General features: G+C 69.8%; 148 protein-coding genes, 3 tRNA genes and 5 pseudogenes (1 of these 156 running past the window's edge). 80 read left to right on the top strand and 76 right to left on the bottom strand.

From position 1 onward, the window contains the following. Positions 1-128 precede the first annotated feature (128 nt). Positions 129-992 carry a hypothetical protein gene (locus FE633_RS09640; protein ID WP_138044685.1) on the bottom strand — a complete coding sequence of 288 codons (864 nt, stop codon included), beginning with the start codon at positions 990-992 and terminating at the stop codon, positions 129-131. Positions 993-1,200: 208 nt separating this feature from the next. On the opposite strand from FE633_RS09640, the gene FE633_RS09635 reads away from it, so the two are divergent. Next, positions 1,201-3,735 carry a M14 family zinc carboxypeptidase gene (locus tag FE633_RS09635; protein ID WP_246113524.1) on the top strand — a complete coding sequence of 845 codons (2,535 nt, stop codon included), beginning with the start codon at positions 1,201-1,203 and terminating at the stop codon, positions 3,733-3,735. A gap of 35 nt (positions 3,736-3,770) precedes the next feature. Then, positions 3,771-4,922: a serine hydrolase domain-containing protein gene (locus FE633_RS09630; RefSeq protein ID WP_138044683.1), complete on the top strand. Its 1,152-nt coding sequence runs from the start codon at positions 3,771-3,773 to the stop codon at positions 4,920-4,922. Here FE633_RS09630 and FE633_RS09625 read toward each other — a convergent pair. After that, on the bottom strand, positions 4,912-5,964 hold the full coding sequence (locus FE633_RS09625; RefSeq protein ID WP_138044682.1) for an NADP-dependent oxidoreductase: 1,053 nt from the start codon (positions 5,962-5,964) through the stop codon (positions 4,912-4,914). The genes FE633_RS09630 and FE633_RS09625 overlap by 11 nt on opposite strands. A gap of 106 nt (positions 5,965-6,070) precedes the next feature. On the opposite strand from FE633_RS09625, the gene FE633_RS09620 reads away from it, so the two are divergent. After that, positions 6,071-6,508 (top strand): MarR family winged helix-turn-helix transcriptional regulator, encoded by a 438-nt coding sequence (locus tag FE633_RS09620; RefSeq protein ID WP_138044681.1) that lies wholly within the window; start codon positions 6,071-6,073, stop codon positions 6,506-6,508. Between the two features lie 297 nt (positions 6,509-6,805). Here FE633_RS09620 and FE633_RS49715 read toward each other — a convergent pair whose 3' ends face one another. Further along, entirely contained in the window at positions 6,806-7,489 is a 684-nt protein-coding gene (locus FE633_RS49715; protein ID WP_425473163.1) for an SCO2400 family protein, read from the bottom strand. 275 nt (positions 7,490-7,764) lie between these two features. Between FE633_RS49715 and FE633_RS09610 the strand changes: the two genes are divergently transcribed. From FE633_RS09610 to FE633_RS09575, 8 genes are all read left to right on the top strand, one after another. After that, complete coding sequence (locus FE633_RS09610; RefSeq protein WP_119106707.1) at positions 7,765-8,922, top strand: mandelate racemase/muconate lactonizing enzyme family protein; 1,158 nt, start codon at positions 7,765-7,767, stop codon at positions 8,920-8,922. Further along, the gene (locus FE633_RS09605; protein ID WP_119106708.1) at positions 8,919-9,923 is read left to right on the top strand and encodes a zinc-dependent alcohol dehydrogenase; all 1,005 of its coding nucleotides are present in this window, start codon (positions 8,919-8,921) and stop codon (positions 9,921-9,923) included. Before FE633_RS09610 ends, FE633_RS09605 begins: the two co-directional genes overlap by 4 nt. A gap of 123 nt (positions 9,924-10,046) precedes the next feature. Continuing rightward, positions 10,047-11,015, top strand: coding sequence for a hypothetical protein (locus FE633_RS09600; RefSeq protein WP_138044680.1), 969 nt, complete (start codon positions 10,047-10,049; stop codon positions 11,013-11,015). A 147-nt stretch (positions 11,016-11,162) separates the two neighbouring features. Continuing rightward, positions 11,163-12,275, top strand: a complete 1,113-nt coding sequence (gene chvE, locus FE633_RS09595; RefSeq protein ID WP_138044679.1) for a multiple monosaccharide ABC transporter substrate-binding protein — start codon at positions 11,163-11,165, stop codon at positions 12,273-12,275. Between the two features lie 32 nt (positions 12,276-12,307). Next, on the top strand, positions 12,308-13,858 hold the full coding sequence (gene mmsA, locus FE633_RS09590; RefSeq protein WP_138044678.1) for a multiple monosaccharide ABC transporter ATP-binding protein: 1,551 nt from the start codon (positions 12,308-12,310) through the stop codon (positions 13,856-13,858). Further along, on the top strand, positions 13,855-15,099 hold the full coding sequence (gene mmsB / locus FE633_RS09585) for a multiple monosaccharide ABC transporter permease (RefSeq protein ID WP_138044677.1): 1,245 nt from the start codon (positions 13,855-13,857) through the stop codon (positions 15,097-15,099). The genes mmsA and mmsB overlap by 4 nt, the downstream gene beginning before the upstream one ends. 7 nt (positions 15,100-15,106) lie before the next feature. Beyond that, positions 15,107-16,216 (top strand): aldose epimerase family protein, encoded by a 1,110-nt coding sequence (locus FE633_RS09580; RefSeq protein ID WP_138044676.1) that lies wholly within the window; start codon positions 15,107-15,109, stop codon positions 16,214-16,216. Between the two features lie 122 nt (positions 16,217-16,338). Beyond that, on the top strand, positions 16,339-18,072 hold the full coding sequence (locus FE633_RS09575) for an aminotransferase class I/II-fold pyridoxal phosphate-dependent enzyme (protein ID WP_138044675.1): 1,734 nt from the start codon (positions 16,339-16,341) through the stop codon (positions 18,070-18,072). Positions 18,073-18,175: 103 nt separating this feature from the next. Here FE633_RS09575 and FE633_RS09570 read toward each other — a convergent pair whose 3' ends face one another. From FE633_RS09570 to FE633_RS09560, 3 genes are all read right to left on the bottom strand, one after another. Then, a complete protein-coding gene (locus FE633_RS09570) occupies positions 18,176-19,129 on the bottom strand; it encodes a pectate lyase family protein (protein WP_246113522.1) in 954 nt (317 codons plus the stop codon). Positions 19,130-19,318: 189 nt separating this feature from the next. Continuing rightward, complete coding sequence (locus tag FE633_RS09565; protein ID WP_138044673.1) at positions 19,319-20,293, bottom strand: arabinan endo-1,5-alpha-L-arabinosidase; 975 nt, start codon at positions 20,291-20,293, stop codon at positions 19,319-19,321. A 168-nt stretch (positions 20,294-20,461) separates the two neighbouring features. Next, the gene (locus FE633_RS09560) at positions 20,462-20,725 is read right to left on the bottom strand and encodes a hypothetical protein (RefSeq protein ID WP_138044672.1); all 264 of its coding nucleotides are present in this window, start codon (positions 20,723-20,725) and stop codon (positions 20,462-20,464) included. A gap of 145 nt (positions 20,726-20,870) precedes the next feature. On the opposite strand from FE633_RS09560, the gene FE633_RS09555 reads away from it, so the two are divergent. Then, positions 20,871-21,776 carry a LysR family transcriptional regulator gene (locus FE633_RS09555; protein ID WP_138044671.1) on the top strand — a complete coding sequence of 302 codons (906 nt, stop codon included), beginning with the start codon at positions 20,871-20,873 and terminating at the stop codon, positions 21,774-21,776. A gap of 46 nt (positions 21,777-21,822) precedes the next feature. Here FE633_RS09555 and FE633_RS09550 read toward each other — a convergent pair whose 3' ends face one another. Continuing rightward, positions 21,823-22,557 (bottom strand): class I SAM-dependent methyltransferase, encoded by a 735-nt coding sequence (locus FE633_RS09550; protein ID WP_138044670.1) that lies wholly within the window; start codon positions 22,555-22,557, stop codon positions 21,823-21,825. 166 nt (positions 22,558-22,723) lie between these two features. Here FE633_RS09550 and FE633_RS09545 point away from each other — a divergent pair, with 166 nt between their 5' ends. After that, on the top strand, positions 22,724-23,572 hold the full coding sequence (locus FE633_RS09545) for an intradiol ring-cleavage dioxygenase (protein WP_425473161.1): 849 nt from the start codon (positions 22,724-22,726) through the stop codon (positions 23,570-23,572). 67 nt (positions 23,573-23,639) lie between these two features. On the opposite strand, the gene FE633_RS09540 is transcribed toward FE633_RS09545, so the two are convergent. The 5 genes from FE633_RS09540 to arfA form a co-directional block, all read right to left on the bottom strand. Continuing rightward, positions 23,640-24,437: a carbohydrate ABC transporter permease gene (locus tag FE633_RS09540; protein WP_425473164.1), complete on the bottom strand. Its 798-nt coding sequence runs from the start codon at positions 24,435-24,437 to the stop codon at positions 23,640-23,642. Positions 24,438-24,496: 59 nt separating this feature from the next. Continuing rightward, complete coding sequence (locus tag FE633_RS09535) at positions 24,497-25,447, bottom strand: carbohydrate ABC transporter permease (RefSeq protein WP_138044667.1); 951 nt, start codon at positions 25,445-25,447, stop codon at positions 24,497-24,499. Further along, entirely contained in the window at positions 25,444-26,784 is a 1,341-nt protein-coding gene (locus FE633_RS09530) for an extracellular solute-binding protein (protein WP_425473160.1), read from the bottom strand. Before FE633_RS09530 ends, FE633_RS09535 begins: the two co-directional genes overlap by 4 nt. A gap of 155 nt (positions 26,785-26,939) precedes the next feature. Then, entirely contained in the window at positions 26,940-27,848 is a 909-nt protein-coding gene (locus tag FE633_RS09525; RefSeq protein ID WP_138044666.1) for a sulfite exporter TauE/SafE family protein, read from the bottom strand. 129 nt (positions 27,849-27,977) lie between these two features. Further along, on the bottom strand, positions 27,978-29,489 hold the full coding sequence (gene arfA, locus FE633_RS09520) for an arabinosylfuranosidase ArfA (protein ID WP_138044665.1): 1,512 nt from the start codon (positions 29,487-29,489) through the stop codon (positions 27,978-27,980). Positions 29,490-29,743: 254 nt separating this feature from the next. Between arfA and FE633_RS09515 the strand changes: the two genes are divergently transcribed. Together FE633_RS09515 and FE633_RS09510 are read left to right on the top strand one after the other, a co-directional pair. Beyond that, entirely contained in the window at positions 29,744-30,964 is a 1,221-nt protein-coding gene (locus FE633_RS09515; RefSeq protein ID WP_138044664.1) for an MAB_1171c family putative transporter, read from the top strand. Then, positions 30,957-32,369 carry an NAD(P)/FAD-dependent oxidoreductase gene (locus FE633_RS09510; RefSeq protein ID WP_171059874.1) on the top strand — a complete coding sequence of 471 codons (1,413 nt, stop codon included), beginning with the start codon at positions 30,957-30,959 and terminating at the stop codon, positions 32,367-32,369. Before FE633_RS09515 ends, FE633_RS09510 begins: the two co-directional genes overlap by 8 nt. A gap of 108 nt (positions 32,370-32,477) precedes the next feature. Here FE633_RS09510 and FE633_RS09505 read toward each other — a convergent pair whose 3' ends face one another. The 4 genes from FE633_RS09505 to FE633_RS47085 all read right to left on the bottom strand — a co-directional run bounded on the left by FE633_RS09505 (position 32,478) and on the right by FE633_RS47085 (position 35,699). Further along, positions 32,478-33,332 carry an SMP-30/gluconolactonase/LRE family protein gene (locus tag FE633_RS09505; protein WP_138044663.1) on the bottom strand — a complete coding sequence of 285 codons (855 nt, stop codon included), beginning with the start codon at positions 33,330-33,332 and terminating at the stop codon, positions 32,478-32,480. After that, the gene (locus FE633_RS09500; protein WP_138044662.1) at positions 33,329-34,102 is read right to left on the bottom strand and encodes an IclR family transcriptional regulator; all 774 of its coding nucleotides are present in this window, start codon (positions 34,100-34,102) and stop codon (positions 33,329-33,331) included. Before FE633_RS09500 ends, FE633_RS09505 begins: the two co-directional genes overlap by 4 nt. A gap of 200 nt (positions 34,103-34,302) precedes the next feature. After that, a complete protein-coding gene (locus tag FE633_RS09495) occupies positions 34,303-35,544 on the bottom strand; it encodes a PucR-like N-terminal domain-containing protein (protein ID WP_138044661.1) in 1,242 nt (413 codons plus the stop codon). 2 nt (positions 35,545-35,546) lie between these two features. After that, a complete protein-coding gene (locus FE633_RS47085; RefSeq protein ID WP_171059873.1) occupies positions 35,547-35,699 on the bottom strand; it encodes a hypothetical protein in 153 nt (50 codons plus the stop codon). 258 nt (positions 35,700-35,957) lie between these two features. On the opposite strand from FE633_RS47085, the gene pgfA reads away from it, so the two are divergent. From pgfA to FE633_RS09445, 10 genes and pseudogenes are all read left to right on the top strand, one after another. Continuing rightward, positions 35,958-36,935, top strand: coding sequence for a cell envelope lipid trafficking protein PgfA (gene pgfA / locus FE633_RS09490; RefSeq protein ID WP_138044660.1), 978 nt, complete (start codon positions 35,958-35,960; stop codon positions 36,933-36,935). Between the two features lie 300 nt (positions 36,936-37,235). Then, a complete protein-coding gene (locus FE633_RS09485; RefSeq protein WP_138044659.1) occupies positions 37,236-38,390 on the top strand; it encodes a glycosyltransferase family 4 protein in 1,155 nt (384 codons plus the stop codon). Beyond that, positions 38,387-39,151, top strand: coding sequence for a class I SAM-dependent methyltransferase (locus FE633_RS09480; protein WP_138044658.1), 765 nt, complete (start codon positions 38,387-38,389; stop codon positions 39,149-39,151). The genes FE633_RS09485 and FE633_RS09480 overlap by 4 nt, the downstream gene beginning before the upstream one ends. Further along, positions 39,148-43,653: an alpha-(1->3)-arabinofuranosyltransferase gene (locus FE633_RS09475; RefSeq protein ID WP_138044700.1), complete on the top strand. Its 4,506-nt coding sequence runs from the start codon at positions 39,148-39,150 to the stop codon at positions 43,651-43,653. The genes FE633_RS09480 and FE633_RS09475 overlap by 4 nt, the downstream gene beginning before the upstream one ends. Beyond that, positions 43,650-45,020: a condensation protein gene (locus FE633_RS09470; protein WP_138044657.1), complete on the top strand. Its 1,371-nt coding sequence runs from the start codon at positions 43,650-43,652 to the stop codon at positions 45,018-45,020. The genes FE633_RS09475 and FE633_RS09470 overlap by 4 nt, the downstream gene beginning before the upstream one ends. Beyond that, positions 45,017-45,757, top strand: a complete 741-nt coding sequence (locus FE633_RS09465; RefSeq protein ID WP_138044656.1) for a class I SAM-dependent methyltransferase — start codon at positions 45,017-45,019, stop codon at positions 45,755-45,757. Before FE633_RS09470 ends, FE633_RS09465 begins: the two co-directional genes overlap by 4 nt. Positions 45,758-45,772: 15 nt before the next feature. After that, a pseudogene (locus FE633_RS09460) lies at positions 45,773-46,684 on the top strand (hypothetical protein); the annotation flags it as partial. Between the two features lie 175 nt (positions 46,685-46,859). Further along, positions 46,860-47,111, top strand: a complete 252-nt coding sequence (locus FE633_RS09455; RefSeq protein ID WP_138044655.1) for a Trm112 family protein — start codon at positions 46,860-46,862, stop codon at positions 47,109-47,111. Beyond that, positions 47,108-48,025, top strand: a complete 918-nt coding sequence (locus FE633_RS09450; RefSeq protein ID WP_138044654.1) for an FkbM family methyltransferase — start codon at positions 47,108-47,110, stop codon at positions 48,023-48,025. The genes FE633_RS09455 and FE633_RS09450 overlap by 4 nt, the downstream gene beginning before the upstream one ends. Continuing rightward, the gene (locus FE633_RS09445) at positions 47,907-48,509 is read left to right on the top strand and encodes a hypothetical protein (RefSeq protein WP_138044653.1); all 603 of its coding nucleotides are present in this window, start codon (positions 47,907-47,909) and stop codon (positions 48,507-48,509) included. Before FE633_RS09450 ends, FE633_RS09445 begins: the two co-directional genes overlap by 119 nt. Here FE633_RS09445 and FE633_RS09440 read toward each other — a convergent pair. Next, the gene (locus tag FE633_RS09440) at positions 48,493-49,371 is read right to left on the bottom strand and encodes an ATP-grasp domain-containing protein (protein ID WP_138044652.1); all 879 of its coding nucleotides are present in this window, start codon (positions 49,369-49,371) and stop codon (positions 48,493-48,495) included. The two genes, FE633_RS09445 and FE633_RS09440, sit on opposite strands and share 17 nt — an antisense overlap. 170 nt (positions 49,372-49,541) lie before the next feature. On the opposite strand from FE633_RS09440, the gene FE633_RS09435 reads away from it, so the two are divergent. Further along, complete coding sequence (locus FE633_RS09435) at positions 49,542-50,624, top strand: MerR family transcriptional regulator (protein ID WP_246113521.1); 1,083 nt, start codon at positions 49,542-49,544, stop codon at positions 50,622-50,624. A gap of 130 nt (positions 50,625-50,754) precedes the next feature. Here FE633_RS09435 and FE633_RS09430 read toward each other — a convergent pair whose 3' ends face one another. From FE633_RS09430 to FE633_RS09415, 4 genes are all read right to left on the bottom strand, one after another. Beyond that, entirely contained in the window at positions 50,755-51,966 is a 1,212-nt protein-coding gene (locus FE633_RS09430; protein WP_246113520.1) for an acyltransferase family protein, read from the bottom strand. Further along, positions 51,963-54,329 carry a glycosyltransferase gene (locus tag FE633_RS09425; protein ID WP_138044650.1) on the bottom strand — a complete coding sequence of 789 codons (2,367 nt, stop codon included), beginning with the start codon at positions 54,327-54,329 and terminating at the stop codon, positions 51,963-51,965. Before FE633_RS09425 ends, FE633_RS09430 begins: the two co-directional genes overlap by 4 nt. 242 nt (positions 54,330-54,571) lie before the next feature. Then, positions 54,572-55,261, bottom strand: coding sequence for a Type 1 glutamine amidotransferase-like domain-containing protein (locus FE633_RS09420; RefSeq protein WP_171059878.1), 690 nt, complete (start codon positions 55,259-55,261; stop codon positions 54,572-54,574). A gap of 156 nt (positions 55,262-55,417) precedes the next feature. Then, complete coding sequence (locus FE633_RS09415) at positions 55,418-56,140, bottom strand: FadR/GntR family transcriptional regulator (protein WP_138044648.1); 723 nt, start codon at positions 56,138-56,140, stop codon at positions 55,418-55,420. A gap of 343 nt (positions 56,141-56,483) precedes the next feature. On the opposite strand from FE633_RS09415, the gene FE633_RS09410 reads away from it, so the two are divergent. The 4 genes from FE633_RS09410 (at position 56,484) to FE633_RS09395 (ending at position 62,045) form a co-directional block, all read left to right on the top strand. Then, positions 56,484-57,848 (top strand): SLC13 family permease, encoded by a 1,365-nt coding sequence (locus FE633_RS09410; RefSeq protein WP_138044647.1) that lies wholly within the window; start codon positions 56,484-56,486, stop codon positions 57,846-57,848. Positions 57,849-57,909: 61 nt separating this feature from the next. Beyond that, the gene (locus tag FE633_RS09405) at positions 57,910-59,418 is read left to right on the top strand and encodes an acyl-CoA synthetase (RefSeq protein ID WP_138044646.1); all 1,509 of its coding nucleotides are present in this window, start codon (positions 57,910-57,912) and stop codon (positions 59,416-59,418) included. Beyond that, entirely contained in the window at positions 59,411-60,826 is a 1,416-nt protein-coding gene (locus FE633_RS09400) for a carboxyl transferase domain-containing protein (RefSeq protein ID WP_138044645.1), read from the top strand. Before FE633_RS09405 ends, FE633_RS09400 begins: the two co-directional genes overlap by 8 nt. Before the next feature lie 184 nt (positions 60,827-61,010). Continuing rightward, positions 61,011-62,045, top strand: coding sequence for a rod shape-determining protein (locus tag FE633_RS09395; protein WP_138044644.1), 1,035 nt, complete (start codon positions 61,011-61,013; stop codon positions 62,043-62,045). Between the two features lie 33 nt (positions 62,046-62,078). Here the strand turns inward: FE633_RS09395 and FE633_RS09390 are convergent, their stop codons facing one another. The 4 genes from FE633_RS09390 to FE633_RS09375 form a co-directional block, all read right to left on the bottom strand. Beyond that, positions 62,079-62,660, bottom strand: a complete 582-nt coding sequence (locus FE633_RS09390; protein ID WP_138044643.1) for an Rv1733c family protein — start codon at positions 62,658-62,660, stop codon at positions 62,079-62,081. 168 nt (positions 62,661-62,828) lie between these two features. Beyond that, positions 62,829-63,173: an STAS domain-containing protein gene (locus FE633_RS09385; protein ID WP_138044642.1), complete on the bottom strand. Its 345-nt coding sequence runs from the start codon at positions 63,171-63,173 to the stop codon at positions 62,829-62,831. Between the two features lie 125 nt (positions 63,174-63,298). Then, positions 63,299-63,949 (bottom strand): phosphoribosyltransferase, encoded by a 651-nt coding sequence (locus tag FE633_RS09380; RefSeq protein WP_138044641.1) that lies wholly within the window; start codon positions 63,947-63,949, stop codon positions 63,299-63,301. Next, the gene (locus FE633_RS09375; RefSeq protein WP_138044640.1) at positions 63,949-65,274 is read right to left on the bottom strand and encodes an erythromycin esterase family protein; all 1,326 of its coding nucleotides are present in this window, start codon (positions 65,272-65,274) and stop codon (positions 63,949-63,951) included. The genes FE633_RS09380 and FE633_RS09375 overlap by 1 nt, the downstream gene beginning before the upstream one ends. A gap of 205 nt (positions 65,275-65,479) precedes the next feature. On the opposite strand from FE633_RS09375, the gene FE633_RS09370 reads away from it, so the two are divergent. Next, positions 65,480-65,899, top strand: coding sequence for a CBS domain-containing protein (locus tag FE633_RS09370; RefSeq protein ID WP_138044639.1), 420 nt, complete (start codon positions 65,480-65,482; stop codon positions 65,897-65,899). Positions 65,900-66,017: 118 nt separating this feature from the next. Further along, entirely contained in the window at positions 66,018-66,488 is a 471-nt protein-coding gene (locus tag FE633_RS09365) for an archease (protein WP_138044638.1), read from the top strand. A gap of 64 nt (positions 66,489-66,552) precedes the next feature. On the opposite strand, the gene FE633_RS09360 is transcribed toward FE633_RS09365, so the two are convergent. Continuing rightward, a complete protein-coding gene (locus FE633_RS09360; RefSeq protein WP_138044637.1) occupies positions 66,553-67,965 on the bottom strand; it encodes an RtcB family protein in 1,413 nt (470 codons plus the stop codon). Between the two features lie 46 nt (positions 67,966-68,011). After that, on the bottom strand, positions 68,012-68,470 hold the full coding sequence (locus FE633_RS09355; RefSeq protein ID WP_138044636.1) for a TIGR03668 family PPOX class F420-dependent oxidoreductase: 459 nt from the start codon (positions 68,468-68,470) through the stop codon (positions 68,012-68,014). Positions 68,471-68,589: 119 nt separating this feature from the next. Between FE633_RS09355 and FE633_RS09350 the strand changes: the two genes are divergently transcribed. After that, positions 68,590-69,006: a VOC family protein gene (locus FE633_RS09350; protein WP_138044635.1), complete on the top strand. Its 417-nt coding sequence runs from the start codon at positions 68,590-68,592 to the stop codon at positions 69,004-69,006. Positions 69,007-69,101: 95 nt separating this feature from the next. Here FE633_RS09350 and FE633_RS09345 read toward each other — a convergent pair whose 3' ends face one another. Both FE633_RS09345 and FE633_RS09340 read right to left on the bottom strand, forming a co-directional pair. Beyond that, complete coding sequence (locus tag FE633_RS09345; RefSeq protein WP_138044634.1) at positions 69,102-69,785, bottom strand: response regulator; 684 nt, start codon at positions 69,783-69,785, stop codon at positions 69,102-69,104. After that, positions 69,782-71,578, bottom strand: coding sequence for a sensor histidine kinase (locus FE633_RS09340; RefSeq protein WP_138044698.1), 1,797 nt, complete (start codon positions 71,576-71,578; stop codon positions 69,782-69,784). Before FE633_RS09340 ends, FE633_RS09345 begins: the two co-directional genes overlap by 4 nt. 97 nt (positions 71,579-71,675) lie before the next feature. Here FE633_RS09340 and FE633_RS09335 point away from each other — a divergent pair, with 97 nt between their 5' ends. From FE633_RS09335 to FE633_RS09315, 5 genes are all read left to right on the top strand, one after another. Continuing rightward, positions 71,676-72,680 (top strand): Bug family tripartite tricarboxylate transporter substrate binding protein, encoded by a 1,005-nt coding sequence (locus FE633_RS09335; protein WP_138044633.1) that lies wholly within the window; start codon positions 71,676-71,678, stop codon positions 72,678-72,680. After that, positions 72,677-73,213, top strand: coding sequence for a tripartite tricarboxylate transporter TctB family protein (locus FE633_RS09330; RefSeq protein WP_138044632.1), 537 nt, complete (start codon positions 72,677-72,679; stop codon positions 73,211-73,213). Before FE633_RS09335 ends, FE633_RS09330 begins: the two co-directional genes overlap by 4 nt. Beyond that, a complete protein-coding gene (locus tag FE633_RS09325) occupies positions 73,213-74,712 on the top strand; it encodes a tripartite tricarboxylate transporter permease (protein WP_138044631.1) in 1,500 nt (499 codons plus the stop codon). The genes FE633_RS09330 and FE633_RS09325 overlap by 1 nt, the downstream gene beginning before the upstream one ends. Before the next feature lie 66 nt (positions 74,713-74,778). Next, positions 74,779-75,174, top strand: a complete 396-nt coding sequence (locus tag FE633_RS09320; RefSeq protein WP_138044630.1) for a universal stress protein — start codon at positions 74,779-74,781, stop codon at positions 75,172-75,174. Positions 75,175-75,664: 490 nt separating this feature from the next. After that, the gene (locus tag FE633_RS09315) at positions 75,665-76,738 is read left to right on the top strand and encodes a glycoside hydrolase family 5 protein (protein WP_138044629.1); all 1,074 of its coding nucleotides are present in this window, start codon (positions 75,665-75,667) and stop codon (positions 76,736-76,738) included. Between the two features lie 88 nt (positions 76,739-76,826). Here FE633_RS09315 and FE633_RS47730 read toward each other — a convergent pair whose 3' ends face one another. After that, a complete protein-coding gene (locus FE633_RS47730; protein ID WP_212747190.1) occupies positions 76,827-77,006 on the bottom strand; it encodes a hypothetical protein in 180 nt (59 codons plus the stop codon). A gap of 193 nt (positions 77,007-77,199) precedes the next feature. Between FE633_RS47730 and FE633_RS09305 the strand changes: the two genes are divergently transcribed. Next, positions 77,200-78,828 (top strand): MFS transporter, encoded by a 1,629-nt coding sequence (locus tag FE633_RS09305; protein WP_138044628.1) that lies wholly within the window; start codon positions 77,200-77,202, stop codon positions 78,826-78,828. A 122-nt stretch (positions 78,829-78,950) separates the two neighbouring features. Here FE633_RS09305 and FE633_RS09300 read toward each other — a convergent pair whose 3' ends face one another. Next, entirely contained in the window at positions 78,951-79,598 is a 648-nt protein-coding gene (locus FE633_RS09300; RefSeq protein ID WP_138044627.1) for a TetR family transcriptional regulator, read from the bottom strand. A 315-nt stretch (positions 79,599-79,913) separates the two neighbouring features. After that, positions 79,914-80,165 (bottom strand): annotated as a pseudogene (locus FE633_RS09295) (expansin EXLX1 family cellulose-binding protein); the annotation flags it as partial. Positions 80,166-80,329: 164 nt separating this feature from the next. Here FE633_RS09295 and FE633_RS09290 point away from each other — a divergent pair. The 5 genes from FE633_RS09290 (at position 80,330) to FE633_RS09275 (ending at position 85,109) form a co-directional block, all read left to right on the top strand. After that, positions 80,330-81,169, top strand: coding sequence for an SAM-dependent methyltransferase (locus FE633_RS09290; protein WP_138044626.1), 840 nt, complete (start codon positions 80,330-80,332; stop codon positions 81,167-81,169). Positions 81,170-81,455: 286 nt separating this feature from the next. After that, positions 81,456-83,810, top strand: coding sequence for a protein kinase domain-containing protein (locus FE633_RS09285; RefSeq protein ID WP_138044625.1), 2,355 nt, complete (start codon positions 81,456-81,458; stop codon positions 83,808-83,810). A 130-nt stretch (positions 83,811-83,940) separates the two neighbouring features. Then, positions 83,941-84,111, top strand: a complete 171-nt coding sequence (locus FE633_RS47080; RefSeq protein WP_171059872.1) for a hypothetical protein — start codon at positions 83,941-83,943, stop codon at positions 84,109-84,111. 3 nt (positions 84,112-84,114) lie between these two features. Further along, complete coding sequence (locus FE633_RS09280) at positions 84,115-84,513, top strand: DUF3662 domain-containing protein (RefSeq protein WP_138044624.1); 399 nt, start codon at positions 84,115-84,117, stop codon at positions 84,511-84,513. 161 nt (positions 84,514-84,674) lie between these two features. Next, complete coding sequence (locus tag FE633_RS09275) at positions 84,675-85,109, top strand: SRPBCC family protein (RefSeq protein WP_138044623.1); 435 nt, start codon at positions 84,675-84,677, stop codon at positions 85,107-85,109. Between the two features lie 52 nt (positions 85,110-85,161). Here FE633_RS09275 and FE633_RS48185 read toward each other — a convergent pair. Next, positions 85,162-85,476 (bottom strand): annotated as a pseudogene (locus FE633_RS48185) (SDR family NAD(P)-dependent oxidoreductase); the annotation flags it as partial. A gap of 421 nt (positions 85,477-85,897) precedes the next feature. On the opposite strand from FE633_RS48185, the gene FE633_RS09265 reads away from it, so the two are divergent. The 3 genes from FE633_RS09265 (at position 85,898) to FE633_RS09255 (ending at position 88,280) form a co-directional block, all read left to right on the top strand. Further along, positions 85,898-87,298: a DUF2252 domain-containing protein gene (locus FE633_RS09265; RefSeq protein WP_138044621.1), complete on the top strand. Its 1,401-nt coding sequence runs from the start codon at positions 85,898-85,900 to the stop codon at positions 87,296-87,298. A 125-nt stretch (positions 87,299-87,423) separates the two neighbouring features. Then, positions 87,424-87,840 carry an SHOCT domain-containing protein gene (locus FE633_RS09260; protein WP_138044620.1) on the top strand — a complete coding sequence of 139 codons (417 nt, stop codon included), beginning with the start codon at positions 87,424-87,426 and terminating at the stop codon, positions 87,838-87,840. Between the two features lie 125 nt (positions 87,841-87,965). Continuing rightward, positions 87,966-88,280 (top strand): hypothetical protein, encoded by a 315-nt coding sequence (locus FE633_RS09255; protein ID WP_138044619.1) that lies wholly within the window; start codon positions 87,966-87,968, stop codon positions 88,278-88,280. Positions 88,281-88,329: 49 nt separating this feature from the next. Here FE633_RS09255 and FE633_RS09250 read toward each other — a convergent pair whose 3' ends face one another. Next, entirely contained in the window at positions 88,330-90,681 is a 2,352-nt protein-coding gene (locus FE633_RS09250) for an arylsulfatase (RefSeq protein WP_138044618.1), read from the bottom strand. A gap of 515 nt (positions 90,682-91,196) precedes the next feature. On the opposite strand from FE633_RS09250, the gene FE633_RS09245 reads away from it, so the two are divergent. Both FE633_RS09245 and FE633_RS09240 read left to right on the top strand, forming a co-directional pair. Next, the gene (locus tag FE633_RS09245; RefSeq protein ID WP_138044617.1) at positions 91,197-91,736 is read left to right on the top strand and encodes a potassium channel family protein; all 540 of its coding nucleotides are present in this window, start codon (positions 91,197-91,199) and stop codon (positions 91,734-91,736) included. A gap of 213 nt (positions 91,737-91,949) precedes the next feature. After that, on the top strand, positions 91,950-92,300 hold the full coding sequence (locus FE633_RS09240; RefSeq protein ID WP_138044616.1) for a carboxymuconolactone decarboxylase family protein: 351 nt from the start codon (positions 91,950-91,952) through the stop codon (positions 92,298-92,300). 133 nt (positions 92,301-92,433) lie between these two features. Here FE633_RS09240 and FE633_RS09235 read toward each other — a convergent pair whose 3' ends face one another. The 7 genes from FE633_RS09235 to FE633_RS09205 form a co-directional block, all read right to left on the bottom strand. Continuing rightward, positions 92,434-93,171, bottom strand: coding sequence for an HAD family hydrolase (locus FE633_RS09235; RefSeq protein WP_138044615.1), 738 nt, complete (start codon positions 93,169-93,171; stop codon positions 92,434-92,436). Continuing rightward, positions 93,168-93,974: a DeoR/GlpR family DNA-binding transcription regulator gene (locus FE633_RS09230; RefSeq protein ID WP_246113519.1), complete on the bottom strand. Its 807-nt coding sequence runs from the start codon at positions 93,972-93,974 to the stop codon at positions 93,168-93,170. The genes FE633_RS09235 and FE633_RS09230 overlap by 4 nt, the downstream gene beginning before the upstream one ends. Positions 93,975-94,238: 264 nt before the next feature. Beyond that, positions 94,239-95,273: a zinc-dependent alcohol dehydrogenase gene (locus FE633_RS09225; protein ID WP_138044613.1), complete on the bottom strand. Its 1,035-nt coding sequence runs from the start codon at positions 95,271-95,273 to the stop codon at positions 94,239-94,241. 134 nt (positions 95,274-95,407) lie between these two features. Continuing rightward, positions 95,408-96,304, bottom strand: a complete 897-nt coding sequence (locus FE633_RS09220) for a carbohydrate ABC transporter permease (RefSeq protein WP_138044612.1) — start codon at positions 96,302-96,304, stop codon at positions 95,408-95,410. Further along, complete coding sequence (locus tag FE633_RS09215) at positions 96,301-97,260, bottom strand: carbohydrate ABC transporter permease (RefSeq protein ID WP_138044611.1); 960 nt, start codon at positions 97,258-97,260, stop codon at positions 96,301-96,303. Before FE633_RS09215 ends, FE633_RS09220 begins: the two co-directional genes overlap by 4 nt. Before the next feature lie 92 nt (positions 97,261-97,352). After that, on the bottom strand, positions 97,353-98,705 hold the full coding sequence (locus tag FE633_RS09210) for an ABC transporter substrate-binding protein (RefSeq protein ID WP_138044610.1): 1,353 nt from the start codon (positions 98,703-98,705) through the stop codon (positions 97,353-97,355). Between the two features lie 379 nt (positions 98,706-99,084). Next, entirely contained in the window at positions 99,085-99,339 is a 255-nt protein-coding gene (locus FE633_RS09205) for a hypothetical protein (protein WP_138044609.1), read from the bottom strand. Between the two features lie 107 nt (positions 99,340-99,446). Here FE633_RS09205 and FE633_RS09200 point away from each other — a divergent pair, with 107 nt between their 5' ends. Next, positions 99,447-99,695, top strand: a complete 249-nt coding sequence (locus FE633_RS09200) for a hypothetical protein (RefSeq protein ID WP_138044608.1) — start codon at positions 99,447-99,449, stop codon at positions 99,693-99,695. A gap of 108 nt (positions 99,696-99,803) precedes the next feature. Here FE633_RS09200 and FE633_RS09195 read toward each other — a convergent pair whose 3' ends face one another. From FE633_RS09195 to FE633_RS09185, 3 genes are all read right to left on the bottom strand, one after another. Then, positions 99,804-100,535 (bottom strand): cation efflux transmembrane domain-containing protein, encoded by a 732-nt coding sequence (locus tag FE633_RS09195; RefSeq protein ID WP_138044607.1) that lies wholly within the window; start codon positions 100,533-100,535, stop codon positions 99,804-99,806. After that, entirely contained in the window at positions 100,535-100,870 is a 336-nt protein-coding gene (locus tag FE633_RS09190; RefSeq protein WP_138044606.1) for an ArsR/SmtB family transcription factor, read from the bottom strand. The genes FE633_RS09195 and FE633_RS09190 overlap by 1 nt, the downstream gene beginning before the upstream one ends. Before the next feature lie 92 nt (positions 100,871-100,962). Beyond that, the gene (locus tag FE633_RS09185; RefSeq protein ID WP_246113518.1) at positions 100,963-102,102 is read right to left on the bottom strand and encodes an MFS transporter; all 1,140 of its coding nucleotides are present in this window, start codon (positions 102,100-102,102) and stop codon (positions 100,963-100,965) included. 324 nt (positions 102,103-102,426) lie between these two features. On the opposite strand from FE633_RS09185, the gene FE633_RS09180 reads away from it, so the two are divergent. Next, positions 102,427-103,518 carry an AraC family transcriptional regulator gene (locus FE633_RS09180; protein WP_138044604.1) on the top strand — a complete coding sequence of 364 codons (1,092 nt, stop codon included), beginning with the start codon at positions 102,427-102,429 and terminating at the stop codon, positions 103,516-103,518. 37 nt (positions 103,519-103,555) lie between these two features. Here the strand turns inward: FE633_RS09180 and FE633_RS09175 are convergent, their stop codons facing one another. The 3 genes from FE633_RS09175 to FE633_RS09165 are packed head-to-tail and all read right to left on the bottom strand — an operon-like array spanning position 103,556 to position 107,186. Beyond that, positions 103,556-104,968: an aldehyde dehydrogenase family protein gene (locus tag FE633_RS09175; protein ID WP_138044603.1), complete on the bottom strand. Its 1,413-nt coding sequence runs from the start codon at positions 104,966-104,968 to the stop codon at positions 103,556-103,558. Beyond that, positions 104,965-105,843, bottom strand: coding sequence for an SDR family NAD(P)-dependent oxidoreductase (locus tag FE633_RS09170; protein ID WP_138044602.1), 879 nt, complete (start codon positions 105,841-105,843; stop codon positions 104,965-104,967). The genes FE633_RS09175 and FE633_RS09170 overlap by 4 nt, the downstream gene beginning before the upstream one ends. Continuing rightward, positions 105,840-107,186: a flavin-containing monooxygenase gene (locus tag FE633_RS09165; protein ID WP_171059871.1), complete on the bottom strand. Its 1,347-nt coding sequence runs from the start codon at positions 107,184-107,186 to the stop codon at positions 105,840-105,842. Before FE633_RS09165 ends, FE633_RS09170 begins: the two co-directional genes overlap by 4 nt. Before the next feature lie 187 nt (positions 107,187-107,373). Between FE633_RS09165 and FE633_RS09160 the strand changes: the two genes are divergently transcribed. After that, a complete protein-coding gene (locus tag FE633_RS09160) occupies positions 107,374-107,997 on the top strand; it encodes a TetR/AcrR family transcriptional regulator (protein ID WP_138044601.1) in 624 nt (207 codons plus the stop codon). A gap of 49 nt (positions 107,998-108,046) precedes the next feature. On the opposite strand, the gene FE633_RS09155 is transcribed toward FE633_RS09160, so the two are convergent. Both FE633_RS09155 and FE633_RS09150 read right to left on the bottom strand, forming a co-directional pair. Next, on the bottom strand, positions 108,047-108,532 hold the full coding sequence (locus FE633_RS09155; RefSeq protein WP_138044600.1) for an SRPBCC family protein: 486 nt from the start codon (positions 108,530-108,532) through the stop codon (positions 108,047-108,049). 23 nt (positions 108,533-108,555) lie between these two features. After that, positions 108,556-109,962, bottom strand: a complete 1,407-nt coding sequence (locus tag FE633_RS09150; RefSeq protein ID WP_138044599.1) for a flavin monoamine oxidase family protein — start codon at positions 109,960-109,962, stop codon at positions 108,556-108,558. 309 nt (positions 109,963-110,271) lie between these two features. On the opposite strand from FE633_RS09150, the gene FE633_RS09145 reads away from it, so the two are divergent. Further along, entirely contained in the window at positions 110,272-112,479 is a 2,208-nt protein-coding gene (locus FE633_RS09145; protein ID WP_138044598.1) for an MMPL family transporter, read from the top strand. 115 nt (positions 112,480-112,594) lie between these two features. Then, positions 112,595-113,422 carry a response regulator transcription factor gene (locus FE633_RS09140; RefSeq protein WP_138044597.1) on the top strand — a complete coding sequence of 276 codons (828 nt, stop codon included), beginning with the start codon at positions 112,595-112,597 and terminating at the stop codon, positions 113,420-113,422. An 80-nt stretch (positions 113,423-113,502) separates the two neighbouring features. On the opposite strand, the gene FE633_RS47075 is transcribed toward FE633_RS09140, so the two are convergent. Further along, a complete protein-coding gene (locus FE633_RS47075; protein WP_171059870.1) occupies positions 113,503-113,670 on the bottom strand; it encodes a hypothetical protein in 168 nt (55 codons plus the stop codon). Positions 113,671-113,694: 24 nt separating this feature from the next. Between FE633_RS47075 and FE633_RS48180 the strand changes: the two are divergent. Further along, a pseudogene (locus FE633_RS48180) lies at positions 113,695-113,877 on the top strand (XdhC family protein); the annotation flags it as partial. A gap of 299 nt (positions 113,878-114,176) precedes the next feature. Here the strand turns inward: FE633_RS48180 and FE633_RS09125 are convergent. After that, the gene (locus FE633_RS09125; RefSeq protein WP_138044596.1) at positions 114,177-115,331 is read right to left on the bottom strand and encodes a substrate-binding domain-containing protein; all 1,155 of its coding nucleotides are present in this window, start codon (positions 115,329-115,331) and stop codon (positions 114,177-114,179) included. Between the two features lie 427 nt (positions 115,332-115,758). Between FE633_RS09125 and FE633_RS09120 the strand changes: the two genes are divergently transcribed. From FE633_RS09120 to FE633_RS09105, 4 genes are read left to right on the top strand one after another with little or no spacing between them, the layout of a single operon-like run. Next, positions 115,759-118,218: an ATP-binding protein gene (locus tag FE633_RS09120; RefSeq protein WP_246113517.1), complete on the top strand. Its 2,460-nt coding sequence runs from the start codon at positions 115,759-115,761 to the stop codon at positions 118,216-118,218. Then, positions 118,215-118,691: a roadblock/LC7 domain-containing protein gene (locus tag FE633_RS09115; protein ID WP_138044595.1), complete on the top strand. Its 477-nt coding sequence runs from the start codon at positions 118,215-118,217 to the stop codon at positions 118,689-118,691. The genes FE633_RS09120 and FE633_RS09115 overlap by 4 nt, the downstream gene beginning before the upstream one ends. Before the next feature lie 18 nt (positions 118,692-118,709). Beyond that, positions 118,710-119,153, top strand: a complete 444-nt coding sequence (locus FE633_RS09110) for a DUF742 domain-containing protein (RefSeq protein ID WP_138044594.1) — start codon at positions 118,710-118,712, stop codon at positions 119,151-119,153. Then, complete coding sequence (locus tag FE633_RS09105) at positions 119,101-119,718, top strand: GTP-binding protein (protein ID WP_138044593.1); 618 nt, start codon at positions 119,101-119,103, stop codon at positions 119,716-119,718. The genes FE633_RS09110 and FE633_RS09105 overlap by 53 nt, the downstream gene beginning before the upstream one ends. A gap of 407 nt (positions 119,719-120,125) precedes the next feature. Here FE633_RS09105 and FE633_RS47070 read toward each other — a convergent pair whose 3' ends face one another. The 3 genes from FE633_RS47070 to FE633_RS09095 form a co-directional block, all read right to left on the bottom strand. Beyond that, on the bottom strand, positions 120,126-120,335 hold the full coding sequence (locus FE633_RS47070) for a hypothetical protein (protein ID WP_212747189.1): 210 nt from the start codon (positions 120,333-120,335) through the stop codon (positions 120,126-120,128). A 205-nt stretch (positions 120,336-120,540) separates the two neighbouring features. Further along, positions 120,541-120,759 carry a hypothetical protein gene (locus tag FE633_RS47065; RefSeq protein WP_171059868.1) on the bottom strand — a complete coding sequence of 73 codons (219 nt, stop codon included), beginning with the start codon at positions 120,757-120,759 and terminating at the stop codon, positions 120,541-120,543. A 48-nt stretch (positions 120,760-120,807) separates the two neighbouring features. After that, the gene (locus tag FE633_RS09095; protein WP_138044592.1) at positions 120,808-121,692 is read right to left on the bottom strand and encodes an AraC family transcriptional regulator; all 885 of its coding nucleotides are present in this window, start codon (positions 121,690-121,692) and stop codon (positions 120,808-120,810) included. A 350-nt stretch (positions 121,693-122,042) separates the two neighbouring features. On the opposite strand from FE633_RS09095, the gene FE633_RS09090 reads away from it, so the two are divergent. From FE633_RS09090 to FE633_RS09075, 4 genes are all read left to right on the top strand, one after another. Then, complete coding sequence (locus FE633_RS09090; protein ID WP_138044591.1) at positions 122,043-124,193, top strand: hydantoinase/oxoprolinase family protein; 2,151 nt, start codon at positions 122,043-122,045, stop codon at positions 124,191-124,193. Between the two features lie 57 nt (positions 124,194-124,250). Continuing rightward, on the top strand, positions 124,251-126,488 hold the full coding sequence (locus tag FE633_RS09085) for a hydantoinase B/oxoprolinase family protein (RefSeq protein ID WP_138044590.1): 2,238 nt from the start codon (positions 124,251-124,253) through the stop codon (positions 126,486-126,488). Between the two features lie 32 nt (positions 126,489-126,520). Continuing rightward, entirely contained in the window at positions 126,521-127,039 is a 519-nt protein-coding gene (locus FE633_RS09080; RefSeq protein WP_138044589.1) for an acetone carboxylase subunit gamma, read from the top strand. A gap of 190 nt (positions 127,040-127,229) precedes the next feature. After that, a complete protein-coding gene (locus FE633_RS09075; protein ID WP_138044588.1) occupies positions 127,230-129,212 on the top strand; it encodes an acetoacetate--CoA ligase in 1,983 nt (660 codons plus the stop codon). A 127-nt stretch (positions 129,213-129,339) separates the two neighbouring features. On the opposite strand, the gene FE633_RS09070 is transcribed toward FE633_RS09075, so the two are convergent. The 5 genes from FE633_RS09070 to FE633_RS09050 form a co-directional block, all read right to left on the bottom strand. Further along, complete coding sequence (locus FE633_RS09070; RefSeq protein WP_138044587.1) at positions 129,340-129,747, bottom strand: PIN domain nuclease; 408 nt, start codon at positions 129,745-129,747, stop codon at positions 129,340-129,342. Next, the gene (locus FE633_RS09065; protein WP_138044586.1) at positions 129,744-129,977 is read right to left on the bottom strand and encodes a type II toxin-antitoxin system VapB family antitoxin; all 234 of its coding nucleotides are present in this window, start codon (positions 129,975-129,977) and stop codon (positions 129,744-129,746) included. Before FE633_RS09065 ends, FE633_RS09070 begins: the two co-directional genes overlap by 4 nt. 380 nt (positions 129,978-130,357) lie before the next feature. Then, positions 130,358-130,434, bottom strand: a tRNA-Ile gene (locus FE633_RS09060). Positions 130,435-130,600: 166 nt separating this feature from the next. After that, positions 130,601-130,673: transfer RNA gene (locus tag FE633_RS09055), tRNA-Asn, on the bottom strand. 5 nt (positions 130,674-130,678) lie between these two features. Further along, a tRNA-Asn gene (locus tag FE633_RS09050) sits at positions 130,679-130,751 on the bottom strand. Positions 130,752-130,896: 145 nt separating this feature from the next. Here FE633_RS09050 and FE633_RS09045 point away from each other — a divergent pair. The 4 genes from FE633_RS09045 (at position 130,897) to FE633_RS09030 (ending at position 136,807) form a co-directional block, all read left to right on the top strand. Continuing rightward, complete coding sequence (locus tag FE633_RS09045; RefSeq protein ID WP_138044585.1) at positions 130,897-131,205, top strand: YtxH domain-containing protein; 309 nt, start codon at positions 130,897-130,899, stop codon at positions 131,203-131,205. A gap of 190 nt (positions 131,206-131,395) precedes the next feature. After that, positions 131,396-132,880 carry an FGGY family carbohydrate kinase gene (locus tag FE633_RS09040; RefSeq protein ID WP_138044584.1) on the top strand — a complete coding sequence of 495 codons (1,485 nt, stop codon included), beginning with the start codon at positions 131,396-131,398 and terminating at the stop codon, positions 132,878-132,880. 223 nt (positions 132,881-133,103) lie between these two features. Next, positions 133,104-134,837, top strand: a complete 1,734-nt coding sequence (locus FE633_RS09035; RefSeq protein ID WP_138044583.1) for an ABC transporter ATP-binding protein — start codon at positions 133,104-133,106, stop codon at positions 134,835-134,837. Continuing rightward, on the top strand, positions 134,837-136,807 hold the full coding sequence (locus FE633_RS09030; protein ID WP_138044582.1) for an ABC transporter ATP-binding protein: 1,971 nt from the start codon (positions 134,837-134,839) through the stop codon (positions 136,805-136,807). Before FE633_RS09035 ends, FE633_RS09030 begins: the two co-directional genes overlap by 1 nt. Before the next feature lie 157 nt (positions 136,808-136,964). Here the strand turns inward: FE633_RS09030 and FE633_RS09025 are convergent, their stop codons facing one another. The 5 genes from FE633_RS09025 to FE633_RS09005 all read right to left on the bottom strand — a co-directional run bounded on the left by FE633_RS09025 (position 136,965) and on the right by FE633_RS09005 (position 144,203). Further along, complete coding sequence (locus FE633_RS09025; RefSeq protein ID WP_138044581.1) at positions 136,965-138,245, bottom strand: RNA polymerase sigma factor; 1,281 nt, start codon at positions 138,243-138,245, stop codon at positions 136,965-136,967. A 126-nt stretch (positions 138,246-138,371) separates the two neighbouring features. Then, on the bottom strand, positions 138,372-140,276 hold the full coding sequence (gene dnaG, locus FE633_RS09020; protein ID WP_138044580.1) for a DNA primase: 1,905 nt from the start codon (positions 140,274-140,276) through the stop codon (positions 138,372-138,374). A 44-nt stretch (positions 140,277-140,320) separates the two neighbouring features. Continuing rightward, complete coding sequence (locus FE633_RS09015; protein WP_138044579.1) at positions 140,321-141,586, bottom strand: NAD(P)/FAD-dependent oxidoreductase; 1,266 nt, start codon at positions 141,584-141,586, stop codon at positions 140,321-140,323. A 269-nt stretch (positions 141,587-141,855) separates the two neighbouring features. Continuing rightward, positions 141,856-143,205 carry a deoxyguanosinetriphosphate triphosphohydrolase gene (locus FE633_RS09010; RefSeq protein ID WP_138044578.1) on the bottom strand — a complete coding sequence of 450 codons (1,350 nt, stop codon included), beginning with the start codon at positions 143,203-143,205 and terminating at the stop codon, positions 141,856-141,858. A gap of 95 nt (positions 143,206-143,300) precedes the next feature. Beyond that, positions 143,301-144,203 (bottom strand): sirohydrochlorin chelatase, encoded by a 903-nt coding sequence (locus FE633_RS09005; protein ID WP_138044577.1) that lies wholly within the window; start codon positions 144,201-144,203, stop codon positions 143,301-143,303. Positions 144,204-144,460: 257 nt separating this feature from the next. On the opposite strand from FE633_RS09005, the gene FE633_RS09000 reads away from it, so the two are divergent. Both FE633_RS09000 and FE633_RS08995 read left to right on the top strand, forming a co-directional pair. Continuing rightward, positions 144,461-145,168 carry a SanA/YdcF family protein gene (locus tag FE633_RS09000; protein ID WP_138044576.1) on the top strand — a complete coding sequence of 236 codons (708 nt, stop codon included), beginning with the start codon at positions 144,461-144,463 and terminating at the stop codon, positions 145,166-145,168. Positions 145,169-145,315: 147 nt separating this feature from the next. Then, on the top strand, positions 145,316-147,514 hold the full coding sequence (locus FE633_RS08995; RefSeq protein ID WP_138044575.1) for a molybdopterin oxidoreductase family protein: 2,199 nt from the start codon (positions 145,316-145,318) through the stop codon (positions 147,512-147,514). On the opposite strand, the pseudogene FE633_RS08990 reads toward FE633_RS08995, so the two are convergent. After that, a pseudogene (locus FE633_RS08990) lies at positions 147,511-148,053 on the bottom strand (CBM35 domain-containing protein); the annotation flags it as partial. The gene FE633_RS08995 and the pseudogene FE633_RS08990 overlap by 4 nt on opposite strands. A 238-nt stretch (positions 148,054-148,291) precedes the next feature. Here FE633_RS08990 and FE633_RS08985 point away from each other — a divergent pair. Continuing rightward, positions 148,292-149,332 carry a LacI family DNA-binding transcriptional regulator gene (locus FE633_RS08985; RefSeq protein WP_138044695.1) on the top strand — a complete coding sequence of 347 codons (1,041 nt, stop codon included), beginning with the start codon at positions 148,292-148,294 and terminating at the stop codon, positions 149,330-149,332. After that, positions 149,329-151,479, top strand: a complete 2,151-nt coding sequence (locus FE633_RS08980) for a glycoside hydrolase family 36 protein (RefSeq protein ID WP_138044574.1) — start codon at positions 149,329-149,331, stop codon at positions 151,477-151,479. Before FE633_RS08985 ends, FE633_RS08980 begins: the two co-directional genes overlap by 4 nt. Positions 151,480-151,827: 348 nt before the next feature. On the opposite strand, the gene FE633_RS08975 is transcribed toward FE633_RS08980, so the two are convergent. The 4 genes from FE633_RS08975 to cutA form a co-directional block, all read right to left on the bottom strand. Continuing rightward, entirely contained in the window at positions 151,828-152,646 is an 819-nt protein-coding gene (locus FE633_RS08975; protein ID WP_138044573.1) for an SAM-dependent methyltransferase, read from the bottom strand. Between the two features lie 602 nt (positions 152,647-153,248). Further along, complete coding sequence (locus FE633_RS08965; RefSeq protein WP_138044572.1) at positions 153,249-154,667, bottom strand: DUF6056 family protein; 1,419 nt, start codon at positions 154,665-154,667, stop codon at positions 153,249-153,251. A gap of 347 nt (positions 154,668-155,014) precedes the next feature. After that, complete coding sequence (locus tag FE633_RS08960; RefSeq protein ID WP_171059867.1) at positions 155,015-155,431, bottom strand: gamma-glutamylcyclotransferase family protein; 417 nt, start codon at positions 155,429-155,431, stop codon at positions 155,015-155,017. After that, positions 155,428-155,754 (bottom strand): divalent-cation tolerance protein CutA, encoded by a 327-nt coding sequence (cutA, locus tag FE633_RS08955; protein ID WP_138044570.1) that lies wholly within the window; start codon positions 155,752-155,754, stop codon positions 155,428-155,430. The genes FE633_RS08960 and cutA overlap by 4 nt, the downstream gene beginning before the upstream one ends. A 320-nt stretch (positions 155,755-156,074) precedes the next feature. Here cutA and FE633_RS08950 point away from each other — a divergent pair, with 320 nt between their 5' ends. Beyond that, positions 156,075-157,670 carry a M4 family metallopeptidase gene (locus FE633_RS08950; protein WP_138044569.1) on the top strand — a complete coding sequence of 532 codons (1,596 nt, stop codon included), beginning with the start codon at positions 156,075-156,077 and terminating at the stop codon, positions 157,668-157,670. Positions 157,671-157,779: 109 nt separating this feature from the next. On the opposite strand, the gene FE633_RS08945 is transcribed toward FE633_RS08950, so the two are convergent. The 3 genes from FE633_RS08945 to FE633_RS08935 form a co-directional block, all read right to left on the bottom strand. Then, positions 157,780-158,022 carry a hypothetical protein gene (locus FE633_RS08945; protein WP_119104065.1) on the bottom strand — a complete coding sequence of 81 codons (243 nt, stop codon included), beginning with the start codon at positions 158,020-158,022 and terminating at the stop codon, positions 157,780-157,782. Then, positions 158,019-158,267, bottom strand: a complete 249-nt coding sequence (locus FE633_RS08940; protein ID WP_138044568.1) for a hypothetical protein — start codon at positions 158,265-158,267, stop codon at positions 158,019-158,021. The genes FE633_RS08945 and FE633_RS08940 overlap by 4 nt, the downstream gene beginning before the upstream one ends. A gap of 129 nt (positions 158,268-158,396) precedes the next feature. Next, positions 158,397-159,446 carry an LLM class flavin-dependent oxidoreductase gene (locus tag FE633_RS08935; protein WP_138044567.1) on the bottom strand — a complete coding sequence of 350 codons (1,050 nt, stop codon included), beginning with the start codon at positions 159,444-159,446 and terminating at the stop codon, positions 158,397-158,399. A gap of 335 nt (positions 159,447-159,781) precedes the next feature. Here FE633_RS08935 and FE633_RS08930 point away from each other — a divergent pair, with 335 nt between their 5' ends. The 6 genes from FE633_RS08930 to FE633_RS08905 are packed head-to-tail and all read left to right on the top strand — an operon-like array spanning position 159,782 to position 171,163. After that, positions 159,782-162,034 (top strand): bifunctional glycosyltransferase/CDP-glycerol:glycerophosphate glycerophosphotransferase, encoded by a 2,253-nt coding sequence (locus FE633_RS08930; RefSeq protein ID WP_138044566.1) that lies wholly within the window; start codon positions 159,782-159,784, stop codon positions 162,032-162,034. A 22-nt stretch (positions 162,035-162,056) separates the two neighbouring features. Then, positions 162,057-164,336, top strand: a complete 2,280-nt coding sequence (locus FE633_RS08925; protein ID WP_138044565.1) for a bifunctional glycosyltransferase/CDP-glycerol:glycerophosphate glycerophosphotransferase — start codon at positions 162,057-162,059, stop codon at positions 164,334-164,336. Positions 164,337-164,360: 24 nt separating this feature from the next. Continuing rightward, a complete protein-coding gene (locus FE633_RS08920) occupies positions 164,361-166,172 on the top strand; it encodes an arabinofuranosyltransferase AftB family protein (protein ID WP_138044564.1) in 1,812 nt (603 codons plus the stop codon). A 53-nt stretch (positions 166,173-166,225) separates the two neighbouring features. Further along, positions 166,226-168,469, top strand: a complete 2,244-nt coding sequence (locus tag FE633_RS08915) for a bifunctional glycosyltransferase/CDP-glycerol:glycerophosphate glycerophosphotransferase (protein WP_138044563.1) — start codon at positions 166,226-166,228, stop codon at positions 168,467-168,469. Next, positions 168,466-170,253: a hypothetical protein gene (locus FE633_RS08910; RefSeq protein ID WP_138044562.1), complete on the top strand. Its 1,788-nt coding sequence runs from the start codon at positions 168,466-168,468 to the stop codon at positions 170,251-170,253. The genes FE633_RS08915 and FE633_RS08910 overlap by 4 nt, the downstream gene beginning before the upstream one ends. After that, the gene (locus tag FE633_RS08905) at positions 170,237-171,163 is read left to right on the top strand and encodes a class I SAM-dependent methyltransferase (protein WP_342791163.1); all 927 of its coding nucleotides are present in this window, start codon (positions 170,237-170,239) and stop codon (positions 171,161-171,163) included. Before FE633_RS08910 ends, FE633_RS08905 begins: the two co-directional genes overlap by 17 nt. A 35-nt stretch (positions 171,164-171,198) precedes the next feature. Here FE633_RS08905 and FE633_RS08900 read toward each other — a convergent pair whose 3' ends face one another. Then, positions 171,199-172,749 carry a glycosyltransferase family 2 protein gene (locus tag FE633_RS08900; protein ID WP_138044561.1) on the bottom strand — a complete coding sequence of 517 codons (1,551 nt, stop codon included), beginning with the start codon at positions 172,747-172,749 and terminating at the stop codon, positions 171,199-171,201. A 251-nt stretch (positions 172,750-173,000) separates the two neighbouring features. Here FE633_RS08900 and FE633_RS08895 point away from each other — a divergent pair, with 251 nt between their 5' ends. Both FE633_RS08895 and FE633_RS08890 read left to right on the top strand, forming a co-directional pair. Next, a complete protein-coding gene (locus tag FE633_RS08895; RefSeq protein ID WP_171059866.1) occupies positions 173,001-175,022 on the top strand; it encodes a N,N-dimethylformamidase beta subunit family domain-containing protein in 2,022 nt (673 codons plus the stop codon). Between the two features lie 44 nt (positions 175,023-175,066). Continuing rightward, the gene (locus FE633_RS08890) at positions 175,067-175,546 is read left to right on the top strand and encodes a hypothetical protein (RefSeq protein WP_138044559.1); all 480 of its coding nucleotides are present in this window, start codon (positions 175,067-175,069) and stop codon (positions 175,544-175,546) included. Positions 175,547-175,594: 48 nt separating this feature from the next. Here the strand turns inward: FE633_RS08890 and FE633_RS08885 are convergent, their stop codons facing one another. The 3 genes in view from FE633_RS08885 to FE633_RS08875 are tightly spaced (at most 10 nt apart) and all read right to left on the bottom strand, a layout consistent with a single transcriptional unit that may run on beyond the window. Beyond that, positions 175,595-176,215, bottom strand: coding sequence for a hypothetical protein (locus tag FE633_RS08885; RefSeq protein WP_138044558.1), 621 nt, complete (start codon positions 176,213-176,215; stop codon positions 175,595-175,597). Next, positions 176,212-177,558, bottom strand: coding sequence for a glycosyltransferase (locus FE633_RS08880; protein WP_138044557.1), 1,347 nt, complete (start codon positions 177,556-177,558; stop codon positions 176,212-176,214). The genes FE633_RS08885 and FE633_RS08880 overlap by 4 nt, the downstream gene beginning before the upstream one ends. Positions 177,559-177,568: 10 nt before the next feature. Beyond that, positions 177,569-178,006, bottom strand: the 3' portion of a protein-coding gene (locus tag FE633_RS08875) for a hypothetical protein (RefSeq protein ID WP_138044556.1). Its footprint extends 78 nt past the window's final position; only the last 438 of its 516 coding nucleotides appear in the window; its start codon lies off the right edge, out of view; its stop codon occupies positions 177,569-177,571.

The raw sequence follows: 178,006 nt of genomic DNA, 5'->3' as shown, positions 1-178,006 counted from the left end.
GCAGTTCCCCGCGCCCCTGAAAAGAAGGGGGCACCCACGCTTTTAGGGGCGCGGGGAACTGCGCAACCGGCCACAACCGGCCCGCAGCCGAGATACGACGTCCGGGGTCTGGGGCGAAGCCCCAGGCGTCACGTCGGATGGACCGCCACCACAACCCCCCGCTCCGCCGCAGGCGACACCGCCGCGGACACCCGAACGGCCACCGCCCGCGCCACCCGCCCCGCACGCGACGCGGACGCCAGAAGCACAGGCTGAAGGTGTTCCAGCCCGGACACCACAAACTCCTCCCCGGCGACAAGAAGAGGACGGCCCGCCTTCAGCGCGGCAGCCCCCGCCTCGGTGAGGTCCGCAAGAGGCGGCAGCGTCACACGGATCACCCCCACCCCGGCGGCAGCCGCCCGTTCCGCCAGAGCCACCTGCAAGGGCAGCAGCGGAGCCAGCGCCGCCGTCAACGCGTCGGCCATGCGCTGGAGTTCGGGGGACGAGTCCCGTAGTACGTCCGTGGCGGCCCGGATCAAAGGCGCCGCGGCAAGGAGCACCCCCGCCGCCACCCCCGCCGCCGCGGGCAGCAGCGGCGACGTGGCCTCGACGAGCTCACCGAGCGCTTCCGCGGCTTCCTCCACCGCGGGCTCCACCGCGTCGAGGACAGGTAGCAAGCTGTCCCCGAGCGCCGTGAGCAACGCCCGCGCGGGTTCACTCACCGGATGAACGGCGAGCGGCGCACCGGTCGTACCGAGCCGCGTCAGCGTCTCCACGATGCGATAGAACGCCTCCTGAGCCTGCGGCGAGGCACTCGCCTCGGCCAGCTCGGCCGTGGTCTCCCGCAGCACCCGCAACACCTCGGCTCCCGAACCGTCCCTTGGATCAAAGGTGTTGACGGCGATGCGGGTGAGGTTCCCGGCGGTGTCCAGGAGCTGGCCGGTGATGTCGGTCGTGTTGCGCGCCATGCGCACGACTTCCTCACGGCTGGGCAGGGACGGAATCGGGGACATGGAGCCTCCTCGCCTCACGCGGTACGGTGCGGTGCGCTTGCGCTCTGTCTGCCGGTCCCGGCCCTCCGCCGCGCCGGTGCCCGCCTCCAGCATGCCCTGTCGAGGTGCGCGATCATGCACCCTTCGGGGCATCCGTGACACCAACGCCCTCTTGTTGCGGGGAAGTCGAACAGGTACACCTCCCGGTACCGATTCCCAGGAGGTACGCGTGCGCCTGCAGAGACCCGTCCTGTTCGCCACCGCCACAGCCACCGCGGCGGCCACGCTCTTAGCCACCCCGCACGGAGCCGCCGCCGACCCCACTCCGCGGCCCCCGACCCGCGAGGCAGCGTCCCAAGCCCCCTCCGATCGAGCCGCGCGTACCGCGGAGAGTACGACCGACAGGGCTCTGGCCTCCCCCGTCACCGAACTCACCGGAGGCACCCGCGGCTACCCCCGTGAGCAGGTCCTCACCCCGGACCCGGAGAACCCGGCGGACAAGTCCCTCAAGCTCGGCCTGACCCCGTACCACGCCATCGCCCCGAAGCTGAACGCCCTCCAACAGCTCGGCGACCGCGTCAGCGTGGAGATCGCGGGCCGCTCGGCGGGCGGCCACCGCCTCTACCTGGTCACCGTCACCGCGCCGGAGTCGGTCCGCCAGGCCCGCGCCCAGGAACGTATGCGCGACCTCATCGAGAACGCGCCCCGGGCAGCCGCCAAGGACCCGGCGATCAAGGCCGCGTACAAGACCCCCGTCTTCTTCAACAACAACATCCACGGCAACGAGTGGGAGGGCACGGACGCCTCCCTCGAACTCATCGAGCGGCTCGCGAAGGCGAAGGACAAGGCGACCGCCGGCCTTCTCGCCCGCCACCGCGTCTACTTCAACATCACCGCGAACCCGGACGGCCGTATCGCCGGCACCCGCGCGAACGCAGGCGGATTCGATCTGAACCGCGACTTCGTCACCGCCTCGCAGCCCGAGGTCCGCGCGATGCGGCAGATCGCCATCGACAAGCAGCCCGCGATGATGGTCGACCTGCACGGCTACGTCAACGGCACGCTCATCGAGCCCACGACACCCCCGCACGGCGAGAACTACGAGTACGACCTGTTCCTCAAGAACACGTACGCCAACGCCCTCGGCATGGAGTCCGCCGTCAACGGCCTCGGCTACACGCCCGGGAAGGACGGCGTGGAGCCCGCCCAGATCCCGTTCCGCGACCAGGAGGAGGGCTGGGACGACTGGCCGCCGATCTTCACCCCGCAGTACATGCCGTTCCACGGCACGGTCGCGGCGCACACGGTCGAGTTCCCGATGGCGGTGAACAACGACGAGTACGACGAGCTCCCGGTGGCCGAACTCCGCCGCCGCTCGGCCATCAACGTGGACATCGCGGGCGCGGCGATGACCGCGACCCTCGACTACGCCCGGACGCACAGGACTTCACTGATCGCCGACCAGATCGAGGTCTTCCGGCGGGGCGCGACGGGCGCCGCGCAGGTGCCGGTGTCGCCCAGCACGGTGCCGGGCGTTCCTGGCATCGGCCCGGAGGACGTCTACACGACCGACTTCCCGCGCGCGTACGTCGTTCCGTCCGGGCGTGGACAGCGGTCGGCCCCGGCCGCGGCGCGGCTAGTCGACCATCTGCTCGCCAACGACGTACAAGTCCGGCGTGCGGCGAAGGACTTCAGGCTGGGCGGCAAGGCGTACCCGAAGGGCTCGTACGTCATCGACATGCACCAGCCCAAACGCGGTCTGGCCAATGTGATGCTGGCGGACGGCCGGGACATCAGCGACAAGGTGTCGACCATGTACGACATCTCCGGCTGGAGCCTGGGGCGTCTGTGGGGCGCGACCGTCGAGCCCGTGCGGACCACCAGGCTCTCGGTCCCGTCCCGCGCGGTCCACGAGGCCGCGCGCGTCGGCCATGTCGCCCCGGGCGGCAACCTCCGCCTGCGCCTCGACGACGCACGCGAGATCGCCGCTCTCAACTCCCTTCTGGGAGACGGGGTCGCGGTACGCCGGGCGGCCGACGGCAGTGCGATCGTGCCCGCCTCGGCGCGAGCGAAGGCGACCGCGCTCGCCAAGAAGTACGACGTCGCCTTCGACGCGACGAAGGCGAGCGGCACGGCACCACTCCACCGCGTACGGGTCGCCGCGGCCGTCACGCCCGGCGAACTGTTCGCGCTCCGTGAGATGAACTTCGACGTGACTCCGGTGTCGACGGGGATCCTCAACGCGGGCTTCGACTGGTCGAAGGCGGACGTCCTGTTCGTCTCGGCCGGACTGGACCATCAGGACCTCAACGCGTCCGCCCGGGCCGCCCTGGACGGCTTCCTCGCCCGCAAGGGCCTCGTCGGCCGCGGAGCCACCGGAGCGGCCCTCAACGCCGCCGCGGACCTGCTCGCCGTCAAGCCCGTCGAGGGCAACGGGGACGCCAACGGCGTGGTCCGCGTGGTCAATTCGGCCGGCGGCGTCACGGCCGGCGCGCCGGACCACAGCTTCGTCTACGCGCCCGTGTGGTTCACGAACCTCGGCTCCTCGGTGCGCGTGGAGCAGTCGTACGCGACCGGGAACCCGCTGGTCTCCGGTCACTGGCGTGCCCTGGAGGACGGCACGGGCGGCCCCGCCCAGGCCGCGGGCCGGGCCTCGGTCGTCAGTGGACCGCACGTCGTCCTGTTCGGCACGGAGCCCCTCTTCCGCGACCACCCGAAGGGGGAATTTCCACAGCTCGCACGGGCCTTGTTGACAGTGTCCTGAGCAAGTCCGAAGGCATTGCGAATCGAGGAGTACGGATGACCCAGGAGATCCACGGCACCGTCGCCGAAGGCTACGAAGCGGTGCGCGACGAGTTAGCGGCCGTCGTCGCCGCCGAACGCCCGGACTACGCAGGTCAGTTGAGCGCCTATGTCCAGGGGCGGCGGGTCGTGGATCTCTGGGCCGGGCCGGAGACCGACGGCGAGACGCTGTTCGGCGTCTTCTCGTCCACGAAGGGGGCGGCCCATCTGGTGGTCGCCCTGCTCGTGCAGGACGGGACTCTGGAGCTCGACCGCGAAGTGGCGTACTACTGGCCGGAGTTCGCCGCCGAGAGCAAGGGAACGGTGACGCTGCGCGAACTGCTCGCGCACCGTGCGGGCGTGATCGGATCCGACGCCGGCTTCACCCACGACGAACTGGCCGACGACCGGGTGATCGCCGAACGGCTCGCGACCCAGCGCCCGTTCTGGCGTCCGGGCACGGCCTTCGGCTACCACGCCCTCGTGATCGGCGCGCTGACGGGCGAGGTCGTACGACGGGCCACCGGCCGTACGCTCCAGGAGCTGTACGAGGAGCGGATCCGCGCCCCGTACGGGCTCGACCTCTTCCTGGGGCTGCCCGAGGCGGAGGAGCCCCGCTACCGCTCCGTACAGCCGATGGCGCCCACGGCCGAGGAACAGGCCGTACTGGACGCCACGCCCAGGGGTCCGCACACGCTGTCCTCGATAGCCTTCAACGAGCATGTGCCGGGGCAGGGGACGCTGGCGGACCACCCCAACTCACGTACCGTGCGCGCCAAGGGCCCCGCGTCGGCGGGCGGCGTCGCCTCCGCGCGGGGGCTCGCCGGGATGTACGCGGCGGCGATCAGCCAGGTGAACGGCCGGACGCCGCTGCTGAAACCGGACACGATCGCGGAGGTCGGGCAGATCCACTCGGTCGGCCACGACCTGGTGGCCCACGCCCACAAGGCGTATGGGCTGGGCTTCCAGGCCCTGGCGGACGCCTGGTACCCGTGCCTGGGCGCCGGAACGTTCGGCCACAGCGGCGCGGGCGGCTCCCAGGCCTTCGCCGACCCGCGCAGCGGCCTGGCGTACGGCTACACGCGCCGCCGCGTCGCCTTCCCGGGCGGTGCGGCTCCGGAGAACCAGCGGCTGGTGCGGGCGGTGCACACGGCAGCCGTCAGAGCTTGACGATCATCTTGCCGGTGTTGTCGCCGCGCAGGACGCCGAGGAACGCCTCCAGGTTGTTCTCGATGCCCTCGACGACGGTCTCGCGGTACTTCAGCTCACCGGAGCCGACCCAGGGGCCGACCTCCCGCACGAACTCGGGCTGCAGGTCGTAGTGGTCGCTGACCAGGAAGCCCTCGATGCGGCCTCGGGTCTGGATGAGGCGGGCGAGGTTCTTCGGGCCGGGGGCCGGCTCGGTGTTGTTGTAGACGGAGATCATCCCGCAGACGGCGATGCGGCCGCCCCGGTTGAGCCGGCCGATGGCGGCCTCGAGGTGGTCACCGCCCACGTTGTCGAAGTAGACGTCGACGCCGTCGGGGGCCGCCTCGCCCAGCTGCTCGCTCACGGAGCCGTTCTTGTAGTTGAAGGCGGCGTCGAAGCCGTACTCCTCGACGAGCAGCTTGACCTTGTCGTCGGAACCGGCGGAGCCGATGACCCGCGAGGCGCCCTTCAGCTTGGCGATCTGCCCGACCTGGCTGCCGACGGCGCCCGCGGCACCGGAGACGAACACGGAGTCGCCCTCCTGGAAGGAGGCGGTGCGCAGGAGACCCGCGTAGGCCGTGAGACCGGTCATGCCGAGGACGCCCAGGTAGGTGGACAGGGGCACGGCCTCGGGGTCCACCTTGAGGGCCGGCACCGCTGCCGGGCCCACCTTGACGGCCTGCTGGGCGTCGACCACGGCGTACTCGCGCCAGCCGAGGAAGTGCAGGACGTGATCGCCGACAGAGATGCCGTCGGCGTTCGAGGCGACGACCTCGCCGACTGCGCCGCCCTGCATGACCTTGCCGAGCTCGAAGGGGGCGACGTACGACTTCGCGGAGCTCATGCGGCCGCGCATGTACGGGTCCACGGAGAGGTACCGGTTACGGACCAGCACCTGACCCGGGCCGGGCTGCTCGATCTCGGCCTCGACCAGGGCGAAGTCCTCGGGCTTCGGCCAGCCGGCCGGGCGGGTGAGGAGATGCCATTCGCGGCTGGTGGCGGGGAGCTCGGGCGTGACGGTCATAACAGGCGCCTTTCCTATGTTCTGCCGTGCGGATTTACTTAAGACACTGAAACAACCATGCTCCTGAATATTTCATGCTGTCAAGTAACGGGGTACGCTGGAGTCCATGGCCTCCGTCCCACAGAAGACCCGCCCCGATCCGTTGACCCTGGAGGTCGTCGACCTCATCGGTACGGTGGTGGCTCGCTATCACGAGGAGTACGAGGGCGCTGCCGCCGAGCACGCGTTGACGGGGGCGCAGGCGCGCCTTCTGAGCCTTCTCTCCCTGGAGCCACTGCCCATGCGACGGCTCGCCCAGAAACTGAAGTGCGAGCCGTCGAACGTCACCGGCATCGTCGACCGGCTCGAGTCCCGCGGCCTCGTCGAGCGCCGCCCCGACCCGGGCGACCGCCGAGTGAAGCTCGCCGCGGTCACCGACGAGGGCCGCCGCGTCGCCCACGGCCTCCGCGACTCCCTCCACTTCGCCCGCGAGCCCCTCGCGGGCCTGTCACACGAGGAGAGACTCTCCCTGCGGGACCTGCTCCTGCGCATGCTGGCCACGTAAGCGCCCCTTCAGGGGCGCGAGGCTGTGACATATGCGGCTCCGCCGCGTGGGCGCGACCAACCCGCAGCCGAAGCACCCTTCACCCTCCCGCGCATGGGACGCGCCCCTTCAGGGGCGCGGGGAACTGCGCGCCCAGCCCCAACCAACCCGCACCCGAAGTACGAAACCCACCCACCCCATCCCCTCCCGCCCGAGGGCAACTGCGGGCATGGGGGCCCGGGGGCGCAGCCCCCTGTTTCGGGAAGGGGTGGGGTTGGGGAAAGAAAAACCCACCCCACCCACGCACGCCCGAAAAGCCTACGAACACCACCACAAGAACCGAGTGCACGTCTCCGAAGGCGTAGGCACCGGAGTCGTAGGCTCGTCCGCGGGCGGGCGAGAAGTCGGGGGCGCGGGAGGCTTGGAGGTCGCGGCGGGAGCCGACGGCTTCGGCGCAGGCGTCCCCTTCGCCGACGGCTCCTCGGACTTCTCGCCCGCCTTCTTCGAGGGCTTCTTCGACTCAGAGGCCGAGGGAGAAGCCGAGTCGCCCGGCGAGTCGGCATCCGGCACGGAGCCGGCCCCACCACCGGACCCCGACGAACCCTCCGCCGACGCCGTAGGCGATGCGGCGGAGTCATCCTCCACGGGCGCCGCGTTCGGCTCGGCCGACGGAGCCTCCCTGCCGAGCTCCGCGAGACTCAGCCCACTCGCGGCAAGCAACAACCCCGCGCCGATCAGCATGGCCCGCCGACGCCGACGCCGATGCAGCGCGGCCCGCCGGTCCCGCCGGCTCACCCGCGCGCCGCGCCCACGACCCCGAGGCCGGCGCCCCACGACCTCCGGCTCGTCCTCCTCGTAGACGTCGTCGTACGCGTCCGCTTCCGCATCATCACGATCCGACAACGAATCCGCGTACGCACGGCACGCCTCGGCGGGCGTGCCGCACCCCGGGCAGGCGAGGGCGCCATTGAGGTGCCGATGGCACGGGTGGCAGTAGTCCATGACGCCGGAAGGCTAAGTTCCGAACGCGTGACGTTCCTAGTCGCGGCTGTGAAAATTGTGTAGGGAAGGCAGCGTTCCGACTGGTCGGAGCAAGGACAGTACGGACTATTCCGCGCCATCCGGCGCCCATCGCATCGAAACCGTTACGTGTTCGACCGCTCGACCCATTGACACTCCGGCCGCCACATCCTTACTGTCCGACCAGCATTTCGAACGAGTGACGAAATTTCGAACAGAGCCGAAGAGCACCGAAGAGCAGCAGGGGAGCAACCGCCGTGCGCATCACGGGAATCAGCACGCACGTGGTAGGGACGCCATGGCGCAACCTGACCTACGTCCAGGTACACACCGACGAGGGTCTCACCGGCGTCGGTGAGACCCGCATGCTGGGCCATACCGACGCACTGCTCGGCTATCTGCACGAGGCAGAGGCCAACCACATTCTCGGGTCGGACCCGTTCGCTGTCGAGGATCTGGTCCGCCGTATGAAGTACGGCGACTACGGGCGGGCCGGAGAGATCGTGATGTCCGGCATCGCCGTGATCGAGATGGCGTGCCTGGACATCAAGGGCAAGGCGCTCGGCGTCCCGGTCTGGCAGCTGCTGGGCGGCAAGGTCACCGACAAGGTCAAGGCCTACGCCAACGGCTGGTACACCACGGAGCGCACCCCCGAGGCGTACCACAAGGCCGCGCAGGAGGTCATCGCGCGCGGTTACCGGGCCCTCAAGATCGACCCCTTCGGTACCGGCCACTTCGAGCTCGACCACGAGGCGACCCTCTACTCCGTCTCGCTCATCGAGGCCGTACGGGACGCCATCGGGCCCGAGGCCGAGCTGATGCTGGAGATGCACGGCCGGTTCTCGCCCGCGACCGCCGTCCGCCTCGCCCACGAGCTGGCCCCGTTCAAGCCCGCGTGGCTGGAGGAGCCGGTCCCGCCGGAGAACCTCAAGGCTCTGGAGAAGGTGGCGGCGAAGGTCGACATGCCGCTCGCCACCGGTGAGCGTATTCACGATCGCATCGAGTTCCGCGAGCTCTTCGAGAGCCAGGCCGTGGACATCATCCAGCCCGACGTCGGTCACATCGGCGGTATCTGGGAGACCAGGAAACTGGCCGCCACCGCCGAGACCCACTACATGCTCGTCGCGCCGCACAACGTCGGCGGTCCGGTCCTGACCGCCGCCTCCCTCCAGGTCGGCTTCAGCTCCCCGAACTTCAAGATCCTGGAGCACTTCAACGACTTCGCGGACGCGGAGATCAAGAAGGTGGTCAAGGGCGCGCCCCAGGTCGTCGACGGCTACTTCCACCTCTCGGACGCGCCCGGCCTCGGCGTCGAGCTGGACACGGACGCGGCCGCGGAGTTCCCGCAGCAGCAGGCCCGCTTCGACCTGTGGGCGGACGGCTGGGAGCAGCGCAAGCCGAAGGGATCGCAGTGAGCACCGAGGTCGTCATCGACGCGCCCGGCGAGCACCGGATCGTCCCGCACGAGCCGACCGCTCCGGCCGCCGGGGAGGCCCTCGTACGGGTTCACGCGAGCGGCATTTGCGGAAGCGACCGTGAGGTGTACCAGGGGCACCGGCCCGAGGGGTACGTCCGCTACCCGCTCACGCCCGGCCACGAGTGGTCCGGGACGGTCGAGGCGGTGGGCTCCGGGGTTCCGGCGTCCCTGGTCGGCCGCAAAGTGGTGGGTGAGGGCTTCCGGAACTGCCAGGTCTGCGACCGCTGCCACGCGGGCGAGACCACGCTGTGCTCGGCCGGTTACGAGGAGACGGGCTTCACTCAGCCCGGAGCGATGGCCACCACGCTCACCCTGCCGGCCCGGCTGCTCCATGTCCTCCCGGACGACGCCGACCTGACGGCGGCGGCGCTCCTGGAGCCCGCCGCCTGTATCGCGGCCGCCGCGCTCAAGGCGAACGCGCGGCCCGGTGAGCGGGTCGCGGTCGTGGGCACGGGGACGCTGGGGATGTTCGCGGTTCAGTTCCTGAAGGCGGGCTCGCCGTCGGAGCTGCTGGTGGTGGGCACCCGCCCGGACCGCGAGGAGCTTTCGAAGACCTTCGGCGCCACCGACTTCCGTACCCGGGACCAGGAGCTGCCGGACGACTTCGACGTCGTCATCGAGACCGCCGGTTCGGCGTCCGCCGCGAACACCGCCGCCTCCCTGCTCAGGCGCGGCGGGCGGCTCGTCCTCACCGGTATCCCCGCCGCGGGTGCCGACGGACTCGACCCCACTGATCTCGTCGTACGGCAGCTGGAGGTGCACACCGTGTTCGGTGCGCCGCCGGAGGCCTGGGCGCACACGGTGCGGGTGTTCGGCGCCGGGCTGCTGGATCCGCTGCCCCTGGTCACCCACGAGCTGCCGCTGGAGGAGTTCGCGCACGCCATCGAGCTGGTCGGCTCCGGCGACCCGGCGGTCGGCAAGGTCCTGATGCGGCCGTAGCACCACCGGGCGCCCGCCCCGCCCCCAAGCCGTACGCCGGTACGGAGACCCTGACACTCCGTACCGGCGTACATCCACCGACACGAACTCCGTCCGAAACATCGAACGCGAAGAAGGACAGTTGTGACCGACGCCTCCGCCACGGCAGCCCGTCGACCCGGTGAGCAGCCGCTTGCCGCGCTCGGCCTGAGCGCGCCCGACCTCTCCCCCGCCGACGCCTCGCCGCACACGTTCCCCGAGGGCGGCCGCTGGCGCACCGAGATCCCCTCGTGCGAGGGGCCCGAGGCGCTGGCCGTGGTCCTCAAGGAGGCCTCGCGGCTCGATGTGCCGATCCACCGGATCAGCCAGGGCAGCGGTGTCTGGATGCTGACCGACGCCGAGATCACCGAGATGGTCGAGGCCACCGGCGAGCGTGACATCGAGCTCTGCCTCTTCACGGGCCCGCGTGGCACCTGGGACATCGGCGGTTCGACCCGTACCGACTCCCGGGGCGGCGGTCTGCGCGCCCGTGGCCACGACGCGGTGGCCGGCTGCGTCGAGGACGCCATCAGGGCCACGGAGCTGGGCGTCAAGTGCCTGCTGGTGGCCGACGAGGGCGTGCTGTGGACCCTGCACCGCGCGCGCGAGGCCGGGATCATCCCCGCCGACACGACGCTCAAGGTCTCCGCGCTGATCGGCCCCGTCAACCCGGCCGCGTACGCCGTATACGAACAGCTCGGCGGCGACTCCATCAACGTGCCCAGCGATCTGACCCTCGATCACCTCACGGAGATCCGCAGAGTCAGCGCGGCCCCCATGGACATGTACATCGAGGCCCCCGACGATCTCGGCGGTTATGTGCGGATGTACGAGGTCGCCGAGCTGATCCGGCGCGGCGCACCGCTCTACCTGAAGTTCGGTCTGTCGAAGGCCCCCGGGATCTACCCGTACGGTGCCCACATGCGGGACCTCACCCTGAGCACCGCCCGGGAGAGGGTGCGGCGTGGACGGCTCGCTCTGGACCTGCTCGCGCGGCACGGGGCGGACGGCGACATGGCTCCGCTGGGGTCGAGACTGCCCGGCAAGCTGAACCGATTCGCAATCCCCTCATAACGTTCCGGCTAAACCCTCTTCACACAAGACCACACAGCCGGACACAATCCGACACGACCTCTTTCCGGTTTTTCCTTGCTTCGCCCCCAGAGCGTCATCGCCTAGCCAGGCCGACCTCCACCCCCCGACTTACCAAGGAAGTTGATCATGCGCAACCGTAGAAGCGCCCTCGCCGCCATAGCCGCGACTGCCACCTTCGCCCTCACCCTCTCCGCCTGCGGGCAGAGCAGCGAAGGCGGCAGCGAGGAGAACAAGGGCGACGCCAAGGGCTCCACCGTCGGCATCGCCATGCCCACCAAGTCCTCCGAGCGGTGGATCGCCGATGGCGCCAACGTCGTCAAGGGCCTGAAGGCCAAGGGCTACAAGACGAAGCTGGTGTACGGCGAGGACGACCCGGACCAGCAGGTCTCGCAGATCGAGAACCTGATCACCCAGGGCGTCAGCGCGCTGATCATCGCCGCGATCGACAACAAGTCGCTGGACAACGTCCTCCAGCAGGCCGCCGACGCCAACATCCCGGTGATCTCCTACGACCGCCTGATCCTCGGCACCAAGAACGTCGACTACTACGCCTCGTTCGACAACGAGAAGGTCGGCGAGCTGCAGGGCGGCTACATCGTCGACAAGCTCGGCCTGAAGGACGGCAGCAAGAAGGGCCCGTTCAACATCGAGCTCTTCGCCGGCTCGAACGACGACAACAACACCAAGTACTTCTTCCAGGGCGCGATGAACGTCCTGCAGCCGTACATCGACAAGAAGCAGCTGGTGGTCAAGTCGGGCCAGACCAAGCTGAACCAGGTCACCACCCTGCGCTGGGACGGCGGCACCGCCCAGAAGCGCATGGACGACCTGCTGACCTCCGCGTACAAGAGCGCCCGCGTCGACGCGGTGCTCTCGCCGTACGACGGCATCTCCATCGGCATCCTCTCCGCGCTGAAGTCCGACGACTACGGCTCCAAGAGCAAGCCGCTGCCGATCGTCACCGGCCAGGACGCCGAGGTCGCCTCGGTGAAGTCGATCATCGCGGGCCAGCAGACGCAGACCGTCTACAAGGACACCCGCAAGCTCGCCGACGTCGCCACCAACATGGTCGACTCCGTGCTGAACGACAAGAAGCCCGAGACCAACGACACCAAGACCTACGACAACGGTGCGAAGGTCGTGCCCGCCTACCTGCTCGACCCGGTCAGCGTCGACAAGTCCAACTACAAGGAGGTCGTCGTCGACTCGGGTTACATCAAGGAAAGCGACCTGAAGTAACCGCCGTTTTCTAAGGATTGGAAGGCACGACCATGGCGGGACCCGTCCTGGAAATGCGCTCGATCGTCAAGACCTTTCCCGGCGTCAAAGCGCTGTCGGACGTCACACTGACCGTCCAGCAGGGCGAGGTCCACGCCATCTGTGGGGAGAACGGCGCCGGCAAGTCGACCTTGATGAAGGTCCTCTCCGGCGTCCACCCGCACGGCACCTACGAAGGGGAGATCCTCTTCGAGGGAGAGGTCTGCAGCTTCAAGGACATCCGGGCGAGCGAGCAGCACGGCATTGTGATCATCCACCAGGAACTGGCACTGGTGCCGTTCCTCTCCATCGCGGAGAACATCTTCCTCGGCAACGAGCACGCCACGCGCGGGCTCATCAGCTGGAGCGAGACGCTGAAGCACGGGTCCGAACTGCTGCGGCGGGTCGGACTGAGTGAGCACCCCGACACCCGCGTCGCCGACATCGGCGTGGGCAAGCAGCAGCTCGTCGAGATCGCCAAGGCGCTGTCGAAGAAGGTGAAGCTGCTCATCCTGGATGAGCCGACCGCCGCCCTCAACGACGAGGACAGCGGCAAGCTCCTGGACCTCATCCTGGAGCTGAAGAAGCAGGGCATCACCTCGATCATCATCTCCCACAAGCTCAACGAGATCCGCAAGGTCGCCGACTCGGTGACGATCCTCCGCGACGGGCGCACCATCGAGACGCTCGACGTCAAGGCCGCGGAGACCACCGAGGACCGGATCATCAGCGGGATGGTCGGCCGCGACCTGGAACACCGCTTCCCGGAGCGGACGCCGCACCAGCCGGAGAAGGGCGTCGCGCCCGCCCTGGAGATCCGCGACTGGACCGTGCACCACCCGATCGACCAGCAGCGCAAGGTGGTCGACGATGTGTCGCTCTCCGTGCGGCGCGGGGAGATCGTCGGGATCGCGGGACTGATGGGCGCGGGCCGCACCGAGCTCGCGATGAGCGTCTTCGGGCGCACCTACGGCCGGTACGCGGGCGGCACGGTCCTCAAGGACGGCAAGGAGATCCGTACGAAGACCGTCCCGGAGGCGGTCAAGCACGGCATCGCGTACGTCACCGAGGACCGCAAGCACTACGGGCTCAACCTCATCGACACGATCAACCGCAACATCTCGCTGAGCTCCCTGAAGAAGGTCGCGAAGCGCGGGATCGTCGACGAGCACGAGGAGCGCCAGGTCGCCGAGGGCTTCCGCAAGTCCATGAACATCAAGGCGCCGACGGTCTTCGAGCCGGTGGGCAAGCTGTCCGGCGGCAACCAGCAGAAGGTCGTCCTCAGCAAGTGGATCTTCGCGGGTCCGGACGTGCTGATCCTGGACGAGCCGACACGCGGCATCGATGTGGGTGCCAAGTTCGAGATCTACACGGTCATCGACAAGTTGGCCGCCGAGGGCAAGGCGGTCGTCTTCATCTCGTCCGAGCTGCCGGAGCTGCTCGGGATGTGCGACCGCATCTACACGATGGCCGCGGGACGGCTGACGGGTGAGTTCTCGCGGGCCGAGGCTTCTCAGGAAGCGCTGATGCGTCAGATGACGAAGGACAAAGAGGTAACACGATGAGCACGGATGTGACCGCCAAGACGCCGGCCGGCGCACCGCCCGGCAAGAGCGGATCGGCCGCGGACGACGGTCTGCTGAAGCTGATGATGGAAGGCATGCGCCGCAACATGCGGCAGTACGGCATGCTGATCGCGCTCGGCCTGATCGTGGCCCTGTTCGCCGTGTGGACCAACGGCGACCTGATCCTGCCTCGCAACGTCTCCAACCTCGTGCTGCAGAACAGCTACATCCTGATCCTCGCGATCGGCATGATGCTGGTCATCATCGCGGGCCATATCGACCTGTCGGTCGGCTCGCTCACCGCGTTCGTCGGCTCGATCGCCGCGGTCCTGATGGTCAACCACGACATGGCCTGGCCCCTGGCCGTGGTCCTGTGCCTGGTGCTGGGCGCGGCCGCGGGCGCGATGCAGGGCTTCTTCATCGCGTATCTGGGGATACCGTCCTTCATCGTCACCCTCGCCGGAATGCTGCTCTTCCGCGGTCTGACGGAGATCTTCCTGAAGGGCCAGACGCTCGGCCCGTTCCCGGACGGGCTGCAGAAGGTCTCCAACGGCTTCCTGCCCGAGGTCGGTCCGAACACCAACTACCACAACCTCACGCTGCTGCTCGGCTTCGGCCTGATCGCGTTCGTGGTGATCCAGGAGGTCCGCGACCGCAGGCGGCAGCAGGAGTTCTCCCTCGATGTGCCCCCGGTCAAGCTGTTCCTGCTCAAGCTCGTCGCGCTGTCCGCCGCCCTCCTCACCGTCACGATGCTGCTCGCCAGCTACAAGGGCGCCCCGGTGGTCCTGCTGATCCTCGGCGTCCTGGTCGTCGGCTTCGGCTACGTGATGCGCAACGTCGTCATCGGCCGCCATGTGTACGCGATCGGCGGCAACCTGCCCGCGGCCAAGCTGTCCGGTGTGAAGGACAAGAAGGTCACCTTCCTGGTCTTCCTGAACATGGGCATGATGGCGGCCCTGGCGGGTCTGGTCTTCGCGGCCCGCTTCAACGCGGCCTCCCCCAAGGCCGGCCTCAACTTCGAACTGGAGGCGATCGCCGCCTCGTTCATCGGCGGTGCGTCGATGAGCGGTGGCGTCGGCACGGTCCTCGGCGCCATCATCGGCGGCCTGGTCCTGGGTGTGCTGAACAACGGCATGAACCTCGTCGGCGTCGGCACCGACTGGCAGCAGGTCATCAAGGGCCTGGTGCTGCTCGCGGCGGTCGGCTTCGACGTGTGGAACAAGCGCAAGGTCGGTTCGTAAGAAATCCATAGGTCGTACGGGGGCCCGAAAGGGCCCCCGTACGCATGTGTGCACGCCACGGGAGGCAGCCGTGAAGGAGCTCTTCGGCAAGCTCGCCGACGGGACGGAGATCCACCGCTGGTCGCTGGAGAACGGCGGGACGCGTCTGAAAGTCCTGTCGTACGGAGGGATCGTGCAGTCCCTGGAGATCCCCGACACCCGCGGCCGCCACGCGAACGTGTCCCTGGGCTTCGCCGCCCTGGAAGACTACGTCGCCTCCAGCCCGTACTTCGGCGCGCTGATCGGCCGGTACGGAAACCGTATGGCCGACGGCGCGTTCACACTGGACGGCGAGGCCTACCGGGTGAACGTCAACGACGGCGACAACAGCCTGCACGGCGGGGCCCAGGGCTTCGACAAGCACGTCTGGGACGTGGAGGCCTTCACCTCCGGCTCGGACGTCGGCCTGATCCTGCGCCACACCAGCGCCGACGGCGAGATGGGCTACCCCGGCACGCTGCGGACCAAGGTCACGTACACCCTCACCCGGCACGGCGACTGGCGCATCGACTACGAGGCCACCACCGACAAGGCCACGGTCGTCAACCTCACCAGCCACGTATACTGGAACCTCGCGGGCGAGGGCAACGGCTCGGTGTACGACCACGAGCTGGAGATCGCCGCGTCCCGGTACACCCCGGTCGACTCGGGCCTGATCCCCACCGGTGAGCCGGCCGAGGTCGCGGGCACCCCCTTCGACTTCCGCCGTACGAAGTCCATCGGCGAGGACATCCGCGAGGCGGACCAGCAGCTGGTGTACAGCCAGGGCTTCGACCACAACTGGGTCCTGGACAAGGGCGTCACGGCGGAGCCGGAGCACATCGCGACGCTGCGGGACCCGTCATCGGGCCGCACGCTCAAGATCGCGACGACCGAGCCGGGGGTGCAGTTCTACTCCGGGAACTTCCTCGACGGCACGCTCGTCGGCACCGGCGGCCACCTCTACCGTCAGGGCGACGCGCTGTGCCTGGAGACCCAGCACTTCCCGGACTCGCCGAACCAGCCGTCGTTCCCGTCCACCACGCTTCGGCCTGGTCAGACGTACCGCTCGACGACGATCCACTCGTTCGGCGTCTGAAACCCGATGGGGGACGTCAATCTCCTCAGTTCTCCCATGGGTTGAACACCGACACATCTCCGTTCGTATGAAGAGGCGGCCCGCGCATCCCCATGCGGGCCGCCCCCACGGACGGAGGGTCCATGGCCGACAATGTCACCTCGCTTTTCCGCAGCGGCGCGCACAGCCCGTCGATGGCCGCGCTGGCACGCGAGAGCGGGGAGGCGGGTCCGCTGGACTTCTGCATCCCGTGCAATCCGTACTTCCCGACCCCGGCGATGTTCGACGAGCTGTCGCATCGGCTGCGCGACATCATCACCTTCTATCCCAGCAGCGCGGACACCATCACCGGCGAGCTGTGCAGTCTGCTCCAACTGCCCCCGCAGTGTGTCGCCATGGGCAACGGGTCCACCGAACTCATCACCTGGATCGACCACTTACTGGTACGCGAGTCCCTCGCCATCCCCGTCCCCACCTTCGGCCGCTGGACCGACCAGCCGATGGAGACCGGCAAGCGCGTCGACATGTTCCCGCTCCAGGAGAGCAACGGCTTCGCACTCGACCCGGCCCAGTACATCCAGTTCATCCGCTCCCGGGGCAGCCGGGTCGCCGTCATCTGCAACCCGAACAACCCCGACGGCGGCTTTCTGCCGCGCCAGACGATCAACGCCTTCTGCGACGCCCTAGCCGATCTGGATCTGATCGTCATCGACGAGTCGTTCCTGGAGTTCGCCGACGCGGAGGCCGAACCGAGCGTCGTCGAGGACGCGGTGATGCGCCCCAACGTGATCGTGCTGCGCAGCCTCGGCAAGAACTTCGGTCTGCACGGCGTGCGCTTCGGCTATCTCGTGGCCAACCCGAGCCTGGCGGGCAGGATCCGCTCCATGCTGCCCAAGTGGAACCTCAACTCCTTCGCGGAGACCGTGGTGTTCATGCTCCGGGACCACGGCGCCGAGTACATGGAGAGCCTGCACCAGGTCCGCCGTGACCGGCTGGACATGGCCCGCCAGCTCTCCCAACTGCCCGGTCTGACGGTGTATCCGTCGCAGGGCAACTTCCTCTTCGTGCGCCTCCCCGTGGGCGCCGAGGGCACCGTGGTCCGGGATCGGCTGCTCACCGAGCACCGGATCCTGGTCCGCGAGTGCGGCAACAAGATCGGCTCGTCCAGTCGCTTCCTGCGGCTCGTGGTCCGGCCCCAGGTGGACGTGCGTCGCCTGGTGTCCGGCCTGGAGTCGGTTCTCTACGGGTCCAGGAGGGGAGCCGCCGTGCCCGAGTCGGCTGGGGGTAACACCTACAGCTCGGGTACGGCGGCCGTGGACCGACTGGTCAGCTCGACCAATGGACAAGGAACGCAGGGGCTGGCCGCCGTGGCGCAGGCCCCCCAGCATCCGGGGCTACCCGCCGCGGCGCAGGGCCAGCAGCAACCCGAGTTGTACCCCGCGGCGCAGGGCCAGCAGCAACCCGGGCTGTACCCCGCGGCGCAAGGCCAGCAGCAACCCGGACTGACGGCCGCCATGGCGCAAGGCCAGCAGCAACCCGCGCCGACCGCCGCCATGGCTCAGGGCCGGCAGCAACGCGGACCGACCCCCGCCATGGCACGAGGCCAGCAGCAACGCGGGCTGACCGCCGCCATGGTGCGAGGCCGGACGGAACCCGAGCCCAGCCCCGTGGCCCAGGGACAGCCCGAGCAGCAACCCTGGCTGACGCCGATGTCAGCCCAGGCGCAGCAGCAGCAAGCGGCCGGGCTGACTCCCGTGGCCCAGCCCGGGCCACAGCCGATGCCCCAGGCTACGGGCTGGCCGGCGGCGGCCGCCGGACCGGGGCTGTCCCAGGGCACCGCGTGGCCGGACGCCGCGGCGGGCAACCGGGCCGGCTGACCACCGGCACACACCACCGACCGACCCGTCCGGCGGGGGCCTCACGATCCCGCGACGAGGCCCCCGCCGGCCGCGTCGACCGGTGCTGTCAGGCCGTCACGGGCTAGATTTTCCCGGCCCCGGCTCCCGCCGTCACCGAGGCGACCACGGAGGAGGCCGGTTCCGCCGAGTAGCTGTACGGCGGGGAGGTGAAGCTGCCCGCCTGGGAGATCTCGGTGGCGGCACCGCCGAGGTCGTTGCCGCGCAGCACCGCGTACCCGTCGACGTCGCTGCTGCGGTTCGTCGTCACTGCCACCTTGGTCGACCGGAATACGTTGTTCTCCACGAGGACCTGGGCGCCCATCCGGGAGTGCACGGCGGTGTCGGCGCCGGCCACGTAGTTGTCGTAGAAGTGCCCGGTGCCGAAGCGCAGACTCGGGATGCGCGAGTAGACGTCGCTGAAGTGGTTGTGGTGGTACGTCACGCGCAGATGGCCGGTGTCCTCGCCGGCGTTGTTGTCGCTGTGACCGACGAGTGAGCCCTTGAAGTGGTCCCGGAAGGTGTTCCAGGACACCGTGACGAAGTCGGACCCGTGGTTGATGTCGAGCAGACCGTCGTAGTAGTCCTTGTCGTGGTCGCGGTCCGCCGAGAAGGAGTTGTGGTCGATCCACACCTTCGTGGACTCCTGGACGGTGATGCCGTCCGAGGGCGCGAGCGGTTTGCTGATGTTGAGGTTGCGTACGACGACGTTCGACACCTCCTTCAGGCGCAGCCCGCCGCCGGTGAAGCCGGACGACGAACCGACGCCCAGCACCGTGGTGTTGGAGCCGATGTCGACCTGTCCGCTCAGTGTGATCAGCCCGGAGACCCGGACCACCTTGGCCGCGTTTCCGGTGACGGCCGCCTTGAACGCCGCGAGCGTGCTGACGGTGACGGGTGTGGCGTTGCCGCCCCCGGTCGTGCCCGCGCCGAAACCGATCGGTGAGGTCTCGGCGGCCGTGGCGGTCAGGGCCGGGACGCCCAGGGCCAGGGCGGTGGCTCCGGCGCCGGAGAGGGCGAGGAAACGGCGTCGGCTCATGGTGGGGCGCATACGGATGTCCCTTCCGTGGGTGTGGGGGGTGCGCAGGCCCGCGAGGGGTGGGGGAAGAACACGCGGGCCTGCGCGGGGATGGGGCCGGGACCGAACTGTGGGCGTGGCTCGGGAACTGCGGTCAGGCCGAGGTGTGGCCCAGTGACGGCGCAGCGAGCGGACGTGCCGAGCGCAGGGTCAGTAGGCGACGGGCCATCCGCTGCTCCAGTTCAGAAGGTTGACACCGAGCTTCGGAGTTCCGTTGTCCTGACCGTCGTAGTAGTGGTAGACGATCAGGTCGCCGTCCACATCGTTCATGATCGACTGTCCGCCGGGGCCGATGTACCGGCCGTGCGACTCCAGCACGGGCGTACCGCCGTTGTTCATCATCGCGACGCCGTTCCTGTCGCGGTACGGCCCGGTGACGCTGGTCGCCCGGCCGACCTTCACCTTGTACGTGGAGCTCGTGCCGGCGCAGCAGGTGTCGTACGAGGCGAACAGGTAGTAGTAGCCGCCCCTTTTGACGATGTACGGGGCCTCGACGGCCTTGGTCCCGGTGGGGCGCGACGCCAGCGAGTAGCGGGTGGTGTTGGACGAGAGCTGCTTCCCGGTCGACGGGTTGATCTGGATCATCTTGATCCCGGTCCACCAGCTGCCGAAGGACAGCCACCACTTGCCGTCGTCGTCCACGAAGAGGTTCGGGTCGATGGCGTTGTAGTCGTTCGACGCGCTAGATGTGTAGACGATGCCCTGGTCGGTCCAGCTGCCCGGCCCGCCGGTGCTCGAAGTCGCCAGCCCGATGGCCGAGTTCTGCGAGCCGAAGGACGAGACCGAGTAGTACAACAGGTACTTGCCGCCGTGGTACGAGAGGTCGGGCGCCCAGGCCTCCGGCACGGAGGAGTATCGCGACCACCAGCTGGGCCGCGAGGAGAACGCGTCGGCGCCGCCGCTGAAGGCGATGCGGTCGGTGGAGGTGCGGTTGCTGATGCCTCCGCCGGTGGCGTACAGCAGGTACTGGCCCGACGAAGTACGCAGCATCGTCGGGTCGTGGACCACGGTCGAGCCGGTGACGGTGCCCGGGTTCGGATATGCGGACGCCGAGCTCGGGACGAGCGCGAGCAGGATGGCCGCGGGGACGGCGAGGAGAGTGGTTCTTCGGGAGGTGCGGCGCACGCGGAGCCTCCTTGCGTGGGGGCGGTGGGGGAACAGCCCGTTCGGTCGTGTTCGGTATTCTGAACGCCGGTCACGACATCGAACGGGACCGTAGAATCGAACCCCTTGCGCGTCAACGGTTCGCGCAGCACCTTCCACCACGCCGGTCGTCGAATCGCGTTCGACAACTCACCTGTCGCAGAGCTGACTTGCCGCCCTGGACGTGCCGCGGGCCGGGTCGGCGGGACGGCTGCGCGAGACGATGCGCATGCCGGTGGCGTCCACGACACGCACTTGAAGCGAACCGCATCCGCAGCGGGTCCACACCGTGCTGCCCGCCGCTGTGGTGTGCCGGGACACCACCTGGAAGGGCTCGGCATGGTCCGGCCAACCGCAGTGCGGGCATGTGTCGCCTGTCGCGCCGCGGGTCCTGCCGTCGGCTGTGCTGGTCATCTGCGACTCCTCCTGTGCATGTAGGCATGTAAGCGAATACATCCGGAAACGGTTGGATGGACGGTCGCGACACAGCCAGGGTGTACCGACGCCTTTGTGTACGTCCAGGTTGACTTCCTGGACCTCACCTTGAAGCGTGGGCTTCATGATTGACCTACGCCGGTTGCATGTCCTCCGGGCGGTCGACCACTACGGAACGGTCACCGCCGCCGCCCGTGCCCTGCACTTCACCCCGTCCGCCGCCTCACAACAGATCCGGCAGCTCGCCCGTGACCTGGGCGTCGACCTGCTGGAGCCGCAGGGGCGCGGCGTACGGCTCACTCCGGCCGCGCGGAGCCTGCTGACGCACGCCGACGCGATCCAGGCCCACTGGGAGCGGGCCGAGCTCGATCTGCGGGCCGACCGCACCGACCCCGCCGGGCTGCTGCGGACGAGCGGCTTCCCCGTGGCCATCTCGGTCCTGCTCGCCCCGATGGCGGCACATCTGCGGGAACGCCACCCAAAACTCTGCGTCCGGATCCAGGAGGCGGAGGTGACCGAGAGCTTCGACCTGCTCTTCGAGGGCGAGATCGATCTCGCCGTCGTCGAGGCGACCCCGCACAACCCGCCGCTCAGCGACGCCCGCTTCGACCAACAGCCGCTTCTGGACGACCCGTTCGACCTGGTCGTCCCCGACACGCACCGGCTGGCGGGGTGTACTCACGTCGATCTCAGGGACGCCGCCCGCGAGGAATGGATCGCCCCGGTGCCGGACAGCCCCTGCCGTCCGCATGTCCTTTCGGCGTGCGGCGCGTCCGGCTTCACGCCCGACGTCGTCCACCACGCGATGGACTGGAACGTCATGGCCCATCTGGTCGCCAACGGCTTGGGCGTCGCCCTGATCCCCCGCCTCGCCCATCTGACACCCCACCTGCCGATCAGCCGCGTGCGCTGCACCGACGACCCGCACCGCAAGCTCCTCACCTGCACCCGCAGCGGCGGCCACGAACGACCGGCCGTCGCGGCCGCCCTGCGCGAACTGCGCGCACTCGCGCCTACGGCGGTGGCATGAGGCCGGTGCCCGTCGACGAGAGCCTGGTGCGATCACCCCCAGCGGGCTACTCAAGCTCCGGCCGCAGCGCGACGAAGACGAACTCCCGGCCCGGCCGGTCGGGGGCGTCGCGCACGTCGTCCACCACGTACCCCTGCGCGGTCAACTCCGCCTCGATCTCCGCCCGCTCGCGAAAACGCAGCGTCGAATCCGAGGTCAGTACCTGCCCGTCCGCGGCGAACACATAAGTCCAGCGGAAACTCACCAGCGGCTCACTGACCTCGACCAGGTCGACCCAGCTCTCGACCGGGCCGACGCCCGGAATCTCCACCACCCCGTACGAGGCTTCACGGTTCCACTCCTCCCAGGCGCGCCGCGCGGGATCCCTGGTCTCGAACACGAAACGCCCGCCCGGCCGCAGCGCTTCGTAGGCCCCCCGCAGGGTCATCCGCCAGGCCTCGGAGTCGGTGATCTCCTGGGCGGCGTTCGCCGTCATGGCCGCGAGGTCGACCCGCAGCGGCGGAAGCGCCGTCGCATCACCGTGGATCCAGCGCACCCGGTCGCCACCCGGCTTGGCCCGGGCCACTTCGAGGGACGCGGCGGCGGGATCAACACCGACGACCTCGATCCCCCGGCCGGCCAGCAGCAGCGCGAACACGCCCGTCCCACAGCCGATGTCCAGCACCCGGCGCGCCCCGAACTCCTCCACAACGCGGACGTACGCGTCGAGATCGCTTCGATCGGGGTCGAGCGGATCGTAGATCGCCGCGAGCCGGGGATTCCTGAATGCCTCGTCAGCCATGAGGCCAAAGGTAACCGGCCGCGTCGAAGGGGCGGGCAGGCTCCCGACGGCACGCGGAATGTGTCCCAACTCCGGTGGAAACAGGGGCCGTTGGGTGGTAGGTCCTCAGCCTCCGCACAGCCGCCCATCAAGGCTTTCCTCAGATACGTCCCTACGTTCCATGTCCATGACCGAGAACACCACTCCCCACGACAACGCCCCCGAGGCGCACTCCGACACCACCGAGTCCGGCAGGCACCGCCGGGACAAGAGCGTCCAGCGACGCCGTGTGCTGATCGGCGGCGGCACCATCGCCGTGGCAGGCGGGCTGGCGGCGGCCGGGCTCGCGGCCGCCGAACCGACCACACAGAAGAAACAGACCAAGGCATCGACGTCCACGTCGACCTCCGCGACCAGCAGCGTGTGCGTCCTCAACGCCGAGGTCACCGAGGGCCCGTACTCCCTCGAAGGCGCCCTCGTCCGCGAGGACATCAGGGAGGACAAGGAGGGCTTCGAAGTCCAGTACACCTTCACGGTCGTCGATGTCGCGAACGACTGCGCCCCGCTCGCCGACGCCCTGGTCGAGATCTGGCACTGCGACCACCTCGGCGAGTACTCCGGCTTCGTGGGCGGCAACGGTCACGAGGAGGAGGACAACGGCAAGTTCCTGCGCGGCGGTCAGATGACCGACGAGAACGGCCAGTGCAGCATCACCTCGATCTGGCCCGGCCACTACGTCTCCCGCGCCGTCCACGTCCACATGCGCGTCCACACGGACGTCACGCTCACCGACGACTCGTACACCGGCGGCGAGATCATCCACACCGGCCAGCTGTTCTTCGACCCGGACATCAACGAGGAGATTCAGGCGACCTCCCCGTACTCGGCGAACACCACCCGCGAGACCGCTCTCGCCGACGACAGCATCTACGACGACGGCGGCGCGTCCTCCGGTCTGCTGACGCTGACGGCACTGGGCTCCAGCGTGTCGGACGGCTACAAGGCCACGCTCACCGTCGGCGTCGACAGCGCCTGACCAGAGGACCGAGCCGAAAGGAGCGTCAACGGCCCGGGACCGGAGCTGGAGTCCCGGGCCTTGACCGTCACTGCCCCGCCAGGCCCGTGTGCGCCACCCCCCGCACGATCTGCCGCTGGAACAGTACGAAGACGATCAGCAGCGGCAGGCCCGCGATGACGACCGACGCCATCATCTGCTCGTAGCGCAGGCCGTAGGAGGTCTGGACGTTGACCAGGCCCACCGGAAGGGTCATGCCATTGGGGTCGGTGGTCACCAGGAACGGCCAGAGGAAGTTGTTCCAGGTGGAGATGAAGGTGAAGATACCGACAGCGGCCAGCACCGGGCGGGACAGTGGCATCACGATCGTCCAGAACACCCGCCAGCGGCCGGCGCCGTCGACGAAGGCCGCCTCCTCCAGTTCGCGGGGAACGCCGTCGAAGAACTTGACCAGGATGAACACCATGGCGGGGGCGGCGACTTGGGGCAGGATCACGCCCCAATAGGTGTCGACCAGGCCGAGTTGGACCATCTCGGCGAACAGCGGAGCCATCAGGACCTGGGGCGGGACCATGATTCCGGCGAGGACGACGCCGTACAGGAGCTTGCGGCCCCGGAACTCCGTGCGGGAGAAGCCGTACGCCGCCATCGCGCAGAGCAGGACCGTCAGGATCGTGGTCATCACCGAGATGTACGCCGTGTTGAACATCCAGCGGCCGATGTCCCCCGCTTCCCAGACCTTCCGGTACGCGTCCAGGGTGAGGTGCGAGCCGATCCAGCGCATGGGCGTCTTCGTTGCCTCGCCCTCCGGTTTGAGGGACGTCGCCACGGTCCACGCCAGGGGGAGAATCCACACCACCGCGAGGAGCAGGGCACCGGCCAGCATCACCCAGCGGCCCAGTGTCCAGCGGACCTTGCGTCCCTCGTCGGTCGACGTCAGCACGCTCACTTCGCTGCCTCCCCACTCCGGCGGGACAGCCGCAGCTGCACCAGCGAAACGACCACGATCAGTGCGAAGAAGATGTACGAGACGGCCGACGCGTAGCCGATGCGGTAGCCGGTGAAGCCGGACTGGTAGACGTACTGGAGGATCGGACGGGTCGAGTCGTCGGGGCCGCCGCCCGTCATGATGTAGACCTGGTCGAAGATCTTCAACGACGCCAGGATCTGGAGGACCAGGACCACTCCCGTGGTGCGCTTCAGCAGGGGCAGGGTCACATGCCGCAACCTGTCCCAAGCCCCCGCGCCGTCCAACTCCGCCGCCTCATAGAGGTGTTGAGGAATGGACTGCAACGCCGCCAGGTAGAGAAGGAAGTTGAAACCGACAGTCCACCAGACCGTCGCGAGAACGATCGAGAGCATCGCGTACCGCTCGTCCGTCAGCCAGCCGATGCCCGGGTGCAGGCCGAAGGCGGCGAGCAGCTGGTCCGCGAAGCCGAAGTCCGAGGGGAAGATCACCCAGAGGAACAGCAGACCGATCACGCCCGACGGCAGAAGGAAGGGCGCGAACCACGAGAGCCGCCACAGCCATTGGACGAACCGGAGGTGGTGCGCGAGCAGAGCGAAGACCAGGCCCGTCACCACCAGCGGCACCGTCGACAGGATCGTGAACCAGATCGTGTTCCAGAGCGACGACCAGACGCCCGGGTCCTGGAAGGCCTCCGCGTAGTTGTCGAAGCCGACGAACTCCCCTCCCTCACCGGTGATGTTGTCGCTGCGCAGGCTCATGCCGATGCCGGAGACCAGCGGCCAGAGGAGGAAGAGGGCGTAGGCGAGGAAGAAGGGGCCGATGAACATCAAGCCGTGCTCGGTCCACTTACGGCGGATGCCGACGGGCCGGGCCGCCGGTTTGTCCGCCGAGACCGGGGCGGGGGTCGCGGTCGTCGTCGTGGTCACGCGGCACCTCCCGCGCTGCCGAGCGGGTCGGGCGTGTCGAGCAGCTTCCGCAGTCTCTTCTTCGCCGCGCGCAGGGCGCCTCGCGGCGTACGCGATCCGGTGAGGACGCCCGAGAAGACCGCGCCCAGCTGGATCCACATCGGCGAGGCCGAGCCCGCGAACCAGGCGGGCTGGTCGAGGACCACATCGTCGATGACCGAGCGGTACTCGGACTGTGGCTCCAGCTTCAGATAGGCCGGTTTCTCCAGAGTCGGCAGATACGCGGGTACGTGGCCGCCCTTGGCCCAGTCCACGGAGTGCTTGAGCATCCAGGCGACGAAGGTGTGGGCCGCCTCGGTCGCCGCGTCCGAGCGGCCGTCCTGGTGCGGGAGCACGAAGGAGTGGCAGTCGGCCTGGGCGGTGGGGCGCCCGAAGAGCGCGGGTACGCGGGTCATGGAGAAGGGCAGTTTGCTGGTGGCGAAGGTGGACACCTCCCACTCGCCGTTGAGGTGGAAGGCGGTCTTGCCGGCGTTGAACACCCCGATGGAGCCCGGGTAGTCGACGCGGCGGACCATCAGGCCCTCCTCGGTGAGCGAGGCCATGAACTCGAGGATCTCCAGGGCCTTGCCGTCGTCGAGCGCGAGGCGTCTGCCGTCCGCGGACAGGACCGTGCCGCCCAGCTGCGAGTAGAAGGTGGCGAACAGGCGCCAGGGCGTGACGCAGTCGGGTCCCGTCGTCTCGGCGGTCAGCCCGGGTGCGCCCATGGCCTTCTTCGCCGCACGCAGGGCGTCCGTGAACTCCCGGGCGCTGCCGATGGTCCGGAGCTTCCCGCCGTCGCCGAGCAGCCCGGCCTTCTCGCAGACGTCGGTGTTGTAGTAGAGCACCATGGGGTGGGTGTCGAAGGGGATGGCGTACTGCTTCCCGTCGACCGTGCCGCGCTTCCAGATGGCCTCGGGGAACTGGCCGGTCCCGACGCCCAGTTCGCGGAGCCGGTCCAGGTCGAACGGGTCGAGGAGCCGCCCGGGGCCGAAGCCCGCGAGCCTGGCCAGGTGGAGGACCGCCACCTCGGGCGCCCGCCCGCCGACCCCCGCCATGCCCAGCTTCGTGTAGTACGGGGTGCCCCATTGGAGCTGGGTCGCCTCCAGGTCGATCCCCGGGTGCTCCTTGGCGAACGCGTCGACCAGCGCGGTCATATTGGCCCCGTCGCCACCGCCGAAGAGGTGCCAGTAACGCAGCCGAGTTCTCCCCTCGGCACCGAAGGAGGGTGCGGCGCAGCCCGCCGCGCCCAGTGCCAGCCCTCCGGTGGCGGCGAGTAACTTCCGTCTGGTCAGGCGTGGTTCATGTCGTACATCGTTCACGGCCCGTCCTTGAGTTGTCCGAAATTCCGAACTTCGCCCGTAACTTCGGACGGACCGTAGAGTCGAAGCGCTTCCGCGTCAACGGTTCGCGCAAGCATTCGCGCGACCGTTCCGGTTGCGGACCCGCGACCCGGGCCCGGAACCGGACGGCACGTCTAGACGGCGACCGGCTCCGCCACCTCGGCCGCCTCCTCCGTCGCCCTCTCCTTGCGGTAGGCGCGGATCGAGTACGCCAGGGCAGCTGCCCACAGCGCGTACAGGAGGACGTAGACGGGGGTGCTCAGCGTGCTGGACGCGGCGATCCAGTCGCTCTTCAGGAGCGTACTGACGTTGGTCACGATGATGACGCCGCCGACCGCGGAGCCGAGGACGCGCGGCGGGACGAGGCGTACCAGCCAGGCGGCGATCGGGGCGGCGATCAGTCCGCCGAGGAGGAAGGCTGCGACCCAGGCCCAGTTGAGGCCCTGTGAGCCGAGGGAGAGAAGGAAGCCGAGGCTGGCGGCGATCGCGACCATGAACTCGCTGGTGTCGATCGAGCCGATCACCTTGCGGGGTTCCATGCGACCGCTGGCCAGCAGGGCCGGGGTGCCGACCGGGCCCCAGCCGCCCCCGCCCGTCGCGTCCAGGAACCCGGCGACCAGCCCGAGCGGCGTCAGGAACCGTTTGCCGAGCGGCTTGCCGAGGTTGCCCTTGGGCATACCGCGGAACGTGAACCGGGACATGACGTACAGGCCGAGCCCGAGCAGGATCAGCGACATCACCGGCTCGGCGACCCCGGTGGACAGCCGGGACAGGACGGTCGCGCCGAGGAACGCTCCGAGGGCGCCCGGCACGCCGATCCTGGCGACGACCTTCCAGTCCACGTTCCCGAAGCGCCAGTGCGCGGCCCCGGACATCAGGGTCGTACCGATCTCGGCGAGGTGGACCGTGGCCGAGGCCGCGGCCGGGTTGGTGCCCAGGGCGAGCAGCAGGGTGGTCGAGGTCACGCCGTAGGCCATGCCAAGGCTGCCGTCCACCAACTGGGCCCCCAGGCCCGCCAGTGCGAGCAGTACCAGCGTGCGCATACGCGTCGTTCCCGTTCTTTCCCTAGCTTCCCTACTGGTTCAGTAGGAATGGACGGGATCGAGGGTAGGCGATCAAGCCGAGTACGCCAAAAGGGCTGACTTTTCAGCCCCTTTGGCGTCCTGTGACCGTCACGCCAGGCGGATCACGTTCCAGGACAGCGGCTCCAGGACGGCGCTGAGCGTGCCGTTCCGGAGGGTGGTGTCCGTGACGGGGTGCGGGGTGACACGGTCCGGGGTGTCGAGGGTGTTGCGGGCCTCGGGGTCGGTGTCCGCCAGTGCGGAGTGCTCCACGACCGAGGTCAACTCCAGCCCGTTCAGAGCGACTTCGAGCGGAAGTCGCTCCGTCCGGCTGCGGTTGACCGCGAACACCGTCACCGAACCGTCCTCGGCGCGCACGGCCGTCGCGTGCAGCAGGTCCGCCTCGCCGTACTTCTTCGTCTCGTACGTCGGCGAGTCCACCCGTACGTCGAGGACCTGCCCGCGCCCGTACCGGGAGGCCTGCGCGAACGGGAAGAACGTCGTCTGCCGCCAGGCCGGGCCGCCCGGCTCCGTGAGGATCGGCGCGATGACGTTGACGAGTTGGGCGAGGCAGGCGACGGTCACCCGGTCCGCGTGCCGCAGCAGCGCGATGAGCAGGGAGCCGAAGACGACCGCGTCCATGACGCTGTAGTTGTTCTCCAGCAGACGGGGCGCCTCCGGCCAGTCCCGCGAGGACGAGTCCTCGATCGCGTGCCACTCCGACATGTACCAGACGTTCCACTCGTCGAAGGACAGGTTGATCTTCTTCTTGGACTTCAGCCTCGCGCCCACGTGGTCGCAGGTCGCGACGACGTTCTCGATGAAGGACTCCATGTCGACGGCGGAGGCGAGGAAGGAGTCGACGTCGCCGTCCTGGGGCTCGTAGTAGGCGTGCAGGGAGATGTGGTCGACGAGGTCGTACGTCTCCGCCAGGACGGTCGCCTCCCACGCGGCGAAGGTGGGCATGCCCTGGCTGGAGGACCCGCCGGCGACCAGTTCCACGGACGGGTCTATCTGCCGCATGGCCCGGGCGGTCTCGGCGGCGACGCGGCCGTATTCCTCGGCGGTCTTGTGCCCGGTCTGCCAGGGACCGTCCATCTCGTTGCCGAGGCACCACAGCCTGATCCCGAAGGGATCCTTGTCGCCATGGGCCGCGCGGAGGTCCGACAGGGCCGTCCCGGAGGGGTGGTTGGCGTACTCCTGCAGTTCCAGCGCCTCCGCGACCCCCCGGGTGCCCAGGTTGAGGGCCATCATCGGCTCGGCCTGCGGGCCGATCTTCTTCAGGAAGGCGATGTACTCGCTGAGCCCGAAGCGGTTGGTCTCCGTGGACCGCCAGGCGAGGTCGAGCCGGCGGGGCCGCTCGTCCGCGGGGCCCACCGAGTCCTCCCACTTGTAGCCGGAGACGAAGTTGCCTCCGGGGTAGCGGATGGTGGTGACGCCGAGCTCGCGGACGAGTTCGAGGACGTCGGTACGGAGGCCTCCGGCGTCGGCCGTGGGGTGGTCGGGTTCGTAGATGCCGGTGTAGACGCAGCGGCCGAGGTGCTCGACGAAGGAGCCGAAGAGACGTGGGTTGACCTCACCGATCGTGAAGGCGGGGTCGAGGGTGAAGCGGGCGGTGCGCATGTTTTCCTTCCAGGGTTCGCTTTACTGAACGACGGTTGGCCAACCGTCCTTTGACCAGTATCGAAGCGCTTGCGAGTCAATGGGGTCTACGGAACTTCAGCCGGGCCGGGATATGACGAGGTCTCACGAAACGCGTAATCTCGGCCCGCACGGCAACGACCCGAACACCTTGGACGACTTGGACGACTTGACCGGCCGACCCTCCGGGAGCACACGATGAGCGCGCCCTGTCGGGCAGAACGGCCCTCGCGACGATGAATCCTTCCGAATTCTTCGGCGAGCTGTACATCTCGTTCTGGATTCCGACCGCGGTCCTGGCAGCCGCACTGGTGATCAAGCTGCCCAGCATCATCAAGCTCTGGATGGACCCGCTGCTGCGAGCGGTCGGCGGTCTGCTGCTGCTTGCCTGCTGTGTGTTCGTCTTCGCGGCGCCGCCGGCCATCGCCTGGACCAACCGCGTCACCGGTGTGGCGAACATCGCGGCGCCCTGGGTGTACTCCCTCATCACCGCGTTCTGCGCGTCCTGCCTCCTGCTGATCATCGCCTGGCGGAACGGCCTGTCCGACCGTTCGGCGTCGACCCGCCGCGCCACGCGGTGGGTCGTCGCCGTCTACAGCGGCGTGATCATCGCCCTGTGGGTGCTCTTCGCCCTCGCGGACGTCCGCGTCGAGCGGGTGCGGGACCTGGACACGTACTACGCCACCACACCCTTCATGCGGGAAGAGATCGTGCTCTACCTGCTCGCGCACACCGTGGCCTGTCTGATCACATCCAGGCTGATCTGGAACTGGGTGCGCACCGGCGGGCTCGACGCCTGGCTGCGCGGCGGCCTGCAGTGCCTGGGCGCCGGCTATGTGATGAACCTGCTCTACGACGGCGCGAAGCTCACGGCCGTCCTCGCCCGCTGGACCGGACACGATCTGGACTGGCTGAGCACGGACGTGGCGCCGCCTGTCGCCTGCCTCTCCGCCATCCTGATCGCGGTCGGCTTCATCCTCCCCCACGCCGGCCAGTACCTGCACGGCCGCTGGCGCGTCCGGCTGGGCCACTGGAACCTCAGACCCCTGTACCTGCTGATGAGGACCGTCACCGGCACCGGCGTCCCCGTCACGCTGCGGGCCACCGCGGAGCTGCGCCTGACGCACCGCGAGACGTTCATCCGCGACGCGCTCCTCCAACTCGCCCCCCACATCGACGAAGACGTGCACCGACGGGCGTACGACGCGGCACTCGGCCTCGGATTCGAGCCGGGCCGGGCGAAGGCCCTCGCCTCGGCCGTGACGATCCAGGACGCCGTCCACGCCAAGGAGCGAGCGGGCGAGGACGAGCGCTCCGCCCCCGCCGGCAGCCCGAACACCATGGAACTGGTCCAGGACATCGAGGGCGTGTCCCGAGCCCTCGGCGACACCGACGACATCAAGGCGGTACGTACCCACGCGGCTGCCGAGGAAGAGAGCGTGCCGGCGCATGAGTGACCGTCCCGCCCCCGCCCGGCGGCCCGTCAGATCCGCGGTCGTTCTCGGCGGATCCCACGCGGGCATGCTCGCGGCCCGTGCCCTGGCCGAGTTCGCGGACGTCGTCACCGTCGTCGAGCGCGATGTCCTGCCCGCCGGGCCCGAACGCCGCAAGAACCTCCCGCAGGCACAGCACGTCCACACGCTGTGGTCCGGCGGCGCGCGAGCCGTCGAGGATCTGGTGCCGGGCACCACCGAGCTGCTCTTGGCGGCCGGAGCGCACCGGCTGGCGGTCACGACGGACATGGTCGCCCTGTCGCCGAAGGGCTGGTACCGACGCTGGCCCGAGTCGCACTACATGATCCTGTGCAGCCGTGACCTGCTCGACGCGACCGTCCGGGCTCAGGTCCTCGACGACGACCGGATCGAACTGATCGAGCGTACCGAGGCGCTGGGGCTCGACGGCACCAGCGCCGCCGTCACCGGAGTCCGATTACGCGGCCGCGACGGAGCGGAACACACACACGCCGCCGACCTGGTCGTCGACGCCACCGGCCGTGCTTCCCGCACACCCCACTGGCTCAGGGCCCTGGGGCTGCCCCCACCGGCGCGGCGGGAGGTCGACTCCGGCCTCGCGTACGCCAGCCGGATCTACCGCGCCCCGGAGCGGGCCCGGCAGGGCTACCCGGTCGTCAACGTGCAGGCCGACCCGCGTGCCGGGGTCCCCGGCCGGGCCGGAGTGCTGCTGCCCATCGAGGGCGGACGGTGGCTCGTCACACTGTCCGGGACGACCGGCGGCGAACCCTCCGCCGACAACGACGACTTCGTACGGTTCGCGCGGGAGGAGCTGCGTCACCCGATCCTCGGCGAGCTGCTCGCGCACGCCGAGCCGCTGACCGACGTGGTGTTCACCCGCACCACAGCCAACCGCCGCCACTCCTACGAGCGGCTGCCGGCCTGGCCCGAGAACTTCACCGTCCTCGGTGACGCGCTCGCCGCGTACAACCCGATCTACGGGCACGGCATGTCGGTCGCGGCCCAAAGTGCCGTGGCCCTGCGCGAGGTGATCCGCCGTCAGGGCTGGGGCAGCCCCGGGCTGGCGCGGCGTATCCAGAAGGCGGTGGCCGGCCCCGTCAACGCGGCCTGGGACCTGGCCACCGGCCAGGACGTCTTCTACCCGGGCGCGACGCGGACCGGTCCCACGCTCCGGGAGCGGATCGTCGCCGCGTACGTCGACCGCCTCGTGCACACCGCGATGGGCAACGGCCGTATCGCCCGCAGGCTGACCGACGTGACGTCACTCCAGCGGGGCGGGCACATACTCCTCGCCCCCAGCGTGCTCCTCGCGGCCGCGATCGGCCCGCTCAAACCTCCGCTCACGGGGCCGCCCCTCACGGCCGGGGAGCGCGGGGCCGCCGGCCGCTGAGGTTCGTGGGCGGCTGCGGGGTGGGTGGGGCGAGGTTTCCTTCCCCAGGCCCACCCCTTCCCGGAACTGGGGGCTGCGCCCCCGCGCCCCTGAAGGGGCGCCCCCCGCTCAGCCGGCGAACGCCGGCTGCGCCAGGCCCTTCCCCGCGCCCGGCAGCACCAGCACCGAGCCCGACATCGGGTGCGGTGCCTCCAGGCCCGTACGGGCCGTGGTGATGTACAGGTCGGTCAGGTCGGCGCCGCCGAAGGCGCAGGCCGTGGGGCGGCGGACGGGGAGCGGGACCACTCGGTCCAGGTCGCCGGAGGGCGTGTAGCGGCGGACGGCGCCGCCGTCCCAGAGGGCCACCCAGACACAGCCGTCGGCGTCGACGGTGAGCCCGTCGGGGAAGCCCGCGCCGTCCTCGACGGCCGCCAACTGCCGCCTGTTGACCGGCCGGTGGTTCGCCGCATCGACATCGAACACGTCGATGCGGCGCGTCGGCGAGTCGATGTAGTACATCAGGCGTCCGTCGGGGCTCCAGCCCGTGCCGTTGCTGACGGCCACGTCGTCGAGAACGACCTCCACCGTGCCGTCGGCGGTGATACGGGAGAGGGAGCCACCGCCCGGCGCCTCGTCGTAGCGCATGGTGCCCGCCCACAGGGCGCCGTCGGGGGCGACCGCCGCGTCGTTGGCCCGGCGCCCGGGCACGGGGTCCCGGTGCAGCCAGCGGAAGTCGTCGGCGCCGGGCCCGTAGAGCCCCACGCCGTCCCGGAGGTTGACCACCAGTCCGCCGCCCGCGCGCGGCTTCGCGGCGCCCACGTGCTGCTCGGTCGCCATGACCGTACGGCGGCCGGAGACGGGTTCGTACGTATGAACCCTGGAGCCGAGTATGTCGACCCAGACCAGCCGCCCGGCGGCCGGATCCCAGGTGGGCCCCTCGCCCAGCGCGGCCTGTTCGCGGACCGCGACCTCCACGTTGGTCATGCCGGGCTCCGATGTCCGAGCCGCTCGGACAGCTCGGCCGCGCCCTTCGCGGCGAGCTGCTCCAGCTCCGCGCGGCGCTCCTCGCTCCAGCGGATCATGGGTACCGAGATGGAGAGCGCGGCGACGACCTTCCCCGTGCGGTCGCGCACGGGCGCGGCCACACAGCTGACGTCGGGATTCGACTCGCGGCTCTCCACGGCGACGCCCCGGCCGCGGATCTCGGCGAGAGCCTCGCGCAGGACGGCCGGGTCGGTGATGCTGTTGGGCGTCATCCCGGTCAGCTCGGCGTCCTGGGGGATCCGCGAGGTCAGCTCGGACTCGGGGAGCGAGGCGAGCAGCATCTTGCCCACGGAGGTGCAGTGTGCGGGGAGCCGGCGGCCTGCGGCGGACACCATGCGCACGGCGTGCGTGGAGTCGACCTTGGCGATGTAGATGACGTCCGTGCCCTCCAGGATCGCCACGTGCACGGTCTCGTCGCAGGTCTCGGCGACGGACCGGGCGACCTGCTGCCCCTCGGCGGCGAGGTCCAGCTGCTCGGAGTACCGGCTGCCGAGCTGGTACGGGCGCACCCCGAGGCGGTAACGTCCGGGCTGACCCGGTACGGGCGCGATGTACGAGCGTGCGGCAAGCGTGGTCACCAGCTCGTGCACGGTGGTGCGCGGCAGCTGGAGCCGACGCACTATGTCGGGGGCGGAGAGTGTCCCGTCCCCGTCGAGAAAGAGCTCAAGAATGTCGAGAGCCCGGGTCACGGCTGGTACGAGGCGTCCCACGGCCGGCTCCCTCCCTATGTTCGATATTTCAACAGACGATCGGCATGACGAACACAGGCTACTCATGTGGGTATCCGCGGGCAATGGCCTGACCGTCACGGGTGGGCAGCAGGAGGAACGTGACAAACCAGAACACAGGGCATGGCTGGGCGGGAGAAGCGGGCGCGAGCGGCGGGGAAAGCTGCCGTCGGGCAGAGCCGTCAGCGCAGGGAGCGTGGGTCCCCGAGCCGGCCCCGAAGCCGCTGCGCCCGCAGGACTAACTCCAGCTCGAACCGCCGGTCGGGATCGTCGACCTCGTCGCCCCAGAGCTCACGGATCTGACGGAGGCGGTAGCGGACGGTCTGCGGGTGAACGCCCAGGCGGGCGGCGACCTCGGGAGCGCCACCCCTGGTTTCCAGCCATGCCAGCAGCGTCTCCGCCAGGCGCCGCCCGTGCGTGGGACCGCAGTGGGCGAGCGGCTCCAGGCACCGCAGCGCCAGGTCGTCGATCAGCTCCTCCGGCTGCAGCAGGACCAGCGCCTCCGTGTGCTCCGTGCAGTACAGCACCTCTCCCGAGGGCAGCAGAGCCCGCTCCATCAGACCTACCGCCGCTTCGGCCCAACGCAGCGACTTCGCGGCGTCGGCGAGCGGCACCGGCGGCCCGATCGCGCCCGCCCACCCGCTCATCGCGCGCCGGAGCAGCTCGGGCCGCCCCGCGGCGTCCGGGTCGGGCACGACCATCCGGGGCTGCTCGCACTCCATGTCCAGCAGCACGCCCTGGCTCACGGCGGGGGCGACGGCCTCCCGGGCGGGCCGCAGCAGCACGCCGACCGCGACCTTCTCGGGCAGCGGCCAGCCGATCCGCGCGGCCCGCTCGGCGAGGGCGTCGGCCGGGTCGCCCCGGTGATGCTCGGCGAGCAGCAGCTCCATGAGCCCGCGCTGGAGGCGGAGCCGCTCCCCCGCCTGCCGGGCCGCGGCCTCCGCGTAGCCGCGTACGGACTGGTCGACGAGCCCGTCCAGGTACTCGTAGCCGGCGTCGACCAGCTCGTACATCGCGGGCGGCGGGATCTCCACGCGCTGTCCGATCTCGGCGAAACGGCGCCAGGCGAGCCGTACCCCGAGACGGTAGATCGCCTGCAGCGAGTCGAGGCTGCGGCCGTGCAGTCCCTCGCCCCGGCCGAACTCCTGGAAGACCCCGGGAGGCACCCGCGGGCGGCCCTCTGCGGTCTCCAGATGCTGGACGAAGACCTCGATGGCCCGGCGGATGCCGATCAGCGCCATGGGCTCGCCGGAATCGTCGAGCACGACGGGCAGGTGGGGGTATTCACGGCGTATCTCGCCGAGGATCTCCTCGGCCAGCGCGGGTGCCTCGGCCATGGCGATCGCGGCGAACCGCCGCACCTGAAGACGGGGCACGTCGTGCCAGGCCGAGCGCACGGTGACGGTTCCCGGGCGGAGGGGCATGGTCAGCGCTCCCGGCCTGCCGTCTCGTAGGTGATGAGCGGGGTGTTCGGTTGTTCGGGAGTCGCGTCGAGCAGCGCGACGATGCCGAGGGCGGCGCCGACGGCGAGCGCGGCGGCGGCCGCGACGGTCAGCAGGGCGGCAAGCAGTCTGGGCATCGCAGGGTCAGCCTCTCTGTCGGAGGTCCCACCCCGATCACCCCGCACCGACGGCTCGTGCGGTCCCGACCGCAGCCGGTCCCGCCCGGTCCTGAACCAGTCCCACCCGGCCCCGTCCGGAAGAGCCCAGTCTCTGCAATGCATTGACACTCCGTCAAGAGTGCGCCTACGGTTCCCGGCCCATACCGCACGTGCACCCTCCCCCACCGTGCCGCCACATCACTGTGCCGCGTCACCACAAGCCCCTGGAGTGCCCGGATGCGCCGTACAGCCTCACCCTTGTCCCTGGTCCTGCTGGGTCTGGGCGTGTTCCTGCTCGTCCTGGCCCCGCTGCTCGCCTGGTACGTCGAGCCACGCGCGCAGCGCACCCCGATCGACATCGACTCGAAGACCGTGTTCACCGGCACGGGCAGCTACTTCGACACGGACGAGATCGAGACCGTCCACGACAAGAAGATCACCATCACCCGCCAGGTCAGGGGCGATGTCTCCGACAGCGAGAAGAGCGGCCGGGCGGTCTGGGACGTGTCCACCTCCGTCGACAACGACAAGTCGCTGCCCGCGGCGGACCCGCACGACGCGCTGCAGTGGACGACGGAGCGCTGGGTGACCGACCGGAAGACGAACACACCGGTGCACTGCTGCCAGGAGGAGCCGTACTTCGACGGCGAGGCGTATCTGAAGTTCCCCTTCGGCGTGCAGAAACGCTCGTACCGCTGGTGGGACAACACGCTCGGCTCGACGGTCACGCTGACGTACCGGGGCACGAAGAAGATCCAGGGGTACGAGGGCTACCGGTTCACCGGCACCGTGGCCGCCACGAAGACCGGCACCCGGCTGGTGCCGGGCAGCATCGTGGGGAAGCCCGAGCGCAGCCAGGTGCTGGCCGAGGAGTGGTACGCCAACCACGGCATCGAACTGGTCGCCGACCAGCGCACGGGCCGGATCATCTACGCGGCGATCGGGCCCCGCAAGACACTGCGGGCACCCGGATCCGACAAGGACGCTGCGGTCCTGCTGGACAGCGAGCGCATCGCCTTCACCAAGGAGACCCAGAAGGAGCAGGTGGAGCTCGCCGACGCGGACAGCGGTCAGCTGCGCATGGTGGGGCGGACGCTGCCTGTGGGGGCGGGTGCGCTGGGTCTGGTCCTCGCGCTGGCGGGAGTCGTTTTGGTGGTACGAGGGCGTCCGCATCCCGAAACGACCGAGACATCCCAGCAGCCGCTCACGATGTGATGAGACGTCAGCTGGAAAAGGCCCCGAATTTGTCACCTCGGTGAGTAGCCGCATCGAACCGCTGGGCGAAAACTATCCACCCCCACCCAAGCACAACCCGCCCACAGCACCGTCACGACCGGCGCCCACAACCCCCACAATCCGCACCGCCCGCACCGCGAAACTCCGCACCGCGAAACTCCGCACCGCGAAACACAGCCGAACCGCACCACGAGACCCCTGCCCGATCGCAAGATCCGCACCCGTGCCGTGCCATACCCCCCACGCTGGTTCCGCACCCTGAGACGAGTTGGAGCACCCATGCCCCAGCACGTGCCTTCGTCGTTGCGCGCCGCCTTCCCCCGCTCCGCGCAGCGTCACCCGGCGCTCCCCCCACAGCCGCGCCGTATCGTCTTCCTCGCCCGTCGTGACTTCGGCAACGCGGCCGCGGGCGGCTCCGAACTGCTCGTCGACCGGCTCGCCGAGGGCCTGACCCAGCTCGGCCACCAGGTCACCCTGCTGTGCGGCGGCCCCGCTGCGTACCGCGACTACCGCGTCGTGTCGGCCGGCGGCGATCTCGGCCACTATCTGCGCGTCCGCTCCACGTTCCAGCGTCAGGTCGGCGACTGCGATCTGCTGGTCGAGGTCTGCAACGGCATGCCGTATCTGGCGCCGCTGTGGCATCGCGGTCCGACGCTGTGCCTGGTCAACCACGTGCACACCGATCTGTGGCGGATGCGGTTCGGCGGACCGCTGGCGCCCGCCGCCCGGCTCGGCCGAAGACTCGAACACTGGGCGCTCGCGGGCACGCCGCAGCGCCGCAACCTGCTGGTCGCCGTCTCCCCGTCGACGGCACACGCGCTGCGCGCGATCGGGGTCGAGCGCGAGCGCATCCGGGTCGTTCACAACGGCGTAGAGGAGCCGGCCCCGCGCGCCGCGCGCTCGCCGGAGCCGCTGTTCGTGGCGATGGGACGGCTCGTCGAGTACAAGCGGATCGATCTGCTGCTGCGGCTGTGGGAGCGGGTCCGCCCGGTCACCGGCGGCCGACTGGTGATCATCGGCGACGGCCCCGAGCGGGAGCGCCTCGAACACCTCGCGGGCCCGGGCGTCGAGTTCACGGGCCATGTCTCCGAACCCGAGAAGCACCGCCTCCTCTGCGCCGCCTGGATGCTCCTGCATCCCTCGGCGGTCGAGGGCTGGGGCCTGGTGGTGACCGAGGCCGCGGCCCGCGAGACGCCCGCGATCGCCTTCGACGTACCGGGGCTGCGCGACTCGATCGTGGACGGCGAGACCGGGCTGCTGGCCCGGGGCGAGTCGTCCTTCGCGGCGGCCTGGTGCGCCCTCGCCCTGTCCGCCGAGCGCCGCACCCTGATGGGCAAGGCGGCCCGCGAGCGTGCCGCCCAGTTCCGCTGGCACCGCACGGTCCGGCAGTTCCGCGCGGTGGCGGCGGAGGCGGTGAGGAACTGGACGCCATGACCGCTCCCACCCGTACAGGCAGAGGTACGGGGACGGGTCTGAAGGACCCTTCCCTGCGCCGTTCCCTCGCCCTCTTCCGCGCCTTCCGCCATGAGCAGGACGACCCCGAGGGCTGCTACTCGCTGCTCGCACGGGACGCCGCCGACCAGGTGGAGGCGTACGACGGGCCGGTGAAGGGCCGCGTCGTCGTGGACATCGGCGGCGGGGGCGGCTATTTCACCGACGAGTTCCGGCGGCGCGGCGCGCACGGCTACCTCTTCGAACCGGACGTACGGGAACTCGGGGACAAGCCGCCCGGGAGCGCGGTCGTCGCGGACGGATATCTGCTGCCGCTGGCGGACGGGGTCGCGGATGTCTGCTTCTCCTCCAACGTCCTGGAGCACGTGACCGACCCGCAGACCTTCCTCAGCGAGATGGTGCGGGTCACCCGGCCCGGCGGCCTGATCTACGTGTCGTTCACCAACTGGCTGTCCCCGTGGGGCGGCCACGAATGGGCGCCCTGGCACTACTTCGGCGCCGAGCGGGCCCGCGCCCGCTACCGGCGTCGTACGGGCCGCCCGGCCAAGCACACCCTCGGCGAGAACCTCTTCGCCGTGCACATCGGACCCACTCTGCGGCAGGTGCGCGCCCGGGACGACGTCACGGTCGTCTCGGCGCGCTCCCGCTACTGGCCGTTCCTCGCGCAGGCCGTCGCGAAGGCGCCGGGGCTGCGCGAGTTCGCCACCTGGAATCTCCTCCTCATCCTCCGGCGGTGTCCATGACCAGCACGGTCCAGGCCCCTCCCCCGGCACCGACCCGTCCCCTCGCCCCCGTGCCCGACCCCGCTCAGGGGCCGCGGTCGCGGCGGTGGCTGCTGGGGTTCTGGGCCGTGGTGTTCGTGCTGTTCCTGGCTGTGGACCCGGGCCGCATGACCTTCGAGACGAAGCTCGGTGTCGCGCTCGACCCGTGGCAGTTCATGTCCGACCTCGGCCAGTTGTGGCACGACCGGGGCGGCTTCGGCGGCATCGCGGACCAGTACGTCGGCTACGCCTTCCCGATGCTGCCGTTCTACGGCCTGTGCGATCTGCTGGGCATCCCGGTCTGGCTGGCCGAGCGGCTGTGGCTGTCCCTCGTCGTGACGACCGCCTTCTGGGGCGCGCTGCGGCTGGCGGAGCGCCTCGGCATCGGCAGCAACGCCTCGCGACTGCTCGGCGCGGTGACGTACGCGCTGTGGCCGGTGTTCACGATCGTCGTCGGCTCGACCTCGGCGGCGGCGCTGCCCGGCGCGCTCCTGCCGTGGGTGCTGCTGCCGCTGATGAACGAGCGCCACAGCGCCCGGGTGGCCGCCCTGCGCTCGGCGCTGCTCATCCCCTTCATGGGCGGGGTGAACGCCGCCGCGACGCTCGCTTCTCTGCTGCCCGTAGGCCTCTATCTCCTCTCCCGGCCCCGCGGCCCCCGGCAGCGCAAGCTGATCACCTGGTGGGTGCCGGGCGTGATCCTGGCGACGGCCTGGTGGGTGGTCCCGCTGCTGCTGCTCGGGATCTACGGTGAGAACTTCCTTCCGTACGTGGAGAGTTCGCAGACCACGACGGGCACCATGTCGGCGACGGAGACCCTGCGCGGCGCCGGCAACTGGGTGGCGTATCTGCACTTCGGCGAGTCCTGGCTGCCCGCGGGCTGGACCGTCGCGACGTCGGTGCTCGTGATCGTCTGCTCGGCCCTCGCGGCGGGCCTGGGGCTCGCCGGGCTCGCCCGCCGGGACCTGCCCGAGCGGCGCTGGCTGGTGCTGACCGTGCTGTCGGTCGCGCTCATCACCCTGGCCGGGTACGGCGGTTCGTTCGGCGCGCCCTTCCACGGGATCGTCCAGGACTGGCTGGACGGCGCCATCGTCCCCTTCCGCAACATCTACAAGTTCCAGACGGGTATGGCCCTCGCGCTCGTCTTCGGGCTGATGCATCTGGTCGGTGTCGCCTCCGAGACGCGGGGCGCCCGTCCCGTGCGCGGGCGCCGCCTGGCCCCGCTGATCGCGGCGGTCCTCGTGCTCCCGGGCCTCGCCCTGCCCTACCTCAACGGGTCGATTCTGCAGCCGGGTTCGTTCCAGGAGCTCCCCAAGTACTGGAAGACCACGGCGAACTGGCTCCAGGAGCGCTCCCCCGACTCCCGCGCGCTGGTCGTGCCCGCCACCGCGCACGGCATCTACACGTGGGGCTCCCCCATCGACCAGCCCCTCGATGTCCTCGCCGAGTCCCGCTGGGCCCAGCGGGACTACGTGCCGTTCGGCACGGCGGGCAACCGGCGCGCCATGGACGCGGTCGAGCAGGCGCTGATGACGGGCGGCGAAGTCCCGGGCCTGGCCGACTACTTGAGCCGGGCCGGGCTCTACTACGTCGTCGTACGCAACGATCTCGATCCCGACCAGATGGGCTACGTACCGACCACGACCGTGAAGCGCACCCTGGAGGAGTCGGGCTACCGGCGGGTGACCGGGTTCGGGCCGGAGATGACCGGCGGGCGGATCCCGGACGACACCCCGCTGCAGATCGAGGGGCTGTATCCGCGGCAGCGCGCCGTCGAGATCTACGAGCCGGCGAGCGGCGAGGTGCCGCGGCCCGGGCAGGCCAGGCTGAAGCAGGTCGCCGACACTGCCGTCGTCTCCGGCGGTCCCGAGGCGCTGCTGCCGCTGTCCGCCGATCCGGCGATGCGGGACCGGGCCGCCGTGCTGACCGGAGACAACCATCCCGGGCTCGGCTCCCCCGCACTGCAGGTGGTGGGCGACGGACTGCGGCGCGCCGACACGCGGTTCGGGCTGGTCAACTCCAACACCTCGTACCCGTACACCCGTGACGAGCGCAATCACTCCGACAGCTACCAGGACGCCGGCGAGAAGCCGCACCAGATCCTGCCGACGAAGGGCATCGGGCACCAGACGGTGGCCGAGCTGCGTGGTGCCCGCTCGGTGACGGCGTCGTCGAGCGGCAACTGGCTGTTCTATCTGCCGCAGTACGACCCCGTGAACGCCTTCGACGGCAATCCCGACACCGCGTGGGCCGAGGGCGCGGCGGGCTCGGCGGACGGGCAGTGGCTGCGCATCGGCTTCACGGACGAGACGGAGATCCCGTCGTCGATCCGGGTCACGCCGCTGCCTCAGGACAGTGTGCGGTCGGCGCCGACGCGGGTGCGCGTGGAGACCGAACGCGGCTCCGCGACGAGCTATCTCCGGTCGAACGGCATGCGGCAGCGGATCAAGGCTCCGACCGGGGGGACGAACTGGCTGCGGATCACGATCCTGGACTCGGTGGCCCGTCACTCCGGTCTGTCCGGCGCGGGCTTCTCCGAGATCACCATCCCGGACGTGCAGGTGACCCGTATGCTGCGGCTCCCGACGGACGCCGAGCGCACGGACGCCGCCGCCGAGGTCGTGTCGCTGCACCGGACGTCCGACCCGGGCGGGCTCTCCCCGACGGGCACCGAGGCGGGCCTGCACCGCCGCTGGACCTCCGACGCGGCGGGCACGTACGAGGTGAAGGCGAGCGCGGTCCCGATCCCTGGCGACGAACTCGACGAGTTGCTGTACAAAGTCGCGCCCGACCAGCGCAGCCGCATCACCGCGACCGCCGACTCGACCGCCCGCCTCGGCACGGGCCTGTCGCCGCGCAACCTCACCGACGGTGATCTGACCACCGCCTGGATCGCCGGGGACAATCCCACGATCCATCTGCGCTGGCCGGGCGAACAGTCCGTCGGCGAGGTCGTCCTCGCGCCCGCGGGTGGTCTGTCCACCCGGCCCACCAAGGTGAACATCAGCTCGCCGGACGGCGCGGCGATCGCCGGCGTCGACGAGAACGGCGTCGTCCGCTTCCCCCCGATCACCACGGACCGCCTCGACATCACGGTCACCGAGACCGCGCCGATGACCGTCTACAACCCGGTCGTCGACGACGAACTGCAACTGCCGGTCGGCCTGACCGAGGCATACGTCCCGGCGCTCGACCAGTACCGCACCCCGCAGCCCCGGGCCAATCGGCCCTTCGACCTGCCGTGCGGGCAGGGGCCGAACCTCGCGATCGACGGCGAGCTGTACCGGACGAGCGCGAAGGGAACCGTAGGGGATCTCGTGGAGCGGCGGCCCGTCGAGCTGACGCTCTGCCAGGAAGGGCGCGCGGACGCCTCGTTGTCCCTCGGCTCGGGCCAGCACCGGGTGGAGGCGGGCGACGCCGGACCCCTGACGGTCACGGATGTGACGCTGACCCGCGGCACGGTAGCGGCCCCCGCCACCGCCCAGCGTGACCTGCGGATACGCGACTGGCTCGGCGACCGCCGCGAGGTGACCGTCGGCTCGGGCGCCGCCTCCTATCTCACGACGTACGAGAACTTCAACGACGGCTGGAAGGCCACGCTGAACGGCAAGGAGCTGAACCCCGTACGGCTCGACGGCTGGCAGCAGGGCTGGCGGATCCCCAAAGGCGCGGGCGGCGCGGTGAAGCTCTCGTACGAGCCGTCCGTGGTGTACGAGGCCGGGCTGATCGCGGGCGGGGTCGGGGTGCTCGCGCTCGCGGGCCTCGTCCTGTACCGGCGCCGCTCACCCAACCCCGACGAGCCCTCGCCGGTGCCGCCCGCTCCGGGCCCGGTGCTGGGCGTGGTGGCGCTCACGCTGGTGGGCGTGGTGATCGCCGGGTTCTTCGCGCTGCTGGTGCCGTTGCTGGCGCTCCTCGCGGGGAGGCGCCACGCGCTCCTGGTGCCGATCGCGTTCCTCGCCCTCGCGGGCGCCGGGATCGCCGCCGCCACGGGGGCGGGGACACCGGTCGCACAGGACGCGGGGGCGTTCGGGCCCACCGCCCAACTGCTGGCGCTGATCGGGCTGTTCGCGGCGCTGGTGTCCGTACGGGAGGCGGCGACCGAGCCTCGTGGGGCGGCGCCTCAGGGGTCTCCCGGGCCGCCGCCCAGGCCGCTCGGCGGTGTGCCGCCCGTACCGCCACCGGTGCCGCAGCCCTCCGGTTCCCAGGCTCCCACGGAGCCGCTGCCGCAGCGGGTGCGCGGGGAGAGCTACGGGCCGCCGACGCCCGGAGTGCACGAGTCCGGGCCCACCGTCTCCGCACGGGGCCCCGCGTCCGCCCAGCGCGAGCCTGATCCGCCCACGGTCCGGTTCCCCGTCCGGAAACCGAAGTTCAAGGCGACTCGGCCCGAAGAGCCGGAAGCGAAGCAAGAGAAGGAAGAGAAGGACGCGAAGGACGCGAAGGAAGAGCCGCAAGACCGGAAAGAGACGGGGGAAGGCGGACCCACATGACCACCCTGGACCACCCGGCACGCGACGGCACGGACGGCCCCGTGCGCCCGCCGGACCGGATCCCGTTCCCCGTCGTGGACGAGGTCGCCCGGCACTGCCTCCAGGAGGAGGAGCCGGAGACCGTCCACATCGAGGTCCACCTGCCGGGCCACCTCGACCCGGCCCGTCTGAGGACGGCCTTCACCGAGGCCCTGCATCGCCATCCCCGCATCCTGATGCGCGAGGCCGCGGGCCCCTGGTACCGGCGCCGCTACGAATGGGAGCTCACGCCCGACCCCGACGTGGAGGTGATCGCGTTCCCGCCCCCGGACCGGGACGCGCTCAAGCACGCCCGCGACCGGGCCCTGTCCGACGCCCCGCCGCTGTCGGCCTCGCCTCCGATCCGCCTGGAGGTCGTACGCGATCCGGAGGACGACGGCAGCGTTCTCTTCCTCACCATCAACCACACCGCCCTGGACGGCCCCGCCTGCCTGAGGGTGCTCGCCACGGCGGCCGAACTGTACGGCGGCGAGGACAACGCCCCGGCCGCACCCCCGACCCGTGCGACCGGCGCCGCGCCCGAGCAGACCGAGACTCCCTCCACCCTGGCCCCACCCGCCCGAGTCGCCCACGGCACCCCCGAGCCCTCCCCCGGAAACGGCATGCTCGTGGCCGAGCTGAGCGTCCCGCACCGGCCCAAGGGGGCGCCGTACACGGTGAACGACCAGCTCATGGCGGCCACGGCGCTGATGATCGCCCACTGGAACCGGGAACACGGCGCCCGCCCCCGCCCGCTGCGCATCACCATGCCGGTGGACGACCGGCCGCGCGGCACGGACATGCCCATCGGCAACGGCACCCGACTCGTCGAAGTCCCCTTCGCCCCCGAGGAGCTGGACGCCTCCGACCTGGCCGGCCTGCTGCGCCGCACTGCCGACCGCACCCGCGCGCTCAAAGCCCTGCCCAGGCCCCAACTCGGCCACGGCGCCGCCCTGTTGACCGCCCCGGTGGTTCCCGTGTCCTGGCGGGCCGCCCTCACCAGAGGCCTGCGCAGGGCGGCCGCGCCCTGGACGTCGACCACCCTGCTGAGCAACATCGGCCGCATCCCGTACCCCCTCGACTTCGGCGAGGGGGCGGGCCGCGCGCACGCGGTGTGGTTCTCGGCGCCCGCCCGTATGCCCCGCGGTCTGACGGTCACGACGGCCTCCACCGCCGGCCGCCTGCACGTGGCGCTCCGCTGGTCCCGCACACTCCTCAGCCACGGTGACGGCTCCCATCTCCGCGACCTGTTCGAGCACTACCTGCACGAGACGGAACACGCGACGGAACAGGCGGAGGAGAACGCCACGGAGAACGCGGGGGAAAACGCGAAGGGGAGCACCCCATGACCACGGCTCCGCCCCGCCGGCGCCCGCACGGACTGCGGGAGTTCTACGAGGACCCGGACGTCACCGTCGCCTCGGGCACTCCCCGCAGCCTCCGCCAGGCCCGGATGCTCGCCGCCGCCCTCGGGCCGGCCGGCAAGGAGACACAGACGGTCATCGACATCGGCTGCGGCGACGGCAGCGCGGCCGCGACCGCCGCCCCGCTCCTCGCAGGCCACCGCATCGTCGGCGTCGACTGGTCCCAGGACGCCCTCCGGCGCGCGCACGCCCACCTGCCGTACGCGGTGCGGGGCGAACTCACCGACGGCGGGCTGCCGTTCCGGTCCGGCTCCGCGGACGCCGTCCTGTTCAGCGAGGTCGTCGAGCACCTCGTGGACCCCGACGCGGCCCTCGACGAGATCCACCGGATCCTGCGCCCCGGAGGCCATCTCATGCTCTCCACACCGAACCTGGCCGCCTGGTACAACCGGGCGCTGCTCCTCGCGGGCGTCCAGCCCGTCTTCTCCGAGGTGAGCCTCCGCGCGATCCACGGCCGTCCGGGCCGGGAGGTCGTGGGCCATCTGCGGCTCTACACGGCCCGCGCGCTACGGGAGTTCGTGACCGCGTCGGGCTTCGAGGTCGTACGGCTGCGGGGCGCGCCCTTCCACGGCGTACCGCGCCCGCTGCGCCCGCTGGACCGGCTGGCCTGCCGCATCCCTTCCATGGCCTCGATCCTGCTCCTGCACGCGCGGAGGACGTAGACCATGTGGTGGGGAGTGGCCGCGGCCCTGCTGGCGAACGTTCTGAACAGCGCCGGATTCGTCCTGGAGAAACGGGCGTTGGCGGCCATGCCCGCGGTGAGCGTCCGGGAACCGTGGCGACTGCTGCGGCTCGTCCTCGGCAGCCCGCTGTGGATCGGCGGCTCCCTCGCCCTGGCGGCCGGCTTCGGCGCACAGCTCGCCGTCTACCGCACCCTCCCGATCGCCGCCGCCCAGGGACTCTTCGTCTCCGGCCTGGTGCTGCTCGTCCTGCTCTCCTCGGTGCTGCTCGGCGAGGAGACCTCCGGCCGCGAGCGGTACGCGCTCGGCGCGATCCTCGCCGCGCTGCTGATGGTCGTGCTGTCGCTGAACGAACGCTCCGACACGGTCAGCCGCAGCGCGCCCGTCCCCCTGATCCTGCTCGTCTGCCTGCCGTCCCTCGCGCTGGGCATCTGGCTGTACGGCTCCGCCGAGCACCGTGCCCGCCGCCGGCACCGCCTGCCGACCACCGGCGTCGAATACGGCGTGGCGGTGGGCCTGCTGTACGGCGTGAGCTCGCTGGCCATCAAGGGCGTGTCGAGCCATCTGACGACAAGTGGCTTCGGCGGGGCGGTACTTGACGTACTGCGTTCCCCGTATCCCTATCTCCTGCTCTTCACCGGCGCGTTCGGCCTGGTCATGTCGCAGGCCGCGCTGCAACGCAGCCGGGCCTCGCTGATCGTGCCGGTCTGCACGACGGTGACCTGCCTGTTCACGGCGGTGCTCGGCACGCTCGCGTTCGGCGAGGCGCTCCCGGAGGATCCGGTACGGCTCGCACTGCGCCTGGGCGGTACGGCGCTGGCGGTCTCGGTACTCCTCGCGATGCCGAAGCACGATCCGCCGAAGCCGGCACCGTCGCAGTCCGCGCCGTCGCCGGAGCTGGAGCCTCCTTCGGAGCCGGAGTCGGAACTTCCTTCGGAGCGGGAGCCGGAGCCGGAGCTTCCTTCGGAGCAGGAGCGGGAGCCGGAGCCGGTGCTTCCTTCGGAGCAGGAGCCGGAGCCGGAGCCGGAGCACGATCCGCAATCGGAGTCACAACGCCCCACCCCCACACGGGAGTTGACCGCGAATGAACCCTGACGACCCACTCCTGAAGATCCTGGCGTGCCCGCTGGACAAGGGGCCGCTGCACCTTCTCGCACCAGAGGTACCCGACGTCGCGGGCACGGGAACGGGCACGGCGGAGGCAGCCCTCTACAACCCACGCCTGCATCGCCGTTACCCGATCGTCGACGGCATCCCCCAGCTCCTCCCGTCCTCCGGCGAGCAGGTGACCGAGGACGAACACGAAGAGCTTCTCAAGCGGATGAGGACCCCATGACCCTGGCGGCCCGTCTCGCTCCCTTCGTCCCCGTACGCCTCGTCGCCGCGGCCGCCCGGCTCGTCTACCCGCGCTTCGAACCCGAGCTGGCCCGGCTCCCCGAACTCTGTCCGCCGGACTGCGGCACGGCCGTGGACGTCGGCGGCTGGTACGGCCCCTGGACCCGCCGGCTGTCGGACCGGGCCCGCCACGTGGTGACCGTCGAGCCGGTGCCGCATCTGGCCCGCCTGCTGACCGAGGCCACGCCCGGCAACGTCCGGGTGGTCCGGGCCGCCGCCAGCGACCGCCCGGGCACGGCCCGCCTCTGGCTGCCGCCCGGCGACCAGGGCGACCGCGGCGTCTCCTCGCTCGTCCGCCGTGACATCCACGCCCGCGCCCTGGACGTCCCCTGCGTCACCCTCGACGGCCTGAACCTCCACGACGTCGGCTTCATCAAGATCGACGTCGACGGGAACGAGCTCGCGGTCCTGCGCGGTGCGACCGCCCTCCTGACCCGCGACCGCCCGGCCCTGTTCATCGAGCTGGAGGCGCGCATCCAGCCGATCGCCCCGGTCGTCTCCCACCTCGCCCAGTACGGCTACGAGGGCTGGGTGCTGCCCGGCGACACCTGGCTGCCGCTGTCCTCCTTCGACCTGGAGGCCCACCAGGCGCACGCCTCGCACGTCGTCTCTCAGGGCCTGCTCCGCCGGGTGCTGCCCTTCCGCGGACCCCGGTACGTCCGGTACGTGAACTCCGTCCTGTTCCTGCCGGACGGCCGCCACCCGGGAGAACGGCACGTACGGGACGATGGGACCCATGCCAGCCGCCCAGCGCCCCACCAGCCGCAGCCCCTTCACCCCGCTCGACTTCCAGCTCGTCCTGCTGCGCCGTATGGCCGACCACAACCCGGACCTGGTCGAGGCCGCCCGTCATGAGCTGGGTGTCTCGACGGCCGACATGCGCGAGGCGAACAAGAGGTGGCAGGCGATGCTCCGCTCCCCCCGCTCCCGGCCGCCCGCCTCGCGCTACCGCTCGATCCTCGGCACACCCGAGTCGGTCGCCGCGCGGAAGATCGGCGACCTGGACTGCGAGGCCCTGATCTGGCCGGTCCCCCTCTGGCCCGACCTCCGCTTCGAGGTGCTCCTCGCCCCGAACGGCGCGGTCTGGAACGAGTGGCTCGTACGGGCGCCGGGTGCGGCGGGACCCGACCTGCGGACGGTGGACGACCTGCGCCCCTGGTCCTGCACGGTCGACGAGGCGGCCCGCGCCTTCGCTCCCGTCCGGCCTCTGGAGGGCACGGCCCCCACGCGCTGGGGCCTGGCCTTCACGGCGCCCGACGCGGAGGGCGTACGGCACGACTGCGTGGCGGAGTTCACATGGGGGCTGCTGCAGCGGGTGGCCGTTACCGGGCGGCCTTGAGGATCGCCTCCGCGATCACCGGCACCGAGTCCGTGTGGAGCGAGAGGAAGAGGTTCGGCTCGACGAGCTCCAGTTCCATGACCCGTGGCTCGCCGTCGTCGCCGTCCACCAGGTCGACGCGGGCGTAGAGGAGCTCGGGATCACCGGGCACGGCGTCCAACGCCCGTTCGGCGACGGCGAGTTCGGCGGCGGTCGGCTCCCAGGGCCGGAGCCGCGGGTGGGGAACCTTGTCCGCGTCGTACGGAGTTCCGGCCTCCAGCACGGCCCCCTTCCGTATCGCGTGCAGGAACCGCCCGCCGAAGAACTGCAGCGCCCGCTCGCCCGCCGTGTCGATGCTGCGCACATACGGCTGCACGATCGCGGTCAGCCCCTCCGCGTGCATCCGTGCGAGATGGCGTACGGCCCTCTCGCGCTCCCCGGGCGCGTACCGGGCGGCGTACCGGGCCCCCGCCCCCGAGGTGGGCTTGATGACGTACTCCCGCTCCTCGGGCAGGTCGGCCGGATCCCCCGGAGCGAGATAGCTCGTGTCGACGACCGGCACCCCGGCTGCCTGCAGCTCCCCCAGATACCGCTTGTCGGCGTTCCAGCGCACGACCTCCGGCGGGTTCGCCAGCGTCGTCGCCGCCCCGCACCGCTCGGCCCATGCCAGGAACTCGGCCGCCCGCCAGCTGTAGTCCCAGGTGGACCGGATGACGGCGAGATCGAAGCCGTCCCACACGACCTCGGGGTCGTCCCAGCACGCGATGACTGCTTCCGCCCCGGCCTGCTCCACCGCGCCGGCGAGCCCCGGCAGGTCACGGTCGTATCCGGTCTCCTGCACCTCTCGGCAGGTGACGAGCGCGATACGGGTACTGCGTGCCACGGGGGACTCCTCATGCGTATGCCGACGGGCGGTGGTCCGGTCGATCCCGGCGATCCGGCTCGCAGGCTAACAAGCGGCGGGGAACCGCAGCTCATGGATTGACCTTCACCTTTGGGGAGGCCACAGCATCGGTGGCAGGACGAGGAACGAGCGACTCGTGAGGTGGGCGCATGGAGCGCATGGAGCGCACGAACATGCTGACGATCGGGGCGTTCGCGAAGACGTGCCGGTTGTCGCCGAAGGCGCTTCGGCTGTACGACGAGCTGGAGTTGCTGCGCCCCGAGCGGGTGGACCCGGACACCGGGTACCGCTACTACGCGCCCGAGCAGCTGGAGCAGGCACGCCTGGTGGCGTGGCTGCGGCGGCTCGGGATGCCGCTGGCCCGGATACGGCAGGTCTGCGCCCTGGACCCGTCGGCGGCGGCGGGTGAGATCCGCGCGTACTGGGCGCGGGTGGAGGCCGAGACCGCGACCCGCCGTGACCTGGCGGCCTTCCTCGTCGACCACCTCTCACACGTAACGAGGAAGGACACCACCATGCTGGAACTGCGCTACTCCGCCCTCTCGGACACCGGCCGGGTCCGCCCCGCCAACCAGGACACCGCCTACGCGGGCGCCCGCGTCCTGGCCGTCGCCGACGGATTCGGAGCGGCGGGGGCCCCGGCCAGTACGGCGGCCGTGGAGGCCCTCAAGTTCCTGGACAGCGAGCCGCTTCCGGCGGGCAGTGTCCTCAATCTCCTGGAGGACGCGGTCCAGGGCGCCACACGGGCGGTCCAGGGCGTCACTCAGAGCCAGGAAGCCGGCACCACGCTCACCGCCATGCTCTGGACCGGCTCCCAACTGGCCCTGGTCCACATCGGCGACAGCCGCGCCTACCTCCTGCGCGCCGGCGAACTCTTCCAGATCACCCACGACCACACGATGGTCCAGTCAATGCTGGACGAGGGCCGCCTCACCCCCGAGGAGGCCACGGCCCATCCCCAACGCGCGCTCCTGCTGAAGGCGCTGACGGGCGGCAGCCCGGTTCCCGTCCCCGACCTCCGTCTGCACGACGCCCTTCCGGGAGACCGCTACCTGCTCTGCTCCGACGGCCTGTCCGGAGTCGTCCCCACCGCGGAGATCCAGCACATTCTGACCACGACTCCCGCCCCGGACCAGGCGGTTCAAGCCCTCACCGGCGCGGCCAACGACTCCGGCGGCCCGGACAACGTGAGCTGCGTGGTCGCGGACGTCGTGACCACCGCGTCGCTTTGAGGGGCGCTGACCACCGGACACCGCCTTCACCTCGAACGCGCGCCCGCCTGGAGCCAGTGACGCGGCAGCGTCGGGCCGGGCGGGTCCTGTGCGTACGGCACGCCCGTACGCACAGGACGCCTGCCATCAGTCAGCGAGCCGGTTCCGGCGACGGAGTCCGCGACGGCGACGGCTGCGGCTGCGGCGACGGCTCGGAGTAGAACTCCCGCGACCGGCCCGCCCCGTCCATCGCCCGGGCCAGCAGGCCCCCGGGGTACTCGATGAGCCAGTAGCTCAGCGTCGCGGCCGGTATCGCCACGGCCAGCACGATCAGTACGGCGAATGGGAAGCCCGATGGGCCGGACGGGAGCAGGCCCGTTTTGTCGAGTTGAAGCATGATCGGCTCGTGCCAGATGTAGAGGCTGTAGCTGATCAGGCCGACGGTGGTGACCGATCGGGCCCTCAACAGGGCGTGGCCGCTTACCCGTTGGCGTATGTGGAGCGTGGCGAACAGGAGCACGGACCAGAGCAGGGCCGCGAGCGGGTGGTAGTAGGTGTGGGCGAAGTTCTCGGGGGCGGAGAGGTACGACAGGGCGTACAGGCCCGTCAGGGACAGCGCCGACAGCAGGGCCACCGAGCGGCCGCCGATCCGGCCTCGTTCGCCCAGGGCGACCAGCAGGACCGCCAGCGCCATGCCCGTCGCGAAGCCGCCGAAGCGGGCCTGGGGGCCGAAGTAGACGGGCCAGTTGGTGTGGGGGATGCCCAGGACATAGTGCGCGAAGATGATCCAGGCGACCGGGGCCGCGTACAGGAGGAGGCAGCCGGAGGCGCAGAGCGCCACCCTGGCGCGGCGCGTGGGCAGTTTGCGGCAGGCGCGTATCGCCAGAGGCCCGAGCGCGACCAGGGTGAGGTAGAAGGCGATCTCCAGGGACAGGGACCAGCTCGGGCCCAGCGTGTAGAAGATCCGCTCACGGTCGAAGACGTGCGTGAACGTGAGGTGTTCCACCAGGTCCCGCCAGTCTCCGGGGAGCGTGGGATTGCGGCTCGCCCAGACGACCAGGACCGCCAGGAAGTACAGCGGGAGGATGCGTACCGCCCGGCGGAAGAGGAACACCCGGGCCGGCCGCGTCGAGCCGTCGTCGAGGGCGGCGCGGGCGTACGACAGGGTCAGCAGGTACGCCGACATCACGAAGAAGAGGTCGATGACCTCCAGGGAGACCAGCGCTCCCACCCATGGGTTCTCCACCGGCGGGTGGGAGCCCTCGGCATCGTACGTGTAGTACTGCTGCCAGATGTGGAAAACGACGGTGCTGAGCGCGGCGAGGCCGCGGAAGCCCTGGAGTTCGAGGGTGGAGCGCTTCACGCCTCGGACACCTCCGCCCGCGGGGTGACCCGCCAACGCCGGTCCCCCATGGCCTCCTTGAGGTGCGACTGCCGCGCCACGATGTTCTTGAAATGGGTGTAGAAGACGGTGGAGACGAGGAGATAGCGCCAGAACCAGGCCTTCCGGCGCCGCAGTTCCGGTACCGCGAGCCGCCATGCGAACGCCGCCTGCACCACGCCGGCGGACAGGGTCACCGCCACCGCGAGGAGGCACGCCGGCACCGCCCAGTCGAGCCGGTCCGCGCCGCCCGCGCGCCAGGCCGCGTGCAGCAGCACGGGCAGGATCTGCAGCGACAGCCACGGCTGGACCTCCCGCCAGCCGAGCAGCACGAACAGCCCGGCCTTCTGGCGGCGGTTGAAGACGGGTGACCGCAGTCCGCGCCACAGGTGCCGCAGCGATACCTGCAGCCAGCCCTGCGCCCAGCGCGAGCGCTGGTTCCACAGGGGCTTCAGCATCGTGGGCGCCAGTTCGCGCGATACGAGGGTGCGGTCCATGGCGATCCGGGCGCCCTCGTGCAGCGCGCGCATCGTGGAGTCGATGTCCTCGGTGAGCATCGAGCCGTGCATCCGAGTCCGGGCGAGGAGATCCGTACGCCAGAAGCCGTTGGACCCGCCGAACACCCCGAAGCCGTACATCCGGGTCCGGCCGGGATGGCTGACCGCGTAGATCGCCTCGAACTCGACGCCGACCGTCTCGGCGACCCATGAGCTCTCGCCGTTGCGGACGACGCAGTGGCCCTGTACGACGTCATAGCCGTGGGACAGCCAGTCCCAGGCGTGCCGGAAGGCGTCCGGGTCGGGATGGTGGTCGGCGTCGAAGATGCCGACGAACTCTCCAACTACACGCGTAGCGGCGGCGTTGAGATTCTGCGCCTTCGACGTGCTGCCCGCGACGGGGAGCAGCACCAGCCGCGGGTCGCGCCGCGCGATCTCGCGCAGGGTGTCCTCGACGGGCAGGGGGTGCGGGGTGTTGTACGCGAGGACGATCTCGAGCTTGTTCGGATAGTCGAGGCGCAGGAACGACTCGACGGTGTCGACGATGGTGGCGGCCTCGTTCGGCAGGTACGCGGCGATGACGGCGCTGGCGGGCGGGTACGGCTGCGCGGCCCGCGCGGGGCGGGGCTCGGCGTCGAGCGAGTAGAGGCACTCGAGGACGATGAGCAGCGCCGACGCGACGAGTCCGGCGACCACCACCCAGTACGCGGCGGACGCGAGGTCCCAGCCGATCGCGTACGCCTGCTGGTAGATCAGGAACGGCACGCCGATGCCGAGCAGCAGGCTGAGCACCGGGGACAGGAGCGGCACCAGTGAGGTGCGGGGGCGCCGGGTGGGGGTGCTGGCCCGCATCCATGGTTCGTACCGGACCGGTCGCAGATCTCTGTGGCGTACGGCTTCCGCGGCGGCGTCGCGGGCTTCCTGGACCGGGCGGCTGCGGCCGGTGCCGTCGGTGCCGTTGTCGTGGCCGGTGTGGCCGGTGCCGTCGGTGTGGCCGGTGTCGTCGGTGTGGCCGGTGAGCGGGGTCCAGCCGATGGCCGGAGTGAGCCGCACGTTCTCGTCCGCGACGACGAACCGGGTGCCCGCGACGGTGGTCGCGAACGCCTGGAGCGCGTTGCGAGCCGCCTCCTCGTCGACGCCGGGCATCAGCATGAGCAGGTGTCCGTCGTCGTCCCAGCCAAGCCGGTCGCAACCGCTGCCGAGCCGCTCGGCGACCTGGGCGAGCCGTTCGGCGACCTCACGCCGGACGCGCGAGCCGAGGCGGGCCTCCAACGCGGCGGTCTCGGCGACGCCGACCACGGCGAGCACGCCGCCGTTGCGGGCGGCCGCGGGACGCCCCAGCTCCCGGTCGAGCTCGTCCATGAAGTGCGGGCCTGAGTAGAGGCCGGTGCGCGGGTCGAGGAGCAACTGCTCGACGGGAACGGGGACTCGGTGCAGCTTGGCCGCGATGCGCGCGTCGAGCTCGTCCGGGTCGGGTGTCTCCGGTAAGCAGTCGTCGGCGCCGTCCCGTAACAGCTCGGCCACGGCCTTCGGCCGGCCGTCCGCGGTGACCATGAGGAGGGGGAGGGCCTGGCCGGCGGGGTCGGCACGCACCTCCCGTATGACGTCGAGCCCTTCGTCGAGCGCGACGATCACGTCGGGGCGGCTCTGCCGGGTCTGCCGGATGACCTCGCCCGGCGTCGCGTGACTGACCTCGTAGCCCGCCGACACGAGCGTACGGCCCAGCTGTTCACGCTTCGTTCCCGGCGTGCCGACGGCCAGGACGTGGCGGGGGGTCGGTTCGGTATCTCGGCGCACGCGGGCGTGAGCGTCCTGGGGCACGCGGGCGTGCCCAAGCTGATCAAGCATCTGTGTGGTCCCATCCTGTTCGGATTGTGGGGGGAGGACCTTGATTTATGTGAGAGCTCAACTGCCTTGTATCTGCGGGCAATTGACGACAACAGCCTTGGTGATCACTGTGTCAGTGAGCCATCGGCGGCGTAACACTCTCTTTGCGGTCTCATGCCGACGCTGCGAAGGCGCCCGCGCCGCCATGTGCCTGTGGGCAGCGCAGTACACCTCGTGCGTGAGGGCGCGAGCGGGTCCTGCGATCAGCGAGCCAGACGCGGGGAGATAGCCGGTAGGCGGCGGGGTTCGATGCGTTCCTCGATGGCCGAGTCGCCGTCGCGTGTCACGACGTACGCTCCCTTGCCGGGCAACTCGGTTACGGTTTCGACCAGTTCAGTGCCGCGGTAGACCAGGCCCACTCCATCGTCGGTGCAGTGTGTAACGGGCAGTGTGCCGTTCGCGACGAGGCGGTGCACCAGGGGGCGGCGGCCGGGATCGGTGTCGTAGTGGACGCCGTTGCCGTACGGGAGGAAGCCCAACGCGTCGGTCAGCGGGCGGAGTTCGGGGCCGAAGGAGTCGGTGGTGCCGCCCTGGAACCAGCAGATCGAGCCCGCGCTGACTCCGCTGAGCACGACGCCCGACCGCCAGGCCCGGTGGAAAATGCCGTCGAGTCCGTGCACCCGCCACACCGCGAGCAGGTTCGCCACCGAGCCACCCATGACCCAGACGACGTCCTGTTCGAGGACGGCGCCCTCCACGTCGTCGAGGTTGGGCATCGGGAAGAGCTGGAGCGGTGTGAGGTCGAAGCCCGCCACGCGCGCGGCCTCGGACATACGTGCGGCGAAGTGCTCGGCGTCGCCTATCGCCGTGCCGACATACATGACACGGGGGCGGCGGCCGTGGACGCCCGACAGTTCGACCGCGTGGTGCACCAGCGCGTCGAACATCACCATGGTCCGGCCGCCGCCCGCACGATGGCCGCCGGAGGTGGCGAGGATGGTGGGCTCCCGTCCGTTCGCGGCGGACGGGGTCGCGACGGGCGTCGTGATGGGCGTCGTGATGGGCGTCGTGATGGGCGCGGTCATGACACTGGATCCTAAGCAACCCCGTCAGAGCGGCTGTTCGCCCTTCTCTTCCGGGTCCCAGTCCAGCAGCCGTACCTTCGCCACCGTCTGTACGTGCCGGCGCATGGCGGTGGCGGCCCGGCCGGGCTGCTGGGCGACGATCGCGTTGAAGATCGCGCGGTGCTGGGTCAGGGAGCGGGTGGGGCGGCTCGGCTGGCGCAGGGACTCGTGGCGGCTCTCGGTGATCTGGTCGGCGATGGAGCGCATGAACTCGGCGAGGATGCCGCTGTGGGCCGCCGCCGTGACCGCCGCGTGGAAGAGGCGGTCGCCCTCCACGCCGTGTTCGCCCGCCGCGATCTCGGCCTGCATGCGCGCGAGGGCGGAGTCCATGGCGGCGATGTCCTCGTCGGTGCGACGCTCGGCGGCCAGTTCGGCGAGCTTGGTCTCCAGGGCCTCACGGGCGTCGAGTACGTCGGGGAGCCTGCGGCGGCGGTCGACCAGTTGCTCCACCGGTTCGACGTCGAGGGTGTCGCGGACCAGGTAGGTACCGCCTCCGTGACGGGCCTCGACCAGTCCCTGGACCTCCAGGACGACGATGGCCTGTTTCACGGAGGCGCGACTGACGCCGAGTCGGGCCGCCAGGTCGCGCTCGGGCGGGAGGCGGTCGCCGGCACCAAGGCCGCCCTCGGCGACATAGCGGCGCAGGCGGTCGAGGACCTGCTCGTACAGGCGCGGCTTGGCCGCCATCGGGCGCAGTGCGTCGCTCATGCCCCGGTCCCCTTTATCCACTCTTGCGCGCTGTTCGTCCCCGGCGGCCGCAGCGTAACACCGTGGATGACGGGATCAGTGGCCCTTGTGGACAAGTGGCCGAGTGGCGGAGTGGATAAGTGGCTGAACCAATTCTTGTCCTATCTCTTGACGGTCTCTACGGCCGACATCCAATGTGGTTCAGCCACTTGGCCATCAGACGCCGGGCCCAGTGGTCGAGTGGCTGAGCCACTTGGCCACTAGGCCACCTAACCACCCGTCCACTTGTCCACTCCGCCCACCTCGTCCACTCCCCACTTGGCCAGCCACCCGCTCGACAAGGGACCCAAAGACGGGAGCCCGCATGTCCGCCGAACTGATATCGATCCTCGTGCTCGTCGTGGTGTTCGTGATCGCCACCACCCGCTCCATCAACATGGGCGCGCTCGCCTTCGCCGCCGCGTTCGGGGTCGGCGAGCTCGTCGCCGATCTCGATGCCGAGCAGATCTTCGCCGGATTCCCCGGTGACCTCTTCGTCGTGCTCGTCGGGGTGACGTATCTGTTCGCGATCGCCCGCGCCAACGGCACCACCGACTGGCTGGTGCACGCCTCGATCCGGCTCGTGGGCGGGCGGATCGTGCTGATCCCGTGGGTGATGTTCGTGCTTACGGGGGCGCTCACCGCGATCGGCGCGGTCAGCCCGGCCGCGGTCGCCATCGTGGCGCCGCTCGCGCTGAGTTTCGCCGTGCGGTACGAGATCAGTCCGCTGCTGATGGGCGCGATGGTCGTGCACGGCGCGCAGGGCGGCGGATTCTCCCCGATCAGCATCTACGGGTCGATCGTCAACGGGATCGTGGAGCGCGAGAACCTGCCGGGCAACGAGGTCGCCCTCTTCCTCGCCTCACTCGTCGTCAATCTCGTGATCGCGGGTGTGGTGTTCGTGCTGTTCGGGGGGCTGAAGCTGAAGGGCGGGGCCGAGGTGGCTCAGGCCAAGATCAAGGCCAAGTCCAAGGCCAAGGCCAAGGCCGAGGTCGGGGCCGACGCATCAGCCACCGGCCAACACGGCCAGGAAGCCGCCCAGCAAGCCTCCCAAGAGGCCTCCCAAGAGCCCGCCCCAGAAGACGACACCCGGCTGAACCCCGCCCGTATCGCCACCCTCGCCGCCCTCGTCGCCCTGGTCGTCGCCGTGCTGGCCTTCGACCTGGACGCCGGGCTCACCTCCATCACCCTCGCCGTGCTCCTCAGCGCCTGCTGGCCGGAAGACAGCCGCAGCGCCGTCTCCCAGATCGCCTGGCCGACGGTCCTGCTGATCTGCGGTGTACTGACGTACGTCGGCGTCCTGGACGAGATGGGCACGATCGACTGGGCCGGCGAGGGCGTCAGCGGCATCGGCATCCCGCTGCTCTCCTCCGTCCTCCTCTGCTACATCGGCGCGGTCGTCTCCGCCTTCGCCTCCTCCGTCGGCATCATGGGGGCGCTGATTCCGCTGGCGGTACCGTTCCTGGCACAGGGCGAGATCGGGGCGGTCGGGATGGTCGCGGCTCTCGCGGTGTCGGCGACGGTGGTGGATGTGAGCCCGTTCTCGACCAACGGCGCGCTGGTGCTCGCGGCGGCTCCCGGCGTCGACCGGGAGCGTTTCTTCCGCCAGTTGATGGTGTACGGGGGAATCGTGGTCGCCGTGGTGCCGGCCGTGGTGTGGCTCGCACTGGTGGTGCCCGGCTGGGGGTGACAGCGCCGCCCTGGTTGCATACCGACCAACGACCGAGATGAACGGCTAAGGAGTACGACACGTGTCCCCTCTCTTCCCGGCCCTGACGGAGGCCTCGGCGGACCCGGACGGTCCCGGTGCGCACCGGCCCGCCCTGCGCTTCGGCGACCGCTCCCTGACGTACCGCGATCTCGCCGCCGCGGCCGCGCCCCTGGCCGAGCGCGTCGCGGGAGCGGGCCGGATCGCCGTCTGGGCCACGCCCACTCTGGAGACCGCCGTCGCCGTGGTCGCCGCGCTCCTGGCCGGCGTCCCCGCCGTGCCGCTCAACCCGAAGTCGGGTGAGAGCGAGCTGGGGCACATCGTGTCCGACAGCACGCCGTCACTCGTCCTCGCGGCGCCGGGCGACCGGCTCCCGGCCGCCCTGGGTGAGCTGGAACGCGTGGATGTCGACATCGACGTACACGACGTCGACGTACGTGCCGCAGGGGCGCCCCACCCGACCACGGACCACGCGACCACGGACCACGCCCCCGAAACCCCCGCCCTGATCGTCTACACCTCCGGCACCACCGGCCCTCCCAAGGGCGCCGTCATCCCCCGCCGGGCTGTCGCCACCACCCTGGACGCGCTCGCGGACGCCTGGCAGTGGACCGGCGACGACGTACTCGTGCACGGCCTTCCCCTCTTCCACGTACACGGCCTGATCCTCGGAATCCTCGGCCCGCTGCGCCGCGGCGGATCCGTCCGGCACCTCGGCCGGTTCGAAACGGCGGGCGTGGCAAGGGAGTTGAGCGAGGGCGCCACGATGCTGTTCGGGGTGCCGACGATGTACCACCGGATCGCGGAGGCGCTGCCCGACGACCCGGCCCTCGCGAAGGCCCTGGCCAGGGCGCGGCTGCTGGTGTCGGGGTCGGCGGCCCTCCCCGTGCACGACCACGAGCGGATCGCGGCGGCGACGGGACGGCGGGTCATCGAGCGGTACGGGATGACGGAGACCCTCATGAACACGAGCGTGCGCGCGGACGGGGAGCCGCGCGCGGGCACGGTCGGGGTTCCGCTGCCGGGCGTCGAACTGCGCCTGACGGAGGAGGACGGGGTGACGGCCGTCGATGCGTTCGACGGCGAGAGCGTCGGTGAGATCCAGGTCCGCGGGCCCAACCTCTTCACCGAGTATCTGAACCGTCCGGACGCGACCGCGGAGGCGTTCACCGCGGACGGCTGGTTCCGCACGGGTGACATGGCGGTGCGCGACCCCGACGGCTACGTGCGCATCGTCGGCCGCAAGGCCACCGACCTCATCAAGAGCGGTGGTTACAAGATCGGCGCGGGTGAGATCGAGAACGCGCTCCTGGAGCACCCGGGTGTGCGCGAGGCCGCGGTCACCGGTGAGCCCGACGCCGACCTCGGTGAGCGGATCGTGGCGTGGATCGTGCCGGCCGCTCCTCAATCGCCGCCGTCGGCCGAGGAGTTGGCCGACCATGTGGCCCGCCGCCTCGCGCCCCACAAGCGGCCGCGCGCCGTCCGTTACCTCGACTCCCTGCCCCGCAACGACATGGGCAAGATCATGAAGCGCGCGCTGCCCCATGACTGACGCACCCGACGTGCCTGAGGTACCACGGTTCACGGCCCGCGAGGCGATCGGTCTCGTCGCCGCCGATTTCACCGAACTCCCCACCCCGACAGGCGCGTACGCACCCGACGGACCCTTGGGCTGGCAGGGTTACGACGCCTCGCGCGCCCGCGCCGTGGCCCGCACCGGCGAGGAGGAGTCCGTCGTCTGCGGCACGGCGACGCTGGGTGCGGCAACGGTGGGTGCGGCGCCGGTGGGCACGGAGGCAGTGGGCACGGAGACAGTGGGCGCGACTCGCGCCGTGCTGATCTCCTTCGAGTTCGGCTTCCTGGGCGGCTCGCTCGGCGAGCGCACCGGGGACCGGCTGGAGGCGGCGTACACGTACGCGCGTGAGCAACGCCTTCCGGTCGTCTCCCTGGTCGCCACGGGCGGCAGCCGGATGCAGGAGGGCATGCGCGCGCTGGTCCAACTCCAGCGCGTGGCCCGGCAGTCGGTGCTCACCCGGGAGGCGGGACTGCCGCAGATCGCGGTCCTGCGGGACCCGACGACGGGCGGCGGCTGGGCCACCCTGGGCGCGGGCGCCGATGTGATCCTGGCGCTGCCGGGCGCCCAGGTGGGCTTCGCGGGCTCCCGGGTCCGCCCGCCGGACGCGGACCCGGCGGCGTACACGGCGGAGGCGCAGCTGGCGGCGGGGGCGATCGACGCGGTGGTCCCGCCGGAGGAGCTGCCGGGGACCCTGGCGCTCTGGCTGCACCTGCTGAGCCGCCCGTCGACGACGCCCGCCACTCCCCCACCCGCGCTGGGCCGGGCCGGCCTTCCCGCCACCGGCCGGGACGCGGTCGACAACGCCCGCGCCCCTCGACGGCCTCGCGCCCGGGCCTATCTGGACGCGTACTTCACGCACCGCGCGTCGATCAGCGGCGACCGCAGCGGAGGCACGGACCCCGGAATGCTCTGCGGCTTCGGCGAACACGACGGCCGTACGATCGCGTACGCGGCCCAGACCGGCACCGCCACCCGCCCCGCCGGGTACCGCACCGCCGCCCGGCTGATCCGGCTGGCGGACCAACTCCACATTCCCGTACTGACGTTGGTGGACACTCCGGGAGCCGCCAACGACGCGGAGGCGGAGCGGCAGGGCGCGGGCGCGGCCATAGCGGAGCTGTTCGGCGCCGTGGCCGCCGCCCGTACGCCGGTCACCACCCTGCTGATCGGCGAGGGCGGCTCGGGCGGCGCCCTCGCTCTCGCGGCCCCCGGCAACACCTGGGCCACCCCCGACAGCTACTTCTCCGTCATCGCCCCGGAACTCGCGGCCGCGATCCTCAAACGGCCGGCGAGCCAGGTGACCGCGACGGCCGACCAACTCCGCCTCCGGCCACAGGACTTGGTGGACCTGGGGCTGGTCAGAGGCTTGGTGAGTCCTGTGTGACGAGCCGTGCCGGCAGGTCCGCGGGCAGAGCCGTCCGTCCGTCCACCCGGCACATCCACCCGTCCAGCGGCACCCCACCCAGACCATCCCAACAGGCGAATGCCTCGCTTCCCCCGCAGGATGCGAAGGAGGGCCGCCGTCCGGCGGGCCCTCCCACCGGTCCGCGCTCTCGGGAGGATCTGCGATGACCGCCAGTCTGGAGCAGTTGCGCCGCTGTCATTTCGGCGTCGATCTGGGGGCCGCACGGACCCGCGTGTACATCAGAGGGGCAGGTCTGGTCGTCGACCAGCCGAGTGTGGCCGCCGTGAACACGAGGACCGGGGCGCTGATCGCCGTCGGGGAGTTCGCCGAGAAGATGACGGGGCGTACGCCCGGGTACATCCGCGTGGTCAGACCCGTGTCCGGCGGCACCGTCGTGGACATCGAGATGGCGCAGCGGATGCTGCGGCAGCTGCTCGGCGAGAGGCTCCGCCGCGCCCTGCGCCGCAAGCCGCGGCTGCGCGCCGCCGCCTGCACTCCCCATGAAGCGGATCCGCTGGCCCAGCGCGCGGCGATCGAGACGCTGGTCGGGCTCGGGGCGCGGAGGGTCGAACTCGTCGACACGCTCATCGCGGCAGGCGTCGGCTGTGGACTGCCGGTCGAGCAGCCCGAGGCGACCATGATCCTGGTGTGCGGGGCGGCGACCACACAGGTCGCGGTGCTGTCGCTCGGGTCGATCGTGACCGCCGCGCGCATCGCGGTCGGGGGTGAGGCCGTCGACCGCGCGATGATCCAGCATCTGCGCCTCCACCATGAGTTGATGCTGCCGAGTCAGGCCGTACGCCCCTTGCAGCTCGCGCTGTCCGGGAACGGGCCCACCGCGAACGGGCCGACCACCGAGGTCCACGGGCGGGACGTGGCCACCGGGCTCGCCCGGTCCGTGAAGGTCGACACGGCCGCCGTACGCGATGCCATCCAGACCCCGCTCACGGCGGTGATCGACGGTATCGGCAAGGTGTTGCGCGACTGCCCGCCGGACCTGGTGGCCGACCTCGCGGACCGCGGGATCATGATGGTCGGCGGCAGCGCCCTGCTGCCGGGCCTCGACCAGATGCTGCGGCAGGCGACGGGCATGCCGGTGCGCATCGCCGAACGGCCCGACGTGTGCGCGGTCCTCGGTCTGGGCGCGATGCTGGAGGGCAAGATCGAACCGATGGTCCTGGACCCACTGGCCGCCTGAGAACGGGGCGCCGGGGGTGTCGGGGAGGCGCCTTCAGCCGGTCTTCCCGCCCCACCGCAGGTCGGCCTGCTCCCACGCGACGGCCCACTGCCGCATGCGCACCCGGTCGATACGTGCGCGGACGCCCCAGGCGGTCAGCGTGACGACGCCGCACCCGCCCATCGCGGCGAGCAGGCCGGCCGAGGTCGCCTGCAGTACCGCTTCCGCCTGACTGACGGGCTCCGACATCAGGGTGCCGTGCCGGTCGGTCCAGACCGTGGTCCGGCTGCCCGCCCGCGTTTCGGGATCGACCTTGGCCCGGCCGGTGTGAGCCGAGCCGTCCGGGGCCTTCCAGCGCACCTTGGCCCACACGCGCTCATCGCCCACCACAGAGGACGGCACCGCGCCTGGCGCGTTCTCGGCGAGTACCGCCGGCACAGGGCGGCGCTCCTCGCGCTGCCGGTCCAGGCTCTGGGTCAGGGCGTTCGCCGCCACCAGCCCCGCGAGCAGGCCGCCAACCACCGCGAAGATCCATGCGGCGAGTACGACCCAGGCCTCGACGACGTCCACACGCCGCCGGAGCGGGTTACGCCGCCACCTCCACAGCCTCACCTTGGTACGTCGTGCCATCGCCATCGGCCAGCACCCCCTTGTGAGCACCGACGGCAACACCTGTCTTCCAGTGTGCTCCCACCAGCGTCGCAGAACTTGGGCGCTGTGGCATGCGGTGGCCGATGGGGACGGGATGGCCGATGGGATCGGGGTGGCCGATGAGGTCGGGGTGAGGTCTGCGTGCCGACGGACTCAGATCGTCGGAGTCAGCCGGTCGTGGAAGGAGAAGGCGGCCTCCAGGCCGGTGATCCGGAACACCCGCATGACCGGGTCGGCTCCGCGTACGAGCCACATCTTGCCGCCGCGCCCGGCCATACGGTTCTGGACTCTGTCCAGCAGCCGTAATCCCCCGCAGTCCAGAAACGTCACGGCTCCCAGGTCGACGACGACCTCGGTCACGGTCCGGGCGATCAGCTCGTCCACCCGTGGGGCCAGTACCTGAGCCGCCTGGATGTCGATCTCTCCGCGCAGCTCGATCACGGTTGCCGCACCCACGACCCGCTCGTCCAGGCCGAAGGCATACGCATCAGCGCCCATGACGACCCCCTGCGCTCCTTCGCTCCTCGTACGCCGACATCATGCACCGCAGAGCACGCAGCGGTGCCCCAGCTTGACCAAGGCTGTACGGACTTCACCGATCCATTGCCGGCGAGGCACGCCGACTATGCCTTGATGTTGGTGCTGCGCAGCGTTTCGGTCACCTCGTGGTCGGAGAGCTGCGCGAAGTCCTCGTACCACTCCCCGACCGCGTAGAAGTGTTCTGGCCGGTGCACACAGACCACGTCGTCGGCCTCGTGCTCCCGTACGGCGCCGAGGCCCGAGCAGACCGGTACGGCCAGGATCAGGCGGGCGGGCTCGCGGCGGCGGACATGGAGCAGGGCGGCCCGGGCGGTGACGCCGGTGGCGAGCCCGTCGTCGACCAGGATCACCGTCCGGTCCCGTACGCGAGGAGCGGGGCGCCCCTCGCGGTAGAGGGCATCGAGGCGGTGGAGCTCGGCGCGCTGCCGGGCGACGGTCTCGGTGAACTGGTACTCGGTCATGTCCAGGAGCGCCAGGGTTTCCTGGTCGAACACGGGCGGGTCCTCGCCGACGATCGCGCCGACCCCGGCCTCCGGCTGACCCGGTGCGCCGATCTTGCGGACCACCAGAACATCCAGGGGCGCGTGCAGGGCGTGGGCGACCTCCGCCCCGACGGGGACGCCCCCGCGGGGCAGGGCCAGCACGAGGGGGTCGACGAAGCCGCCGCCCTCCGCCCGTTTCAGGAGCGCGGCAGCGAGTTCCTGCCCCGCCTGCCGACGGTTCTGGAAGCGCATCAGGTCTCCTCGTGGGAGTGGAGCGGGGTCAGGGCCTGGGTGCGGTCGAGGAAGCAGAAGGCGTCGTAGCGTTCGCCCAGGACGGTGGGCACGTAGTTGCCCCACTGCCGCTGCTCGTCCTGCGGCCGGTAGACGACGCCGATCGCCCGGTGGGCGCGCTCCTCGGCGATCCAGCCGTGCTCGTCGTGCAGGGGCCTGCCGTGGACGGTCCCGGGCGGGAAGACGAACAGGGACCGCTCCCCCGGCACCGCCTGGTGCATGACCTGCTCGACACTGCCGTCCCGGGCGGGCGGCATGCCGAGCACGGCCGGACGGGCGCCCCACCGGTCGGCGGCGAGCACCGTGCCCTCGTACGATCCGAGGCCGACCAGCACCACGCCCTCCGCCAAGTGCCGTTCGCGGGCCAGCTGGCCGACGTTGACCAGCCCGGCGTCGAACATGTCGGTGGCGCGGGCGTCGCCGATGTGCGTGTTGTGCTCCCAGACCACCGCCTTGGCGTCCGGACCGTGGTGTTCCATGAGCCGGTCGAGGGTGTCGGCCATGTGACGGTCGCGGAGGTTCCACGACTCGGCGCCGCCGTGCAGCATGGCCCGGTAGTAGCGGTCGACTCCGGCCAGCACCTCGGCGTTCTGCAGGGCGGCGATCTCCGCGAGGTCGCCGGTCAGGGTCGCGGACTGCCCGGCGACGGCGCGGGCGCGGAGCCCGGTGAGCAGGGCGACCACCTCCGGCTCGCAGCCGTCCGGCACCAGTTCGGTGGCGCGGGCGTAGGTCTGGGGGTCTTCGGCGTACGGCTCGAAGCGGCGGTACGCCTCCAGCGCCCGGTCGACCAGGTCCGGGTCGTGGGCACGGAGGTGGTCGAGGACGGCGTGCAGCGACTCCCACAGGCTGTACACGTCCAGGCCGAAGAAGCCGACCCGCCGCCCGGCCGGCAGCCGGGCGTTGTGCTCGCGCAGCCATCGGGTGAAGGCCAGGACCTCCGTGTTCGCCCACAGCCACGCCGGCCATCTGCGGAAGCTCTCCAGCACCTCTTGAGGGTCCTCGGGAGCCCCCTGTGCTCCGGTGACCGAACAGTGCAGCGCCAGGCAGTCCGGCCAGTCGCCCTCCACGGCCACGAAGGAGAAGCCCTTCTCCTCGATCAGCCTCCGGGTCAGCAGGGCCCGCACCTCGTAGTACTCGGCGGTGCCGTGCGTGGCTTCGCCCAGCAGTACGTAGCGGGCGTCGCCGATCCGTTCCAGCAGCTCGTCCAGCGAGCCCGGTCCGGACAGCGGCAGCGCGTCCCGCCGGATGCGCCGCACCTCGTCCGCACCGGCTGCGACAGCGGTCATCGAGGTCACGTCCCGTCCCACCCCTCCAACGCGTTCACTCGCCCCGGCTTGGGCCTTTCCTGATCGGTCACCCCGAGTACCCGACCGGCCGGGTCCTCACGCGTCCGCGCATGGAGGAACCGGTGCCGGGTACTCGCGGGTCTGCCGAGTACCGGCCCTCCAGGTACGCGCCGGTGCTCATCCCGGAAAGCACACGGAGGTAGCCATGGCTCAGCATGTCCGGGAGGTCATGACGACAGAACCGGTGACGGTGGACGAGGAAACTCCGCTCCCCGAGGTCGCCCGGCTCATGAAGGAGAAGAACATCGGCGATGTCATCGTCGCCGAGGAGGACCGCGTACGCGGCCTGGTGACCGATCGTGACCTGGTCGTCCGGGTCCTGGCCGAGGAGCGCGACCCCGCCCGCACCACGGTCCGCGAGATCGCCAGCACCGATCTCGTCACCATCGACCCGGAGGCGGAGGTCGACGAGGCGGTCCGGCTGATGCGTGAGAACGCGCTGCGGCGGCTGCCGGTCGTCGAGGAGGGGCACCTGGTCGGCGCCCTCAGCATCGGCGACCTGGCCGTCGAACGCGACCCGCGCTCCGCGCTCGCCGACATCAGCGCGGCGGAGCCGAACCGATAGGGCAAGCCGCACCTCCCGCGCGTGAGCAGGCCGGCTCGTTCCGCGCGTGGGCGGGGCGGCCCATGTCTTCGTCCCGCCGACGACACATGCGTACGGGACGAACGGGCACCCGGTGGGCATGGTCGGAGAGACGGACGACGAGAGGCAGGCGCGCGGGCAGGGCGAGAGTGGCCATCGGCTCGTGCCGCACACGGCCGACGTGCGCATCGAGGCGTGGGGTACGACCAGGGAATGCTGCCTGGTGGAGGCCGTACTCGCGATGGTGGAGAGCTTCGCGGACGTCTCGGCGACACGGCCGACCGCGATGCAACGCGCCCAGTTCGCCGAGGTCAGCGACGACGACCTGCTGGCCGCGCTGCTGGATGAGGTCGTCTACCGCCTCGAAGTCCACGGCCAGGTCCCCCTGGACGTGGAAGTGGAGGAGGTGGTGGCGGAAGAGCCCGACGGCTCCCTCGACGTACGGCTGGCGGTCGCCGACCTGTCGGACGTGGAGATCACCGGCGCCGTACCGAAGGCCGTCTCGTGGAACGAGCTGCACATCGGGCCCGGCCCCTACGGCTGGTCGTGTGCGGTGACGATCGACGTATGAGAACGAGACGCCTCACCTCCGTACGAGGACGAGGGGTCTCACTCGTGTACGAGGCCGAGGTGTCTCATCCCTTCACCACACCCAGCGGAACCAGCCGTGCGACCGTACGGCACAGCCCCGCGCCCTCGCTCGCCGCCACCACCTCGCTCACGTCCTTGTAGGCCTCCGGTGTCTCCTCCGCCAGCCCGCGCAACGACCGAGGGCGCACCGCGATACCGCCCCGCTCCAGCCGGGCCCGAAGTTCCGCCCCGGCGACCGCCCGCGCGGCCTGATGGCGGCTCATCACGCGCCCCGCGCCGTGGCAGGTGGAGTGGAAGGCGTCGCCGCCCGGCACTCCGGCGAGTACGTACGAGGCCGTGCCCATGGTGCCAGGGATCAGTACGGGCTGGCCGAACTCCCGCAGTTCCTCGGGCAGTTCGGGATGACCGGGCGGGAAGGCCCGGGTGGCGCCCTTGCGGTGCACGCACAGCCTGCGGCGCGTTCCGTCCACCGTATGGGTCTCGATCTTGGCGAGGTTGTGGGACACGTCGTACACGAGCGACAGCCGGGCACCCGTGGCGCGGCGGAAGATCCGCCGGGTCGCGTCGGACAGCAACTGCCGGTTCGCGCGGCCGTAGTTGGCGGCTGCGGCCATCGCGCCGAGATAGGCCTGTCCTTCGGGCGAGTCGACCGGGGCGCAGGCCAGTTGCCGGTCCGGGACGGTGATGCCGTAGCGGTTCATGGCGCGGTCCATCGCCCGTACGTGATCGGTGCATATCTGGTGCCCGAGCCCGCGCGAGCCGCAGTGGATCATCACGCACACCTGGCCTGGGGCGAGGCCGAAGCCGGCGGCGACCCGCTCGTCGTACACCTCGGTGACCTGCTGGATCTCCAGGAAGTGGTTGGCGGAGCCGAGGCTGCCGACCTGGCCGAGGCCGCGCTCCCGCGCCCGCCCGCTCACCTGTTTCCCATCGGCTTCGGCGACCGCGCCGCCGTCCTCGCAGCGGGTCAGGTCGCGTTCCTCACCGTGGCCGCGGGTCACGGCGTACCGGGAGCCGCCCTCCAGGATCTCCTCCAGCTGGCCGGGGCCGCTCAGCCGCCACACCCCGCCGGGGCCCGCGCCGCGCGGGATCGCCCGGTCCAGAGCGTCCATGATCTCGGGCAGCGCGGGCTCCAGCGCCTGCCGGTCGCTGTCGGCGGCCAGCAGCCGCACCCCGCACGAGATGTCGAAGCCGACCCCGCCGGGCGAGACCACTCCGCCGTCGTCCACGTCGGTCGCCGCCACGCCTCCGATGGGGAAGCCGTAGCCCCAGTGGATGTCCGGCATGGCGTACGAGGCGCCGACGATGCCCGGCAGCGTGGCCACGTTGACGACCTGCTCCAGCGACTTCTCGGCGTCCCTCAGCAGGCTCCGGGACGCGAACACGACTCCCGGCACGCGCATGGGCCCGTGCGGTTCGATCCGGAAGCGGTAGGGACGCTCCTCAACGAGTTCCATGGGCGGCCTCCCGGGGTGTGTATGGGGGCGCGTCGGCCGGCCGCTGTCAGCCGTCGTCGTCCTCGGGGACGGCCCGCCAGCCCGTCCACCGCCGCACGGTGACCACGATCACCGGCCCGTGCGGCGGCTGCCTTCGGTAGGGGACGTACTTCTGCCGGAGCAGCGCGACCGCGGCGGCGTGCTCGTCCCGGACCGACACCTCTGGCGCGTCGGGCGACACGATCCGTGCGTCGCCGTCCGCCCGCACCCACCACAGCCGGTCCCAGTCCTCGTCGTACGCGTCCACCAGCAGGCATACGGCCGGGTGGGCCACGATGTTCCGCAGCCGCTTCAGCCGGACCGCTTTCTTCGGCTTGTGATCGACCGCTGTCACGATCATGTCGTCGGCCTGCGCGAACACCAGCGGGACGAGGTGGGGCCGGCCCTCGGCATCCACCGTCGCCAGCCGGGCCACCCGGGCGGTCCCGAACAACCGCCGCGCGTCGTGCGCCTCCACCTCCGGCACGATCACCTCCACCCTTTCAGTGATGAGTATCCGAAACCAGAGGCGCTACGCGTTGTCCGTATCAAAACGATTTGCCAGGATTGGGAATCTCATGATCGGTCACGACCAAGGAGGCTCTGGTGGCCACTCGACTGAACCCGTACATCAGCTTCGCCGGCAACGCGCGTCAGGCCTTGGAGTTCTACAAAGGCGTCTTCGGCGGCGAGCTGGCGCTCCACACCTACGCCGACATCGGCGGCGGACACGCCCCGGAAGACGCCGACAAAATCATGCACGGCATGCTCGAAACCCCCGGCGGACTCACGCTCATGGGCGCCGACACCCCGCCGGGGATGGAGCATCGCCCCGGCAACAACATCGCGGTGTCCCTGAGCGGGCAGGACGCCGACGAGCTGCGCGGCTACTGGGCGAAGCTGTCGGACGGCGGCACCGTGTCGGTCGCCCTGGCGAAGCAGATGTGGGGCGACGAGTTCGGCATGTGCGCGGACCGGTTCGGCATCGACTGGATGGTCAACATCAGCACGCCCCAGACTTGACGGAGCCCGGAGCCCGGAGCCCGGAGCCCGACGCCCGGAACCCGGAGCCCCGAGCACGCAGCCCGAAGTCGCGCCGCTCAGCCACGTCAGCGCTGTCAGCAATGTCGGCTGCGCCAGCTGTAGCGGCGCTCCGGGCGGCCCGCGTGGCCGTACCGCAGCGACACCTCCGCCTGACCGATGTCGCTGAAGTGCTCGAGGTAGCGGCGGGCGCTGACGCGGGAGACACCGAGCCGGGCCGCGCACTCTGCCGCGGAGAGGCTGCCCTCGGCAACGCGCAGCTCACGTTCGATCAGTTCGGCGGTCTCCACGCTCATGCCCTTCGGCAGGGTGGGCGTAGCCGCCGGTGCCGCCACCCGGGCCATCGCCCGGTCCACGTCGGCCTGGCCGCTGACCACCGCCGTGTACAGATCGCTCCGCCGGGCGGCGTACTGCTCCAGCCGGGCCCTCAGGTCCTCGGCGTCGAACGGCTTGAGCAGATAGTCGACCACGCCCTGCCGGACGGCGCCCCGGACCGCTTCGGACTCGCGCGCGGCGCTGATCACCAGCACATCGCAGTCGTGCCCCGCGCTCCGCAGGCGCGGAATGACGTCCAGCCCGAACATGTCGGGCAGATACAGATCGAGCAGCACGAGATCGGGATGCAGCTCGGCGACGGCGGTGAGCGCCTGCTCCCCGCAGTTCGCCGCACCGACCACTCGGAAACCCTCGACATCGTTCACGAATCCGCGGTGGATCCGCGCCACCATGAAGTCGTCCTCGACGATCAGTACATCGATCATCGGACTCCCTCCGTCACTCGGTCGGCCGGACGGCCGACGGACATCCGGGCTGTGAACATGGCGCCCTCCTGCGTGTTGGCCACCGACACCTCACCGCCCCGTCGTTTGCAGACCAGCCGGGTGAGCGCCAGACCGATACCCCGGTCCCCGCCCTGCGCGGCCTTCGTGGTGAACCCGTGCGAGAACACTTCCTGGGCGAGCTCGGGAGCAACCCCCGGGCCCGAGTCCCGTACCACGATCTCCACGCTGGAGGCGTCCTGGCGCACTTCGACCTCCACCCACGCGTCATGGTCGTCGTCTCCGGCCGCCGCGGCGTCGACCGCGTTGTCCACGAGATTGCCGAGCACCGTGGCCACGTCCGCGGAGTCCATCGGCTCCAGCTGGTCCAGAGCCGTACGCTCCGAGATCCGCAGCCGCACCTTGCGTTCCGCGGCGAGCGCGGACTTGGCCATGAGCAGCGCGGCGACCGCCCGGTCGTGGATGCGGCTGGTGAGGGTCAGATCGAGCGAGTCGCGATGCCGGCGCAGGGCCCGGACGTAGCGCACGACCTCGTCGTGCTCGCCGATCTGGATGAGCCCGGAGATGGTGTGCAGCTGGTTGGAGAACTCGTGGGCCTGCGCGCGGAGCAGCTCGGTGCTGCTCCGGAACGAGCCCAGTTCACGCTCGAGCTGAGCCAGTTCGGTGCGGTCCCGCAGGGTCGTCACCGAGCCGAGCCGGCGACCGTCCTTGGTGACGTCCATCCGGTTCATCACCAGCACCCGGCCGCGGCGCACGACCACCTCGTCACGCCGCTCGGCACCGTGCTCCCCGTCGAGCTTCGCGTCGTCCTTGGCCTCCTGCTTGGCCTCCTGCCTGGCGTCCTGTTCCGGGGCGCGCTCCGCGTCATGATCCGGGCTGCCTTCCGGGGCAAGCTCCGCCGCCTTGTGCTCGCCGCCACCGGTCCCGGCCAGTACGTCGTACAGCCTGCCCTCGATCCCCAGGTCGGCCAGGCTCATCCCGACGCAGTTCTCGGGCAGGTCGAGCAGCCGGCGGCCGACCGCGTTCACCAGAGTGAGCCGCAGGTACGGGTCGAGGGCCACCACTCCCTCGGCTATGCCGAACAGCATCGCCTCGCGATGTTCCGCGAGGCCGGCGATCTCGCGGGGTTCCAGACCCAGGGTCTGGCGCTTGATCCGCCGGGCCAGCAGCCATGATCCGGCGACTCCGAGCACACTGGCGATGCCGAGGTACGCGAGCAGATAGGACGAAGCGCCCATCAGCCGCTGCCACGCCGTCGGCGAGGCCCGCCCGATCATGACGGTGCCGAGATGGTCGCCGGCGTTGTCGAGTTGGTCGCCGGCGGTGCGCTGCTCGGCGCCGATCACCGGGGCCTTCGCCACCAGCTCGGTGATCCCGTCCACCGGCAGTTCGCCGGACCAGCCGCGGGACTCGGCGACAGCCGTGCCGCCGACCGGCAGGCGCGTCCCGACCAGCGTGGGATTCGTGGCGGCGACGATCTCGCCATCGGCGTCGGCGACCATGACCGAGGTGACGCCGGACCTGGTCAGTGTGGACTGCAGCAGCGGGGCGAGCGTCTCGGCCGGCGCCGGCCTGACGAGCTGGGAGCGGACGAGTGGGTTTCCGGCCATTTCCTCGGCCAGGGCGGTGACCCGGCGTCCCTCCACCCGGTCGAACGTCGCCTTCGACTGGGCCAGCGAGACCGCGGCCACCGCGACCAGCACGATCACGACAATGGCGAGCTGCAATACCAGCAGCTCACCGGCCAGGGTGTGGCGGCGGGACGTCACGACCACTATGAACTCAACCTTCAATGCTCACACAACAGAGACGAGCTGTCCTACGAACCGCACAATCATGGCGCCGGACCCGCCCGAGGGAAAGAGATGAGCCATGAGAACTCGACGAGCCGCACTTGTCGGAGCTCTTGCCGCCGTGTCCATGCTCGCGGTCAGCGCCTGTGGCGCCACCGCCGACAAGGAGGAGTCCGGAAGCGGGAGCGGGAAGCCCGTGACCGGTCTCCGGCTGATGGTCCCCAACACTCCGGGCAGCGGATACGACCTCACCGCCCGCACCGTCACCCAGGTCATGCAGGACACCAAGATCGCCTCCGGCGTCCAGGTGTTCAACCTGCCCGGCGCCAGCGGCACCGTGGGCCTGCAGCGCCTGGTGAACGAGAAGGGCAACGGCAAGATGGCCATGCAGATGGGCCTGGGCGTCGTCGGTGCCTCGTACACCTCGAAGTCCAAGGCGACGCTGACCGACACCACCCCGATCGCCAAGCTGATCGAGGAGGCCGGAGCGATCGTCGTGCCGAAGGACTCCCCGTACAAGACGATCGACGACCTCGTGACCGCGTGGAAGAAGGACCCCAAGAAGCTGGCGGTCGGCGGTGGCTCCACGGCGGGCGGTCCGGACCATCTGCTCCCGATGCAGCTCGCGAAGGCCGTCGGCATCGAGCCGAAGAAGGTCAACTACGTCTCGTACGACGGCGGCGGCGAGCTGCTGCCCGCCATCCTGGGCAACAAGATCGCCTTCGGCGCCAGCGGTTTCGGTGAGTTCCTCGACCAGATCGAGGCGGGACAGGTGCGGGTGCTGGCGGTGACCAGTGAGAAGCCGATCGACGCGCTGAAGGACGCCCCGACGCTCAAGGACTCCGGCATCGACCTGGTCTTCACCAACTGGCGCGGAATCGTCGCCCCTCCCGGGATCACCGAGGACCAGACGAAGGTCTGGATCGACTCCATGACCAAGATGCACGACTCCAAGGAGTGGAAGGCCGAGCTGGAGAAGAACGGCTGGACCGACTCCTTCGTCACCGGTGACGAGTTCGGCACCTACCTGAAGGAACAGGACAAGTCCGTCGCCGACCTCCTGTCCGAGCTCGGGCTGGCATGAGCTCCGAGGTGAACGACCGGATCGCGGAGGACACGCGTCCGTCCGGGGAGGGCGGGGACCGCGCGCAGTACGGAGTGTGCGCGTTCCTCGCCCTGCTGGGCACCGCCGTGATCGTGGATGCCTTCGGCATCCCGCACATCACGAGCGGCACCGACCCGGTCGGGCCGCGCGCGGTGCCGGTGCTGCTGGGTGTGCTGCTCGTGGTGGTGGCGGTGCTGTACGCGGTCGATGTGGCCCGGGGCGGCCGCGGTGAGCCGGAGGCCGGCGAGGACGTCGACCTGACCCAGGGCAGTGACTGGCGCACGGTGCTGATGCTGATCGGCGCGTTCGTGGTGAACGCCGTGCTGATCGAGCGACTCGGCTGGGTGATCAGCGGCACCCTGCTCTTCTGGGGAACGGCCTTCGCCCTCGGCAACCGGCACTACGTCCGCAATCTGCTGATCGCGGTGACGCTGTCCCTGGTCACCTTCTACGCGTTCGCGATCGGCCTCGGCGTGAACCTTCCGGCCGGTGTGCTGCAAGGGATCCTGTGATGGACAACCTGAACAATCTCCTCCAGGGCTTCGCGGACGTCGTCGCCCCGATGAACCTGCTGCTGGCGCTGATCGGCGTCGTCATCGGCACCGCGGTGGGCGTGCTGCCGGGCATCGGCCCGGCGATGACGGTCGCGCTGCTCCTGCCGGTCACCTACGGCATGGAGCCGGTGCAGGCGTTCATCATGTTCGCGGGCATCTTCTACGGCGGCATGTACGGCGGGTCGACCACCTCGATCCTGCTGAACACCCCGGGTGAGTCGTCCTCGGTCGTCACGGCCATCGAGGGCAACAAGATGGCCAAGGCCGGCCGGGCCGCGCAGGCGCTCGCGACCGCCGCCATCGGTTCCTTCGTGGCGGGCACGATCGGCACCCTGCTCCTCGTCCTGGTCACGCCGTTCGTGGTGGACTTCGCGGTGAGCCTGGGTGCGCCGGACTACTTCGCGCTCATGCTGCTCTCCTTCATCGCGGTCACCTCGGTGCTGGGCTCGTCGCGCATCCGCGGCTTCGTCTCGTTGCTGCTCGGCCTGACGATCGGTCTGGTCGGCATCGACTCGGTGTCCGGACAGCAGCGGCTCAGCCTGGGCATACCGCAACTGGCCGACGGCATCGACGTGGTCGTGGTCGCGGTCGGCATCTTCGCCGTCGGCGAGGCGCTGTGGGTGGCCGCGCATCTGCGGCGCAGGCCCGCGGAGGTGATCCCGGTCGGCCGTCCCTGGATGGGCCGCAAGGACTGGAAGCGGTCGTGGAAGCCATGGCTGCGGGGCACCGCGTTGGGCTTCCCGTTCGGCGCGCTCCCCGCCGGTGGTGCGGAGATACCGACGTTCCTGTCGTACGCGGCGGAGAAGCGTCTGACCAAGCACCCCGAGGAGTTCGGCAAGGGAGCGATCGAGGGTGTGGCCGGGCCGGAGGCGGCGAACAACGCGTCCGCGGCCGGCACGCTGGTGCCGATGCTCGCGATCGGGCTGCCGACGAACGCGACGGCCGCGGTCATGCTGGCGGCCTTCCAGTCGTACGGCATCCAGCCGGGTCCCCTGTTGTTCGATCGCGAGGCGAGCCTCGTATGGGTGCTGATAGCCAGTCTGTTCGTCGGCAATCTGCTGCTCCTGCTGCTCAACCTCCCGCTGGCGCCGGCCTGGGCCAAGCTGCTGCAGATTCCGCGCCCCTACCTCTACGCGGGGATCCTGTTCTTCGCGTCGATGGGTGCGTACGCCGTCAACGCCCAGCCGCTGGACCTGTTCCTGCTGCTGACGCTGGGACTCCTCGGCTTCGCCATGCGCCGGTTCGGACTGCCCGTACTGCCGTTGATCGTCGGCGTCATCCTCGGCCCGCGGGCGGAGTTGCAGGGGCGACGCTCCCTGCAACTGTCGGGCGGCGAGCTGTCGGGGCTGGTGGGCGGACCGGTGTCCTACATCGTCTACACCGTGGTCGTGCTGGTTCTGGTGTGGCCGCTCGTCCGGCGGTTCGTCGTACGTCCACTGCGTGAGCGAAGTGCCTGAGACGGCCTGAGAGGGCTGAGACGGCCTGAGCCAAGTGCCTGAGAGTGCCTGACAGGGAGAGCAACCATGACCGTACTGGTCGGATACGTACCCTCGCCCGAGGGTGAGGCCGCGCTGCGGGCGGGAATCGACGAGGCCCGGCTGCGCGACGAGAAGCTGCTGGTGGTGAACACCTCCCGGGGCGACGCCTTGTTGGACACCCGGTTCGCGCAGGAGCCCGACCTTGCCCATGTGCGCGAGGACCTGGCGGCGCTGGGCGTCGAGTTCGAGATACGCCAGGTACTCGGCGGGCGCGACGCCGCCGAGGAGATCATCGATCTGGCGGAACTGCCGGACGTGTCCCTCGTGGTGATCGGGCTGCGGCGGCGCAGCGCGGTCGGCAAGCTGATCATGGGTTCGGCGGCTCAGCAGATCCTGATGGGGGTGGACTGCCCGATCCTCGCCGTGAAGACCGCCTCCTGATCCCGGGCACGGGTCGACGGACCGGGCCGTACTCTCCCGGCCACAAGGGCATCGTTGCTTCGCCCCGCCGCACGTAGAGCGGCGGGGCGAAGTGCTGCCGTGGGCGCCGCGACTGCAAACGGTGTTACGCGTGGGAAACCTTGACGACGGCTGTGCCGGGTGCCACGATTCCGGCGGGCCCGATGTTTACGTAAACATCGGGCCAAGGGTGGGCCAGTCCTGGCCGTGAGATCCGGCCGACGCTTTGTTCAAAGCCGTGTTCGCGTCAACACGGCAGTGCGGTTGGTGGAGCAGGCGGGAGCGGAACGATGTGGCAGTTCGACGGCGGCAGCTCGCCGGCCATCCGGGCCGACGCCATCAAGAACCTCGCCTTACGCCGTCCTTGAAGTACGTCAAGGTCGACTCCACACATTTCCCGACGGCCGCTCAGCCACGCGCAGGCTCCGCCACGCGCCGAGTCGCCATCTCCATCCCTTGAAAGGGCACGCTGATGCGTAAAGTCCCCGCCGGCACCCGCTTCACCCCGCGGCTGCGCGCCGCCTTCGTGGCGATGGTGATCGCCGCGACCAGCGGCACAGCCATCGCCGGCAGCCCCGCCTCCGCCGCGAGCGACGACACGACCCAACTCAGCAGAGACACGACCCAGTTCAAGGGCGTGAACTGGGCCGACCCCCGCGACAACTTCGCCGACGACCCCGTCGTGCTGTCCGGTCTGTCGACCTCCGACAGTTACGCCCAGACCTATGCCAAGGCGAGCAGGGTGATCTCGGCGTTCCGCGCGAACCTCGGCGCCAACACCGTCCGGCTGCCGATCAACCCGTACACCGTCAACGGCTCCTACTGGAAGTCCTACCGCGGGGTCATCGACGCCGCGTCGGACAAGGGCTTCAAGGTCATCCTCTCCTACTGGGAGGGCACAGGCGTCCGCAAGGACGGCTTCATCGACGACACCGCCACCTACTGGCCCATGTGGAAGACCGTGGTCGACGCCTACAAGGGCGACAGCCTGGTCTACTTCGAGCCGATGAACGAGCCCCACGGCTACACCGACACCGAGTGGGCCGACATCGCCGCGCAGTGGCTCGCCACCTATCCCTCGGTGCCGCGCAACCGGGTGTTCGTCAGTGGCGCCGGCTACAACGACCACGTCACCTCCGTCTGCGCCGACCCGCGTCTGAAGGGCACCTATCTGTCGCTGCACCACTACGGGTTCTGGAAGGAGTACGCCACCTACGACCAGTGGGTGGCCGACCTCAAGGTGCGCATCGGCGACTGCGCCAACCGGACGGTCGCGGACGAGTTCGGCGCCCCGATGACCACCGGCCTCAACTACAACAAGCCGGCTCCCTCCAACAACTACATCAACTTCATCCAGGCCGTCACCGACACCTTCCGCGAGCTCAAGATGGGCTCCGTCTACTGGCCCGGCCTGCGCACCGACGACACCTACTCGCTGCAGACCCTGACCGGCGACCCCGCCCGGCCCTGGCTGGCCACCACCAACCAGTCCGGCGCCGACCGGCTCGCCTGGGGCTGGGGACGCGGCAAGCCCGTCCAGCCCTGACCTGACCTGACCCACCCGGACAGGGCGCCAGTGATGCACTGGCGCCCTGTTTCCGTTGTCGCCGGCGGCTGAGTGGCGCCTCCTTCACTCAGCCGCCGTACGCCCTGGCGAACACGCTCAGGAGCGCCCACCCGGTCCGCGCCCTCGATCGGCGCCTGGCCACGGGGACGACGCCGCCACCGTCGGACACCACGACGACATCCGGCGCGAGCACTTCCACCAGCCCCTGCAGCTCGCCACCGCGGACCGCGGCCAGGAACCGCTCCACGACGGCCTCCTGCTCGGCCCCGGCTCACCCGCACGCGCGGCCGCGAGCGCGAACGCGCCCAGCGCGGCTTACGCGCGGCCTGCGCGCGGCCTGCGCGGCGGGGCTTCGGGATATTTGCACATGGGTGGGCAATAAACTAGTCTGCACATCGATGGGCAATTAACTCATCCCTTGTTTCTTCTAGGAGCCCTCGATGTCCTTTCTCGCCACCACCCCCGTCGAGAAGATGACCGGTCCGTACTCACGGCGTTGGTGGGCCCTGCTCGTGCTGTGTCTGAGCCTGCTGATCGTGGTCATGGCGAACACGTCCCTGATCGTGGCCGCCCCGGACATGACCACGGACCTGGGCCTGAGCAGCAGTGACCTGCAGTGGGTCATCGACGGCTACACCGTCCCGTACGCCGCGCTGATGCTGGTGCTGGGCTCGATCGGCGACAAGTACAGCCGTCGCGGCGCGCTGGTCACAGGTCTGGTGATCTTCGCGAGCGGTTCGGTGATGGGCAGCATGGTCGATCAGACCGAGCAGGTCATAGCGGCTCGGGCGATCATGGGCGTCGGAGCCGCCGTCGTCATGCCGGCCACCCTGTCCCTGCTGGTCGCGATCTTCCCGAAGCGTGAGCGGGCCCGTGCCATCACGGCCTGGACCGCCACCTCCGGTCTCGCCATCGCCGTCGGTCCACTGGTCGCCGGATGGCTGCTGGAGGACCACGCCTGGGGCTCCACCTTCCTGATCAACGTCCCCATCGCGGTCGTCGCCGTCGTCGGCGCGCTGGCCCTGATCCCGCCGTCGAAGGCGGAGGGCATGGGCCGGATCGACTACGTGGGCGGCCTGCTCTCGATCGTCTCCGTCGGCTCCCTGGTCTACGCGACCATCGAGGGCCCGCACTTCGGCTGGGGTGCCGGCCCGGTCACCGCCGCCGTGGTCGCGGGCGTGGGCCTGCTGGCCTTCGTGGCCTGGGAGCTGCGCCACCCGCACCCCATGCTGAACGTGCGCAAGTTCAGGCTGCGCTCCTTCAGCGGCGCCATGCTCGCGGTGCTGTTCTTCTTCTTCGGTACGTTCGGAGCGATCTACTACTCCACCCAGTTCCTGCAGTTCGTCCTCGGCTACAACGCGCTGGAGACCGGCGTACGCCTGCTGCCGCTGGCCGGGGCCGTCTTCGTCGGCGCCGCGGTGACCGGGCGCCTGACCCCGAAGCTGGGCATGAAGGCGATGGTGTCGGCCGGCATGGTGATCGGCACCGTGGGCGTCTTCCTGCTCGTCCAGGTCGACAAGGGCTCGACGTACGCCGACTTCCTGGCGCCGATGATGCTGCTGGGCCTCGCGATCGGTCTGAGCGTCTCCCCGGCCACGGACACCATCATGGCGTCCTTCCCCGAGTCGGAGCTGGGGGTCGGCGGCGGTGCCAACGACACCGCGCTGGAGCTCGGCGGCTCCCTCGGCATCGCGGTACTCGGCTCGCTGCTCGGTACGGCCTACCGCGACGAGCTGACCGACCTGGTCGGCAACCGGCTGCCTGCCGCGGCCATGGAGACGGCCAAGGACTCGGTGGGCGGCGGCCTCGCGGTCGCCGAGCAGATCGCGAAGACCCCCTCGGCGGGGCCCCAGCAGGCCCAGGCCGTCGTGGACGCCGTCCACGAAGCCTTCGCTCACGGTGTCGCCCGGACCAGCCTCGTCGGCGGGATCATCATGGCCGCCGGCACGCTGATCGTCCTCGCCGTCCTGCCCAACCGCAGGGACGCCGGCAAGCACCGGCCACAGGAAACGGCGGCAGCGGAAGCGGAAGCAGAAGCGGGCCACGACCGGGAGTACGCGTCCAGCTGACGAAGACCCGGTTCTACGAGAGCAAGCCGTAGCCGACCTTCACGCCGAGGTCGATCCGCCCGTCCGGCGTGACCGACGCGAAGTGAGCACGGCGTCCCGGGAACGCCACCGGGACGTCCCTCTTACGAACCGCTCGCGACCTCGGCGACCACGGCACGCGCCCGGTCTTCCGGCACACCGGCCGCGACGAGCGTGACGACGGCGGCCCGGGTCCCGTCGTCCTCCAGGGCGCCGATGTTGACCGACTCCAGCAGGGCGAGCAGCATCCCTTCCAGACCGCCGCTGAGCGCGGCGGGCGGCAGAAGGGTATGGAAGACGCCGTCCCGCTGCCCCCGCTCCAGGATGGCCGTGACCTCGTCACGGGCCGGCGCCAGGATCTCGGCCACACGTTCCGCGCCCAGGTCGTGCCGGGCCAGCGACAGGAGCATCCGGTAGCGGTCACCGACGGGCCACATCGCGACCACGAAGCGCGCGAGCGCCCGCTCGGCGGGCTCCGGCTCCGACTCCGGCTCCGCCTCCGTGGGCTTCGCGCCGGCTGCCATCGTGCTCCGAAGGGTGTCGGAGGCCTCCTCGGCAAGAGCCTCCAGCAACGCCGCACGTCCGGGGAAGTGCCCGAAAAGGGTGCGCCGCACGACACCGGCGGCCCGCGCCAGCTCCTCCAGGGTGATGTCGGGATTCCGCCCGAGCTCCAGGCGGGCCGTGGCCAGGATGCGCGCCCGGTTGGACCGCGAATTGCGACGCAACGGCTCGCGGGCCACGGGCTTGGGCACGGAAACAACCTCGGCGGATCAGTGCGGAGAACAACGGAGCAGACGGACGGCACACCCATTTTGACACGGAGGACCTGGTCCACCGCCCGGTGTCACCCAGGCGCAGGGCGCGCAGCACGCCCAGCGCCACCGCGCGGACCGCCCGATCCGGTGCCGTCAGCGCGGCGACCAGCGCGGCGAACGGACGTCGAGGTCCGCAGTACGAGCTCCGTCGCCAGCTCTATCCGCGGCGACGCGGGCGGCCGGCCCTCGGCCACCTGCGTGAGCTCGTGGGCCGGTCACTGTACGAGGCGCTGCCCGCGCGCTGACCTCGCGTCAGTGTGCGGCGAACTGGACGCCGGTCCGCTGCACGACGTTCGGCCGCAGCGCGATCCCGTCGACTGTCAGTTGTTCTCCGTAGATGTCGGTGATCCTGATCGCGCCGCCACACCCGCTGCCCTGTTCGGAGAGGAAGTAGTTGTACTCGGTACGGGGCAGCCGGGCCCAGCCACTGCCGGTACGCACCTCCAGCCGCGCCACCGGCTTCCGGTGGTCCAGCACCTGGATGCCGCACCACCAGCGGCTGGACCGGTCTTGTAGAGACGGGGACGCCACGGATCAGGTCCTTACGTGGTTCGGGAGAAACACGTGTTTCGTGTGACGCTCCGGTGACAGGAGCTTCCGATCCACAGTCGTCACAGGGTCCGAGAAGGTTGCCGCGAGGCCGAGCCCCTCGTGGGAAGAATGCCGGCGTGACGGAAAAACAACACAGCAGCCGCTTCGACGACATGGCCCTGTACGACCTCCAGCACGTCCGCAACGCCCTGGACCCCCTACTGAGCCGCCCCGGCCCCCTCACACCAGCCGATCTCGAACCGTACGACCAGCTGCACTACCTCGGTCACCAGGCCCTCGACAACGCCGTGACGCGACTGGGCGTCATCCCCGGCGCGGACGTCGTGGACATCGGCGCCGGGCTCGGCGGCCCGGCCCGCTATCTCGCCGAGCGGTACGAGTGCCACCTCACAGCGGTCGAACTGCAGCCGGAGCTCCACGAGTTGAGCGAGGAACTCACCTCGCTGTGCGGGCTGTCGGAGCGCGTCCGGGCCATCCGGGCCGATGTCCTGAGCCTGGGCGGCGCGAGCTGGTCGCAGCGGTACGACCACCTGATCTCGCTCCTGGCGATCCTGCACATTCCGCGACGCGACGAGCTCTTCGGCGTCTGCCGAGAGCTCCTCCGCCCCGGCGGCACCTTCTACTTCGAGGACTTCTACGCCCGTCGCCCCCTCACCGACGAGGAACAAACCGCTCTCGCCGATCTCGTCGCCTGCCCCTACCTCCCGGACGAGGCCCGCTACCGCGAGGACCTCGCACGGGCGGGCTTCACGGACGTGACATGGACGGACGCCACCGACCTGTGGCTGCCCTGGGTACGCGACCGGGCCGAGACCTTCCGGCACGGATATCAGGAGCGGGTACGGCTGCACGGTGAGCCGCTCGCCGGGCGGCTGATGCGGTTCTACGGCGCGGTGAGCGCACTGTTCACGGGTGGTGGCGTCGGGGGTGTGCGGCTCATGGGGCGGCGGGACTGAGAGGCGACGGTGTGCGTCGCGGGTCCGCGGGACGGCATCGCCCGTGCCATGCCGCGCTGGCCGCCGGGCAGCGATGCGGGATACGGAAGACGGGCGGAGGCGGAAGACGGGAGGCGGAATGCGACATGCCGGATTAACCCTGACGACCCGATAGACCGTCCAGACGGTATCTACCTGAAACGTCAAGCAATGGCCATAGGTTGCTCGGTTGCGTACACCAACTGTCCCTCCAGCACCTAGTCTCCCCACCAAGTCCATCCGACGAGGAACAGGCGAGCTGAGGGCCATGGAGCCACTTCGTCCCACGGATCCGGAGCACCTGGGGCCGTATCGCCCTGTCGCGCGGCTCGGCGCCGGGGGGATGGGGGAGGTCTTTCTCGCCAGGGACGACCAGCAGCGGACTGTGGCCGTCAAGGCCATACGGCCCGAGCTCGCCGCGAGCAAGGACTTCCGGATCCGTTTCCGGCGCGAGGTGGACGCCGCGCGGGCGGTGAGCGGCAGATACACCGCGACCGTCGTGGACGCCGACCCGGACGGTTCCGTCCCGTGGCTGGCCACCGCCCACATACTCGGTCCGACCCTGGCCGACGCGGTCGAGGAGTACGGGCCGCTGCCGCCGAAGTCGGTGCTCGCCCTCGGGGCCGGACTCGCCGAGGCGCTGATCGCCGTGCACTCCGCGGGGCTGGTGCACCGCGACCTCAAACCGTCCAATGTGCTGCTCTCCCCCGAGGGCCCGCGGGTCATCGACTTCGGCATCGTCCGCGCCACCGACGGCTACGAACTCACCCTGTCCGGTGTGCTGCTCGGCTCCCCGCGGTACATGTGCCCCGAGCACGCCACGGGTGACCCGATGGGCCCGGAGGGGGACGTGTTCTGTCTCGGCTCGGTCCTGGCCTTCGCCGCCACCGGGAACGCGCCCTTCGAGGGCTCGTCGGCTGCCACCCTGCTGTACCAGGTGGTGCACGGTTCGCCGGATCTGACGGGCGTCCCGGATCCACTGGACACCATCATCGGGCTCTGTCTGGACAAGTCCCCGACGGCCCGGCCGAGTCCGGACCGGGTGTCGGCGGCGTGCGCACCCGGTGGCGCCGACACGCTGGACTGGGACGGCTGGCTGCCGGAAGCCGTGGCCTCCTCGGTCAGCCGGCAGGCTGCCGCCCTCATGGACCTGGACCTCGGGCTCGAACCGAAGGCGGACGCCATCGAGCGTGATGGCGCCGCAGGAGGCGCCAGCGCCCCCGCCCGCGGCCTCGCCGTCGCCGACGGCGTCCGCACCGACCCGCGCCTGGCCGTTCAACAGCTCGTCACGGAGCGCCCGAGCCCCCACCGCGTGGTCTTCCCCGAAGAGCCGACCCCCAGCCCCACCCCCAGCCCCACCCCCACCCCCAGCCCGACGCGCGAGAAGCGCCCCGAGCCGGTCACCCACCGCGCACGGCGGCGGCACCGGCCGCGTCCCTCCCGCCGTGGTTTCCTCACGGCCGCCGCGCTCGGCACCGTCACCCTGGGTTCCGGCGTCGCCGCGCTGCTCGGCGGATCGCAGGAGCGGACCCGCTCGGCCCCGAAGCCGGCCGGTCCGCCGCCGAAGCCGCTGTGGACGTACCGGAGCGACCCGCTCGTCGAGGCACCGGCGGCCTTCTACAACGGTACGGCCCTGCTGAAGACACAGTCGGGCGCGTTACTCTGCCTCGGCCTCGCCGACGGCACCCGCCCCCGGTGGACCTACCAGGGCATCAGCCAGTCCCCCACCCCTCCCCTCCTCGTCTCCGACGACGTCGTCGCCCTCGGCACGGGCGCGACCGTGCTCGGCGTCGACCCGGCCACGGGCACCGAGCGGTTCTCGCTGGACTTCGGAGCGGACTTCCGGTTCGACACGCTGCTCGGTGGGTTCGACGACCACAGGGTCACCATCGCCGGTCTGCGGTTCAACCGCCGGGACGGCGGCCCGGATGGGTCGCAGGGCTCGGCCACCTCCACGAACGTCGTCCTCAACACGGATCTCCGGGCGCGCCTGGCCAATGTCATCCCCATCAGCGAGGAGGACATCGGCCTCGATCTGAAACCGATCATCGAATCCCGCCGCTTCATCTACATGGACGGACTGCACCGGCTCACGGCCCGTGGCACCGCCACCCGCGGGGACGTGTTGTGGCGCCGGCCCATGGACTCGGACTCGGACGCACGGTCGGCCCCCGTGGTGCTCGACGGGACCGTCTTCGCCGCCGACAGCGAGCTCATCGCCGTGGACCTGAAGTCCGGTTCGCTGCGCTGGCGGGTGAAGGAGAGGAAGGGCGGATTCGCCTCCGTCGCCGCCGCGGCCGGCACGGTGTACTGCACCACCAGGGCCCCGCACGGCATCGAGGCGTTCGACGCCGCCGACGGCTCCCGGCGCTGGTTCCGCGAGACCCCTCGGCTGGACCTGGAGAACGCCCTCGTCGCGGGCGGCGGCATGGTGTTCGTCACGGCCGCCCACAACAAGGACGGGTTCTACGCGATCGATGCCCAAAACGGTGAGCTGCTCTGGAACTTCACCGATGGTCAGGACACCGGCATCAACGACTGGCAGCTCTCCCGGGCCGGCGACGGACCGCTGATCGCCCAGCACTTCGACAAGGTGTACGCCCTCCCGATGCCTGAGCGCTGAAAAGGCACGCCGGCCAAGATTCCATCTCGGAGACGAGTCGATCTCCCCTGCCGGGGAACCCGCCGGAGACGAAGTGGAACACAGCGACACGAACGTACGGGCAAAACGTACGGGCGAGGAGTCTTCCCCCATGACCGTCCCCGAAGAGAATCGCCGCACGCCCCAGACGACCGGCCAGGTGCTGGGGCAGCCGGACGACGCGCGGCCCCAGGAGCAGGGTGGCACCGGCCGGACGCTGCGCGAGGCCTTGGAGGAGGCCCGGGTGCATCCGGACGACTTCGCGGAGAAGGAGGCGAAGTAGAGCGTGAGCACGCTCACTGGCCTGGAACGAGCTCTGGAGCGCTTCGGAGAGTCGCTCCTCGCGCAGATCCGCCACAAGGAAAAGGAACCCGTCGAACTGATCGACGCCCTGTGCAGGGAGTGCGACGACAACGCCGTCGTGTGCAGTAAGTGCCGCGTCGTCGTCCCCAACGCCTACGACGTCGAGTTGGCGGACTTCGCCCATGAGGAACTCGAACGGAACGGCGGTCGCGTCGATCAGGTGCTCGCGGACAGCCTGGTTCGACATGGAGAAAGCCGGGGCTACGAATGGGCCGGCCCGCTCGCGGTGCATGTCACCAAGGCCGGCTCCGTGCCCAACGGCCGGTACCGGGTGACGAGCCGTGTGATGCGGCACGTACAGGCAGAAGCGTTCCAGCCCTGATCCGGCCCGGCGTCCGTCGCGGCGATTCGGTTTCCCGATCGCGAGGGGAACACCTTCGACGCGGCCTGTTCGCCATTCGGCCGGCTGAGCGAGTCAATCTGTCCGGGGGCACACTGGAAACATGACCTGTAAAGCGTGAGCTGAGCTTTGGGGTGTGAAAGATGAGCACTCTCGAAGAACATGTCGACATCAATGTGCCGATCGATACGGCCTGGGACTCTCTCCACCGCGTGGAGACCTATCCGCGGTTCCTCGAAGGGGTTCGGGAGGCTCGTTCGGAGGGCGACGGGAGCCGGGCGCACCTGGGCGTGTACGCGGGTGGCCGGGCTCAGGAGTTCGACGCCGAGATCATCGACTACGGCGACGAGCGCCTAATGGAGTGGCAGACCACGAGCGGTCCCGATCTGTCGGGAACCTTCTCCTTGCTGCCGATCGACCGTGAGCACACCCGGGTCCAGGCCCGGCTGGAGTACGACCCGGAGGCCATCAAGGAAGCGTTCGGCGGGCCGAAGGGTTTCGCCCAGGCGAGCGCCATCGAACGGCTTGTGCGGAGCGACCTCGAGCACTTCAAGGAGTTGGCGGAACAGGGGCGGTGAGCCGCGCGACGGTGGGTCTGCTCGGGGGTTTCTCGCGGGCCGGGGGTGAGCGTCAGCCGGCGAGCTTGTTGAACTTGCGGATCTGCTGGTCGAAGGCCCGGGCGGGAAACATGCGGCGTGCCGTGCTGATGCGTCGGGCGTTCGGGCCGGCGGCATACCGGAGTTTCGGCCTGGAGTCGGTGGCGGCCGCGACGATCGCCTTCGCGACGACGGCAGGGTCGTCGCCGTCCTTGCCGCTCGGAGTAACCCTGACCGCGTGCTTGGACGCCGCGTAGACGGCCATGTAGGGCGCGGGCACGAGTCCGAGGATGGACGAGATGTTGATGACGCGTCCTCCTGCCTGGGCCCGCATGTGCGGCAGGACGGCCTTCGCCGACAGCCTGCTGGTCCTCATCGACGAGATCGCCGCCCGCCTGGCACCCGACGACCCGCTCCCTCGGCGCGCGTGAAGGCGCTCAGCCTCCTCGCCCTGCTGGCCGGAACGCTCCAACTCTCCCGAGCCATCGCCGGCCGACAGCTCTCCGACCAACTCCTCGACAGGGCATCCACGACTCCCTCGCCCTGATCGGCCCCGAGCAGCACAGCTGAGCCGCCGCATCACCAGACGCCGCTGAGCGTCGCGTATCGAGGACGTGGGCCTCCGCCGACGTGGCCTGTGCCGGCAGCCCGTCCACAGGGACGCCGGTGACCGAGATGCCTGCCGATGCGGAGTGTGGAACGGTGGGAGAGGAACCAGGCCCGGTAGGGGCAGGACCTCCAGCGGGCCACTCCGCACGGGAGGTGGCGTCATGACTGACCAGGTCAGCGGGAGCGCCCCGGAGGAGCGGGCGGCGCGGGGTCGGGCCGCCCGGGCGGACGCGCCGCGCTCCTCTCACGCGGAGTACCAGCCCTCGGCCAAGCGGCCTGACCCGGTCGACGTCATCGAGGCTCAGTCGGCCGCCCGGGTGCCGGAACTCGTGCCCATCCGTTACGGCCGGATGATGGAGGCCCCCTTCCGCTTCTACCGGGGCGCCGCCGCCATCATGGCCGGTGACCTGGCGGACACCCCCCGCTCGGGAATCACCGCGCAGCTGTGCGGGGACGCCCATCTGCTGAACTTCCGGCTGCTCGCCTCGCCCGAGCGGCATCTGGTGTTCGACATCAACGACTTCGACGAGACCCTGCCCGGCCCCTGGGAGTGGGACGTCAAGAGGCTGGCCGCCAGCCTGGCCATCGCCGGACGCGAAAACGGTTTTACGGATGCCGAACGGTCCTCCGTGGTGCGTGCCACCGTCCGGTCGTACCGCGAGCGGATGCGCGGTTTCGCCGGCCTGGGCAACCTCGCCGTCTGGTACACCCAGGCCGACATGGACGCGTTGCAGGCGCTGGCGGACCGGAGGCTGGGAGCGCGGGGCCGCAAACGTTCCCAGCGGGCCATCGCGAGGGCCCGCAGCCACGACAGCCTCCAGGCCTTCGAGAAGCTCACGCGAGTGGTCGACGGGCGGCGCAGGATCACCCCCGACCCGCCGCTGATCGTGCCGCTCCAGGATCTGCTGCCGGACATGGAACGCCACTCGCTGGAGGAACTGCTGCGCGAGCTGATCGATCGGTACGGCCACAGCCTGCAGTCCGATCGCCGCCATCTGCTGGGGCAGTACCGGATCGCGGACATGGCACGCAAGGTCGTCGGGGTGGGCAGCGTCGGCACCCGCTGCTGGATCATCCTGCTGCTCGGCAGGGACGACGAGGATCCGCTGCTGTTGCAGGCGAAGGAAGCCGACCGGTCGGTGCTGGTTCCGTACGCGGGGACGAGCGCATACGACAACCAGGGGGAACGGGTCGTCGCCGGGCAGCGGCTCATGCAGGCCGCCAGCGACATCTTCCTCGGCTGGGAACGCGTCACCGGCATCGACGGACGCCAACGCGACTTCTATATCCGCCAGTTGCGGGACTGGAAGGGCATCGCCGAACCGCAGACCATGGTCCCCAAGGACATGAGCGCCTTCGGCGAGCTCTGCGGCGCCACCCTGGCCCGCGCCCACGCCCGCTCCGGAGACCGCATCGCCATCGCCGCCTACCTCGGCGGCGGCGACGCCTTCGACCGCGCGCTCACCGTCTTCGCCGAACGCTACGCCGACCAGAACGAACGCGACCACCAAGCCCTGACCGATGCCGTACGCGCCGGCCGAATCCCCGCCCAAGCCGCATAACGCATACCGCGGAGGCGTTCCAGACTGCCTGACGCAGCCATCCAGCCGCCTACTGCAGGCAACGGCAGCAGGGGCCGGATACGACTGATCGCGCCGCGAGACGCGACAACGGCAGGAGGACGAAAATGAGCAACAACCTATATCTGGCATACGACTATCCGCTCCTGGGCGCGTTCTGGACGCTGATGTTGATCTTCCTGTGGGTCCTGTGGATCATCCTGCTGTTCCGCGTCATCGGCGATGTCTTCCGCGACGACTCGCTCAGTGGCGGGGCGAAGACGGGATGGACCCTCTTCGTGATCGTCCTGCCGTTCCTCGGCGTCTTCGTGTACCTGTTCGCCCGGGGTAGTGACATGGGCAAGCGCGAACAGCAGCACGCCAGGGCACAGCAGGAGTCGCTCGACGTCCGCACCAGGGAGACCGCCGGAAGCACGGACAGGGGTCATGCGGACGAGCTGGCCAAGCTCTCCGAGCTCAAGAACAAGGGCGAGATCAGCGAGGCGGAGTTCCAACACGCCAAGCAGAAGGTTCTGACCTCCTGACCCCGACTCGGGCGTCCCTCTGAGTGCCTACGCATCTCGCTGGACGCGCCCCGGTGCGCCCTTTACGATCTGCGCAATATGCCAGGATATTGCGGAGGGCTCTTCCGATGATGCGGGCGGCTTCCTTGAGCGACGCGCGCGTGCGCGCGGTGAGCGAGGCGTTGAGCCCGTACGCGTGGCGGAGGTTCACCCCCGAAATGGTCAGCCGTCGCGCGCTCGTCGCGATCGACGGACACGCAGCGGCCGACGCGTCGCCGGTGGCCGGGCGTGACAATGACGCCCGGGTCGCCGTACTCGTCGAGTTTCTTACCGGCTGCCGGTGGCGCTCGCTGACGGCCGGCGCCTTGAGCCGCCAGCTGGTGACCGCCCTGGACACGTGGCGTCACGAGAGCCAATGGCTTGAGATCGAGTTGCGCTGGCTGCTGGACGGAGACGGCTGAGCCACGCCAGTGCGTGCCGCGGACTCCGCGGCACAGTGGGCGTGCGGCCTCACTGGCGAGCCAGGTGCATCCGCATTTCGCTCTCCGCGTCGGTGATGAGTTCGCCTGAGAGGTCGATCGTCACGGTGTGAACTGTGCCGGTGAACCGGAATGGTGATTCGTATTCGGGTGTGACTGACGGGCCTGGGTCGGCGCCGCACGTCAGGCCTCCGGGGTTGAACATGATGGGCGTGGTCACCGGGAAGTCGGCCGCTCCTACGAGGCGGCGATCGATGTAGAGCTCGGCGCGCCCCTGTGCGCCTTTGCCGGCGGCGAGGTCGGGCTCGCCGGTCGGTTCGAATTCGAAGCGCAGTTCGTGACGGCCTGCGGTCAACGGTTCGGTCGAGGACACGGTGTTGAGAACTCGCCCAACGTAGTTGTGGGCGTAGCGCAGCTTGTTGTTCCTGATATAGAGGCTCCAGCCACCGGCGCGTGTGCCTTGGCTGATGAGTACGCCTTCGGCGCCGCCATCGGGGATCTCCACCTCGGCGGTGATGCTGTGCGGGCGGTTCAGCACGCGCGGGACCACGGATGCGGGCAGCGTCTGGGTACCGGCACGGAAGGTGTAGCTGGTGCGCTCCTTGGTGATCTGTGGACGCTCCGTCATCATCCGCGCGAGGGTACTGCCGTCGATCGGCAGCACGTTGTACTTGCCGGCCTCCACGTACCACAGAGTGACCATCTCGATCAGCTTGTCGCGGTGGTCGGCAGCGATGTCGCGGGTCTCGGCGAAGTCCTCGTCGACGTGGTAGAGCTCCCAGTGGTGGGCGTCCAGTTCGGAGAGCCTGTCGGTGGTGATGGGCGTGCCGAAGGGCTGGTCCGCCTCGGCGAAGGAGGGGCCCGGCCAGGGGCACACCGCGCGCCATCCGTCGTGGTCGATGGCGCGGTGACCGAGTATCTCGAAGTACTGGGTGTGGTGGCGGGTCGGAGCGGCCCCGTCGTCGAAGGTGTGGGCGAAGCTGACGCCGTGGAGAGGGGATTGGGTGACGCCGTTGATGGTTTCGGGCGGTTCGATTCCGAGGACGTCGAGCACGGTGGGGACCATGTCGACGAGGTGGGCGTACTGGGTGCGCACCTCTCCTCGCGCCTTGAAGCCCAGTGGCCAGTGGACGAGGAACGGGTCGCTGGCGCCGCCGCGGTAGGTCTCCCGCTTCCAGCGCCTGAACGGCGTGTTGCCCGCCCAAGTCCAGCCCCACGGGTAGTGGTTGAACATCGTTGGGCTGCCGAGTTCGTCTATCGCCTCGAGGCTGTCCTGAAGCGGTTCGGGAGCGTTGTTGTAGAACTGTGCTTCGTTGGTCGTCCCGGTGACTCCGCCCTCCGGGCTGGCCCCGTTGTCGGAGACCACCATGATCAGTGTGTTGTCGAGTTCGCCGATCTCCTTGAGGAACTCCAGCAGCCGTCCGATCTCGTGGTCGGTGTGGGACAGAAAACCGGCGTACACCTCCATCATGCGTGCGGCGAGACGCCGAGCGTCCGGTGAGAGGGAGTCCCAGGCCGGCACATCCGGGTCATGGCGGGAGAGCACCGCATCAGGCGGCACGACGCCAAGCCTCCGCTGTTTGGCGAAGGTTGTCTCGCGGTACGCGTCCCAGCCGTCGTCGAACTGGCCCCGGTAGCGGTCCGCCCACTCGCGCGGTACGTGATGTGGTGCGTGGGTGGCGCCAGTGCTGAAGTCCATGAAGAACGGCTTGTCGGGAGCGACCTGCTTGGCGTCGGCGATGAACGCCATCGCCTTGTCCGCAAGGTCCGTGGTGAGGTGGTAGCCCTTCTCCGGTGAGGCGGGCGGCTCGACCTGATGGTTGTCGTACACCAGGTCCGGATGCCACTGGTTGGTGTCGCCACCGAGGAACCCGTAGAACCGCTCGAAGCCGCGGCCGAGCGGCCAGCGGTCGTACGGGCCGGCAGCGGACTCCTGCTCCGAGGCCATCAGATGCCACTTGCCAAGCATGTACGTGTTGTATCCGTGCTGCAGCAGCATCTCCGGCAGGAACCCGTTCTCGAACGGGATGTTCCCGTTGTAGCCGGGGTATCCGGTGGCCATCTCGGCAACCGCCGCCATGCCGTTGGCGTGGTGGTTGCGACCGGTGATGATGCACGAACGCGATGGCGAGCACAGTGCCGTGGTGTGCATGTTGTTGTACAGCAGTCCGCCCGCGGCCAGGCCGTCGAGGCTGGGCGTCTGCATCGGACTGCCGTAACAGCCGAACTGTCCATAGCCTGTGTCGTCGAGGACGATCAGCAGCACATTGGGGGATCCCGGCACCGCCCTTGGCGGCTCGGGCCATGCGGGGCGGGACGCATCCGTGGTCCGCCCGATCACTCCGGGGAAGGCACTCCCTGGCTTGTACTCGATCACTGGCATCAGTCTGTCCTCTTTCCGACGAACCGCTCAGCGGCTCGGCCAAGTGGACCCGGGTGCCGTACTCCCGTGTGTGCCGTAATACCGACGTCCGCGCCAACGCCGGACGGGAGGGCCGCATACGGGCCGCTCCGCGAAGTACATATGCTCAATTAAAGTTCGCGGGCCAACTGGTCAGAATTCTGCGGCACACAATCGAAATGACACACACCTATTCAGCCTTACGGTATTTTGGGGGTTCATTTCGATTGCCCGCCCGCTACGCATTCCGTACCATATTCATGCTAAATCCTCGACAGGACGGCTGCCACTGGGACAGCCGAGGCCCGCCCCGCCCTCGCAAGGGCTGAAACTCCGCTGCGCGGTGGTCGCCACGGAGACATGGTCTCCGTGGACTGGTACTGCAACCGGGGTGTCTTTCGGATGTCGGTTTTTCGCCTCTGTCCATTCTGGGTGCGGCGCGGTCCTGAAGCGGAGACGAACCTATGGAAACTCCTGATCCCCCGGACGGGAATGGCATGGGCCGTGAAGCGCGGACGTCCCGGTCGGTCGCGCGCCGCACGGCGCTGTTCGCGGGAATTCGGTCTGTCGTCACGACGACTGCCTGCGTTCTGGCGTACTACCTGCTCCCCATCGACCAAGCTTTCACCGGAGGTACGGTGGCGGGACTCGTCGTCGGCTTGATGCTCTTGGCTCTGCTGTTCGCCTGGCAGATCCGAATGATCACGCGGTCTGCTGCCCCTCGTCTGCGGGCCGTGGAAGCCACCTCCACCACACTCCCGCTGTTCCTCGTGTTGTTCGCGTCCACCTACTACCTGATGGAGCGCGGCTCACCCGGCAGTTTCAGTGAGGCCCTCACCAGGACCGACGCCCTGTACCTCGCGCTCAGCGTGTTCAGCACCGTCGGCTTCGGCGACATCACCGCCAATACCCAGACGGCGCGCGCGATCGCGATGGGGCAGATGATCGGCAACATCCTGTTCGTCGCCGTCGCTGCCCGCGTGTTGGTCGGAGCTGTCCAGGCCGGGCTGCGCCGACGGGACACGAACGAGGTGTGACGGGCCCGGCGGACAGGGGTGTGTGGAACGAGGCGATGACCAGTGACTGAAGACGGGAGCCGAACGTCTGCCTCGCTCCTCGGATGATCCCCTCGACAGGCAATCCGGAGGAAACGGACTTACGGTCGGGCAGTAGGCGCCGCGCCGGGCGCGGAGCCGTTGCTGCTTCCGTCCGCTGATCCTCGTCACGACACCATCGGGAGACGACCTGCCATGGCCACAGCATCTGATACCCCAGTACTGGACACCCTCGCCGCGATGACGGTCGACTCGGTTGAGCGGTGCGGGCTGGCCCCGGACATGTTCATGCTCACCCGCATCGCGGCCCTCGCCGCTTCGGACGCTCCGCCGATCTCCTACGTCGCCCACATCGACCCAGCCCTCCAGGCCGGCCTGACCGTCGACCAGGTGCAGGATGTGCTGGTAGCCATCGCCCCCATCGTGGGCACAGCCCGCGTCATGACGGCAGCCGGCAACATCGCCGAAGCACACGGCATTGCGATCGCCGTCGCCGACGCCGACGCAGAGGCCCGGGGCAAGGGGCAGGGCCGGCGCCGAGCGTAGAGACGGCGCCCGAGGTCCGGAGCCGCCAACGGGGCTCCGGACCCGCCTGCAGCGGATTGTCCTTCCGACGCCGCTCCGCCCGTGGCGCCGCGCGGAGCCTCCCGGCCGGCGAACCATCTTCTGTGCGGGGACGTCAGGTCACGAGGCGGAGGACTTCGGTCAGGCCGCGGTCCCCGGTGCGCTGTTCGGCGGGGAAGATGTAGGCACGCAGGCCGCAGGTGGTGGCGCCACCGTCCCGGACCGGGTTGTCTCCGACCATGAGGGTGGCACGTGGATCGACGCCGAGGTCTGCGCACGCCTTGAGGAACAGGTGGGGGTCGGGTTTTTCCCGGCCCATCTCGTAGGAGATGACGCAGGTGTCGATCAGGTCCTCCATGCCATGGCGGGCGAGGTGGATCCGCAGGTCCCAGGCGAAGTCGCTCACGATCCCGACGCGCAGTCCGCGGTCGCGGAGCGCCCGCAGCGTGGGTTCGGTGTCGGAGTAGGGGAGCCAGGCATCGGGCGCAGTGAGCTCCCTGTAGGCCGTCTCTTCCACGCCGCGCAGGAAGTCGACATGCCCCCACCACTCCCGCATGGCGAGACGATGCCGTTCCGGAGAGAGGTCACGGCCCTCTTGGCTGGCGACGACCGCGGGCAGCTGGAAGGCCTCTCGCAGTTGCCGGGACACCTCCTTCAAGGCGCCGTCCTCCTCCAGCAGGGCGAGGCGGCCGGAGGCATCCCCGATCCGGCGCAGCCACGTCTCCAGATCGATCATCTGGAAGATCGTGTTGCTGAAGTCGAAGAGGACGGCTTCGACGGGTGGTACGGGAGCGGCCAGTTCGGCGGCGGCGGGGCGATAGGTGCTGGGGGTTTCGAACAGAGTCTGTATCACTGGGCAGGCTTTCCGGTGTCGACCGCCTCGACAGCGACTCCGAGGCCACGCATGGCCGCGATCTCCGCGTCGGATGTGCTGGTGTCGGTGATGACCGCCTGGAAGTCGGCCACGGTGCCGTACGCGTGGGTGGCGGTTTTGCCGAATTTCGAATGGTCCACGAGCAGCAAGGACTGATGTGCGGCCGCGAGCATGGCCAGCTTCACCTCGACGTACTCGCTCAAGGGGTGGAAGAGCTGACCCGAGAGGACGGCGGTGGCGGACATCACGGCGAGATCGGCCCGGATGTGGGACAGGGCGCGGGTGACCTGAGGTCCCGTGCAGGAGTTGAAGTCACCGTGATAGTGGCCGCCGAGCAGGGTGACATCCACACCGGGGGCGGAACCCAGGCGCTGTGCCAGGCCGACCGAGTTGGTGACGACGGCGACCTGGTCGAGCTGCGCGAGGGCGGAGGCCATGGGGAAGAGAGTGGTGGAGTCGTCCATGAGTACCGTGCTGCCCGGCCTGATCCGGCCGACGGCGGCCGCGCACAGCGCGTTCTTGGCCGAGACGCTGTTGTTCTCACGGAAGCGGGTGGCGGTCTCCATGGTGAGAGCGGGGAAGGCGACGGCCCGGCCGCGTTCCTTGCGCAGCAGATGACGCTGAGCGAGGTCGTCGAGGTCGCGGTGCATCGTCATCAGGCTGACGCCGAAGTGGTCGGCGAGGTCGTCTATGCGGGTCTCGCCGTGTTCGACGACGTGGCGCAGGACGGACTGACGCCGCTCCTCGACAGCGGCCTGCGACAGACGTGTCCTGGCGGGCACTGTGGCTCTCCCTTCCCTTCCGTGTCCTGTCTCCGTGGTGCGACTGCCGGCGTATCCGGCCCCTGACAGCGCTTCAGTCATGGCACTGCAGGCACAGCGGAAGGTGCCAGGTGACGTCGGCTTCGAAGTTTCCCACACGGGACAGGAGGCGCTCGGAGCCAGTGACTGCGCGTATCCGATCGGCATCGCGAAGACCGGTCGTGCCCCGCGTCCCCGTCCTCGCCGGGCACGCCGGGCACGCCGAACCAAGAAGCATCTGCATCGCTACCAACCTTCCACGGTGACCAGGACCTTGACGTGTTCCGGAGCGAGGGAGGCGGCGAAGGCCTTGTCCGCCTCCTCCAAGGGGAAGGTCGCGGTGACGAGTTCATCCGTGTCGACGGCCCCGGAAGCGATCAGCGCGATGGCGGAGCGATAGTCATCGGCGGTGTACATCAAGGTGCCTTCGACGCGGATCTCCCGGTCCTGGACCAGGTCGAGGCGGATCGGGGTGGGACCGGCGGCACCGACGCCGACGACGATGATCCTCCCGCCCTTGGTCACCAGGTCGGTGGCCTGGGCCATGGACTGTTCGCGCGCGACGCAGTCGAAGATCACATCGACCGGCCCGCCGAGCGCGTCCTTGACCTGGTGAATGAGGTCGGGAGCGTCGGCGGGCAGGACCGCGTCGGCGCCGAGGCGCAGGGCACGGTCGCGTTTGCCCGGCAGCAGGTCGGTGACGGCGATCTTCGCGGCCCCGGCGTGCCGGGCTGCGGCGAGGACGAGCAGACCGATGGGCCCGGCGCCGAGGACGACGACCGTGCGTCCGGTGAGGTCGCCGGCCTTGGCCACCGCATGCACGGGGGTGGCCAGCGGTTCGACGAGGGCGGCCTCAAGGTCGGTCATGCCGTCGGGGACGCGGTGGACGCGGTCGCCGGGGATGGTGAACAGGTCCGCCATCGCGCCGGGGGTCTGGCAGCCGAACACCTTCAGTTCCTGGCAGATGTTGTAGCGGCCGGAGCGGCACTGGGGGCACTGTCCGCAGAAGAGGTTCGGCTCGACGATCACCCGGTCGCCGGGGGCGAAGGCCTCGGCGCCCGGGCCGACGGCGGCGACGACACCGACCGCTTCGTGCCCGGGGTGGTAGGGCAGGGGCATGAACGGATGGTGGCCAAGGGCCGCGTGAGTGTCGGAACCGCAGACGCCCACCACGGTGGTGCGGACCAGGAGTTCGCCGTCGCCGGCGACCGGCGCGGGTATCCGCTCGACGGTGATGTCGTCGATGGAACGGACGAATACGCGTCGGATCTGCTGGGACATGGGGTGGGGCTCCATTCGCGTGCGGTCGGGCGGCACCGGCGCCGGGGTGTGCGGCCGGAGACGGCTCGAAGAGGCGGGGTCGGGACATGCGTGCGCGGGCGTGTGCCGCGATGCCTATGCGATGGCTGCCGCCTTCACTTCACGGCTCCCAGGGAGAGGCCGCGGACGAGTTTGTCCTGGGCGGCGAAACCGGCGATGAGGACGGGCAGGGAGACCAGCGTGGCCGCCGCGCAGAGCCGGGCGAGGAAGAGGCCCTCGTTGGTGATGAAGCCGACCAGGAAGACCGGCGCGGTCGATGCCTGCGTCGCGGTGAGGTTGACGGCGAACATGAACTCGTTCCAGCTGAAGATGAAGCAGATCAGCGAGGTGGCGGCGAGTCCGGGCATGGCGATCGGTGCGACGACCCGCCATAGCACGGTGAGCAGCTTGGCCCCGTCCATCTCGGCCGCTTCCAGGATCTCCTTGGGGACCTCGGCGAGGAACGAGCGCATCATCCACACCGCGATCGGGAGGTTCATGGCGGTGTACAGGACGATCAGTGTCCATACGTTGTCGAGCATCCCGATGTCCTTGACGATCATGTAGACCGGCAGCAGGGCCGCGATGGCCGGGAGGAACTTGGTGGACAGGAAGAAGAACATCACGTCGGTCCACTTCTCGACCGGCTTGATGGACAGCGCGTAGGCCGTCGGTACCGCCAGGGCCAGCACCAGCAGCGTCGAAATGACGCTGGCCATGGTCGAGTTGAGGAGGAAGGGGGTGATGTTCCGGCTGAACAGTGTGGCGTACTGCCCGAGGGTGAACGGGGCGAAGGGGGTCGGCGGGTTGGTCGCCGCGTCGGCCTCCTGGTGGAAGGAGGTGAGCACCATCCACGCCACCGGCGCGAAGAACGCCAGCGTGGCGAGCCAGGCGACGAAGGTCCACAGCGGCGACAGCCGCGGCGCACCGGCGGGGTCCGCCTGCTCGTCGTGACGGCGGATGAGCTTCTTCAGCCTGGCCCCGGGGGCGCCGGCTGCTGCGTGCGCGGTCATCGGGACACCTCCTCGCGGAACAGTGACGCGATGGTGCGCAGCGCGAAGGTCGCGATCACGATCGAGCCGAGCACGACGACGACACCGGCGGCGGCCGCCTCGCCGTACTCGTACTTGCGGAACATGGTCAGGTAGATCTCGTAGGGCAGGTTGGTCGTCTGCGCGCCGGGGCCGCCCTGGGTGATGGTGTAGACGGCGTCGAAGGTCTGCACGACGTAGATCGTGCCGAGCAGGATGCCCAGTTCGAGGTACTGGCGCAGGTGCGGCAGGGTGATGAAGCGGAAGGTCGCCATGGGCGTCGCCCCGTCGACCCGGGCTGCTTCCAGGACGTCACCGGGCTGGGCCTGCAGGCCGGCCAGGAGGATCAGCATCATGAACGGGGTCCACTGCCAGACCAGCGAGATCACGACGGCGGGCATGGGGTAGGACGAAATCCAGTCGATGGTGGGGCCGTGGTCGGCGCCGAAGACCTGGTAGACGGCGTTGAGGGTGCCGTTGAGGAGCCCGTAGTCGGGGTTGTAGATGGCGTGCTTCCACAACAGCGCCGCCGCGACCGGCATGACGAGGAACGGGGCGATGAGCAGGGTGCGCGCCAGCCCGCGGCCGGCGAACCGGCGGTCGAGCAGCATGGCCAGCCCCAGCCCCAGGATCACACTGATGAGCACCACCGACGCGGTGAGCACGATGGTGTTCAGTACCGCAGCGCGCAGTCGTTCGTCGGTGAAGACGAACGTGTAGTTGGACAAGCCGAGGAAGTGCCGGTCGCCCGGCTTGAGGATGTTCCACTGGAAGGTGGAGATGACGAGCGTTGCCACGAAGGGCAGTTGCGTGACGACGATGGTGAAGACCAGCGCCGGCAGCAGCGGAATGCGCCGTCGCCACTTGCTGACTGCGGTGGACTTCCGCCGACGGGTGGGCAGCGGCGTTTTCTTGGGTGCTTCGATGAGCGTGGTCATGGACTTTCCTCCGCCTGTGAAGGCCGGGGTCGGGGAAGCCGGGGTGGGGAAGCCGTGCCCGGCCGGCGCCGAAGCCGGCCGGGCAGCGCGGGTCACTGGTAGTTCTTGGCGACTTCCTCGGCGAGCTTCTGGCCGTCGTTCAGCGCCTTGTCCACGCTGGTCTTGCCTGCGATGGCGGCGGAGATCTCCTGGCTGACCTTCGTCCCCAGGTCCTGGAACTCGGGGATGGCCACGAACTGGATCCCCACCGTCGGCCTGGGCTGGACGCCGGGGTTGGACGGGTCTGCGCCCTCGATGGACTTCAGGGTGATGTCACCGAACGACGAGGCGGCCTTCTGGTACTGCGGGATCTCGTACGTGCTGGCCCGCTTGCCGGCCGGGACGCGCGCCCAGCCGAGCTTCTCGCCGACCAACTTCTCGTACTTCTTGCTGGAGGCCCACAGCATGAACTTCGAGGCCGCGTCGGCCTTCTTCGTGGTCTTCGGCATCGCCCATGCCCAAGCCCACAGCCAGCCGCTGCTCTTCGTCTCGACGGTCGGCGCGTAGGCGTAACCGACGTGGCCGGCGACCTTGCTGGACTTGGCGTCCTCCAGCGACCCGGCCGCGCTGGTCGCGTCGTACCACATCGCGACCTTCTTCTGGCTCATGGCGTTCAGGCACTCGGTGAACCCGGCCTGCGGGGCACCCGCCTCACCGTGCTTCTTGACCAGGTCGACGTAGAAGTTGGTGGCCTTCTTGAACGCCGGGCTGTTGACCTGTGCCTTCCAGTCCTTGGTGAACCAGGTGCCGCCGAAGGTGTTGACCACGGAGGTCAGCGGCGCCCCGAGCTCGCCCCAACCGGGCAGACCACGCAGGCAGATGCCCTTCATCCCCGGCTCGGCGCCGTCGACCTTGGCCGCGATGTCGGCGACCTGCTGCCAGGTCGGCCGTTCGGGCACCGTGATGCCCTTCGCCTTCATGACGTCCTTGTTGTACATGAGCATGGACGACTCACCGTAGAACGGCAGGGCGTAGAGCTTGCCGTCCGAGCCGGACAGGGACTTGACCATCGGCTTCAGCAGGTCGGCCTGGTCGAAGCTCGCGTCCTTGGCGGTGTAGGACCCCAGCTCGTGCAGCCAGCCGTTCTTTTCCCAGATGGGCACCTCGTAGGCGCCGATGGTGGCGACGTCGTACTGGCCGGCCTTGGTGGCGATGTCCTGGGTGACTTTGTCGCGCAGCTCGTTCTCGGGAAGGATCGTGAAGTTCACCTTGATGCCGGTGTCCTTGGTGAAGGTGTCCTTCGTCAGCTTCGCGATGTCCTCCATCTGCGGGTTGCCGACCATCAGCACGTTGATGCTCTTGTCCCCGCCGCTGCTGCTGCCACCTCCCCCGGCGCCGGCGCACCCGGTGGCCAGGACGGCGACAGCGGCTATACCCGCGATGAGGGTCTGTCTGGTCGATGGCATGGCGAGGTCCTCTTTCTCTGAGCGGTACTGAAGGCGTGCTGGGAGAGGGGCGGTACGGAGCCGTGGGGAGAGATACGCATCGGATGCAGGCCGCCGCGCCGCGCGCACGGCAGCCGTTCGGACATGCGGTGCCTGTCTCGGGAGAGGCAGGCACGAAGCCGACGGGGAGAATTGTTAGCAGAAGCAGTCAGCCCTGTTAACACTTATTGCGAGATATTCTTCGGGAACCTATGGTGAGTCGACCTCACGTAGGGCGCGAAGCCCCGGTCGAACCGGCTCGCGCCGCCGTCGTCTCTGCCATGGAGGACAGATGACCGCCGTCGTCGACGAAGCCAATCTCAGCGCCAACGGCAGTACCGATGTCCCCCGAGGCCGGTCATCACGTGGCGAGGCTGTCGGATGCCGGTGCGTCCGAGGAGGGCGGCGAGGAGCAGCGCGGCGAGAGCAGGGTGCCTCCGGCCAGTCGGCTGAGCAGGATGCCGGCCGACATCCCGGCGGCCACCGCGCCGATGAGCAGGTAGGCGGTCACCAGCACGCCCGCGCCGGAAGCGGTCGAAGCCAGGAAGGGCGCGAACGCCGCCGGGACGCTCCTTCCCCGGCAGCGGCGACTCCCTCGCCGCAGGTACCTCGCCACCCTCGGCTCGCTCCCTCCACTGCTGCGGCGGCACCCGCAACGGTGATGGATGTGCCGCGCCGGCCGAGGGCTGCGAGCGCGGGTGCGGCGAGGGCGGTGCGGAGGGGATGACGGTCGGTGAGCGGGAGCACGGCGAAGCCGAGCAGTCCTGCCAGGCTGTACGGCCCGATGGCGGACGGGCTGAGCGCGTAGGGCGGCTGGGCGAGTTGGAGCGTGAGGGTGACCCGGCGAGGCTGACGGCGAAGCACCACAGGCCGCTGGCGATCACCGCGCGGCGCATCCTCGGATGGCGGCAGATGCTGCTCGCCTTCGCTGCCCTCGCCCTGCCGACCAGGGCGGCAGTCAGGGCTGACTAGGGCGGCAGTCAGGAGGGTGAGCTGTCCGGCGACAAGGCGATGGGGAGCCAGAGCACGAACGGTTCGGCCTCCGCCACGTGGGCACCGTGCCGGAGGTCGGCACCGGGTTCAGATGCAGCAGCTGCATCCGGGTGCGCAGCCGCAGGCGTCCGACTCTGCGCCGGCGCCCGGGACTGTCGCGGAGGCCGGGACTGCCGCGGCGGCCGGGGTCGCGCAGCAGCCCTTGCCCTGCCAGGCGTCCCGGCCCTCCCTGACAGCGACAGCGGCGATGACGAGGGCGGCGATGGGGTCGGCCCAGGACCAGCCGAGGGTGGCGTTGAGGAGCAGGCCGAGAAGGAGCACGGCCGAGAGGTAGGTGCAGAGGAGGGTCTGTTTGGAGTCGGCGACCGCGCTGGCGGAGCCGAGTTCGCGTCCGGCGCGGCGCTGGGCGGCGGACAGGAACGGCATCACGGCGAGGGACAGGGCGGCGAGCACGATGCCGGGGATGGAGCGTTCGGCCTCGCCGGTGCCGGTCAGTGCGCGGACGGCGTCGACGGTGACGTAGGCAGCGAGCGCGAAGAACGACAACGCGATGATGCGCAGCGCGGTCTTCTCCCGTGCCTCGCGCACGTGGTGGTCGCGGGCGGAGAACTGCCAGGCGACCGCGGTGGCGGAGGAGACCTCGATGACGGAGTCCAGGCCGAAGCCGATCAGGGCGGTGGAGGAGGCCAGGGTGCCTGCGGTGATGGCGACCATCGCCTCGACGACGTTGTAGGTGATCGTGGCCGTGACCAGCAGGCGTATTCGCCTGGCGAGGACATCACGGCGGGCCGGGGACGGGCCGAGAGAAATCGCGGTCATCAGCAGCACCCCTTCTCATCGGCGTCGACGCAGGTGCGGTCGGCGGCGACAGCCACCACAGCGGCGCGCAGATCGTCGATCGCGTGGCCGAGGCGTTCGTCGGCGAGCTCGTAACGGGTGCGGCGACCGTCGGGCACGGTGACGACCAGGCCGCAGTCGCGCAAGCACGCCAGGTGGTTCGACAAGCGGGTGCGGGAGATGCCGAGCGCGTCGGCGAGATCGGAGGGGTAGGCCGGGGCTTCGCGCAGGGCGAGCAGGAGCCGGCAGCGGATCGGGTCAGCGAGCGCGCGGCCGAACCGGGCCAGCACCTCGATGTCGGAGGCAACAGTCAGCACAGCACGACAGTACACGTCATCCTGAATTCAGGAAATCATGGATTGTCATGCCCCCGGCATCGACGGTCCGGAAGCACCCGGCGTGCGAACCCTCAGCCCAGTGGCTGAGAATCTGCCCGGTCGAAGGGAGGGATTCTCTCCGCACGGGCCGAGGCTGGAGGCTGCTGGGTGAAATGGCGGGCGGCGGCCAGGAGAAGAACCGCCAGGGCGGCCGATGCCGCGTAGGCGAGACGGAACTGGCCGGTGGAGCCGAGGAGTCCGCTCACTGCGCCACCAGTGATGACGCCGACGTAGTTGAAGAGGTTCAGGCGCGCCAGGACCGCTTCCGAGGCAGCGGGACGCAGTCGCGCGGCGGAGGCCAGACACAGTGGAGCCAGGACGGACGACCCCAGGCCCACAGCTCCGGCCGCGAGCACGGCGAACGGCCAGCTCGGCGCGGCGGCCATGCCTGCCAGGGCGCCCGCGACCAGCAGGGCCGCGGTGCGGACGACGGCGACCGCTCCGAACCGTCGCACGAGTCGGTCGGTGGCGGCGCGACCGACGACTGTGCCGGCCTGGTAGGCCGCGTACGCCAGCGGCGCGACCGTGAGGGACGCGGCGAGGGTCTGGCGCAGGTAGACCGCCGACCAGGCCGAGACGGTGGAGTCGACGACGTAAACGACGAGGAGGACCAGGCCGAACGGGATGAGCCGGATCCACAGGCGGCGCCCCAGCGGCGGCTGCGCGGGGGTGTCCGACGGCCCCGCGGAGGACGAGGGGAGGGCATGCGTGCGCATACAGACGGCGAGGAGCAGCACGATGCCTGCCTGAACGCTCAGGCCGGTGGCTACGGGCCACTCCAGCCGGGCGGCCCCGGCGGTGAGCAGGGCCGCGATCACGCCACCCACGCTCCATGCCGTGTAGAAGGAGCCGAAGATGCTGCGGCCGTAGGCGCGTTCGATCGCCGCCGCCCGGGTGTTGACCCCGACATCGAGGGCACCGACAGCGAGCCCGAAGAGGATGTACGCGCAGATGACGGTCGCCTCGTCCGGGGCCAACCCGATCAGTACCAGCGCGGCGGCGGCCGTCAGCACGGCCCCGCGCATCGTGGCGACGGGACCGGCGCGGCGGATCGCGGCCAGACCCAGGAAGCTGCCGCCCCCTGCCACCAGCGCCACCGCGACCATCAGCGTGGTCGTCAGGAGCGGAGGCAGTCTCAGGTGCTCCGTGACAGCGGGGACGGTCGTGTACACGGCGGCGACGGACACACCTTGCGCGGCGAACGCGAGGGTCGCGCCCCTTCGGGCGCCACGTTTGGAGACCGGGCGCCCGGCCCGCGCCTGGGCTGGAGCATTAAAGGACATGATGCTGTCGCGCCTTCATTTCCTGTGTGCGCTGGACTGAGCCATCGAGGACCAGTGAGTCGAATACCGTGCGGGTTCCGGAAACTGAAACCGTAGCCAGGCGCGGAAGACAGGCTCAGGACGCCAGGGGCCGTACAGGGGACTTCGGGGGCCAGAGCATGCGACCGGTGATGCCGGCTGCCTACGGTGGTCGCCGAGGAGAAGGTGAGTGCGATGTCCCTTGCCCCCGGTCCGGCAGACCCTCCCGGGACCAGCCGCAGTACGTCGGCGACGATCCAGCCGAACATCCTGCGCTATCTCGTCGTGGTCGCCGACGAGCGCGGCGTCGATCTGCGGCCCCTGCTGAAGCAGATGGGACTGGACGAGACAGTCATGCGCTCCGCCGCGCTGCGGGTGTCCTACCGGCAGGGCAGCGCGGTGATCCGTCGTGCGCTGGAGCTCACCAGGGACGAGCGCCTGGGGCTGAAGGTCGGCGCGGCGCAGCACCTGACGGCGTGGGGCCTGCTCGGCTTCGCCCTGATGGCCGACAACACGCTGCGGCACGCCATCGAGACCGGGGTGAAGTACCAGAACCTGTCCGGGGCGATGGTGGTGTGGTCGGCCGGTGTGGGTGAGGAGGACGACGCCTTCGTGCTGCGCGCCGATCTTCCCGATCCCGCCATGGACCCGGCCGTGGCTTCCTTCCTGATCGAGGAGGCGTTCGCCTCCGTGGTCACCCTGTCCCGGCTGACCGTCGGCCCTGCCTTCGCGCCGAGAGCGGTGGAGTTCTCTCTTCCGCCACCGCGCCAACTCGACCTGTACGGCGCCCTGTTCCGCTGTCCGGTCCGATTCAGTGCCCCCGTCAACCGCATGGTCATCGACCCCGCGTGGGCCCGTACCCGGATGCCCGGCCGGGATCCGGTGAGTTACGCGTCGACGCTGGAGATGCTCGACGCGCAGATGGCTTCCCGCCGTGACCAGCAGGATCTGCTGGAGGTTCTGGAGATCTCCGTCGCGCAGGGCCTCCCGGTGGTGCCTTCGTTCGGTGAGCAGGCGCGGCGGCATGCGACGAGCGAGCGGACGCTGCGCCGTCGGCTGGCCGACTGCGGCACGACGTACGAGGCACTCGTCGAGGGAGTGCGCCGGGAACGCGTCGAACAACTCCTGCTCCGCCCGGAACTGACACTGCGCGACATCGCCCACCGGGCGGGATTCTCCGACGAACGGGCACTGCGCCGCGCGGTACGCCGCTGGCACGGCGCCTCCCCGGTCCAACTGCGGGAGCGGATGCTCCGGGGGGCGGGGCAGACCGGTCGCCCGGAATGACGTGTCGGCCACCGCGCCTGCCGGCTGTCGGCTCGGGTCAGCGGGCGCGGATCCAGATCGTCTTCTCCCGGGTCCACTGGTCGAAGGCGTCGGTGGACTTCTCCACCCCACCGAATCCCGACTGCTTCCAGCCGCCGAAAGGTGTGGTGATGTCACCCTCGCTGTAGGCGTTGACGGAGACCACGCCGGCCTCGATGCCGCGTGCCAGCCGCAGCGCGGTATCGAGGTCGCGGGTCCAGACCGAGGCGGCGAGTCCGTACTCGGTGGCGTTGGCCCTGCGTACCGCCTCGTCCTCGGAGGTGAAGGTCTGGACGGTGACGACTGGACCGAACAACTCCTTGGTGAGGACGTCGCTGCCGTCGGGGGCGCGAGTGATCACGGTGGGCGGGTAGTAGGCGCCGCGTGGAGGCAGCCCGTGAGGCAGTCCCCCGGTGTGGATCTGGGCTCCGCCGGCCCGGGCGGCCTGCACGGCTCCCGCGACCCGGTCGAAGGCGGCGTGGTTGATGAGCGGCCCCATCTGCGTGCGCGGGTCTGCCGGATCGCCGATGACGAGCTCTCTCGCCGCTGCCGTGAACCGCTGTATGACCTCCGCGGCGATACTGCGGTGAACCAGAACACGGGAGCCGGCCGTGCAGTTCTGCCCCATGGTCAGGAACGCGGCCTCGATCATGTTGTCGATGAGCTCGTCGCCGTAGGAGAGCGCGTCGGCCATCAGTACCTGGGGGCTCTTGCCGCCCATCTCCAGCGAGACCCGCTTGAAGTTGCTCTCGGCGGCGTCCTTGAGGACGCGGCGGCCGGTCGTGGTGGACCCGGTGAAGGAGAGCGCCCCCACAAGGGGGTTGAGAGCTAGGGCGGCCCCGGCCTCCTGGCCATAGCCGGGCAGCACCGTGAGCACCCCGTCGGGCAGGCCGGCCTCGGCTGCGAGTGCGGCCAGGTGCAGGGCCGAGCGCGGGGTCGCCTCGGCCGGCTTGACCAGCAGACAGTTGCCGGCGGCCAGGGCCGGTCCGACCTTCCATGCGGTCATCGCCAGCGGGTAGTTCCACGGCAGGATCGCCGCGACGACCCCGACGGGTTCGCGGCTCATGAGACCGAGACCGTCGGGCCCGCTCGGCGCGAGCCGGCCGAAGACCTTGTCGGCCGCCTCGGCGAACCAGCGGATCGACTCGATCGCGCCCGGTACGTCGCCCGTACGGCACTCCGTGATCGGCTTTCCCGCGTCCTCGCTGTCCAGCCGGGCGAGGATCTCTGCGTCGCGTTCCATCAGGTCGGCCAGCCGCAGCAGCACAGCGCCGCGCTCCCGGACCGGCAGCCGCGACCACACCCCGGCGTCGTGGACCTGCCGGGCCTGCTCGGCGGCCTTGGCCACGTCGTCGGCGCTCGCGGCGGGCAGGGTGGTGATCGGTTCTCCTGTGGCGGGGTTGACGACCTGCAGCATCTCGTTCGTGGTCATGCTTCCTCCACCAGCTCCCAGCGCCCCTCGGTCTGGCGGGCCAGTCCGCGTCGGCGGAGTTCCTCCAGATAGCGAGCCATGCCGCGGTCACCGCGCTTGCGGAACAGCGGGAAGACCCGGGGCAGCAGGTTCGGCATGAGCATCGCGACACGCACCAGACGGGACTCACCGGGCCGGGGGTAGACCTCCAGTCGGGGCTTGTCCAGCAGGCTCACCACGGCCGCGACGACGTCGGCGGGCTGCTGGGGCCGGTCCTGGAACTGCATGGAGTTCCCGCCGTCCACGGCTTCCTGGCGCAGCATCCGGGTGTCGGTCGCCGACGGTAGTACCGAACCGGCCAGAATGCCCTTGGTCCTGAGGTCGAGCCCGATGGCGAGCATCGCGCCACGCAGCCCGAACTTGGATGCGGTGTAGATCGGGGTCTCGGCCAGCGGGAAGATCCCGCCGAGGGAGACCGTGGTGACCACTCGGGCGTCCCGGGAAGCCATGAGAAGAGGAATGGCGATCCGGGTGGCGACGAGCGGTGAGGTCAGGTTGAGGGTGATCTCCCGCTCGATGCTCTCGACGCTGCGGACGTCGAAGCGTTCCGCGCTGGTCATGCCCACGTTGTTGACGAGTACGTCGAGGCGACCGTGATCATCGGCGACCACCTCGAACAACCGCTCCACCTGGGCGCGGTCCATCAGGTCACAGCCGATGCCCGTATGCCCGGCGCCCGGAAGGTCCGCGGCCACCTTCATGGCGCGGACCCCGTCGATGTCGACGACGACGCAGCGGGCGCCGCCGGAGGCGAAACGACGGCACAGCGCACTGCCGATGCCGCCCGCGCCGCCGGTCACCAGCATGACCTTGTCGGTGAAGTCGAACCCGCTCATGCCGTCGCCTCCGCAGGTCGAAGGGACCGTACCCGCGGAGGCCGGCCCTCGGTGCGCCAGCCCATCTCCCCCGCGACCTTGCCCAGGTACTTCACGAAGGCCGCGCCGTCGACGTAACCGGTGTGGCGGGGCGAGTCGACGAACTTCAGCCCGCCGGACAGATCCGGGCGGTCGGCGCGGATCATGCGGGCGAACCGCTCCGCGTTAGGCAGCCGGTGCCGCGCGTCATGGATGTACCCGGCGATCAGCTGCGCCTGGGAGTCGAAGAGCTGGTACGCACCGGAGTTGGTCTCGATGAAGCCGATGCCGAACAGGCCCTCGTGCTCGCGCGAGAACGACGACAGGTACAGGTCCGGGTGCTGCTCATCGCCGAAGTACTGCTGCGCGACCGGCACTTTGTGGACGTAGCCGGTGGCCAGCAGGACGAGATCGAAGTCGTCGCTCGTGCCGTCGGTGAAGTACACGGTCCGGCCCTCGGTGCGGGCGATCCCGGGCTTGGCGGTGATGTCGCCGTGCTGGAGGTGGTGGATCAGCATCGAGTTGACGGCCGGGTGGGTCTCGAACAGCTTGTGGTCCGGCTTCGGCAGCCCCAGCCGCGTCGGGTCGCCGTTGATGATCCGCAGGAGGGCCCCGAAGAGACGCTGTGCCAGCCACATCGGCAGGTGCGGCCCGCTGCCCGCGATGGTGTCCACCGGCCGGCCGAACAGGTGCTTGGGGATGAACCAGTATCCGCGCCGCATGCTGATCACCGCGTGGTCCGCGGTCCGGGCCGCGTCGCAGGCTATGTCACAGCCGGAGTTCCCCGCGCCCACGACCAGGACCCGCTTGCCCCGCAGCTCCTCCGCGTTGCGATAGCCGACGGTGTGCCGGACCTCTCCGCTGAACTCCCCCGGCAGTTCGGGGACGTTGGGGTGCCACTGCGAGCCCGTACACACGACGACCTGCCCGTGCACGCTTTCCCGCCCGTCGGCCCGGGTGACCGTCCACGTGCCGTCCGCGTTCTTCTCGACGTTGTCGACCTCGACGCCGAACTCGATGCGGTCCGTCAGCCCGTAGGCGTCGGCGAAGGACCGCAGGTACGACAGGATCTGCCGGTGGGGCGGGTAGTCCGCGAAGTGGTCGGGCATCGGAAAACCGCCGAATCCCGACAGTGTCCTGCTGGAAATGAAGTGGGCGGACTCGTACATCGGACCGCCGGGATTGTCGATGTCCCAGATACCGCCGGGCCCGGTGTGTCGCTCAAGATGCGTGTACGGCAGATTCCGCTCCGCCAGGGCCCTGGCGACCGCCAGCCCGGCAGGTCCCGCCCCGATCACGCACGTATCAAACTGGCTTTCCTTCACGGGTCTGCCTCCTCGTTCATCCCTTTCACGGGCGTTGGAGGAAACGTATTCACCCGCCGTTCTGCGGGAACTGACCTGCGCGGCCACGGACCGGACCTCAGCGGCCGCGCCACCACTGCGTCCGTCTGCGCGCAACCTGACCTGTTCGGACGACTTGTTCATGGGACTCAGTCGGTATGATGCAGTCATGGCTCACGTTCCCGCGGCCGAGCGCCGCCCTCAGCTGATCAAAGCGGCCATCGACTTCATGACGAGGGAGGGAGTCGCGGCCGGGAGTACCCGTGCCATCGCCGCCGAGCTGGGGGTGGCCCAGGCCACGGTGCACTACACCTTCGGCACGAAGGAAGGGCTGTACCGCGCCGTCATGGAGCAGCTCACCCAGGATCTGATCACCCAGGTCGAGCAGGCCGCGCCGGCCGACGCCGGATTCGAGGAGACGGCCGGCACGCTGGCCGCCGCCCTGTGGCGAACGGTGCGTGAACAGCCCGCCAGCCATCAACTCCTCGCGGAACTGACCCACTTCGCGCTCCGGACCCCCGCCCTGAACGAGGCCCTCGAGAGCCACTACCGAAGGGTGACCGAGGTGACGGCGCGACTGGTGACCGAGGCAGCCGCGCGCACCGGGCAGCCTCTCGCCCAGCCCGCGGAAACGATTGCGCGTTTCTTCCTCGCCGGCTTCGACGGGCTCACGATGCAACATCTCTCGCTCCCCGACGAGGAGGCCGAGCACACCTGCCTCCAGGCCTTCGTGTCCGCTGTGGTGGCCATGGCCGGCGGTCGGCTGGAGCGGGTGTCCGTACCGGCGAGCTGACAGCGGTCGGGCGCACTCGTACAGGTACGAGTGCGCCCGGGTCCGGTCGTCAGTCGCGCGCGTTGATGGTCTCGGAGCGGATCAAGGTGCTCAGGTTGGCCATCGAGGTGCGCATGTCCGCACGCATACCCGGCTGCTGAATCCAGTCGAGCGCGAGCCCGAGGGGGCCGAGGTCGATGACGTATTCCACCTTGTAGGTCATCTGCGTGGCCTCCCTGCCGTCCGCGCTCTGGACCGGCTGGAACTCGAAGACGCTGGTCACGTCCTTCAGCGGAGCGAACCCGACCCCGGTGTCGACGCGGCGCCTGAGGGGGTCGATCTCCACCACGGTCCACACCGAGTCGGTGCGCAGCGGGCCGAGGGTGCGGTTGCGTTCGGCATAGGTCTTGCCCACGGTGGCGATGCCGTGGTGGTCGGTGACCTCGATGGCGCCGGCGACCCATTCGGCGTATCGGTCGGTGCGGGAGACGACCTCCCAGACCCGCTCGACGGGAGCGTCGATGACGGCGCGTTCGGTGACGTGGAACTTGGTCATGGGGTGGTGCCTTTCTCTTTCGTTCAGCTCTGGTGCAGGAGTTCGGTGGCGGCGTGCCGGCCGGAGCGGACCGCGCCGTCCATGAAGCCGTTCCAGTAGGGGGAGAACTCGGACCCCGCCCAGTGCACGCGCCCGAACTCGCGACCCAGCCACTCCCCGTACTCGGTCAGCACTCCGGGTGCGGCGACGGACGTGGGGCCGCCCTGGGTCCATTGCTCGGCGGTCCAGTCCTGCTCGACGTAGTCGACGGTGTCGAAGGCCCGCTCCCGGACGACCTGGGCGAAGGAGCGCAGCACCGCGCCGCGCCGCTCGCATGCCGGGCGGTGCGCCCACTTGCGCCATTCCTTGCCGCCGAGGAATCCCATGAGCACGCCCGGTCCACCGTCGGGCGGGCTGTTGTCGAACATCTCGCGGATGGGCGAACCTCCCCGCAGCAGGCCCATGCCGGACAGGCCCTCCGCCCGCCAGAACGGTGTGTCGTAGACGGCCACGCACTTCATGAGGGTGCCGAAGGGCAGCCGCTGGAAGAGCTGGTCCTGCTGCGGCGGCAGCAGTGGGTCCCAGACGATCCGGGAGGCCAGGAGGGGCGGGATGGCGACGATGACCCGGTCGGCCCGCCAGTCGCCGGCGTCGGAGATCACGGTGACTCCGTCGGCGTCCTGGCTGATCCGGCGCACCGGGGCCGACAGGTGGACACGTCCGTCGAGTTCCTCGGCCATCCGGATCGCCACCAGCTGTGAGCCGCCGACGAACCGGCTGTCCTGGGCACCGCCGGAGGTACCGGTGCCGCGGTCCATGGTGCCCGGATGGGCCTCGTCACCGAACGTCGAGACGTACCAGAGGCTGAACAGCGCCGACGCGTCGCGCGCCTCACCGCCGTACGCGGAGTTCAGGAAGATGTTGATCAGGTCGACGGCGTCGCCGGTGATCTCGGCCTTGCGCAGCCAGGTCTCGTAGGTCATGCCGTCCAGGTCGCGGGCGTTCGGGGCCCGCCACGGCGCCGCCGGGGGCACCTTGCCCGCCGCCTGTCCGATGCGGGCCAGGGCGATGCCCATGTCCGGCAGCGCGAGCAGGTCCGGGGGTGTGTGCCCGGAGAACCGCCTGGCCTTGCCGTCGTGCACGTAGACCCGCTCGCCGGGCACGGCGGCCTGATACGTGGCCACGCCGACTTCCTTGGCCAGCGCCAGGATGTGGTCCTGGGTGGGGCCGACGAACTGCCCGCCGATCTCGGTCACTCGGCCCTCGCCGAGATCGTGGTTGAGCAGCCGCCCGCCGACCCGGTCGCGGGCCTCCAGAACGGCCACGGACTTGCCCGCCGCGACGAGCTCCCGCGCCGCGGTCAGCCCCGCCAGTCCCGCGCCGATCACGACGACGTCTGCCTCTCGGCTCCAGCGCCCGTTGGCGGCTTGCGTGCCGTGCGTACTGGTCATGGTCACTCCTTGGCTCACAGCGGTGAAGCAGTCGGCGAACAACATACAGGCGACATTGTCAGTCGACAAGGTCATTCGATTTCGTCATCTGAAAACACGCGTGACCTGGGTTTTTGACGAGAGTGGCGCACGCAACAGTCGGACGACTCGGTCGTACGACTTGAGCAAGTGATAAAGTCGGCCTACCGATTGAGGCGCCGTCGGCATCGGCCCGTCCCGTGGCCGGAGTCCGACCGGAGGCCCCTCTGCTTCCCCCGCCCATGTCTGCGCTCGGGCGGGCGGGATGCCCACCGTCCTAGGGAGTTCGTCATGGCCGTCCTGCTCCACCGGCTGGGCCACAGCGCCTACCGGCACCGAAAGCTCGTCCTGGGCATATGGCTCTTTGTCCTGGCCGCGCTCATCACGTGCGTCAGCGTCTTCAGCGGCAAGCTCGACGATCGCTTCGCAGTGCCCGGCACCGAGTCGCAGCGTGCGGTGGACAGTCTGAGCAAGATCCTTCCGGAAGCATCGGGCGCGGGCGCCCAGATCGTCTTCACCGCCCCCAAGGGCCACCAGGTCACCGAAGCCCCCTACGCCGCGACCATCGCCCGGACCGTGGCGGAAGCCAAGAAGGCTCCTCAGGTCAGCGAGGTCGTCGACCCCCGCGCCTCCGGCGCCGTCTCGGCCGACCGGACCACGGCGATCGTCCAGGTCCAGTACCCCGTGCCGCACGCGCAGGTCCGTGCCTCATCGGTGGACGCGATCGAGGACGCAGCCACGGCGGCGGAGAAGGGCGGCCTCAAGACGTCGGTGGGCGGGTCCGTCTACAGCAGCAAAGGCGTCCACGTCGGCCCGTCCGAGATCATCGGCGTGGCCGTGGCCCTGCTCGTACTCGTCGTCACGTTCGGTTCGCTGCTGGCCGCCGGCATGGCGCTGCTGCCCGCGCTGATCGGTGTGGCGGTCGGTCTGGCCGGGCTGCTCGCTCTCGCGCCCGCGGTCAGCATCTCCTCCACGGCGGTCACGCTCGCCCTCATGCTGGGCCTGGCCGTCGGCATCGACTACGTCCTGTTCATCCTCTCGCGCCACCGACAGCAGCTGGCCCGCGGAACCGACCCGAAGGAATCCATAGCGCTGGCCACCGGCACGGCCGGAAGCGCCGTGGTCTTCGCCGGCACCACCGTGATCATCGCGCTCGCCGCGCTGAGCGTCATCGGCATCCCGTTCCTGACCACGATGGGTCTCGGGGCCGCCGGAGCCGTACTCATCGCCGTGCTGGCCGCGATCACCCTCGTCCCCGCCGTCGCGGGATTCGCCGGCGCACGGCTCACCCCCAAGCCCGGCAGCCGCGCCGCCCGACGGGCAGCTGACACCGAGGGCTCCACCGGCCACACCACCATGGGCACCCGATGGACCAAGTGGGTCATCGCCAAGCCGCTGCTGACGGTGCTCGCCGTGGCGGGCATCCTCGTGACCCTCACCCTGCCCGCCACGGACATGCGCCTGGCCCTTCCCGACAACGGCTCCGCCCCGCACGCCTCCGCCGAGCGCAAGGCCTACGACACGATCAGCGACAAGTTCGGTCCCGGCTTCAACGGCCCGCTCCTCGTACTGGCCGAGACCAAGAACGGCACGGCTACCGCGAGTGCACAGGCCGACGCCCAGGTGGCCCAGAAGCTGCGGACCCTCAACAACGTCAAGGCCGTCCTGCCGCCCCAGCCCACCAGCGACTCGGCACAGAGCGTCATCACCGTCCTGCCCGCCTCCGGCCCGGACAGCGTCCGCACCGGCCAACTCGTCCGCGACATCCGCGAGGCGGCGCCCGACATCCGTGAGACCACCGGCGCCTCCGTCGCGGTCACCGGCACCACCGCCGTCAACATCGACGTCTCCAACCGGCTCAGCGACTCGCTGCTGCCCTTCGTCGCCATCGTCGTCGGCCTCAGCCTGCTCCTGCTGATGATCGTCTTCCGATCGCTCGTGATCCCCGCCAAGGCCGCCGTCGGCTTCCTGCTGTCGGTGGGCGCCTCGCTCGGCCTGGTCGTCGCCGTCTTCCAGTGGGGCTGGCTGGCCGACGTCCTCGATGTGCCGCACAGCGGCCCCGTCGTCAGCTTCCTGCCGATCATCCTGATCGGCGTGCTGTTCGGACTGGCCATGGACTACGAGGTGTTCCTCGTGTCCGGGATGCGCGAGGAATGGGCCCACACCGGCCGTGCCCGCCAGTCGGTCGTCGACGGCGCACGCCACAGCGTACGGGTCGTCACCGCGGCCGCACTGATCATGTTCACCGTCTTCGCCGGGTTCTTCCCCCTGGACGACTCCCTGATCAAACCCATCGCGTTCGCCCTGGCCGTCGGCGTGGCCATCGACGCCTTCGCCGTACGTATGACGCTCGTACCCGCGGTGCTCGCCCTCGCCGGGCGGGGCGCCTGGTGGCTGCCTGCTTGGCTGGACAGGATCCTGCCCGACCTCGACGTCGAAGGGACCAGCCTCCAGAAGGCTCCGGCGGCAGACCAGAAGGAACCCCAGCACGTCTCCTGAGTCCGTAGTCCGTCGGGTGGCCTCGCGGCGACGACCGCGTCGCGAGGCCACCCACCCGAGCGGCGCCGCAGCCGCCCGAACCCCCACCCCCTCAAGGCGACCCAAGGGACGAACGATGCACCGGGTACTCCTGACGGCCGGCCCCGCTCTCACACGCGACGCCTACGCACGCATCATCGAGGACTCCGCCCTCCTGACCGTCCAGGCCCAGATCCCCGACCTCACCCACGCTCTGGCCCAACTCCCTTCCCTGAGACCCGACATCCTCCTCATCGACGCCGTGGCCCTGGCCCCCTCCCCACGGACCACGACACTGCTGTCCCTGCGCCGCGCCGCCGCCCACAGCCGGCTCGCCGTCATCGGCGACACACCCGCCGAGGAGATCAGTTCACTCCTGCGTGCCGGAGTCACCGGCATCCTCAACCCACGCATCGAGGCCGGCCCTTTCGTGGCGGCACTCGCCCTGATCAGCCAGGGCGGAACGGTCGTCTCCTCGCCGTCCACCACCACGAGGATCTTCGCCTCCCCGGCGAGTCCCGTGCTGGACCAACTCTCCACGAGGGAGCGCCAGATCCTCGCCCTGATTGCCACCCAACCGGACAACAAGACGGTGGCACAGCTCCTCGGCATCAGCCCGCTCACGGTCAAGTCCCACGTGAACCGGATCCTGGGAAAGCTCGGCGCTTCCTCCCGCGCCCACCTGGTCACCATCGCCTACGAAAGCGGACTCGTCAGCCCCGGACCGCCGGCCGAGGAGGCGTCCGCCTCCGAGAGCCCCCGGCCCGTGCAACTGGAGTTGCGGTTCCGATCCGTGGGTTCGGCCGAGCAATTGCTCGTCTTCGGCCCGGCCGTCGAAGTGGTGGAACCGACCGAACTCCGTGATGCCCTGGTCCACAGGGCCCAGGAGACCACCGCCCTGTACGCCGGAGCCCAGACAGGCTGACACATACGCCTCGTCGAACCGGCCTGGACCAACACTGCGTTCGACGCGGCCAGCGTGCGGCCAGACCGGCCCCTGGACGTCTACGCCAAGCAGCGCCACGTCTTCGCGAGCAGTCCCTCGTGCTGTGCCCGGTTCAGGAGTTCGACGGTGGCCATGTCCAGGCGTTCGCCGAGGGCCAGCGACTCGGCGGCGAACGGGACCGCGACCAGCAGCGGCGTGCTCCGCCGGGTGTGCGATGACGCGTTCATCGCCTGCGGCAGTGGCGATCATCCAGCCAGGCCGGACGCTTCCTCGGCTACCGGGTAACCGTCTGCGACGCCCGCCCCGTCTTCGCCACCCCCGCCCGCTTCCCGCACGCCGACGAAGTCCTCGTCGACTGGCCCCACCGCTACCTGGCCGCCACCGAGAAGGACTCCCGCACCGCCATCTACGTCATCACCCACGACACCAGATTCCGCCCCGGCCCCCGTCCTCGCGAGCAGCGGATTCAGTCGGCTGGGCCCACCACTCCCGCCGGCTTGGGAAAGCCCCTCAAAATCACCCACAGCGGCTTGCCATTCCCGCACGCGGAAGCACGCAACGGCCCGGTCGCATCGTCAAAGACGGTGAGGACGCAGAGTGGTCCCGGCGCTTGGACAGGTCCGGTGGGACGGCCGGGAGCCGGTCGTCGAGGGCGGTTGGTGACGGGCTCCCGGGTGATCGCGAGGTGCTCGAGGGTTTCGGCTTCCCGCGGCCGGTTCCGCAGTGCGTACGGCTACTCGCTCCAGATCCTGCGGTAGGCCTCGCGGTAGCCCTCGGCGTCCCAGGACAGTGCGCCGCCGCTGTTGGCGGCGGTGCTGATGTGGACGGGTGCGACGTATCCGCTGGCCGGCTTGCCGGCGAAGGCCCGGTTGAACTCGTCGATGATCTGCCATCCCTGCTCGGACAGGGGCTCGGGCACGGTGGCCGCCTGGAACTGTCTGCCGTTGATGCGTTCGAAGGCCGATGGGTCGCCGTCGCCGGCACCGATGTTGTAGGGAGCGCCGGCTCCGCCCTTGCCATCGGCGCGCAAGGCTGCGGTGGCGTGGTCGAAGTACAGGTCGTTGATGGCGGCGGAGTAGGTCCACTTGCTGCCGAAGCGGGACAGAAGGGAGGAGACCACCTTGATGGTGCGGCTGTTGGCCTGGGGAATGGGGATGTCCTCGTAGCTCAGCAGACTGATGTCGGAGCAGGTGGCGAGTTCCTTCTTGATCAGGTCGGACTTGCGCTTGGCGAAGGGTATGGACGCGTCGGTGAACAGGACGACGCCCGCGCGACCGTCCGACCGGGCGATGATCCAGTCGGCGCTGATCTTCGCGACGTCCTCGACCCTGGTGGTGATGTTGCTGAAGAGCTCGGGGTCCGCGCTGGGGCCCGGAGCGGCGACGGCGTGCCAGCCGATCAGCGGGATGTCGGCTGCCTTGGCCTGCTCGACCTGGCGGGCGGTGGGCTTCGGGTCGAAACCGCCGATGACGATGCCGGAGGGTCTGAGCGCGAGCGCCTCGTCGAAGGCGTCCCGGATGCCGGCGGGCGTGCCCTGTCCGTTGATGGTACGGACGTCCCAGCCCATGACTTTGGCTGCTTCCTGGACACCCTGGGCGACGCCGGCGACACCGGGGTTGGTCAGGGTCTGGGCGATGTAGACGATGGTCTTGTCGGGGACGGCCGTGGGGCCGGTGGTGGGGCCATTCCAGGGGGCGTTCACGTCTTCGGCCTTCTTGACGACCCGCTTGGCGCGGGCGAGGACGGTGGGGCAGCCGGGCTCCGCGGACTCGGGGGAACCGGCGCTGGATGCGGTGCTGCTCGAACCGCGCTCGCAGCCGGCCATCGCGGTGGCGGCCACGGCCAGGAGCGCAGCGGCCGTAACGGCCGCCTTGCGGGTGTGGTGCACGGGGTCTCCTCACAGGGCGCGAGAGGTACGGGGGCTTGCATGGGGGGAGGGAGGAGAGGGGCGGGTCTCGGACGGCGACGGCCCCGGGGCACGGCCTGACGTCAGGGCGAACGAGGCCCGGCACCCAGGCGTGCTGGGGTGGGAATGTAGCAGGGCGCCGGGAGAGGCTGTCGGCAACTGACGGTGGATGAGGTATCTACGCGCGGCGAGGGACGAAAAACGGAATGTGTAATCAACTGTTGCAGGAATGCCCCTTGTCAACGCTCGCGCAGACGGTAGTCTCACACGGCCAGTTCCGGACAAGTGGCCGAAAGTAACTGCCCTCCCGGGGTGCACCTCGCCGGTGCCACGTCCGCTCTCCGGTGTTGGTGCGGTCCGGAAGTGACAGCACCCGGTCACCGCTCAGGAGCCATCGAAGGAGGCCCGGGTGCCCGCGAACACCGTGGACCCATCGCTCGCACTCGCCCCGGCGGAACCTGCGCGCACCTCGCCGCGGTTGCGGCGGCAGGCCGCAACTCTCCTCGACCGATGGCCGTTCCGGCGCAAGCTCAACATCCTGGTGATCGCGCCGGTCCTGGTCGTCGGCGCGCTGCTCGGCGTCGGCGTCAGCGGCCAGGTGGAGCAGGCCCGGGAGGCTGACCGGATCGCGGCGCTGGTGCGCGACAGCAAGCAGGTCACGCGGCTGATCAACGATGTGCAGGCCGAACACCGGCTGGCGCTCGTGCTGTCCGTGCGGTACGACTCGGCCCGCCCGGGAGCCGACCTGCCATCGACCGCCGAGTACCGCAAGGCACAGCGGAACACCGACACACAAATCGCCGACGTGCGCTCGGCATTCGGATCGAGCCTGCCGAAGGAGGAGGCTCAGGCCCTGGATTACCTCCGGGATCTGGCCATCCTGCGCGACAAGCTGAAACGGGGATACGTTCCTGCAGCCGACATCGACCCCGCCTACGCCGCAGCGGTCGACTACCTGATCGACGGCATCAGGCTCGACAGCCTCTCCGGCGGCTCGTCATCCTCGGCCGTCACCCTGCTCGACACGGTCGTGCGCGCCGACGCCGCGCACGCAGCATTCGAAAGTGCCGTCTTCTCCGCGCAGACCCGTGATGCCAACGCGCTCACCGAGTACACCCGCGCGGTCGGTGCCCACGAGCTCTACGAGCACCAGGCGGCCCGTTTCCAGCGGATCGCCACGCCGAAACAGGTCATGCTCCTCGGCGGCATCGAACGCGCTGCCGAGCAGAACGGCATCGAGTCGCAGTTCGCGCAGCTCCAGATCGATCCGGCGTCGCTGCAGGGCCAGACTCCGGCGCAGTTGCGCAAGGGGATCACCACCGGGACCAAGCAGGACGAGACCCGCCTGCAGATCACCGGGTCGTTGATCGAGCAGATCGCCGCCCGTGCCGATGCCGCCTCCGCGAGCGCCCTGCACAAGGCGCTGCTCATGGTCGGTCTGGCCGTGCTGAGCTTCGCCATCTGGCTGACCTTCTCCGTCCTGGTCCGGCGCTCGGTCCTGCGCCCGGTGACGGCCCTGACCGATGCCGCCCAGCAGGTCGTCGACGTCGCGGGCGAGGAACTCGCACGGGTCGCGGACGACGATGCCACCGACGGCACTCCGCTGCGGACACGGCCCATCCCGGTGCCGGTCCGCGACGAGATCGGCGAGCTGGCCGAGGCGTTCAATCAGGTGCAGGTCGCAGCCGTCCAACTGCTGGAGCGACAGGTGCAAAGCCGCCGCAACGTCGCCGAGATGTTCGGCAACGTCGGGCGCCGGGTCAGCAACCTGACCTCGCGTCAGCTCCTCCTGATCGATGCCGTCGAACGCGAGGAGACCGATCCGGACCTCCTGGAGCAGCTCTACCGCATCGACCACATCGCCGTACGCCTGCAGCGCAACGCCGAGAGCCTGATGCTGCTGGCCGGTATCCGGGAGACCACCCTCGAGGCCCGTCCGACCACCCTCGCCAACGTCATCCGGGCCGCGCTCGGCCAGATCGAGGGGTACCAACGGGTGTCCCTGCGGTCGGAGACGGAGGTCACCATCGCGCCCGACATCCAAGGCGACCTCATGTTGATGCTCGCCGAACTGCTCGAGAACGCGGTCGCGTTCTCCCCGTCCGAAACGTCGGTGGAGGTAACCGTCCGGCCCGGCACCGACGTCACAGCGGACGGCGGGGCCCTGGTCGAGGTCATCGACCACGGACTGGGCATGAGCGCGGAACACCTCGCCGAGGAGAACGCCCGGCTGGTCCGCCGGGAACGCCTTGACCTGGTGCCGACGAAGGTGCTCGGCCTCTTCGTCGTTGGCGCCCTCGCCCGGCGCTGGGGCGTACGGGTGGCCCTGAGCCGCACACCGGGTGGCGGGGTCACCGGTACGGTCTGGATTCCCTCCCCGCTCCTGCTGACGATGAGTCTCGTGTCCTCGACGCCCTCCTCCGAGTCGTCCTCCGGGCTGGACCCGGCCGACGCACCGGCGACTGTCCCGGCCGTGTCCGAGCAGGAACCCGGCACTCCGCTGCCGGTGCCCGCCACCCCCGCCCCCGTGCCGCAACGCCGGCCGGTGTTCCTGTCACCGGAGGGCCGCCTGCCCCGCCGCACCAGAACGGGGTGCGGCGCCGGATCCGACGAGCCCACGAAGGAGTCCAGCACTCCGTTGCGGCGGCGGGTCCGGGGCGCCACGCTCGCCATGACCACGCCGCCCGCCGATCGGGCGATCCCGACGGTGCTGCGGCCCGTCGACGCCGAGGCGGTCCGTTCGGAGCTCGACGAGTTCGAGGACGCCGTACGCAGGGCGGAGCGGGACAGCGGCATTCCCCGGCCTCGTCCCCCGGAGGACCGATCACCATCGCCAGAACAGCAACCCCAGAAGGAGTCGGGCCAGTGACCACGTCGACAGGTGACAGCCGTTCTGAGCGGACGGAACCAACCGACCTGCGAGCCGCCGCGGACGACTTCACCTGGCTGCTCGACCGGTTCGCCACGGAGACGGCCGGGGTCGTCGACGCCATCGCGGTGTCATCCGACGGGCTGCTGATCGCGGTCTCCCAGCTGCGCGACCAGGCAGACTCCGAGCGGCTCGCGGCGATCGTCTCCGGCCTCACGAGCCTCGCCGCGGGCGCCTCCGGCAACTACGGCCTGGGCGGCCTCAACAAGGTCATCATCGACCTGGAGGGCGGCCATGTGCTCGTGTCGGCCATAGGCAGCGGCGCCGTCCTCGGAGTTGTCACGTCCAAGGAGGCGAAGCTCGGCAACATCGCCTACGAGATGGCTCTCTTCGCCAACCGGGCCGGGGATGCGCTCACTCCCCAACTGGTGCTCGAACTGAAGAACAACGTCGGCGCCACGTCGGCCGGCTGACCCTGAGGAGGGATCGTGATGGCCGTCCGTGGACCAGGACCACGCGAGACAGAAGGGGACGGCGACGGCTCGCCGGAGCCCGTCGGCCGCGCCCCCGCGATCCGGCCGTTCCTGTTGACCGCCGGCCGGGTGTCGGGCGGCGGTACCGGGTCCGCGCTCCCGCTCGAGACCCAGGTCGTGGCCACATCGGACGGGCTCGCCGTCCTTCGCTCACTTACGTTCGAACACCGCGACATTGTGGCTTCCTGCCGACGGCCGCAGTCGGTGGCGGAACTTGCCGCCCGACTGGGACTGCACCTCAACGTCGTGCGGGTGCTGGCCGAGGACCTGTGCGCCGCCGATCACCTGGCGGTCTACGTGCCCAGCGCCAGAACAGCCCAGGACATCTCCGTACTGCGAAGGGTCATCGATGGTCTTCGTGCCGTCCCCGACTCACGGGGCACACTCCGCAACAGCGGTTGAACAGCCGCCACTGCCGGTCAAGCTGGTCATCGCCGGTGGCTTCGGGGTGGGCAAGACCACCGCCGTGGGCGCGATCTCCGAGATCCGGCCGCTCACCACCGAGGCCGCGATCACCGAGGTCGCGGCGGGCGTGGACGACCTCAGTCACACCCCGGGCAAGACCACGACCACCGTCGCCATGGACTTCGGCTGCATCACCATCGACCCGACGCTGAAGCTGTACCTGTTCGGCACACCGGGCCAGGACCGGTTCGGCTTCATGTGGGACGACCTGGTCGAGGGAGCACTCGGCGGTCTGGTGATCGTGGACACCCGCCGCCTGGACGACTGCTATGCGGCCGTGGACTACTTCGAGCACAAGGACATCCCGTTTGCGGTCGCCATCAACGCGTTCGACGGGAAGATCGAGCATGACCTGGACGAGGTGCGGTGGGCGCTGGACCTGACCGAGCAGGTACCGCTGATCGTGTTCGACGCGCGGGAGACGGGCTCGGTCAGGGACGCACTCCTGGTCGTCCTCGACGTCGCCCTGTCCCGCGCCGAAAAGGCCGCCGCAACGACCTGAGCATTTCCGAGACCGGCCCGGTGGGTGATCGGCCGGCGCGGCACCGATGGGCCGGCCGTGTGCGACCGGACACTCCCGCGTCCTGCCCGAGGTCATGGCACCTGCCTCGTCCGCGCGGGTCCGGCTGCACGCCACGCTCCAGCCAGGTCCGGATGGGGGCCACGTACGCGGGGACAGCTCGGCAGCGTTCGATGAGCCCGAGGTGCTGCCGCAGGTCCGCCCCGTGCACGCGGTGATCCCCCACAGCGGGTTCCACTTGGCATGCCGTGAGGTCGCCTACCGCTGCAGAGGCTGGAACCCTCGCGCGGCGGATTTCCCTTCCAACGCGTAAAGGCTCCACCCCCGAAGGCTCTGCGGCGGGGCTCGTCCGGGGCTCATGCATCCGGAGGGGCCCCACACGGGTTGCTTCACCATGCGGGGCCCGCGGCGGGAGGAGGCGGCACCCCGGTCACCGGCGGACGCAGCCTCGACGACGTCCGCCGCATCCGCACCGAGCGCCTGGCCGACGACAACGCGCTCGTCACCATGGCGTACGCGCCGCTCGGCCCGTCCTTCACGCCCGTCGAGGTGGTGTCCGAGGAATGGCGCGTGGCGGACGAACTGGACCTGCGTGTCACGTTCCACGTCTCCGTCACCCCCCTCACCTCCCAGCCGATCTCCGCCCTGCGCGATGCCGGACTGCTGCGCGAGAAGATCCTCTACGTCCACGGCAACACGCTCGGCGACGACGAGCTGAAGCTGATCGCCGACTCGGGCGCCGCCGCCTCGGCCGCGCCCGGCGCGGAGGCGATGCTGGGCAACAACTCGCCCGTGGCGGGCCGGCTACGCCGCGCGGGCGTCACCACCGGCCTCGGCGTCGGCTCCGTCGCCTCGCAAGGGCGGGAGGGTTGCCACCACCACCATGGCCCCCGACGCCGACACCCTCGCCGCCGCCGGGCTCACCGGTGGCATGGTCCAGGCCCACCCGGTCCGCGAGACCACGGCGAGCGCAGCGCCTCCGCCGCCGTCGTCGCAGGCCAGGAGCTGGCCACACGGCCGCATTTGGGTACGTTCGCGCTACAGACGGGCAGTACGCCGGATCCGGGGCGATCAGCTTTCGGACCTGAACTTGCCCGGTGTCGTCCCCAGTCTTTGCTGGAAGACGCGTGTCATGTGGCTCTGGTCGGAGAACCCACACAGCGCGGCGATTTCCCGCAGCGGGTTGCTTGTCCGCTGGAGCATGAGTTGGGCCCGGGAGACACGCTGCTTGGTGACGAATTCGTGTGGCGTGGTCCCCATGGTCTGCCGGAATCGCCTGGCGAAGTGGTAGCGGCTCAGGCCGACACAGTCGGCGAGGTCGTCGAGGGAGATGTTCTCGCGCATGTGTGAGCGGATGAATTCCTGGATGGTGCCGATCTGCCGCGTGGTGAGCGTGTCGCTGGGGGTGTGCTCCCGGAACTGCACCTGGGCGTGACGTCGCAGGATGTGCACGGACAGCTGACAGGACAGTGACTCGATCAGCAGTGGACTGCCCACATCGCTGTGTGCGGCTTCGGCCGCGATGTGCATGGCGGTGCGGTGGATCGCCGGGTCGTTGGCTTTGAGGACGTCGTTGAGTTCGATGTCGGCGATGTCGCGTTCGTACATCTGGCGGCAGGTCGCGGCGAGTTCGTCCTGGGTGAGGTAGACGTGCACGACCTCGATCCCCTCGGGCCAGACCCAGTGGGATTCGGCGGCGCGGGTGAGCAGTGAGACGTCGCCGGGGCCGAGGTGTTCGGTCGACCAGTGACCGTCGAAGCGTCGTCGCATGGCCGTGGTTCCGCGACGGTAGGCGACGATCATGTAATCCCGCATGGGCGGGACTCCGACATCGGAGCCGCTGTAGCGGTATCCGCGTACCGACATGCCGTCCCAGCCCTGCTCGGGACTGTGCACCGTGAGACGTCCGGGCACCCAGACCGGAAGCTCGTCCGGCCCGATCAAGTGTTGCGCCATCGGCCTGTCCTCCACGTCGACATTGACGCTCGGCAACGGGCTGTTCGGCGAGTGCGCGGCCGCCTGCTGCGTTTCGACGCTAACGCCTGCGGGCGGTATGCGACAGGTCACGGCGATCGTCGCGCCCGTATTTTCAAGCCGCACAGCGGATTGTTCAACGCATTCGACATCCCCAAAACGCAGTGACCTGCGCCGTTGCCTGCGTCTTGGCGAAGCGCGCGAGACCGTTCAACGGCTCGGCGTATCCGTTCAAGCCTTCTCGGTGCGTTTCGGTGCAAGGTCCTGGGCCATCAGGTGGGCGCCCGTAGCTCGTTACGGCGCCGCGGCTTCCGTGTGATCGGAGATGCACCGTGACGGCTCAAGATCAATCACTCGGCGCGGGCGAGAGCAACTGGGTCGCCCTGGACGCGGGCGGCACGATGACCGACGCGGTCATCGTCAGCGATGACGGCCGGTTCCTTGTCGGCAAGTATCTGACGAACAAGCAGGACGAATCGGTCAGCTTCATCGGGTCGATCGCCGATGCCGCGAAGACCGACGGCAAGCAGTTGTCCGAGGTGATGCCGCACAGCGAGGTCATCGTCTACGCCGGCACGATCATGCTGAACACGCTGCTCAGCAAGACCGGTTCGACGGTGGGGCTGCTGCTGACCCAGGGCTTCGAGGACTACCTGCTGATGGAGAAGGCCGAGGGCGGCTGGCTGGGCTATCCCTATGCCGACCGGCTGCACACCGTGACCCATCACCACGACGATCCGGTGATCCCGCGGGACCGGGTGCATGGTGCCCAGGAACGCATCGATCTGTTCGGTCAGGTCACCGTCCCACTGCGGGAGGAGGACGTACGGGTCGCCGCGCGCGAGTTGGTGGCTGCCGGGGTCGAGTCGATCGGTGTGATGTTCCTGTTCTCGCACATGAACCCCGCACACGAGCAGCGTGCGGCGGAGATCATCGCCGAGGAGGCACCCGGCGTCTCGGTCGTGCTGTCCTCGGCGATCGCGCCGACGCACAAGGAGTACACCCGGCTGGCCAGTGTCGTCGCGCAGTCCTACGCGGGGGAACGGGCCCGCAAGCACTTCAAGGCCGTGGAGCAGAAGGCGCGTTCGGACGGTTTCCGGCGGGAGGTCTCCACGCTGCTGGCGCACGGCGGCACCGTGCCGGTGGACACCCCCCGGCTGTACGAGTCCTATGTGTCCGGTCCCGTCGGTGGGGTGCTGGGCGGACACTTCGTCGGGGAGATCCTCGGTTCGGACAATGTGGTCTGCTGCGACATCGGGGGAACCAGCTTCGATGTCGGCATCGTCCGCGACGGCACCATCCCGATCACCCGGGAGCCCACCCTGCTGAGCTTCCGCACCAACATCCCGATGATCCATACCGAGTCGATCGGTGCCGGGATGGGGTCGGAACTGGGGATACACCCGCTGACCGGGAAGCTCACCATCGGGCCGCGGAGCGCGGGGTCGGATGTCGGTGTCTGTCTGAACTGGCCGAACCCGACGATCACCGACTGCCATCTACTGCTGGGCTATCTGGATCCGAACAACTTCCTCGGCGGTGACGTTCCGCTGGACAAGGACGCGGCGCAGGCGGCGCTGGAGCCGATGGCCAAGCATTTCAAGGTCGGCGTCATGGAGTTCTGCGAGCGGGCACATCAGCTGGTCACCGAGTCGATGCGGGAGTTCCTGTCGAACATGCTCCGTGGCCGTGGATACACCACCGAGGAGTACTCGATGCTGATGTACGGCGGTGGCGGGCCGCTCGGCCTGTCCGGGGTGCTCGACGGGCTGGATTTCAAGGAGGTCATCACTTTCCCGTTCGCCGCCGTCTTCTCGGCATTCGGTGTGCTCTGCGCGCCGCGGCGCTACCGCTACCACCAGGCGACCATCGCGGCGTGTCCGGCCGGGGACGACGGTCCGGCCCGCGCGGTCAAGGGCGCGGCGATCGAGGCGATCAACGCGGCCTGGGCATCGCTGGAGGAGCGCGCGCGTCAGGACTTCGCCATCCACGGCTGGGATTTCGGCGCGGCCAGGCTGAACCGCTCGGCGTATGTGCGCTTCACCAACCAGCTCTCGGACTTCGAGGTCCCCTGGGACGGTGAGCGGCTCAAGTCGATCGACGACCTCCACGAGCTGATGCGCGGCTACGAACGCGTCTACACCAGCATCTATCCGAAGCAGGCCCTCTACTCCGAAGTCGGTTACCAGATCCTGGAGCTCGCGCTCTCCGCCGATCTGGAGACCCCCAAGCCGGCCATCCCGGTGCTGGACCTGCACGGCAGGACCCCGCCCTCGTCGGCGATCAAGGGAACCCGGCCCGGGCACTGGAAGGGCGAGGACATCACCTTCCGGATCTACGAGATGGACGAGCTGCAGGCCGGCAACGTCGTGGGCGGCCCGGCGGTGATCGAGCACCCGGCGACCACACTGCTCATCCCGCCCACCCATCACGTCGAGTTCGACAGCCGCCGCCTCATTCACTACCGCGCCGGTCAGGCCTGATCCCCGATTCGCCTGAACCCCGTTCGTCCCAAGGTGACGTGAAAGGCAGGACCCCACATGACCAGCGAGAAGCCGACGCTGCTCGAGCAACTGACCCGCTGCGAGGAGCTGTTCGAAGAGACCGGTCACTACCAGGGCTTGACCGAGCTGCCCAACCTGGAAGCCGACCCGCTGCAGTTCGAGTCGTTCCACTCCCGGCTGCTGTCGACCATCATCTCGACGCGCGAGACGATGAAGTACATCGCTTCCTCCCCCGCGGTCCGGGACTTCGAGGAGTTCGTGATCGGGCTCTACACCCCGGAAGGCGACGCCATCGCCCTGTCCAGCGGGATCATGGTGCACGTCCACACCCTGTCCGAGTTCATCAAGTTCATGATCAAGAACGGGTACGAGGACAACCCGAAGATCCGGCCCGGGGACATCTTCGAGAACAACGAGGTGTGGGCCGGCGGCGTGCACACGCCGGACGTCATGACGGTCATCCCGGTCTTCCACGGCGACGAGCTCATCGCCTGGGTCGGCGCGGTCGCCCACGAGTTGGAGGCGGGCACCTACGAGGGGCCGGGCATGTCGGTGCTCACCCCGGACCGCTACGGCGAGGGACTGCACATCAGCGCGGAGAAGGTCGGCGAGGACGACCACTTCCGCCACGATTACATGCTGCGGCTGCGCATGGGCCTCAGGAACGCCAACTGGTGGATCCTCGACGACAAGGCCAAGCTGTCGGGCTGTCTGATGGTCCGCGAGGCGCTCACCGAGATCGTCGAACAGTTCGGCCTGGACTACTACAAGCAGTCCACGAAGGAATTGATCGAGGAAGGCCGCCGGGAATTCCTCAAGCGGGTCCGTACGACCATGGTGCCGGGCACCTATCGCGGGCTGACCATGCCGGTGCACAAGCGCAGCCACGTGCCGTTCGTGCACCCGCTGGCCAAGAACGACTTCATCGACCTGGTGCGCCAGGAGATGACGGTCACCGGTGAAGGCCGCATAGAACTCGACTACGAGGGTTCGACCGGCTGGAGCTTCCACCCGTTCAACTGCGCCCCGGGGCCGATGAACGGCGGCTTCTGGATCACCCTGACCCAACTGCTCAACTACGACGGCCGGGTCAACGACGGCGCCTATCTGGCGGTCAAGCAGTACCTGCCCGAGGGATCGATCGTCAACGCCAACTACCAGGGCGTCGCGACCTCATTGGCCTGGTGGACCCTCATCCCGATCTTCGCCAATGTCTGGCGGCTGATGGGAATCAGCTGGTACGCCAGAGGATTCACCGAGGAGATCCTGATGTCGACCCCGACCTGCATGGTGGGGGTCACCGGTTTCGACCAGTTCGGCGGACCGACCGGCTACAACAACTTCGAGATGGCCGGCGAGAGTTTCGGCGCCCGCGGTGTCGCCGACGGCATGGACTGCGGCAGCCCGATCTGGAACTCCGAAGGCATCCAGGGCGACGCCGAGGTCTGGGAGCTGACCGGCCCCAACGTCTACCTCGGCCGCAGCTTCGTCCCCGACCACCAGGGCTACGGCCGGTTCCGCGGCGGGTCCGGCTGGCAGTCGCTGTGGATGGTCCGCAACTCCGACGTGGTCAACGTGACCCTGTCCGGATCCGGGTGCATGAACGGCGGCGTGTTCCACAAGGGACTGTTCGGCGGTTACCCGCCGGCGGGGTGGAAGTGCCTGTGGGCCACCGGGACCAACATCGCCGACCTCATCGCCCGGGGAGAGAAGCTGCCGTCGAGCCTCGAGGAGGCCGAACGCATGCTGCTGGACGGCACGATCACCGCCGACGACTGGTACTGCGGTCCGGACAACCAGTGGTCACCGAACCTGCGGGAAGGCGACCTGTTCGGCGTGCTGTACTACGGCGGCGCGGGATACGGGGATCCGCTGGATCGCGAGACCTCCGCCATCGAGAAGGACCTCGCCAACGGACTCATGACCACTGAGGGTGCCCGCACCGCGTATGCCTTCGCGGGCACCGACACCGACACCGACGCGGAACGCGACCGGCGGCGGCAGGCCCGGCTGGCCGAGTCGGTGCCCGCGACCGAGTGGTGGGAGGCGGAACGCGTCCGCGCCACCGCGGGTGAGGTCTCCGACATGGTGCACCACACCTTCGCCCGCTCGGCCAAGCTGTCCGACGTCCTCGTCGCCCAGTACAAGGCGTTCTGGCAGCTCGACGAGTTCCCCTACACCGAGACCGGCGAGCCGAACTTCTCCGCTCCCGCACCCGTCGGCTTCTACCACCCGACCTCGTCCAGCCGCCCGCGGCCGGACACGGCTTCCTGACCGGACGCGGCTCCCTGAAAGAGGACACCACCATGACCGACGACGACCGCTCTCCGGTCTCCAGCCAGGAGACCACGACCGCCCTGGTGCGGCGCAAGCTGTCCTGGGAGGAACTGCTCGGCCTCATGCGGGCCCCGAAGGACGGGTCCCGCTTCGCCGAAACGCTTGTCGCACTGCAGCAACTCGTCGACTGGGACGAGCAGATCCTGCTCCCCCTCGGGGAGAACCTGTTCATCGTCGCCAAGGGCGGCGAGGCCATCGTCAAGACGAAGGCAGGCGCCGAACTCGGCCCCTGGAACGGAAACTGGAAGATGCAGTGCCGGGTGATCGTCCGGCGCACCCGCGAGGACTTCCTCAGGATCTACCCGGAGGAACACCTCACCATCGACCCCGACCTCGTCGAGATCCGCGAGTTCCTCTGCCCGGTCAGCGGCACACTCCTCGACGTCGACTGCGTCCCGCCGACCTTTCCGGTGGAGGTCGACTTCACACCCGACCTGGCGACGTTCTACACCGAGTGGCTCGGCCGCGACCTGCCGGTCACCCTCTGAAACCCGCCGGTCCCGGCGTCGCCGGGACCGGCGTCTGCTCGCAGATTCATCGACAATCTCGCAGATCCGTCGGCATTGAAGGAGCAAACGGAATGACTCGCGACCAAGCCGGCGCTGGATGCGGCGCACCCGCTGGGCGGAACGGGCGAGCCGGACGACATCGCCTCCCCTGTGTGAACCCGGAATGACCATGAGCATGAGCTCACCCGACATCCTGTGGCGGCCGAGCCCGCACCAGGTCGAAGAGTCCAACCTCGCCGACTTCCTCCGATGGCTCCGGACATCGCGGGGCCACTCGTTCGCCGACTACATCGAGCTGTGGCGGTGGAGCACCGACGAGCTGACCGAGTTCTGGGCAGCGGTCTGGGAGTACTACGGGCTGGATGAGGCCGGCGGCTACGACGCCGTGCTGACCGAGCGCACCATGCCCGGCGCACGCTGGTTCCCCGGTGCCCGGCTGAACTTCGCGCAACGCTGCCTGGCCGCGCCGAGCGACACCCGAGCGGCGCTGGTGAGCGTGACCGAGACCGGCGAGCCGGTCGAGACCTCCTGGCGTGAGCTGCGGGACGAGGTCGCCGCCGTCGCGACCAGGTTGCGCGAGCTGGACGTCGGGCCCGGCGATCACGTCGCGGCCTACCTGCCCAACATCCGGGAGGCAGTGGTCGCGTTGCTGGCCACCGCGGCAGTCGGCGCGGTATGGACGGCATGCTCACCGGACTTCGGCATCCCGAGTGTGCTGGCCCGGTTCCGCCAGGTCGCCCCGGTCGTCCTGATCGCCGCAGACGGCTACATCTATGGCGGAAAGGCGTTCGATCGCCGTGCTGAGGCTGCCGAGCTGTTGGACGGGCTGCCCACTGTGCGGCACCTGGTCACCGTCCGGCGCCGGACCACCGGCTCCTGGCCGACGCGTGCCGGCGTGACCGTGCACGACTGGCCGGACCCCTCGGCCGACGCGGAGATCGAGTTCGCCGACGTCCCGTTCGACCACCCGCTGTGGGTGCTGTGGTCCTCGGGTACGACCGGGGTGCCCAAGGGCATCGTCCACGGGCACGGCGGCATCGTCGTGGAGCTGTTGAAGTCCCTCGGCCTCGGTGCTGACGTGCGCGCGTCCGACCGGTTCCTGTTCCTCACCTCGACGAGCTGGATGGTGTGGAATTACCTCATCGGCGGTCTCCTGCACGGCGCGACCATCGTGCTGTATGACGGCAGCCCCACGTTCCCGGACGTCAACGGTGGGTGGCGTATAGCCGAACGCACCGGTGCGACCTTGTTCGGGGTGGGCGCCGGCTATCTGATGGCGGGCGAGCAGGCAAACGCGGAGCCCCGAGCCGCGGTCGGGCTGAGCCGACTGCGCTCGATCCTGCAGACCGGCTCCACCCTTGCGCCGTCGGCGTGGCGGTGGGTGTACTCGCACGTGTCCCCGGACGTGTGGCTGCAGTCGGTGTGCGGCGGCACCGACATCTGCTCCGCCCTGGCCGGCGCGGCCGCAGACCTGCCGGTTCGCACTGGACGCATCTCCGCGCCGGCACTTGGTGTCGCGTTGGCTTCCTGGGACCCGGAGGGGCATCCGCTCACCGGGCAGCAAGGCGAACTGGTCGTCACCGAGCCCATGCCCTCGATGCCCCTGCGGTTCGTGTCGGACCCGGACGGCCGACGGTATCGCGCCAGTTACTTCGACATCTTCCCCGGTGTGTGGCGGCATGGAGACTGGGTGACCGTGCACGACGACCTCAGCATGGTCGTGGCCGGTCGGTCCGACTCCACCCTCAACCGAATGGGCGTACGAATGGGTTCCGCCGACATCTACGCCGTGGTGGAACGCTTCCCCGAGATCACCGACAGCCTCGTCATCGGTGCCGAACTCCCTGACGGCGGCTATGTGATGCCCTTGTTCGTCGTCCTCGCCGAGCACATCCAGCTGGACGACACCCTGCGCGGCCGAATCGTCACCGCGATCCGCACCGAACTGTCACCCCGCCATGTGCCCGACGACATCATCGCCGCGCCCGCCGTCCCCCGTACCCTCACCGGCAAGAAACTGGAAGTGCCGATCAAACGCATCCTGCAGGGGACAGCACCAGCCCAGGTGGTCTCGGCCGGCGCTGTCACACATGAGGACACGCTGAACTGGTACGCCCGATACGGCCGCACCATCGGCAGGGTCCCGAAGTGACTTCAAAAGTGACTTCAAAGTTGACGACCTGACCACTCCCGCTGTGGATGCGCGTCCTGAACGGCCATGACTTCGGTATCGATCACCGAGAGGCTCACAGGCCTACAACGTGGACCGGCCCCAGAGATCAGGCTCGTACGTCTCGCTGCTGAAGTTCCTTGAGTACTCCGGCCACCGTCGCGAAGTCGTTGTTCACGTGGAGGACGGTGTGCCCGTGGTGGACCGCGGTCGCACACACCAACAGGTCGATCGCTCCTGCCGCGCGATGCCGGCCCTGCTGGGTCAGTTTGTACTGGGCGGTGTCGACCCAACGCCAGGCGTTCTTCGGAACGGGAGAGAGCAGGCAGAGTGCGTCCAACTCCTCCGCGAGCTCGTCCCGGTGGGACGGGCTGGTTGCCGAGTAGAGAAATTCGGCGCGTGTCGGCTCGCAGAGGTGGAACACCCCGGCTGCGATGTGCCCCTCCCAGGGCGGCAATGCTCCGGGAGTGCGGAACAGGTGCCACAGGGCGGAGGTGTCGAGCAGGTATGTGATCACTCGAAGGCCTCGTGTCGGGCACGCTTGCCCGCGTCATGCGCCGCCGCGGCCTGCTCGAACTCGCCACGCGCACCGCGCGCGGCCAGCTTCTCGGCAGCCTCGAGCCGCTTGATCCGGGCCACGTAGTCCCGCAAGGCCGCGTTGACCGTCTCCTTCTTCGTCGTGACACCCATCAGCCGCATGGCCTCGGCGAGCGCCTCGTCATCGAGATCAATCTGTGTGACAGACATCGAGCGCCTCCAGTATCCGTGATGTATGCCACCAAGATACGTCGCCAACATTGAAGAACGGGCCACCGCTCACGACCACCCGCCGGAGGTGGCGAGGCGAGGGCCTGGGCAGTCCCCTGTACGGACCGTTTCCGGCCCGGCACTCACGACAGTCGACCGTCGCGTACCGGCCTCCGGCTGGCCACTCCTCGAACATGATCTTGCTCGGTTCGGCAACGACAAGACCGTCGAACAGAACCTGCGCCCCCGGACAACGCGGGCGGCCTCAATTTCGGCCTCAACGTCATGACACCATGATCGAGCAGGGCCGCCAAGATCCCTCAAGTCCCCCGACCCTCCAGCAAAGTTGCTGGTCAGATCCATTCTCCACGTGTAGCGCGTGGTGGGGCGGGTGGGACTCGAACCCACGGCCGACGGATTATGAGTCCGCTGCTCTAACCGGCTGAGCTACCGCCCCGTCTACGGCGCGTCGCGCACATTTGTACGCGCCGTCTGCCGCAGCATAGCCGCTCATACGATCTCCTGCTTCGGATGGTCGGCTTCACATGACCATGAGGACCGCGACGCGGGCTGCGCGGTTCCACCGGGCATGAAAAAGGACCCCGCAGGGTCCTCTTCGGCTGCTCCCCCGACTGGACTCGAACCAGTAACCTGCCGGTTAACAGCCGGCTGCTCTGCCAATTGAGCTACGGAGGATCGAGCTCCCCCGACTGGACTCGAACCAGTAACCTGCCGGTTAACAGCCGGCTGCTCTGCCAATTGAGCTACGGAGGATTGCCTCGTTGCATCGAACGTACCTACCTGGGTATTCGCCAGAGGGCGCGCGCTCGCTGCGACACATACATTAGCGCAAGCAGGGGGGTGCTCCGCCAATCGGTTCCCCTACGACCGATGCCGACTCAAGGGAAGGGTGGCCGTCATGCGCTACCGGCTCACGTTCGTCGTCGGACTCGCCCTGGGTTACGTGCTGGGCACGCGAGCCGGGCGCGAGCGCTACGAGCAGTTGAAGAAGACCGCCCGGCAGGTAGCCCAGAACCCCGCGGTGCGCAACACCGCGGAGTCGGCTGCCCAGCAGGGACGCCAGTTCGCCGGCAAGGCGTATCACGTGGTGAGCGAGCGGGTCGGTGACCACGTCCCGGAATCGGTGGCCGGGCGCGTGCGCTCCCTGCGCGAGCGCAACACCAACGGCGTGGTGGCCGACGACGACTGGGGCACCAGCAACACGTAGAAGCCCCGATACGTAGATCCCCAAACACTCAAACACTCAGACGCATGGACGAATGGGGTGCTCTGCGCCACGTGGCGGACCGTGGTGCGAACGACAGTCAGCAGGTCAACGCACGGCGGCCGCGACGCCGGCATGAGCGCTTGCGACCGACCGGTACGGCCACGTCCGGCGGTACGGCAGAATTTCCGCCATGGGGATAGTCGCCGGGTTGGACAGTTCGCCCGATTTCACTCGCATCGTCGTCTGCGACGCGGACAGCGGAGCCGTGCTCCGGCAGGGGTACGCCCCGCATCCGGTCGACGGCGGCGCCGAGGGCGGCCGGCCTTCGGACGTGGACCCGCAGGCCTGGCTGCTGTCCCTCGGTGAAGCGGCGAGCGGCGGGCTGCTCGAAGGCGTGCAGGCGATCGGCGTCTCGGCGCAGCAGAACGCGCTTGTGCCGCTGGACACCCAGGGCAACACCGTGCGCCCGGCGCTGGTCGGCGGGGACAAGCGGGCGCAGGTCGCGGCGGCCGATCTGGTCGACGCGCTCGGCGGTCGCGAGGCCTGGGCCCAGGCCGTGGGCTGCGTACCGCAGGCGGGGCAGCCGGTGACGAAGCTGCGCTGGCTGGCCAAGAACGAGCCCGATTCCGCGCTGCGCACCGCCCTGCTCATGCAGGCGCACGACTGGCTGGTGTGGCAGCTGCTCGGCCGGCCGGCACGCCGGACCACCGACCGGGGCGGGGCCTCCAGCACGGGCTACTGGAGCGCGGCGAACGGCGCGTACCGGACCGATCTGGTGGAGCTGGCGCTCGGGCACCAGGCGCTGCTGCCCGATGTGCTCGGCCCGTCCGAGGCCGCGGGGACGACGCCCGAGGGGCTGCTGATCTCGGCGGGCACGGGCGAGACGATGGCCGCGGCGTTCGGGCTCGGGATCGGGCTCGGCGACGCGGTGGTGTCGCTGGGCGCCTCGGGGTCCGTGATGGCCGTGCACCATGAGGCGCTGGTCGACCCGTCCGGGATGATCACCTCGCTCGCGGACGCGACGGGCATGCATCTGCCGGTCGTCACCACGCTCAACGCCGTACGGACGCTGCGCGGGACCGCCGAACTCCTCGGCCTGCCCGATCTGGAGAGCCTGTCCGATCTGGCGATGAAGTCGACTCCGGGCTCGCACGGGCTCGTACTGCTGCCGTATCTGGAAGGCGAGCGGGTGCCCGCTCTGCCGCACACGGCGGGGACACTGTCGGGGCTGCGGCGGGAGTCGATGAAGCCCGAGCATCTGGCGCGGGCGGCGTTCGAGGGCATGCTGTGCGGGCTCGCGGACGCGCTGGACGTGCTGCGCCGCCGGGGCGTGGAGGTGCGGCGGATCTTCCTGCTGGGCCCGGCCGCCGAGCTGCCCGCCGTGCAGGCCTGCGCGCCCTCGCTGCTGGGAGTGCAGATCGTGGTGCCGCAGTCCGCCGATTACGCGGCGATCGGCGCGGCCCGGCAGGCGGCCTGGGCGCTCGGCGCCTCGCGGGGCACGCTCGATCCGCTCGGCGTCGCGCAGGGCACGTTCGATCCGCGGCAGCCGCCCGCCTGGCAGGGTGCGGCCGCGCAGGTCCTGGAGCCCGGCGAGGAGCTGGCGGTGGGGCAGGCGGTACGGCAGCAGTACACGTCGGTACGGGATCAGACGCACCCGGGCGCCCTCAGATCCTGAGATCCCAGAGCCCAGATCCGGAGCCCGGACCCGGAGTCCAGACCCGGAGTCCAGAGCGTCCGGAATTATGCATTCCGGGAAGCTTGATGCCACTTACGGGGTTTCTTGCCGGGTTTTTGAAGCGCTCTTGGCGTAATTCGCTGGGGTAACACTGGTGGCCTGTCCGACGATGGGGCGTGGTGCGTCACCGTTTCCGCCCTTGTCGCCGACCCGAGAGACCAGCGTGCTCATACGACTCCTGCGGACCTACCTCAGGCCATACAAGAAACCCATCGCCTTACTGGTGCTGCTGCAGTTCCTGCAGACCTGCGCCACCCTGTACCTGCCCACCCTGAACGCGGACATCATCGACGACGGTGTCGTGAAGGGCGACACCGGCTACATCCTGTCCTTCGGCGCGCTGATGATCGGCATCTCGCTGGTGCAGGTCGTGTGCAACATCGGCGCCGTCTACTACGGCGCCCGCACGGCCTCGGCGGTCGGCCGCGACATCCGGGCCGGCGTCTTCGACCGGGTGCAGTCGTTCTCCGCGCGTGAGGTCGGCCACTTCGGGGCGCCGTCGCTGATCACCCGCACCACGAACGACGTGCAGCAGGTGCAGATGCTGACCCTGATGACGTTCACGCTGATGGTGTCGGCGCCGATCATGTGCGTGGGCGGCATCGTGATGGCGCTCGGCCTCGACGTGCCGCTGTCCGGTGTGCTGCTCGCCGTCGTGCCGGTGCTCGGCATCGCGGTCGGGCTCATCGTGCGCCGCCTGCGCCCGCTGTTCCGCTCCATGCAGGAACGCCTGGACACGGTGAACCGGGTGCTGCGCGAGCAGATCACCGGCAACCGCGTCATCCGCGCCTTCGTCCGCGACGCCTACGAGGAGGAGCGCTTCCGGAAGGCGAACGTCGACCTCACCGAGGTGTCGCTGGGCACCGGGCGGATGCTGGCGCTGATGTTCCCGATCGTCATGACCGTGGTGAACGTGTCGTCGATCGCGGTGGTGTGGTTCGGCGCGCACCGCATCGACAGCGGCGGGATGGAGATCGGCGCGCTGACCGCGTTCCTCGCCTATCTGATGCAGATCGTCATGTCCGTGATGATGGCCACCTTCATGTTCATGATGGTGCCGCGCGCCGAGGTCTGCGCCGAGCGCATCCAGGAAGTCCTGGAGACGCGGAGCAGCGTCGTGCCGCCGACCGCTCCCGTACGGGAACTGCGGCGCCACGGCCATCTGGAGATCCGCGGGGCCGGATTCCGTTATCCCGGCGCCGAGGAGCCGGTGCTGAAGTCCATCGACCTGGTGGCGCGGCCCGGCGAGACGACCGCCGTGATCGGGTCGACCGGCAGCGGCAAGTCGACGCTGCTCGGCCTGGTCCCGCGCCTTTTCGACGCCACGGACGGGGACGTCCTCGTCGACGGCGTGGACGTACGGACCCTCGAGCCGCGACTGCTCGCGCGCACCGTGGGCCTCGTACCGCAGAAGCCGTATCTGTTCGCGGGCACGGTGGCCACGAACCTGCGGTACGGGAATCCGGACGCGAGCGACGAGGAGCTGTGGCACGCGCTGGAGGTGGCGCAGGCCAAGGACTTCGTGGAGCGGCTGGAGAGCGGGCTCGACTCACCCGTCGCGCAGGGCGGCACGAATGTGTCGGGCGGTCAGCGGCAGCGGCTCGCCATCGCCCGCACGCTCGTACAGCGCCCGGAGATCTACCTCTTCGACGACTCGTTCTCGGCGCTCGACTACGCGACGGACGCGGCGCTGCGTACGGCGCTCGCGCGCGAGACCGCCGAGGCGACCGTCGTGATCGTCGCGCAACGCGTGTCGACCATCCGGGACGCCGACCGGATCGTGGTCCTCGACGAGGGGCGGGTCGTGGGAACGGGCCGCCACAACGAGCTGATGGCGGAGAACGAGACCTACCGGGAGATCGTGCTCTCCCAGCTGACGGAAGCGGAGGCGGCCTGATGGCAGGGCCCATGGGGCGCATGATGGCCGGGGGCGGGCCCGACCAGCACTCGATGGACTTCAAGGGGTCCGGGAAGCGGCTGCTCGCGCAGTTCAGACCCGAGCGGGCCACCATGTACGCGATGCTGCTCGCCGTCGTCCTGAGCGTCGGGCTGTCGGTCGTGGGCCCGAAGATCCTCGGCCGCGCGACCGACCTGGTCTTCGCGGGGGTCGTAGGGCGGGAGATGCCGGAGGGCGCCACCAAGGCCGAGGTGCTGAAGTCCATGCGGGAGCGCGGGGACGGCGGTGTGGCCGACATGCTCTCCGGGACGGACTTCACGCCGGGCAAGGGCATCGACTTCACGGCGGTCGGCGAGGTGCTGGGGCTCGCGCTCCTGACGTTCGCGGGCGCCGGACTGCTGATGGCCGTGGCGACGCGGCTGGTGAACCGGGCGGTCAACATGACCGTGTACCGGATGCGCGAGGACGTCCAGACGAAGCTGTCGCGGCTGCCGCTGTCGTACTTCGACAAGCGGCAGCGCGGTGAGGTGCTCAGCCGCGCCACCAACGACATCGACAACATCGGGCAGACGCTCCAGCAGTCGCTCGGACAGCTCATCAACTCGCTGCTGACGATCGTGGGCGTGCTGGCGATGATGTTCTGGGTGTCACCGCTGCTGGCGTTGGTCGCGCTGGTCACAGTGCCCCTGTCGTTCTATGTCGCGACCCGCGTCGGCAAACGGTCGCAGCCGCACTTCGTGCAGCAGTGGCGGTCGACGGGCAAGCTCAACGCGCACATCGAGGAGATGTACACCGGGCACACGCTCGTCAAGGTCTTCGGGCGGCAGGACGAGTCGGCGGCGCAGTTCGCCGAGCAGAACGAGAAGTTGTACGAGGCCGGGTTCAAGGCGCAGTTCAACAGCGGGGTCATGCAGCCGCTGATGATGTTCGTCTCGAACCTCAACTATGTGCTGGTGGCCGTGGTCGGCGGGCTCCGGGTGGCCTCGGGGGCGCTGTCGATCGGTGACGTGCAGGCCTTCATCCAGTACTCGCGGCAGTTCTCGATGCCGCTCACGCAGGTCGCCTCCATGGCCAACCTCGTGCAGTCCGGGGTCGCCTCGGCCGAGCGGATCTTCGAGCTGCTCGACGCGGAGGAGCAGGAGGCGGACCCCTTGCCGGGCGAGAAGTCGCTGGATGCCGGGAAGGCAGGAGTCGGGGCGGCTGGAGAGGTACGGGAGGTACGTGGCCGGGTCGCGCTGGAGCACGTGTCGTTCCGCTACGACCCCGAGAAGCCCCTCATCGAGGACCTGTCGATGAAGGCCGAACCCGGTCATACGGTGGCGATCGTCGGTCCGACGGGGGCGGGCAAGACGACGCTGGTGAACCTGCTGATGCGGTTCTACGAGGTCACCGGTGGGCGTATCACGATCGACGGGGTCGACATCTCCAAGATGTCGCGCGACGAACTGCGGGCCGGGATCGGCATGGTGCTTCAGGACACCTGGCTGTTCGGGGGCACGATCGCGGAGAACATCGCGTACGGGGCCTCTCGCGAGGTGACGCGCGCGGAGATCGAGGAGGCGGCGCGGGCCGCGCACGCGGACCGGTTCGTGCGTACGTTGCCGGACGGGTACGACACGGTCATCGATGACGAGGGGTCAGGGGTGAGCGCGGGTGAGAAGCAGCTCATCACCATCGCTCGGGCGTTCCTGTCCGATCCGGTGATACTGGTGCTCGACGAGGCCACGAGTTCGGTGGACACGCGGACCGAGGTGCTGATCCAGAAGGCGATGGCGAAGCTGGCGCATGGGCGGACGTCGTTCGTGATCGCTCACCGGTTGTCGACCATTCGGGACGCGGACACGATTCTGGTGATGGAGAACGGGGCGATCGTGGAGCAGGGGGCGCACGAGGAGCTGTTGGGGGCCGGTGGGGCGTATGCGCGCCTGTACCAGGCGCAGTTCGCTCAGGCCGTGGCGGAGGTGGACTGAGGGCTCCGCCCTCAGACCCCGCTCCTCAATCGCCGGGGGGCTGATTTTCAGCCCGTCCGGCGTTTGAGGACGAGGCCGTTCAGGCCGATACGGGGGTCTGGGGGCGGAGCCCCCGGGTTCAGGATGGGACGGGTAGGGGCGGCGGGGGCGAAAAACCCTAGTCCAAGTAACCCCGCAGCTGATCCGCGAACGCATGATCCCTGAGCTTGTTCAGGGTCTTCGACTCGATCTGGCGGATGCGCTCACGCGTGACGCCGAAGATACGGCCGATCTCCTCCAGCGTTCGCGGACGCCCGTCCGCGAGCCCGTAGCGGAGTTGGACGACCTTGCGTTCGCGTTCGCCGAGGGTGGAGAGGACGGCCTCCAGGTGCTCCCTGAGCAGCAGGAAGGCCGCCGACTCGACGGGCGACGTCGCGTCGCCGTCCTCGATCAGGTCGCCCAGGGCCACATCGTCCTCCTCGCCCACCGGCGCGTGGAGGGAGACGGGCTCCTGGGCCAGCCGCAGGACCTCGCTGACCCGCTCGCTCGGCAGATCGAGCTGGACGCCGACCTCCTCGGGGGTCGGCTCGTAGCCGCGCTCCTGGAGCATGCGCCGCTGAACGCGGACGACACGGTTGATCAACTCGACGACGTGGACGGGGACTCGGATGGTCCTGGCCTGGTCGGCGAGGGCGCGCGACATGGCCTGCCGGATCCACCAGGTCGCGTAGGTCGAGAACTTGTACCCGCGGGCGTAGTCGAACTTCTCCACGGCGCGGATGAGACCGAGGTTGCCTTCCTGCACCAGGTCGAGCATGGTCAGGCCGCGTCCCACGTACCGTTTGGCGACGGAGACCACGAGCCGCAGGTTGGCTTCGATCAGGCGGCGCTTGGCCATCCGGCCCATGACCACCAACTTGTCGAGGTCCAGGGCAAGTTGGCTGTCCAGGTCGGGGGTCCCCGCGAGCTTCTCCTCGGCGAAGAGGCCGGCCTCGACACGGCGTGCGAGCTCCACCTCCTCGGCGGCGGTGAGCAGGGGGATCCGCCCGATCTCGCGCAGGTACTGGCGGAACAGGTCGGAGGACGGGCCTCCGGTGTCGGTGACGCGGGCACGGCGCAGCGGCTCGACGGGCTCGGGCGCCTCGGTCTCGATGACGCCGGCCGGCGGGTCGTCGAGGCCTGGCGGGCTCTCCGGCCCGGCTTCGGGATGGTGCGCGACACGGCTCTGTGGCGGCACCGCCGAGATGACGTCCGCGTCCGTGATGTTGTCGGTCTCTGTGAGGGTCTGGGTCTGCACGGGGGCGACCTCCAGGGTGATCGCTGCTGAGGCATGCGGCAGCGGTACTTCGCGAACGGACTCGACGGCCGCGCCGCCATCCGTCCCGTACACGTTGAGCGGAACCGCGGGGATGGAGGACCCGTCGCGTTCGGGTCGGCCGCGCTCCGAGGACTCAGGCACCGGAACCCAGTGTGGAGTACGACACATCCTCGCCACGAGGGGCGTGCGGTGACTTTTTGAGTCCCGTCCGTGACCGGGTGGTTACCCTGACGTACGAGTGCCCGGTCAGCGGGCACGAAACCACCGTCAGAGAGCTTCCGCGCCTCGCTCGCGCAGTGCCTGCCCGTACTGCTGGAGCACCCACAACTCGTTCTGTACGGCGGCCAGGTGGGCCGGGTCGCCGTGCGCGCCCAGGCGGGCGAGAGTGCCCTGGACCTCGTGGATGCGGCGGTCGACGGCGCGGCGGCGGACCATGACGAGCTGATCGCCGGCGTACACCTCGTCCACGGTCCGGCGCATGATGGCCTCGACCGCGAGCTCGGTGACCATGGCGCGGACCGCGTTGTCCGGAGCGGCCTCGCGGACCCGGACCAGATACTCCTGGGGGTCCTGGACTCCGTACTCCGCACCGCCCGCGTCCATGATCGCCTGGCGTACGGCCGCGTACGGCGGGGCGGTGAACTCGTCGATCCCGTAGGCGTCGAAGGCCGGGGAGACCAACTCCGGTCGCTGGAGGGCGAGTTTGAGCAACTCGCGCTCGGTGGCGAACACGGGGTTGCGGAGGGTCAGGGCGGGGCCCGACGGTGCTCTCACCGCGGCGTACGACTGTGGGGGGCCGCCCTGTTGCCGGGTCGGCGCCGGGCCCTTGCCGCCCCGGTCCCGTGCCCAACGGGCCAGCTGGGCCACCCGCTTGACCACGAACTGTGTGTCCAGAATGCCCAGCATGCCCGCGAGCTCCACGGCCACCTCGTGCTGGGCGCCGCTGTTCTTGATGCGGGCCACGATGGGCGCCGCCTCGTCGAGCGCGGCGGCGCGGCCCGCCGGGGTTTCCAGGTCGTAGCGGGCGACGATCTGGCGCAGCGCGAACTCGAAGAGCGGCATACGGGGTTCGACCAGGTCGGCCACCGCCTCGTCGCCCTTGGCGAGGCGCAGCTCGCAGGGGTCCATGCCGTCCGGCGCGATGGCGATGTAGGTCTCGGCGGCGAACTTCTGGTCGTCCTCGAACGCGCGCAGGGCCGCCTTCTGGCCGGCCGCGTCGCCGTCGAAGGTGAAGATGACACGCGCCGAGCCGTTGTCCATCAGGAGCCGGCGGAGGATCTTGATGTGGTCGCCGCCGAAGGCCGTACCGCAGGTGGCGATGGCCGTCGTCACGCCCGCGAGGTGGCAGGCCATCACATCCGTATACCCCTCGACCACGACCGCGCGGCTGGTCTTGGCGATCTCCTTCTTGGCGAGGTCGATGCCGTAGAGGACCTGTGACTTCCGGTAGATCGGCGTGTCGGGGGTGTTCAGGTATTTGGGTCCGTTGTCCGACTCGTACAACTTCCGCGCGCCGAAGCCGACGACCTCGCCGCCGATGTCGCGGATCGGCCACATCAGGCGGCCGCGGAAGCGGTCGATGGGACCGCGGCGGCCGTCCTGGGAGAGGCCGGAGAGGAGGAGCTCCTTGTCGGTGAAGCCCTTGCCGCGCAGATAGCGGGTGAGGTGGTCCCAGCCCTGGGGGCTGTAGCCGACGCCGAAGTGGGCGGCGGCCGCCTGGTCGAAGCCTCGCTCGGCCAGGAACGTGCGGCCCGTGTCGGCCTCCGGGCTGGTGTCGAGCTGCTCGACGTAGAACTGGGCGGCGATCTTGTGGGCCTCCACCAGCCGGATGCGCTCGCCGCGCTGGTGGGAGGGGTTGTAGCCGCCCTCCTCGTACCGCAGCGTGATGCCCGCCTGCCCGGCGAGGCGCTCGACCGCCTCCGAGAAGGAGAGGTGGTCGACCTTCATCACGAAGGTGATGGTGTCGCCGCCCTCCTGGCAGCCGAAGCAGTGGAAGAACCCCTTGCTCGGGCTGACCGTGAAGGAGGGCGACTTCTCGTCGTGGAACGGGCAGAGGCCTTTGAGGTTTCCCCCGCCCGCGTTACGCAGCTGGAGGTACTCGGACACCACGGCGTCGATCGGAACCGCGTCCCGAACCGCCTTCACGTCCTCGTCGTTGATCCTTCCGGCCACGCGTGAATTCTACGGGGGTGGTGTGACAGTCCAGTACGCCGTCGTCAGGGGGCCAGGCTGTCCAGTGGAACGTGCGGGTCCGCCAGCGCCTCCGTGTTCACCTGAGCCTTCGACCGGATCAGCCGCTGGATCGGCTCCGTGACGTCCCACACGTTCACGTTCATCCCGGCGAGGACCCGCCCCTGCTTCAGCCAGAAGGCGATGAACTGCCGCTTGCCCGCGTCTCCCCGGATCACCACCTGGTCGTACGCGCCCGGGGGCGCCCAGCCCGAGTACTCGAGCCCGACGTCGTACTGGTCGGAGAAGAAATAGGGCACCCTGTCGTACGTCAGCTCGCGGCCCAGCATCGCGCGGGCCGCCGCGGGGCCGCCGTTGAGGGCGTTGGCCCAGTGCTCCACACGCAGCCGGACGCCGAAGAGGGCGTGGTGGTAGGCGGCCACGTCGCCGGCCGCGTAGATGTCGGGGTCCGAGGTACGCAGCCGCTCGTCGACCGCGATGCCGCCGCCCTCCGAGCGGTCGACCAGGGTGAGGCCCGCGGCCTCGGCGAGGCCGGTGCGCGGGGCCGCGCCGATCGCGGCGAGCACATCGTGGGCGGGGTGTTCCTCGCCGTCCTCCGTGCGGGCGGCCAGGACCATGCCGTCCTGGCCGGTGATCTCGGCGAGCCGGGTGCCGAAGTGGAAGCGGACGCCCCGCTCGGCGTGCAGTTCGGTGAACATCTGCCCGATCTCGGGGCCGAAGACCCCGTACAGCGGAGTGGGCTGAGGCGCGACGACGGTGACTTCGGCGCCGTACTCGCGGGCCGCGGCGGCGACCTCCAGGCCGATCCAGCCGGCGCCCGCGATGACGATGTGGCCGTTGTCGCGGCCGAGAGCGGCGAGGACGCCCTTGAGGCGCTCGGCGTGCGCGAGGCGGCGCAGGTGGTGCACGCCGGCCAGGCCGGTCCCCGGGATGTCGAGGCGGCGGGGCTCGGCGCCGGTCGCGAGCAGCAGCTTGTCGTAGTGGGCGAGGGTGCCGTCGTCGCCGAAGCGGACCGTCTTCGCGGTCCGGTCGATCGCGTCGACGGTCTGGCCGAGGTGGAGTTCGATGTCGTTGCGCGCGTACCAGGCGGGCTCGTGCACGAAGACGCTGTCGCGCTCCTCCTTGCCGAGCAGGTAGCCCTTGGAGAGGGGCGGGCGCTCGTACGGGTGGTCGCGTTCGTCGCAGATCAGTATCACGCGGCCGGTGAAGCCCTCCGCCCGGAGCGTCTCGGCCGCCTTCGCGCCGGCCAGACCTCCTCCGACGATGACGAATGTCTGATCCGCGTCGACCACGTGATGCCTCCTCATAACAGTGCCGCCACATGTGAGCGTCCCGCACGCAGCGTGATGCGGGAAGAGGGAGTGGCCCGTTCAGGCCACGGAGGGTCACCTTCGTGCGCCCGCTTGCCCCTACGGTGGGTGATTTCGCCCCCGCCGCCCCTACCCAATCCCATCCCCTGGGGCTCCGCCCCAGACCCCGCCAGGGGGCCAGCCCCCTGGACCCCCGCTCCTCAAACGCCGGAGGGGCTGAATTTCAGCGGGGCTAGGCAGAACCCCCCAGCTCAGCCCTCCGTCAACCGCGCGTGCAGCGACCGTGCCGACGCGTCCGTCAGCGAGGCGATCTGGTCGACGATGACACGCTTGCGTGCCCTGTCGTCCGGCGCCTCGTCGAACAGCGCGCGGAACTGCGGGTCCAGCCCCTCCGGCGCGCGAGCGGTGAGCGCCCGGGCCAGCTCCGCGACCACGATCCGCTGGTCGGCGCGCAGCCGCTCCTGCTCGGCGCGCTGCATGACGTACCGGTCGGCGACGGCCTTGAGGACCGCGCACTCCAGGCGCGCACCACTCGGTACGACCAGTTCGGCGGCGTACCGCGTGAGCCGTCCGCTGCCGTACGCCGCCCGTGTCGCCCCCTCGGCGGCCAGGCAGAAGCGGCCGATGAGCTGGCTGGTGGCGTCCTTCAGGCGGGCCTGTGCGACGGCCGATCCGTCGTAGCCGTGCGGCCACCACTCCTGGGCCAGCAGCCTGTCGAGGGCCTCGGCCAGCTCGGCGGGGTCGGTGTCCTCGGGCACGTACCGCCCGATCGCCACCGCGAAGACCGACTGCCGCTCGGGCTCCGCGCGCAGGCAGCCCGGGTCGATGTGGCCCGCGTGCAGGCCGTCCTCGACGTCGTGCACCGAGTACGCCACGTCGTCGGCCCAGTCCATGACCTGGGCCTCGAAGCAGGAGCGGTGGGCGGGGGCGCCTTTGCGGACCCAGTCGAAGACCGGCCGGTCGTCCTCGTAGACCCCGAACTTCGACGACTTGGGGTCGGCGGGGTGGCCGCCGCGCGGCCAGGGGTACTTGGTTGCGGCGTCGAGGGCGGCGCGCGTGAGGTTGAGGCCCACACTGACCAGGTCACCGCCACTCGCCGCGGCGGCGTCCGATGTCGCGGCCGGGGCGCGTACGAAGCGCTTGGGCTCGATGCGGGCCAGCAGCCGCAGCGACTGCGCGTTCCCCTCGAAACCGCCGCAGTCCTCCGCGAACTCGTTCAGCGCCTGCTCGCCGTTGTGCCCGAAGGGCGGGTGTCCCAGGTCGTGCGAGAGGCAGGCCGCCTCGACGAGGTCCGGGTCGCAGCCGAGAGCCGCGCCCAGCTCGCGGCCGACCTGGGCGCACTCGAGGGAGTGGGTCAGCCGCGTACGGGGGCTGGCGTCCCACACCTGACTGCGGGTGCCTGGCGTGACCACCTGGGTCTTGCCCGCGAGGCGGCGCAGCGCGGCGGAGTGCAGCACACGTGCGCGGTCGCGCTGGAAGGCGGTGCGCCCGGGCCGCTTGTCCGGCTCGACGGCCCACCGCTCGACGGCCGTCTCGTCGTACGCGTCGGGCGTGGCATGGTCTTCGTATGCCTGCGGTGCCTTCGGTGCGGTGCCTGCCATGCCCCGACAGTAGACGCAGGCAGCGACAAACGGGACGCGCAGGGCCGGGTCGAGCGGCCTGCTTCAGGCCGTCGGACGGTCATGCCGACATGCCGTCACGCCGAGGCCAGCCGGCGCTCCGGGGCGGACGCGGGGGCGGCGACCGTCTGGTCGTAGCGGTGCAGGACGAGGCGGGCCATCGCCGGGTGGGCGCCGAGCGGGGCCGCGGCGATCCAGGGGGCGGCTTCGGCGCACTCGGTGGCGAAGCGCCCGGGAGCGGTGAAGTACGAGGCGATCGCGACCCGGTCGCGGCCGCGGGCGGCGAGCGCGCGCACCGCGTTCGGGACCGTGGGCGCGGCGGCGGAGGCGTACGCCGGGACGACGGGTACGCCAAGGCGTTCGGCGAGGAGCCGGGCGGTGCGCCGGGTGTCGACGGCCGCGTCGGGGTCCCGGGAGCCGGCGGCGGCGAGTACGACACCGCTGGAGCGGCGGGCGGCCTCGCTCGTCCGGGACCGCCAGCCGGCCTCGACGAGTCGCGCGTACAGCGTCTCCACGAGCAGCGGGTGCGGGCCGAGCGGCGCGGCGACGCGGGTGCGTGCCGCCGAGGCGGCCGCGGCTTCGGGGATGTCCTGCTTGACGTGGTAGCCGCGGCTGAGCAGGAGGGGCACGAGCACGGCTTCGCCGGTGCCGAGGGAGGCGAGCGTGTCGGGCAGCAGGGGTTCGTTCAGCTCGATGTGTCCGAGGTGCACGGGCACCTCGGGGCGCAGCTCGCGGACCTTCTCGATGAGGGCGCGGATGGTGCTCAGGGCCCGGGGGTCACGGCTGCCGTGGCCCACGAGGACGAGCGCGGGCGGTGTGCCGCGCCGCTTGCCGTCGAGTGAGACGAGGCTGAGCTGGCTGCCGAGCTGGCTGGTGATCCGGTTCATGAGTTGCGCCGTACTGTCGAGGTGACCGCCACGGAGCGGCTGGCCGCCGGGGCGGGGCTGGGACTCGTCGTGAAGAGGGTTCGACGCCGTCATGAACCGATGGTGGCGGTACGACGTTGCCGTCCCGTTGCGCGGGAATGACGAGTGTTTTCCGGGGGTTCACGGCGCACTGCCAGGGGTGTGTGAGGTGTTCTGACCTGTACTTACGCCTCCGTGTGTGAGACCCGTCACGTTGTGCGCCGCGAACCGGATCGCCTTGCGCGGCGTCCCTGATGGTCGAATCGCCGAACCGGACGGCGGCCTCGGCCGACCGTCCCGGGGGACGGTGACGTCTACCTGGGGGACACCGCATGCGCCTGCCGCATTTGCCGCACCTGCCGCTGACCGTCCGTCGACCGCGGCTACCGCGCACCCGTGCCGGGCAGCGGCGGGCCGTGCAGGCGCTGATGCTGCTGTGCGTGCTCGCGCTGCTGCCCGCCACCTGGATGTTCACCGTGACGGGTGACCGGCTCCGTACGGCGGCGGACGTGCCGCGCACCGAGGTCGCGGTCGTCTTCGGCGCCGGTCTGTGGCAGGGCGAGCCCTCCCCCTACCTGGCCCACCGCCTCGACACGGCCGCGCGGCTGTATCGCGAGGGCCGTATCGAGGTCGTCCTGGTCACCGGCGACAACAGCCGCGAGGACTACGACGAGCCGGACGCCATGCGTACGTACCTCACGCGACACGGTGTCCCGGACGCCCGCATCGTCAGCGACTACGCGGGCTTCGACACCTGGGACTCCTGCGTCCGCGCCAAGAAGATCTTCGGCGTCGACAAGGCCGTGCTCATCAGCCAGGGCTTCCACATCCGCCGGGCGGTCGCGTTGTGCCAGGAGGCGGGTGTCACCGCGTACGGCGTCGGGGTGGACGCCCGGCACGACGCGACCTGGTACTACGGCGGCGTCCGTGAGCTGATCGCGGCGAACAAGGCGGCACTGGACGCGCTGTTCGAGCCCGACCCCCGGTTCCTCGGGCCGAAGGAACCGGGGGTCGCGGCGGCGCTGGCCGGCGGCCGGTGAACCGGGGCCCGGCCTCGGGCCTGTCCGACGGATCATGCCGGCCCCGGCAGCCCTCACGTCCGCCAGGACCGCGCGAAGAGGTCCCCGTGCCTGCCGCGTAACGGGACGCGTTCCGGTGCGTAACACGTCCGACGCACGCTGAAGGGTATGCAGACCTCCGTTACGCCCACCCACTGTCCCTACTGCGCCCTGCAGTGCGGCATGAACCTGACGCCCGCGCCCGAAGGGGCCGACAGCGTGGTCGAGGTGGTGGAGCGCGCGGACTTCCCCGTGAACCGGGGCGCCCTGTGCGGCAAGGGCCGTACCGCGCCCGCACTGCTCTCCTCCCGGGTCCGGCTCACTTCCCCGCTGGTCCGGAACGCCGGTGTTCTGGAGCCCGCCACCTGGGAGGAAGCCCTCGCCCGGATCGCCGACGGGCTGACCCGCACGCGCGCGGAGCACGGCCCGGACGCGAACGGCGTGTTCGGCGGCGGCGGGCTGACCAACGAGAAGGCCTACACGCTGGGGAAGTTCGCCCGCGTCGTGCTCCGCACCTCGCAGATCGACTACAACGGACGCTTCTGCATGTCGTCCGCGGCCGCCGGCGGCATGAAGGCCTTCGGCCTGGACCGGGGTCTTCCCTTCCCGCTGGAGGACATCCCGAAGACCGGCTGTGTCATCCTCGTCGGCTCGAACCTCGCCGAGACGATGCCGCCCGCGCTCCGCTATCTCACCGAACTCAAGGAGAACGGCGGGAAGCTGGTCGTCATCGACCCCCGCCGGACGCGCACCGCCGAGCAGGCGGATCTGCACCTGGCGCCCCGCCCCGGGACGGATCTCGCCCTGGCCCTCGGGCTGTTGCACCTGGTGGTGGCGGAGGGGCGCACGGACGAGGCGTACATCCAGGAACGTACGAGCGGCTGGGAGGAGGCGCGGGCGGCGGCCATGGCGCACTGGCCGGAGTACGTGGAGCGGATCACCGGCGTGTCCGTGCCCGAACTCCGCGAGACCGTACGGCTGTTCTGCGAGCCGGAGTCCGCGATGGTGCTCACCGCGCGCGGGCCGGAGCAGCAGGCCAAGGGTACGGACACGGTCGGCGCGTGGATCAACCTCTGTCTGGCCACCGGCCGTCCGGGCCGTCCCTTCTCCGGATACGGCTGCCTCACCGGGCAGGGCAACGGGCAGGGTGGCCGTGAACACGGCCAGAAGGCCGACCAGTTGCCCGGCTACCGCAAGCTCGACGACCCGGCGGCCCGCCGCCACGTTGCCGAGGTCTGGGGTGTCGACCCGGACTCGCTGCCGGGGCCGGGGCGCAGCGCGTACGAACTGCTGGACGCCATGGGCACGGACATCCGTTCGCTGCTGCTGATGGGCTCGAACCCGGTGATCTCCGCCCCGCGCGCCGCCCACATCGAGGAGCGCCTGCGTTCCCTGGACTTCCTCGCGGTCGCGGACGTGGTCCTGTCGGAGACGGCCGCCCTCGCGGACGTCGTCCTCCCGGTCACCCAGTGGGCGGAGGAGACGGGCACGACGACGAACCTGGAGGGCCGCGTTCTGCTCCGCCGCCAGGCGATCACGCCCCCGGACGGCGTACGGAGCGACCTCGACGTCCTCCATGAACTCGCCGCCCGCCTGGGCGTGGAGAAGGGCTTCCCGACGGACCCGGAGGAGGTCTTCGAGGAGCTGCGCAGGGCGAGCGCGGGCGGCGCCGCCGACTACTCGGGCATCACCTACCTCCGGCTGGCCGAGGAGAACGGGGTGTTCTGGCCGTGCCCGGCGCCCGGTTTCCCGGAGGGCTCCGCGAACGCCGCGGACGCCCCGCTCTCCGAGGACGCCGAGGACGCCGAGGACTCCGCGTTCGACGTGCTGCCGGACGACCCCGCACGCGACTCCACGGAACGGGCGCACCCCGGTACGCCCCGGCTCTTCCTCGACCGCTTCGCCACCCCCGACGGCCGCGCCCGCTTCGTCGCTGTGACGCACCGGCCCCTCGCCGAGGAGCCCGACGCCGAGTATCCGGTGCTGCTGACCACCGGACGCGTCGTGTCCCAGTACCAGTCGGGCGCCCAGACCCGTCGCGTGGACGAGCTCAACGCCGCCGCCCCCACCTCCTTCGTGGAGCTGCACCCGAGGCTCGCCGAGCGCCTCGGGGCCGCGGACGGGGACTCCCTGGCCGTCGTGTCCCGGCGCGGGCGCGCGGTCGCTCCCGCGCGGATCACCGCCTCCATCCGGCCCGACACCGTCTTCATGCCGTTCCACTGGCCGGGCGAGGGCCGGGCCAACACACTGACCAACCCGGCCCTCGACCCGACCTCACGCATGCCGGAGTTCAAGGCGTGCGCGGTACGCGTGGAGCGCGCCGACTAGCCCAGTACCGGCGCCAGTTCGATCCTGTCGATGTTCGGTGCCCACGCCGAGGCGTTGGCGAAGGTGATCGTGTTCCTGCCCTTCGCCAGTTCGACCGGGACACCGAGCGTCCAGTAGTCGTCCCAGCTCCAGGTGTTCTTGAAGGTCACCTTCCTGGTCACGCCTCCCACCGTGACGTCCGCGGTGCGGGAGACGATGTCCGTGTTGTAGGCGTGGCCGTTGTCGCGGCGGTCGTTGTTGGCGTACGACACGACCAGGACGTAGCGGCCCGCCTTGGGGGCGTCGACCTTGAACTGGGCGGTGCTGCCTGCCGAGTTGCCGAGCCATCCGATGTACGAGCCCGCCGACGCGTAGGACGAGGACTCCAGCGCCGCTCCCCCGGCCAGGGTCGCGTCGGCTCCCTCGTACGCGAGCGTGCCGGACGCCGAACCGGCGCCGGAGACGTCCAGCGAGCGCAGCCCGACCCCCGAACCGGTCGCCGTCACCCGGTTGTTGCCCGCCACCAGGTACAGCCGAAGCGCCTTGCCGGCCGATGCCGTCAATGCATCGGCTCCTGGACTCTTGTGTGAACGGTCACATCAGCGCATGATTCTCCCGCTGTGGCAAGGAGAGTCAACAGCTGTCACAGCAGTAATTCGTGGATAACCGCAACCACTTCCGTCGCACACAGTGAGGTGACCGTTCACATGTGCCGTGCTGTCGACGAGAGGTCGTCGGGGCGATGAGCCGCGGTCGCCGGTTCCGTGAACCATGTTCGTGAACGATGATGAAGGGCTGATGCACACCACTCCGGACGCCGTGGGCGTCACCTCCGTGACCATCCGGGACGTCGCGCGCGCCGCCGGCGTCTCGTACCAGACCGTCTCTCGGGTCATCAACGGCAACGAACGCGTCGCCGACGCCACCCGGCAGCGCGTGATGGCCGCGATCGGCGAGCTCGGATACCGGCCGAACCAGGCGGCACGCGAACTCGCCGGCAAGGCGGTCCGCTCGCTGACCGTGCTCACCTCGGACACTTCGCTGTACGGCAACGCGACAGCGCTGCGCGGGTTGGAGGAGGCCGCGCGTTCGGCCGGGTTCGCGGTGTCCATCAGCGTGCTCGACCGGAACGCGGCACTCGACTCCGAACAGTTGCGGGCCCGGCTGACGCGCCCCGGCGAGCCCGTCGTCGTGATCGCCTTCGACGCGGCCGGGGCACGCGCCCTGGAACTGCTGCCGCCCGATGTGCCGGTGGCGGCGATGGTGGAGCGGCCGCCGGGTGTGGACGCCGATCCCCGGCACGTGTGGCTCGACGACCGGCTGGCGGCAACGCGCGCGACCCGGCACCTGCTCGGCCTGGGGCACCGGACGGTGCACTGTCTCGCGCTGCCGTCGTCCACCGCGCGCAACGCGCAGCGGACGGAGGGGTGGCTGGATGCCTTGCGGGAGGCGGGAGTCGATGTGCCGCCCCCGGTCGAGGGCGGGTGGACGCCGCGCTCCGGATACCTGGCCGCCCGCGGACTGCTCTCCCGGCCGGACGTGACGGCCGTACTGTGCGGCAACGACGATCTCGCGCTCGGGGTGCTCCGGGCGGCACGTGAGGCGGGGCGCCGGGTGCCGGACGAGCTGAGCGTCGTGGGCTTCGACGACACACCCGCGTCCGCGTATCTGGCACCGGCGCTGACCACCGTACGGCTGGACTTCGAGGGGCTCGGCCGTACCTGCTTCGGCCTGCTGCACCGGCTGCTGGATCCGGCGGCAGCCGTGCAGGAGCCGTGCGCGGAGCCGGAGTTGATCATGCGCGAGAGTTCGGGGCCGCATCGTGGGGGGATCGGGTGACGCAGGACCACAGCTATCGGTGGGGCCATTCCGGGCTCACCGTCGAATTCGACCTCGGCGGGGACACGCCCCGGCTGCTCCGGGTGGGGCGACCGGCCGAGCGCGAGTCCGCCCCGGAGGACGTCGTCGGTGCCGCGCTGCCGCTGGCCGACCTGACCCTGGCCGGCGAGGGCACCGGCTGGTCGGGGCCGCGGTTCACGGGGACGGCGCTCGGGCCGCGTCTGAAGTACCGCGCGCACGAGGCGACGTACGACAGGACGCACGACGCGCCGTACGACACGACGTCGACGCACGACACGACGTACGACTTGACGCACGGCGACGGCTGGCACCGTCTGACCGTCGAACTCCACGACCCGGCCAGCGGGTTGGCCGTCTTCGCCGACTACGCCTCGCCCGACGGGGTGCCCGTGCTGCGCTCCCGGGTGCGGCTGCGCAACGACGGCCCCGCGCCGGTCACCGTGCGCTCGGTCGGCAGTCTGCTGCTGGGCGGACTGCCCTCCCCCGACGACCTGCTCGTGTACCGCGCGCGCAACGACTGGCTCGCCGAATGCCGTTGGTACGCCGAGCCGTTGCGGGCCACCGTGCCCGACATCGGCCGGGATTTCCACGAGCACGACAGTCGGGCGGCCGTACGGCTCTCCGGGCGCGGCAGCTGGCCCACCGACGGGCACCTGGCCATGGGCGGGTTCGTCCACCGTACGGACGAGCGCGGCTGGCTGTGGCAGATCGAGTCCGCGGCGAGCTGGTCCTGGGAGGCGGGAGAAGCGGGCCGGCACACGTATCTGGCCTTGAGCGGACCGACGGCGGACGAGCATCGATGGTGTGAAGTCCTGGAACCCGGTGCGGAGTTCAGCGGCGAGTGGGCGGCGCTGGCGCTGGGCACCGGCTTCGACGGAGCGCTGGCCGCGATGACGTCGTACCGCCGTCTCGTCCGGCGCCCGCATCCGGACCACGAGCGGCTGCCCGTCGTCTTCAACGACTACATGAACACGTTGATGGGCGACCCGACCACCGAGAAGCTGCTGCCCCTGATCGACGCGGCGGCCGCGGCCGGTGCGGAGTACTTCTGCGTCGACTCCGGCTGGTACGACGACGACTCCGCGGGCTGGTGGGACAGCGTCGGGGCGTGGCTGCCGTCCTCGGGGCGCTTTCCCGGCGGAGGGATCGGGGCGGTGCTCGACCGTATCCGGTCGCGCGGGATGGTGCCGGGGCTGTGGCTGGAGCCGGAGGTCGTCGGGGTCCGCAGTCCCGTCGCGCGCGAGCTGCCCGACGAGGCGTTCCTGCGCCACGAGGGTGGCATCCGGGTCACCGAACAGGGCCGCCATCAGCTGGACTTGACCCATCCGGCGGCCCGCGCGCACCTGGACAGGACGGTCGACCGGATCGTGGGGGAATGGGGCGTGGGCTATCTGAAGCTCGACTACAACATCACCACGTCCGTGGCGGGGCTGCTCGCCCACTCGCGAGCCTGGCTGTCCTGGCTGTCGTCCGTACTGGACCGCCATCCTTCGCTGGTGATCGAGAACTGTGCGTCCGGGGGGATGCGGATGGACGGCGCGTCCTTGGCCGTCGCCCAGCTGCAGTCCACGTCCGACCAGCAGGACGCGCTGCGCTGTCCGCCGATCGCGGCCGCCGCGCCGACGGCTGTGCCGCCGGAGCAGGGGGCCGTGTGGGCGTACCCGCAGCCGTCGTTCACCGACGAGGAGATCAACTTCACGCTCGGTTCGGCGCTGCTCGGGCGGGTCCATCTGTCCGGTCACCTGGATCGGATGGCGCCGGGGCAGCTCGCGTTGGTGCGGGACGCGGTGTCCACGTACAAGTCGATACGGGGTGACCTGCGGTCGGCTGTACCGTTCTGGCCAGTCGGGCTGCCGGGGTGGACGGACGAGTGGGTGGCACTGGGGTTGCGGACACCAGTCGCCGGGACCACGTACCTGTCGGTCTGGCGCAGGGGCGGCGAGCCTGAACGGACGCTGCGCGTACCGCACTTGGCGGGCCAGGAGGGCGTACGAGTGGAGATCCTGCATCCGGCTGGGGCAGGGGCTGGTGGGGCTGCGGTGGCGTGGGACGGGGCGGCGGTGCGGGTTGTCCTACCTGAGGCCCCGGCGGTCGTGGTGGTCCGCCTGGTCGGGGTTTCGCCCTAGGCCGCCCGGTTGGTGCGCGGGTACGCCCCTTCAGGCGGGTGAGGGGGCGCGCCCCCTCAGGGGCGCGAGGAACTGCGCGACCAGCCACAACCAACCCGCACCCGAAGCACGAACCCCACCCCCCTTCACCCTCCCGCGCGTGGGGCGCGCCCCATTAGGGGCGCGGGGAACTGCGCGACCAGCCACAACCCACCGGCACCCGAAGCACGAACCCACCCACCCCCGCCCCCTCCTGCCCGAGGGCGACCGCGGGCACGGGGGGCCTGGGGGCGCAGCCCCCTGTTTCGGGAAGGGGTGGGTTGGGGAAAGAAAACCCGCCCCACCACCCGCAGCGATTCCGCCACCGCCCTACGGCTTGCGCCCCACGCCGCCCAGGGCGATCACTTCGCCGCCGACGGCGGCGGTAGTCGCGACGTCGGGACGCCAGTCGGCAATGGGGACGACACCGGGCTCCAGCAACTCCAGGCCGTCGAAGAACCCGGCAAGTTGCTGCGGGCTGCGCAAGTAGTAGGGAGCCGCCCCACTCTCGTTGTAGAGCCGCGTGGCTTCGACGTTGGCCGCGTTGGTGTCCACGCTGTCGTTGAACGCGAAGTAGCTCCCGGAGGGCAGCGCCCCCATCAGCGCGGAGACGATGGCCCGCGCCTCGTCGTAGTCGGCGACATGCCCACTGACCTGCATCAGCGTGAGCGCAACCGGCTGTGTGAAGTCCAGCGTCCCGGCCGCTTCCCGCAGCACGGTGCCGGGATCGTGCAGATCCGCGTCGACGTACTCGGTCACCCCCTCACGGGTGCCGGTGAGCAACGCCTTGGCATGGGCCAGGACCAGAGGGTCGTTGTCCACGTACACGATGCGGGCGTCGGGAGCCATCCGCTGGGCGATCTCATGGGTGTTGTCCGCCGTCGGCAGCCCCGTACCGATGTCGAGGAACTGGCGAACCCCGGCCTCACCGGCCAGGTGGCGCACGGCACGGCCGAGGAAGGCCCGCGATCCGCGGGCGAGATCGGTGATGCCGGGGAAGACTTCGCGGAACGCCTCGCCCGCCGCCTCGTCGACCGGGTAGTTGTCCTTGCCCCCCAGCCAATACTTCCAGACCCGGGCCGAATTCGGCACCGCCGAGTCGATCTTCGATAACGCCACTGTGTCAGGGCCGGACGAGTCCCGCGTCACCGGACAGCCTCCTTGTGGGGAACCATGATGTGCCTCAGGCCTACAACGTAGGGTCACCGGCGCTCGATCCGCCTGTACTTGCGGTCGAATCAGGAAGGCACGCATTGGCGGTCACGGGCTTGCGCCTGGCCGATTTTCGCTGCGCCCGGGATGCGGCAGAATCCGCGCATGACCGCCATACGGGACAGACACCGCTCCCCCGGCGTGTGGCGTGCGCCGCTGCGAGTGCTCTGTGTACTCGTCCTCACGGTGGGCGCGGCGGGCACCGCGGCCGGAGTTACGGGCCCGGGCGGGGCAGCCGCGGCGGCGGGCCGCGGCGGCGCGATGTCAGCCCGGAGTACTTCTACGCGTCGCTCCATCCGAAGTCCGCACTCCCGGCTACGCCACGCTGATCGCGGCCGTCACGGGACCGGCCGGCATCCCACTCGCGACCACGCGGATCATCGGCGAGTACGTGGGCCGCATCTACAGCGAGAGCAAGCAGCGACCGCACTACGTCCTGCGCGAGGTCTTCCCACGTCCTCGCGGGGTCCCGGCACCGAGCCATCCGCAGGCTGCGGCGGGCAGCCTGGAATGACGCTCTCAAGGACCTTCCATCCCGCTCAGGGCAGTTCCCAGGTCGGAGTGAGGACCTTCACCCGGTAGTAGCGGGCGGCGCAGGCCTCGGTCCAGTTCGACTTCGGGTTCATGAACGGCTCCGGTATGTCCGCGATGGGCAACGGCCGGTACGGCAGGTTCGTCGCCCCGTTCGCTGCCTGCCGGTGCAGCCAGGCACTCTGCCGGTCCCAGGCGACCGCCCTTTTGCGCATGTCCCAGCTCAGGTCCAGCAGCGGAGGCGCGAGCGCGAAGAAGCCCAGCCCACACAGTGCCAGCAGTCCGGCAAGGACCTGCGTGCGGGTCACCCGGCCGTCCAGGAATCGTGTCCTGGAGCGGATCGTTCGTCCGAGCATCATCCCGATGGCCATGAGGAGCACGACGTAGAAGAGCAGGTAGTTGTTCCTGATCCGGGTGGCCAGGGCGACCTGGTATCCCAACCCGGGCTGGGAGATGACCACAACGCCGAGACTGCAGACCAGGAAGACGACGACGGCCCGGGGAATCCACCAGGAGGCAGGACAGCGCGCGAACACCGGCTCGGCGCCCGGCGCACGGGTGGCGACGGCCCCGGCCACCGCCCCGAGGGCGACCGCTGCCAGGTAGGGGAAGCTGAACAGGCTGTCGGCCGTGGCCAGCAGCCACTCCAGCGGAGCCTTCACCATCGCGGCCGCCGACAGCGGATCGTCCCCGTGCGCCAGGGTCTTGCGCCGGTTCGCCAGCCCCGGCGAGGTCAGTACCACCAGGGCACCGGTCAACAAGCCTACGAGCGCGCACACCGTCCAGCAGCGCGCGAACCGCTGGACACGCTCATGCAGCAGCCGCCGCCGTGCGATCAGCACCGCGACCAGCAGAACGCAGGCGGTCAAGGTGGCCCCCTCGGACAGAGTCCCCACCTCCGCGCCTACGACCAGCGCGTACACCGACGCGGTGCAGCGGCCGACACGACCCCGCGCTGCCAGGGCAGCCCACACGGCGCCGGCAAGCAGGACCGGCGCCAGCGTGTGGACCGTGGCCGCGCCCGGCCAGTAGAGCGTCTTGTACGTGTTCGTCGAGCCCAGCAGAAAGAGCACCGCAGCGGTAACAGCCAACAGCAGCGCCAGGCCCCGGGGACCACGCCAGCCGAGCACCCGCAGCACGCTGCGCGCCAGCCCCCACTGCACCCCGACCGTCACCGCGACGAGCAGCGCTGCGAAAACCTGATGGCCGACGACTCCGGGGGAAAGATAGGCGCCGTACAGGACGGCCGCTGTGACCCTGCCGTTGTCAAAGTTGTAGAAGCCGGGCAGGAGGCCGAGTACGCCGCCACCGGCCTCCTCCAGCCGCGGAAACAAGCACCACTCGTCGGCCGCAGGTCGCGTGTGAATCCCGTTCCAGGCGGCGAAGGCCAGCATCCCCAGCCCGCACAGTGCGAGCGTTGGCACCACCAGCCCCAGCCACCTGTCGATCGTGCCATGTCCCGGCGCTTGCTTCTGCCGGGGAAGCAGGTGTCTGCGCCTGGGCACAGCCGGGGCTGCACCGGGCTCGGGCTGCGACACGGTCACGAATTCGGAAGGCTCCACGCAGTGACAACGCGGAATGAATCCACTTGGGTCGCTCCGGCACCGCAATTAGCCCGAATCACGCGCTCGTCACCCGGGTGGCATCGGCGAGTTGGGCCGGCAGAACCAGTCCGCGCCACCGGGGCACGACTCCCAACCCACCGAGTACGACTCCCAACCCATCGACGCTTCGGGCCCGAGGGCAACCTGCGGCAGAGGGGACACCCGCGCCCTCAGACGCCCCGCAGCCGCCAGTCCCCGCCCTCGATCAGCTTGCCGCGAGTCCGCAGACGCGCGGCGACGGCGGGCGCGGCCACGTACACCCAGGCTTGGACGCGCGTGCCGTCCGCACGGGCCACGTCCCGGGCCACGCGCTCGTAGACGTTGCCGGGATCGCCCGCCGCATAGTCCTCCAACCGGTCCAGAGCGGCGAGGAGCGGACCGTACTGCTCCGGCACGGCGGTGACCAGCTCCCCGCACACCACACCACCGGGCTCCTCGACGGCGTACGGATAGCCGGGCCCCTCGTACAGCACGGCACCCGAGAGCCGCCCCGGCACCTCGGACTCGGTGCGGCCGAGCAGGAAGAGGTCGTGGTTGTGCTCGCCGGGGCGCAGGGTGCCGTACACGAAGAAGGGCAGCTGCCTCACCCGGCCGTCTCCCGCTCCAGCCACTCCAGATACTTCCGGCTCCCCCGCTGCACCGGAGTGGCGATGATCTCCGGTGTCTCGTAGTCGTGCGCCTGGCGCAGATACGCCTCCAGCTCCGCGTACCGCGTCCCCGTCGTCTTGAACGACACCTGCCATTCGGACGCGGTCTCGATCTCCCCCTTCCAGCGGTAGACGGACGTGACCGGCCCGGAGATCTGCGCACAGGCGGCAACACGCGCCGCGATCGCGCCGCGCGCGAGTGCCTCCGCCTTCTCCGGGGCGTCGGTCGTGGTCAGGACGGTGAGCCAATCGGTCACGGTCATGATCGATCTCCTTTCCAGGCCTTTGCAGAAACGATTCTCACCCCTCACATAACCCACCGGTAACCGCTATGGACATGACATGTCATGGCCCCCTAAAACTGAGCGGACGCCGCCCCCTCCCCAGGCATGCCACCCCCACGCCCCACGCATGCCCCCCACCCGCTCCCCCACGCGTTCCGCGCGTCGTCCCGAGGAGATCGATGAGTCGGATTCGGATACGGCAGCAAGTTCCAGGCATCCGAGGTACCGGAAGTCTCCGCGGTAGCGGAGGTTTCCGCGGTACCGGAGGTTTCCGAGGCCCGCACCTCGCCACCGTCGGCATGTCCGCGGCGGCCATCACCCTGCTGGCGGGCGCACTGGCCCCGCCCGCGGTGACGGCCGACAGGCCGACCAGGACCACCGCCATCGACAACGCGGCGTCGGCGCTGCTGGACCAGGCCGCGCGCCTGGGTCTCACCTCCGCACAGGGGACGAAGGTCCGTGACGTGATCGTCGACGCGGACGGCGGCCAGCATGTGCGCTACGACCGTACGTTCCGTCAACTCCCTGTCCTGGGCGGCGACTTCGTCGTCCATCTGTCCCCCGACGGCGCCTACCGAGGCGCGAACCGTGCCACCTCCGCCGACCTCTCCGTGCCGTCCGTCGAGCCGGACCTCTCCGCCCCGAAGGCCGCCGACCTGGCCGCCGCCGCGCTGCGCACCGCGAACCTCGGCGAGACGCTCCGCAAGGTCACCGCCAAGCCCCAGCTGGTGATCGACGCTCTCCACGGCTCCCCCAAGCTGGCCTGGCGCACCGAGGCCGCCGGCCAGGACTCGCTCGGCAACCCGGTCGCCCGCGTCCTCCTCACCGACGCCGTCACCGGCCGGCAGATCGACGCCTGGGACAGCATCGAGACGGCCACCGGCGACGGCCAGTCCCTCTACAGCGGCAAGGTCCCGCTGGAGACGACGCCCACGGGGTCGGAGTACAAGCTCACCGACCCCACCCGCGGCAACACCTACACCGGTGACGCCCAGAACAAGACCGACCGCTGTGTCCTCGTCGTCTGCGTGAACCGCGCCCCCGCCACCGTCTTCACGGACGCCGACAACCACTGGGGCAGCGGGACGGCTTCGGACCGCGCCACGGCCGCGGTCGACGCGCAGTACGGCACCGACGCCACCTGGGACTACTACGAGAAGGTCCACGGCCGCCGCGGCATCGCCGGCGACGGCAAGGGCTCGTACAACCGCGTGCACTACGGCAGCAAGTACAACAACGCCTTCTGGGACGACAGTTGCTTCTGCATGACGTACGGCGACGGTGACGGCACGACCTTCGGCCCGCTGGTGTCGCTGGACGTGGCGGGCCACGAGATGTCGCACGGCGTCACGTCCAAGACGGCCGCCCTGACGTACTCGGGCGAGCCCGGCGGCCTCAACGAGGCGACGTCCGACATCTTCGGCACGCTGGTCGAGTTCCACGCCGGCAACTCCTCCGATCCCGGCGACTGGCTGATCGGCGAGAAGATCGTGAAGCCCGGCTTCGGCCGCTCCGCCCTCCGCTACATGGACCAGCCCTCCAAGGACGGCAAGTCGGCGGACTGCTGGAACTCATTGGTCGGGACCATGGACGTGCACTACTCGTCCGGCGTCGCGAACCACTTCGCCTACCTCCTCGCGGAAGGCAGCGGCCCCAAGAGCATCGGCGGCGTCCAGCACAACGGCACCACCTGCAACGGCGCGACGGTGACGGGAATCGGCAAGAGCAAGCTGGGCGCCATCTGGTACCGCGCCCTGACCGTCTACATGACGTCCTCGACGACGTACGCGGGCGCCCGCACGGCCACGCTGAACGCGGCGAAGGACCTGTACGGGGCGGGGAGCACGGAGTACGACGCGGTGGCGGCGGCATGGAGCGCCGTGTCCGTGAACTGACCTCCGCTGTTCCTCAGGTCTCTCGTCAGCGTCCTCTCCGTCCTCTTCCTGGTGCGGCCGCCCCGGACTTGCTCGCGTCCGGGGCGGCCGTCCTGTATCCGCCCCTCCCTCACAGCCCGGGAATGAGCCGGACCACGGTCACGGTCAGCACGGAACCGGAGACGTAATACAGCACGATGGCGCCGACGACGGTCGCCTCACGGCGGTCGCGCTCGCCACGGACGGCGGTCGAACCGTGCCCGTACGGATCGCGGCCGACCGTCTGTGCCATCGCCTCTCTGAACGCCTCGTCGTTCCACATCTTGGCCAGGGTGTCGTCGGCGGGCGGCGCGTAACTGATGCGGTGGCTCAAGCGACGCCCCGCCTCTCGGCCTCGTCCGCCGCGAGCCGCTCCAGCAGCGCCTCGGCCTCCGGGTCGGGGACGGCTTCCATCATCCAGTGCCGCATGACGGCGTGGATGTCATGCACCCCGGCCGCGTTGATGGCCCGGTCGAACTCCTCTTGTCGTTCCTCCGGGAGGGCGGCGCGGATCTCGGGGATGCTGTTGGGCACCTCGACCTCGGCGCCGCCCACGAAGGTCTTGAGCGGTTCGGCCATGCGTCGTGCCTCCTCAAGGGGCGGTGTTCAGACTCGGGTCGTCGCCGGACGACGCCCCGCACCGCTCGCCCCACAGCGGTGCGGGGCAGACGCCCTCACCCGATAAGGCGAACCGAGCCTAATAAGAGTTCACGCGAACGCCGGCATGATCCCGTCATGGATCAGGCGGAGCTGTGTGTTCACGTCGGCCACGCCCGGGAGGTCGCGGCCGGTGAAGGCCTTGACGAGAGAGCGGTCGGTGATGGCGCAGATCATATGGTTCACGCCGGCGGGAGCGATCTCCCGCTGGATCTTCTCCCGGCACTCCTCCGGCGTACCCGCTATGGAGAGGCGCTCGGCTATGTCCGGCGTCGTCAGCTCGATGCCCCGGGCCAGATCACCGGCGGCGATGGCGTCGATGATCGGCTTGAGTTCGCGGGGGTCCACGCCGTTGCGGAGCAGTTGTTCCTCGGGCATCGAGGAGGCGTAGATGCCGACCATGCTGCGCGCCGCGTCCTTAGCGGCCGCGGAGTCGGGTCCGGTCGCGAAGACGACCCACGCCCCGATGTCCAGGGTCCGCCAGTCCTTGCCCGCACGCTCGGCTCCGATCTGGATGTGCCGCACCGCGTATTCGTAGGCCTCGCGCGTGTAGCTCAGCGCGTGGTGACATCCGTCGGACAGCTCGCCGGCCGCTTCGAAGGACTTCGGCCCGCGCATCGCCCCGAGCATCAGCGGCACCCGGCTCTGGACCGGCCGGGCGAAGGTGAACAGCCCGTCGTACGAGTAGAACTCGCCGTCGTACGAGATGGTCCCCTCGTCCAGCAGGGTGCGCGCCACATGCAGCGCCTCCTTGACCCGGGACAGCGGCCGCGTACGCGCCCAGTCGATTTTGTACTGGGCCAGCAGCCCGAAGTTGCCGCTGGACAGCACACCCTCCGCGCGTCCGCCGGACAATTCGTCGAGCGTGGCCAGGGACTGGGCGATCAGTGTCGGCTCGCGCAGCGTCACCGGGGAGACGCTCGGGCCCATGCGGATCCGGCTGGTCTGGCCGGCGGCCGCCGCGAAGAGGAGCCACAAGTCCTTGTGCCAGGTCTCATCGGCGGCGTAGCAGGCGTGGAAGCCGAGTTCGTCGGCCAGCCGGATGGACGCCAGTGACTCCGTTAGAGGGTAGTCGGGCAGCATGGCGTAGCTGAACTTCACGGGTGACACCTTTCGCATGACGAAGACGGTCCGAGGCACATATGAGCAGTGCTCCTGTCCCGTACGAGCATGTGGACCGCGACGCTCAACTGTCCAGCTTTTTCAGGCGTGTTGCCGTCCTTTTGCGGCCGACGCGGCACGCTGTGAACGGTCGCACGGAGCGGGCGCCCGGGACCCGGGATCCTCCTCGCCCTGACCCGTATGGCCCCGTCCCTTCCCGGCCCTTTCCGTCCACTTCCGTCCACGGAGGTCCCTCTTATGCCACATACCGCGTAACCAGTAAGTGCATTGATCGTTTCCGGGTCAACATGCCGTTGACGACCCCTGGATGCGCATTGCCACGGTTCAGCGTGATTGTCCCCGCATACAAGGTGCAGGCATATCTGCACGAATGCCTTGAATCCGTGCTGGAGCAGTCCTGCACGGATCTCGAACTGATCGCAATCGACGACTGCTCACCGGACGGCAGCGGAAGGATCATCGACGAGTTCGCGGCTCGCGATCAGCGGGTGCACGCCGTTCATCTGACGCGGAACGTAGGCCTCGGCCCGGCCCGCAACGCGGGCCTCGAACGCGCCACCGGCGAGTACGTGATCTTCCTCGACAGTGACGACTCGCTCACCCCCGACGCGCTGCACGCCATCTCGGAGCGGCTCAAGAACACGGACAGTCCCGATGTCCTGGTCTACGGCCACGTACGGACGGACTGGACCGGAAGGACGACCCCCGACCGTTTCGCGGCCCATCTCGCCGAGGACGGTCCCGCGTCATTCACCCTGGAGGACCGGCCGGATCTGTTGAGGGTCCTGCACGTCGCCTGGAACAAGGCATACCGCCGTGAGTTCCTGCGGCGCGTGGGCTTCACCTTCGCGCCCGGCTACTACGAGGACGTCTCCTGGACCTATCCGGTGCTGGTGACCGCGGAGTCGATCGCGGTGCTCGACCGCGTCTGCGTGCGCTACCGCAAGCGCAGACGGGGTGCGATCACCTGCTCCCCCGGCCGCAGGCACTTCGAGATCTTCGGGCAGTACGACCGGGTCTTCACCCATCTGGACGCCCACCCCGAACTGGCGCGCTGGCGGCCCTTCTTCTTCCGCCGGATGATCGACCACTTCAGCACGGTGTTCCTGGCGCGCGACCGGCTGCCGCGTGGCAGCCGCGCCGCGTTTCTGCGCCAGGCCCGCGCCTACTGCCACCGCTACCGCTCCCCCGGCGCCCCACCCCGCGCGCGCACCAGAATCCGGCACGCCCTGGTCCGCATGGGCGCGCACCGTACCTACCGCGCCCTCGCCTTGGCAGGGAACCTCCAGCGCCGCGTCCGCCGCTTCACCGGCGCCACGCTCCACGCCATCAGGGGAGCCGCGCTCCAAGCCCACTACCGCGTCCAGCGGCTCCTTCCGCTGCGTGCGCAGGATGCCGTGTTCTCCGCCTACTGGGGCCGCGGCTACGGCTGCAACCCGGCGGCGATCGAGAAGAAGGCCCGGGAGCTGGCCCCGGGAATCCGCACCGCCTGGATCGCCCACCCGACGCACCATCACACGGTCCCGCCGGGCACCCGTCGCCTCACGCCCGGCACGGCCGCCTACTGGACGGCGCTGGCCCGGTCCAAGTACCTGGTCAACAACGTCAACTTCGACCGCAGACTGGTCAAGCGCCGGGGCCAGGTGTTCGTGCAGACCCAGCACGGCACCCCGCTCAAACGCATGGGTCTCGATCTGCTCGACCGGCCGGCGGCGGTCGGCGACACCGACGTCAGGCGCATGCTCGCCAACTGCGACAAGTGGGACTACGTCCTGTCCGCGAACCGCCACTCCACGCTCGTCTGGGAACGGGTCTACCCCGCCGCCTACACCACGCTGGAGTACGGCTATCCGCGCAACGACATCTATCATCGCGCGACCGCCAAGGACGTGGCCCGGCTGCGAGAAAACCTGGGCATCCCCCCCGATTCGATCGTGATCCTGTACGCCCCCACGCACCGCGACTACCGCCGCACCCAGCGCCACTCCCTCGACCTCGAGCGCATGCTGCGCGCGCTCGGCCCGAACTTCACGGTGCTGACCCGTGCCCACCACTTCTACGACTCCGCGCTCGCGGACGAGGGTTCGTCCCGGCTGATCGACGTCTCGGACCATCCCAGCGTCGAGTTCCTCTGTCTGGCGAGCGACGTGCTGGTCACGGACTACTCCTCACTGATGTTCGACTACGCGAACCTGGACCGCCCGATCGTCGTGTACGCCGACGACTGGGAGGCCTACGACGCGGCCCGCGGCACCTACTTCGACGTCCGCAGCTTCCCTCCCGGCGCCGTCGCCACCGGCGAGGACGAGCTGATCGACGTCTTCGCGACCGGTGAGTGGTGCGGCCCGCGCTCCGCCGAGCGGCGCGCCGCGTTCCGCGAACGCTTCTGCCCGTACGACGACGGGCGCGCCGCCGAGCGGGTCGTACGGCATGTCCTTCTCGGTGAGACGGGGGGTCTGCCGTCCGTCGTGCCGTTGGAGGAGCGGCAGCCGGCGGCGGCTCCCGCGACACCCGGACCGCGGCAGGAGTCGGAGGTTGTGGCGACTCTGCCCACCAGCGCCGCCTGAACGCCCATCAAGGGAGAAAGCTTTGCCTCGCTTCAGCGTTGTCGTTCCTGCCCACGAGGTCCATGGGCGGCTGGCCGACTGTCTCGACTCGGTGCTCGGCCAGAGCTTCACCGATGTCGAGCTGATCGCGGTCGTCAGCGCCCCGGAGGGCCTGTGCGCCTCGATCGTGGCCGCACACGAGCAACGCGATCCGCGGGTCAAGGTGGTGCGCGCGCCTGCGGACGGGGACACCTTCCGCCCGGGCGCAGCCGGGTGCGCGCGGGGCCTGCCGGCCGCACGCAACGCGGGAATCACCGTCGCCGAGGGCGAGTTCCTGCTCTTCCTCGACGGCGACGACACCCTGGTACCCGGCGCACTGGAGGTCCTCGACGCCCGGCTCACCGAGACCGGCGAGCCGGATCTGCTGCTCTTCGACCATGAGCCCGTGCACTGGTTCCACGGCGGCCAGGGGGCGGCGCTTCGGCGGCTGTGGAAGGACGCGCCGGCCGGAGCCTTCGCACTTGAGCAGCATCCCGCGCTGCCCGACGTGCTGGTGCCCGCGTGGAGCGGCGCCTACCGGCGCGCCTTCCTGGAACGGCACGACATGGCCTTCTCGCCCGGCATGTTCACCGACACGGCGTGGAGCGTGCTCACCGCACTGCGGGCCGACCGGATCGCCGTGCTCGACCGGATCTGCGTACGCCATCTGCTGCGCCGTCAGGGCAGCCGGAACCACCTTCAGGGCCCCCACCACCTGGACCTGCTCGACCAGTTCGACCTGGTCATGCGGCGGACCGTGGAACTGACCGCGTCCCGGGAACTCCTCGACAGGATCTTCGACCAGCTGGTGTGCGAAGTACTCAGGACGGCGGTATCCCCGTGCCGGCTGCCGGGCGTGGCGCTGCGACGACGGTACTTCCGGCGGGCGGGCCGCCTCTACCGCCGGCACCGGCCCTCAGGTCATCGACGGCCCGGCGGCAGCATGGGGCTGCAGCACACCCTCCTGGCCTCCGGCTCGTATCCGGCGTTCTGCGCCCTGCGCGGAGCGAAGCAGCTGCCGCGCAGGGCGGCACGGCCCGTCATGAAGAATCTCCGGCGGCTGCGGCGACTGCGGAAGCGGGTCGGCCATCCGTACAAGAACTTCCTCAGACAGCCGATCGACGAGAACCTCGCCGTCTTCTCCTCGTACTGGGGCCGCGGCTACACCTGCAACCCCGCCGCCGTGCACGCGGCGGCGCGGCGCCTGGCCCCGCACATCAAGTCGGTCTTTCTGGTGACCGAGGACCACGCGCGGCGGATGCCGGACGACGTGGAGAGCGTCGTGATCGGCAGCGACCGCTACTGGGAGGTGATGGCCACCGCCAAGTACACCTTCAACAACGTCAACTTCGCGATGTCGGTCAAGAAGCGACCCGGCACGATCCATGTGCAGACCCAGCACGGCACCCCGCTCAAGCGCATGGGCGTGGACCAGGTGGAGTTCCCGGCTGCCGCGGCCGCCGCCGGGAACCTCGGCAAGCTGCTCGATCGTGTGGACCGCTGGGACTTCAACATCTCCTCGAACCACCACTCCACCGAGGTCTGGGAGCGGGCGTATCCGGGCGCGTACGAGAGTCTCGACGTCGGCTATCCGCGCAACGACGTGTTCTACACCTCGACGACCGAGGACGTGGCCGCGATCCGGAAGCGCCTCGGCATCCCCGAGGACCGGATCGCCGTGCTGTACGCGCCGACCCACCGCGACTACCGCACGGACTTCGTCCCTCACCTGGACCTCGCCGCGTTCTGTGCCTCGCTCGGCGAGGAGTTCGTGGTGCTCCTGCGGGCCCACCACTTCTACGAGGGGTCCACGGGCCTGGACGGGATCCTGCGCTCCGGCGCGCTGATCGACGTGACGGAGCACCGCTCGGCCGAGGAGGTGTGCCTGGCCGCCGACGCGCTGATCACGGACTACTCGTCGATCATGTTCGACTACGCCAACCTCGACCGGCCCATCGTCGTGTACGCCGACGACTGGGAGGCCTACCGGGAGACCCGCGGCGTCTACTTCGACCTGCTCGCCGAGCCGCCGGGCGCGGTGGCCCGTACCCAGGACGAGCTGACGCGGATCTTCCGTGACGGTGAGTGGGAGGGCGAGCGGGCGGGGGAGCTGCGGAGCGCGTTCCGCGAGCGGTTCTGCGCGTTCGACGACGGCCGGGCGGCGGAACGTGTGGTGCGCCGGGTGCTGCTCGGCGAGCCGGCCAAGGCCCTGCCGCCCGTCATTCCGCTGCACGAACGCGTCCCGGCCCCCTCTGCCCGCCGAGTCGCACCTGCGCGAACCTGACCCGCTCACCCTGAGGCCTGCCGCATGTCCTTTCTGAAGTACACGTCCTCGCCGCCGGCCGAACGGGCAGCGGAGCCGCGGGCTCCGTCCTCGCTCCCTGCCCGGCGCATCACGCGTCTCGTCCCGCCCAGGTCATGGAACCTGCTGGTCATCACGGTGCCTGCCGCGGTAGTTCTGGTACTCGGCTTCCGGCATCGCTGGGTCGGCGACGACGGCCTGATCTATACCCGTGCGGTGCGCCAGATCCTCGCGGGCAACGGCCCTGTCCACAACGTCGGGGAGCGGGCGGAGACATCCACCGGGACGCTGTGGCAGTGGCTGCTGGCACTGTGCGGGTTCGTCTCCGGGCAGGACCCCGCCGTCATCGCCGTGGCCCTGGGGCTGGTTCTGGCCACGGCGGGCCTTCTGCTGGCAGGTCATGCGGCACAGCGCCTGCACTCACCCGGACACACCCACGCGCTCGTACCGCTGGGCCTCCTCGTGGTGGTGCCCGTGCAGCCCGTGTGGGACTACACGACATCCGGGCTGGAGACGGGTCTGAGCATGGCCTGGGTCGCGGGAGCGTGGAGTCTTCTGGTCCGTACGAGCCCCAGCTCCTCGAAGCCCTTCAGAGTCGCCGTGCTCGTCGTCATCGGGCTCGGTCCTCTCGTGCGGCCCGACCTCGCCGTGGTGTCGGTGATCTTCCTGGCCGTGGCCTTCGTGCTGCTGCGCACCACACTCCGCGAAGCGCTGCCACTCACCGCGTGCGCGGCCGCCCTGCCCGCGGCGTATGAAGTCTTCCGCGCCGGCTACTACGGAATCCTGGTCCCGCTGCCGGGGCTGGCCAAGGACCCGGGAGTGAGCTCCTGGGGCCGCGGTCTCTACTACCTGGCCAATTTCACGGAACCGTACCGCCTCTGGATGCCGTTCGGCGTGCTACTCCTCGCCGCACTCGTCTGGGCGCTCCGCCGTATCACCCGCCGGGGTTTGGTCCCCGCCGAGCACTACCGCCGCTGGGTGCTCTGCTCGGCCCCGGTCGTGGCAGGCCTCGTGCTGGGCGTCTACGCGGTGAAGGTGGGCGGCGACTTCATGCACGGCCGCTTCTTCGTCCTGCCGCTCCTCCTGTGCGCCCTGCCCATCTGGGCCATGCCGCCCTCCAGAACCGTGGCGGTCACGGGAATGGCCCTGGCCTGCTGGGCGGCCCCCTGCCTGGTTCTGTGGCGTGCCCCGCTGCAGACGCCCGTGCACAACATCTGGGACTCGCACCGCGGTTACCAGCAGGCCACCCGGCATCCGCACCCCATCAGCCAGGAAATCCACGGCAATCGCCCCGTCAAGTACACACAGCTGGTGCGGGACGCCGTCGCCGAGAAGGACCGGGAGGGTGCGCAGTTGGTCATCACTCTCGCGTACAACCGCCGCTTCGCGATGTTCCCGCTCGCGCGTGACCGTGACGCATCGGTGGCCGGCTCCGAGGACTTTCTCGGCCACAGCGGAGTCGTCGTGCCTCTCGACGGCGTCGCGGTCGACCCGCTCAGCCTCGGCTATCCGCTGGGAGCCCATGGCACCCGGAGTTCCACACACCGTGCCGGGCACGAGAAGCCCGTCGACGTTTCCTGGACGATCGCCGACTACACGGACCCCGGCCTCAAGCTGCCCGCATGGGTGGACGAGCGACGGGTCGCCGCGGCGCGCAAGGCGCTCACCTGCGGACCGCTCGCCGAACTCCAGGAATCCGTACGGGCTCCGCTGACACCGGGGCGTTTCTGGAAGAACCTCACCGGCGCCTGGGACCGGACGGCCCTCCGCTATCCGCACGACCCCCTGGAGGCCGAGCGGCATCTGTGCCACAGGTGACCGCCGCCCGGTACCACGAACCCGACCAACGCCTTGGACCCGTGGGAGAGCCCGTGCCCCGTTTCAGCATCATCGTCCCCGTCTACAAGGTGCAGGGTTTCCTGCGCGAGTGCCTCGACTCGATCCTCACGCAGTCCTTCGCCGACTTCGAGGTCATCGCGGTCGACGACTGCTCACCCGACAACTGCGGCACGATCATCGACGAGTACGCGGCGCTCGACCGACGGGTCACCGCCGTACATCTGCCGGAGAACGTCGGCCTCGGCCGGGCGCGCAACGCGGGGGTCGGCCACGCCACCGGCGACTATCTGCTCTTCCTCGACAGCGACGACGTCTATACGCCCGGAGCGCTGCGAGCCATCGACGAGCGGCTCACCGTGACCGACGACCCCGACGTCCTCGTCTTCGACCATGTGCGCCTGCACTGGTGGGGCCGCAGCGGCAGGAGCCTGACGGCCGATCTGCTCGCCTCCGCGGGCACGGACACCTTCGACATCCTGAACAGTCCCCAGTATCTGCGGCTGTTCCTCGTGGCGTGGAACAAGGCGTACCGCCGCGACTTCTTCACCGGCCACGGATTCGCCTACCGGCCCGGTCTCTACGAGGACGCCCCGGTCACCTATGAGGCGTTGGTGTGCGCCCGCCGCATCGCGTGTCTCGACCGGGTGTGCGTGGAGTACCGGCAGCGCAGGCAGGGAGCGATCACCCGCACTCCGGGACGCAGCCACTTCGACATCTTCCCGCAGTACGCCGCGCTGTTCACGTTCCTCGACGAACACCCGGAGCTGGCCGCGACGAGGCCGCTCCTCTTCGAGCGGATGATCAACCACTTCCTGGCGACGATGACGCTCACCGAGCGCGTGCTGCCCGAGGACCGGCCCGCCTTCTACCGGAAGACGGTGGAGTTCTACCGCCGCTACAAGCCGGACGGTTTCACCCCGCCGGACGATGCCTACCGCGCCCGGTGGCGGCTGGTCGCCGGCGGGGTGTACCCCCCGTTCCAGACCTACGCGCTGGCGAAGCAGCTGGGCGGCGTGTCCCTGCGCAAGCAGCGCGAGCTGGGCAAGGCGACCACCGGCACCGTCAAGCGCACCCTCGCCCGGACCCAGCGCCGGCGCCCGCGCGACCCGAATCTCGCCGTGTACTCGGCCTTCTCGCACCGCGGTGTGCTCGGCGATCCGGCGGCCGTTCATCACGCGGCCCGGACACTGGCCCCGCACATCCACGCGGTGTGGGTGGTCGGGCCGGACGACGTGCGACGGCTGCCGAAGGGCATCGACTACGTCACCCCGGACACACCGCGCTACCACCAGGTGATGAGCCGCGGCACCTACTTCGTCAGCAACGTCGACTGGACGCCCGGACTGGTGAAGCGCCCGGGGCAGATCCATGTCCACACCCACCGGGGGACGCCCCTGGCGCACATGGGCGTCGACCTGCTGGGCCACCCGGCGGCGACGTATCACGACGATGTGCGGACGATGCTCCGGTGTGCGGACCGCTGGGACTACAGCCTGGTCTCCAGTCCGTACGCGCAACAGATCTGGGACCGCGCCTTTCCCTGTCACTTCACCTCACTTCCGACGGGCGCCCCACGCAACGACGTGCTCGTGCGGGGCGACAGGATGCGGACCGCCGCGCTGCGCGAGCGGCTCGGCATCCCGGACGGCAACACGGTGGTGCTCTACGCCCCGGTCCGGCGCGACCATCGCACGTCGTACGTGCCACGGCTGGACCTCGAGCACCTCGTGCGGGAGCTCGGGCCCACGTTCACCGTGCTCGTCCGGTTGCACCCGCGGGACACGCAGGCGCCGATCCGGCACCTGCAGCTGCGCGACCTCCAGCGGCACGGGCTGCTCCTCGACGTCACCGACGAGCCCTCCGTCGAGGACATGATGCTCGCCTCCGACGCCCTGCTGACCGACTACTCGTCCCTGATGTTCGACTACGCCAACACGAACCGCCCGATCATCGTCCATGCCGATGACTGGGCCGTGTACCGGGCCGCCCGCGGAACCTACTTCGACCTGCCGTCCGCCCCACCGGGCCATGTCTCCACCACTACCGAGGCGTTGACGGATCTGTTCGCCTCCGGGGCGTGGCAGGACGAGCGCTCGGCCGCTCTGCGCGCCGACTTCCGCAGGCGGTTCTGCACGTACGAGGACGGCCACGCGGCCGCGCGCGTGGTCTCCCAGGTCATGCTCGGCCGGGACTATCCGTCGTCGGTGATTCCTCAGCAGGACGCACGGCCGCTCCACGGCCTCGCGTGCTCCGCGCTCCCGGACAGCGCGCGATGACCAGAACGGCAACCGGCCCCCCGGTCCGGGCCGAGCGGACGGAGACCGAGCGGAACCGTGCGCCCCAGGCCGTCGCGCGTCCTGGGGCCCGATGGTGGGCGGACGGTGCGGCCGTCGCGGTGGGCACGGCTCTCATCGGATGGGAGGGCTCCCGGCTCGGTCAGTGGGTCGTCGACGACGCGGCCATCACCTTCGCGTACGCCCGCAGCATCGACGAGGGGCTCGGCCCGGTCCAGCAGCCAGGATCACCCCCGGTGGAGGGCTACTCCAACCCCACCTGGCTGGCGCTGCTGGTCATCGGCCGGCGGCTCGGGCTCTTCGACCACCGGGCCATGCTCGGCGTACCGGATCTGGTGCTGTATCCCAAGCTGCTCGGGCTGCTCTGCTCCGCCGGCATTCTGGTCGCCATCGCCTCCGCGGCTCGGCGTCTCGTCACCTTCTCCTGGGTGGTGACAGCACTCTCCGGCGTCCTGCTGGCAGCCAACATCTCCTTCGTGGCCTGGGTGTTCTCCGGCCTCGAGAATCCCCTGTACGCCCTACTCGCCGCCGTTCTCGCCTCGGTGCTCGTCCGTGCGTGTGCCACCGGCACCCTGCTCGATCGCGGCCCTGCCGTGAGTGCCGGGCTGCTCGCACTGGCCGCCGCGCTCACCAGACCGGACGGTGCGGTGCTCGCGGGCGCGTACCCACTCCTGCTTCTGCTGTCGGTCCGGCGGGCGAACCTGACATCGCGGATGCGGCCGGCCGCCCTGAGTATCGCCGCCTTCACGGTGCCGTACGCCGCGTTCCTCGTCTGGCGTTACACGCTCTTCGGACGCCTTGTGCCCAACACTGCGGTGGCCAAGGCCCAGAAGCTGCCGGAGCCCGCTGTGTTCGCGAAGACGATCGGCGAGTTGCTCACTTTCGCCGGCTGGTCGGCCGTATTGGCGGCTCTGGCGGGCATCGCGATGTTCCTCGCCCGTCGTGGTCCGCTGCGCGCCGCGCTGGCCGCCGTCCTGGTGCCGCTGTCACTGACCCTCGGCGCCTTCGGCGTGCTCCAGCGGGACTGGATGGGCCTCTACCGGTTCGCAACTCCCGTGTGGGTCCTGGCGACCATGGCCGTGGCCCTGACCGTGACGGCTCTGGTCGAGCGGGGAACACCACGCGGTCGTGTCCTCACCGCGGTCGCTGCGAGCGTCGCCCTGCTCCTGTCCTGGGTGGGACAGTGGCAGCCGGCCGCCGCGTTCCGTGCCAGGCCGACACTGCCGATGTGCAACATCGTCAACCGGGACGGCGTGATCTTCAACGAGTATGCCGACCGGCTCGGCATGCGGAACGCCTCGCTCCTGCTGCCCAGCCTCGGGGGCACTCTGCTCACCAGCAGGCACCGGGTGTACGACCTGGCCGGTCTCACGGAACCGCGGATCGCAGAGGCCCTGGCCGCGCAAGACACCCAGGAGCTGCAGTCCTACGTGTTCGGCGAGCTGCGGCCCACCTTCATCCATGCGGTCGGCTACTGGGCCCGCAGCACCGGAATGACGGCGCCTCGGCTGACCGCCGAGGGATATGTGCCGTTGATGCGTACGAACGAAGGCACCGGTGACTGGGTCCTGGCCGACGCCGTTGACCATCCCGAGCGGCTGAAGTCCGTTCGTGCCTGGGCCGACCACGCCGTCCCCAAGGACTACGAGAGCGGTCACCACAGCTGCGGCGGGGTCCTCAGACCCGGGCGTTCGGCCGCGCATGACGGCTCCCCCTCCCCCTCCCCCGATCCCGACGGAGATCACGACCATGACCATGACGCGTGACGAGGCGACCAGCAGCCGCGACAGCGAACTGCCCAGGCCGAGCTCCCTGGAGGAGGTACCGGGCTGGTTCTGGCCACTCGACCAGCACCTCTTCGCCTGGTTCCTGGGACACCGCACCCCACTCAATCCCCCGGGCGACCTCATCGAGATGGGCTGCTACCTGGGCAAGAGCACCATCGTCATGGGAGCGTTCCTGCGGGACGGCGAGAAGCTGACCGTCTGCGACCTCTTCGGCGCCGACGACGGCTACACCAAGGAGGCGACCAAGAACTTCTACCAAAGGTCCCTGACCCGCCGCGCCTTCGAGGCCAACTACCTGGCCTTCAACGACACGCTGCCGGACGTGGTCGAGGGCCGCACCGATGTGCTGGCCTCGCTGATCGAAGAGGACTCGTGCCGCTTCGTCCACATCGACGCCTCGCACATGTACGACGACGTACGCGGCGACATCCTGACGGCGAAGAGAGCACTGCGCGAGGACGGCGTCCTCGTCCTCGACGACTACCGCACCGAACACACCCCCGGTGTGGCCGCCGCGAGCTGGGAAGCGGTGTTCTGCCACGGCCTGCATCCCGTCATGCTGTCGTCCAACAAGCTCTACGGCACCTGGGGCGATCCCGCGCCGCTGAGGGAAGCGCTGCTGGCGGAGCTGCGGACCATCCCCAAGTGCGTACCGGAGATCCAGCAGATCGCCGGCCACGACGTCATCCGCGCCTCACGCGGGAAGATCCCGGCACCCGACCTGGTCACCTCGTGTCACCCCAGGCGCGTGTACAGCCCGGCACGTGTCCTGTCCTCCCCCGCTGCCGGGGCACCGAAGAGCGGCTCGCCGGCGCTCCGGATCGCCGTCGACCTGCTGCCGCCGGTCGTCACCCGGGCGCTGCGCAAGGCACGCCGCGCCCGGGGCTGAGGCGCGAGGCGGCGCGCCGCTGCGGCCTGTGCGCGTCAGTCGCCCCACCGCCGGATCAGCCGCCGCGACCGCCGCGCCACAGCGCTGCGCAGCCGGACGAGGGCGGCGGACACAACCGGGCGCTCCAGTGCGTCGGCCGCCCGGGCCGTGCGCTCGACACCGGCGATACGGATCCGCAGCGCGAGGGTCCGGCCGAACTCCGGTGCGGCCAAGGGCAGTTCCACGTCGATCCCGGTCCCCGCGCCGTTTTCCAACGCCTGGAGCCGGATCTGGGTCCCCGCCGGCGCCTCGTCGACCGTGACCGAGGCGACGTTCTGGTCGGCCAGCTCAGCGAGGTCGTCGAGGGAGCTCACTGCCCGCATCCTGAGTCCGAGCGGCCTTGACTTTCCCGCCGCGACCAGTGAGCGGATCTCCAAGCGCTGCTGGGAGGCCCGTTGCCTGACCCATTTCGTGACGTCGAAGACGCTCTCGGGCATTGTGCGCTCCGGGTCTCGGAAGGCGGAGTAGTCCGCGTACACACGGTCGCCCCGGACGGTGAGCGGAACCCGCCCCTGGTCGTCCTCGTCGGCGATGGCCGCCCGCAGTCCCACCAGGTCCCCCGCGCGTACGTGCGCGAGCCGCACCCGGCGCCGCACCTGCAGCCGCCCTTCGACCTCCTCGTCGAGATACCGGTCCACCAGGGCCCGCAGTCCGTCGAAGACCTCCTGCTGCGCACTTTCCTCGAGCTCCAGGAAATTGGCGCGCAGCAGCTGCTCGGCCTCCCAGTGGAAGTGCCGCACGTTCATGTTGGCGCGGCACTTGCTGCCCGGTTCGGTGAATCGCTCGGTGACGGCCATAGCGGCAGTCAGGCCTCGCAGCCGCTCCAGATGTCCGGACCGTAGGGTGATGTTGCTCAGGTCCCCCCTGCGCACCGAGAAGTAGTAGTCGTAGTCGCCGAGCACGGAGATGCGACGAGCCCGGAACAGCGCTTCGAGGGTGAACGGCTGATCGCTGAAGGCCGTCAGCTTCTCGGAGAAACGCAGCCCGTGTTCCTCGACGAGGGAGCGGCGGAAGAGCTTGGTATTGGACAGGGCCCAGCAGATCCGCCAGTCGTCCAGCCGCACTTCCGCCCGGGTTCTGGCGAACACGCCCTGGTGCACCTCTCTGCCGCCGACCCCCACCATCCTGACGTACACCACGTCGGACGCGTTGGCGTCGGCACTGTTCACCATCCGTTCCAGCGCCTTGGGGCCCAGGTAGTCGTCCGCGCCGAGGAAGAGGACATAGCGACCGGCGGCCTGCTCCAGCCCGCGGTTGCAAGGGCTCGCCGGACCACCGGAGTTGGGCTGGTGGATCACCCTGAACAGTCCGGGATGCAGGGACGCGTACCGCTCCAGCTCCTTCTCGCCGCCGTCCGTGGAACCGTCGTCGACGGCGATGACCTCCATTCGCGCCCGGTCGATGGACTGCCCCACGAGCGAGTCCAAACACTCGGTGAGGTACGGCATGGCGTTGTAGACCGGAACGATCACGCTGACCTCGCAGGGGAGGGCCGCGCCGCGCTTTCCGCGCCCGGCCCTCCGCTTCGCACTGCGTGCGGTGAACATGTCCTGCTGTCTCCTCTCGACGCCCCCGCCTTTTGAACGAGGAATGCGGAGTGATGGCTACGGCCCCGGCATATCCGCGTCGCGCCCACCGATGACACGTCGCCCGCCAGTAGGCGCGACAACTACCGCAATGGATGGCCCATAAAGCAGAAATACGCACAAGCCCGTCGCGCCGTGTTGGTTCTTGAGCATGAATGACCGGTCACCCACAATCGCGTCCACGACGGTTGACAGAATGGGCATCAAGGGACATGGCGTACGACCCTCAACAGCGCTTCTTGCAATTGGTGCCCGGCGGCAACGGGATTATTTACGCGATCCAGGCCGACGGCAACCTCTACTGGTACCGCAATACGGGATGGAGCACTGGTACATCCTCCTGGGCAAATTCCGGCACCGGTCGGCTCATCGGGAACAAGTGGCAGCAGTTCCGCTACGTCCTGGCTGCCGCCGACGGACAGATCTTCGCATTCCAGCCGAACGGGGATCTGATCTGGTATCGGTACATCCTGAGCAACAGCAGTACGGGCGCCGGGAGTTGGCATTCCGCGAGCGGGAGTAAGATCAGTCACGGCTGGAACAGGTTCCCACGCCTCCTTGGCGGCTGGAACAACGTCCTCTACGGAGTTGACGGCAGCGGGAACATGTTTTGGTACCGATACACCGCCAATAACGGATCATCCGGCTGGGCATCGAACTCCGGAGCCCAGATCGGCAGAGGCTGGAAGTCGTTCAACTATCTGTTCGCAGATCCGAACGGTGTTATTTTTGCATCGAAGCAGGGCGGCGCCCTGAACTGGTACCGCTACCTGGGAACCAACGGGTCTTCGGTATGGGCGAACAGCGGCAGAGGCATCGACCTGCGCATTCTGGGGGGATACCAGAAACAGATCCTCTCCAACGGCTCCGGCACCGTCTACCGGGTCAGACTGAGCGCGGCCAATCCGCCCGGAGCGGACACCGAACTCCTGTGGTATCGCCTGCTCAACTCCGAGACCATCAACACCAGCGGCGTCCAGTGGGTCAACAACGGCGAGGGCGTTCGTGTGGGGAGTGGCTTCACCAATCAGGGTTCAGCGGCGCTCCAGGGGTATCCGGGCTCCGTTTCCACGCCGCAGAACTCGAGCCTGAGCATCCACGTGTCCACCACCTTTTCCTCGTACACCTCGGCCACTCTGCGTCTCGCTCCCGCCAGCGGTGACCCGATCCAGGTCACGGCGCCCGTCTCGCGGAGCGGACAGTTCCAGTTCCTGCAGAGCGGGTACCGCAGCGCCGGGTGCGGCTGGAACCCCTCCTTCTCCGTGTCCGTCGCCTCGAACTGGACTTCGGGGATCTATGCCTCACAACTGCGGTCTCCTTTCGGCGGCACACAGAATGTGCCGTTCGTCGTGCGGCCGTCCTCACCCCAGCGGGACATCGCTGTCCTGGTCCCCACCAACACGTACAACGCCTACAACTTCTGGGGCGGCCACGACCAGTACACGGGCGGTCAGGAAGGTACACAGCGCACCATCACCCTGCAGCGCCCCGGCATGGGACTCGACCGGAACCAGAACTTCCTGTCGGCCACCGGTCACCTGGACCACCTGCTCTACAGCGACCTGCTTCTGACGCGTTGGATGACCTCGGCGGGCTTCTCCTTCGACTGCTACGCCGACAACGACCTGGACGCGACCGGAGATCAGTGGTTGCCCAGCTACAAGGCGCTGGTGCTGACCACCCACCCGGAGTACTTCACCGAGACCATGCGACAGAACGTGGTCGACTTCCAGAACGCCGGCGGCCGCATCATCTACACCGGGGGGAACGGCATTTACGAACGGGTGGAGTACAACGGCGACCGTTCGGCGGTCATCTTCCGCAGACCCGACGGCACACGCGATCTCTTCCGGGAAGACGGCCAGCCCGAATCGGAAATCCTGGAGGTGTCGTTCTACTCACCGTCGTACATGACCTTCGCCCCGTACGAGGTGCAGAACAACCACGCCTTCCTGGCGGGAACCGGTCTCAGCGTGGGAAGCACCTTCGGCAGTGTCGCCTACAACGGCTCGGCCAGCGGCTGGGAACTGGACATCGACGCCGCTTCGTCTCCAGGAGCGGTACTCATCGCCCAAGGCCTCAACCCCGGGGCCGGAGCCGACATGATGTACGTACCCAAGCCCAACGGCGGCTGGGTGTTCTCGGCCAGCTCCCTCTCCTTCAACGGCGGCCTGCCCTTCGACGCGGCGATGCGCAGAATCATGCTCAATGCGTTCACGGCGGCGGTGGCTTAGGCGACCACGGTAAGAAGACCCTTCTCTGACAGCTGGAGAGATGTATGCAGGAGATCTCACGCCGCACGGTTCTGGTCGGCGCCGCATCGGCGGCGGTTACCCTGACCGTCCCCGCCCCTGTCGCTCACGCGAAGCCCATGGAGAACACGAGAAACGAGGAGTCGGCGCCGGGCTCCTGCGAAACAATGGGCAGCACGGAAGCCTGCGTCGAGGTGCGGCAGATCCAGGATGTATGCGGCATTCAGTACACCATCAAGAATCACGGGGACGCGCCCCAGACCTACTCCGTGTCATGCGTGGATGAAGACGGCGGCCCCAATCCCGGCACGGTCACCGTGTCGGTGGAAGCGGGGGAATCCGTCAGCGACTATTTCTACGGCGACCTTCTGCACTGTTTCACTCTGCAGGTGTGCCCGGTGCCGGCCGGCAAGGAGATGACGGGCCCTCGGACCGGCGGCAAGGAAGCGGACGTGACCTGTATGACGCTGGGACCGGTGTGCTCGGAAACCTCATCCGATTGGTAGTGGGCTCATGGCCGTGTACCACGCGGTCATGAACCCACTCGTTCCGTCTCAGCGAATCTGCTCCAGATGCGCGTAAGGCTCTCGGTCGAGTCTGCCGTCGACAATGGTTTCCGGGTGACGCTGAGCCAGTTTCCACGCAAGGTGCTCCGCCGGTGTGTCCGTGAACACCACGCGGCCGACCGTGGCGAAGTCGATGGACGCCAGTGCGCGCCGTGAGGCCCGGGCCAGCACCAACGGCCGTACGTGGTGGTAGACCGGCCAGAACAGCCGCCGGTCTACCAGGTCGGCGGCCCGACCGTGGATCCGCCGTGCCAGTCGCTCCGCCCGCAGCACAGGGCCGCCCCCCGGCACCCGGCGCGCCACACGCCGGACGCGGTTCAGCACGCCCGCCGGAAGCCGGTGCACCACCGTGGACTGCAGCCACTTGACCGGGTGCCGCTCCTCGGCGGACTTCATCTCCCACACCCGGAAGTGCGGAAACGTCACGGAGGTGGGGGAAGACGGCGCCGTCGGCGTGACGAGGTCGACGGGGACCCCGCGCCGTAGCAGGTACAGGGCGTAGGCGAGAACGCGCTGGGGCACGGGATCGGCGTAGGAGAGGATGACCACGTGCGGCGGCAGCCGCTCCGTACCCGGTGTGTCTTTCGCGGTCTCGTCGACCAGGGTCATGAAGCTCTCCTCGCCAGGGTGCGCAGACGGGTTTCGAAGGGTGCGAGCACGACATCGCGCTCGTAGGTGTCCGCATGCCGTCGGGCCGACAGATGTTCCTCGGGCGAGAGATCACGAGCTGCCTTCGCCGCCGAGATCATCGTGTCCGCCAGCGCGGAGGGATCCAGGCTGTTCGCGTTGAACCAGAGGGGATAGCCGTCGAGCACCTCCTCCGCGGCGATGCCCGGGCCGTGCACGGAGACGATCGGACGGCCTGTGGCCATGTACTCGAAGATCTTCCCCGAGGTCACATAGCGTGCCCCGCCGGTGAGGAAGACCAGCACATCGCTCTCCCGGTAGACGTCGGCCACCTCGGTCTTGGGCACCGGGCCACGCAGCCGGACCCCGGAGTCGCGGCCGTCGTCCGCGTCCGACTGGAGCCTGCCCCGCAGTGCGGCATCCGCCCCCTTGAAGAAGCCCAGGTGGCCATGGATGTGCAGCTCCGCATCGCTGAAGTCCGCATGCCTGCGCACCATACGGAATGCCGACAGCATCTCCTCGACGGGCTGGACGGCGGTGACCGTGCCGAGGAAGGTGAAGCGGATCGGGCGGGGCGCGGCGGGAACGGAGAGGTCCAGCGGCGGCAGGTCCAGCAGATCGGCGTCCCAGGCGTTCGGCACCACCGTCATCCGGTCCGCGGCATGGGGATGGCGCTCGGCGTGCCAGGCCCGCATCGCCTCGTTGACGAACACCACCTCCGCGGCGCCGCCCGTCACCCGGCGCTCCCAGGTGTGCACGGGATCCCCTTCGGGACGGGCGAGTTCGTCCGTGAACTGGTTCAGCGTCCAGGAGTCCCGGTAGTCGAGCACGTACGGAACCCCAGTGATGCGCCGGAAGAGCCAGGCGGCCGCGAACGAGGAGAACGGGTTGCCGGTGGCGACGACGACGTCGAAGCGACGCCGCATGTGCAGCGCGACGGCCCGCCTGACGGACGCGAAGGACCAGGACGCGTAGTGCTCGGGGAACAGCCGCCGCTGCGTCCAGGCGTAGCCCTTCTGCGCGGTGTGCGGGAACCTCCTGCGCAGCGGACCGAAGTCGCGCGCGTCCCGCTGCCAGATGTACTGGTTCAGCGGGGGACGCTCGATGCGGATCCGGGGGTCGAGGGTGCCGAGCAGCTCCTCGTCCTTGGATCCGATGACCTTGTCCAGGAAGTCCATCGGGCAGGCGAACACCGTCACGTCCCAGTCGCGGCGCGCCAGATAATTGGCGGTCGCACGCGCGCGGTAGACGCCGCTGGCGCGGGACGGCGGGAAGTAGTAGGCGAGGTACAGCGCGCGGGGCCTGCGGGCGCGGGCGAGGACCATGGGAACCCTCTCAGCTGTGACGGAGGCTGTAGGCCATGCGGGGGGCGGGAACGGATGCGCCGTCGAGGAGAGTGGGGGCGTACCGCAGCCCCGCCGAGTCGGCCAGCACAATCACCTCGGGCGAACGGCGCCGGACCAGTGATCCGATCACCTGCTGTCGTACGTCGCCGTAGACCTTGCGGTAGGCCGGGGTGAAGACCCTGCGATGCAGCGGGAGCGCGACCCGGCGCTCGTATGCGCGCTCGGCACGGCGCACGAAGGGACGCAGGGGCCCACGACCGAGCAGTGCGGCCACGACGCGGGGGCCCCTGAAGAGCAGCAGCCACTCCAACAGCCGTGGCGGGTGGCGGAGTTCGAGCTGGCGCAGTTCCACGACCTCCACCCCCGGGGCGAAGGGTTCCTCCTCCCACGCCTTCCTGTTCTCCACGAGCACGACGGCTCGCCCGCC

Origin of the sequence: Streptomyces montanus (genome assembly GCF_005786655.1) — a bacterium.
GTDB classification, from domain to species: Bacteria; Actinomycetota; Actinomycetes; order Streptomycetales; family Streptomycetaceae; genus Streptomyces; species Streptomyces sporangiiformans.
The sequence above is the reverse complement of the archived record's forward strand: the minus strand, read 5'-3'. Positions and strand labels throughout refer to the sequence as shown.

Coding starts and splice junctions, on each gene's coding strand:
- FE633_RS47065 (WP_171059868.1), bottom strand. CDS start 120,759: ATGCGGCCGTGTGGCCAGCTCCTGGCCTGCGACGACGGCGGCGGAGGC.
- FE633_RS09445 (WP_138044653.1), top strand. CDS start 47,907: ATGCCAGCCGCCCAGCGCCCCACCAGCCGCAGCCCCTTCACCCCGCTC.
- FE633_RS09030 (WP_138044582.1), top strand. CDS start 134,837: ATGGCAGGGCCCATGGGGCGCATGATGGCCGGGGGCGGGCCCGACCAG.
- FE633_RS08910 (WP_138044562.1), top strand. CDS start 168,466: ATGACCAGAACGGCAACCGGCCCCCCGGTCCGGGCCGAGCGGACGGAG.
- FE633_RS09005 (WP_138044577.1), bottom strand. CDS start 144,203: ATGACGGCGTCGAACCCTCTTCACGACGAGTCCCAGCCCCGCCCCGGC.
- FE633_RS09465 (WP_138044656.1), top strand. CDS start 45,017: ATGACCACGGCTCCGCCCCGCCGGCGCCCGCACGGACTGCGGGAGTTC.
- FE633_RS09080 (WP_138044589.1), top strand. CDS start 126,521: ATGACCGACGACGACCGCTCTCCGGTCTCCAGCCAGGAGACCACGACC.
- FE633_RS09195 (WP_138044607.1), bottom strand. CDS start 100,535: ATGACCGCGATTTCTCTCGGCCCGTCCCCGGCCCGCCGTGATGTCCTC.
- FE633_RS09415 (WP_138044648.1), bottom strand. CDS start 56,140: ATGAGCGACGCACTGCGCCCGATGGCGGCCAAGCCGCGCCTGTACGAG.
- FE633_RS09540 (WP_425473164.1), bottom strand. CDS start 24,437: ATGCTGGCCGGTGCCCTGCTCCTCGCGGTGGTGTGGATTCTCCCCCTG.
- mmsA (WP_138044678.1), top strand. CDS start 12,308: ATGGCGGGACCCGTCCTGGAAATGCGCTCGATCGTCAAGACCTTTCCC.
- FE633_RS09160 (WP_138044601.1), top strand. CDS start 107,374: ATGGCTCACGTTCCCGCGGCCGAGCGCCGCCCTCAGCTGATCAAAGCG.
- FE633_RS08900 (WP_138044561.1), bottom strand. CDS start 172,749: ATGTTCACCGCACGCAGTGCGAAGCGGAGGGCCGGGCGCGGAAAGCGC.
- FE633_RS09555 (WP_138044671.1), top strand. CDS start 20,871: ATGATTGACCTACGCCGGTTGCATGTCCTCCGGGCGGTCGACCACTAC.
- FE633_RS09220 (WP_138044612.1), bottom strand. CDS start 96,304: ATGACCGCGCACGCAGCAGCCGGCGCCCCCGGGGCCAGGCTGAAGAAG.
- FE633_RS09000 (WP_138044576.1), top strand. CDS start 144,461: ATGCGCCTGCCGCATTTGCCGCACCTGCCGCTGACCGTCCGTCGACCG.
- FE633_RS08885 (WP_138044558.1), bottom strand. CDS start 176,215: ATGACCCTGGTCGACGAGACCGCGAAAGACACACCGGGTACGGAGCGG.
- FE633_RS09435 (WP_246113521.1), top strand. CDS start 49,542: ATGGAGCGCATGGAGCGCACGAACATGCTGACGATCGGGGCGTTCGCG.
- FE633_RS08940 (WP_138044568.1), bottom strand. CDS start 158,267: ATGGCCGAACCGCTCAAGACCTTCGTGGGCGGCGCCGAGGTCGAGGTG.
- FE633_RS08895 (WP_171059866.1), top strand. CDS start 173,001: ATGGCGTACGACCCTCAACAGCGCTTCTTGCAATTGGTGCCCGGCGGC.
- arfA (WP_138044665.1), bottom strand. CDS start 29,489: ATGCGCACCGCCCGCTTCACCCTCGACCCCGCCTTCACGATCGGTGAG.
- cutA (WP_138044570.1), bottom strand. CDS start 155,754: ATGACCGTGACCGATTGGCTCACCGTCCTGACCACGACCGACGCCCCG.
- FE633_RS47075 (WP_171059870.1), bottom strand. CDS start 113,670: ATGAACGCGTCATCGCACACCCGGCGGAGCACGCCGCTGCTGGTCGCG.
- FE633_RS09375 (WP_138044640.1), bottom strand. CDS start 65,274: ATGACCGCTGTCGCAGCCGGTGCGGACGAGGTGCGGCGCATCCGGCGG.
- FE633_RS09040 (WP_138044584.1), top strand. CDS start 131,396: ATGGGGATAGTCGCCGGGTTGGACAGTTCGCCCGATTTCACTCGCATC.
- FE633_RS09525 (WP_138044666.1), bottom strand. CDS start 27,848: ATGCGCACGCTGGTACTGCTCGCACTGGCGGGCCTGGGGGCCCAGTTG.
- FE633_RS09560 (WP_138044672.1), bottom strand. CDS start 20,725: ATGACCAGCACAGCCGACGGCAGGACCCGCGGCGCGACAGGCGACACA.
- FE633_RS09545 (WP_425473161.1), top strand. CDS start 22,724: ATGACCGAGAACACCACTCCCCACGACAACGCCCCCGAGGCGCACTCC.
- FE633_RS08880 (WP_138044557.1), bottom strand. CDS start 177,558: ATGGTCCTCGCCCGCGCCCGCAGGCCCCGCGCGCTGTACCTCGCCTAC.
- FE633_RS09625 (WP_138044682.1), bottom strand. CDS start 5,964: ATGACCGTCACGCCCGAGCTCCCCGCCACCAGCCGCGAATGGCATCTC.
- FE633_RS09455 (WP_138044655.1), top strand. CDS start 46,860: ATGAACCCTGACGACCCACTCCTGAAGATCCTGGCGTGCCCGCTGGAC.
- FE633_RS09325 (WP_138044631.1), top strand. CDS start 73,213: ATGGACAACCTGAACAATCTCCTCCAGGGCTTCGCGGACGTCGTCGCC.
- FE633_RS09400 (WP_138044645.1), top strand. CDS start 59,411: ATGACTGACGCACCCGACGTGCCTGAGGTACCACGGTTCACGGCCCGC.
- FE633_RS09515 (WP_138044664.1), top strand. CDS start 29,744: ATGAATCCTTCCGAATTCTTCGGCGAGCTGTACATCTCGTTCTGGATT.
- FE633_RS47085 (WP_171059873.1), bottom strand. CDS start 35,699: ATGCCCAGACTGCTTGCCGCCCTGCTGACCGTCGCGGCCGCCGCCGCG.
- FE633_RS09390 (WP_138044643.1), bottom strand. CDS start 62,660: ATGGCGATGGCACGACGTACCAAGGTGAGGCTGTGGAGGTGGCGGCGT.
- FE633_RS09085 (WP_138044590.1), top strand. CDS start 124,251: ATGACCAGCGAGAAGCCGACGCTGCTCGAGCAACTGACCCGCTGCGAG.
- FE633_RS09470 (WP_138044657.1), top strand. CDS start 43,650: ATGACCACCCTGGACCACCCGGCACGCGACGGCACGGACGGCCCCGTG.
- FE633_RS09550 (WP_138044670.1), bottom strand. CDS start 22,557: ATGGCTGACGAGGCATTCAGGAATCCCCGGCTCGCGGCGATCTACGAT.
- FE633_RS09335 (WP_138044633.1), top strand. CDS start 71,676: ATGAGAACTCGACGAGCCGCACTTGTCGGAGCTCTTGCCGCCGTGTCC.
- FE633_RS09420 (WP_171059878.1), bottom strand. CDS start 55,261: ATGGTGATGTTCGACGCGCTGGTGCACCACGCGGTCGAACTGTCGGGC.
- FE633_RS09575 (WP_138044675.1), top strand. CDS start 16,339: ATGGCCGACAATGTCACCTCGCTTTTCCGCAGCGGCGCGCACAGCCCG.
- FE633_RS09010 (WP_138044578.1), bottom strand. CDS start 143,205: ATGGCAGGCACCGCACCGAAGGCACCGCAGGCATACGAAGACCATGCC.
- chvE (WP_138044679.1), top strand. CDS start 11,163: ATGCGCAACCGTAGAAGCGCCCTCGCCGCCATAGCCGCGACTGCCACC.
- FE633_RS09620 (WP_138044681.1), top strand. CDS start 6,071: ATGGCCTCCGTCCCACAGAAGACCCGCCCCGATCCGTTGACCCTGGAG.
- FE633_RS09275 (WP_138044623.1), top strand. CDS start 84,675: ATGAGCACTCTCGAAGAACATGTCGACATCAATGTGCCGATCGATACG.
- FE633_RS09210 (WP_138044610.1), bottom strand. CDS start 98,705: ATGCCATCGACCAGACAGACCCTCATCGCGGGTATAGCCGCTGTCGCC.
- FE633_RS09175 (WP_138044603.1), bottom strand. CDS start 104,968: ATGACCACGAACGAGATGCTGCAGGTCGTCAACCCCGCCACAGGAGAA.
- FE633_RS09360 (WP_138044637.1), bottom strand. CDS start 67,965: ATGGAACTCGTTGAGGAGCGTCCCTACCGCTTCCGGATCGAACCGCAC.
- FE633_RS09245 (WP_138044617.1), top strand. CDS start 91,197: ATGGGCCGTGAAGCGCGGACGTCCCGGTCGGTCGCGCGCCGCACGGCG.
- FE633_RS09065 (WP_138044586.1), bottom strand. CDS start 129,977: ATGTCTGTCACACAGATTGATCTCGATGACGAGGCGCTCGCCGAGGCC.
- FE633_RS47080 (WP_171059872.1), top strand. CDS start 83,941: ATGACCGTCCCCGAAGAGAATCGCCGCACGCCCCAGACGACCGGCCAG.
- FE633_RS09410 (WP_138044647.1), top strand. CDS start 56,484: ATGTCCGCCGAACTGATATCGATCCTCGTGCTCGTCGTGGTGTTCGTG.
- FE633_RS09105 (WP_138044593.1), top strand. CDS start 119,101: ATGGTCTTCGTGCCGTCCCCGACTCACGGGGCACACTCCGCAACAGCG.
- FE633_RS09095 (WP_138044592.1), bottom strand. CDS start 121,692: ATGGCGCAACACTTGATCGGGCCGGACGAGCTTCCGGTCTGGGTGCCC.
- FE633_RS08985 (WP_138044695.1), top strand. CDS start 148,292: ATGCACACCACTCCGGACGCCGTGGGCGTCACCTCCGTGACCATCCGG.
- FE633_RS09370 (WP_138044639.1), top strand. CDS start 65,480: ATGGCTCAGCATGTCCGGGAGGTCATGACGACAGAACCGGTGACGGTG.
- FE633_RS09265 (WP_138044621.1), top strand. CDS start 85,898: ATGACTGACCAGGTCAGCGGGAGCGCCCCGGAGGAGCGGGCGGCGCGG.
- FE633_RS09320 (WP_138044630.1), top strand. CDS start 74,779: ATGACCGTACTGGTCGGATACGTACCCTCGCCCGAGGGTGAGGCCGCG.
- FE633_RS09045 (WP_138044585.1), top strand. CDS start 130,897: ATGCGCTACCGGCTCACGTTCGTCGTCGGACTCGCCCTGGGTTACGTG.
- FE633_RS08920 (WP_138044564.1), top strand. CDS start 164,361: ATGTCCTTTCTGAAGTACACGTCCTCGCCGCCGGCCGAACGGGCAGCG.
- FE633_RS08905 (WP_342791163.1), top strand. CDS start 170,237: ATGACCATGACGCGTGACGAGGCGACCAGCAGCCGCGACAGCGAACTG.
- FE633_RS09240 (WP_138044616.1), top strand. CDS start 91,950: ATGGCCACAGCATCTGATACCCCAGTACTGGACACCCTCGCCGCGATG.
- FE633_RS09225 (WP_138044613.1), bottom strand. CDS start 95,273: ATGTCCCAGCAGATCCGACGCGTATTCGTCCGTTCCATCGACGACATC.
- FE633_RS09260 (WP_138044620.1), top strand. CDS start 87,424: ATGAGCAACAACCTATATCTGGCATACGACTATCCGCTCCTGGGCGCG.
- FE633_RS09510 (WP_171059874.1), top strand. CDS start 30,957: ATGAGTGACCGTCCCGCCCCCGCCCGGCGGCCCGTCAGATCCGCGGTC.
- FE633_RS08890 (WP_138044559.1), top strand. CDS start 175,067: ATGCAGGAGATCTCACGCCGCACGGTTCTGGTCGGCGCCGCATCGGCG.
- mmsB (WP_138044677.1), top strand. CDS start 13,855: ATGAGCACGGATGTGACCGCCAAGACGCCGGCCGGCGCACCGCCCGGC.
- FE633_RS09150 (WP_138044599.1), bottom strand. CDS start 109,962: ATGACCAGTACGCACGGCACGCAAGCCGCCAACGGGCGCTGGAGCCGA.
- FE633_RS09495 (WP_138044661.1), bottom strand. CDS start 35,544: ATGCCCCTCCGCCCGGGAACCGTCACCGTGCGCTCGGCCTGGCACGAC.
- FE633_RS09200 (WP_138044608.1), top strand. CDS start 99,447: ATGACGGTCGGTGAGCGGGAGCACGGCGAAGCCGAGCAGTCCTGCCAG.
- FE633_RS49715 (WP_425473163.1), bottom strand. CDS start 7,489: ATGGACTACTGCCACCCGTGCCATCGGCACCTCAATGGCGCCCTCGCC.
- FE633_RS09485 (WP_138044659.1), top strand. CDS start 37,236: ATGCCCCAGCACGTGCCTTCGTCGTTGCGCGCCGCCTTCCCCCGCTCC.
- FE633_RS09640 (WP_138044685.1), bottom strand. CDS start 992: ATGTCCCCGATTCCGTCCCTGCCCAGCCGTGAGGAAGTCGTGCGCATG.
- FE633_RS09305 (WP_138044628.1), top strand. CDS start 77,200: ATGTCCTTTCTCGCCACCACCCCCGTCGAGAAGATGACCGGTCCGTAC.
- FE633_RS09170 (WP_138044602.1), bottom strand. CDS start 105,843: ATGAGCGGGTTCGACTTCACCGACAAGGTCATGCTGGTGACCGGCGGC.
- FE633_RS09450 (WP_138044654.1), top strand. CDS start 47,108: ATGACCCTGGCGGCCCGTCTCGCTCCCTTCGTCCCCGTACGCCTCGTC.
- FE633_RS08950 (WP_138044569.1), top strand. CDS start 156,075: ATGTCCGCGGCGGCCATCACCCTGCTGGCGGGCGCACTGGCCCCGCCC.
- FE633_RS09505 (WP_138044663.1), bottom strand. CDS start 33,332: ATGACCAACGTGGAGGTCGCGGTCCGCGAACAGGCCGCGCTGGGCGAG.
- FE633_RS09155 (WP_138044600.1), bottom strand. CDS start 108,532: ATGACCAAGTTCCACGTCACCGAACGCGCCGTCATCGACGCTCCCGTC.
- FE633_RS09145 (WP_138044598.1), top strand. CDS start 110,272: ATGGCCGTCCTGCTCCACCGGCTGGGCCACAGCGCCTACCGGCACCGA.
- FE633_RS09315 (WP_138044629.1), top strand. CDS start 75,665: ATGCGTAAAGTCCCCGCCGGCACCCGCTTCACCCCGCGGCTGCGCGCC.
- FE633_RS09215 (WP_138044611.1), bottom strand. CDS start 97,260: ATGACCACGCTCATCGAAGCACCCAAGAAAACGCCGCTGCCCACCCGT.
- FE633_RS09250 (WP_138044618.1), bottom strand. CDS start 90,681: ATGCCAGTGATCGAGTACAAGCCAGGGAGTGCCTTCCCCGGAGTGATC.
- FE633_RS09480 (WP_138044658.1), top strand. CDS start 38,387: ATGACCGCTCCCACCCGTACAGGCAGAGGTACGGGGACGGGTCTGAAG.
- FE633_RS09380 (WP_138044641.1), bottom strand. CDS start 63,949: ATGCGCTTCCAGAACCGTCGGCAGGCGGGGCAGGAACTCGCTGCCGCG.
- FE633_RS09345 (WP_138044634.1), bottom strand. CDS start 69,785: ATGATCGATGTACTGATCGTCGAGGACGACTTCATGGTGGCGCGGATC.
- FE633_RS09425 (WP_138044650.1), bottom strand. CDS start 54,329: ATGCTTGATCAGCTTGGGCACGCCCGCGTGCCCCAGGACGCTCACGCC.
- FE633_RS09630 (WP_138044683.1), top strand. CDS start 3,771: ATGACCCAGGAGATCCACGGCACCGTCGCCGAAGGCTACGAAGCGGTG.
- pgfA (WP_138044660.1), top strand. CDS start 35,958: ATGCGCCGTACAGCCTCACCCTTGTCCCTGGTCCTGCTGGGTCTGGGC.
- FE633_RS09475 (WP_138044700.1), top strand. CDS start 39,148: ATGACCAGCACGGTCCAGGCCCCTCCCCCGGCACCGACCCGTCCCCTC.
- FE633_RS09075 (WP_138044588.1), top strand. CDS start 127,230: ATGAGCATGAGCTCACCCGACATCCTGTGGCGGCCGAGCCCGCACCAG.
- FE633_RS08995 (WP_138044575.1), top strand. CDS start 145,316: ATGCAGACCTCCGTTACGCCCACCCACTGTCCCTACTGCGCCCTGCAG.
- FE633_RS09180 (WP_138044604.1), top strand. CDS start 102,427: ATGTCCCTTGCCCCCGGTCCGGCAGACCCTCCCGGGACCAGCCGCAGT.
- FE633_RS09110 (WP_138044594.1), top strand. CDS start 118,710: ATGGCCGTCCGTGGACCAGGACCACGCGAGACAGAAGGGGACGGCGAC.
- FE633_RS09570 (WP_246113522.1), bottom strand. CDS start 19,129: ATGAGCCGACGCCGTTTCCTCGCCCTCTCCGGCGCCGGAGCCACCGCC.
- FE633_RS09285 (WP_138044625.1), top strand. CDS start 81,456: ATGGAGCCACTTCGTCCCACGGATCCGGAGCACCTGGGGCCGTATCGC.
- FE633_RS09395 (WP_138044644.1), top strand. CDS start 61,011: ATGACCGCCAGTCTGGAGCAGTTGCGCCGCTGTCATTTCGGCGTCGAT.
- FE633_RS09365 (WP_138044638.1), top strand. CDS start 66,018: ATGGTCGGAGAGACGGACGACGAGAGGCAGGCGCGCGGGCAGGGCGAG.
- FE633_RS09385 (WP_138044642.1), bottom strand. CDS start 63,173: ATGGGCGCTGATGCGTATGCCTTCGGCCTGGACGAGCGGGTCGTGGGT.
- FE633_RS09140 (WP_138044597.1), top strand. CDS start 112,595: ATGCACCGGGTACTCCTGACGGCCGGCCCCGCTCTCACACGCGACGCC.
- FE633_RS09330 (WP_138044632.1), top strand. CDS start 72,677: ATGAGCTCCGAGGTGAACGACCGGATCGCGGAGGACACGCGTCCGTCC.